Below are 210,119 nucleotides of genomic sequence, written 5' to 3'. Positions count from 1 at the left end.
GTGGATCGAACTGCACGGGCGGTCGGAAGCAGGAACCCGCCGAGACGACTGCGCAAGGAGCCATCCATGCGTAGCGTGGTAGGAATCTCCGGCCTAAAGGCCGGGGAGGATGTCAATGCTTGTTTCCCGTACTGCTCAGCCACAGCCTCTGGCCGTTCCTGGAACGCACTACGCGCCCACCAGTAGCAAGCGCACCGTCTTGGCATGTAGCTGGCGCTGCTTTCTGACCGCTATCTTGGAGGTCTGAAACTTGAGCAGCAAGACAATAAACCAAGACAATAAACAATGTCAAATAATGTCAAAGAAAATGTCAAAGAATAAATGTCAAAGTTGTCCACCCAGAACCTGGCCGCCTTGGCGCTCATCCCGCAAGTCTTGAATGGGCCAACGCAAACAATGACTGCCACTTTCTGGTTTGGTACGGGACTGCCTTCGCCCAATCTGGTAGAGAAGGCAAGATGTGGTGAGTAGCTACTTGCATCCAGGTGGACGCTCGCCTTCTAAAGACTTCAGAAAATCTAGGGTGCGGTTATAAACAAACCGAGCTGTTCCCAACCACTGCTGCAGCGTCTGTCGCTGTTGTGCTGTCGGATACATCTCGTCCCCCAATCTTTTTGCCGGCGCCGGAGATGGAAACTTGCCGGTTGTCTCACCGCCATTTGGAATGGCCAACTGCAAGCCCAAAATCTGGGGGCGCGCAGGGAGGCCGAGACCTCCCTGCTTGTATACTTCTCTTGCGGCTGAGCTGAGCTCGAGGCCAAGCATGATCCCACCGCAAACTGCTATTCCCCAAGGGGCTGAGATCCTCTGCATCGGCACAGAATTGCTTTTGGGAGAGATCACCAATACCAATGCCCAGTACTTGGCAGCCGAGTTGGCGCAACTGGGGATCCCCCACTATTACCAAACGGTGGTGGGGGATAACGAGGCCCGCATTCACCACGCGCTGGAGGTGGCCTGTGGTCGTTCCAGCTTGATTCTGATCACCGGGGGTTTGGGGCCGACGCCGGACGATCTCACCCATGAGGCGCTGGCTTCCTTTTTTGGGGCGGAGATGGTGGAGCACCCCCAAGTGTGGGAAGAGATCCTGCAAAAGTACGGGCAGCGGGGCCTTGTGCCCTCGCCGAGCAATCGCAAGCAGGCTTTTCTGCCCCGGGGAGCGAGGGTGTTGCCCAACCCGCTGGGCAGCGCCTGTGGCCTCATCTGGCAGCCCCGGCCCGACCTGCACATTCTCACCTTCCCTGGGGTGCCGCGGGAGATGCAACACATGTGGCGGGAGACCGCCGTGCCTTATCTGCGCTCCATCGGCTGGGGAAAAGAGGTGTTCTACAGCCGGGTACTGCGCTATTGGGGCATTCCCGAATCGACGCTGGCCGAACGGCTGGGATCCCTGTTGGCGGGGGAAAACCCTACGGTGGCTCCCTACGCCAGCCAGGGGGAGGTACGCCTGCGGGTTACCGGACGTGCTCCCAGTCGTGAAGAGGCCCAAGCCTTGATCGCCCCGGTGGTGGAGCAGATTTTACAGATTTCTGGAGAAGACTACTTCGGCAGCGATGACGCCACCTTGGCCGGTGTGGTGGGGGAGCTGTTGCTGCAACGGGGTCAAACTCTGGCGGTGGCAGAATCCTGCACCGGCGGGCTGCTGGGGCAGTTGGTGACCGGGATCCCGGGCAGCTCCCGCTATTTTGTGGGGGGGATCGTGGCCTACGACAACCGCATCAAGGAGCAGCTTTTACAGGTGAATCCGGAAACCCTGCGACAGCACGGGGCCGTGAGCGAGGCGGTGGCCGCCCAAATGGCGCTGGGGGCCAAGCAAGTCCTGGGCTCCAACTGGGCCTTGAGCATCACCGGCATTGCCGGGCCAGAGGGAGGCACCGCCACCAAGCCAGTCGGTCTTGTGTATCTGGGTTTGGCGGATCCGCAAGGGAAGGTGGAAGTACACGAGTACCGGTTTGGCAGCCTGCGCGGCAGAGAGGGGGTGCGTTGGTGGAGCGCCCAGACGGCTCTGGATCGCTTGCGGCGGCGCTTGCTCTGCTACCCCCTTTAGGGGGGATCCAGTCTCTCGGGGTTGGATCCCTGAGTAAGCTGGGGGAGCAGATGGATCCAACCGATCTCCAGAAGCAGACCCTACCAGGCAAGGAGCAAGCCGATGATCCCCGATGCCGTCCAGGCGGGCAAGGAAGCCCTGCGGCAGGGCCGCCTTCAAGAGGCCATCCAACTTTTTGAAGGCTACCTGGCCCAATCCCGTCAGCAGGACAAAGCATTAGGGATCCCGGCAGACTCATCTGACGGCGAAGCCCTGGAAGCCCAAATGAACCTGGTGCGGGCCTACCACCAGTTGGGCCAGACGGAGAAGGCACGGTCCCTCTGCCTAGAGCTGCTGCAACACCCCAACCCCCAGGCGCAAGGCTGGGCCAAGAAGATCTTGCTTCGCCTGCTCACTGCAACAGAGTCCCTGGCTGCTCCGTCCGCCAAACCTGTCGAACCGCGTTCTGCTCCCCCAGAGGAGCCGTCTCCTGGAGCGGGATCCCTGTCCACCCGTCAACGGGCCGCCCAACTGGGTATGAAGATCCCCCTGCCGGAGCGGGCCGGCCCCCTGCATTGGGCCAAGTGGGGATCCCTAGGGGTGGGCATTGTCTTCCTTTGGTGGCTGAGCTTTGTGTTGGTAGGCAGCCATCTGGATTTTGGCCGGCTGAGTTTTCCGCGGCAGCTTTGGTTTTTGCAGGGGTTGCTGCCCTGGCTGCGCAATGGCCTGCGGTGGTTGGTGGCCGGCAGCCTGGCGGTCAACTTTGGAGTAGGCCTTCTCTTTTTTGCCCCCTGGCTGATGGATCAGCTCCACCAACGGCTGCACAAGTTGCGTTGGGCCAGGCTTGGCGAAATCGAACGCCACAGCCCCGAAACGGCGCGCCTGCTGCAGCGCATCTGTGCCCAAAACCAGCTAAAACAGCCCCGACTGGGGGTGATCCCGGATGCTGGGCCGCTGGCCTTTGTTTACGGCACTTTTTCTGATGGCTGCCGCATTGTGGTCACCCAAGCCCTGTTGCAGCAGCTTTCTGAGGATGAGATTGCCGCCGTCTACGCCCAGGCCCTGGGGCGAATTGTTAATGGAGATATCCTGGTCATGACCCTGCTGGGATCCCCGATTCAACTGGTTTACCTGGCCTTGGAGCAGGTGAGCAAGCTGGGGGAGGGGCGCGGCCAAAGTCGGCGGCGGGATCTGATCGGGCATGTGGCCCCTCTGCTCTACCTCATCTACACGGTGCTTTCCTATCCCCTGTTTTTCCTCTCGCGCCTGGGCACCTACCATGCCGACCATTTTGCCGTACAGGCAACCGGCAACCCGAACGGGCTGATCGCTGCTCTGCTCAAATCGGCTGCCGGCTTACAAGAGGCCCACAAAAACGACCGCCGACCTTCCTCGCTGTTGCACTGCACCCGCCTGTTCAGCTTTTTGGACTTCAAAACCATCGCCGCTGCCAGTGCTGCCGCCCGCCTCCAGGATCCCTCCCAAGCTGGCCAAGTCTTTCTTTGGGATCAAATCAACCCTTGGGCCCGCTGGATGCAGGTCAATTCCAGCCATCCGCTGCCGGGGCACCGCTTCAAGGTCTTGGCGGGATATGGAGAGCGGCTGCGCCTCCTGCCGGAGCTGAGCCTGGGATCCGGGTCCAAATTGGATGTGGCCCGCCTGCAAAGCCGGTTTTGGCTGGATCTGGCCATCTACGCAGCCGAAGTGGTCGGGATCCTCATTGGCTGGCTGGTGGGGCTGATCCTCTACCTGCTGCTGCAAAACCGTCTCGATCCCAAGGTGATCGCGGCAGCAGCGGTGGTGGGCTACGGGGTGGGCTTGTGGGCCAAAGCGGGGTTGATGTACGGGGGATCCCTGCCGGCAAGGCCGACGGATGTGCTCAGCTTGCTGGCGGATCCCGACGCGGATCCCCGCCGCGGACAATGGGTGGAGCTGGAGGGGGAGTTGGTGGGACTGGGCCCCTCCGGCTATCAACTGGGGGCAGAGCTGAAGCTGCAAGAGGCCACAGGGCTGATCCCGGTGCGCTTTACTTCCCCTTTGGGGCCGGTGGGCAATGTCTTTTCCGGCCTGAAGCGGATCCGCGCCCTGGTGGGCCGGCGCGTCAAAGTGGTGGGCTGGTTCCGCCGCGGCAATACTGCTTGGGTGGATCTGGCCTACGTCCAGGTGGGATCCAATAAGCTGCACAGCCGACCGCGCCTTTGGCTGGTTGTGTTCGGCTTGGGAGTCATCCTGCTGGGGATTTGGGGGGCGTTCTATTTCCCCAACTTGGCCTCTTACCTGCGGCGGTGGTGAGCCAGGCTGATACATTTACGCTGAACACTGCTGAACATCACTGTTCAACTATGCAGCGATAGCATTCTGTTTGTTTCCAAACAGAATGGCGGTATCCCGCAAAGCTTTGAGTAGAATACCCAAAGCGCAGTTTCCGTGTCGTCTTACTACCAATTTTCTGCTTTGCTTTGGCTACCATGTTGGCAGACTCGAAAGTAAACAGAAAGATCAACTGGTAGTAATCCGTACTGAGCATATTATACATTATTTTCAGTATAGTTGAGCTTATTATTGACTAGAGTCATGCTCTCTTCCAGTTGGCTGAGAAAACTAGCGGCGAGAGGGCGTTAACTGTGCCTTGCGCAGGCGCACCGACTGGGGCGTGATCTCCACCAGCTCATCCTCGCCGATGTATTCCAAAGCCCGCTCCAGGGTCATCTCCACCGGCGCTTGCAAGTGCACCAGCTCCTCCCCGCCCGCAGCCCGGTGGTTGGTCAGTTGCTTGGTCTTGCAGACGTTCAACTCCAAGTCCTGGGGACGGTTGTGCTCGCCCACGATCATGCCCTTGTAAACGCGGGTACCTGGCGTAATAAAGAATACACCTCGATCTTCCGCATTCTTGAGGGCATAGGTAGTGGCCACCCCTTCTTCAAAAGCAATCAGCACCCCGTTGCGGCGCATTTCCATCTCAGAGGTCAGGGGACGGTATTCCAAAAAGCTGTGGCTCATGATCCCCTCGCCGCGGGTGATGCGGATAAACTCCCCCCGAAAGCCGATCAGCCCTCGCGCCGGAATGACAAACTCCAGCTGAGCCCGACCATCGGATCCCACCATCATGTTCTGCATTTCTCCCCGCCGTTGCCCCAGCCGCTCGATGCAGGCCCCCACCGTCGCTTCCGGCACATCCAGCACCAAACACTCATAGGGCTCATAGGGCTGGCCGTTGACCTCGCGGAAAATTACCTTCGGTTGCCCCACCTGAAACTCATAGCCTTCCCGCCGCATGGTTTCTAGCAGGATGCCCAGGTGCAGCTCGCCCCGCCCCGACACCAAAAAGCGATCCGGCGAATCGGTTTCTTCCACCCGCAGCGCCACGTTGGTTTCCAGCTCCCGCATCAGGCGCTCCCGCAGTTGCCGCGAAGTTACAAAAGTACCCTCTTGCCCGGCGAAGGGGGAGTCGTTGACGCAGATCATCACCTGCAATGTGGGCTCGTCCACTTTGATGAGCGGCAGAGCCTGGGGATTCTCGGGAGAGGTGAGGGTATGGCCGATGTTGGCCTCGGCAAACCCCGCCACGGCGACAATGTGGCCGGCGGTGGCTTCCGTCAGCTCGATGCGCTGCAGGCCCTGAAAGCCGAACAGCTTGGTTACTTTGCCCTTGGCGATGGATCCATCCTCTTTCACCACTGCCAATGGATCCCCCAGGCGGATGGTGCCGTTGTGGATCTTGCCGATCACAATCCGGCCCAGGTATTCCGAATACTCCAGCGTGGTGACCTGCAGCTGCAGGGGCTTGCCGGGATCCCCAATGGGAGGTGGGACATGCTTGAGAATGGCCTCGAAAAGAGGCTTCATATCCAGGGATCCGCTGTACTTCCCTTCCAGAAAGTCTTTGAGATGGGCTTCTTCCAGGGCAAAGCCGCGCAACCCAGAGGCAAATAGATAGGGGAAGTCGCACTGGTCTTCGTCTGCCCCCAGCTCCAAGAACAAATCCAGCACCTTGTCGACGGCTTTGTAGGGCTCGGCGCGAGGCCGATCAATCTTGTTGACCACCACAATTGGGCGCAGGCCCTTCTCCAAGGCTTTGCGCAGCACAAAGCGGGTTTGCGGCATCGGGCCTTCGTTGGCATCCACGATCAACAAGCAGCCCTCCACCATCCCCAGCACCCGCTCCACCTCGCCCCCGAAATCGGCGTGGCCAGGGGTGTCGACGATGTTGATCAAGGTTTCGCCGTAGCGGACGGCTGTGTTTTTGGCCAAGATGGTAATGCCCCGCTCCCGCTCCAGCGTGTTGGAGTCCATCACACAGGTGGGAATGTCTTCCCCCTCCCGAAAGATGCCCGCCTGGCGTAACAGGGCATCCACAAGGGTAGTTTTGCCGTGGTCGACGTGGGCGATGATGGCAACGTTGCGGATGGGGAGTGACATATTAACCATTGACCAGCAGGATGTCGCCCTACAAGCAGGAGTGCCTTAGGGATTTCTTTACAACTCTAACGCAAAGGAGCGTTACGTTGCTAAACACTCCTGGCTTTGGGCTTAGCCCCAGCACTCCCAAAGGGTTATCCCGACTGCCTCAATATCCAGAGGGATCCCCTACATATCGGCGCCGCGCAGATAGAGCAGCAGGATGACCGCCGGGCCTGCCAAGACAATCAAGGCCAGCAGGGCCAACTGCACAAAAACTTCGTATTGTCCGAACATAATCCCAGATCCTGTTGCTTACGCTTTGTATCCTAAGGGGTGCCCTCCACCCCAGATGGGAGAGCTGTTACAATTCTTCAAGTCATGCGCTCTTCGCCAAGGGATCCCTAGCGCTCCTGCTGGGCTTGAAACACCACCGGATCCAGGTTGAACAGTTCCTGCAAGATCCGCATGGCTGCCCGCCGCGCCTCAATATCCCGTTTGGCCCGCAGTTGCACCATCGGGTCGTGCAGGATCTTGTTGACGATGCCGCGGGTCAAGGCGTCGATCACCTCCAGGTGCTTCTCGGCAAAGTCCTTGCCCAGGCGGGAGAGAGCTTTTTCCATCTCCTGCTCGCGGATGGACTCCACCTTGTGGCGCAGGCTGGAAATGGTGGGCACCGTCTCCAGAGAACGCCACCACTCCATGAATTGATCCACCTCTTCTTCCACCAGGGCTTCGGCAGCCAGAGCCAGCTTTTGCCGTTGGGCGCGGTTTTCTTCCACGATGCGGGAGAGGTGATCCACATTGAACACCTGTACCCCCTTCAGCTTTTCCACGTCGGGATCGATGTTGCGGGGCACAGAGATATCCACCAACAACAGCGGCTGATCTGGCTGCAGCACCCCTGCCAGTTGCTGGTAGGTGAGGATCGGCTGGGTGGCACCGGTGCTGGTGAAGACCAAGTTGGACTCGGCCACGCTGCTCAGCAGCGACTCCCAGGGCAACACCTGGATCGGCTGCTCGAATTGCTTGGCCAGGGCTTCGGCCCGCTCCAGGGAGCGGTTGACCACCGTGATATCGACTGCCCCTTTGGCCAACAGGTGCTGCACCAACAGACGGGCCATTCTCCCCGCCCCCACCACGGTAACTTTGCCCTGAGAGAGGGATCCCTGCTCTTGCAGAGCCAACTCCACCGCTGCCGAGCTGATGGACATGGCGCCGGTGCCGATCTCCGTTTCGGTACGGACGCGCTTGCCGGCGGTAATGGCTGCCTTAAAAAGGCGATTGAGGATGCGATCCATGCCGTTGCAGGCTTGGCCCAGCTGCTGGGCTTTTTTTACCTGCGAGAGGATCTGCCCTTCTCCCAGCACCAAGCTATCTAGTCCGGCAGCCACCCGCATCAGGTGGGTTACCGCATCCTGGTAAAGAAGGGTAAACAGGTGCGGACGCAGTTGGGGCAAGGGGATCCCTTTCAGCTCAGCCAAGAACTGCATCGTCTGCCGGACACCACTCTCCATTTCTGAGGTGACGATGTAGACCTCCAGCCGGTTACAGGTGCTGAGGATCGCAGCCTCCTCAATGTGGGGGTGGGCGCGAAGCTGCTGGATCGTCTCTCCCACCTCCGCCTCCGCGATGCTGAGGCGCTCCCGAATCTCCACAGGAGCTGTGCGATGGCTAAGACCGACAACCGCGATAAACATGCCTCTCCGTCGTCTGTACAGCAACAGCAAAAGTTATTAAAAACAAAAACTCTGAACAAAAGCAAATATTGTTTCAGAAAGAAGGCAAAAGCTGTAACCGATATGGGGGATCCCTTGACTCGGTTCCAGCAAGCTTAGGTAACTTTTCTCAGCCTACCTAAACCCTAAGACCAGTATCGAACCGGTTTTGCCGGATTTTGCTGAAGAGTTATTACGTTTTCACGGGTTGGGGCTTGATAGATTTCGTAACTTTCCCAAAAAGGCAAGGGCGACCTTCACCAGGGGAAAGCCGCCCCGATCTGCGAGGATGTTAGATAGGGATCCCTTAGCGCAGCTGCAGTCCGCGGGGCTGCTGGCCATCTTTCATGTGGATGGTATCCACAAAGCGCACCGTGCGGGATTGGCTGGAGATCACCAAGGTCTCGGTGCGGGCCCCGCCCCCGAAGAAGCGCACCCCGCGCATCAAGTCGCCATCGGTGATCCCGGTGGCAGCAAAGAGCACTTCCTTGCCACTGGCCAGCTCTTCACACTCCCACACCTTGTCGGGATCCTCGATGCCTTTTTCTTTGAGTTCCCGTCGCGTTTCCTCCACGGGTGGCAAGTAGGTGCCTGCCTGAACCACCTCGGGATCGTAGATCAGCCGACCTTGGAAGTGGGCGCCCAAGCACCGCAGAGCGGCTGCCGAGATCACCCCCTCAGGAGCAGCTCCGATCCCCATCAGGGCATGAATGCCGGTGCCATTGAAGCCTGCCGAGAGAGCCGCCGAGATGTCGCCATCGGTAATCAGCTTCACCCGCGCCCCCGCCTCTCGAATTTGGCGAATCAGATCGAGGTGGCGCTTGCGATCCATGACCACCACCGTCAGATCCGACACCTCCCGATCCAGGCTTTCGGCGATGATCTTGAGATTTTTCTCTGGCGGATAGTCGATGTGCACCTTGCCCTTGGCCTGGGGCGGAGCCGCCAGCTTTTGCATGTAGATGTCCGGGGCATGGAGAAGGCCACCTTTCTCAGAGATGGCCAGCACCGCCATAGAGCCGTTTTGGCCTTTGGCCACCAGGTTGGTGCCCTCGCAGGGATCCACAGCAATATCGATCTCCACCAGCTCTTCCACACGGCAGAACTGCTCAGCATCCGGGCGGGTACAGATGCCCACTTCTTCGCCGATGTAGAGCATGGGGGCCTCATCGCGGGTTCCTTCCCCGATGACGATGCGACCGCGCATAGGGATCTGGTTGAGTTTCTCCCGCATGGCCTCTACAGCCACCTGGTCGGCGGTCTTGTTGTCCCCTTTGCCCATCCAGCGGGCGGCGGCAATGGCAGCCTGCTCCACGACTTCGATGATCTCTAGCCCCAACTTGTTGTCCACGATGTGCCCCCTTGCTGATCTCGGAATGGTGAAGGCCAACTTAAGGATATCTTCAGACTCTTCCCCTCAGTTTACCAGGGCAGGCTTCTCCTCGGGATCCCATTCTCTCAACCCCAATAAGCTGAGAGAACAAATCTCCCAAAGCCAGTCAGGAAGAGCGATCCCCGTCCTGGCGGCTTACTATTGCCGCTTGGGGATCAGGGATGGTAGCCTATTTTAAGGGCAATAAGTTTTTCTTAACACCATTAAAAAAACGCAATGAAAAGATACGCTTTTGTCAACCGTTCCGGACAGGTTCAGGTGATCCGAACGATCCCCGGCCACTGGGAGCGCACCCTCTTCCCCGGCCAGCAGGCGATCTTTGAGGCGGAGCCGGACGACTATCTGGAAGTTTACAGTTGCTGCTGCTCCACCGCCATCCTGGAAGAGCGCCGCCTCTGTCGCTATCTGGTGGATTCTTCCTCGCCTGAGGTTGACCTCTACCTATGGTCATCTTCACACCGGGGAACTCTGGCGGATGCGTTGAACGGTTGACAGGCTCTAGCGGCTGGCTGCCCCATAGGGGCAAGAGGACTAGGTTTGCCCAGGATAACTAGATTGGGGATCGCTTCTCCTGAGGCCGATCCCCGAGTTTTTCAGAGGGCGGACGCGGCTCTGGAGAAGGGGCATCGGGGGGATGGGTCAGGCAACTGCCCCGCGCAGCATTGCGAAAGGTATCGATGCGCTCCACACAATTTTGATGGCCGCAATAGGGGCAATACAGGCGATCCCCAGGTTGGGGCTCCACATCGGCCTGGCTCCACCACCGCCGACAGCGGTCACAACAGAAGTGATAGAGGAACTCCAGCGCCACCCTCATGACAACAGGATCCCTTGCAGAGCCGAACCGATCAGCATGGAAAAATGGGGATTATCCGGATCCCAGCAGTTGGGATCCGTCGCTATCTATCGAGTTAAGGCAGAGTCATTATGAGTATGGTATGTTAGGTTTGGTTTACATTTGCACTTTACCGCAAGGAGCGTTGATTTATGTCTCAGGAAGGATGCCTGCGAGTGGGGCAGCCCGCTCCCGATTTTTCCGCCACCGCCGTCTATGACATGGAATTCAAGACGGTGAAGCTCTCCGACTACAGGGGTAAGAAGTATGTGGTGTTGTTTTTCTACCCCTTGGACTTCACCTTTGTCTGCCCAACGGAGATCACGGCCTTCAGCGACCGCTATGACGACTTTGCCAAGCTGGATACCGAGATCCTGGGTGTTTCAGTGGATAGCGAATACTCTCACCTGGCCTGGATTCAAACCGACCGCAAGGCTGGAGGGGTGGGTGAGCTGAGGTATCCTCTGGTCTCTGACCTGAAAAAGGAGATCAGCGCTGCCTACAATGTCCTGGATCCGGAAGCGGGTGTGGCGCTGCGCGGCCTGTTCATCATCGACAAAGAAGGGATCATCCAGCACGCCACCATTAACAACCTGGCCTTTGGCCGTAGTGTGGATGAAACCTTGCGCACCCTGCAAGCTATCCAATACGTGCAATCTCACCCCGATGAAGTTTGCCCGGCCAACTGGCAGCCCGGCCAGAAAACCATGCACCCCGACCCAGTGAAATCCAAGGAGTTCTTCGCGGCGATTGCCAAGTAGGTTAGCCCCTGGGATCCCTGGCTACATATAGGAGATCCCCAGCGCTTCCGGGCGTAGCTTCAGCTCAAGGTGGGCTGGAGCTTTTTTGTCGAAAACAGGCAAGCAAAAGATCCCCCGACCTTGCTAGGGGATCCTGAAACCCAGTAGGGAGCGAAGCTGTGGGGAGTTCAATCCCAGGGTTTCCCGCCGGTGAACTTGTAGGTAATCGGCTCTTTGTTTTTGCCGATGTTGCGATCCACTTTGCCGATGGGCTCGCGGCCTTCGTTGACCTTCTCAGGAAAAACGCCATCTTTGGGATGCACCAACACAGGCTCTCCACCCGCCGGAATGCGGAAGATCTGGTAGTCGTTGATCTTGTAGTCGGATCTCAACTGGGCACCCAGCGCCAAACACTGCTCTTTGCGGGCAAAGGTGAGAAAGTTTTTGCCTTCCACCATCTCGGCAGCGCCGCCGGTAGGCATTTCAAACACCTGCCCCGGCTTGCCCGTCCAGGTGATGACGTATTTTTCTTCGGTTTCGGCTGCGCTCAACAGCCCTCCGGTGGATCCCCCAAATAGAGGCAGCTTTGCTCCCTGACGAGGATCGCCTTCCATCACAGCCATAGTCTACCTTTCTCAACTCGTTGTGGTTTGCGGTGGTTTGCCTTGTCCAAACCGCGGTTTGCGGCGCGAAGCACTTTGAATCTACCACTGACTCGATTTTTGGCCCCAGTTCCGCCTGGGAACTGTAATCTTTCGTAGCAGACTGGCTGGCCCTCAGACGGATCCCTGGGCGCCCTGTAGGCCACCATAGAACAAGCCGGAGACCCACAGCTTTCTGGAAAAGGAACAACGCCCATGGCCCAGTGGTCCCTCCATCCCAGCTCGCAATCCAACGCTAGGGTCATTCTCATTCCCACCGCCTTTGGCCACGATACTCAGGCTCCGATGGCCATTCTCAATGCCGGTTCGGAGCTGTGTGCCTTCGAGCCGAGGTTGGGGATCGATGTGGATAAGCTGGCGGTGGCGCAGTTGCCGGGGCTGGTGGATGAGCCTCCCTACGGCATGTGTGAGGCGGCGGTGACTCAAGCTTGGAGACGACAACAATGGCCGGTGCTGTTGCCTTCGGTCTTGGCCGCCAGTTGGGGGGCCATTCGTGCCCTCTGGAAGCACTACCCAACTCTGAGTGTGGTGCATTGCAGCGCTCATGCCAACCTGATGCCGCCCCCAGAGACGACCCAGCCGGATCAAGATACAAGCTATGGCAGTGCTGCCTGGGTGGAGTTGCTCTACCAGCACATGCTGCCGGTGATCCATGTGGGGTTGCGCAGCGGCAGTGCGCGGGCCTACGCATGGCTGAAAGCCCACCACAGCCCAATATTCTGGGCCCAAGATGGCTGGGATCCCCAGCAGGTGGTGGCCTCTTTGCCGGATCAACCGGTGTTTTTGGTGGTGGACTGCAGTGTGCTGGATCCTTCCTTGGCGCCCGCCGTGCATCACCCAGAGCCAGGGGGGGTGAGTTGGTTGCAACTGTTGCAGACCTGTGAGGCCATCTTTGCTGCTCGTCCTGTGGTTGGCCTTTCGCTGGGAGGGGTGGCGGTGGGATCCGCAACGCGGCAAACCGCTCGCGTGGTGGCCCGCCTGCTCAATTGGTTGCTGGCCTGCTATGCCCTCCACTCCCTGAAGGTGACCGCTCAACCGCAACCTGTCCAGACGGTTTAAGCTGCTCAAAGATGAATGCCTGAATATCTGGGAATGGTTGCATGAACCTCTATCGCCGAGTGATCTTCCCGCAACTGTTGGATCTGGCCCTCTCGGGGGAACGGATAGAGCGCTATCGGCGGCAGCTTCTGGCCCATGTGCAGGGATCCGTTCTGGAGATTGGTTTTGGCACCGGCCTCAACCTACCCTGCTACCCAGAGCACATTCGCAAGATCACAGGGGTAGACCCCAATCCCGGCATGGGATCCCTGGCTCGTCGGCGCATTGCCTCTTCTCCCATCGCCGTTGATTGGCAGGTGGCGGATGCCCAGGAACTGCCTTTTCCAAGCCAGAGTTTTGATAGCGTGGTCAGCACCTGGACATTGTGCAGCATTCCCAATGTGGCCAAGGCTTTGAGAGAGATCCGGCGGGTGTTGCGAGCAGGGGGAAAGCTGTTTTTTCTCGAACACGGCCTCAGTGAGGATCCCCAGGTGCAAAGATGGCAAAATTGTCTTAACCCTATACAAAAGGTAATCGCAGATGGCTGCAACCTAAACCGAGATATGGCTCGGTTGATCCAGGGAGCGGGGTTTCGGTTTGAGCAACTGGAGCGGTTTTATATGCCTGACCAGCCGAGATTCATTGGCTACACCTATCAAGGCATAGCGCTTCCCGCCGCGGAAGGAAACTTCCAGTTCTAGAAGACTTGAGCAGCCACCAATTTTCCAACAGCTCTCTACCTGTTCGCCTTTCTAATCACACAGTTGCAGACGGGATTGCGGCTGCCGCATGGCCGGGTCGATCTCGTAGGTCAGCTCAAAGTTGATCACCCGCCAGCGCTGAGGGGATCCACCCCTATCCTCTGGGATTTGGGAGCTGAAGCTGACGGGCAAGCCATAGAGGCGAGGTGGGCCAGGACGACGGTGGGATCCCTGCTCCAGATAAGGGGTGAGCAGCTGGCGGTAGCGCTCGGCCACGATCACCTGAGTGGCTCGCATTCCTTGCATGCGCAGCCGATCCAACTCTTCATGAATCTCAAAACGGATCCCATCGGCGTGGGTGTGCTGACGAAACCAGCGACCTTCCCAAAAGCGCCAGCGCCGTCCGGATTGCAGGTGTACCAGCTCCTCTTGTTCAGCATCCGCCTCAAATGCACCATGGCGAGGGCAGAGGTAGGTATCGGTCAGGGTGAGGGCCGCAATCGTTTGCCGACAGTGGGGGCACTGAATGCTGGGGCCGAAGATCGGGTAGGAAAAGGCAACAGTCATAGGAAACCCCACAAAACGCGGCTGGATATCTGGGCAAATCCGCAGTTGTCCACATTATAGATGTTGCCTTTTGGAGATCCCCATGACAAAACCGGAGGAGATCTTCTAAATTAGGAGGTAGGGGGGATGCGCTCGAAGTCTGTACTGATTCTGGGCGAGCCTCAAGGAGCTCCGCGATAGCAACGGGGAGTGGGTGGTACCCACTTCTTTGCTTTTTGAGGGGGCTTACTGTCCCCTTTGCCAGCTCCGGCTCAAAGGGGTTTGGATCTGGCGGCAACACCCGGTTGGTGACAAGTTGGTTATGGTTCACCCTCTTATTCCACAGTTGGAGAGCTTGGCCCGTCCCTTGGCCGCTCAACTGGGATACCAGTTGGTGCAGATGGTTTTCCACACCAACCAGCATCCGCCAGTTCTGCGGGTGGATATCCGCCCACTGGATCCCGACCGAGAAACCAGCCATGCCGATTGCGAAGCCATGAGCCAAGCCTTAGAAGTCGAGCTGGATCGGGTGGATCTGATCCCAGGCCAGTACGTGTTGGAGGTGTCCAGCCCTGGCATCAGCAACCTTCTCACCAGCGATCGCGACTTTGTGGTTTTCAAGGGATTCGCGGTGGAGGTGACCTTGGATCCACCCTACAAGGGCAAAGCCGTTTGGTCAGGACACCTGCTGGGTCGGGATGAGGAGAGGGTTGCCTTATCCCTCAAGGGGCGGCGAGTTCAGTTGCCCCGCGCTTCGGTGCAGCGGGTTGCCCTCTCATCGGAAACTGACTAGGAGACCGGAGATAGAGAGAGCGTTTGACCGCAGGTGGTGCGGCCCTCCCTTCGCATCAGAGATGCGGGTTCAGTTCCCGCTGTGGAGCAATAGCAACAGCAAGTTTCACGAAGTTTGTGCAGGAGGACAGTGGTTATGGCGATGGTGCCTCTGCCGGGTTTGGCGGAAATGGTGGAGATGATCTCGCGGGAGCGCAACTTGCCCCGCCATGTGGTCACCGATGCCCTGCGAGAGGCGCTGCTCAAGGGCTACGAACGCTACCGCAAAACCATCCAGCGAGATGTGGTCTTTGCAGAAGACCACTTCCGCAATTTCGATGTGGAGTTGGATGTGGAGGCAGGAGGCTTTCGCGTTTTGGCCACCAAAGCCATCGTTGAGCAGGTACAGGATCCGGATCACGAGATCTCTCTGTACGACGTGCAGCAGGATTACCCAGAAGCCGAAGTAGGCTGGGAAGTCACAGATGATGTCACCCCACAACAGGCGGAATTTGGCCGCATGGCGGCCATCCAAACCAAGCAGGTGCTGGCGCAAAAGTTACGGGATCAGCAGCGCCGTCTGATTCAGGAAGAGTTCCGCGATCTGGAAAAAACCGTACTGCAGGCACGGGTGCTGCGCACCGAGCGGCAGACGGTGATCATGTCGGTATCCAGCGGTTTCGGACAACCTGAGGTGGAAGCAGAACTGCCCAAGAAGGAACAGCTGGCCAGCGATCGCTACACTCCCAACGCGGTGATGAAGGTCTATCTCAAGAAAGTCTATGAGGGATCCCGGCGGGGGCCACAGCTTTTGGTTTCCCGGGCCGATGCTGGCTTGGTGGTGAACCTGTTTGCCAACGAGGTGCCAGAAATTGAAGAGGATATCGTGCGGATTGTGGCAGTGGCGCGGGAGGCCAACCCCCCTTCCCGAAATGTGGGGCCACGTACCAAGATTGCGGTCGATACGGTGGAGCGGGACGTGGATCCAGTGGGGGCCTGTATTGGCGCGAGGGGATCCCGGATTCAGGCGGTGGTAGCGGAGCTGCGCAACGAGAAAATCGATGTCATCCGCTGGTCGCCGGATCCTGCCACCTACATTGCCAACGCCCTCAGCCCGGCCAAGGTGGTGGAGGTGCGGCTAGTGGATCCGGAAATCCAGCAAGCTCATGTGTTGGTCAACAGCGACCAGCTCAGTTTGGCCATTGGCAAAGAGGGGCAAAATGTGCGCCTGGCAGCCCGCCTCACCGGTTGGAAAATCGACATCAAGGAAGTGGAGAGCTACCGCGCAGCGCTGGAGGAGGCCCAAGCCCAAGGGTTGCCCTATCCCTTCATCACTCCAGCGGCACTGGAGCGCTTCCAGCGGCGGGCAGAGCGGGCTGCTTTGGGCCTAGAGGATGAGGAATACGAAGAAAAGCGCCGCCTGGAGGAAGAGGAGCTGGCGGGGGACGAGAGGCTGGAAGAAGACTGGGCTGACGAAGAGGAGGACTTCGACTACGACGCCGAGTTCGACATTGCCCAGCCGAAGGGGTAATGATATACGCTCTACCCTCACTTTGCCCGTACACTTTGCTCGTAGAGGGCGGCTTCTGCCGGAAGTCTGGGCTTTGGAATGAGTTTTGCTGCAGGGGATCGCGGTTGCACCGAGACCGCAATGGCGCATGTGGGGTTTTCCTGCCTGCTTGGGCAGAACTGCCCTGTTCCGGCAATCTGCATTGGTGAAAGATGCTAGCTTTTGTTAGCATGCAGGAGCCAAAAAAGTTCGGCAGGCAAATCAAAACTCTTCCGAGCCAGAACCCAAACCTCAATCCAACACAGCGGGATCCCTTGGCTACCCCAGAGTTTGCCCTGGAGCAGTTGCTCTTCGCCCCGGCCACGCCTGACCCCGACGCGGTGCGGGTAATCTATGCCTTTCCCAACACCTACGCAGTGGGGATCACCAGCCTGGGCTATCAAGTCATCTGGAGTCTGCTGGCCAGCCGCCGAGATGTGGCCGTCTCCCGCCTCTTTACGGATCTGGCTGAGCCCCTGCCCCGGGAGCCGGAGCTGTTCGGCTTTTCCTTGTCCTGGGAGCTGGACTATGTTCATATCCTGGCTCTGCTGGAACGACACGGGATCCCTCCCAGATCTGAGGAGCGGGAAGAAGCCCACCCCTTGGTCTTTGGCGGCGGCCCGGTACTGACGGCCAACCCTGAGCCCTTTGCCGAGTTTTTTGACCTGATCTTGCTGGGGGATGGGGAAGGTCTTCTGGAGAAGATGATTGAGATCTATCGGCAGGTGCGCCAGGGATCCCGGGCTGAGAAATTGCAGGCGCTAGCGCAGGTGCCAGGGATCTATGTGCCCGGCTTGTATGAACCCCAATACCGGGAGCCCGACGGCCCGGTGGAGAAGGTGCTCCCCAAAGTGGCCGGGATCCCTAGCTCCATTCGCAAACACACCTTCCGCGGCAACACCCTCTCGGTTTCCACAGTAGTCACCCCCAAAGCGGCCTGGGAGAGCATCTACATGGTGGAGGTGGTGCGCAGTTGCCCGGAGATGTGTCGGTTTTGCCTGGCCAGCTATCTCACCCTGCCTTTCCGGGTGGCGGATGTGGAGGGGCATTTGATCCCGGCGGTGGAGCGGGGGCTGCAGGTTACCCAGCGGATTGGGTTGCTGGGGGCTTCGGTAACCCAACACCCGCAATTCGAGCAGTTGCTGGAGCACTTGGCCCAGGATCGCTTCGAGCAGGTGCGTCTCAGTTTGGCCTCGGTGCGCACGGCTACCGTAACTCCACGTCTGGCGCAGGTACTCTCCCGCCGGGGCAGCCAGTCCATTACGGTGGCCATCGAAAGTGGCTCAGAACAACTGCGCCAGATCATCAACAAGAAGTTAAGCAACCCGGAAATCTTGGCAGCAGCAGCCCACGCCCAGGCTGGAGGTCTGAAGGGCATTAAGTTCTACGGCATGGTAGGGATCCCGGCGGAAACCCAGGCAGATCTGGAGGCCACAGTAGCCCTTTTCCAAGAGCTCAAAAAAGCGGCTCCCGGCCTGCGCCTGACGCTGGGTTGCAGCACCTTTGTGCCCAAAGCCCACACCCCTTTTCAGTGGTACGGAGTGGATCCCCAAGCCGAGAAAAAACTGCAGTTTTTCCAGAAACATCTGCGTCCCCTGGGGGTGGAGTTGCGCCCGGAAAGCTATAGCTGGTCCGTGATCCAGGCCCTCATCTCGCGAGGGGATCGGCGGGTGGGAAAGGTCTTGCAGTTGGCGCGGGACTTTGGGGAATCCTTGGGGAGCTACCGGCGGGCTTTCAAAGCGCTTAAAGGGCAACTGCCGCCCCTAGACTACTACGTGCACAGCCACTGGGATCCAGCGGATCCCTTGCCTTGGCAACACATCGAAGGGCCCCTCACCCTGGAGCGACTGTTGCAACATCGCCAGGAAGCTCTTTCTGTTCGTATCTCTTGAAAATACCTATTTGGGTTGTTTGCAAGCTGCGATGCTGCTGGCAATAATCGCCTCGGTTTCGGCCAAGCCTTTCCAGCCCAAGATCTGGGTTTCTTTCTTTTCCAAGCGCTTGTAGGTGGCGAAAAACTCCGCAATCTCATCCAGGCGGTGCTGGGCGATGTCTTCCAGCTTGGTCACTGCAGCATAGCGGGGATCCTTGGCAGGCACACACAGCAGCTTCTCATCGGGATCCCCGCCATCGATCATCTGCAACATGCCCAAGGGGCGCACCGTGACCACACACCCTGGGAAAGTAGGCTGATCCATGATCACCAAGCCATCCAAGGGATCCCCATCCCCGGCCAGCGTATTGGGCACAAAGCCGTAGTCGTAAGGGTACTGCACCGAGGAGTAGAGCACCCGATCCAGCGCCATCGCTGCCATGTCTTTGTCGAACTCATACTTGTTTTTGCTGCCGCCGGGAATCTCAATCAAGAGGTTGAGCAGGCCGGGCTTGGGTTGGGCAGGGATCCGCGACAGGTCGATCACAGCAAGCACCCTCGGATTGGGAATAGACAGCCAGAGGGTATTCTGACATACTCCTTGCCCCAAAGGACAGAGACTCTTGACACTTGCCGGGAACAGGCGGGACGAAACCCTTAGCCGCCTTCACATTGCTTCACATTATTTTCTCCACGTCTGGCTCAGCGTCGCATCTTCCTCGACGAGATGGGAGACTGGGTTTTCTCTCCCCCTTTCCCTCAGCAGGCCCAGAGCCGCCTGGAAGGATAGGGTTCCGGATCCGGCTTCCTTGATTGGCTCAGACATACTCCCCGGGCAAGATTCGAACTTGCGACCAATCGGTTAACAGCCGACCGCTCTACCGCTGAGCTACCGAGGATCAAGCGTTTCTCATCATAGGGGAAAAAAGGACTGCTAGGCAACTGCCGGCGGGGGGTTCTTGTTGGGCCTTGGGATCCCTGTTCAGTGGAGCGGGCTTGATTTTGCTCAATTGCTCGCCTTTCTCAGGTCTATCTGACGGATCCAGGGGACAAACCCTGAAAACGCCCTCGTCAACCGAACGGAAGCCATTACAATGGTTACGGACATTTGCCAGCGCCCCTCATGGACTTCGGAGTCGGATTTCTCTCCAACAACGTCATGCTGCCGATCCTGGATTTTTTCTATGGGATCGTGCCCAGCTACGGACTGGCCATCATCTTCCTGACGTTGGTGATCCGCTTTGCCCTCTACCCGCTCAATGTGGGATCCATCCGCAACATGCGGCGCATGAAGGTGATCAGCCCGGTGATGCAGCGGCGGATGCGAGAACTCCAGGAGAAATACCGAGACGACCCGCAGAAGCTTCGGGAAGCCCAGGCCAAGCTTTACAGCGAGCTGGGGGCCAATCCCTTGGGGGGCTGCCTGCCACTGCTCATTCAAATGCCGGTGCTGTTTGCCCTGTTTGCCACCCTGCGGGGCTCCCCCTTTGCAGCGGTGACCTACGATGTCAACTTGCAGATCCTGCCGGCGGAAATGGCGGCTGAGGTGGTGCCCGCCCCCTACGTCAGCCCCAGCAAGAACATTTTTGTCACCGACTCTCTTCACAAGCCGGTGGTGCTGGTGGAACCCAAAGGCACCAAGGTTGCCGTTGGGGAGGAGGTGCAATTTCTGCTTCAAGGGCCGGGGGGCAAGCCTTTTGAGCAGTTGGTGGCCGAAGCGGGTGGGGATCCCAATCTGTTACAGCCCACCTGGAAGATCACCAAAGGAGAAGATCGTGCCCAGATAAAGCCGGATGGCACCTTGCTGGCTCTGCAGCCGGGGGATGTGACCGTGCAGGTGTCTATTCCCGGTTTGGCCTCTGAGACTGGCTTTCTGTTCATCGACAAGTTGGGCCGTGTGGGAGCCTTCGACGAGGATGGCACCATCCACTGGGATATCATCGCCATGATCGTCATCTTTGGGGTGTCCATTTACCTGAACCAGTACCTAACCAATGCCGGACAGGATACCGGCAAAGAGGATCCCAGCCAAAGTTCCATGGCTCGCATCACCCCTGTGCTGTTCTCGGCGATGTTCCTGTTCTTCCCTCTGCCGGCAGGGGTTTTGCTCTACATCCTCGTCTCTAATATCTTCCAAACGGTGCAGACTTTCCTGCTCTCGCGGGAGCCGTTGCCGGAGAACTTACAGCAGTTGGTGGAAGAGGAGCGCCGTCGGGCTGCCCAGGCGATCACGGTGGAGGCCAAGGAAGTGGAAAAATCGACCAAGCCCAGAGCAGCCAAGGAGGGACGGGAATCCTTGCCCTTTGAGCCCTAGGGGATCCTCGCTGTTGGGGTGGACTTGTGGTGGAGTGTTGATACCTCTTCAAAGTTGGAAGCTGCCCAGGATGAGCCGTCCTAAGTCTTCTACGGGATCTGCTGCTAAGAAATCTGAGGGAACCGTTGCCCCTTCGCCAAACAAGTCCACCTTTGCGGCCAATCAAGAGCGAGCCAGGCAGTGGTTACAGCAGGTGCTGGCGGCTATGGGGATCCCAGCGGCGGTGCGGGTGGTGGGGGAGGTGCTGGAAATTGAGGCAGACTCTTTGACCCCAGCTCAGAAGCGGCTGCTGTTGGCGAAAGCCCCCCCCTTGCCCTCTCCATCTTCCAGAGATTCCCCTCAAGAGGAGGATCGCTCCCCCGTGGTGCTGGATGCGTTGCAGTACCTGGCCAACACCCTTCTCAACCTGAACCAGCCGGAAGACCAGCAGCAGCCCTACATTTTGGATTTGGACGGCTATCGGCAGCGGCGTTTGCAGGAGCTGAAGGTTTTGGTTGCCGCTGCTGTGGAAAAGGTGAGGGCCACTGGCCGGGAATACGAGTTTCCCGATCTCTCGGCTGCCGAGCGTCGGCAAATTCATACTCTCTTGAATGACCCTGCCTATGCCGATCTGGAAACTTTCAGCCGTGGCAAAGAGCCTGACCGGCGCTTGGTTATCCGTCGGGCAGCTTCCCCATCTTGAGAGTGGGCAGAGGGCTGGGAACAAGTTGGCCCTCTTGCTACGGTGACGACAGGGATCCCTGCTACCCAAAACGCGTGAAGGGGGGTGCCATGCTGAGGCCAATTCGTCTATCGGATCTGCGGCAGATGCCCGGTCAAACCCAAGAATTGCAGTTTAGGCAGTTTTTTTCGGGCTTTGAGAGTTTGACCCCTGTGGAGGGATCCCTGGAAGTCAGCCATCGGGGCCATTTTCTCGAAGTGAGTGCTGAAGCTCGTACCATTGTCACCCTCACCTGCCACCGCTGCCTACAGCAGTTCAACCACCGGCTGCACCTGGAAGTTGAGGAGATCATTTTGATTCGGGATCCCGAACCTCTCCCCTTGGAGCTGGAATTGCAAGACGAAGAAGATCTGCTGGAGAGCCTGCCCCCCAATGGTGAGCTGGATGTCGAAGACTGGATGTACCAGCACCTGCATTTGGAGATGCCCCGCCAGTTGCCCTGCCGTCCCGACTGTCCGGGTATTGCGGTGGAAGCTACAGCACCAACGGCGGATCCCCGCTGGGCAGCCCTAGCTTCTCTCCTGGAAGACTCTCCCTAGCTTTTTTGATGTTGCGCCCACAAGTTCTCTGGCGTTTTGCTCGACCCCACACCGTCTACGGCACCAGCGCCAGCGTGGTGGGCCTCTACCTGTTGGCGGGGTTTGTGGCTGCCGGATCCCTGCAACCGGTTCTCTCGGCGCTGCCCCAGTTGGTCTGGGCTTGGGCGGCCTGTCTGGCGGCCAATGTCTACATCGTCGGCTTGAATCAACTGACGGATATTGAAATCGACCGCATCAACAAACCCCATTTGCCCTTGGCTGCTGGATCCCTGGGTTGGCGACAGGGGGTGGGGATCGTCGTGGGTTGTGGAGCGGCGTCCGTCCTACTGGCCATGGCCGGGATCCCCTACCTGCTGCTGACGGTGCTTTTGAGCAATGGGATCGGCACGGCCTATTCGCTGCCCCCCTTGCGGTTGAAGCGTTTTCCGCTGGCGGCCTCGGCTTGCATCTACAGCGTGCGCGGCTTGATCGTCAATTTGGGCCTTTACAGCCATTTTCAGCAGGTGATGCAGGGAAGGGTCGAGCTTTCAGCCCCGATTGTTTGGCTGACGGGGTTTATGTCGATTTTTGGGCTGGTGATCGCCCTTTTCAAAGATATTCCCGACATGGAGGGGGATCGCCAGTTTGCCATTGCCACCTTCTCGCTGCGCTTTGGGCCAGGGCGGATCTCAAGGTTTTGTATCGGCATTTTGGCCTTTTGCTATCTGGGATTTATCGGGGTGGGGATCTCTTTTCTCCTTGCGGGCAACGGCCTCTGGCTGTTGGTGAGCCATGTGTTGGGGCTGGGGATCCTCTTGGGCTATGGTGTCCATCTGGATCTCAGCCATCGGGAGGCGATTGTTGGCTATTATCAACTGATCTGGAAGTTGTTTTACTTGGAGTATTTGCTTTACCCTTGGGCCTTTTTCTCTTTTTTCTAGAGCATTTTCCTGGAGGTAACGATCTCCCCAAACTCAGACAGGAAAAAATCTAGAGATACCGCGTCATTTGCACTCGAAAGCGGCCTTTTTTTGTTTCGGCTACCTCTTCAATTTGCAGCCGACCACGACCGCGAATGGCAATCCAATCCTGAGGGCCAACGGTGTAGCTGGCTTGGGTAATGGGCTTCCAATTGACCCGCACTTCCCCCCGTTGGATTTCTTCCACCATTTTGCTGCGGGAGATGCCAAACCCAGCTGAGGCTACCGCATCCAAGCGCAAAGAGGCTTCTATGCTGGTGATGGATTTGACGCGGGGGGGTTGAATGTTCAACTGGCTCAGGGGGATCCGGCTCACTTTGACAGGCACTGTGCGCACCTGCGTCAGGTTTAGGGCGAGGTAGTCCACCATTTCGGGCACAACGATGGCCTGGGCGCCTGAGTCTCCCAACACAAGGATATCTCCCACTTTCTCGCGGGCGATGCCGGCTCCCAAAAGGGCTCCCAGAAAATCGCGGTGGGTGGCCGGGTCGAACAGAAAGTTGCCCTGAATCTGAATGGCGGCCAATGGGATCCCTTCTTGGTCGGGCTTGGGATCCCGGACATCCAGACCCACCTCAGAGCGGGCCAGGGCTATGCGTTGGCGTTCTGCTTGGGGGTACCCTCCCCAGGCCCCCACTTGTAGTTCGGTCAAGTTGCACAGCCGAGCTTGCACCTCTGCTATTTCCGGTGGAGAGAGGAAGTCGCTCCAGACCACTTGCCAGGTTTTGAGAGCTTGCTCTCCCAAATCCAAGACCCGTGCCAAGGTTTCTCGATGCTCTGCCCCTTGCAACAAATCGGCTCTGGGTAGCATTTGGGGTGCTTCGACCTTTGTAGTTCAGTCCCGTTTTTCCCATGCTAAGCTAGATAGCCGGAATCACGGCGGGCGTAGCCAAGCGGTTAAGGCAGAGGATTGTGGATCCTCCATTCGTGGGTTCGAGTCCCATCGTCCGCCCTTGAGGGAAATCGCGAAAATCCAGTCAGGGCAAGGGCTGCAGAGGCCAGTCCATCTATCTAGACCCTGCCCAATGAAAACAAGCAACACCCCATCTGGACGCAAAAATCGCGAAGGGAGTCGTCAAGGCAATCTGCAGCCCCTGGCTCTCCCCCTCAAAACAAGCTCGGTTAGGGTCGTTTCAGGTTAGGGTGAGCTTCTGGCCCCCTGCATTATTGCTCCGCAACGCCGACGCGAGCAACGTTTTGGGTGTGGGCACAGTATCCTAGTTTGAATCGAAATGACCATGACGCTCTGCTTGCGGATGGACTCACCAGGACTTTGTCCCGCTATCGCGAACACAGCTCAAGATTAGGGTTCCCACTTCGTCAATGACACCTGTCCAACCGGCTTCGATCACCGCCGTTGCCTCCGGCATCTCGACAATTGCCGGCCCGCGCAGTTGAAACCCCACATCCATGCGCTGCCGATCGTAGACCGGCACCGAGCACATCCTGCCCCCAAACCATGCCTCTCGCCGACCCTTGAGGGGATCCCCTGGCAAGGGGGGGGGTGCGGTCAAAGGCACGGTGGGTAGGGCCTGCACCGCCTGTAGACGCAACTGAATTGCCTCCACCGGCTGGGCTGAATCTTGCCATCCATAGCGTTGTCGGTGGGCCTGGTGAAACTGCTGTTCCAGATGAGGAATCGGATCCGACAACCGCACCGGGATCTCCAACTCAAAAGACTGGCCGCGATAGCGCAAGTCCAAGCTGAAGTGCAACGCCGGCTCCTGCAGATCGGCTTGGGCCTGGCGGATCAGGGGTTCTGCCCATTGGGCCAGCAGGGATCCCCCTGAAGCGGACGTGAGCTGCCGCAGAGGTTGGAGGATGGCCCGCCGATAGTCTCGCCGCAGATCTGCCAAAGCCATTCCCAGCGCCGAGAGCACCCCACAGGCAGCCGGGATCAAGATCGTGCGGATGCCCAGCTCTTCTGCCAAAGCACAGGCATGCATGGGCCCGGCTCCGCCGAAGGCCAACAGGGCAAAATCGGCGGGATCCAAACCCCGCTCCACGCTGATCACCCGCAAGGCCCGCGACATGGCGACATTCGCCAAGGTGCGAATGCCAACGGCAGTTTCCTGCAAGCTCAAGCCCAAGGGATCCGCCAGCGTGGCAATAGCCTGTTCCGCTAGCCCCCGCCGTAGCTGCACCGAGTCGCCCAGCCGACCGCCATCCGGCAGGTACCCCAGCCAGAGGTTGGCATCGGTAACCGTCGGAGCCCTTCCCCCCCGACCGTAGCAGGCCGGCCCGGGGTTGGATCCGGCACTCTCTGGCCCCACCTGAAGCCCACCGCCGGGCAGCAAATGGGCCAGGGATCCGCCGCCAGCACTGACGGTGTGGATGTCAATTTGGGGCTGTTGCACGGGCAAGCCGCACACCACCGCTGCGGGAGTAACCTGGGGGATCCCATCTTGGATCAAGGCCACATCTGTGCTGGTTCCCCCCATATCGAAGCTGAGCAAGTGGGGGTAGCCACTCAGCCGACCCAGATAGGCCGCCCCGTAAACTCCGCCTGCCGGCCCTGAGAGCAAAGCCACCGAAGCATGGGCCGCCGCCTGAGGGATGGAGGTCACCCCGCCGGAAGACTGCATGATCAACGGTTGGGGGATCCCTCGCTCCCGACATCCTTGGGCCAAGCGGTGCAGGTAGCCCGCCAGTGCCGGGCTAAGGTAGGCATCGATGGCGGTGGTGCTGAAGCGCTCGTATTCTCGGAACTCCGGCGCCACCTCGCAAGACAGGGAAAGATGTAGCTCCGGGAAAGCCTGTCGCAAGGCCATTCCCAGCCGCTGTTCGTGCTCCGGGTAGAGAAAAGAAAACAAAAACCCCACCCCAATAGCGCGGATCCCATCCCGCTGCACCCGTTCCCCCACCTCCTGCACCACCCGCCGGATTTCGGCATCGGTGAGCGGCTCCAACACTCCGCCCGCGCTGCAGCGCTCCTTCACCTCCAGGCAATGGTGGCGGGGCACCACCGGCTCCGGCTTGGGCTGTGTCAGGTCATACAGAGAGGGGCGGTTTTGACGGGCAATGGCCAGCACATCCCGAAAGCCCGCCGTGGTCAAAAACAGGGTGGGGGATCCCTTGCGCTCCAGCAGCGCGTTGGTGGCCACCGTCATGCCATGGCAGAACAGGTCAACCCGGAGCTCTCCTTGGAGCGCCCCCAGCTTGTCCAGCGCCGCAAAGACCCCCTCCTCAGGGCTGGGGGTAGACAGCACCTTCGCCGTCTGAATCTGGCCGTCGCGCAGGAGCACCAGATCGGTAAAGGTGCCCCCCACATCGATCCCCAGGCGGGCCAAGCCTCGGCTTGCTTCCGTCTGATCCAGATTGGCCGGATCGAGGTTGCTACCCAACGCTGATGCGACCATGGCTTCCATCGTGCATTTCTTTTGCCTTCTTCTGGGGCCAGCCCTTGGTCGGACTATGGCTATGACGCCTGGCTTTTGTAACGGCAGAGACAGGCTGACCGGCGCCCCTTCGTGTAGCGAGTGTAGCTCAGCAACTTCTGTCTTTTTTGGAGTTTGGAATAGTCACCACCTCTAGCTCGGAAGTCCATCGTTGCCTTTCACCAGCCCTGCCCGAACGGCATCCAAGAACTGGCGGGCAGTGCGACCGGAAAAGCCGTTTTGCTGTTGGGCCCAGATTAAGGCCTGGCGGCGCAGGGCATCCAGAGATTGGGTGAAACCCAGCCGCTGGGCCAAGTGTTCTACGGTTGCCAGGTAATCTCCCTGGGTGAAGGGGGTGAAGGTGAGGGTGAGGCCGAAGCGATCCCGCAGCGACAGCTTTTCCTGGACCGTATCCCAGGCGTGGACTTCTTGATCTTGGGGATTGGGACGGTCGCCAAAAAACTCGCGGATGAGATGGCGGCGGTTGCTGGTGGCATAAAGGCGCACGTTGGGGGGCGGCGCAACGAGATCCCCCTCCAGGAGCACCTTGAGCTGCTTGAACTCGGTTTCCTCTGCCTCAAAGGAGAGATCGTCCACAAACAAGATGAAAGGCAACACCTGCGCCCGCAGCTCTGCCAAAATTTCCGGCAACTGAATCAAGTCTGTTCGCCTCAGCTCCAATAGGCGCAGCCCCTGCAGGCCGTAGCGGCGCAACAAGGCCTTCACCAGGGAAGACTTGCCGGTGCCCCGCGCCCCGTAGAGCAACACATGCAAAGCCGGATCCCCCCGCAGCAGGGCTTCGGTGTTGGCCGCCAACTGCTGTTTCTGCCGTTCGTAGCCGTAAATCTCCTCCCAGTCAGGCAGATCGGGAGCAGGGATCCCTTCTAGCCCTGCTGGCCCCCAGCGAAAGGCCCAGTAGCGACCACAGAGCCCCACCCCCCTTTGGCGGTAGTGGGCAATTAAGGTCTCCAAGCTCTGGCCCCAATCGGCAAAAGAGCGGGGATCCCAGCCAGCGCTATCGGTTTCCCCATCGGGCCAGGGGATCCCCAACCCCAACGCCTGCATCTGCTCGGCAATGGTCTCCTGACTGTCCGCTAGGGTTTGCAGACAGCGCAGGTCGTGGCGGGCAGCCTGCATAAGAGGCTCTGGGATCCCTTGGGGCTGCAGCGCTGCACGGGCAAAGGGGTTATCGGCCCAGCGGATCTCCCGGATCAGCCATTGCCGCCAGCTCAGGCCCTGCCGGGCCAACTGCTCAAACCAGCGCCCGTAGGCCCTCCAGCACGGCAGGGGATCCCCACTCATCAACTGCTGGATTAGCTCCTGCCAGGCTAGGGCTAGGGGGTGGGTGCAGATGTCCCGGAATACCAGCAGCTTGGCCGCTGCTTCTGCTGCTTCTTGGAGGGGGGTCATCGCTTGAAGCCGCTCTAACTTGGCGTTGCTTATCCGCTCCCTAGGGGAGGAGACTGGGGGTAGTTGCGTTAACAACACGGAGCGCTTGAGTTACCTGGCATTGTCCCGCCGGCCCAGTTCATAGAGGCCTCCGCCGACGCAGGCGATCAGGCCGCAGGAGACGGCCCAGCTTTTGCCCAAGGAGATCTCCGTCAGGGCTACCACCAAGCCTGCTGCCAGCAAAAAGGGAAGGGTGCTTAGCAAGGAAGCCAAAGCTCCACTGGGATCCCATAGCAATTGCTTTTCCCAGCTCTCCTGCAGCTTTTGATGCAGCGGCGAAAACCCCCACATTAGCCCTAAGCCCCACAGAGCCGTGGCGGCCCATAAAGAGGGGCGAAGCATCTCCCAGCCCACAAGTCCAACCCCAACGGGATCCACCGGTCAACTCCCAACCCTGCCTTTCTAGGCTAGCGGGATTGGGCCCAATCGGTGGCGGTAATGGTGGTGCCAGGAAATTGAATGGGGTTGCCCAAGCTCTGGATTTGGGCCTGGAGAGCTGGCAACAGCCGCAAATCCAAAAGCGGCTCCTCCACGATCTCCGCCGGGATCAGATCCCGTTCTAGGGCAAAGTGGGCCGTGTGACCGGCGGCGGTGCCAATGGCCCATTCCACCGGATGCACCCGGTAGGAGGCACTGGCAATGCGGCTGGTGGCGATATTTTTGTTGCCGGCTAGCAGATTGTCAATGCGCTGGGGGATCAGAGCCCGCAGGGGAATCTGGTAGGGGTAGCTGGGCGCTTGCGAGTCTTTATTGTTGCTGGGAGGCAGGGAAAAACCCGGCAGCAGGCAATCGTGAAAGTCGATGGGGTACTGGCCCACCCCCACCGAGTCGTAGAAGATGAAGGGCCGCCCGCGGTTTAGCTCCGATTCCCGTGTGGTGATGTCCGACTCGTAGATGGTAAATCCTTCTGGGTAGGAGAGGCTGGGCCGACCAATGATGCGCCGCGACTCGCGGATATAAGGGTACTTGGAGAGGCCGCTGGCAGTTCCCATGGGGGTATTGGGCCCCCGTAGGTAGGCATAGCGCAAGTAGAAGTCTTTTTGAAAGTTGGGATCCTCCTGTTGCAGGAGAAAATCCGTCCTTCCCGCCACCAGCCAGTAGAAAAAGCCCTTAGCATGCTGCTCAGCTCGCCGCAGGGCTTCCACCCGCAGGCCCCCCATCCAGCCGCCCGGCTGCAGTTGGCCTGAGGCCTGCAACTGCTCGTGGGTAAGGATGAGGTTCATCTCCGGCCCTGTGATGCGCCAGTCGTTGCCCCAAGTCCAGTTTTGCATTGACTGATCCCCCACCTGGATGGCCTCTTCCCCAAAGCCGAACATCTGCCCCCGGATGCGGCGGTAGGTGAAGATCAGCGCAAAGTTGAAGCGAGGGTGTTCGTAACTGTAGTAGGGGCCGTGCAGGGGATCGTTGTAGAACTCCGGCTTGACCGGCACCTGCGGCACGGGGAAGCGCTCCATGACAAAGGTGTAGGTGAAGCCCTGGGTACAGTAGGGATCCACGTAGGGCTTGGAGCTGGGTTCCCAGCGGCTTTGGCCATCGGTTCCCAGGCGGTAGGGCACCCGCGCCAAGGGCAGCAGCTCGCCGGTTTCAGTAGCGTCGATCACCACCCAGGGCAGGGTTTTGCCTTGGCGTTCTGGCGGCGGCTCAAAGCGCAGGATCTCCTTGTCCCAGTCCTCGGTGGGTTCTAGACGATAAAAATCGAGAAAGTAGCTGGAGAGATCCCCTCGATTCTCTGGCTGGACGCCGGCGTGTTTGGGGATGTTGCGGATGGCCTGCACGCTGCGGATCTGAGAGTCTTTGATCTCCAAATCCTTCACTACCGTCTCGGTGAATAGCCGCAACTGCCCCGACTGCAGATAGGGATCCAACATCTCCCGAATCACCTGGTGGCCCACCTGAGGGGAAAAGCAGAGCACGCTCACCCAGCATTTGCCCGGATTGGGATCCCCGCCGTATTTTTCCCGTACCCGCCGGCGAAACTCGCTGTAGCCTTTGGGGAAGATGTCATTTTCTCGTTGCAGGGGTCGCTCGTCCAAAGCGGAGACTCCCTGGGCGCTCACCTGCCCCCCGATCCAATCGGTGATCTCCGTCATGCACACCTGCCGGCCCAGTTGCAGCGCGTCATAGGCCGCCGCCACCCCCCCCAGCCCACCCCCGGCGATGAAAATCTCACAGGGGATCCGGGTTTCCGGCAGGGGCGCCGTCGAGGGTTGGGCCAGGCCCGCTCCCGCCCCGAGGATCCCTACTCCCAACGCCACACCGCTCCACCCCAGAAGGTTGACCTGAAGTTTCATCGAATGACCTCTCCACACCCACGCTCTGGCTTGGCCTTTTGGACTTTCCGGCAACCTCTATCATGGGAGAAAGCCTTGCGGATGCTCATGCCGGATTCCACCTTTGTCATCACCACCCCCATCTACTACGTCAACGCTGCCCCCCATATTGGCAGCGCCTACACCACCCTAGTGGCGGATGCCATCGCCCGTTACCACCGCCTGCGGGGCAAGGATGTGCTGATGGTGACGGGAACTGACGAGCACGGCCAGAAGATCCAGCGCACCGCCGAAGAGCGCGGCATTCCCCCTCAGCAGCACTGTGACGAGATTGCGGCTCAGTTTGCCCAGCTTTGGCAGTTGCTAGACATCCGCTACGACCGCTTTATCCGCACCACCAACCCTCGCCACAAAGCCATTGTGCGGGAGTTTTTTCAGCGGGTTTGGGATCAGGGGGATATTTTCGTTGGGCGGCAGCAGGGGTGGTACTGCGTTGCCTGCGAAGAGTTTAAAGACGAGGCGGAGCTGCTAGAAGGTGGGTTTTGCCCTCTGCACCCCACCAAGAAAGTGGAGTGGAAAGATGAAGAAAACTACTTTTTTCGCCTCTCCCGCTACCAGGAAAAGCTGGAAGCCCTCTATGCCGAGCAGCCGGAGTTTATCCAACCAGAAAGCCGCCGCAATGAGGTGATTAACTTTGTCAAGCAGGGCCTGCGGGATTTTTCCATTTCTCGCCCTAGTGTCTCCTGGGGGATCCCTTTTCCGGCGGATCCCGGCCAAACCCTCTACGTCTGGTTTGACGCCCTGATCAACTACATCAGTGCCGCTCTGGATCCTGACGACGAGCCCACCTTGGCAAATGCCCTACGCCGCTACTGGCCTGCGGATGTCCACCTGGTGGGCAAGGATATTGTCCGCTTCCACGCCATTTACTGGCCGGCCATGCTCATGTCCGCAGGTCTGCCCCTGCCCAAGCAGGTGTTTGGCCACGGCTTTCTCACCAAGGATGGCCTCAAGATGAGCAAAAGCCTGGGGAACACAGTGGATCCCTTTGAGCTGGTGCGCCAGTACGGCGCCGATGCCGTGCGCTACTACTTTCTGACGGAAATCGAGCTGGGCAAGGATGGCGATTTCAGCGAGGGCCGCTTCGTTGACGTGCTCAACGCCGATCTGGCCAACGACCTGGGCAACTTGCTCAACCGCACCCTCACCATGCTCAAGAAATATCAATCCGACTACCGCGTTCCCGCCGTCGGGATCCCTGCAGATCACCCCCTCAAAACCCTGGCCGAGACCCTTGCCCCTCTGGTGGCCGCGGCCTACGAGCGGCTGGATCCCAGCTCTGCTGCCCGCAAAGCCCTCAGCTTAGCCCAGGCCAGCAACAAATACCTTGATGAGCAGGCTCCTTGGACGCTGCACAAGCAAGGGCAAAACGAACGGGTGGCCCAGATTCTCTACGCCGTTTTGGAAAGTGTGCGCTGGGTGGCAGTCCTGCTCTCCCCCCTCATTCCCGCTCTCAGCCTCAAGATCCTGCAGCAGCTGGGGTTCTCCCTCGCCGACACCCTGCAACTGCGCTGGGATCCCGATGCGACTTGGGGCCAGCTTCCCCCCGGGCAAGAGCCCCAGCCTCCTACGCCTGTCTTTCAGAAGATCCTGAGGAACGCCTAGGGATTGGCGATGTCCGGTCGGGAAGATTGGGCAGCGGCTTGGGATCCCTCTGGTGTGGCTCCGCCGGCAAAAGGGCGGTCACCTCCCAGGGGAAGTGTTGATGAAGCAGCGGAGAAAGAACGGTTGGATGGGTCGGATGGGCGCAGCCGCGGGTTGTGAATCGCGCCAGTGGTGGGGGGCACTTCGCCGGACAGCGTCTGCCAGGCTGCCCGTACCCCTGCCCAAAAGCTGCGGATATTGACTTGGGCGCCCTGCGCTTGGGTGCGTGCTCCTTCGATGGAGCGGTTGACCTGCTTCACCACTTGCCCAGCCCCTTTCACCCCTTCGTCGAGGCTGTCGGCAATCTCGCTCACTTCCAGGCTGGTCAGGCGCAGGGCCTCCAGCGTGGGCGGCAATTCCCGCAGCAGCGTGTCGAAAAAGCGCTCCACGCTCTGGGCAGCTCGACCCAGTTGAATGACGGCAGGTAGTAGGGTCAGGATCACTGCCAAAATGCCCACTGCTACCAGGCCTACCGAGAGGCCGAGCCAAAAGACCGGGTCGTTCATCCCGCCGCCTCCTCCCCATCCCGAGCTTCTAGGTCAGCTTCTTCCCCGCCAAAGGGACGCGAGTTCTGGGCTTGGAGCAGCTCCCTTCGCTTCTGCAACATGGCTTCTTTGCCCACCGCCACTGCCTGCTGCAGCCGCAGCAGAGCCTCATCCAAACTGCGTTGAGCAGCGTCGAACAACTTTTCCGATTGATATTGCAGACTGCTGGTCACATCTTCTGCCACCTCTGGCAGGGCCTCTGCCGATTTCTTCAGCAGTCGCCGCGTCTCCCGTCCGCTGCGGGGAGCCAAGAGCAGGCCAATGGCGGTGCCCACAGCAGTTCCCAGCAACAGCCCACCAATAAACGCGCCAGTCCGGTTTTCAGCCATGCTTTGCCAGAGTTGAGTTGGATACGGGTGGCCCCGAAACTAGACTACCTCAAGATCTCTCTAGATCTCTGGGCTCTCTGCTTTCGCCGACCGCCCCTAGAGAATCCGCAGGGGATCCACATCCAGGCTGACGCGGATCCCTTGGGGGGGATGGCCAATTGCGGCCTGGATCTGCGCAGCCAGCTTCGGGCGATCCCAATCTTGGTCGGGCAGTTGCTTCAGCAGGATCTGCCAGCGGTAGCGTCCGGCAACCCGCTCCACCTGGGCCGGCCCCGGCCCCAACACCTCTGCCGGGATCCCCTGTAGGCGTTCGGCCACCCGATGGCAGTAGCGCTCCAGGGCTTCCAGGCGGGTGCTGCTCAAGCGGATCAAAATCAAAGCTCGGTGGGGAGGATAGCCCCCCTCTCGCCGTTGTTGCAGTTCTGCCTGCAAGAAGCCCTCGTAATCTTGGGCCAGTACCGCCCTCAAAATCGGGTGCTCCGGCAGATAGGTCTGGATAATCGCCTGTCCTGGCAGGGATCCCCGGCCCGAGCGCCCTGCCACCTGGGTGAGCAGTTGAAAGCTGCGCTCGCCGGCGCGATAGTCGGCTTGGTGCAACAGCCCATCGGCGGCCATCACGCCCACCAAGGTTACCTGGGGTATGTCCAGCCCTTTGGTGAGCATTTGCGTGCCCACCAGCACCTGGGCCTTGCCGCTGCGAAACTGCTCCAGCAAATCGCGATGGGATCCCTTGCGGCGGGTGGCGTCGCTGTCGTAGCGCAAAATCGAGAGCTGGGGCCAATGCTGGTGCAGCACTTCCACCACTTTTTGGGTGCCGGTGCCGAAGTGCTTCAGGTAGGGGGATCCACAGGCGGGGCAGCGCTGCGGATGGGGTTGGCGGGCGCCGCAGTAGTGGCAGCGCAGTTCCTGCCCGCCGAGATGGGCCAGATGAAAGGTGAGAGAAACATCACAATGCTCGCAGGTGAGGACAAACCCGCAGCTCCGGCACAAGACGAAGGTGCTGTGGCCGCGGCGGGGGACAAAGAGAATGGCCTGTTCCCCTCTGTCCAGCGTCTGCTGCAGGGCCTGGTGTAGACGGCGGCTGAGGATGCTGCGGTTGCCGGCTTGGAGCTCCTGGCGCATGTCCACCAGCTCCAGTTGGGGCAGGGTGGCCGGGATCCCAGCTTGGGGGATGCGCTGCGGCAGGGCCAGCCGGATCCACCGCTGCGGATCCTGCAGATGGGCGGCATAGGTTTCCACCGCTGGGGTTGCACTGCCCAGGACCAGGGGACAACCGGCCAGCTCGGCCCGCCACTCGGCCACCTGACGGGCGTGGTAGCAGGGCTGGGGCTGATCCTGCTTGAAGCTGTCGTCGTGCTCTTCGTCCAAGACGATCAGGCCCAGCTTGGACAAGGGGGCAAACACCGCCGAGCGGGTGCCGATCACCACTTGGGGGGTGGAGGACAGCATCTGCCGCCAGGTGTCGTAGCGCTCGCCTTCCGAGAGGCCGCTGTGGTAGGCCCACACCTGGGATCCCAGCCGCGCCCGAAACCGATCCATCAGTTGCGGGGTAAGGCCGATCTCGGGCACCAGCACCAGCGCCGACCGTCCTTGCTGCAGCACCTGGGCGATCACCTGCAGGTACACTTCCGTTTTCCCAGAACCGGTGACCCCGTGCAGTAAAAACCGCTGGAACCGGCCCAAAGCTTGCCGGATCGCCTCTACCGCCTGGGCCTGGGCGGCCGTCAAGGGCCTGGGCGGATCCCGCCACCCCGGCAGGCTGGCATCTCCCAGCCGCAGCAGTGGGCGCTCGTAGAGGTGGACACGGCCTTTGCGGGCCAACCCCTGCAGAACCGCTCGGCTCACTCCTGCCAGGCGCTCCCACTCGGCGAGCAGCAGCTCTCCCCCCTTCTGCTTGAGGATCTGCAGCGCCTTCTGCTGAGGGAGGCTCAGCCCCTCTGGGGAGTCGTCGGCCAGACTGGCGGCCAGACTGGCGGCCAGCTGGGTTTTCACCCTGCCCCCCTGTTGCTCCTGCCAAAAGCTCTCCACCCAACCCCGTCGCTGCAGTTCCCGCAGGGCGAGGGCGGCAGTGGGCACCTGCTGTTGCACATAGCGCCAAGACAGCTCTCCCCCTTTGGCCTGAAGCAGCTGCAGCAGGGTTTGGGCAGCCGGCGAACATTCCTCCCCTTCGGCAGGGAGCCTGAGCAAGCGGACACGCCGCTGAGAACGGCTGAGCAAGCCGGGGGGCAATACCGTGCGCACCACCTGGGCCAGAGGGGTGAGGTAATAGTCGGCCACCCGCTGCAGCAGGGGCCAGAATTCTTTGGGCAGGATCCCTTTGGCCACCACCGCCTCGATCTCCCGCACCGACTGCGGATCCACCCCTGCCGGCAGCTCGGAGCGCCAACCCAAGGCCACCGCCCCCGCCATTTGCCGACCAAAGGGCACGCTGAGAAGGTCGCCCGCTTCTGGCGCGGATCCCTCTGGCACACGATAGGTAAAGCAACCCCCCAAATGGGGATGATCCACCCACACTTCCAGCCAGCGGGGAGGAACAGGCTGCAACACGGGATCCCTCACGGACGGGGCAGAAACCTCGGCAGATCGACCGCCCGCTTGCTTGCCCGAGACGGTAGAGGTTGGGCCAGGGGCTGAATTGTAGGCTTGGCAGCAGGGGTTGGAGACAGAGCCTGGCCAAGGGACTCTGTTCGCGTGAGGGCGCTGGAGGTATCGGCCCGAGGTGGGACATCCAAGCCTTTGTGTTCCAAAGCCGCCTTCAAGCTCAGCACATGCATCTGCTGCTGCTCGTATTTTTCTCGGAGAGAGCGGTTTTCTTCCCACAGGGCAGCACGCTCCCCTTGCAGGGCTTTGATCTGCTCTGCTTGCTTCTCCAGTTGCGTGGACAAGGTTGCAATTTCTTCTTGCAGATGGAGAATGGTTGCCTGCGCAGAGCGCAACTGTGGCTGCCAGTCGGGTTGGGCGGCCAACTGCTCCAAGGCAGCCTGCAACTGCCGCTCCATGGCGGAGAGATGCTGCTGGGCTTGGGCGTACTGTTCCTGCAGATGGCGGTGCTCTTGCTGCCAACGGGTAACTTCCGCCTGGGCTTGAGAGAGGGCCACTTGCAGCGCTTCGGCCTGGGCCTGCCACTGCTGTTGAAGCTGTTGCTGCGCCAGGGATCCCTGGCGCAGATGCTCCTGCTGAGCTTGCAAAGCCGCCAATTGAGCTTGGGCTTCGGCCAGGGCTGCTTCTAGCTCTTGCCGTTGTTCCCGCCAGCGCTGCTCGGCCTCGGCTTCCGTCTCGGCATAGCCCGCCAAACGGGCCTCGAGGTGTTCCCGTTGCTCCTGCCAGGCTGCCTGTTGGTCGCTGTACAAAGCCCGCAGGCTGCTCAGCTCCGCCTGAGTTTCGGCAATTTGAGTGCGGGCCAGAGAAAGCTCTGCCTTAAAGCGTTGCAGCATTTCCACCCGCTTTTCCGCCACATCCTGGGCTTCCAGCAGAGAGGCCTGCAGCTCCTGCTGGCGCTGTTCCCATTGACGGCGCTCCTGAGCGTGGGCCAAGCGTAGCTGCTCAATCTGCTCCTGCAGGGCCTCGATATCCTGCCGCTGCCGTTCATTTAAGCGTTGCCGAGCAGCAAGCTGAGCTTCCTGATCCGAGATCTGGACTTTCTGAGCCGCCAAAGTCTGCTGCAACTGTTGCAAGAGATGCTCCCGCTCCTGCAGCGCCTTCTCTTGTTCGGCCACCTTCTGGTGCAAAGCCTGCAGTTGTTCCTGAAGAACTCGCCGCTCTTGGAGCTCGGCTTCGGCTTTGAGCAGACGGCTCTCCAAGGGCTGTTGCTGCCTCAGGGCCAAATGGCGCTCCGTGCTGGGATCCGGTTCGGATGCTGAACAGCCCGCATGAGTCTCTGAAAGGATGGGATCCGAGTCACCTGAAGAGGGAGCACGCATAGATTGAAGGAGAGATGAAGAAGCGGGAGCAAATGATAAAGTTCCCTGCAGTATAGAGAGATTTTTGGGCGGGTTCAAGCCAGAAGGGTGATCTTGTAAAATCTCCTGCTGCTCCGCACGGCGCGGAGTGCTATCGGCCTGTTTTGGCCGCGCTCTTGCTTCTGAGGTTCCCAAATCCCCAGACTGGGCAGAAGGGCTTGGCTTACTTTTTTTCGGCCGCGAGGCCCGATCCCGACCGGAAAAGGTCTCCCCTTGCTTGGGCGTGCTCTGAGAGTCTGCCACCTTGCCCCCTTTCATCGCCCACAACACCCACCCCCGCCATCACGGACAGATGGCCCCACCATTCTAAACTGAGTCTAAATCTAAATCGACTCGGTCTCAATCCAAGCGTCTCTGCTGAGTGTAGAGGAGTCCCGCCCGTGCTCGGAGCTCCTGGCAGACGCAGGTCGGCCTCATCGTTGCAGGGGCAAATGCGAGGACTCGCTTCCACTGGCCCGAACAGGGCAGCCAGCGAGCCTGCGGAAAACCGTCTTATCTTTGTCCTTCATTTTGCGATACTGCTAGGGGTGATGTTGAGAATGACCGCACGATGGCGATGCAAAATGGAGCCAGGGATCCGCTTCAACTTCCTCAACGGCAGACAAACTCGGCGGGATCCCAGTTGTGCCTTGCCTGTTCTGCTCCCTGTGGCCTACTGTTGAGCCTGCTCTGGGTTGTCCCTGCTCTTGCTCAGCCGGAATCTCCCAGCTCTGCTGCCTTTGCTCTGCCCAACAGCCGCGAAATCCTCACCCCCCCACCCCCCCCCACCCTATCGATTCCCTCCAACCCTGCTGACTCCACCCCTGCGGCTGACCTGACTCTAAAGGGGGCTTTGACGGCTGAAGAATTGGTGGTGCCCCAATCCCCCTTGCAGGTGCGCATCGAGCGAAGGGAGGGCTTGTCTTTGGAAGAAGCTCTGGAGATCGCCGTTGCCCAGAACCCGGCTGTGCAGCAGGCCAGACTGACTGTCGAGCGGGCCGAGGCCGGGGTAGCTCTAGCTCAAGCTGCCTTTGCTCCCACCCTCTCCAGCCGTGCCAACTACCAGTACAGTGAGGCTCCCTCTCCTGGTGGTGGGCCAAGGCGCGAATCCCACACCCTCTCGGCCAGTGTGGTGCGGGTGGAGTATACCGCCTTTGACAGTGGCCTTAGGGAGCAAAACCTGAAGCTGGCCCAAGAAGCGCTGCGCATCGCCCAACTGCAGCTGGAGCAAACGCTGCAGACGGTCAAACAAGCTGTGGCCAATGCCTACTACGATCTGCAAAGCGCGGACGCCAGGGTTGCCATCAGCCAAGCTGCCGTCGAAAGTTCCGAAGCCACCCTGCGGGATGCTCAAGCCCGAGAACGGGCCGGGCTGGGTACCCGCTTTGAGATTCTCCAGGCAGAGACGGAATTGGCCAACAATCGACAAACCTTGCTGGCGGCTCAAAACACCCAACAACTGAATCGCCGCCGCCTGGCCGAACTGCTGAATTTCCCCAGCCCCACCGACGTGTTGGCCAGCGACCGCATTGAGCCGATGGGGGAGTGGGATCTCAGCCTGGAAGAGACCATCATTGCTGCCTTTGCCCAACGACAGGAATTGGAGCGCCGGCGCCGAGAATTGGAGCAGGCCCAAAGCCGCCTGCGCCTGGCACAAGCCCGCAATGGCCCCCGAATTGGCTTATTCGCCAGCCTCGATGCCGTTAACGATTTCAACGCCAGCCGCAACAGTTTTGATGTTGGCTATTCGGTGGGAGCCAATTTCAGCTTGACTTGGTTCGATGGAGGAGAAGCGGCTGCCCAAGCCCGCCAAGCCCAGATCGATGGACAGGTGGCCGTGAGCAACTTCGTCGGCACCCGCAATGAAATCCAGCGGGGGGTGGAAGAAGCCTTCCTGACCCTCAGCTCCAGCCGCGAACAGATCGACTCGGCCAAAGTGGCAATTGCCTCAGCAGAAGAGAGCCTGCGCTTGGCCCGGCTGCGCCTGCAAGCGGGGGTGGGCACCCAAACGGAGGTGATCAATGCTGAAGCTGCCCTCACCACTGCCCGTGGCAACCTTTCCAATGCTGTAATCGCCTACAATCGCGCCCTGGTACAACTGAAACGGGCCATTGGCAGCCTTTGACTTGAGCCTTTCTCCCTCACTCCCAGCCCTTCTTCCAAAAGGAGAGGGGTGCTATGGATACCGCGACGAAACAGTTCTATTCCAACTTGAGCTGTTGTGACATACTCCCGCACTCATGCTGACGCAAAGCGCTCCGCGCCGCTAACGCGAAAAGGACGTTTCCTGCGCTTGAGGACTACGTCCCGCTGACGCGAAAAGAACGGGATGCCCCACCGCCCTGTGCTTGATGTGGATGGCCGCATGGTGGTCGCGCTCTAGTTCTAGCCCACAATGGGAACAAGAATGCCACCTGTCTTGAACCGCTTTCGGTACTCTTTGACCGCACCGAGAGCAGTTTTGACTGCTGCCGTTGGGATTCACTGCAATCGCCCTCAGCCCAGCTCTTTCAGCCTTGACTGCCAGAATTCGCAGAAATTGTCCCCAACCAGCATCATAGGTAGATTTTGCTAGTCGGGTTCTAGCAACACCTTTGATATTCAGGGCTTCGTACCCAATATGCTTGCCCTTGCTTACCAGCCAGTTCGCTGTTTTGTCATGAAAATCTTTGCGCTGAGATAGTGGTTAGTGGATAGTCACTATTCACTATCTACTGGTCACTATCCACTAGTCACTAGCCATAGGCGGTTTGACCCTTTCTTCTCGCGAGACAAGGCTCGCTGCAACCTCTTGAGCCTGAGCTCTGCCTTGCGATAGTACTGGGGAACTGGAACAGACTCCCCCGCATCGGTCACCAAAAAGGAGTCCAGTCCCACGTCGATCCCTGTAGTGTTTTCCAGCGTTGCAGACTCAGGAGTAAACTCAGGGACGGACGAATCTTGCAGGCTCAAGGTCACATACCACCCGTCTGCCTTGTGGGTGATGGTAGCAGTCTTGATGACAAAACCGTCAGGCAAAGGACGGTGCTGAATTATCCGAACAGCACCGATTTTGGGCAGATGGATAAACTGCCCGCAAATGCAGTCCTGTTGCATCGGGGGGAAACTGAAGGAGCGATACCGCCCAGCTCCCTTAAATCTGGGTTTCCCTGCCCGCTTGCCGTTACCGTCCCCCTTCAGCCACCGGTCGAATGCTTTGTGCACTCGCTCTATGCAGTTTTGCAGGACTTGCGAATGGACTGCTCTGTACTCCGGAAACAGGGCTTTCGTGCTCACCAAGTCCCGTTTCTGGGAGTAGAAATCGGGCTTGTCTTTCAGCTCAGGCAAGTGACAGATTAAGGGACAAGCATTGCTATCACAGCGATTGTGTTCCCACCACGCAAAGCGCTCTGCCAAGCGGTAGTTGTACTGCTTGCGTAACAAGTCTAGCCATTGGTCCATCAGAGCAACTTGGCTAGAAGTAGGGCGTAAGCGATACTGGTAAGCAGTTCTCATGATGAGGGTATAAAATCCTGCTACGCCGGTCATAGCACCAGTAAGGACGAAGCATCGTGTCCTCGCCTTTTATCCCGACCCTCACCCTGGATAGTGGTGAGTGGATAGTGACCAGCCACTAGTCACTAACAGAAGGCGGGGCTTCCCGCCGGTCTAGCTAACAAAGCCAATCCCCAAAGATCGAAAATGGCCCCCTGGCTGCGCCTCAGCCCCTCCATCTCTCCTGCAGCTTGAGCTCCATCTGCAGATCCCGCGCCGGGACAGGGTCAGCTTCCAGTCTTGCTGCCCATCTCGGCAGCTTGGATCAAGGCCCTGGCTCGCTGTTGATCCAACTTGGCTTGCAAGCGCTCTTGCTTGTCGCTGCTGGTATTCAAAACTTTGCTTGCTTCGTCCAAGAGGGCCTGAGCCGCTGCCTTATCCACTTTTTCACCCCGCTCTGCTCGGTTGACCAGGACGGTTACCTCGTTATTTTCGACTTCTGCAAATCCGCCCATGACCGCAATGGCCAACCACTTTCCATCGGCTTTGACCCGCATAACGCCATTGCCGATGGCGGTCAAGAGGGGGGCGTGCCCAGTGAGAATGCCCAATTGGCCCGAAGTGGCAGGGAGGATCACTTCCTCGCTGGGGGCATCCCAAACCGTGCGGTCGGGGGTAATCACACGAACCATCAGCGTCACGACAGATCTCCTGAGGGCTTGAACACTTTCGCGTCGGCGGTGCGGAGCACCCTGCTTCCGATCCTACCGGATCCGGATCCCTGCAGCTTTGCCGGGTTCTCCTTTTGTCTCTTCTCTCGAGGCAGCCACACTTAACCTGTGCATAACTTTGCCTTTACCTCAGGCTGGAAGGCAAGCGCTAAGGTGTTGTCGGGAACACTTATCTCTCGCCCCCACCTCAGCATTGACGGCCAGCCCATTGCTGTTGGTTTGCAGAAGGGAGCCCAACGACCGGTGCGCCCAGTTTCCCTAGCGGAGCCAGCCTATGCCTGAAGCGATGCCTAGCCATTTTGCTGCCGGCCTGTCCACACGGGAGCGCCAGCTGCTAGAAGACCTCTACCGAAGCCGCAGTTTATCCCCCTACACTCCCGGCCAGGTTATCCCTCTGTTTCCTGATGAATGGGTGATCGTCTGTCGGGGCGTGGTACAGTTGACCACCCTCTATCCCAATGGCGGTGAGGCGTTGTTGGGGTTTGCCGGCCCCTCCATGCCCCTGGGATCCCCTCTGACGATGCTGGATCCCTACCAAGCTAAGGCTTTGACGGCAGTTGATGTGCTGCGGCTGCCGGCAGCAGAGGTGGAAGCCTCAGAGATCCTGAGTCAAGGGCTGCTCAAGCAGGTGGTGCGTCGGCTGCGCCAAACCGAAGCATTGCTTGCCTTGGCCGGACGGCGGCGGGTAGAGGATCGGCTGCGCCAGTTGCTCTCCCTTTTGGCTGTGGAGCTGGGATCCCCGGTTGCAACAGGGGTGCGCCTGCAAGTGCGCCTTACCCACCAGGACTTGGCCAATGCCATCGGCACTACCCGGGTCACCATTACCCGTCTCCTAAACCGCTTTCGTCAGCAGGGCTGGGTTGCGGTGGACAAAAACCGGCACCTTGTCATCAAACTCGCCCACGCTCCGTAAAACCTTTAGAAACTGAGCAGGATCTGCTCCTAGGGCATGGCTGAAAGCTGGCAGTTTTTGGCTCGTAGTTAACTGCTGGGAGATGGAGCTGACGGGAGTCGAACCCGTGTCCGAGATGGGTACTGAGGGATCACTCATTCACAGGTTTAGCCTCTTTGACCCTCGAGGCGGGGATCGCCGTTTGGATCCCGGCGATGGGAGTTCTCCGCCTAATCTTAGTCTCTCCCTCGACGGAGCCAGAGTAGAGAGCTGCACCCGTTGGGGTTGTGATCCGCCCACTTAACGGGGTCGTGAGCAGATCCTCGAGCTCAGAGTAAGTTTTCGGTTACTGAGCCTTAGGCAGCCAAAGCAGCTGCTTTACGAGCAAAGGGTACGACGTTGTTCGCACGTACTTTTTTGAGCCTGGTGGTAACGGGATAAGCTCAATCCCGACCTGCCTCATGAACCCATGTTCGCCACCCCGTCGAAACCGTTACAGCCCCAGGGTTGACTTGAGTCCAGCATAGCAAGATTTTTGGGGATACGGCCAGAACCTTTGCGAATGTGACAGAAGCTTTGCTAATATGACGAAGCTGCAAACTTGGGTCGGTAGCTCAGCGGTAGAGCACTCGGCTTTTAACCGATTGGCCCAGGGTTCGAATCCCTGCCGACCCATGTCAGTCTTCCCCTTCCAAAATGCGGGGCACCTTGAAGAACATGTCTGCCCGGTCAGGGGCGTTGGCCAGGATCCCTTCGATATCCGGGTAGGGCTCGACTTCATCGGGGCGGGTGGGCAGTTCCATGTCCAGGACGTGAAAGGTGGGCTCTACCCCCTCCGTGTCCAGCTCCTTCAGTTGCTCCACGTAGGCCAAGATGTCTGTTAGCTGCTCTGTGAACTGGATCTCCTCCTCTTCGGTTAGCTCCAGACGAGCCAAGTGAGCAACATGTTGGACTTCTTCCCGTTTCAGCATCCTCTCCTCCGGCTCCCAGATTATCGACTTGACTTAGCCCAGGGTAGCCGAGATCAACCGTTCGCGTTAACGGAACGGAGTCCTTCTGCAGGAAAGCTCAGTACACCTCCAGGTTGGCGCGCCCGGTGGTTTTCAGCCAGTTTTGGGCCTCGATGTAGTTGTTGGGGGCAATGCGAATGGCCCGAACCCAGTACTGGGCAGCCTCGTCGAACAGGGACTCTGCTGTTTCCTCATCCCCGGCTTGCAGGCTCAGCTCGCCCTTGTGGTGCAGCAGCACGGCAATGTTGTTCAGAGCAGAGCAAAGTCTTGGGTTCAACTCCAGAGCTTGGTGATAGTACTCCAGAGCCTTGTCCAGTTCGCCGTTGCTCTGGTAGATCAGGCCCATGTTGTAGAGGATGTAGCTGCGGTCTTCTTCCCCTTGCTCCAGGGCAAGGGCTTCTCTGTAGTTTTCTAGGGCCTCGGCATATTCTCCTTCGCTCTGAGCGGCCATGCCATCCCGGTAGTAGGCAAAGGCTTTCTTTTGCTCAGAACTCACCCCTGGCAGCAGCTTCAGGATCAGATCGGCCATGACGGTAAAGGTTTTGTCAATGAAGTTGTCGTTCTTCATGCTGCGCGGCATGGCTGACCTCTTTTAGAACTTAGAACTCAGGATTTCTTTCTTGCGTTGTATCACGCCCAAGGCGGGATCCGAAACACAACTCCATGAGGGCTCTGTCTCAGGCTACGGCAGGGGAACTGCAACGCTGCTGCAACGAGGCTGCGAACGGCTTGGCCAAGGAACTTCCGAGCCTGTTAAGACCGTGTCGAGGAGCGCTTGCTCAGGCGCACAGGATGCCACTGCACGGTTTCGCCGGGGGAAACTTCGATCTCACAGGCGGTGTCGATCAGCCGCTGTGCCTGCGCTTGAGGGGTGGGATAGCGGGCCAGATCTGCATCCACCAGGTGGGGATGCTCCTGCAACAGCCGCACGAGAAACTCCTGCAATTCCTCAGGGCTGAGAAATTGCTCCGGCAAGCCCGGTATCAGCAGCACATAGTGGTTGGCAGCACGCAACAGTTCGGGTTCAGAGTCTGACATGGTGTGGGGTTGGGCGTCTTTTTTCCATCATGAACCAACGGGTTGCGCCTCTCTTGATATCCTGAAAAAGACTTTCCTTGCTCTTGTCCTCCGTCTTGTTGGCGTTTGAGATCTGCTTTCCCTATGGCCAAGCCGCGCACCCTTTCTGGCATTCAGCCCTCTGGCGAACTGCATTTGGGCAACTACTTGGGGGCAATTAAAAACTGGGTGGCCGAGCAGGAGCACTACGAGAACTTTTTTTGCATCGTCGATCAACACGCCATCACCGTCCCTCAGGATCCTAAGCTGCTGAGGGAGCGAACCCGTTCGCTGTTTGCCCTTTATTTGGCCTGCGGTCTCAGCCTGGAGCATTGCGTGCTATTCGTCCAGTCCCACGTGCCTGCCCATACGGAGCTGGCCTGGCTGTTCAACACCATCACCCCCATGAACTGGGCGGAGCGCATGATCCAATACAAGGAGAAGAAAGAAAAACAGGGAGAGGAGACCAGCGTTGGCTTGTTCAGCTACCCGATTTTGCAGGCGGCGGATATTTTGCTCTACCAACCCAAGTATGTGCCAGTGGGGGAGGATCAGCGGCAGCATATTGAGCTGTGTCGGGACATCGCTCGCCGCTTCAATGACCGTTTTGGAGAGGTGTTTCTGATCCCAGAGGCCCTGATTCGTCCGGAGGGGGCGCGGGTAATGAGCTTGACCGATGGTACGCGCAAGATGTCCAAGTCGGATCCCTCGGATTTCAGCCGTATCCATCTGCTGGATGACCCAGATACCATCCGCAAGAAGATCCAAAAATGCAAGACCGACCCCATTCGGGGCATTACTTTTGACGATCCGGCTCGTCCCGAAGCCCACAATTTGTTGACGATTTACATGCTCACCTCCGGCAAAAGCAAGGAGGTGGTGGCGGCTGAGTGTGCCGAGATGGGGTGGGGGCAGTTCAAGCCCCTCCTCGCCGACAGCATCATCGCTGCCCTGGAGCCCATTCAGCAGCGCTACCGGGAACTGTGGAGCAACCCCGACCACCTGCTCGTTCTGATTCGGGAGAATGCCGCTAAGGCCCGGGCCATCGCCGAGCAAACGCTACAAAGGGTGAGAGAGGCCATGGGGTTCTTGCCCCCCTAAGGGATCCCTGCCCAAGCTTTGATCAGTCGGGGTTGCCATCGCGGATCTCGACGGTGCTCAAGGCGCTCACCAGCCAGTCTAAACCCAGCTCTGAGAGGATCCCTTTCCAGCCCAGGTGGAGGCGCTCCTGCCATTCTTGCCGGTGGTTAATCAAGTACACACAGACCAGAGTGATGCCCACTCCCAGCCATTGCAGCCGCGTCAGCGATTCCCCCAGAAAGGTGCTGCCAAACAGCAGGGCAAAGATGGGGGTGAGGAAGGTCAGGGAACTGAACTCGGTGAGGTTTTCCTGGGAGGCGAAATAGAAGAAGAGGGCATAGGCCAAGGCGCTCCCCATCACCGAAGCGTAGAGGAGGCCCAGCCAGTGGGTTCCGCTCAGGTGTTGCCATTGCTGAGTCTCCGTCAGTCCCGACAGCAGGATCAAGGGCAGGCTGCCCAACACCATGTGCCAGCCCGTCGCCAGCACCGGATCCGCTACCTCCGCCACCTTGGGCATCATCACGGTGCCGATGGCCATCGACAGGGAGGCCATCAACATCCAAACGACGCCGGCCCCCAACTGCAGGGATCCCTCGCCGGATAGGCCGATGAGGCCAATGCCGAAAACTCCCAGCCCCAGGCTCAGCCAGCCTAGGGATCCCATCCGCTCGCGGTAAAACCAGGTGGCCATCAGAGCCACCGCCAGCGGCTGCGAGTCAATGAGCACGGATCCCAGGCCCGCCCCTGTCTCTTTCAGCCCTTGGGCCAAAAATCCCTGAAAACAAGTGCCGTCCACCAGCGCAAACGCCAACACCCATAGCCAGCCGCGCAGCCCTCTGGGATGCCAGGCGTGAGACGCAGAACCCCGCCCCTGCCAGAGCCGAAAGGCCAGAACCAGGATCCCTGCCGGCAACAACCGCAGAATGGCAATGAAGAGGGGGGTGGTCTCGGAGAGGGCATCTCGCATCACCACCATCGCCGAGCCCCACAGGAAAAAGGGGGCAATCATCAGGAGGCGTTGCCAGATAGGCTGAAAGAACAGGTCAGACTGAGCCATAGGTGCTTCAAACTTGGAGACGGAAGTTAACCCCATGTTAAGCGCTGGGGCAGCTCAGTTACAAATCTTAACTGTTGATGCATATTATGCCTGGCATGGGATCCCTGGAGGGCTTTCTCAACCTGGACAAGCCGGCGGGGCTCACCTCCCACGACTGTGTGGCAGTGGTGCGGCGGGTCTTGCGCACCCGCAAGGTGGGGCATGGGGGCACCTTGGATCCGGCGGCAACGGGGGTTTTGCCGATTGCGGTGGGGCGAGCGACACGCTTTTTGTCGTTTTTGTCGGGGGATAAGGTGTATCAAGCAACCTTCCGATTGGGACAGCGCAGCGACACCGACGATGCCGAAGGGCAGATCCGGGTGGGATCCCCTTGTCCTGGGTTGAGTCGCGAGCAGGTAGAGCAGTGCTTGCGGGAGTTTACCGGCGAGATCTGGCAGGTGCCGCCCCTCTACAGCGCCCTTAAGCGCCAGGGGAAAAAGCTCTACCAGTTGGCCCGTGCCGGCGTGGAGGCTGCGGAACTCCAGTTGGAGCCGCGACGGGTGGTCATTCGGCAACTGCGGGTCCTGGGCTGGCGAGCCGGAGACTTTCCGGAAGTGGATCTGGAAGTTGCCTGTGGCCCCGGCACCTACATTCGTGCCCTTGCCCGCGATGTGGGGGAAAGATTGGGCTGTGGAGGGCTGATGAGCCGGCTGCGACGGCTGCAAAGTGGCCCCTTTCGCATCGCAGAAAGCCTGCCCCTGGAGAAATGGCAGGGATCCGGGGATCCCGCTGCTGCCCTGCTGCCCATCGAGTGGGGATTTGCCGATTGGGGTGCGGTACAGCTCTCTTCCGCCGAAGCGAAGCAGTGGCTGCAGGGTCAGGCCATTCCCCTCGACCGGCCTGTTGTCGATGCCCCTACTTTGCGGGTGCTGGACGAGGCGGGCAAGTTTTTGGGCTTGGGGTACGGTCAGGCAGGTCAGCTCAAGCCGCTGCGGGTGTTGTCGCCGGATCCCTAGAGTGTTGCAGAAAGGTTACATTTTCGTAACAACATTGGCCATTGTCTCAGAGGGAAGTGGGAAAGAAACCCCTGCATGCTAAACTTCTGAGGGCGAAGGGGAGCCTGAAGCGTCGCCGTTGCCGGGCTCTGGCTCGATTTTCCAAGGTTGACCTTTGGATGTTGTCCGGCAAAATCTCTTCTCATTTTTTCATCTCAAGCTACTTTACAAAATAAAGTCACAAGAATGGAGCTGGGGATATGCGGGATGCCGTAACCACACTGATCAAAACCTACGACCTGACGGGCCGCTACTTGGATCGGGAGGCAATGGATGCGCTCAAGGCTTTTTATGACTCGGGGCTGCGGCGCATCAAGGCCGTGAACGTGATCAATCTCAACTCAGTGGATATCGTCAAAACGGCTGCTGCGGCCATGTTCGCCCAGGTGCCAGATCTCATTCGTCCGGGAGGCAACGCCTACACCACCCGCCGCTATGCCACCTGTTTGCGGGATATGGACTACTTCTTGCGCTACGCTTCCTACGCGCTGGTGGCTGCCGACAACAGCATTTTGGATGAGCGAGTCTTGGCCGGCTTACGGGAGACCTACAACTCCCTCGGTGTGCCCATCGCCCCGACGGTGATTGGCATTCAAAACATGAAAACCCGCACCCTGGAGCTGCTTGGCTCCGGCGAAGACTACAGCTTTGTGGCCGAGCCCTTCGATTACCTGAGCGCTAAGCTGAGCGAAACCGATATCTAAACCGATATCTAAGCGCCTGCTCTTATTCGTCGGCATAGGGGTTTGGCGGCACCGGTATCGGCTCCACCTGCTCGGCAGCGATTACCAACTGAGATTGGCCATCCCGCTGCTCCACGGCCATGCGCCCCTCCAGACGCAGCCAACTGTCGGCAGTTAACTGCTCTGCCTCTGGCCAGCGCACCGGCAAGCCCACAGGGTAAGCATCGGCAGCACAGCAGCTAACCAAAAACCGGGCAATAACAAAGTGGTCGGGTCGCTCGTCGGGAATGACGAACCCCTGCACCCGCACCGGCTGGTTCTCATAGGTGTAGGGATCCGGGTAAACATCCAAGGTGCGCACCCAGTCCAGCAGAGTACGCTGACGGGGGTCGAGCTTGGGGCGAAAAGCCTGCGGCTGGCTACGAGATACCCCCAGATAGGGAGATACCCCTCGGTTGAGGGCAGTTTGGCTGGAGAGCGGGCGTGGCTCGACCCAAAACCCCAGCAGGGCCGTCAGGATCAACAGTCCTGCGCCCAGCCGCGGCCCCAATAGTGAGGCATGGACTTCAGAAGAGGCAACTTTGGCTCCTCGCCAACGGCCAATCCCCAAGCCCAACAGACACAGCCCGGCCAACAGCGCCACATTCACGTAGCCGGGATTGATCAACATCAGCAGGGTGCCCCGCCAGCGATAAACGATCAGCAGGATCCCTAGCAACATCAGCCCAGCCGCCTCCCAGTAGGCCGTATTGCCCCACCGCAGCAGTTTGGACTCCCTGCTGCTGAGGCGACCACCGAGCCAAGACATAACCTTAGCTTTGGCGTGCGCTTCCTCTGGATTTTGCTTTATCTCGAACACGACCAGAACTGCTTTTGGGCATGGGTTGCAGCTTTTTCACACCACTCCGAGCCTAAGTTTAGCAATCCTCGCGGAAGTGCCCACTGCCGGCGTTGGGGAATGCCTGTGCTGCCAATTTCCCAGTCACAGGTATCGGGTTGCCCGAATAAGGCAAGGACTCCGTCCCCCTAACGCGAACAGCAAAACATTTCGTTTGGCTCACGTTCTTTGATTGCCGTCTTTACAGCTTCAGGGATCCCATCATCAATTCAACAAATCCAGCCACAGATAACCTCACATTGATATCCCATTGATAACGGACTTTAGCGTGATGGACAGGGTTGTAGGCGGGTGTATAAAGCCTAGGGAGTTGCTGCAATTTTGGCGGTCTGCTCTACAGTGGGATAGAGACAACTGAGATAGCACACGCGAATGTTGGCAAGGATACCTAGCTGGCTGCGGGGCGTGAGCTACGCCATCTATGGTTTTCTCTACCTGCCAATTCTGCTTATTGCGGTCTATTCCTTTAACCGCGCCCGCTTTGGGCTGGTATGGACGGGCTTTACCTTCGATTGGTACTTGGCTCTCTTTCGGAATGCCTCGATCTGGCAGGCGACGCAAAATACCCTCGTCCTGGCGTTGGTCAGCACGCTGGTCAGCACGCTGCTGGGATCCCTGCTGGGCTATGGGCTGTATCGCTATCGCTTCCCCGGTAAAAAGATCCTGCAGGGGCTGATGCTGTTGCCGGTGATCGTCCCCGATATTGTGATGGCCATCGCGCTGCTGCTGTTCTACCAGTTTGTGCGCTTTTACACGGGCCTCTTTGAGCTGGGCCTGGGGACGATGATCTTGGCCCACATTACGTTTCAGATTGCTTTTGTGGCTATTGTGGTGCGCAGCCGTCTCCAACTTTTGGATCCCGCCCTGGAAGAAGCAGCCTATGACCTCTATGCAAACACCTGGCAAAAGCTACGCTATGTCACCTTGCCCTTGGCCATGCCAGGGATCCAAGCTGCCGCTTTGCTGGCTTTTACCCTTTCGATAGATGATTTTGTCATCTCCTTTTTTACCAGTGGGCCGGAGAGCCTGACCTTGCCAATTTTGATCTACAGCACGGCGCGACGAGGAGTTACCCCGGAAATCAATGCCCTCTCCACCTTGATCATTCTGGTTACCTTGATCTTGGTCGTTGGCTTCCCCCTGCGGAGTGCTCCGCACCGCTGACGCGAACAGCCGCTCCCGCCTGGGATCCCGCTAGCCGTTCTCGACAGTTCCCCCTCTCCCCCTGAGAGAGGTTGGAGATGAGGGCCTAAGCCTAAGTGTTGAAGTAGCGGGCTGCCGGATGGTAAGCAACGATGGCGGTGGTGGACTGTTCCGGATCCAATTGATCGCTTTCGTCCATGGTGAGGCCAATGCGCTCGGCCTGGAGCAGCTCCAGCAGAATCCGTTGGTCGGCGATGTTTGGGCAGGCGGGATAGCCGAAGCTGTAGCGGGATCCCCGATAGCCCTGGTGCAGGATCTTGCGGATGTCGGGGCTATCTTCGTGGCCGAACCCCAGCTCCCGCCGGATGCGGGCATGGCACCATTCCGCCAGGGCTTCCGCCAGGGTCACAGCCAGGCCGTGGAAATACAGGTAGTCGGTGTACTGGCCTTCGGCAAACAGGCGCTGGGCATAGGCGGTGGCTTCTGCCCCTACCGTGACCGCCTGCATGGGGAAAACATCCACCAATCCTGTGGAGCGAGCGGCGAAGAAGTCGGCGATACAGTAGCGGTGGCCGGTTTTTTGGCGGGGGAAGGTGAAGCGGGCCAATTCCCGCACCCCTGGAGAGAGTTGCGGGCGCTCCACCGTGGGCAGTTGGAAATAGGTGGTGGAGCCTGGCTCCAGGGAAAACAGCTCGGGGAAGCTGGCCGGGTCGAAGAGGATCAAAGTGTTCCCCTCTGCCTGGGCCGGGAAATAGCCGTAGACAATCTGGGGGTGCAGCAGATCTTCTGCCAGGATCCGCTCTTTCCAGCGCTCGATCACCGGATCCACCTGGGTGGCGATAAACTCGGCAAACTCCTCTGCCGACTGGTCGCGGGGCTTGCGAATCTGCCATTGTCCGGCCACCAGGGCTTGCTTGTCGATGTAGAAGAAGACTTCCGGCCAAGGGATCTGATCTGAGGTGAGAACCTGGGATCCCCAGAAGGGCGGGATAGGCCGTTCGGTCTCGAGGGCAACGGCTTCAGAGCGGCGGGTGTCTTGGGACTCGGAGAGGGTGAGGGCGGGAGCAGCTCCCACGGTGGTCTCCGCAGGGGGCAGGCTGGGATCCGTTTCCTCTGGAACCCAAGAAGCCTCTTTCTGGCCATTGGCAGAGGGGGATCCCTGCTCCAAGTCATCCAGAAAACCCAGCCGGTCGTCCCAGCGGCCAGCAGCCTTGGCCTGCATCAGCCGATCCATAAAGTTCAGATCAGTAAAGGCGTCGCGGCCATAGATCACCTGGCCTTTGTAGGTCTTGCGGCAGTCTTCTTCCACAAAGCGGCGGGTGAGGGCAGCCCCTCCCAAAATGACGGGAACCGTGATGCCCCGCTCGTTAAACACCTCCAAATTCTCCTTCATAAAGGCGGTGGATTTTACCAACAGGCCGCTCATGGCAATGCAGTCGGCCTTGCTCTTTTCATAGGCTTCGATGATGTTTTCCACCGGCTGCTTGATGCCCAAGTTAATTACCCTGTAGCCGTTGTTGGTGAGGATGATGTCCACCAAGTTTTTGCCAATATCGTGGACATCCCCCTTGACGGTGGCAATCAAAAGAGTGCCTTTGCACACTTCCCCTCCCACCTTTTCCATGAAGGGCTCCAGGTATTTCACCGCCGCTTTCATGGTTTCTGCCGACTGCAGCACAAAGGGCAGTTGCATCTTGCCGGCACCGAACAGCTCCCCCACCTCTTTCATGCCATCCAGCAAAAAGGTGTTGATGATCTCCAGGGGAGGATATTTCTGCAGTGCCTCCGCCAGGGTCTCCTCCAGGCCAATCCGCTCCCCGTCAATGATGTGCCGCCGCAGGCGCTCCTCCAGAGGCAGCGTGGCCAGGGATCTGGCTGCCCGCAGCTCTTGGCTGGAAACTCCCGCAAACAGCTCCGTCAGCCGCGCCAGGGGATCGTAGGTGCAAATGCCCGAGGACTCCGTCCCGCTAACGCGAACGGCGTTAAACTGCCGCCGATCCCAGATCAAATCCCGACACACCTGCTGCTGCTCTTCGGGGATCTTGTTCAGGGGCAGGATCTTGGCGGCACTGACGATAGCGGCATCCAGGCCGGCCTCGCGGCACTCGTGCAAAAACACCGAGTTCAACACCACGCGGGCTGCCGGCGAGAGCCCAAAGGAGATGTTGGAAATGCCCAAGAGAATGTGGGTCTCCGGGAAAGCCTGGCGGATACGGCGGATGGCCTCCAGGGTGGCTGCTCCGTTGCTACGGTCTTCCTCGATGCCGGTGGAAATGGGCAAAGCCAGGGGGTCAAAGAAAATCTCGTAGGGCGGGATCCCGTACTCAACCGCCTGGCGATAGGCCCGCTCGGCAATCTGGAACTTCTTGTCGGCGGTGCGGGCCATGCCCTCTTCGTCGATGGTGCCGATGACCACCCCGGCGCCGTAGGTTTTAGCTAGCTCCAGCACCTTGAAGAAGCGCTCTTCCCCGTCTTCGTAGTTGGTGGAGTTGAGCAGACATTTGCCCCCCGCCACCTTGAGGCCCGCTTCCATCTTTTGCCAATCGGTGGAGTCCAGCATCAGGGGGATTTGGATTTGGGTGACCAGCCGGGACACCAGCTCCCGCATATCCCGCACCCCATCCCGGCCCACATAGTCCACGTTGACATCCAACACATGGGATCCCTCCCGCACCTGCTCGCGGGCCAGGGCCACCAGGCCATCCCAGTCTTCGGCATTAAGCAGCTCCCGCATCTTTTTGGAGCCGCTGGCGTTGAGGCGCTCGCCGATGATTAAAAACGAGTTGTCCTGCAGGTAGGGCTGAGGGGCATAAATCGAGGCAGCAGCCTGGATCCGTTCGATGCTACGACGTTTGGGCCGCAACCCCTGCACGGCTTCCACCAAGGCGGCAATGTGCTCGGGACGGGTGCCGCAACACCCTCCCACCACCGCTACCCCCAGATCCCGCACAAAATGCTCCAGGTGGAAGCGCAACTGCTCCGGCGTGAGCTTGTAGTGGGCTTTGCCGCCGATGTTTTCCGGCAGGCCGGCGTTGGGAATGCAGGAGATGGGAAAGGGGGAATGCCGAGAGAGGTAGCGGATGTGCTCCACCATTTTGTCGGGGCCAGTGGCACAGTTGAGGCCCAGCACATCGATGGGATAGGGCTCCAGGATGGCCAGGGCCGCCCCGATCTCCGTGCCCACCAGCATTGTCCCCTGCACCTCAAAGGTCAGGGACACCACCACCGGCAGGCGGATCCCGCGTCGGGCAAACTCCTGCTGCACGGCCACCAGGGCCGCCTTGGTCTGCAAAATGTCCTGGCAGGTCTCGATGATCAGCAGATCCGCCCCACCGTCAACTAGCCCCTGCACCTGCTCCTCGTAGGCAGCCCGCATCTCATCAAAGCTGATGTGCCCCAGGGTGGGCAGCTTGGTGGTGGGGCCGATGGAGCCGGCCACAAAACGGGGCTTTTCCGGCGTCGAAAACTCGGCTGCTACCCGCTTGGCCAAACGGGCTGCTGCCACGTTCAGCTCGTAGGCTTTTTCCGGGATCCCGTACTCGGCCAAAACGATGGAGGTGGCCCCAAAGGTATTGGTCTCAACAACGTCGGCCCCCACTTCCAGAAAGCCGCGGTGTACCCGCTCCACCGCCTCCGGCTTGGTCAGCACCAGCATCTCGTTGCAACCCTCCAGCTCCGGCCCACCAAAATCCGCTGCCGTCAGGTTCTGGGCCTGGAGGGAGGATCCCATCGCCCCATCAAAGACAATCACACGTTCCTGGAGATGCTGCAGGAAGGGATGGGTCATAGAAGTCAAAGTCAGGCAGGGTGTCATCGACCTAGAGTTTGATTTAAGTTAGCATCGAGCCATTTGCTCGGACTAGGCCGAAGGATGGATCCCTGGCCAGGGCTTCCATTCTGGCCATTGTTGAGGTGAATTTAACATTTTCTTTGCCTGCCCCGTTGCTGTTTCCCCCAGGTCGGGCTAATTTAGGGAAGACGTTTTGGTGTGAACGGCTACAGTTGCTCGCAAGTGTTCCTCCCAGGGTCACTTGCCGCCTGCTGTAGAGCGATCTTCTCCTCGCAGGTTGGAGTGGTTGAGGTGCTGAATGTTCCGTCCCCTTGGTAAAGTGCCTCGCACTCCGTCGCAGGATCGACGAAGAGAAAGATCCACCTTTCGCCACCTCGAGAGGCCCCGTCCATCAAGACGAGTCTTGCGCCAGTTCAGTTGAGCTCCATGAGCGATATCTGCTTCCAGATTGACCCGAGCAATCGGTTATTCAGAAGCGGGCAGGCTGGCCTAGGGCAAGTCAGGCTTTGGCTTGCGGATATCGGCTCCCTCACTCTGGCGTTGTGGGATGCAGCAGAGCTGCAACTTGCTCCTCTCCCTTTGGCGTCTAAGCTCCCTTAGTCACCTTTAGTTGTCTGTGATTAGGATCACGAGGAACTCAGCATGGCTCAAGCAAAGGAATTGGTGAAATCGGGTAAAACAGCTCTTCTCGAACCGGATCTGGAAAATCCACCTTCCAGCGCCCTGGAGTTGGACACCGAGACAGATACCCTCGAGAGCGAACTGGATACCGGTGACACTGATGCTTTTGATGAGGATGACGACGACGAAGAGGCAGCAGAGGAGGATGGAGAGACTGCCGCTACCGGTGCCAAAGGTCGCTCAAAGCGCAAGGCGGCCAGTAAGAAAAAGCCCTACACCGATGACTCTATCCGGGTCTACTTACAGGAAATTGGGCGTATTCGGCTGCTGCGGGCCGATGAAGAAATCGAGCTAGCCCGAAAAATTGCCGATCTGCTGGAGCTAGAGCGCGCTCGCGAGGCCGTTTTTCAGCGTATGGGCCTCTGGTCAGACCCAGAAGAGGTGCCGGACACCCTCTGGGCAGAAGAGGTCAAGATGTCCTTGCCGGAGTTTCGGCGGCGGTTGCATCGGGGGCGGCGGGCCAAAGAAAAGATGGTGCAGTCTAATCTGCGTTTGGTGGTGTCCATCGCCAAAAAGTACATGAACCGGGGCCTGTCTTTTCAGGATTTGATTCAGGAGGGATCCCTGGGCCTGATTCGGGCAGCCGAGAAATTCGACCACGAGAAGGGCTACAAGTTCTCCACCTATGCGACGTGGTGGATTCGACAGGCCATCACCCGCGCCATTGCCGACCAATCCCGCACCATTCGCCTGCCTGTCCACCTCTACGAGACGATCTCCCGCATCAAAAAGGTAACCAAGTTGCTTTCCCAGGAATTGGGCCGCAAGCCCACCGAAGAGGAGATCGCCACCCGCATGGAGATCACCATCGAGAAGTTGCGCTTTATCGCCAAGTCGGCCCAGCTTCCCATCTCTTTGGAAACCCCCATCGGCAAGGAAGAGGATTCTCGGCTGGGAGACTTTATCGAGTCGGATGGGGAGACGCCGGAGGATCGGGTGGCCAAAGTCTTGCTCAGAGAAGATCTGGAAAGCGTTTTGGAAACCCTCACCGCCCGCGAACGGGATGTGTTGAAGTTGCGCTACGGCTTGGATGATGGCCGCATGAAAACTCTGGAGGAAATCGGCCAGATCTTTAATGTCACCCGTGAGCGAATCCGGCAGATCGAGGCTAAGGCTCTGCGCAAGTTGCGCCACCCCAACCGCAACAGCGTGTTGAAGGAATACATCCGGTGACTCTGGGGCCCATTCCTTCTAGCTCTCAGGGAGAGCCGGGGCAAGGGATCCAAGAGAGTTCCCGGCCCCCTAAGGCAGACTGAGTTGGAACTGCCAACCCGCGCGATGGAGGATCTTCAGCATGAACTCGAACCAGACTCCGCGGATCCCAGTCTTTCTGAAAAAGCAGCCCTCTTTCTGGTGTTGGCCGCGGTGTGCGCCATCGGAGCTTTGGTGGCCAAGCTCACCATTGTCAAGCTCACCATTGTGGTGGGGCGCACCGTTCGCAAGGATTCCTATTTTCTCTCCCAGAGGGCTGGATTGGCGGATCCCTTTACACAGACTCAAGGACTGAGCGATTGCGGCGCTTCTGGGCAGCCTTGACTTTCTACACGGCCCTGCCTCTGGGGTGGGTCGGAGACTTGCCGTTTGAGGGCATTGCCGCCTGGCTGCCAGGGGTAGGTGTGTTGCTGGGCGGGATCCTCTCCCTGGCTGGGATCCTGTTGCAGATTTTCCCCAATCCGGTGCGGGCCGCTTTGCTCTTGGCCCTGTGGGTTCTCTTGACCGGTGGGCTGCACCTGGACGGGGTGGCCGATACTGCCGATGGCTTGGCGATCAATGTCCACAAGAATCCTTACAAAGGGGATCCGGAACGGTCAACTGAGGATGGACAAAAATCTGACTTGCAGGGATCCCGTCGCCGTCTGCAGGTGATGAGCGATAGCCACACCGGGGCCTATGGGGTACTGGCCTTGGTGCTGCTGCTGCTGCTGAAATTTGCTGCCCTGAGCAGCGTTCGAGCTTGGCCCCTCTTGCTGCTGGTGCCCGCCTGGGGGCGTTGGGGCCAGTTGCTCGCCATTGCCCTGTACCCCTATCTGCGCGAGCAGGGATCCGCCCGCTTCCTCAAAGACTCCACTTCCCTGCCGGGATCCCTGTGGCCGGGCACTCTGCTTGTGCTGGCCATCACCGGGGGGTTGGGCTGGGCTGGGATCTTGGCTTGGCCCCCTTTGCTGCTCTGGACGCTGGGATCCGCCCTGGGGGCTTGGGCCGTGGGCTACTGGATCTACCGCCAGTTGGGAGGACACACGGGCGATACCTACGGAGCTACGGTGGAATGGTCAGAAGCGATAGCATTGCTGTGGGGATCCCTTATTGGGCCATCATGAATCTCCTGACCGTCCTGAAGACTTCCTTCCAGATTACCCTGGCTCCCCTATCCATCGACCGTGTCCACCAAGAGGCCTCCCATCCGGGCAATGGGGCCGTGGTGGTGATGAGCGGTACCGTTCGAGACAACACCAATGGCCGCCCTGTCGATTACCTGGAATACCAAGCCTATGAGCCCATGGCCCTGAAGGTCTTCGCCGACATTGCCCGACAGATTCAGCAGCGCTGGCCAGACGCCAACAGCGTGGTCATCCACCACCGCATCGGCAAGTTGCGCATTGGCGAGATCAGCGTCTTGGTGGCGGTAGGCACCCCCCATAGGGCCGAAGGGTTTGCCGCCTGCCAATTTGCCATCGACACCCTCAAGCACAACGCCCCCATCTGGAAAAAAGAATACTGGCGAGATGGTAGCAGCGCCTGGGTGAGCATCGGTGCTTGCGAGCTCTCTTCAGAAAGGAGGTAGATCTCTTTAGACCATACCCACTTGCTCGGCCAAGCCCAACTGCTGACGAGCCGTTTGGCAATCTTGCTGAATTTGTTGAACCAAGTCTGCCACCGTGGGAAATCTCCGCTCTGTGCGGATAAAGCCCCGTAGCGCCACCCGCACCTCTTGCCCGTAGAGATCTCCTGTCCAATCCAGCAGATGCACCTCGACGGTGTGCTGTAAACCGGCAAAGGTGGGCCGATGGCCGATGTTCATCACCCCAGGCAGAGCTGCCGCAGCAGCAGGCACATCCACCCAAACGCTGTACACCCCATCGCGGGGCAAAAACTTCTCCGGAGGCAAGCGGAGGTTGGCGGTGGGAAAGCCCAGTTGTCGGCCCCGCTGATCCCCTTGCACCACTTCTCCCGTTAGCCGGTAAGGACGACCCAAGAGCGCTTCGGCGGTGGACACCTCCCCAGTCGCCAAGGCAGCTCGAATGCGAGAGCTGCTCACCCGTTCCCCGTTCAGTTTCGCCTCCGGGATCACCTCCACCGGAATGCAGCGCTCGGATCCCCAAGCCTGGAGCGTTTGGGCGTTGCCGGAGCGACGGTGACCAAAGCAAAAATCCCAACCGACGCTGAGATGGCGAACGCGCAGGCCCTGTTCAAGTACCGTTTGGATAAACTCTTGGGGGGGCTGGCAGGCAAATGCAGGGGTGAAGGGGAGCAGTACCACCTGCTCAAAGCCCATTTGCGCCAACAGATCCAGCTTTTCGGCAGGGGGAGTGAGCAACAGCTGAGGCCGCCTCGTCAAGACTTCTTGAGGATGGGGATGAAAGGTGAGGACAGTACGTACCCCCTGAAGAGAATCTCGAATCGGCTGCAGCACCTTCTGATGGCCCAGATGCAAGCCATCGAAGTTCCCGATGGCCACAGCGGTGGGTCGCAAGGTTTGAGCCAGATCAGAAGTGATGTGCACTGTTCGGGATCCTAAAAACAGCCAACCAACTGCCTACCCCAGAGGCCACAGCAGGGCCACCAACCCACTCAAGCCCACTACGCCCCACAAGCTCCGTCGCAGGCGCTGCAACACAGGATCAATCTGATACCTGACAATCAGCCGATGCTGAGCCAGCTCCTCTTCTGACTTGGCATACATCGCCCCATCGTACCAGCCACTTTCTTCATAGGGAATCTGGGCTTGTACCAAGCGCCGCCGCACATAAGCCCATCCCAAGTAGAGATGGAGCAACACCAGGCCGAGCAAGACATTGGCCCCCAGCACCGACCCAGAGACAAAGTGGCCCCAATCTCCGGCAAAGCTGCTCCAAACCAGCGGGGAAACCGCCAGCACAACAGCTCCCCAAACCCCAAAGATTCGTTTTAAGTAAGGGATCCACCCCAAAGCAGGCCAGGAAAAAGGAAAGGCTTCCCTCAGCTCTGCATATTGCCGGAGCGGCTGTTGCTCAGCGGGAATGGGATGGGAGGGATCCAGCATACGCCTTAACGTATCTACACAAAATGATATCGGTCGGGTTGGCCCCCCGCCAAGCCCATCCTCAGACCTCCATCTCCCAGCAGAGGCGGCTCAGAAATCGAGCCCGGATACCCCCCATCAACCGAAGGCAAGCGGGGTATCGTATTAAAGTGTGGTCGCGTCTAGAATTCATCTCATCATGAGCGTCACAGGCGAATCTGCCGCCACCGCCGCGCCCTACGTGATCTTAAAAGAGCCGGATGGCAGCCAAAGAAAACACGTTCTCTCGGGAGCGACCGCTTGGACCCTAGGCCGTGATGAAGACAACGCCATCGTCTTGAGCGATCCCAGCGTTTCGCGCCAACATGCCCTGCTGCAATACCTCGACAACAACAGCATCTATCTCATTGATCTGGGCAGCCGCAACGGCTCGTTTGTCAACAATCGCCGCGTCAGCATTCCCACCCTGCTGCAGGATGGGGATCACCTCACCCTTGGACAATCCCAGCTGGAGTTCCACAGCGGATCCCTGGCCAGCTCAGAACCCAGCCCCGCGGCCAAGCCTTCGGACACCCTGGTTTTACAAACCCGCTGGCTGATCTCGGTGGCGGTGGTGGATGTGCGAGGTTACGGACAACTGACTCAACAACTGGACGAGCGCCTGCTTTCCCAGGTGATGGGCGATTGGTTCCGGCGGGGTGGGGATATCATTCAGCAGTACGGGGGCACTGTCGATAAATACATTGGCGATGCGATTATGGCCGTTTGGTTCCATGTGCCCCAAGCCAACACTGCTTCTCTGGGCACGGAAGTGCCGGGAATTCACCTCGATGTGAAGTCGGTTTTGCAGGCCATAGCGAAGCTGTTTCAAATGACCGAGCAGCTGAACGGTGAGTTTCCGCTGCCTTCTCCCATTCGTCTGGGGGCAGGGGTCAACACAGGCTCGGCAATCGTGCGCCAGGTGGGCAACAACACCCGCCAAGAATATACGGCTCTGGGAGATACGGTGAATTTGGCCTTTCGCATCGAGAGCGCTACCCGCACCCTCAACGCCGACCTGGCGATCAGCCAGGACACCTATACCTGCTTGGCCAAACAGCTGGGGCAGGCAGCCGCCTGCTTCTCCCATCAGGCTGTGGAGCTGAAGGGGTATGCCCACCGCCATCAGGTGTACTACTGCGATGTGCGGTCTTTGCAAGCCGTTCTCAGCCCCTAGACTTGGATCCGACTACCCGGAGATGTCTTGCCGCTGTCTGCTGTCTGACAGAGCAAGGTGGGGGATCCCGCTGTTCTTTTAGAACCTCCTGCTGCTCCTTGAGCCGATAAGATGGCAAGGCCCATTTCGACTGCACAAGAGCCTGGCCCATGACTCTGGTCAATCGCCCCGAGGTGGTGGCAGAGCTAACCGAACTCTACCATCAGTACGAAGCTGCCCTGACGAGCAATGATGTGCCCACCCTGAACCGCCTGTTTTGGGATGGCCCCCAGGTGGTGCGCTTTGGGGTGGGGGAAAATCTCTACGGGGGAGAGGAGATCAAGGCTTTTCGCCAACAGCGCCCTCCCACGAATTTGGCCCGCGAGATGCTGCGTTTGCAGGTAGTCACCTTTGGGGCGGATTGCGGCTCGGTCACCTTAGAGTTTCGCCGTCCGGTGAACGGGATCCCTCGCTTGGGCCGCCAAAGCCAGATGTGGTACAGGTTCCCCGATATCGGCTGGAAGATCGTCTCTGCCCACGTGTCCTTTTTGCCGGAAGATCAGGGGGAAATGCTGCGCAAAAGCTGGGGATCCACCTCGCCCACATAGGTATTCAAGCCAATGGCTGTGGCGATCAAAGCCCCGTCCACCTCCACCCGCCGATACTGGGAGATGGCCTCTGCCAGGGGCACATCCACCACCCGCCGATTTTGCCAGGCCACCATGCGGTCGTATTTGCCTTGGGCGATCAAGTCCACAGCAGCCACCCCAAAGGCTGCTCCCAGCAGGCGATCCAGAGGAGAGGGCGTACCTCCCCGCTGCAGGTGGCCCAAAACCATAACCCGGGTTTCGATGCCGGTGCGCAGGGCGATCTCGTTGCCGATGTAATGGCCGATGCCGCCGTAGAGAGACTGCCCCAGGCTGTTGGTGTAGGTCACCGGCTCCCCCGACTCGGTGCGAACTGCCTCCGCCACCACCACGATGCTGAAGTTATTGCCCCGCTCTTTGCGGTCGCGGATTCTTTTGCAGACATTCTCCAGCTTGTAGGGAATTTCCGGGATCAAAATCACATGCGCCCCCCCGGCAATGCCAGCGCTGATGGCAATGTGGCCAGCATCCCGCCCCATCACCTCCATGACCATGACTCGGCTGTGGCTGATGGCCGTGTAGGTGAGCTGATCTAGGGCTTCCACAGCCACGCTCAGAGCTGTGTTGAACCCCACCGAATACTCGGTGGCACCGACATCGTTGTCGATGGTCTTGGGGATCCCGACAAAGTTCCAATCCCCCTGCAGGGCCAGTTGCCGGAGAATGGCCAAGCTGCCATCCCCACCCACCCCAATGAGGGCATCCAACCCAAGCCGGTGGTAGCCGGTGATCACCTCTGCCGAGCGATCCACCAAGCTGCCATCGGGCATAGGGTAGGCGAAGGGGTTGCCTTTGTTCACGGTACCCAAGATGGTGCCGCCGTAGCGCAAAATGCCGGAAACCCGCTTCACATCCAGCAGCTCCGCCTCCACCGGTCGAGCCATGAGCCCTGCCGTCGCATCTTTGATGCCATAAACTTCCATGTCGTAGTCGCGGGCCCGCCGCACCACCGCTCGAATCACGGCGTTGAGGCCGCCACAATCGCCGCCGCTGGTGAGGATCCCGATTCGCTTACGTTTGGGCATAGAGCTCTAGTTAAAGAAAGGTGAACATCCTGAACAGAGATAAGGGTCTATATCGCTTGCAGAGAATCCCTACTCAATCGCAAACTACGGATGTGATCCAGTCGATCATTATCCCAATTATCTTGGTTCAATCAGCTCTGGAGAAACACCTTCTGGTTGGGGGAGTGCTGAAAAAGAAGAAATTGAGGGATCCATACAACCCAGCAAGATCAGGTCAGCTTGCGCTCCCGGTGGGGCTTGGGGTTGGCGATCAAGCCCAGCCGTTAAGCATCCTTCACAAAAAGAATTAAGAAACATTGCCGCACAAGCTGCCGATTAGGAAAGACTTCTATATCTCTGAGGATAGATCTTTCCAAAAAAACTTGGGGGCAACAATCCACTCAAAAACTGAAATTATTTGTTAAGCAGGGATGATCAAAACCCGGTCAACCCGATGATAGGGATGAGGATAGAGATAAGGCATCCAGTCTGATTTGGGAGCAGTACCATGACTCAAACCATTGCCCAGTGTGCTCTACAAGGGGCCTCAGAGTTGCTCAGCCGCTACCGGCAGGGAGAGCGCCATTTTCCCCAGTCCTGCTTGGAGTATGCCTTTTTGAGGGGGGTCGATCTGCGAGGGGCCAATCTCGAGGGATCCGATTTGCATGGGGCTAACCTGCGCTACGCCAACCTGCGGGGCAGCAATCTGGCGAAGGCTGATCTGCGCTGTGCCGACCTGCGCTATGCCGACCTTGAGGGAGCCTGCTTGGAAGGGGCCAATTTGAGGGGATCCCTCTACAATCACAGCACCTGCTTCCCGGTGGGGTTTGATCCGGTGACGGCAGGGATGCAGCCCTTTGAATTTTGATTGGGGAAGGAGAGGGGATCCCTGAGCCCTCAGGCCAAGGGAAAGCGCTCCCGCAAATCTCGAATCACCGGAGCGGGCACCAGATGATCGATGGGGCCGCCCAGCTTGGCGACCTCCTTCACCAGGCTGCTGCTGACAAAACTGTGCTCGCTGGCGGTGGCAAGGAACAAGGTTTCCAGTTCGGGAGCCAGCAGCTTGTTGGTGTGGGCCATTTGCAGCTCCACATCGAAGTCCGACAAAACTCGCAAGCCGCGCACGATCACCTTTGCCCCCCGTTGACGGGCGTAGGCCACCGTCAGACCTGAAAACGTATCAACTTCAACATTTTTGAGATGGGCTGTGGACAGGCTAATCTGGGCCTGCCGCTGCTCGGGGCTGAACAGAGGGGTTTTGTTGGGGTTTTTCAAGACGGCGACGATTACCTTGGAAAAAAGACGGCTGGCCCGCTCGATAACATCGAGATGTCCAAGGGTAATGGGGTCAAAGCTGCCGGGGTAGAGGGCGATCATGGCCAACCTCGTGCTATTCCTCACCCTACCTGGTCTCGGGCCCAAGCCAAATAGGTTGTGCTCACTTGAGTGGCTGCCAGAGCCAGGATCTCGGGCTCAGCGTAGGGGTGCAGCTCTCGCAGCCGTTGTTCCAGGCGGGGGTAGGCAGTTGCGGGCAATTTGAGCAGGATGAGGAACTCGGCATCGGCCTGCAGGGATCCCTGCCAACGATAGTAGGACGTGATCCCGGGCAAGACCTGGGCACAGGCCACATAACGTTCGGCCACCAAGGTATGAGCCAAGCGATGGGCCTCGGTTTCGGATCCCACCGTGGTCATGACAACCGCGAGGGTATCGGGTGTGGTCTTATCGTCCATGCGGGGCAGTGGTTAACCAAGCGGTTCCTCCCTATCCTATCGCCCGCCAAGTTAGACGCTCCTAGCTCAACGGGGGCCTAGATTTGCCGAAATAGGGCCGCTTCTGGTGCCAGCGCCAGGCAGTTTGAATGATCTCGGCCAGGTCGGTGTAGAGAGGTTTCCAGTTGAGATCGCGAAGGATGGCGCCGGCATCGCCCACCAAGCGCGGGGGATCCCCAGGTCGACGTGCTCCCATTTGCATGGGGATCTGTCTTCCGGTCACGGCTGCTGCGGTGGCAATGACCTCTTTGACGGAAAAGCCTTGGCCATTGCCCAGGTTGTAGGCTGGTTGTATGGGCCGGCCAGAGGCCAGCGCTTCTATTGCCAACACGTGGGCTTGCGCCAGGTCGGTGACATGGATGTAGTCGCGGATACAGGTGCCATCGGGGGTATCGTAGTCCTCTCCAAAGACCGTGATGTGGGGACGTTGGCCTCGGGCGACCTCCAACACCAAGGGGATCAAGTGGGTTTCCGGGTCATGGGCCTCCCCAATTTCACCATCGGGATCGGCTCCGGCGGCATTGAAGTAGCGCAGGCTAATGGATCGGATCCCGTGGGCAACCTGGAAATCTTGCAAGATCTGCTCCACCATCAGCTTGCTCTGGCCGTAGGGGTTGATGGGACGTTGCGGATGACTTTCGGGAATGGGAATCCGCTCTGGCACCCCATAAGTGGCACAGGTGCTGGAGAACACTATGTAAGGGATCCCGTGATCCCGCATGGCCTCCAACAAACTCAGGGATCCGGCCACATTGTTGCGGTAGTATTTGCCGGGCTCCTTGACCGACTCGCCCACATAGGCATAGGCAGCAAAGTGAATCACCCCTTCTGGGCGATAGTGCTGGATGACTTGATCAAGCCGCTGGCGGTCGGCGAGATCCCCAATCTCCAACGGCCCCCAGCGAACTGCCCAGGGGTGCCCGTAAACCAAGTTGTCGTAAGTGATGGGCAGATGGCCAGAGGCCGCCAGAGCTTTGCAGGTGTGGCTGCCGATGTAGCCCGCCCCGCCGGTAACCAGGAGACGCATAGGCCAGCTTAGATAGGGATCGCACACAGGATAAAGGCTGCCGACGGGATCCCTTCAAGCTCCAAAAGCTTCTTTGGCGGCGTACATGACCTCCACACCGATCTCGGTCAAGCCTCGTTCGCGGGCAAATTTTTCGGTGTTGCGTTTAACCTTGCCGCGCACAAAGCCGGGCACCTTGTTCAGCTCCGCCTGGGCTTCCCGCGTCCAGATGAGGTCGGAATCGGCGCTCAGGCTCTTGTGAATCACCTCCTTGGTGTCGTGGCCACCGAAGATCTCCAACAGGTGATCTTCCATGCCCAGGGTAAAGGAGTTGTAGATCAAGTCCACAATTTGGTTGGCGCCCTCGTAGCCCAAAAAGGGCCGGTAGCCGATAGGGAAATCCTGCACGTGGATGGGGGCCGAGATGACCCCACAAGGGATCCGCAGCCGTTTGCCCACATGCCGCTCCATCTGGGTGCCGAAAATCGCAGCAGGTTCCGCCTGGGCAATGGCGTCCGCCACGCGGGTGTGATCCTCCGTCATCAAGACCTGATCGCAATATTCCCCCACCTCTGCCTGGAACCACTCTCCATCGTAGGTGCAATAGCTGCCCGCCCACACCACGTGGATCCCCATCTCGCGGGCCAGGATTTTGGTGATGGCCGCCGCGTGGGTGGAATCCCCGAAGACCACCGCTTTTTTGCCGGTTAGGTTTTGGCAGTCGATGGAGCGGGAAAACCAGGCCGCTTGGGAAATGTGCAGCGTTTGCTCCTGGATGTAGGCTTCATAATCGACAGGGATCCCTTGCTCGTTTAGGATCTGCTGGATCTGGCGGATGAAGCGAGCCGTTTCCACCACCCCCATCGGGGTGATCTCGATGGAAGGCGTGCCAAACTCCTCCTGCAAGTAGCGAGCTGTCATCGGCCCCAGCTCCCGGTAGGGCACCACATTAAACCAAGCCCGCCCCAGGTGTTTGAGATCGTGGACACTGGCCCCTTGCGGGATCACCAGGTTGAGCTGGATCCCCAGATCCCGCAGCAGCACCTTCAGCTCCCGCAGATCATGGGCATTGTGAAACCCTAGGGTGGAAATGCCAAGGATGTTACAGGAAGGCCGCTCCGTCTTTTGGGGCAGGCCGTCTAACTCCCCGCTTTTGCGAGCTTTGGTGATATAGAACTCCACAATCTGCTGCAGGGTGCGATCCGCTGCCTGCAATTCGTTAACCCGGTAGTGGTTGACATCTGCCAGCACCACATCGCAGCGACTGGCCAACTGGGCCTGCCGGACAAAGTGATGCAGATCTTCCTGCAAAATGCTAGAGGTGCAGGTGGGGGTGACGACGATCAGATCCGGCTGCTCCTCGCCGTCTTTGCGGACGATGTTGCGAATCACCTTTTCGTCGGATCCCCGCGCCAACACCTGCCGGTCAACGACGCTGGTGGTTACCGGAGTAAAATCCCGCTCTCGCTCCAACATGGAACGCATCACGTTGAAATAGTCGTCTCCCAGAGGAGCGTGCATGATGCTGTGAACGTTTTTGAAGGAGCTGGCCACCCGCAGCGTGCCGATATGGGCAGGGCCAGCGTACATCCAATAGGCCAATTTCATGGGCAGCCTCTCATCAAATAAAAAAAGACAAGGACAAGATCGGTGATCCCAATCCACCGCCGGATGCGCACCCGCTGGGAATCTCTCCTGGCATTGTAGAACGCTCAGCAGCCGGCATCCCTTGGCTGTTATCCTCCGTAACTCCCAACCGAGACGCTCCCAAGCCAAACTCGATCAAAAGAAAAACAACCCTGCCAAGGCAAGTGTGATTACGGGGATCCCCCTACTCCGCCCAAAGGGCTTGTTCCATCCTAGAAATAGGAGCGATGGATACCCATCTGGCCCCAAAGTTCAAGCTGAGGAACCTCAGGGATCCTGACAGGGAATCGGCTGGTGGACAAGAGCAGAGGAGTTTTTGTATTTTTCGTTACATGTTAACTTTTGGAGACAAAACATGTAGCTCTACAACGTTGAGCAGAGATTCTTGTTTACAGAAGCAAGCTTTCTGTTGAGGAAGGCAGACTAACAGAGGGAAGAGAGATGGCTGATGTTTCCCTCAATACAAACTCGACACAGAGAATTGTCGATGGCTAGTAATTTTGCGCGCCGTAACCGACCAAAGGCTGCTGCTTCTTCAAAGGTTGAGGTGAAAGCTTATGGGTTCCACAACGATTTCTTGGCAACGTGCTCGCAAAGCTCCTCAGGAGCTGCCTGGTTCCATGACTTCTGTGCTTTTCAAGTCCACGGGTCGCCTGCGCGACTGGTTGCAGGCTCCGTTGCGTCCCATTCAATCGGCTATGGATAACTTTAGCATCCGCGATCCACGCTTGGCCCATTTCCTTTGCCGGTGGATCCCGGCCCGCTGCCCCTTTGAGCGAGATGTGGTGCTGTTTGGCCATAAGGTGATGCACATTCCGCCCATGTGTAAGCTCAACCCCCTCTACGACCAGGTGGCAGGGCTGCGCTTCCGGGCCTTGTCGTTTTTGGCGGAGCGAGGAGAAGACATTAGCCGTTACCTGTAAGGCAGCTTTTTCCACTAAATCTTTTTTCAAGGGATCCCTGGCCATCCAAAGCCTGCTGCCAAACTCCGGAGCGGATCCCATTAGAAGCGGGTCTCAAACTCGATGGAAATGACATTGTTGCCCTCGAGGTCGGTGCTGGCGCGGGTGAGGGTTTGCTCGTTGAGGCGGTAGCGGGCGCTGTAGCGGGTGGGCTGAAAGGGATCCGTTAGGTTGCGCTGCACCGAGATGGAAGTGGCTGGCCCCAGATCGCGGGCCACCTCCAGCGCTAGCCCTATCGAGGAGCGGTTGGCAGCGCGGGTATCGACCTGGGGGACGGGGCTAATGCGCACCTCGTCTAGGCCCAGGGTGTCCCGCAGCGTGTCCAGCACATCGTTGAGCAAGGCAGTTCCGGCCAGGCCGGCCACTCCCGCTTCGGGGTTGAGGCGGGCCAGAGCTGTGCCTCCCAGGAGGGCGACGATCTCTTCGGGGGAGCGGCTGGGGCTGCTGGAAAGGGCCAGAACCCCGTTGCGGGGATCCGCCTCAGCCAGCTGGCTGGCCCGCCCGTTGACCGTGGCGAAAATCTCGATGCTCTGCTGGGATCCCGGCAGGTTGCGGTTGGTGTCGAAGGGGGAGAGCTCTTGGGGAAAGCGATAGACCTCGATGGCCTGGGTCATCAAGCGCAGGTTCAGGAAGGGATCGAAGGGGTTGTCTAGGTCAAAAGTGGCGGTATTGGAGCGGGAGCGATCCAGGCGAAAGTTGGCAAGGGGCAGGTTGATGCGGCCTCGCTCTAGGGCAATGGTGCCCGCTGGGCGCAGATCCTGGGGAGTGCCAAACAGGCGCAAGGTGCCGGCAGCATTGAATTCAAACAGATTGGGACGCTGCACGCGGATCCCTGGCCCCAAGACCAGCTCCAGTCCGTTGAGCCGCGGCTGCCAGAAGGGATCCGGCGAAGTCGAGCCGGCGGCAGCTGTTGCGGCCTCAGGTTCTGCCCGGCGGGGGCTGACATCCACGATCCCTTGAGAAACCTCCAGCCGCCCCTCGAGCAAAGGTTGCAGAAGCAGCCCTCTGACAGCCACCTCGCCGTCTAGATGGCCAGTGTAGAGGCTGGGCAGGTTGAGCTGGATCCCTTGGAGTTGCAGAGTTAAGGGTGGCGAGGTTTCGTCCATCTGCAGGGCACCGCGAGAGTTGACGGGCAAGAAGCCTTCAGCCAAAAGGGATCCACCCCCCAACTGTCCCCGCAGCTCCTGGACTTGCAGCTGATTGAGGTTAAAGGCGATCTGGCCTGTGAGGTCGGTAATGGGCTCCGGCAGGGCTGCCAGCTTGAGGATCCCCGAGTTGACGCTCAAGTTCCCCTGCAGGCTGGGCTCTCGCAAGGTGCCGCGGATGGCCAGCTCCAGTTGGCTTTGGCCGCCTTCCCAGCGCACCTGGTCGGTGAAGAGGTTGATCAGGCGCAGACCGCCATGCTTGGCTTGCAGGGTGAGGTCGATCTGGTCGGATTCGGCCCGCACCTCGGCAAAGGGCAGGGTGTAGGGCACCAGGCCAAAGAGGCGAATGGGTTCGTCACCATTGGCCAGCAGGGCGCCGTCCAGGCGCAGCTGCCCCCGCTGGTAGTCAAATTGTCCTCCCACCTCCCGCAGCGGCACCTGGTTGATCTGGGCGTTGACCACTGTCAGGGATCCGCGGGCATGGGGATCCCGCAGGTTGCCGGCCAGCTCCACGTCCAGGTTGAGATCCCCCTGCAGCTCCAGCTCCTCTGGCAGGAAGCGGTCCAGCAAAGCCAGAGGCAATCCTTGGATTTGCAAGGATCCCGACTGTTCCTCTAGGCCCAGCTTGCCCACAAAAAGGGCTTGACGTTCGCCACTGCGCAACCGCAGCGGCTCCAACACCACTGCATCTCCAGCCAGGCTGCCCCTGGCAGTAAGGCTTTCGATGCCAAACTCCTCTGCCTGCCAATTCTGGCCCTCAAGGTAAAAGCTGACGCTAGGCCGGTTGAGGCTGCCGACCAGGCTAACGCTGGCTTGGAATTCCCCTCGCAGACTTGTGGGCGGCGGGAAAGTGCTCCGCACCGCTGACGCGAACAGCGGATCCATGCGGCTGGCCAAGGTCTCCAGGTGGACAGCCAGGATCTGGGCATAGTACTCCAGCTGCTCCAGGAGAGGATGGTTGGGCAAACCAACCGGGTCGGTCTTTAACACCGAGGCAGGGCCCAAGGGGGGCAATTGGAAACCCCGGGTGGTGAGGTCGCGCCACTGCCGCCACTTGAAGGCGGAGATGATATCTTCTAGCCGACCTTGATGGGTGCTGATCTCTAGGTCAATTTGGGGAGCGAGAGCCGCCAAGGTGGGATCCAAACCGGCTTGCAGAAGAGTTGCAGGCAGCTCTAAGGTGCCCCTAGCCGTATAGGTGCTCTCGAACAAATCCAGTTGGGCTTGAGCAATGGTCAGCCGGGGAGAGCCGGAGTCGCCCGCAGTCTGGTAGTCAAAATCCACCGAGAAGCCCTGCACTTTCATCCCTCCCCACTGCAGATCCGCTACCGCAGCCCGTCCTTGGGCAGCACCACTCGCCAGGTCAACTGCCACCTCCCCATCGAGGTTCCCCTGTAGGCTGGCCCACGGCCCGGCAGCTAAGCCCCCCAGCAAAGCCAGCGGCAGCCGATTCACCGTCACCTGGAGCTGTTCCTGCTGTCGTTGACCTACTGCCTCCGCCTCCCCTCGCCGGACTTGAAATTGCAAAGGCTGCAACTGGGGATCCAACTGCAACGCCAGCCTGTCCTGCTGTCCCTGGAGATCCACCTCTACCCCTCGAGCAGACCCCTGGAAGGATCCGGCCAAGTCTTCAAATTCAACTCCTGCTATGCTGAGGCCCTGGAGCCGAGCCTCTCCCTCCACCTCTAGGTTGTCCAGGGATCCCCGAATCTGCCCCGAACCTTGCAGCACCCCCTCCACCAAGGGTGGCAGGCCGGGCACTTCTGCCAAGGAAACCCCATCCACAGCCAAGGCCAAATCCAGGGATCCCACCTGCAGGGTTTGAGGATCCACCGGGATCCGCCCCCGTATGCCGGCCAGCCGAGTTGCGTCGGCCAAGATCTCACCTTCTTGGATCACTAGGCCCGCCCCATCCCAGGCCACCTGGCCCCTTGCCTCTCCCAGAGGCTGCGACAGGATCACCGAGCCCTGCGCCCGCAGCGCCCCCAAAAAGCCCAGCTCCGACACCTCAGCCGTGTTCACCTGCGCCGTGAGGGCTCCTGAGAGGGATCCCGTCCATTGGGGGTTAAAGAAAGCCAGCGGCACATTCTGGGGGCTCACCTGGGCTTGCACTTGCCCTCCTGCCCACCGCCCCGCCACCTGCGCCTGCCCTCCTTCTACAGCCAAGACTGCCTGAGGCACCTCCACCACCCAACCGTCAGCCTCTGGCAAGAGCTGGAGCTGCCCTCTTCCGGCGATCTCTCCCCCTTGGGTTGCCCAGGTGGCCTCCGCCCGCGGTTGGGATCCCGTCAGCGCCACCTGCACTTGAGCGGAAACCGGCCCCACCCAAGGAAGAGCGCCCCGGCGGGGCAGGTTGAGGCCGTAAAGGGCCAGCACCTGCTCCACGTCGGCTCCGCTGACTTGAAGATCGAACTGGCCTGCCAAGCCGGCAGCCCATTGCAGCTGGCCGGAGCCTTGGATGCGACCCCCTGCAGTCTTGAGGTCAATTGCTTCCAAGGCCAAGGTTTGATCCGCAAAGTGGAAGCCAAAGGCATACTCCGACACCGGCAGGCGATCCACCCGCCCCGGCGAAAGCCCCTGCAACTGTCCCCGAATCTGTGGCCGATCCAAGGGGCCGGTGACCGTTACGGATCCCCCTACCACCCCCTCCACCGCCACCGGCAGGCCAGTCACGTCAAACGTCTCTTGGATCTGTTGAAGACTGGCCGGCACCAGTTCCGCCTGCAAACCAAACCCCTGTCCTTGCTCCCAGACCACCGGGCCTTTTAGCTCGGCAAAGGAAAGCTGACCAAAGCGACCGCTCACCCCCTCCAGCTCCAACCCCTGCAAGGTAAAGCGAACGGAGCCCTTCACCTCTTCAAAAGGATGGGGCAACCTCTCCAGATCCAGCCGAGCCTGTTGAACCTGGGCCTGCCCCGTCAACTCCAGCGGTTGATCCCGCCGCCAGAGCACCTGGAGATCCAAGCCAGTTTCCCCCTGCACCTCCGCAAAAGGGGCCGCCGGCACCACACTGGGCAAGAGATCCAAAGGCAGACGAGCCGCAGAAAGCGTCACCGAACCGGAAGCCTGGGCAAAATCCGCCACCCCCCTGAGCTGCAGGGGGTACCCCCCCTCCCCCTCCCGAGGGAGCAACCGTGCCGTCGCCTGGAAACTGGCCCGCCCCCCGAAAAGATCCTCCTCTCCTGGCGGGGCATTGTGAGTCAGCCACACCTGCACCTGGCCCTGCAGCCGATCAAACTGGCGTCGCTCCCCCACCAAAGGGATGGCCGTCAGGGATCCCTGGCGCAAACGGATGTTCAGCCCATGCAAGGGCAGGGATCCCTCCCCTTCGGGCAGTTGAAACTGCACATCCGCCCAGCCGCGATCCAGCGTTTCCATCAGCAGCAGTTGCGGCTGGTTTAGGGTAACATTCAGCACCCACTGACCCGTCTGCAGCCAAGTCCAGAAATCAGGGCTGAGGTCGATGGAGCCGATACTGGCCAGATGTTCAACGCGGCTTTCTCCCAAGCTCACCTGCCAGGGGGCCAGAAACCTCACCTCCCCCAATTCCACGCGCCGGCGCATCGCTTGCGAGAGGGTTGCTTCCACCTGCGGCAGCACGTGATCTTGAAGGTAGATCCCTGTTCCCCAGGCGGCACCAAAGGCGGCAGCCGTCAAGCCCAAACCCACCCCAGCTAGAGTGATGGGGGAAAGGTTGAATCGTTGCTGCTGCATCTTTGGATCTTGGTGATCCTCTCCCAACCGCCTACCCCTTAAAAACCTGACAGGCTCCCAAAAGCCATTCGTGCACTGCGGGCCGACCTTGCCGGCACAGTTGCCCCCATCCTACCCAAGGACTCCTGGCTTGCCACGAGGGAACAGAAAGAAGAGATCCCTGCTCCCAGGCGTAATTCCCCCGAAGACCCCGCGGAAAAATACCGTCTCCCGCGGAGAACGGGGATGCTAAGCTATCTCCACACCCGAGATTGAACCCACCCTGGGGCCTCTCTCAGGTGTTCCCTTCTGTCGAGATGGTTGAAAGGAGAAGAGCCATTCCGGAACCCCTATCTCTGACGGTCAGCTTGCGCGGCAGCCGCGAGGCGCTGGAAAACTGCCAGGTCTTTCACCTGACTGGCCTTCTGGATGCCTTTTCCGAGCCGGTCTTTGTTAAGGTGGTCACCAAATACCTGGAAGAGGGATCCCCTAACCTGATCCTGGATTTGACAGGGATCGACTTCATCGACAGCTCTGGCGTCGGCGCCCTGGTGCAATTGGCCAAGCTGGTGCAGGGCCGTGCGGGTGTCTTTCAGGTGGTGAGCAATCCCCGCATCACCCAAACGGTGAAGCTGGTGCGCCTGGAGAAGTTCCTGTCTTTGCGCAACTCCTTGCAGGAAGCCTTGGATCGCCTGAAGGAAGGAAGTACGGGCAGTACAGAGACCGCCTGATACGTAATAAGTATGGGTCTGGGAACCTTTTGGGGGATCAGTGCTGGAGCAGGGGATCCCGACTGGATCACGGTCAAAGCAGCCCGCATCCTCAGCACGGTCAACTGGGTGGCCTGTCCCCAAAATGCTGCCGGCCAGCCGGGCTTGGCCTACCAAATTGTGCGCCCTTGGCTGCGACCGGAACAAACCCTCTTGCCGCTTCGCCTGCCCTTTGTCACCCAGCCGGAAGTCCTGCAAGCTGCCTGGCGAGTGGCTGCCCAGCAACTAGCCCCACTCCTAGAAAGGGGAGAAGATGTCGCCTTCATCTGTGAGGGAGACGTGGGCCTCTACAGCACCTTCGCCTACGTGGCCCAAGCCCTGCGGCAGCGGATCCCCGCCTTGCCCATCCAGGCCATACCGGGGGTGTGCTCTCCCTTAGCCGCTGCTGCTGCCCTGGGATCCCCCTTGGTGCTCGGCTCCGAGAAATTGGCGATTTTACCGGCTCTGTTTGCCCTCTCGGAACTGGAGCAGGCTTGTGCCTGGGCTGAGGTAGTCGTCCTCATGAAAGTGGCCTCTGTCTACCCTCAGGTTTGGCAGTGGCTGGCCGAAAGAGGTTGGCTGCAACAGGCCAGCTTAGTGGTCTGGGCCGGCTGGCCCCAGCAAACCCTCTTCCCCACCCTGGAAGGACTGGCCGACTACCGGCCCCCCTACTTTTCCCTGCTGATCCTGCGTTCTCGGCCCCGAAATCAAGATTCTCTTAACCTGGAAAACGAGCTACAGCTGGAATGAGTTTTCTAGGATAGGGAATGAGTTCCTTCCGGCGATTAAGCCCGAAGCAGGGGTTGGTCGTTGTTTTTTTGCGTTTATTTCTGTTTAGCTCAAGGCTCGCGCCGAGCCAGCTTGTTTCCCCAAAAAATCAGGTGTCCTGTGACGGAAAGAGGCTGAGGAATCCGAATCCAGAATGCTGGGATCCCTCATTGACCTGAACCAAAAAGAGATGAAAAGACCAAGTTAAAGGAATGATCCAGCCTGTTAAGAATGGTTGCCGCCCTTGGTGGAGAGATCGGCTATAGGTTAGATTATGGATGTGGTGATTCAGGCGAGGAGGATAATATCTCATCCCCATCCCAAACGCGAGGCACCGCTTCTCGATTGAATCAAATCCAAAATTCAAGTCCAAAATTCTCTGTCGGTCAACGCTTTGATCCAAGCTTCCGATCCGTTGCTTCGGCAGACTCTCCTGAGAAGTGGTTGTCTCGCCCAGCAGAGCACCTGGTACCTACGACAGGTTTTCCTCAAAGCAGAAAAGGGGAGTTAGGCAGATAGCAGTTGGGCTTGCTGCACAAGCCACTGGGAAAGTGAGAGAGCGCTCTAGGTGTTCCTCAAATAATCCTCAAATAAAAGTGGTTTTGCCAGATCAACAAGCTCAGCCGGCTATTTTGAGTCTCCATTCATGAGCGAGTCAGGGTGGGAAAATCGGTGATCAGGTTCAGGTGCTCTCAACCTGCAAGCTCTGCGAGTCGGAACCAGCGCTCAGTGGGACAAGGACTGCGGGCTTTAGCAATTCGAGGTTCTCTCAGTTCATAGTTTCACTCTCACTTTCAGGAGGTTGCTATGTTTACCTTTCTCTCAAAGATTGCTAGAGCAATTATCCGCATATTTGCTCCTGCCAAGTCCGATCTGGTGGAAGTGGGTTACCAGCCCATCACGGATGATATCTATCGCATCAACGGCTCAGCCTGCCATTTTAGCGATCTGGAGATCTCATCGTAAACCTCAGAGTCGGATTCTGGTGTCGGAGCGGCCACTGGCGCTGGCCTAGAAATTGGAAAAAAAAGCTACAAGTTAAGACAACTGAATAAGTCTTAGTTAAGTCTTGGATGCGGTTAGTCCGCGTCGGCAGGGGTGGTTTTCCTCCCTGTGGCCAAGTTCTACCGGTTCAGTGGTGGCTCCCCGTGGGGGTCACCACTTATTGTTTTGTTGTTTGCAAGTTGTTTGGGAAAATAAGGAGAATGCTTGCGGTTGCCCTATCTCAACCTGTGTTGCCTTCCCCCGTAGTTTACCCAGCTACATCGAATGATCTGGATCCCTTGGCCGAAGTTCTAGCCCAGGTTTTTCATCCCCCCTCAGGTCTGCAACGCTGGATCTACCCAATTCGCAAGCTGGGCATTCGCGAAGAGTTGCGCCTCAGGCTGGCCGCAAGGGATCCCCACTACTGCTGTCTGGCAGCTGCGGTGGGATCCGAAGTGGTGGGCACTGCCGAGATCTCTTTGCGGGTCACAGCCCACGGGAAGTATCCCTACCTCTCCAACTTGGCGGTGCTGCCCGGCTGGCGGCGGCGAGGAATTGCTCGTCTGCTTTTGCTCAGTGCTGAAGGGGTGGCGAAAGGGTGGGGCTACCGCTGTTTGCATCTGCACGTATTGGAAGACAATCTCCCCGCGCGGCAACTGTACGCTCAACTGCGCTATACCCCCATCGAACGCACCTCTCAACTCTGGCGATGGTTGGGGATCCCTCCGCAGCTTTTGCTCTGCAAGTGGTTACCTTGAATTGGCAAAGGAATTGGCAAAGCGGCAACATTGAGCTGGCAGAGTGGAGATGCTTCCCACCCCGCTGGCTTGCTTCTGCGCAGTGAGGCGAGTTCCTGGACTCATATAAAGTTATGTAAACTAGAGATGGGTTCTAGAGAGGTCTCGGAGGGGCAGTGAGGGAATTGGGCAGGGTTTTCATGGGATTGGTTGTGGGCCTGCTTGTGGGCTTTGGGATGACTCAGCCTGCCTGGGCCCAGTGGGGAACTACTCCTCTCCCGCCAATAGGTTCTCCGGCACCGGAGTTCGCATTGCCAGATCAAGCCGGGCAAATACGGCGGCTGGCGGATTTTCGGGGGGAGTGGGTGGTGTTGTATTTTTACCCCCGCGACTTCACTTCCGGCTGTACGATTGAGGCCCGCCGCTTTCAGCAAGATTTGCCCAAGTTCCGGGCCATGGGGGCACAGGTTGTGGGCGTGAGCGCTGACTCGGTGGACTCTCACAGGCGCTTTTGCTCGGCAGAAGGGCTACAGTTTCCTTTGCTGTCGGATCCCGACGGCACGGTCAGTCGAGCTTACGGCTCCTGGATGGGCGATGTTGCCCTGCGCAATACGTTCTTGATCGACCCGGAGGGGATTTTGCGAGAAATCGACCCAATCGTGAACCCCAGCCGCCACAGTGCTGAGGTTCTGGCCCAGTTGCAACGGCTTGTCGGTAGCTAGCCCTCTAGCTTTCCGGGCCAAAAGTCTGCTCGAACTCGTAGAGCAACTCGTCGATCTCCTCCAGCGCTTGGTTGACATCCACGCGCAAGCTGCCCAAGTCTGGCTTTTCCAACAGCTTGGCTACCGCTGGCCGGCGTTCGCGGATTAGCTTGATGCGCTCTTTCAAGGCGGCAATTTCGGCGGCGTCCATAGCTTCAGAGACCTAATTGACTCTCCTAGCTTATCGCTTCCGCTGGGGGAGTGTCGCCTGCTGGGATCCCTTTCTGAACCACCGAGAGCCAATCACAATAGAGCTGCGCAACCTGGCACTCAACCCCGCTTCAGAGCATGACTCTAGTCAATAATAAGCTCAACTATACTGAAAATAATGTATAATATGTTCAGTACGGATTACTACCAGTTGATCTTTCTGTTTACTTTCGAGTCTGCCAACATGGTAGCCAAAGCAAAGCAGAAAATTGGTAGTAAGACGACACGGAAACTGCGCTTTGGGTATTCTACTCAAAGCTTTGCGGGATACCGCCATTCTGTTTGGAAACAAACAGAATGCTATCGCTGCATAGTTGAACAGTGATGTTCAGCAGTGTTCAGCGTAAATGTATCAGGTGCTGACATGCTCCCCTACACCCAGATTGTCGCCCACCGTGGGGAGCACACCCACGCCGAGGAAAACACGCTGGCCGCTTTTGCTGCCGCTATTGAAGTGGGGGCCGAGCAAATTGAGCTGGATGTGCGCTGTAGCCGAGATGGGATCCCACTGGTTGTTCACGATGCCGATTTGGATGGACAGCCTTTGGCCGCATTAACTTGGGCCGAGATTCGGGCCTGCAAGCCCACCATTCCCACCCTTGAAGAGGCTCTGTTGTACCTTAAGGGCAAGATTGCTCTCGACATTGAGCTGAAAGAAGGCGGCTATGAAGAGCAGGTTCTGGCCCTCATTGGCGATATTCTGGCTCCGGAAGAATGGGTGATCACCTCCTTTTTGCCTCAGGTGGTGCAGCGGGTTAAAACGCTTTTGTCCCCGCAACCCAAGGTTGGCCTGTTGATCGAGGCAAAGGCTGAGGAGCAAGCCAAGGGATCTTTACTTACCCGTTGCCGGGAGTTGGGAGCGGATTTTCTGGCCCCCCACTACAGTTGGGTGAACTTGCAGTTCTTGGCTGAAGCTGAACAGGCCGGGATCCCTCTGTACGTTTGGACGGTGAACGATCCTGAAGTGATGAAGTTGTGCTTGCAGCCATTTGCCGGCTCAGTAGGACAAAATCCCGTTGTTCAAGGGTTGATTACCGACCGTCCCCAATTGGCTTTGCAAATTCGCGCCCACCTTTTGGCAGGAGTAGAGGGGGCAAAACCCTAGACCATGGGCACAAACTGCACCGGAAAAGCCCCTTTTTGAACCCATCCTTGGGCTGTTTTGCAGAGGATCAGCAAGGACTGGGATCCCTGGGCACCGGAGTCCGAAGGGCTTTCTCCCACCGGCACCACCAAGGTGCCCCCCACCGCCAGTTGATCCAGCAGCACCATGGGCACAGTTGGGGGCGCTGCCGTCACCAGAATGGCATCGTAGGGAGCATGCTCTGGCCAACCTTGGTAGCCATCCCCCTGACGCACTTCCACGTTGCGATAGCCCAGGGCAGCGAGGGTTTGTTGAGCTTGAGCAGCCAATGGGGACAGACGCTCCAGGCTATACACTTGCCGGGCCAGCTCTGCCAAAACAGCCGCCTGATAGCCGGAGCCGGTGCCGATTTCCAACACCACCGATTCAGGCGTGAGGCGAGCAGCTTCTGTCATAAAAGCAACAATATAGGGCTGAGAAATGGTCTGGCCATAGCCGATGGGCAGAGGGCAATCCCTGTAGGCCCGATCCCGCAGATCAGAGGGGACAAAAAGGTGACGCGGCACTTTTCCCATGGCTTCCAGTACCCGTGGATCTCGGATCCCTCGTTTGATGAGCTGTTTCTTGACCATCTGCTCCCGTTGGGAAGCAAAAGGATCGGAAGCGTCTGGGGGCTGAGGTTCAACTTCTGGGATCCCAGCTGGAGAGCGAGAAGAATGTCTCCACCGGAAGGATGAGAATGGGTTGATCACCGGCGTACAACCTCCAGGAACGATGAGCCGCTCAGATTTTTCTCCGCTACAACTGCTGGGCTGTGAGGTCATTGCTCAATAGCACTGAAGCTGTTCACTTTATGGGGTTGAGGATTCCAGCCTCTCTTCTCCCCCCTTGCAAGAAAGGCCGGAGATGATTGCTGCATATTACGAGTTAACCCAATTTCTAGCATTGAATGGGGAGGCAGGAGTGAGGGGGAAAATGCCCGTAGAGTCCTATTCCAATCCTGACTTACTTTCGGTAAGACTTCACCACTTGATGAAGAGATTGTTGCCAAACTGGAAGATGAGAAAATCAAACAGAATCCCCAAGAGCCTCTGTCCTGACCCTGTTTGACCTTCTTGAACCTCATTTGAACCTCAGGTGAGGCTCGCAGCCGGGATCCCCATGGGAGATATGGGATCCGGTTTGATCAAAATTGTAAAGTTTTGTGCGCAATCTGCCGGGGCGAGCAATCACCACCCTGGTTCTGCCAGCGCAAGATTTTATAGTGTTGATCCCTACCTTTTCCCCGCAAGGGGAAGATGGTGAATGGGGTGACAGGCTGGGAACTGTCCTAGCGACACCTGGGGAGAGAGGCTGGGTTTAATAGACTGTAAACGTAATTTACGGTACAGATCTATGACAACTGCTGCCGCTTCTGCTACTCCCACTGCCCCTGAGACGACGCTGCTGAACGTTTGGCAAGTGCTGGCGGAAGAGTTTGCCGGTCAGGTTGCCCTACGGGATCCCCACGCGAAGCCAGTTTTCGAGATGTCATATGGAGAGCTGTTTCGCCGCATTCAAACCCTGGCGGCTGGCCTGCAGGCTTTGGGCATTTGCCCGGGGGATCGGGTGGCCATTTTTGCCGATAACTCCCCCCGCTGGCTGATGGCCGATCTGGCCACGATGTTCACGGGAGCTGTGAATGTGCCCCGCAGCGCTGTGGCGGATCCCAGTGAGCTGGGCTACATCTTGCGCCACTCCGGTAGCACGGCCCTGATTGCTCAGGATCTGAAGACCCTGAGGCGGATCCGGCCGGATGTGCAGGAGCTGGGCCTGGAACGGCTGCTGTTGCTTTCCGATGAGCAGGAAGCAGGGGTGCTGAACTTTTCCCAATGGCTGCAAAAGGGTCGGGAACACACCTACCAACCCCCAAAGCTGGAGCGATCCCAACTGGCCACCATCATCTACACCTCCGGCACCTCCGGTCGGCCCAAGGGGGTGATGCTCAGCCACGGCAACCTGATGCACCAGGTGGAGAACTTGGGCGTGGTCGTACAGCCACAACCGGGGAATAAGGTGTTGACCATTCTGCCCACTTGGCACTCTTATGAGCGGGCTTGCGAGTATTTTCTCCTCAGCCGTGCCTGCATGCTGGTCTATACCAGCCCTCGCTTTATCAAACAAGATTTCCAACAGGAGCACCCCCATTTTCTGGTGGCAGTGCCGCGGATTTGGGAAACCGTTTATGAAGGGATCCAACGGCAATTCAAGGAGAAAAGCCCCCTGATGCAGCGGCTGATCCGCGCTCTGATGGCCGTGAGTGAGAGCCATGTGCTCTCTGGACGGATAGCTCGCAACCAGTCGATTTTGCATTACGGAGTCAGCCCCTGGGTGCGCCTGCAGGCTCGCCTGCAACATTGGCTGCTCTGGCCCCTGCACCGATTGGCCGATGTGCTGATCTACCGCAAGGTACGACGGGCGTTGGGCCCCAATTTTCAACATGCCATCAGCGGCGGTGGATCCCTGCCTGCCTACTTGGATCTGTTCTACGAGGTGGTGGGCATTTCCATCTTGAATGGCTACGGCCTCACCGAAACTTCGCCGGTGTTGTGCGCGCGGCGTCCAGACAACAATGTGCGCGGTACGGCTGGCCCCCCTCTGCCGGGGACGGAGTTTCGCATTGTGGATCCTGAAACTCGACAGCCGCTGCCGCCACAAGAAAAAGGGTTGATCCTGGCCCGTGGCCCGCAGGTGATGATGGGCTACTACAACAACCCGGAAGCCACTGCCAAGGTGCTCAGCTCCGACGGCTGGTTTGAAACCGGGGATCTGGGCTGGCTCACCCCCAATGGGCAACTGGTGATCACCGGCAGAGCCAAGGATGTCATTGTCCTACTCAATGGGGAGAACATCGAGCCCCAGCCGCTGGAAGATGCTTGTCTGCAGTCTCCTTACATCAGTCAGATCGTGATCGTCGGGCAAGACCAAAAGAAATTGGCTGCCCTCATCTACCCCAACCTCGATGCCCTTAAGGCCTGGGCTGCCGAGCAAGGGATCCCGGCTGAGGATGCCGAGCTGCTGGCCCAGCCCCAGACCCGCACCTTGATTTTGCAGGAGGTGCGCCGCCGCATCCAAGAACGCCCTGGCTACCGGCCCGACGAGCAGGTCAGCGACTTTCGCTTCTTGCCGGAGCCGCTGAGCGTGGAAAACGGCCTTATGACCCAGACCCTGAAGATCAAGCGCAACCCGGTGGCTGAGCGCTATGCCCACCTCATCCAGGAGATGTATCCGGCTTGAGGTGCAGGCCCACCTAAGTTTGGGATCCCCGTTGTTGCTCCAAGTAGCGCCGGAATTGCTCCGGTGGAATGGCCCCTCGGTAGGCTCCACAGTAGTAGAGGGTAAGCACTGCCTTGTAGGCCCAATCGCTTGGCACCACATCCGGGAAAGGGCTGGGCAAAGTATCTGCTTGGTTGTTGGCGCAGGCTTGCAAAATTTGCTCTGTGGCTAGCTGTTCTGCCAGGTCTGGAGGGAGTTCCCGCAGGTTGGCCTGGGCCAGAGCGGCGGTGGGCAGGCTCAAACTGGAGAGGGCCGCTGTCCAAAAGACAGGAGTGAAGAGGTGTTGCAAGTTCATGGCTTTCAAAGGAAGGGTTGGCAAGTCCTCTCTCTAGGGTAGTACGAGCTAAGAGAGCGTCTGGATGTAGACAAACTTCCTCGGATCTGGGACTAAGATGCAGAGGAATCAAGGGAGCAGAAGAGGGCGGGATCGCCAGCCGCTAATTGTCTCCCCGCATGGCCATGTAAGGCTGAGAGCACGATAGGTCAGAGCCGATGAGTTTATCCCAGGGGCCGAGTTTTGATGGAATGGATCCCCCGGATCCGAAGCTGATCGATGCCTGTGTGCATTGCGGGTTTTGCCTGACCACCTGCCCCAGCTACCGTGTAATCGGCAAAGAGACGGACTCGCCGCGGGGGCGCATCTATCAGATGGAGGCTCTCAACCAAGGTCAAATCTCCCTCTCGGCGGCTACGGTTTCCCACTTCGACAGTTGTTTGGGCTGTTTGGCCTGTGTTACGGCCTGTCCATCGGGGGTGCAATATGACCGCTTAATTGCCGCCACCCGCCCGCAAATCGAACGCAACTACCCACGTAGCCTTTGGGATCGGCTTTACCGCCAGTTCATCTTCTCGGTGTTTCCTTACCCGGAGCGGCTGCAACCGCTGCTGTGGCCTCTCTGGCTGTACCAAAAAATGGGGATCGGCGCTTGGATCCGAAAGGGTCTGGAAAAGGTCTCCCCGCGTTTGGCGGCCATGGAATCCCTGATGCCCCCCCTGGAGGTGGAGCAACTGCTGCCCAAGCGTTACCCTGAGCGGATCCCGGCGGTGGGAGAACGCCGTTTTCGGGTGGGACTCATTTTGGGCTGCGTGCAGCGCCTGTTTGCCCCGCAGGTGAATGAGGCCAGCATTCGCGTCTTGACCCACAACGGCTGTGAGGTGGTGATCCCGCCTGTCCAGGGCTGTTGTGCGGCCTTGCCCCACCATCAAGGGCAACTGCAGCAGGCGGAAACCCTGGCCCGCCAGATGATCGATGCCTTTGCCAATTGTGAGTTAGATGCCATTCTGATCACCGCTTCCGGCTGCGGACATACCCTGAAAGACTATGGCCACCTATTGGCCAGGGATCCCGACTACAAGGAGAAAGCAGCCCGATTTGCCACTCAAGTCAGGGATATTCAGGAGTTTCTCGCCCAGGTGGGGTTAACTGCTCCTCTACATCCGCTGCAGCCGGAACCCCTGGTGCTGGTCTACCAGGATGCCTGTCACATGCTGCATGGGCAGCAGCTCAGCCAGGAACCTCGACACCTGTTGCGGCAAATCCCGGGGCTGGAGCTGCGGGATCCCGTCGATGCGGCCCTCTGCTGTGGTAGCTCCGGCGTCTACAACCTGTTGCAACCCCAGGTGGCGGATGAGCTGGGATCCCAGAAGGTAAAGAACTTGCTTAACACCGGTGCTCAGGGGATTGTCTCTGCCAATATCGGCTGCCGCCTACAAATCCAGAAACATCTGCGCCTACAGGGCAAAGCCGGGATCCCCATCTATCACCCGATGGAATTGTTGGATCGCGCCCTTACCGCTGCGCGACGCTTTCGCGAACAAGCTACAGGGACTTCTTCGGGTCAGGCAGAGGTAGCCGAGGCAACCGGTTGAGTGGATCCTGGATTTCCGGTCGCGCTGGCGTAACCTGGCGCAACATAGCCTCCCACCCCACTTCTCTCCCCCATCGCCAATGGGCTATTCCATCAACAGGCCCAAGTCCAGGTGAGGCTGCCACAGATCGGCCAGGCGCTCCAGCAATTGCTCCCGCTGCTGAGCATAGTGGCCCTCCAGATCCGGCAAGGGATCCCAGCCTTTTTGTCGGCGCAGCCAGTTCAGCCATTGTCGCCGCCACAGGTGGTTGTCAAACAGGCCATGCAGATAGCTGCCCCAAATCCGACCCGTGGGATCCCGCCAGCCCAGGTTCTCTTGCTCGAACAGCGGCAGGCAGCCAGAGGGATCCGCCTGGGTGGATCCCTGATGAATTTCGTACCCCTGAATGGGGGCCAGGGCAGGCCATCGGCTTTGGGTCTGTACCTGCTGGGTGACCTTGGTGGGTTGTAAAACGGTGGTCAAAGGGAGAAAGCCCAACCCCGAGTAGGTGCCGGCGATCCCCTCCCAGCCTTCGGGATCGGCGATGGTTTCTCCCAACATTTGCAGTCCGCCGCAAATGCCGACGATATGGCCGGAGTATTGGCGCAGTTGCTCGGCCAAGCCGGTCTTTTGCAACGCGAACAGATCGTTGAGGGTGGTTTTGCTGCCGGGCAGGATGACCACATCCGGGGATCCCAAACTTTGGCCGGGGTGAACCCAGCGCAGATGGACGGTGGGCTCCGCCAACAAGGGGTCAAAATCCGAGAAATTGGCCACCTGGGGCAAACGCACCACAGCAATCTCCAGGCGCCCTTCCCTCAGGGCTTGGCCACCGGCCCGGTCGCGGCGATCTTCCCAAAGCAGGGGGTTGGCTGCAATTCCCATCGAATCCTCTTGGGGCAGAACCCAGTCCACCCAAGGCAAGACCCCGACAACTGGGATCCCGGTGTAGTTTTCCAGCCAATCCAGGCCGGGCTGCAACAGTTCCCGCGAGCCGCGAAACTTGTTGATGACAATGCCCCGGATCAGGGCCCGTTCTTCGGGTTCCAGCAGTTGGAGTGTGCCCACCACATGGGCCAGCGCCCCACCTCGGTCGATGTCCGCCACCAGCCAAGTGGGGGATCCCAAATGCAAGGCAACCCGCATATTTGCCAAGTCCCGATGTTTGAGGTTCACCTCTGCTGGGCTACCTGCCCCCTCGCAAAGGATCCAGTCGTACTGCTGTTGTAGGCGAGCAAGGGCTTCTTTGACCGCTTGCCAGGCCGGCGCAAACCAGCGCTCGTAATACTCTCCGGCGCGGTAGGTGCCCACCGCCACTCCGTTCAAGACGATCTGGGAAGTCAGGTTGCCCTGGGGCTTCAGAAGGATTGGGTTCATCTCCACCGCAGGGGGAATCCCGGCAGCCCAAGCTTGCAGAGCCTGCGCGTAGGCGATCTCTTTGCCGTCTGGGGTGACATAGGCGTTGAGGGACATGTTCTGAGCTTTGAAGGGGGCAACCCTTTTTCCCGCTTTCTTGAGAATGCGACAAAGGGCTGTTACCAGCAGGGTTTTGCCCACATGGGAAGAAGTTCCCACCACCATCAAGGATCGACCTGAACAGCTCACCCCGGATCCCTCGCCCTTGGTTTCTGGTTGTTGCCATTCTCTCCGCGGCCAGTCCTGCCAAGCCAGGGCCTCCGTTGGCAAAAGCGACTCTGCAATCCCCTAGTTAACCGCCCTGCTGATGCCCAGAGCCGCACCCTCCGGTCTGCACGGGATCCCAGGGGCTTGCGCCTTTGTGCTCTCGGTTGGATTTTAAGCTGGGGCAGATGGATTCGAACCACCGAATGGCGGGACCAAAACCCGCTGCCTTACCGCTTGGCGATGCCCCAATTCACATTGCTTAACCGGCTTAATTAATTTAGCGATGCAGCTTCGGGTCTGTCAACAGTTGCAGTGAGCTCCTATGCGTGGGGAAGCTGAAGCTCTTCGCCAAGGTCAGGGCCAATGTCAAGAGGAGTCACGGGGAGAGTGCGGGCTACCTCAAAGAAATAGGCGCGGATCTCCGGCCCGAAATAGATGACATCTCCACTCCTCAAGTAGTGAGTGGCCACCCGCGTGCCGTTAACAAACACCCCATTGGTACTGGACTGGCCCTTGCGGTTGCCGTCGATCAGGCAATAGGTAAACCCTGTCCGGTTGGACTTGGTGGGCACCCGCACCAGGTAAGCATGGCGACGCGAGACAAACCGATTGACGATCTGGATGGCGTTGGAGGGATCCCGTCCAACCGTGTAGATACTCTCCCGCAGGATATAGCTGCAGGGCCGGACAGGATGGCAGATGGACAGGGTGAACTCCGGATGGGACACCGGCCGTTCAGGGACTTGATCGAACAAATCCGCCGGCAGATCAAAGCCCTGGCTGGTAAGAGGACTTTTCCCGCCAACCTCTGTGATGGAGGTGAAAAAATCGTCGTAGCTATGTGGCAAAGGTCTTCCCCCCTCAACGCTCAACGCCATTTACAGCAGCTTGGCTTTCCAAATTCAAAGTCTTATCTATAGTTCCCCAAAACCCTACTGCTTTCAAAGGAACTCTGGTCTTGGCGGGCTGCCGGAAAACCCACAAGCCCCAGTGTACTGTACTATACACCATAGGCAGCCTTGGAGATACCCCCTTTCCCCGGAAACTGGGCTTGGGCTCAGGTTGGGCCCATTTTGGTTTTCAGGAATCCCTTGGGAGCCACAGCCTCAGGCGGGCTATTCTGAGTAGCAGGTTTTTAACCTTGAGGTGAGGGTGTGACGGAGGCCCTGCTGCGTCGGTTGGATGTGGCCACAGAAGCTGCCCTGGAGGCAGGGGCTTTGCTGCGCAGTTATGTGGGAGGCACCCTCGCCATCGAGGAGAAACGTCCGGGCGACTTGGTGACGGCGGCGGATCGCGCTTCTGAGGATCTCATCTTAAAAATCTTGAGGCGGCACTTCCCCGAAGACGTAATCTTGACGGAAGAATCTGGCCAGCAGGGATCTCCGGAGGGCGCCTACGCTTGGATGATCGATCCCCTGGATGGCACCACCAACTTTGCCCACGGTTACCCTTTCGCTGCCGTCTCCATTGGTTTGCTGCAGGGGCGGGAGCCAGTTTTGGGGGTTGTTTGTGATGTTTTTCGCGGGGATCTGTTTCGCGCCGTCCAAGGGATGGGGGCTACCCGCAACCGCCAACCCATTCGAGTCTCCACAACGGCTGAATTGTCTCGGAGCTTGCTGGTGACCGGCTTTGCCTATGATCGTCGCGAAACCCCCGACAACAACTACGCCGAGTTTTGCCACTTTACCCATCTCACCCAAGGAGTACGGCGCGGCGGATCTGCAGCTCTGGATTTGGCCTATGTGGCCACCGGCCAGTTGGATGGCTACTGGGAGCGGGGCCTCTCCCCTTGGGACATTGCCGCAGGGATCGTTCTGGTGCGGGAGGCAGGCGGCAAGGTGACCGCTTATGATGGCAGCCCGGTGGATGTTTACAGTGGCCGACTGTTGGCCAGCAATGGCTGGTTACACGCTGCTCTGCAAGAAGAACTGGCCCAGGTGCGGCCTTTGCCGGTCTCCTTTCCCATGCGGCGGGATCCCCACCCAACCTAGAAAAACCGGGAAAGCTTGCCGGTTGAACGAGTTGAATTCGAGACAGAAGTAGTTGAAGAATAATTGAAGAATAATCAAGAAGACTACAAAACATCCGTGTCGGGCAGGGTAGGTAGAAGATTGGTTAGCAAGCTCCACAGAAAACAGCGACATGGCTGCCGGGCGGCACAGTTCGGCCTGGCCCTCATCTTGGGAGCAATGGCCCTTGGGGTCGCCACTGCTGGCCCCGGCTACCCTCAGCCGGAACAAGGGAAGGTTGCCCCCACCGAGCGGGCACAGCCCCTCGATTCCCGTTGGGCCGAGATCCAGGCCCGGGGGCGCATTCGGGTTGGCTTGGATCCCAGTCTGGGGCCGGCCTATCTCTATACCGACTTGGAGCGACAAACCTACGCCGGCTTCGAGTGGGATATCCTGGAGGCGCTTGCCCAAACCCTTCAGGTGCAGGTGGATCCCATCTACGTGGCCTGGAGCGAGCAGTTGGCGGCCTTGCAAGCGGATGAGGTGGACTTGATCTGGGGAGCGCGGGAAGCTTTGGGCTTGGATCCGGAGCAGTTTCTGGCCACCCGGCCCTACTATCTCAGCCCGCAGCGCTTGGTGGTACGGGATCCCTTCCCCACCTCTGGGCCAGAGGAACCGGCCATTGAAGCACTGTCGCAATTATTTGGCCGCAAAGTGGGCATTGTAGTTAACAGTACGGGGGCAGCCCTGCTGGAGGCGTACAACGAGAGGAGAGGCAACGCCATTCGTCTCTTTGCCACCAGTAACCCTGAGCGCTTGTTTGCTCAGCTACAGGCTGGCCAGTTGGATGCTGTGCTGGTCGATCAGCCCGTTGCCGCCCTGAACCTGCGCCAAGCCGGATCCCGACTGCGCCTGGTGGGGCCGCCCTTGTTCCCCATGCCTCTGGTGGGAGTGGTATCCTCTCAGCATCCTTCCCTCAAGGAAGCTGTGGATGCGGCGATCGTGATCCTGACCGAAAACGGAACCTTGCAGCAAATCTTGGAGAAGTGGCAACTATGGGATCCAACTCTGATGTCCCCCGCCTCAACCGAGGGCTAGCCCGCTACGAGACCGACCATTTCGCCATCTTGGGCGTCCCTCTCACCACCGACTCCAAGGGGATCCGGCGCGGCTACCTGCAGGCGGCCAAGGCCCTCCACCCGGATCGGTTTGTGGGGGATCCCGAAGGTGCAGAGCGCGCCAACATCCTCTTTGCCAAGCTGGTCAACCCGGCCAACGAAGTGCTGACCAAAGAGCGGGAGCGAGGGGAATATGAAACGGTGCTCAAAATGCGGATTAAACGCCTTTTGGAGACACCGCCCCCCGACCTTTGGCCCTCTGGGGAAGCTGTCAAAGGCTTGGCCGAGCGCCCCGATTGGCAAGAAGAGTATGTCAGGCGGGTGGAGAAGCTGGCCAAAGAACAATACAGCTCCATGGAAACCCTGCTCGAGAAAACCGAGCAATTGAGCGAGCTGAACCTGGCCTATTTGTTGCTCAAGGCCGGCTACCAGGGGAGCCTAGCCCCTGCCTCTAGAACCACTACCGCGACCGGGATCCCAACCCCTTCCCCCAGCCGCACCACCTTGGGAGGGATCCCGGTGCCACCCCCCACCAGCTCTCCTGTTGCTCCGCCCAGCCGTCCCCCTGTTCAGCCCGTTCCCACCCCACCTCCGGCTCCCAAGCTCAGCCCTGCGGAAACCCGCTTTATCCAAGCCTTGGACATGATCGAGCGCAAGCAATACCGGGATGCGGTGCAGTATCTGAACTTTGCCATCAGCGCTGAGCCCAACGTGGCCCGCTACTACCTGCACCGGGGCATTGCTCACCTGAAGCAGGGGAATGCTGGCATGGCCAAAGCAGACTTTATGCAAGCCAGTCGCCTAGAACCTGCCAACGCCGAGTTGATGGCAGAAGTGCGCCGTTGGATGCAGCAAGTCACCACTCAACAGCCCGTTCCCGTCCCCAAGGACTCCGTCCCGCCAACGCGAGTGGCCAGCCGTCAAACGTCACAGGCTCAGAAAGTGGTGCCGCCTCCCCGCAAAGAAGACAACGGCGGGTTCTTGAGCCGCCTCTTCGGCAGGAAAAAGTAGGCAGAGCCCCCCTTAACGCGCACCCCCTAGCACCAGCAGCGTGACCAGGGATCCCGTATTCCAGAGGCTGTGCAGTAGGATGGGAGCCAGCAGGTTGCGGCTGTGGCTGTACACCACCCCCAGCACCACCCCCAGCATGGTCAAAGGCAGCAGATCAGAGAGGTTGAGGTGGGCAAGGGCAAAGGTGAAGGCGCTAAGCCCAATGGCGGCCCCCATAGGCAGGTAGCGGCTTAGAGTAGGCAGCCAAAAGCCCCGGAACAGCACCTCCTCAAAAACAGGGGCACAGACAGACACCACGGCCAAAAACACCAACCGCGCCCCCCAGCCATGGCTATCCAGCAGCAGGGGCAAAATGGGATTCCCACCCCCCGCCTGCGGTAGCAGCAATTGCGAGAGTGCCGCTGCCAGCACCACCAAAGGCAAGGCCACCCAGTAGCCACACAAGCCCCACAGCAGCCAAGGACCCCACAACCGCACCTGCAGCACCCTCTGCCAGCCGGGGTAGGCGTGCAAGAGACGGTACAATAACCCTGCCCCCAGCAAAGCGCCGGAATTGTAGGTGAGAAACAGGGCTACCGCCTGCTGCCAAGGGCTGAGCTGCCGTGCCCCCAGGCCGAGGATGATGATGTAAAGTCGAGGCACCAAAGCGTTGAGGGCGATAAACCCCAAAAACCAGCCGGTCAACACCGCTTGCGCCCCGATCCCCGGCCAAGGCACTTCCCAAGCAGGGCCCAGGAGCGGACGTTTGCGCCAAAGGCTCCAGCCCAGCCAGCCCAACAAGAGCATCAACCCCAGCAGTGCCCCCAGCACGGGGATCCCGCCCACCACCGCCAGTCGAAATAGAGCCGCCAAGGCCAATTTTTCCTGCTGTTGGTTGAGGGCATTTAGGCTATCGCTGCGCTGCTGCAGTCGGTAAAGCTGTTGCAGAGCCACCGCCTCAAACCAACCATCCAGATGATTGCGAATCTGCACCTCCGCCTCTGGCAAGATGCGCCGCGGTGTTCCCCACAGCCCTTGCAAAACCCGCGCTGCCCCCTTTTGGCTCGATTCCAGCTCCACGGGACGTTCCAGGTCGATGATCTGCTGCCATTGCTGCTGAGCGGCCTCCAGATCTTCTTGGTAGGCATAGAGCAAGCCAAGGCGCAGCCACAGTGCATCCAGCTCCGTCTGCAAATCTTGCATGGAGGCCAAAAGGGCGGGATCCACCTCTGGAGATTGGGCCAGTTCTGGGCTGGCCGCCTCAGATTCGCCAGCAGGAGTTAAACGGGCCAGCCGTTTCAAACGTTTCAGGCGTTCGGTGTAGTTATCGGCGGTCTGCTGATAGCGATTTTGGGCCACCTTGAACACATCCTGACCCAAAAGTGCCCGTGCCAGATCCTGATAGCGGGGATCATCGAGGGTGCGGGAAGCCTGCAGGGCGAGATCGGTTTGCAACAAATCCAACTGCGTTTGGGGCGGCGGCTGAAACCAACTGCTGGAAAGAGAAAGCCCGACAATCACAATGGCCAATAGGCTCAGCAGGTTGAGGATCCCACGGCGAACAGAAAACCAAGCAGAGGAGGGGTCGGCAGAGGCCGTGGTTTCAGAGTGAGACATTGCGGCGACGGATCCAACTCAAGCGGGTTATATCCTATCTTCTGTATTGTCTTGGCGGAATGGAGTTGTTATTACTGCATTACGGATTTGTCCTGTTGTCACCGTCGCTCCAGCCAATAGCGATAGATGGGCAGGCCCAGTTGTAGGCAGTGCCACTCCCGCTCCGTGGGGATGCCGAGGGGATTGGAGTCCAAAGGCCCCTGGTGGGGATCCCAAAACTGCGGATGCTCTAGAAATCGAGCTGCCATTTCTTCGGCCACCTCTTGGATATCCGATTGCAGGAAGACGGGGCTGCCCGGTCGCAGCAGCAGAGCCAGATCTGCCACCAGTTGGGGCTGGACGATCCGCCGTTTGTGATGGCGCTTTTTGAACCAGGGATCCGGAAATAGGATGGTCACCCGGCTGAGATCCCCCGGCGCAAACAGATGCCGCAAAGAGACATTGATGTTGGCAAACAGAAAATGGACGTTATCGAGCCCCAGCTCATCCCGCCAGGCATTGGCCCGCTCCACCAGCGCCTGCCGAATCTCTACCCCTAGGAAGTTCCAGTCGGGCTGCTCCTGAGCGAGGCGCAGCAGAAATCGTCCGCTCCCTGTGCCGATATCCAGATGAAAGGGCTGCCCCAGCCGTCGGTATACCCGCTCCCAGTGGGGTGGGGGGGTGGGCTGCTGATACTGCGCCTGCAGGGGATTGACGTGCTGCCGTACCCGGTGACCGAGGCCCCTCTGTAAGGGGATCCCGGCCCAAGGCGGAGAAGGGGGGCGCTTCTCCAGTTGGCCCTCAGGCGATTGCTGCCCCTGTTGCACCTCTGCTTCCATAGACCACCTCCTGCCGCCAGCTGCGGCCCTCGCCCACTGACCAAGGGATCCCCCAGCTTGGAGGGGAGCGACAAAAGTCCAGGAGATCTAGGCTACCACCGGATGCTGTCGATGACTTGCCGCAAGATCTGGGCCGAGCGGTGCAGCTGCTTGCGCTCGCTCTCGGTGAGGGACATGGCCAGCGTGCGTTCCACCCCCTGCCGCCCGACCACTCTGGGCAAGCTGAGACAGACCTCTGGCAGATCGTACTCCCCTTGGGTGAGGCTGCTCACCGTCAAAACGCGGTGTTGATCCCGCAGCAGGGCTTGGACAATTTGCGTCACCCCTAACCCGATGGCGTAGCTGGTGGCCCCTTTGCGACGGATGATCTCGTAGGCAGCGTTGCGCACCTGCTCGAAGATATCCCCCAAATAGGCGGGATCCCAGTCCGGCGAGAGTTCCCCAATCGGGGTGCCGGCGATGTTCACCTTGCTCCAAACGGCCACCTCGCTATCTCCATGTTCGCCGATGATGTAGGCGTGCAGGCTACGCGGATCCACCCCCAGGCGCTCCGCCAAAAGATAGCGAAAGCGGGCTGTGTCCAAAACCGTCCCCGACCCAATTACCTGCCCTGCCGGCAACCCCGACAACTTCAGGGAAACGTAAGTCATGATGTCAACGGGATTGCTCACCACCAAAAGGAGTGTGTCAGGGCAATGCGCCATCAAGGCCGGGATCAAGCCTTTGAAGATCTCGACGTTGCGCTGCACCAAATCCAAACGGGTTTCTCCAGGCCGCTGCTTAGCCCCTGCCGTCAAAATCACCACGTCTGATCCGGCACAATCCGCCAGCTCCCCTGCCCGTATCCGTGTCGGCTCCACAAAGGGGATCCCGTGCACCAAATCCATCACTTCCCCTTCCAACTTGTCGCGGGCGATGTCGTGGATCACCAGCTCATCCAGGGTATTTTGGATCACCATCGCGTAGGCACAGGCCATGCCCACCTGCCCAGCTCCGATGATGGATCCCTTCAAAAGGCGGCGAGAAGTCAGCCCCTCGACCTGCTGCTGGGAGCGCTGCTTGGGTTGGTGCTTAGAAACAGTCATGGCTGCAGCCGCTACTCTTCGTTCTCCAGCTTAAGCCTGCCTAGAGGAAGAAAAAAACAGGCTACCGCTCTCCAGAAGAACTGGAAAGGCGAGAAGAGGCAGGATCGGTTGCCGCAGCGGACTGGATCCATCTGAAACAATAAAAACAATAAATAGCCCTCTAACCTTCAACAGTCCTCAACCCGGCTGCTGGGTTAGCCGCTGCCAAAGCTGCGGAGGAATGCGCTCGTGAGGACACTTTAGGGACTGAATCTGAGCTAAATCTTCCGGCATGTAGTGCAAGGCTACCCGCGCTGCCGGATCCAAAAGGCTGCGCCGTCGTCGGTTACATTGCTCCGCTTCTCCCAGAAACACGTCCAGCCAGCCATCTCGCTCTTGGTAGCGAATCCTCAAAGCAGAGAGAGAAGGCAGAGCAGAGGAAACTTCTTTGCGGTAGAGCCGAAAGCCCTGCTCCAGACTCCAGCCCAACCACCACTGAGGCGCCAATTGCCCCAACTGCCTACACCACACCCCCGCCTGAACCTGTTGCCATGCCATGCTTGCCACTCCGCAGCTTGTTCTCCTGAGAAGACTTAACTGCAAATCTTTAGCAATTGCTACTTGGGTAAGCACTCTACCAGACTCCTCAAGCTTAATGCAAGTCTTTATCAAAGAGGATCCCTACTTTGCCGGCACGCTATTGAAAGTTAATCTCAATAGAGCTATGCTGTTACTCGGTTGAGTGGTGGAGTTGTATCCATCAGTCTTCCTCTCTTGCCTTGGATGCATCGGGGATCCCACGCCCGCGGAATTAGCCATCCTGGGTCTGGCAGGGATCCCTTTTCCAGGGCTAGCTGAGGTTCTTTCTAATGAGAGCAGTTCTAACTAATAGGAGCCTGGTTCCTTCCCAAGCGTGTCGATGTACGGGTAGAACAAGTTCGGGAGCCAGAAGCGGTTTAACCTTGAAAACGGCGACGCATAGCCCTTCACGTCGGCAGGACAGGCTTTTTAATAATTCTTTTAATTAACCTCAAGAGTTGCTTCAAAGAATATCCCCTCCGGAGCACCCAAAAGCCCGTGCCAGCCCGGGGATCTTTTGTATCGAGAGACACACAAACTCCCCCAACAATTCCATAGGATGACCGTAGAATGGCAGAGACAGCGTGAATTCATAGCTGTTTTTTTCGGCTTGCCCTCCCCGTTGCCCGAGCGTCTACTGGGTGTTCCTAGCCTATGGTTGAAAGGGGGACTGCTGGGCCAGACCAGGCTGGCAGCGTTTATGATGCGCTGACGCGGGCCGATCTGTGGAATCCCCAGGTCATGTACCGTGGGCGCCCGGTACAGGCTCGGGGACGGGCTGTGCTGCGCACCATGTTCGAGAGCGTCAGCGATGGGTTGTTTGTCCTTGAGTGTCTGCCCCCGGAGCCAGAAAGAGGCTCACCTCAACCGCGCTGTCGGTTTTTGGTGGGTAACCCGGCTTTTTGCAGGATGTTTTTTCTCTCCTCTCGACCTATCGAGGGAGAAGAGCTCCAGAGTTGTCTACCGCCTTCTCTGGCTGCGCAGATTCAACTGCACACCGAACACTGCCTCAGCCATGGCCGGCAAGTGAGCTTTGAGCTGAGCCTAACGGCCTCTGCCGCTCCCGACCCAGAGTCGACCCATGTTCTAATCGTTACCCTTTCTCCAGTAGTTGAGGAGAACAAGCCAATCAGCCGTTCGCGTAAGCGGGACGGAGTCCTTATTGTCGGCTCCTGTCAGGACATCACAGCACGCAAGCAAGTGGAGTGGCAGCTACAGCGCAGCCAAAAGCAACTGTTGGAGCACAACCGGGCTCTGATGGAGCTCACCCGGCACAAAGCCCTCAGCCAAGGAGACTTACAAGCTGCTCTGCAACAGATTTGTACTACAGCCGCCCATACCCTGGGGGTGGCACGGGTGGGGGTCTGGCTCTACACGTCGGAGCGCTGCAGTATTCGCTGCATCAATCAGTTTGAAATTACCCCGGACAACCCCAAGGGATCCCATACTCAAGGGGCGGAGATCTGGGCCAAAGACTATCCCCGTTATTTTCAAGCCCTGGAGCAAGAGCGCACCATTGCCGCCGACCGAGTGGTGGCGGATCCCCGCACCGCCGAGTTCGGCAATTCCTACCTGACAGCAATGGGAGTGGTCTCGATGCTGGATGCCCCCATTCGACTGGAAGGACGGATGGTGGGTGTTCTCTGCCACGAGCACATTGGCTCCCCTCGCCACTGGACCTTAGAAGAGCAAAACTTCGCCGGATCCCTGGCGGATTTGGTGTCTCTGGCCCTCGAGATCTCGGAGCGTCGGCAAGTGGAAGAGGAGCTGCGCCAGGCTGAGGAGCGCTATCGCAATTTTTTCGAGAATGCGGTAGAGGGCATTTTTTTCACCGATGCGGCAGGTCGGTATCTCTCCGCCAACCCGATGCTGGCCCAGATCTGCGGCTACAGCTCCCCCGAAGAATTGATGCGCGAAGCGAAAGAGGCGGGCAAGCGGCAGCTCTATGTGGATCCCAGCCAGTGGGAGGAATTTGTGCGGCTATTGCAGGAGCAGGGATCCGTACGCGGCTTTGAGTACCGGCTGCGGCGGCGGGATGGCTCGATCATCTGGGTCCGAGAAAAGGCCCGTTTGGTTAAAGATAAAGCCGGAAATCTCCTCGGCTATGAAGGCATCTGCGAAGACATCACCGCCCAAAAGCAGAGCTTAGCCTACATGGAGTTTCGCGCTCATCATGATGCCCTGACAGGTTTGGTGAACCGCGAAGGCTTTCGAGAGCGGCTGCAGCAGGCCCTGCAGCAATACTACAGTGAATCACTGGCCCTCTTCTTTGTGGATTTGGATCACTTCAAAGACATTAACGATACCTTCGGCCACAGTGTCGGCGATGCCCTGTTGCAGGGGGTAGCCGAACGGCTAACCAAGTGCGTTCGCCCTGGAGATATCGTCGCCCGCTGGGGAGGGGATGAGTTCACCCTGCTGCTGCCCCGAATTGGCAGCCCCACAGTGGCAGCGCGTCTGGCTCAGCGGATTGTCGATGCCTTTCAAACTCCCTTCTCCTGCGAGGGCCATTCCCTTTCCGTGACCTGCAGCATCGGCGTCGCCCTCTACCCCCAAGACGGCGTAGAAGTGTCCACCCTTTTGCACCATGCCGACTTGGCCCTCTACCAGGTCAAGGAAAATGGCCGCAGCGGCTTTCGACTCTATCGGCCAGTTTCAGGGATCCCGGCAGCAGTTCGCAACGCTATCCTGTAAGCTGGTTGGGTCAGAGGCCCTTCTGGTTTGTGATTTGTGCATCCAGGTCGCAGCTATCGCCGTCTCATTCCTTTTATCCGGCCCCACCTGTGGATGTTGTTGCTGGGGCTGACCTGCACCCTTGGCTTTGTGCTAACCATGCCCGCCCTCGCCTACTTGATCGAGTGGGTGGCCCGCTCCATTGGTGCCGGGGATCTGGGGCAATTGCGGATGCTGGCCTTGATTGGGGTGGTGTTTTTCTTGGTGCGCGGCGCTTTTCAGTATGGCCAAGACACCCTGATGGCGAGGGCCTCCTTGCAAATGGTTTTGGAATTGCGCCAACAGATTTATGCCCACCTGCAGGCACTGGATGTGGACTATTTTTCCGGCAGCCGCACCGGCGATCTGGTCTATCGCCTTACGGGGGATCTGGATCGGGTGGGAGAGGTGGTGCAACGATTTTTCCATCGCTTCATCCCCAGCGTGCTCACCATCTTGGCGGTGGTGGCCTACCTGTTCTATCTCAACGGCATTCTCACCTTGACCACCTTGCTGATAGCCCCCCTGATGGGAGCCTTGATCAGTTGGTTTGGGGATCGCCTTTTGTTTCGCTCCCGCCTCAACCAAGAGAAGATGTCGGATTTGGCCGCCCTCTTGACTGAAGTGTTTGCCGGCATCAGCCTCACTCGCGCCTTTGCGGCTGAGGACTACGAAATTCGCCGCTTCAGTGCCATTGCCGAAAGCAACCGCCTGGCCCGGTTTCAGACCGAACAGATGAGAGCCATCCAAGACCCGGTGGTGGGTTTTCTGTACGCCATGAGCGTGTTGGGGGTGTTTTGGGTGGGCGGCTGGCAAATTAGCCAGGGCAACCTGACCGGCAGCCAGTTTCTCGGCTTTATCGCCGGTGTTGCGATGTTGATCGACCCTATTGTTCATATCACCAACAACTACAGCGAGCTGAAACAGGGTGAGGCTTCGGTGGAGCGGATTTTCGAGCTGCTAAACACCCGCTCCCAAATCCGGGAGCTGCCCGGGGCCCGCCCCATGCCTCCCATTCAGGGTTGGGTGGAGTTCGACCAAGTTTCCTTTGCCTACAAACCGGATCAGCCGGTGCTCAAACAGATCAGCTTTCAGGTGTCTCCCGGCGAGATTGTGGCCCTGGTGGGATCCTCCGGCGCCGGCAAATCCACCCTGGTGAGCCTGATTCCCCGCTTTTACGATCCCCAGCAGGGCTGCATCCGCATCGACGGCATCGACATCCGCACCGTCACCCTCAAGAGCCTGCGCCGGCAGATCGGCATTGTGCCGCAGGAGATCACCCTGTTTTCGGGAACCATTGCCAGCAACATCGCCTACGGACAAGAGCATTTTGACCTGGAAGCGGTACGCCAGGCGGCCCAGGTGGCCAACATCGACACCTTTATCGAGAGCTTGCCCGATGGCTACGCCACCCGCGTGGGAGAACGGGGGGTCACCCTCTCCGGTGGACAACGGCAACGGCTGGCCATTGCCCGCGCCGTGCTCCTCAACCCCAAGATCTTGATCCTGGACGAGGCTACCTCGGCTTTGGACAACGAGTCAGAAGCGTTGGTGCAGGAAGCGCTGCAACGGCTGATGCAACGCTGCACCGTTTTTGTGATTGCCCACCGCCTCTCGACAGTGCGCACCGCCCACCGCATTTTCGTCTTGGAGCAGGGGCAATTGCTGGAGCAGGGAAATCACCGAGAATTGCTGGGCAAAGGGGGTCGCTACGCCCAGTTTCACCTGCGCCAGTTTCATTGAACCCTTGGCCTCTGGATCTCCTAGATCCCCCACGCCTGCCGGAAGGGCCGGTAAAACTCCGGATCCGCAGGCGCTCCCCCCGGGATCCCGCAGATGGCCGCCGCAAATTGCACGGCTCGTTGCACCAGAATCGCCTCCGGCCATCCCCGCAACAGCCCCAGGATGGCCACGGCGCTAAATGCATCTCCCGCCCCCACTGTATCCACCAGCTGAGGCGCGGGCACTGGGTCGGCCCGATGGATCTGAGTAGGGGTGATCAGCAGCGCGCCTGCCGCTCCCAAGGTCAGAAATAGACCTTTCAGGTTCAGATGAGCCTGGAGGATCTGTCCTTGCTCCAGCAGGTCTCCAGGAGGGATCCCTTCCAGTTGGGCCACTTGCTCCAGCTCTGCCTGGTTCAGCTTCAGCCAAGTGCAGGTGCGCAGCATCTCCCGGATGGCGTCTGGATGCCACCAGGGATCCCGCAGGTTGAGATCCAGAAACACGGGACAGCCCAAGGCGGGGATCCCCTCTTGAAAGTGGCGATGGGCTGCCTCCCGGCGGGCTGCCAAGCTGCCCCGGTAGAGCAGGCTGGGCTGGAGAGCTTGCAGAGCCCCGATATCCAACTGGATGTAGTCGTAGGCTTGGTCGGGCAAGATGGCGAAGGTGGGGATCCCTTGCTCATCCAGGGTTACTTGAACCTTGCCGGTGGGGTGAACAGAATCCTGCTGCAGACCCTCCAGGCGCAGCCCCTGCCGTCGCAAGGCCCCCAGCAGCTCTCTGGCGGCCTCGTCTTGGCCAACACGACTGAGCAAGAGGGGATCGGATCCCAGCCCCTTGAGGTTCCAAGCCACATTCAAAGCTGCTCCGCCCAGCACAATCTCTGTGGGGAAGCAGTCGAAAAGCACCTCCCCCAAGATGAGCGGCAAACCCAGGGGCACATGAGAGGGATCCATCTTGAGCACTCAGCTAGAAATCGCAGGAGCCCCGTGCTGTACCGGTAGGATCAGTGTCGAGAGGAAAGTCCGCCTCCATGGTTATAATTGTACTGCGGACACCAGAAACGGTTGTTTAAGGCACTGGTAACGGTCGATTGGGGGTGCTGTAAACCACCCCAGGGGCTCGTGGTTGGCTTGCCAACTGCAGGGCTACTAAAAGCCCGCTCTGTACTGCTTTAGCGGTCGGAGTCGGGTAGTTTACGAAGCAGCCGTTGACGTCCGCGGTGCGGAGCCCAATCCCTGGAGCTCCAGGATCTGCTGATAGGTGTTGCTGCGGAACCAACGCTCGATTTCTCTGGCCCGCAGCACCGGCAGCGGATGGGTGCGCCCCACCGTTTGCATCTGCTTCAGCTCCATCTGCCACAGATCCCCGTCCAGCTCGTCGTAAGTACGGGCCTGCTCCAAAAAGGCGTCCACGTTCAGCTTGGAGGCCAATTGCGGGGATCCCCCACACAATTTCATCAACACCGAGATCACCGTCTTGGCATCTTGGGCTACCAACAGCGCCGCCCGGTCACAGGTAAACTCGGCACACCGCAGCCAGTGCATCAGTTGATCCTGCAACGCCTGATAAAACAACCCCCCGAAGGGGAGCAAGCTGGTGGAGAGCATGAGAATGTTGGCCATCGTCAAGTAGACCCCGTGATTGCACTTCAAGTGGCCCAACTCATGAGCGATCACGGCCTGAATTTCCGGCGGCTCCAACAGATCCAGCAGAGAGCTGTGCAAGACAATGAAGGGCTTTTTCCCCTGCATGGCAAAGGTGTAAGCATTGGGCGTGGGGTTCTGCCGCACGTAGAGCTGGGGCACCTCCAGATCCAAGATGCGACAGGCCTGCACCAAAAGCTGATGAATTTCCGGCAACTGATGCTCGTTAATTTGGATACTAGAAGCAATGTTGTCCAGATAAAATATCTGTCCTGCCGTTGAGCCAAGCCAATTTTGAATCAGCAGGCCCAGCCCCGGCACTTGCTGCAGAGAGCGGGTGGCTTGCAGATCCACGGGATGACGAAATTGGTCGGCCCGCAGGCCCAACAGAATGCGAGGTTCTCGTTGAATGGACGACATAGACAATAGACAACAGAGGGAGAAAGGACTTCGGTTACAACTCGTAGGGCACAAACTGGCGGTGGCGATTCAACAAAAATAGCCGCTCCGGCGGCGAATCCGGCAGGGTCGGCTTGTCAGTAAAATCAAACGGGTTTTCTCCAGAGGGGATCTCCCAATAGACCCCATGATCTTGAATGCGAGTGCCATCGGTAACAAAGCGCCCAGTATCGGCGGCAGCACGCTCAGCGCGGCGATAGAGTCGCCCTTGCCAGGTCAAGTGCGGGGGCAGCCCCAATCCCAAAAACAGTTGCTGCCGACTGGATTCCTGGTTGAACACCGTTTGCAGGCGATCCGCCCAGATCCTTGCCAGATCTGCCGGTTGGGGAGCAGCATGAGCCTCTGCATCGGCTGGAGTTACCTCCAACAGCAGTTGCTGGTTCAAAAGAATCCGAGCGGCTTGAGCTGGGGGATCCCCGCTGCCGGTCGTCGAGGGATTGGGACTGGGGATATCCAGACTGACCTGCACCTGAGGGCTGCTGGCCTGTAGCAAAATCTCTTCCAACCGTTGCTTCAGCAGACGGAGGCGAGCGGGGGCATCGGGGGTGCGCAGGGTCAAAACCAGCTCACTCCCCACCCGAAACTCGCTTTCTGCCCAGGTTGCCTCACTCCGCCAACTCCCCATCAGCCCACCCACGAGCAGGATCCCTGCCCACCTCGCCATCCTTGCCGGCCCCCTTACCGGGGGTGAAGCGCTCCTCTGTGGCCTTGACAAGTTCACTAACCTCGCCTCTCCCCTGCAGGACTCCTTGATCTTAGCCGCTACCCTAGATACATCTGTTCTCTTGACCCTATGCCGTTGACAAGCTCGGCTTCTTTGTCATTGTTCTAAGGTCATCATGCGGATCCCGACTTCCACCTATCGCATTCAGTTTCATGCTGGGTTTGACTTCGACGCAGCACGACAGATTGTTCCCTACCTGAAGTTGCTGGGCATCAGTGACTTGTATGCCTCTCCCATCTTCCAAGCCCGCAAAGGCAGCACCCACGGCTACGACGTGGTGGATCCCAGGCAAATTAACCAGGAACTGGGGGGAAGCGAAAAGTTTGAGCTCTTGTGGGAAGCCCTCAATCAGCAGGGAATAGGCTGGATCCAGGACATTGTGCCCAATCACATGGCCTACGATGGCCAAAACCAGATGCTCATGGACGTTCTGGAGAGTGGCCCCAACTCAGATTTTGTTGACTACTTTGATGTGAATTGGAATCACTCTTACCTGGGGATCAAGGGCAGAATCTTAGCCCCTTTCTTGGGAGATTTCTACGACAAATGTTTGGAGTCGGGTCAAATCCAGCTTCGTTATGATGCCGATGGCCTAAGTATTAACTACTACAACTTGAGGTTCCCCCTCAATATTGACACCTATGCGGATGTTTTTACCTACAACCTGAGCAAGCTGCGGCGAAAATTGGGACGCAGCCATCCCGACTACGTCAAGTTGCTCGGGATCCTCTTCAGCCTGAAATTCATTCCCAGCAAGGAAGATCTCCTAGAGCGCACCGATCAAATTAGCTTTGCCAAGCATTCTTTGTGGGAACTCTACACGTCTAGCCAACCTATCCAGAGCTTTTTTGACGAGAACATTGCCATTTTTAACGGCAAGCCAGGGGATCCGTCAAGCTTTGACCTGCTGGATAGTCTTCTGGCGCGGCAACATTTCCGCCTTTCCTTCTGGAAGGTGGGTGCTGAGGAGATCAATTATCGTCGTTTCTTTACCATTAACGAGCTGATCTCGCTGCGGGTAGAAGATCGCGAAGTGTTTCGCAAAACCCATCAGCTTATCTTTAAGCTTGCAGAACAGGGGCGTTTTAGTGGTTTGCGCATCGATCATATCGATGGGTTGTTCAATCCCGAAGAGTATCTCCATCGCCTGCGGGAACGCTGCCCAAATCTTTACATCGTGGTAGAGAAAATACTAGAGGCCAATGAAAGTCTGCCCCAAAGCTGGCCGGTTCAAGGCACAACGGGCTATGATTTTTTAGCTAAGCTCAACGGCATCTTTTGTCAAGAAGAAAATGCAGAGGCTTTTGACTCTCTCTATCAAAATTTCACAAATCTACGGCATTCCCCAGAGCAGGTTATCGAAGATAAAAAACGCTTGATCATCGAGCGCAACCTGTCAGGAGATATGGATAACCTTGCTTTTTTGCTCAAACAGATCACCAGCCACCATCGCTATGCCAATGACTTTACCCTCTACAGTTTACGTCGAGCTTTGGTAGAAGTTTTGGTGTGCTTTCCGGTCTACCGCGTCTATATCCACGAAGGGATCCTCAGTCCAGAAGGTCAACAGGTGGTTCGTCAAGCTGTGGAGAAGGCCAAGGAGAACCTGCCCGTTTTGGTGAATGAGCTGAATTTTATTCAGCGCTTTCTCTGCCTGGAGTCTCTGGACAATTTATCAGACCAGGAGAAAAATGAGCAGATCTATTTTGCCATGCGCTTGCAGCAGTTGGCTGGCCCTCTCATGGCCAAAGGGGTAGAAGATACTGCTTTTTATGTGTACAACCGCCTTTTATCTCTCAATGAAGTCGGCGGGGATCCCTGTCGCTTTGGCCTTTCGGTGCAAGAGTTTCACCGCTTTAATCAAGAGCGGGCAGCTCGGTGGCCTCTGTCCATGAATGCTTCTGCCACCCACGACACCAAGCGTGGCGAAGATGTGCGGGCCCGGCTGAATGTGCTTTCTGAAATCCCCGCCGAGTGGGAAAAGCACATCAACCTTTGGCATGAACTGAACCTCGGCTACAAAGTCCGCAGCAAACAAGCCAAGCGCTCAGAACTGCCGGATCGCAATGACGAGTATTTGCTCTACCAAACTTTGCTCGGCTCCTATCCCTTCCAACCGGAAGAGGTGCCCCAGTTCGTACAGCGGGTCAAAGATTATGCCATCAAAGCAGTGCGGGAAGCTAAGGTCCACACCGCTTGGCTTCGCCCCGATACCGAGTACGAAGAAGCCACTACCGCCTTTATCGAACGGATCCTTCAAGGTCCTAACCCCTTTTTGGAGTCCTTTTTGCCTTTCCAACGGAAAGTTGCCCACTTTGGCATTTTTAATTCCCTCTCGCAGACGCTGATCAAACTGACCAGCCCTGGGATCCCGGATATTTACCAAGGCACGGAGCTGTGGGATTTGAGCATGGTGGATCCCGACAATCGTCGGCCTGTGGATTTTTCCCGTCGCCTCGCCTATTTGGAAGAAATTCAGCGGCGGGTTAAACAGGATCCTCTCCAACTCATTGCGGATTTGCTACTACACCGCAGCGACGGACGCATTAAGCTGTTTCTGATTCATCATGTGCTCAAGGCCCGCCAGGAACAGCCCCAATTGTTTCTCGAGGGCAGCTACATTCCTCTGCAAATCAGCGGATCCCATGCTGACCATGTTGTGGCTTTTGCCCGTCAGCACAGTAAGCAGGTATTGCTCACGGCGGTGCCGCGTTTCCTGACAAAGTTGATCGACGAAACCCAAGATCCTCTGGGAGAATCCGTTTGGGCAGATACCGAAATTCATCTGCCGCGTTGGAAGCGGCTGGACTGGGTGAACGGGCTAACCCAGGAAAGGATCCCTGCCGGCGAAACCTTGCCGGTGGGCGTTGTCTTGAAATCCTTCCCGGTAGCCCTGCTGTGGGGACAATCCCGCTAGCGGCCTAGGCGGGAGCTAGGGCCTGAAAGTTGACGATGCGGGCAAACTCTTGGGGGTCTAGGCTGGCCCCTCCCACCAACACGCCGTCGATCTCAGGCTGGGCCATCAGCTCATCGATGTTGCCGGCCTTCACCGAGCCGCCATACAAAATGGGCAGTTGGGCATTGCCCAGGTGTTGCCGGATCAAGCCGATGACCCGGTTGGCCTCTTGAGCTGCACAAGTCTGGCCGGTGCCGATGGCCCAAATGGGCTCATAGGCAATCACCAAGTTCTCCAGATCGATCCCTTGCAAGGCGCGATCCAACTGCCCCACAATCCAAGACTCGGTCAAGCCTTGCTCCCGCTGCTGCTGGCTTTCTCCCACACAGAGGATGGGGGTAAGGCCGTGCCGCTGGGCGGCTGCCAGACGCCGATTGACGGTTTCGTCCGTCTCGCCGAAGTACTGCCGCCGTTCGCTGTGGCCGACGATGACATAGCGCACCCCCAATTCCGCCAGCATGGGGCCGGAAATTTCCCCGGTAAAAGCTCCCTGATCCTCCCAATGTAGGTTTTGTGCTCCCACGGCTATGTCGGATCCGCGGCTTTGCTCTGCCACCACCGCCAGGTCTGTAAAGGGCACACATAGGATGATCTGCCGCTGGGATGCTGACCCTGACGGCGATGACCGTAAAGCCAGGCCCAACTCTCGCAGAAACTCGCGAGCCTCAGCCTGAGTCTTGTGCATTTTCCAGTTGCCGGCAATGAGGATGGGGCGCAAGATGGATCCTCCCTTAGAGACAACAGAAGGAAGGGATCCCGCAAGCAGAAAGCCCAATAAAACAGCAGGGATCCCAGCTTTGTTTTTTCGTATGACACAGTTTACCAGCAAGCGATCCCAGAAATACGGCGACGGGATCCCTTCTCCGAGCGCCGGTTAACCCCTCAACCCACGTGGGGACAGGGGGATCCCCCACAGGCCAAAACTCAACAGGGAAAGCAGCCTCTCAGAGCTCAACGATCTGGGTGTTTTCAAAAGTAGCCAGGATTTCATCCAGATCCTTGTTTTGCACCGAGTAGGTAGCAGTGGCATCGTTGCCAAACTGAATCTCGTCCCCGTCCTCAAGATCCCGAAATTCCACCCGTTGCCCACGCACGTAAAGGCCGTTGGTGCTGGGGGTGCCCTGAATGTCTCCGTCGATGATTTGGTAAGTGAACCCATCGGGAGAAGAGGGGGATTCTGTTTTGACCAAAATGGCGTGGTAGCGAGAGGCGTACTGGGAGTCGATGCGAATGCTGTTGCGTGGATCCCGGCCTAAGGAGTAGAGCTCAGCCGTCAACCAGTAGGCTTTTGGCCCATGACGATCCTTGACGATCAGCACGTGATTGAGGGCTGGTCGGCGAGGGGGCGTGGTCATGAAAGGCACCCGCTTGCACAACACTGAGGGCAGGATAGCCAAAACATAACATAGGATCCCCCTGGTGGATCCCTGTGTCCACCGGATAAGTCTCTTCAGGTCGGCATCCCAGGCTGGTGCGGGATCCCCCTGAGCAACAAGAAAGGGTCTGAGTAGATTTTTGTAACAATTCCTCTCATAATAGGATCGACGATGCGGATGGCTCCCTGACCATGAATGGCTCGCAACCGGATCCCGGTGTTCAACCCCGTTCTCCCAAGACACCGAGGCTCATTGAGTTGCCGGAAGATGAAACCGATGCGCAGCTCAGCGATCCCCTGCGGATGCAGCGCTACGAATGTCGTTCTTGTGGCTATGTTTACGAACCGGCCAAGGGGGATCAGCTCAATCGGATCCCGGCGGGCGTACCGTTTGAGGAATTGCCAGCCGATTGGAAATGTCCGGTGTGCCGAGCCGGTAAGCGCTCGTTCCAAGCAGTGGGCGCCAAGGGCAAGCCTTCCGGTTTTCAAGAGAACTTGCGCTACGGCCTGGGGGTGAACGTGATGACCCCTGCTCAAAAGAACCTGCTGATCTTCTTGGGACTGGCGCTGGGATTTTTATTTTTGATGAGTTTTTATTTCGTCGAGTGAGGGTCAAGATGTTCAAACCCCTGAGGCTGGTGCTGCTGGTTGCTGTCTCGGTGCTGCTGATGGCGGCGCGGATGCCCAACATGCGGGTGGTGCCCTGGGAGCAGGTGGAAGTGCCCACCCAGAACATTCTGCTGGACATTGCCTTCACCGGCACCACCCCTTCCCATGGCTGGTTGGTGGGAGACAAGGCGACGCTGCTGGAATCCCGCGATGGGGGTCTGCACTGGCAGGTGCGGGAGCTGCCGGGTCTGGAGCCGGAAGCCTACCTGGCCTCCATTAGCTTTGCTGGGGCAGAAGGCTGGGTGGCCGGGCAGCCGAAGATCCTCCTCCACACCCTGAACGAGGGATCCGACTGGACTTCCATCCGCCTCAACAACCAACTGCCAGGGGAGCCGCTCTTGATCCAGGCTCTGGGCCCTGGCGCCGCCGAAATGGTGACCAATGTGGGGGCCATCTACCGCACCGAAGATGGCGGTCAGACCTGGCATGCCCAAGTGGATGAGCCGATTGGGGCCATCAAAAACATTGCCCGCGGCCCTGAAGGCGAATATCTGGCGGTGTCGTCGCGGGGCAGCTTCTACTTTCTGTACACCCCAGAAAGCCGCGCCTGGAAGCCCTATCCGCGAGAAAGCTCCCGCCGCATTCAAAACATGGGCTTTGGCCCCCACGGCAGCGCTTGGAAATTGAACCAAGGGGCGGAGATTGCCTTCACCGATGACTTCACCTCCGGCCAGTGGTCGTCACCGCTGCGTCCAGGGCGGGCCCTCAGCTTTGGCTACCTCAATGCCGCCTACCAGAACGACCACGACCTGTGGGTGGTGGGGGGTGGCGCTACCCTGATCCACAGCCCTGATGGTGGCAAAACCTGGGAACAGGCCAAGAAACTCAGCAACATCCCCGCCAACTTCTACAGCATTGAGTTTTTCGGCCCCGAGCAAGGGTTTATTCTGGGGCAACGGGGCACCCTCTTGCGCTATGTCAGCTCCAACAACTCCTGAAGATAGATCTAGATCAGATCTTAGGGATCCCTAATCGGCACACGGGTGGACACACGCGCCAAGGATCCAGCTTCACGCCCGCGGCTGCTGGTTGCTGCCAGTGGCACTGGTGGCCACATTTTTCCGGCTTTGGCTATTGCCGAGCAGTTGCCCGACTGGCAGATCGAATGGCTGGGGGTGCCGGATCGGATGGAAGGGAAGCTGGTGCGGGAGCGCTATCCCTTGCACCGGGTTGTCATGTCCGGCTGGCAGGGATCCCCTCTCCGCAAGCTGCAAGCCTTGGCCCAACTGGCCCGCGCCACCCTGCAAGTGCGCCAACTCCTCAAGTTGGGACGGTTTGACGTTGTTCTGACCACCGGCGGGTACATTGCCGCTCCGGCCATTTTGGCCGCCCGTTCGCTGGGGGTGCCGGTGTTGCTGCACGAGTCCAATCGGATCCCGGGCAAAGTGACCCGTTGGCTGGGGAGATTTTGTCAGGTGGTGGCGCTGGGCATGGCGGAGACGGCAGAGCATTTGCCAGGGGTGGCCGCCCAAGTGGTGGGCACGCCAGTGCGGGCCGAGTTCTACACGCCCCAGCCTTTCCCTGCCGACCTCCCCATTCCCGACGGGGATCCCCTCATTGTGGTCATGGGGGGCAGCCAAGGGGCGCGGGGCCTCAACCGCATGGTGGCCGCCTGTGCCGAAGCTTGGCTGGAAACAGGGGCCTGGATCGTGCATTTGACCGGCGACAGCGAGCTTCAACCCACCCATCCCCGCTACCGGCCCTTTCCTTTCCGTCGAGATGTAGCTGCCCTGCTGCAGCGGGCCAACTTTGCCATTAGCCGGGCCGGGGCCATGAGCCTGGCGGAGTTGCTGGTCACCGCCACCCCGGCCATTTTGATCCCCTATCCCTTTGCTGCAGAAGATCATCAGTATCAGAATGCTCTGGCCTTCGTGGGGCGCGGTGGGGGGGTGGTCATGCGAGAATCCGAAGAGAATCTGGACTTGCTGCGGCAAACGGTGTTGACCTGGTTGGCTCAGCCGCAGGTGGTTGCCCAAATGGCCGCCCACTTGCAAGCCACAGCTCCCCCCAATGCCAGCAAGGCCATCGCCCGTCTGTTGCAGGAAATCCGCCAAAGTTCTGCCCGTTAAGCTGTGGTCCAGCAGAGAGTGGATGGTCTTTCCCACTGCCCGCCTGCGCCCGCTCAAGCAGCGGAGCCCCCTGCCCTGCTGGCGGAACTCCCGCCCGCCGACAGGATGGAATCGCTGTTGATGCGGCTAGAACAGTGCTTTGGGATCCCTCAGCAGGCTCCCAATGGCCTTTCCCCTCACCCCGATCTCCTGGACGAGTTGGTGGGCACGATCCTTTCCCAGAACACCACTGACACCAACAGCAGCCGTGCCTTCCGCGCCCTCAAAGCCGCCTTTCCCTCTTGGGAAGCGGTCTTGGCTGCCGACCCGGCAGATCTGGCCCAGGTGATCCGCTCCGGCGGCTTAGCCCACCTCAAGGCAGTCCGAATTCAGGAGATCCTGGCTGCCATTCAAGAACGACAGGGATCCCTGAGTCTGGACTTTCTAAGAGAGCTAGACGATGCTGGCGCCCTCGATTTTTTGCTCTCCCTGAAAGGGGTAGGGCTGAAGACCGCCACCTGTGTGTTGTTGTTCGGGCTGGGTCGGGATCTCTGCCCGGTGGATACCCATGTGCATCGAGTGGCCAACCGTCTGGGCTTGGTGCGGGCCAAACATCCCGACGACACTTTTGCTCAGCTTTCCCCTCAGATCCCCAGGGGCAAAGCCTATTCCCTGCATGTCAACTTCATCCGGTTGGGCAAGCGCATCTGCAAGGCCCGCATGCCCGAATGTGGCCGCTGCCCGCTGCGTCCCACCTGCCCTTCTGGGCGGCAGCGCTGATCCCCATCAACAGGACGGAGCTCTACTCTGCAGGCGCAACAGAAGCATCTGGGATCCCCTCTTGTCCGTTCCTGCCGGCGTCTCTCTCTGCTGGGGGAACTTCCAACTCCAGGGCTTGCCGCACCGATTGAATCTCTTGGGAGAGTAGCACCCGCTCTCGATCCAACAGGCCGACGATCTGCTCCGGGTCTTCCCGCGAGACCACTGGCAATTGGCGCAAATCGTATTCGTACATCGGCTCAGCTGCCACCGCTACCGCCTCATCGGGGAAGGTGGTGAGAACCGGAGATTGGCTGACCTCCTGTACGGTTAGCTCCGCCAACTCCGCCGCCTCCTTATGGGCCAAGGCCCGCTCCAGATCTTCCAGGGTGAGAATGCCCCGCAGCCGCTCCTGTCCGTCCACCACCAACGCGCTATGGCACTTTTGCTGCAGCAAACTCTCCAGAGCTTCTCGCAGCGGTGTGTCTTGCCGAAGCAAAAGAGATGGGGGCACCATCACCTCTTGCACCGTCAGCTCTCTAGGCTCCTGCCCAAGGACTCCGTCAAGCGTTGCGTGGCGATAGCGACGGGCGGAAGGGTAGATGGCCGGCGAATGCAACTGCTCCGTCAGCCAGATGCTCAAACCCACTGCCGCCATCACCGGCAGCGCAATGTGATAGTCCCGCGTCATCTCAAACAGCAGCAAGATGGCCGTTAGCGGAGCCCGCACGCTGGCCGCCAACACCGCCGCCATGCCCACCATGGCGTAGGCAGCAGGGGGAGACAAGGCAATCAAGGGCAAAGCTTGAGATAGCACCTGACCGTAGCCTGCCCCCAGCACTGCCCCCATGAACAAAGCCGGGGCAAAGGTTCCCCCCACAAAGCCGCTGCCCAGGCTCAAAGCGCTCAGCAACAGCTTGCCCAATAGGAGCAAGCCCAGATGGCCAAGAGAAAAGGGAACGGCCTGCAGAATCGACTCAATGGTTTCATAGCCCACTCCCAGCGCCAACGGGATCCCCAAACCTGCGCAGCCCAGGATCCCGCCCCCCAAAATGGGCTTGCTCCAAGCTGGCCAGGCCGCCAGGGGGCCACTGTTGAACAGGTGCTTGCCCCACTCCAGGGTGTAGCTGAAGGCCATAGAAACCAGGCTGGCCAAAAAGCCCAAGCCGAGATACAGAGGTACCTCCAGCAAGCTGTGGATCTCGTAGTCCGGCAAGACAAAAGCCGGCTGGGTGATGGTGGGCAAAAGAAAAGCGGGTTGTGCCCCCAACCCCACCTGGGCGATCAAGGCGGAGACCACCGCCGCCAACACCACCACACTGACAGCAGAAGTGGTGAAGGTGCGGGCCAAAGCCAGCTCCAGCGCCAAAAACACCCCGGCAATGGGCGCGTTAAACCCTGCCGCCAGGCCAGCCGCTGCTCCGGCAGCCATCAACAGTTGCACCCGCTCCCGCGAGAGGCGTAGGTTTTGCCCCAGCAGGGATCCCAGCAAAGCGCCACTTTCCACACTGGGGGCCTCAGGGCCAAGGGAAGCTCCCGCGCCCAACGAGATGGCAGCCGCCAAGAGCTTGAGCGGGATCCACCAGGGCTGAAGTGCCAAAGGACGAGCAGGACTCACCAAGCCGGAGAGGCTCAAGTTGGGAAAGGGCACAACTGCCCCCAAAGCGCCGATCAGCAGGCCCCCCAGCACCGGCGCCAGAGCCAGTGTCCAGGATCCCAGCAGCCACAGGCCATAGTGTTCTGCAGCCCTGCCGAGGCCATCGACGAGGGTGTCCTGCAGCAGATAGCGCCACCAGCCAATCAAGTAGCGAAATCCAACCACCAACAGCCCCGTGGCCAACCCCACTGCCGCCGCCAGCAGCAGCAGAAGGTTCTCGGAGGAGAGGCGCAGGCGGAGAGCGGGGGCGCTGTTCATGATCGGCTCAGGGGCTTTGGGAAGGCAGGGTCAAGATCTCTACACCGGTTTCGGTAACGGCGACCGTATGTTCAAATTGCGCCGAGAGCTTGCCATCCAAAGTGACCGCCGTCCACCCGTCGGAGAGCACCTTCACCTCCCAGGTGCCCTCGTTGATCATCGGCTCGATGGTGAACACCATGCCGGGGCGGAGTTTCTCCCCTTTTCCCCGTTCGCCGTAGTGGGGGATCTGGGGGGCCGTGTGGAATTGCCGTCCCACCCCATGCCCGACAAAATCGCGCACCACGCTGTAGCCCTGGGCCTCGGCATATTCTTGGATGGCAGCGCCAATGTCGCCGACTCTCCCCCCCGGCTTGACGGCAGCAATGCCCCGCCGCAGACATTCTTCGGTCACCTCCACCAAGCGCCGCGCCCGCTCAGAAGGCTGTCCGACAAAGAAGGTTTTGGACGTATCGCCGTGGTAGCCATCCAAAACCGGGGTGACATCGATGTTGATGATGTCGCCTTCTCGCAGGATCTGCTTGGGGCTGGGAATGCCGTGGCAAACCACGTGGTTGACGCTGGTGCAGATGGACTTGGGAAAGCCATGGTAGCCCAAAGGGGCGCTTCTGGCCCCATGCGCCCGCGTCCATCGCTCGGCCTCGTCGTTGAGCTCTTGAGTGGTGACCCCTGGCCGCACCATCGGCTCCAAGTGCTTGAGCAGATCTGCCGCCAGGCGACAAGCCCGCCGCATTTTCTCCAGTTCCCGCGAAGAGAGCAACACAATGGGCTGAGGGGCTTGCGTGAGCTGGTTCATACCCGTCTGCAAAGCGGATCCCAACTGCTCCCCCCATCGCTGGGAGCGACGGCTGAGGTCTGTCAACAACGCTCGCATGTCTTCCATCATGAGACCTTATCTGTGAAAAGCTCTGTGAAAACGGATGGATCTCTGCACCTGCAGACTGTCCAGGATTGGGTTCTCAGGTTGGGATTCTGAATCGCCTTGCGCCCATTCACAGACCCCTGCCGGCCATTTTCTGCCGCCGACGAATCCGCTGCACCAACCACAGCCCCAGAAAATAGCTGACGAGGGATCCCCAAAAACCGACAAACGCACAGCCGACAAACAGCGTGCCCGACATCTCCAAGCCCCACTGCATCCAGTTTTGCCAGGTGGCCGCCACCAGCTCTGTGGTGGGAAGGACAGTTCGGGATCCCAGTAGCCATTCTCCCACCTGGTAGTTGAATGCATAGATGGGCACATAGGTGAAGGGGTTACTCACCCAGGTCCCTGCCGCCGCCGCCAGCTTGTTGCCCCGAAACGGAACAGCCAACACCAGAGCGGCCAACGTTTGAAAGCCGAAGATGGGGAAACAGCCGGCAAAAACCCCTACCGCCAAGCCACGGGCAATTTCTTTTGGCGACGATTGCAGCCGCAACAGGCGCAGATAAAGATAGCGCAGCCAACGCTTCCAGGAAGGATCCCGGCGGGCTAGGGTCGGCCCTGGTTGAGATCCAGAGTAGGATCTGGAATAAAGCTTAAGGGATCCCGGCGAAGGCCAGGAGAAAGAGGGCAGCCTCAACCAAAAGAGGGGGCTCATGGTGGCAAGGGGGCAACTGAGAGAAGGTGTTAAGTCCTGTAAATCCAGTGTATCTTTCCTGCCCTTGGCGACAAAGGGCCATTGGCAAATCCGGGCCAGCAGCAACGGGGTGACGCCGGGGGATCGGTTTACGGAGTGGTCACCTGAGCTTGTCCACCAAGGCCAGCACGAAGTTAAGACCCAAGTAGGAAACCAGCACCACCAAGAATAGGAACAGGGCAATGTTCAGCCCGGATCGCAGGGATCCCGATTTCATTTTGGGATCAGGCTTTTCGGGGGGAGTTGTCATCTGGAGTTCTGGGGAAGACTGTGAATCTAGGATCCCATCTTGGCTGTGCAGGTGTACCCATCGGCTTACTTTCCGAAGATTGAAGGCCTGATACATTTACGCTGAACACTGCTGAACATCACTGTTCAACTATGCAGCGATAGCATTCTGTTTGTTTCCAAACAGAATGGCGGTATCCCGCAAAGCTTTGAGTAGAATACCCAAAGCGCAGTTTCCGTGTCGTCTTACTACCAATTTTCTGCTTTGCTTTGGCTACCATGTTGGCAGACTCGAAAGTAAACAGAAAGATCAACTGGTAGTAATCCGTACTGAACATATTATACATTATTTTCAGTATAGTTGAGCTTATTATTATTATTGACTAGAGTCATGCTCTTCTCTGAACACGGAGCAAGCCCAGTTCCTGGCCCCCGGCCAATGGGAGCGACTTGGATCGAGAATACCTGGCTGAGGAGATCGCATCTCAGAGAAGACAACGGCACCGGGAACCATCTGAATCGCTCACCTGTTGAAGATGATGAGTTTTTCCCAGATGGACAATGGGAGTGGATCCGCTGTCTGCAAACTGAGTTATCCTGCCGCCAAAATTGCCTCCAACAAGGGATCTGCCCCAAAGCGCACCACATCCGTACAGGGCCGTCCGGTCTCGGCTTCCACCCGGCGGATCTGCTCTAGGGCTGCTTCTTCCTCCCAGCCGAAGGTATTGAGGGCAATCCCCACCACGGGCGCGGGGGCAAAAGCCCCGGCAGCTGCCGCCACCTGTTCATACAGCTCAATCACCTTGGGTAAGGGCGGGATGGGCACGTAGTCCATCCCCTTGATGTGGGTCTGGCCGGCGCGGTGTACCAGGATAAGGTGGGTGGGCTGGGATCCACGCAACAGAGGCAAGGTGGCCGTAGAGGCGGGGTTGAGCAGGGATCCCTGACCTTCCAGATGCAGAATGTCGTGGTCAGAGCCATAGCGCATGATCAGTTGCTCCACCGCCCCACTGGCATAGTCCACCCGCACCGCATCCAAAGGGATCCCCTCGCCGCCGATCAGAATCCCGGTTTGCCCGGTGGCCAAAAAGCGGGAGCGCAGGCCCCGCCTCAGGCTGGCCCGGTGCAGCTCTAGGCTGGTGGACATTTTGCCCACGCTCATGTCGGTGCCCACCGTCAACACCCGTTTACAGGGCAAGGTGCGGGCCAGGGCTTTCCCCACCGATAAGTTGGGGGGCTCGCGGCGAATATCCCAGATCCAGGCCCCCGGCTGCAACCACTGCCGAAACTGGGGATCCTCGGCCAAAGGCGTGTGCAGCCCATTCACCAGAGATAGGCCAGCTCGCAGGGCCAGGCCCAACTCCTCCCGCCAGGCTGGCGGCAACTGCCCCCCTGAAGGGGCGATCCCAATCACCAGAACTTCAGGCCGGTGGGCCAGCGCCTCCTCCACCGAGGCCACGATGGGAATGTCTTTGGCAATTCCGGTCAGATGGGCCAGGGATCCCCCCGCCTGCTCCCGGTCGATCACCGCCACCACCGGGAAAGAGCCGTAGCGCAGCAGCCCCAGCCCCGTTTTCCCATGCTCCCCCAGCAACCCCCCGTGGAGCAGGATGGCCACGCGACTTTCGCTGGACAGGGATTCCGGCCTTCCCATTATTCCTCCCGCAGCTCTACCCCCAAACCCGGTCGGTCGGTGGGGAGCAGGCAGCCGTCCTGCAGGATGGCCCCGGCAAAGGGATCGTCGATGAGGTTGAGGTGGCTATCCAAGTCCAGGTAATCCACCAGGGGAGCCAAGTGGGCCGCCGCCGTATTCCCCAGGGCTGTGTTGCTGTAGCAGCCCAACATCACCTGCAGGCCGTGGGCTTTGGCGGTGTGGATCATGCGCCAGGCTTCGCTGAGGCCTCCGCACTTCATCAGCTTAATGTTGATCCCGTGGACGCGATCCACCAGAGGGGGGATATCGCGGCTGTCCATACAGCTCTCATCCACAAAAATGGGCAGCTTCGACTCGTGCCAGAGGGTGATCAGCTTCGCTTCCTGCCCCCTCTCCAAAGGCTGCTCCAGGTAGCTCACCCCTTGCCCCGCCAGCCAGTTGCTCATGCTCAGGGTTTGCTCCACCGTCCAAGCGCCGTTGGCATCCACTGTAATCAGGGATCCCAGCGGGATCACCTCTTGTACAGCAATCAGCATGTTCTGATCCGCCATCAGTCCTGAGCCGCTGCCCAGCTTGATCTTAAAGGCCCGCGCTTGGGTCTGTTCCATCCAGGCCAAGGCGCGCTGGCGGGCCGCCTGCGGGGTGGAGATGCCGATCGTCATCGTCGTGGGCGGAATGCGGGAGCGATCCAGCCCCCACAACTGCCACAGGGGCCTCCCCAGCCGTTTGCCCATCCAATCGTGCAGGGCCATATCCACCGCTGCCCGCGCTGCCGAAGGGATCCCGGCCCGCAGCAGTTCTGCCTCGATTGGCTGTCGCTCCCAGGGGGAATGGCGGCGCAGGATCCCTTTGGCCACGTCCAAGCCCATCAGGATGTCGTCCAGAGACTGGTGGTAGTCGTCGCTCACCGAAAAAGGGCAAGCCTCCCCCCACCCTTCAACTCCCTCCTCCTCAATTCGCACCCAAGCCAAGGTTGTATCGCTGTGGGTACCTCGGCTGATGGTCAAGGCGTAGCGCTTGTGAACGGTGAAAGGTTCGACGTAGAGCCGCATGGGCATCTCCAGAAGAGGAAGCTTGGAGGGGCAATTGGGCCTGGGCCGCCCCTTTGAGCTTAGCTTGGTTCCCAGCCCAGCCTGCCCCCGTCCCCAAGCCCAGAAAACAAGTTATCCCTTGCCCCGTCCGCCGTCTATGGTGGGATCCAGATCCACCGTTCTCCATACCCTTGCCACCATGAATACCGCCGAACTGCTGGTTCGCTGCCTGGAAAATGAGGGGGTGCAGTACATCTTCGGCGTTCCTGGCGAAGAAAACCTGGAAGTCCTGCAAGCCCTGCGCCGCTCCTCAATTCGCTTTATCACCACCCGCCACGAACAGGGGGCCGCCTTCATGGCCGATGTCTATGGCCGGCTGACGGGCAGAGCGGGGGTGTGTCTCTCCACCTTGGGGCCGGGCGCCACCAACCTGATGACCGGAGTTGCCGATGCCAACCTGGACGGAGCACCCCTAGTGGCCATCACCGGCCAAGTCGGCACCGACCGCATGCACATCGAATCCCATCAATACCTGGATTTGGTGGCCATGTTTGCCCCCGTCACCAAGTGGAATGCCCAGATCGTGCGCCCCAGCATCACCCCGGAGATCGTGCGCAAGGCTTTCAAATTGGCCCAAACCGAGAAGCCCGGGGCCGTCCACATCGACTTGCCGGAAAACATCGCCGCCATGGAAGCCAGCGGCACTCCCTTGAGGAGAGATCGCCTGGACAAAACCTACGCCTCCTATCAAAGCCTGAACGAAGCGGCGTCCCTGATCTCCCGCGCCCGCAACCCCTTGATTTTGGCCGGCAATGGGGCCATTCGCGCCCAAGCCAGCAACGCCCTCACCGAATTTGCCACCCGCCTGAATATTCCCGTCGCCAATACCTTCATGGGCAAAGGGGTGATCCCCTACACCCATCCCCTGTCCCTGTGGGCCGTTGGCCTGCAACAGCGGGATCTGATCAGTTGTGGCTTCGACCGCACCGATCTGCTGATCGCCGTCGGCTACGACCTCATCGAGTACTCTCCCAAGAAATGGAACCCCGACGGCACCATCCCCATCGTTCACATCGCTGCCCTGCCCGCAGAAATCGACAGCAGCTACATTCCGCAAGTGGAGGTGGTGGGAGACATTTCCGACTCCCTGATGGAGATCCTGCGCCGCTGCGATCGCACGGGCAAGCCGGATCCCTATGGCATCAGCCTGCGGCAGAACATCGTCCGCGAGTACACCTGCTATGCCCAGGATCAGAGCTACCCGATCAAGCCCCAAAAGCTGATCTACGACCTGCGCCAAGTCCTGGAACCCGAAGACATCGTCATCTCCGATGTCGGCGCCCACAAAATGTGGATGGCCCGCCTCTACCACTGTGACAAACCCAACACCTGTCTCATCTCCAACGGCTTTGCCGCCATGGGCATCGCCATTCCGGGGGCCTTGGCCGCCAAATTGGTGCATCCCGACCGGCGCATCGTGGCCGTAACCGGAGATGGAGGGTTCATGATGAACTGCCAAGAGCTGGAAACTGCCCTCAGGGTGGGCACCCCCTTTGTCACCCTCATCTTCAACGATGGCGGCTATGGGCTGATCGAGTGGAAGCAACACAATCAATACAACGAGGCTGCTTTCGTCAAGTTCGGCAATCCAGACTTCGTCAAGCTGGCGGAGAGCATGGGCCTCAAGGGCTACCGCGTCGAAAAGGCTGCCGACCTGATCCCCATCCTGAAGCAGGCCCTCGAGCAGCCGGTGCCCACCCTCATCGACTGCCCTGTCGATTACGGCGAAAATCTTTACTTGACCCAGCGGTCGCAAGCGCTGGTCTGCGAGACTTAGGGGGTGAGGTGGATAGGAATGCGAGATTTGAGCCGAGTTGGGGCATAGTAAGCCCAGGATTGTCGGCCTCTGGGCAGTCCAGACTTATGTATCTTTACCGTTGACCCTTAGCAGCCAAGTGCAGTGAAATAGAGGCATTGTGGGTGACCCGCCAGCATGAGCGATCTTCCTTCCCCTCCCTTTACCTCGCGCCGCGCCGGCGCTGCCAGCAAAGCTCTGGCCATCGCCAACGTCAGCATTACCCCCTTTGGCCGCAAGTTAAAGGAGCTGGGCTTTGCCGACGATAAGCAGATCCAGGACATCCAAAACGCCCTCAAAGCGGATCGAGAGGGCAACAGCAAGGCCCTGGCTCTGGTGGTCAAGGATATCGTGGGCAAAGAGATCACCCCTGACCTGGAGCGGGCTTACAAACGGCAGCAGCTCTTTGAACTGAAAATCATCTACGGGATCCCCTCCCTGGATGTCGACCTGGAGCCGGTGGAGATCTCCGAGATGATTGGGCTGATCGACTCGATCTTGCCCCTCGACATCTGCAACCGCTACAAGTTCTTGCCCATTCGCCGTCGAGACAATCAGGTGACGGTGGCGATGGTCAAGCCAGACAACCTGCAGGCACTGGACGACATTCAACGGCGCTTCCGCATCCAGGGGCTGAAGCTGCAGCGGCGGGTCTTCACCCATCGGGATTTCGAGACCCTGATCAACCGCTACATGGATGCGCAGGCGGAGCTGCTGGCCATCAAGGGGATCAACGACGCGGCTGCTGCCCAACAGGAAGAAGAGGTGGTGGTCAATACCGCCGAAATCGATCTGGACAGCATCGAGGATGTGACTGCCGATGAGGCCGGCGAGGGATCCCTGGAGCAGCAGGTCAAATCGGCAGATGATGCCCCGATTATTAAACTGTCCAACCAGATCCTGGTCAAGGCCCTGCAGGATGGGGCGTCCGACATCCACATCGAGCCACAAGAAGAATACCTGCGCATCCGCTTCCGCAAAGATGGGGTGTTGCGGCAGGCTTTTGAAAACTTTCCCAAGAAGATCGTCCCTGCCCTCACCGCTCGCTTCAAAATCATGTCCAATTTGAACATTGCCGAGCGGCGCATGCCCCAGGATGGGCGGATTCGGCGGGTCTTCAAGGGGCGCAAGGTGGACTTTCGGGTCAGCACCCTGCCCTCCCGCTATGGGGAGAAGATCGTGCTGCGGGTTCTGGACAACTCCGCCACCCAACTGGGGCTGGACAAGCTGATCACCGACCCAGAGACCTTGGAAAGCTTCAAGGAGATTGTCAGGCGACCCTTTGGCCTAATCTTGGTGACCGGGCCAACGGGATCCGGGAAAACCACCACCCTCTACTCGGCTCTGGCGGAGGTGAACGATCCGGGCATCAACATCAGCACTGCCGAGGATCCCATTGAATACTCGCTGCCGGGGATCACTCAGGTGCAGGTGATCCGAGAAAAGGGCATGGACTTTGCCATGATCCTGCGCGCCTTCTTGCGGCAAGACCCGGATGTCATCCTGGTGGGGGAAACCCGCGACCACGAGACGGCCAAAACCGCCATCGAAGCCTCCCTCACGGGCCACTTGGTGTTGACCACGCTGCACACCAACGATGCCCCTGGCGCCATTGCCCGTCTGACGGAGATGGGGATCGAGCCATTTATGATCTCCAGCTCGTTGCTGGGGGTGTTGGCCCAGCGCTTGATGCGCCGGGTGTGTACCGAATGTCGGATCCCCTACCACCCCACGCCGGAGGAGCTGGCCCGCTATGGCCTTACCCTCAGTGGCGACGGCGAGCAGCTCACCTTCTACAAAGCCAACAAGCTCTCCCCCAAAGAAGTGGAGCAGCGCAAGGCCACCGGCAAGCCCATCTGCGAGAAGTGTGGGGGCGTGGGCTACAAAGGTCGGGTAGGGGTGTACGAGTTCATGCGCATGAACGACCGCCTTGCGGACTTGATCAACAAAGAGGCCCCCACGGAGGTGATCAAAGAAGCGGCGGTGGAAAGTGGCATGAAAACCCTGCTGGCCTACAGTTTGATGCTGGTGAAGCAGGGCCTCACCACGCTGGAGGAGGTGGATCGGGTGACCCTCACCGACAAGGGTCTGGAAAGCGAGCTGAAGGCCCGTGCCAAGGCTCTCAGCACCTGCCGCAACTGTGGCGCGGCCTTGCATGTGGACTGGATGGACTGCCCCTATTGCCTGACCCCGAAGTTTTAGGAAGTCGGCTTGGCACTTGACGATGTTGGGGTGCCGACTATAACAGTCCTATACAGTTGCCTTTCTCACATGGCTTTGGCCGGCGGCTCTTTTGATAGACAGTTCTACTCGCCTTTGGAGAACCCAACCCTATGCCCCAACTGATGATCGAAGACCTCATGGAAGCAATCGTCCAAAAGGGCGGTTCCGACATTCATATCTCGGCGGGTTTGCCCCCCTACTTCCGCATCAATGGTCACCTTGAGCCGACAGAGCATGAGCCTCTCTCGGCAGAGGAGGTGCAGCGGTTGATCTTCAGCATGCTGAACAACAACCAGCGCAAGCAGCTGGAGCAAAACTGGGAATTGGACTGCTCCTATGGGGTGCGGGGGATCGGGCGCTTCCGCGTGAACGTCTACCGCGATCGCGGCACCTATGCTTGCGCCATGCGGGCCCTGGCTTCTGAGATCCCCAACATCGACAAGCTGGGCCTGCCGGATGTGTGTAAGGAAGCAGCTCGCCTGCCGCGGGGCTTGGTGCTGGTAACCGGCCCAACGGGATCTGGCAAATCGACTACGCTGGCTTCCATGATCGACATGATCAACCGCGAACGGGCCGAGCACATCCTCACCATCGAGGATCCCATTGAGTATATCTACACCCCCATTCGCAGCATCATCCACCAGCGGCAACTGGGGGAAGACACCAAGAGTTTTGCCAATGCCCTGCGGGCAGCGATGCGGGAGGATCCGGATGTGATCCTGATCGGGGAGATGCGGGATCTGGAGACCATCCAGTTGGCCATTACCGCCGCCGAGACGGGCCACCTCTGCTTTGCCACGGTACACACCAGTTCTGCCGCCCAGACGGTGGATCGCTTGGTGGATGTGTTTCCGCCCGAGCAGCAGCAGCAGATTCGCGTGCAGCTCTCCAACTCCCTCAAGGCCGTCTTCTCCCAAACTCTGGCCCGCCGCCTCAATCCCAAGCCAGGAGAGCCTGGACGGGTGCTGGTGCAGGAAATCATGGTGGTGACGCCGGCCATTGCCAACCTGATTCGGGAGGGCAAAACTGCCCAGATCTACTCGGCTATCCAGACGGGGGGCAAGCAGGGCATGAAAACGCTGGAGCAAGATCTGGCTAACCTTTACCTACAGGGCAAGATCGACTTCGATACGGCCATGTCTAAGACCTCTCGCCCCGAGGAGTTGCAACGGCTTTTGGGCAACGTTACCGGGCCCTCGCCAGCCGCGGCTGCCCAGCAACAGCGGCCACCAGCAGTTGCCGCCCGTCGCTAAACCTCGTTGCCACCAGGCAGTGCTGGGATCCCCGGGTGAGGGTTCATTGCCGATCTCTAGCCACTGCCTCAATTTGTGGCTAAGCTCTAGCTGAGAGATCGTTGATCGGCCCAAAGTTTGGGCTGGATCCCTTTTTGCACCTGCGAAACATTTAAAGCCATTTCGTTATTTAGAGCGATCTAGCCGGGGGTACAGCCATGCCGCGCTACAAGGTTCGGGGGTTAAAGGCCGGTCAGCCGGTACGCCTGACGGTGGTGGCCAACAGCTTGACCGAAGTTCGTGCACGGCTGCGCCGAGACGGGATTTTTGCCAAACAGGAAGACATTCAGGAGGAGAAACCCTTCTTTTCCTTGGATACGTCTTTCGATTTCTCAATGCTGGGATCCATCGACATTCGCGACAAGGCGGTGTTTTCCCGGCAGTTCGCTGCCCTGATCAACGCCGGCGTGTCGATGGTGCGCTCTCTCACCATCATGGAGGAGCAAACCGGCAACCCCAAGCTCAAAAAATACCTGAGGGCCATTCGCTCAGACGTGGAAGCCGGGAAAAACCTCTCCGACTCCATCCGCCCTTATCCCGACGCCTTCGACGGCCTCTACTGCAGCATGGTGCAGGCGGGGGAGGTGGGCGGCGTGCTGGACGAAGTGCTCAACCGTCTGGCCAAGCTGCTGGAGGACATGGATCGCCTGCAGAAGCAGATCAAGTCAGCCATGACCTACCCGGTGGTGGTGACGATCTTGGCTGTCTTGATTTTCTTGGGCATGGTGCTGTTCATCTTGCCCACGTTTGAGAGCATCTACAACGACTTGGGTGGGGAGCTGCCCGGCTTTACCCAGTTTTTCATCAACATCAGCAAGTTCCTGCGCACGCCCCAGTACAGCTTGGGGCTGGTGGGCTTTCTAGGGGCCGTCTATTTTGCTTTCCGGCGCTTTTACCGCACCCCTGCCGGCAAGGAGACCATCGACGCGCTGGCCCTCAAGCTCCCTCTCTTCGGGGATCTGATCCAGAAGTCGGCGGTGGCTCGCTTCTGCCGCACCTTTGGCGCTCTCACCCGCTCCGGGGTGCCGGTGCTGACTTCCTTGGAAATTGTGCGCGACACCTCCGGCAACCAGGTGGTGGCCAACGCCATTGACGCCGCCCGCCAATCCATCTCAGAGGGAGGGCAGATTGCCCCTGCTCTGGGCAAGGCCAAGGTCTTCCCAGTCATGGCCATTCAGATGATCAGCGTGGGGGAAGAGACAGGGGAGCTGGACGCGATGCTGATGAAGACGGCGGATTTCTACGAGCTGGAGGTGGAGGAGGCGGTACGCGCCCTCACCAGCCTGCTGGAGCCGTTGATGATCGTGATCCTGGGCGGTATGGTGGGCTGCATTATCGTGGCCATGTACCTGCCCATGTTCAACGTCTTCGAGCTGGTGAAGTAGTGGATTGGGCTGACCCTTGAACCCCCAGGGCGGCCAGGGCACAGGGTAGGAGCAACAAAGGAAAGGGATCCCATGCTGAGGCGATGGTTAGCGGCCCTGGTGCTGTTGTTGGGGGTGGGGCTGGCAGTTTTGCTTTCCGAACAGCCGACGGGATCCCTGGCGGGACGGGTGGAGCTGCCGGCAGGGGTAGCTCTGGAGAGCGTCCGGGTGATCGCCGCCGGCCCGGCCACTCGCAGCTCCAGCTTGACCGCAGATGGCGAATATCGCTTGGATCGATTGCCTGTTGGGGAATACCAGGTGACGGTGCAGGGATCCGGCCTGGAAAAGGTGGGCAGCCAGAGATCCGTTCTGGTGCGGGAGGGGGCAACGGTTCGGATCCCCACCTTGCGCCCTCAGCTTGTCCCCCCCGGTCTCTATCTCTACAGCACCAGCCAGGTGTTTACGACCGCAGAACCGGCGCGGCTGCAGTGGCGGGCCACCAGCCTGGGCTCGGTGCAGCTCAGCCTCTATCGCTTTTCCCTGACAGAGCTGCAGGGATCCCATCTCTTGCGGGATTTGGCGGATGCTGACTATGGCTCCCTGGATCCGGCTCTGTATCCCACCCTGCGGCGGAAGCTTGTGCGCAGTTGGCAGCAGCCGGTGCCACGACGAGCGGGAGAGGGGTGGACAGCCCAAACCTTGGAGCTGGGGATCCTGCCGCCGGGGGCCTACTGGGTGGAGGCGGAGGGCCGGGAGCCGCTGAATGCGGCTGCACCCTTGCCCCGTTTCGACCATTGGTTTTTGGTGAGCGATCTCGGCCTCATCCAGAAGAAGGATGCCAGCCAGTTGGTGGTGCAGGCGGTGCACCTGCGGGAGCTGCGTCCCCTGGCCGGGATCCAGATCCAAGTTTTCGGGGAGTGGGGGGATCCCCTGACGGCCACCACCGATGCAGAGGGGCTGGCCCGCTTTGGCCTGCCGGCGAGAGAGGGTTCTTCCCTGGTGGTCTATGGCCGCAGTGCCGACAACACCCTGCAGGCTTTGTCCCGCAGCTACGCCTATGGCTGGAACCAGCCCCACCGGATCTACGCCTACACCGATCGTCCCCTCTACCGTCCTGGCCAAACCGTCTATTTCCGCGCCCTGGTGCGAGAGCAAACCCGCCTCACGCCGCCCCCGGTAGGACAAGCAGTGCAACTGACCCTTACGGCCCCCAACGGGGATGTGTTGAGCGAACAAACCCTGGCCACCAATGCTTTTGGCAGTGTCTATGGGGAGTTTCAACTGCCGGAAGAGGCGCCCCTGGGCAGCTACGGCCTGGAGTGGCAGGTGTCAGGGCCGCAGGGATCCAGCGGCGAATACACCTCTTTTCAGGTGGAAGCCTACCGCAAGCCGGAGTTTGAGGTGGCGGTGGTGCCCGACCGACCTTGGCTGGTGCGGGGGGGATCCCTGAAGGTGCAGGTGGAGGCCGAGTATCTTTTCGGCGCGCCGGTGGCCGCTGCCCAGCTCCGCTACCGAGTTTACAGCAGCCCCGACTGGAGCCTGCGCTATGGGCTGTTGCCCCGTTCTGCCGAGGAAGACTATTTCGCCGACGACCTGGGAGAGGAGCAGGGCTACTACGGCGGCTACGGCCAGTTGGTGGCGGAAGGGGAAGGGGTGACGGATGCCCAAGGGCGGGCGGAGTTTCGCCTGGATCGCCTGCTGCAGGATCTCAACTGGGAAGAAGACAGCTACTGGGGCCCCCAAGAGGTGCAGCAGTTGCGCATCGAGGTGGAGGTGACCGACATCAGCCGTCGCACCGTGACCGGAACGGCGCGGGCCTGGGTAACAGCTGGCGAATTTGCCCTCTTTGCCGAGGCCGACCGCCACCTGCCCGCTCCGGGGGATACCCTCACCTACCGGCTGCAAGCCCGCGATTACGATGGCCGCCCCGTCAGCGCCACCGGAGAGCTGAGCCTGGAGCGCTGGCGCTGGGATCCCAAGAGCAGCACCTACCAACGGCAAGATACCCTGCTGCGGCAACCTTTTCAGATTGTCAACGGGGAAGGCAGCCTCGACCTCCACCTGCCCGCCGACCTGGAGCCGGGAGACTACCGGGTGCGGTTGACGGCATGGGATCCCCGCCGTCAAAGTGCTCCGCACCGCTGGCGCGAACGGGTGCAGGAGGTGGACTATCTCTGGGTGGTGGAGCCGGGCAGCCCCCTGCAAAGTTGGGGATCCCTGCCCAGCCTGGAAGTGGTGGCGGATCGGCAGATCTACCAGGTGGGGGAAGAGGCCCAGATCCTGATAGTCTCGCCGCTGCCGGATGTGGCGGTGCTGGTGGGCATTGAGGGATCCCGGCTGCACCAGGTGCAGGTGCTGCGTCTCCAGGGGCATACGGCCACGCTGCGGCTGCCCATCCGCGGCGACTATCGTCCCAATCTCTACGTCACTGCCACTGCCATCGGCCCAGAGCGGCGGCTGTACCGAAGCGAGGCCCTGCTGCGGGTCTCCCCCTTGGATCGCTTTTTACAGGTGGAGCTGCAGACCGATAAGCCCACCTATCGACCGGGCGAGACCGCCCAAATCCAAATCCGCACCCGCGACGCCCAGGGACAGCCGGTGAGCGCCGAGGTGGGCCTAGGGATTGTGGACAATGCCCTCTACCTATTGCGACCCGACTTCACCCCGGATATTCGCCGCTTCTTCTATGGGCGCCAGTACAACCAAGTTACCACCACTACCTCTTTCCCTCAGCAATATCCCGGCGGTGCTGACAAGCTGGCCGGTCAAGTGCGGGAGGACTTTCGCGATACCGCCGCCTGGTTCCCGGATCTGGTCACCAATGCCGATGGCCTGGCTCAGGTACAGGTGCGTTGGCCCGACAACCTGACCACCTGGCGCTTGACCGCCCGCGCTGCCACTGCCGACACCCAGGTGGGATCCGCTCTTGCCACAGTCTCGGTTAGCAAAGACCTGTTGGTGCGCTTGGCCGCTCCCCGCTTTTTCCGGGTGGGGGATCAGCTCACCTTGGCGGCCATTGTGCAAAACCGCACGGGTCAAGCCCAAGCGGTGGAGGTGCGGCTGGAAGTTCCTGTTCCTGCCGGTGGGATCTTGAAATTGCAAGGCCCGGAACGACAACGCCTCACCGTGCCGGCCCAAGGAGCGGGGCGGGTGGAATGGCCTCTCCAGGTTCTGGGGGCCGGAGATACCTCTCTGCGGGTTTGGGCGGAAGGGAATGGGCTGAAAGATGCGTTGCAACTGCGGATCCCCAGCCAGCCTTTCGGCGCTGTGCAACGGTTCTCCCAGGTGGGTCGGGTGCAGGAGGGCAGCCTTGACTTATCGCTGGATTGGCCCGCCACCTGGGTGCCGGGATCCCGGCAGCTTCACCTGGAACTGGCCGCTAGCCCGGCAGCAACCCTGCTGGAGCCGCTGGATTACCTGGTGGAGTTCCCCTACGGCTGCACCGAGCAAACCCTGAGTCGCTTCTTGCCCGCCCTAGCCGTCACCCAAGTCAGCAAGCAGTTGGGCTTGAACCTGCGCTCGCAAACCCTGGAGCGGCTGCCCCAGGTGCTTCGATCGGGCTTGCAGCGACTGGAGGGATCCCAGAACTTCGATGGGGGCTGGGGCTGGTGGGCCCATGACCGGAGCAACCCCTATCTGACCGGATACATCCTGCAGGGGTATCACCTTGCCCAAGCTGCTGGCTATGCCCTCAAAGAGTGGCGGGTGCGGCAGGCCTTGGACTATCTGGCCGCTCAGGACTATCTGGCCGCTCAACTGGCCCAGCCACAAGCCCTCTCCCCGGATCTACAGGCTTTTGTCGCCTACAGCCTGGCCCTCTGGGATCCCGCCTTGGTGACTGCCGACCTGCCGCCGCCGGCCCAGCTTTCCACCTTTGGCCTGGCCTACCATGGCCTGGCTGCCCTGCAACTGGGCCAGGGGGATCTTGCCCAGGCAGCCCTGGATGAGGTTCTGGAGCGGCGGCAACAGGATCCCCAAGGGCGCTGGTTTATCCCGGCTGCTCCAACTCGTGCGACCCAAGAGCGCTCCACCTACGACGACATGGAGGTGGCCGGCCCCCTACTGCAATTGGCCGTTCGGCTGCAGGATGACCGGGCTGCCCAGATTGCCGATGCCCTTCTCCAACAGCGGCAAAACAACCGCTGGCGCACCACCAAAGCCACCGCCGATGCTCTCCTCGGCCTGTCCGCCTACTACCAAGCCCAGCAGCAGCAGCTTCCCGGCCCCGGCGAGGTGCGGGTGTTGGATGGGACAACTGGATCCCTTCTTGATCGCTGGCAGGCCGGCCCTGCGGATCCCCGCTATGGGCTGGATTGGGCTGACGCAGAAGTGGGGAACCTGAGCAGCCTGCGCCTGGAAAAGTCCGGCCCCGGCCCCCTTTACTACAGCTTGAGGGGAGAAGCCTTCGTCCCCAACCCTCTGCCCTCTCAAGCCCAAGGCTTTGCGGTGAGCCGCAGCTACTTCCGCCTACAGCCCCAGCTCCAACCCAACGGGAAGATCCGCTACCGAGAGCAGCCGCTGCGCCCTGGCGACACAGTAAGGGCCGGAGAAATCCTCCTGGCCCGGTTGACGGTGGAAGCCGAGCGGGACAGCCACTACGTGGTGGTCGAGGATCCCCTGCCCAGCGGCGCCGAGATCACCTCCCAGGATCCGCGAGAGTTCACCGGCTTGGCCCCAGACTACTGGTGGGACTGGTTTTGGACCCGCCAAGAGAATCGGGATGACCGCGTGGCCTTTTTCAGCACCGAGCTCAAGCAGGGTCGCCATGAGTTTGTCTATCTCTTCCGTCCAGAGATCCCCGGCCAATTCCAGGTGGCTCCTGCCTTGGCCGAAGAAATGTACGACCCCAGCCGCTATGGCCGCAGCGCCGCTTACTCCCTCGAAGTTCTCCCTTGAATGCCTCGAACCTGCCCACTTGGCCAGAAACGAAGTGACCAGTTGCGTCAGTGTGGCCCAAGGGCTGACGCAATGAGCAGCTGCGCATGGCTGGGCCGCCCCCAAAGCACCTGCTCCTGTTTGTAAACGACCATGCCGGGCGGGGATCCCTTGGGTTTGAACACCAGTTTCGGGCGAGTGTAGACTACCGGCACCTGTTCGCTGAGGCGACCGCGGCTGAAATGGGCCGCCAAATCAGCAGCCGCCTGCAGATCTTCGCTTTCTGCTACAGCCCCGGGGGGCAAGCGCAGCAGCACATGACTGCCGGGGATCTCTTGGGCATGAAACCACCAATCGTGTTCCTGAGCCACGCGAAAGGTGAGCTGATCATTTTGCAGGTTGTTGCGCCCCACCCAAATGGAGAAGCCACTGGGGCTGGTAAAGCGGTGGGGGTTGAAGGTTGCCGGTGAGGCATGTTTTGAGCTCGCCCGCAGAGACTCTGTCCCGCTGTTGCGAGTGGGACTCTCCAAGTAGCGCTGTTCAATCAGCTCGGTCTCAATTTCCTTGAGGGTGGTCAAGTCTTGGGGATCCCGATAGGTTTCCAGCTGCTGTAGAGACGCTTCCACCTGCTCGAGGTAGAGGATCTCTTGGCCGAGCGCCTCTTGTAGGGGCCGGATAGCATCCTGGGCCCGTTTTTGTTTGCGGTGCTTGCGGTAGTAGGCTTGGGCATTGAGAATGGCATTTTTTTCGGGGTCGAGAGGGATCTTGACCGTCTGGCCGCTGGCAAAATCCGGCAGCTCGATGTGATGCAACCCTGGCCGCCAGAGGTGGAGGTGGGCCATCAACAAGTCGGCAGCCTGCTTGGAGGCTTCCGCTTGGGTGGAGTCGGCCAGCATTGCCTCAAATTGCTCTCGCCGCTGATAGAGCTTTTTCAGCAGGGTGGATACCCTTTGCAGCAGACGGTGGCGCTCTCGCTCAAACTGTTCGCGGTTAAGCTGAGCCTGGTAGTAGCCTTCCAGAAGTTGGTGCAGATTGAGTCGAGAAGGTTGTTGCAGGGACTCCGTCCCGCTAACGGGAACGGCACCGCTTGCCCAGCCGAGAACGGTGTATCCCTGGGGAGTGGGAGCTGGGTCAAACTGGCCTGTTTCCAGACGGGTTAACCAGTCTTGCCACCTGGCAAACAGTGCCTGCCAATCGCGGGCAGAGAGGTGATCGGTGGAGGTTTGGGGCGGGATCCCAGCCTGATGGCACATCGCTTCCACCAAATGCCGACTGAGGCCGCGATAACAGCGCAACAGCCGTTGGCCGATGGGGCCAGGGATCAGGGCGACGCGCTCTTGCCACCAGGAAAAGGGCTCGGATCGCTGCGGGATCGGGTCGGTTAGGGCCGGAGGAGCCTCGTAGGGCAGGCCCGGCTGCACTGGACGGATTCGCGATTGGCGCTCGCTCACCCCATGACCACTGGCCAAGATCATGCCCGCCTCGTCCACCAAAATGGCATTGCTGTGCTTGCCCATCACCTCCAGGTAGAGATGGCGATAAGGGGGATCCCCGGGCCGAGGGGCAAAGCGCAAGTCAATCACCCGTTCCCAATCCTCCAGCAGAGCCAGCTCCGTCAGAGCCAAACCCTTCAGGTGCCGTTGGAGGAACTGGCTAAATTGAAAGCCATCCGGCTCTTTGGGAGGAGGCTGACAGAGGTGGAGACGGGCCGCCTGAGGATGCCAGCACAACAGCAAGCAGGGGCGGGCAGTGAGGGTGCGCAAGCCAATGACCACCGTCCACAGATCGGTCTGTTGGATCCATTCCACGCGGGCAGGCAAAACTGGATCCCGACCTGTCTTAGCCTGGGTTAGATCGGCGAGCACAGCACGCAGGGTGGTTAAATCAACCGGCTGCATCCCTGTTGCTCCTTCGCTACGCAATGCTCAGGCGGCTGGTCTGAGGCTGGCTTATTCTGACCCTTGGCCCGCAGATCCGACGCCCCCGACAGATGTTGAGACGGGTCTGGAGTGGCTGGTGAAAAACTCTGGGCAAGTTTTACCGGGTAGTTTCACCACCTCTATCCCTATGGTGCTCCGCACCGCCGAGGCGACTGGCTGGGCAGGAGTATCCAACTCGGCAGAACAGAAGGGGTTGACCGCCTAATCTTCGTCTTCATCTTCTTCGTCATCTCCGTCTTCCCATTCCTCATCGAGATCCAGCAGCAGGGCATAGAGCTGATCAAAAAGCTCTGGCGGCTCATCGGGGGTGAGCAGGTAGGGATCCCCTTCGTCAGGCAGAGCGGCGTAGAGCAAAACGGGATCGAGGGGGGTAAAGATGCCGTATTTCTTCTCTTGGTAGAAAAAGGTAGCTAGCAGTTGAAACTCCTGGGCATCTTCCTCGCTCTCGCCCAGCTCGAACACATCTTCCTCTTCGACTGGGGGCAATTCCCCCTGAACCGTGAGGATGTCGAAGCCATTTTGCTGCAAGGTGAGGTTCAACTCCCCCAAGACAGCCTGGATGGTGGGCAGGGTAGCCTGTAGCTCTTCGGGATCCGGCTCGTCCAGGATCCCTTCCATGTTGGCATCGCCGTTCACCGCTTGGCTGGGTTCTTCTTCCCCTTCCCAAACCAGCACTTTGATCACAGCATCAACGGGAGTCACCAGAGCATAGGTCTGCTCGTCGATGACCACCTGCCGCAGGATCTCGCACTTGAGAGGCTGGTTTTGCTCGTCGCGGAGCACCAAGGTTTCATGGGATTCAGTCATTGAAAACAGCCCAGGGTAGGAAAGACGGGGGTGTACAGAAGCTCATTCTCCCATGTTCTGCCCCCCTGCAATGCTGAGGGATCCCTTCCAGGCCCACCGGCAGAACTCTATGCTTCGGCTTCTCCTTCTGCTTGGGTTAAGGCTTCCAGAGCCAATAAAATCTCCTCTTCTCGGCGGGCGTAGGTTTCTTCGTCAATTTCTCCCAAATCTAGCTGAATTTGCAGGGCCGTAAGTTCTTTTTGCAGGTTTTCTTTGCTATCCAGCTGTGCTTCGGCGCGTTCTTGGATCTGCTCCGCTAGCCAAAGCAAGCTTTGGGCCGGCCAAGTCAACAATTGCCAAACCATCCCAGGGCCCCTAAAGCAGATGATGAGTCTTCGTAATCCTATCAATTTGGATTCTCAGGTGGCCATTGCCCCGGCCTAGCCGTGAAACTTTTTGTTCCCTTCCTCCCCAAGCTGGAAAGACTGGGACACGCACGAAGCGCCAGGGGAAACACTGGCTATTGGTGCTCAGGCAAGTCCTAGCCGCGAAGACTAATCCTCTCGCTGGTGCTTCTCGATCCACTCCATGAGCTCCCCCTCGGAATGGGTACACAGGCGCTCTCCCGTGATTGGGTCTTGGACAGACCACCAGACCATGCCGCTGCCATCTACCCACTGCCGCACCCGCAGTTCATCGCAGGCCGCCAAGACTGCCTTCAGGCTCTGCCAAAGGTGGCGCAGTCCTCTGAAGAGCGCTGAAGAGAAGGGATCCCTGCCGCCGTACTCGGCTGCCAGCTGCCGCTCTTCTTGTTTCAGCAGCTCCATCAAGCGGGTGTTGTTGGCCGCCCTAGCTGCTTCCAAACGACGGGCCAGGGAGGCTGCTATGTTTTGGCGATGGCGGGCCAGGAGACTTGTCCCCCTCATTTCAGCGATTGCACTCATAAGGCTGCTCTACATACCAGTACCTCTACACGATCAATCCTACCAAAAAATCTGTAGTCAAGGATACGAAAAGTGCAAAACCATCGGTCCTGCACGCTAACGTGCGGGATCCGATCCCAGTGCCCTGCCTGGGAGCTGCCGGAAGTTAATCCAACAAGGGGCCACCTGAGCAGCTCAGATCAATCGGCGGCTTCCCCGGACGGATTTAACGGGGGCTAATCCACAGGCAGCAAATTCAAGCGGAGCGGCAACCGGAGTTTTTCTGCGTCTTGCAGGAAAAAATGCTTGCAAGCCTACTTCCACGGAGCTGCCACAACTCGGAACGAGCCGACCAAAACAGCTTAGGCAGGAGGTGGAGAGGAAAAGGATGGGGGACTATCAACTTCAATGTAGCCTAACCCTCTCTTCTGGACGATGGTCCGTAGCTCCTGAATCAACTTTTGATCTTGGGAAGCGGTACGTGCTCCTGACTCGGCAGCCCATTCTTTCAAGCTTTGAATTTGGTCACGAGCAATGGCGGCTAGAGGAACCGTTTGGCGGGTGGTGCCCCAGGAGTAACGATACAGCCTGTTAAGGAACTAAGGGGCACAGTAGCAACACTTAGCAAACCAACTTCGGAAGCAGGACGGGTTGATAAGTAATAAAGAGGTCTCCACTATCTGCTCTATGCTACACTTCCCAGCTTCTAGCGAATGGGTTGGCATATCCCTCTCTCCTTCCTCTTGAATACTTGTATCCTATTTTTAATAGGCTGTAGCAACAATGTGAGTCTAAAGAAAGGTGTACTCGTCGTAAAGGGATCCCTTGAACAAAGCGCCGTTCAGGTTAGCTCCCCGCAGGTTGGTGCCCCGCAAGTCGGTTTGGCTCAAGTTGGCTTCCTGCAAGTCTGCTTCTCGCAAATCAGCTCCTCTTAAATCCGCTCCGGTCAAGTCCGCTTGCTGCAGGTAGGCTCGGCGCAAATACGCATCTGCAAGGTTAGCTCGGGCCAAGCTCCAGCCGGAACGCGGCTGGTTGAGAACCCGCCAAACTTGTTTCCACTTGGGATCCAATTGGGTCTGGGCGTCTAGGCGTGTCCCCTGCAGGACGGCCTGGCTGAGATCTGCCCCTTGTAGGTTGGCTGAGGTTAAGTCGGCCCCGCCGAGGTGGGCTTCGCGGAGATTGGCGCCGCGCAGATCGGCATGGACAAAGTTAGCCTCTCGCAAATTGGAGCCCTGCAAGTCCGCTTGCAGTAGGCGAGCTTGGCGCAGGTTAGCCTTTTGCAAGGAAGCCCTGCAGAGGATGACTTGGCTGAGGTCTGCATCGGCAAGGTTGGCTTCATCCAATTGGGCCGAGTGGAGATAGCCCCCGCAAAGATTTGCCTCCGACAGATCCCTGCCCACCAGATCTCGTCCTTCCTGCTCCCAGTTGAGGATTTGCCACACCTGGCGCCACTTTTCTGCAATTTGGGTCTCAGGGGTAAGGTGGGCGCTCCGCAGCAGGGATCCCCGCAAGTCCGCTCCCACGAGATTGGCCTGATGCAAATCGGCGTCAGCCAAAACGGCGCTGCTTAGGTTAGCCCCCATCAGGTTGGCTTGGCGCAAGTTGGCTTGCCGGAGATTGGCCTGGCTGAGGTTGGCATGGCTCAAGTCCGCCCCTTGCAGATGGGCTCCCTCAAGGCGGCTATGGCTGAGGTCAGCGTAACAAAGAATGGCTTCAGTTAGGCGGGCATTGTTCAAATCAGCAGCTTTTAGCTGGGCCCGCCATAGGTTAGCCTGACGTAGGTTTGCTCGACACAGATTGGCTTGTTCCAGGAAGGCTTGGCGCAGGTTGGCATTCACCAAGACAGTTCCCACCAAAATGGCCCGGCACAGAACTGCTTCAGCCAGACAAAGGCCAGAGAGGTCGGCCCCGCTGAGGAGGATCCCTTGCAGATCTGCTTGGTAAAGCCCCAGGGCGCTGAGATTCAGCTGCTTGAAATCCCGTTCCCCCTGAGCGTATTGGTGCAGCAGTTGCTGGACGGGGCTGAGCATGATTCCTTATCTACCAAATCCACCAGGAGATCCTGGCCGCGAACACAGACAGGGTAAGCCGATAGGTAGAGGGTGTTACGGCAGCCAAACCACTCGTAGCGGTGATCCCGGATCTGTTCGTAGCCCAGATCCCCCAGAAACTTCAAGCCAGGAAAGTTGCGGTACAGAGCCAGCCACACCTCCCCGCTCGGCAAAAGGGCGGCAATTTGTTCAATGGCGGCGGATCCCTGCCAGCGGCGCTCTGGGTGCTCCAGATCGATGAGAATCATCCCCAGCTCCACCTGCTCCGGTGGGATCCCCCATTGGGCCAGGGTAGAGGTATCTTGCATAGGAGCATAGCAAAACTGCCGTCCGCGATCCAGTTGCTCCAAGAGCTGAACGCCGGTGGCACAGAGGTTGCAGAGGCCGTCGTAGATAACCATGTAGGGCATGGTGGGATCCCTCAGGCGGGCTGACCCAAAATCTGGGCTTGGTACTGGGCTTCGGTAAGCAGTTGCCGAGGCTGCCGCTGCAGGAACACCCGACCCATCAGGTGATCGTATTCGTGCTGAAAGATCCGCGCCGGAAAATCCTGCCAGACCACCCTTTGCTGAACGCCTTCTGGAGTGTAATACTCCACCTCCACTTCGCGAGCGCGGGCCACCAGACCACGGCAATTGGGCACACTCAAGCAGCCTTCCCAACCCAGCACCTGGTCAGAACTGCAAGCCAGCAGACGGGGGTTAACCATCACCAGAGGCTGCATTTGCGGCGCTTCCGGGTAGCGGGGATTGGGACGAGAGGCCACGATCAGCACTTGGAGCAGGGATCCCACCTGAGGAGCAGCCAAGCCCACCCCCTGCGCCTCTTTCAGGGTAGCCAGCATGCCTTCTATAAGATCCTGCAAGGCCGGCGTTTTGAACTCCGTCACCGGCTCGGCCACTTGCGTCAGGATGGGATCCCCCAGTTGGCGTAGGCGAAAAGTCATGGCTTGCCCCAAGCAATTCTTCTTCTCAGTCTAGCGGGGATCCCTGAGCAGCCTAGCGGCTCTTGCCAGTAGCCACCAGTTCCAGGGCCAGCTTGGAGCGCTTCAGCCCTTCTGGGATGGGGATGGGGTAGTGGCCGGTAAAGCAAGCGGAGCAGAACGAGTTGGGATCCCGGCCCGTGGCAGCCAGCATGCCTTCCCAGCTCAGGTAGGCCAAAGAATCCACTCCAATCTTCTCGGCGATTTCCTCTACGGAATGCTGGGCAGCAATCAACTGATCCTGGCTATCGGTATCGATGCCGTAGAAGCAGGGATGGGTAACCGGAGGGCTGGAGATGCGCATGTGGACTTGGGTGGCCCCCGCCTGGCGCAGGGCCTTGACGATCTTTTGGCTGGTGGTGCCCCGCACAATCGAGTCGTCCACGATCACAATCCGCTGCCCCCGCAGCACGTCTTCCAGGGGGTTGAGCTTCATGCGAATGCCCCGCTCCCGCATGGATTGGGTGGGCTGGATAAAGGTGCGGCCCACGTAGCGATTTTTGATCAGCCCTTCCGTGTAAGGGATCCCCGACTGGCGAGCATAGCCAATGGCCGCCGGCGTGCCGGAATCGGGAACGGAGATCACCCAGTCGGCCTCTGCCGGAGCCTCCTTGGCCAGTTGTTCTCCCAGCCGCACCCGGTAGGAGTAGAGGCTTTCCCCGTGCATCCAACTGTCTGGGCGGGCGAAGTAGATCATCTCGAAGATGCACAACTTGGGGGTGGCCTCCGCCCAACGCACCGATTGCAGCCCCTGACGGCTGATCCACACCAACTCTCCCGGCTCCACCTGCCGCAGAGGATCGGCCCCGATGATATCCAAAGCACAGGTTTCTGAAGCCAACACGTAATGCAGCGGCTCGGCCTCGGGGTGGCTGAGGGTGCCGTCGCTGCAGATGATCTCCAGCATCTCTGACTGCAGCAGCTCATCCAGAGCGGGGTTGCTGCTCAAAAGCCCCAACACCAGCGGACGCACCCCATAGGGATCCCGTGCCCCGATCAGGCCCTCTGGCGTGCCGATCACCAGACTAAAAGCCCCCTGACAGCGGCGCAAAGCTTGGCAAGTGGCCGCGATCCAATCTTGACCTTGGTTCACCGCCTGGGCAATGGCGTGGGCAATACACTCGGAGTCGGTGCTGCTGGTTAGGTGCCGGTCGGCGGCCTCCAGTTCCTTCCGCAGCTCTTCCGCATTGACCAAATTGCCGTTGTGGGCCAGAGCCAGCGGCCCCAGGCGAGTCTCCACGATCACCGGCTGAGCATTGGCCACGCGGCTGGATCCAGTGGTGGAGTAGCGGGTGTGACCAACCGCCAGATCCCCGGTCAGTTGGGCCAAGTTCACTTCATCGAAGACCTGGGAGACCAAGCCCATCGCCTTGTGAACCCGGCAAAAGGATCCCTCAAAAGTGGCGATCCCTGCCGATTCTTGGCCGCGATGCTGCAAGGCAAATAGGCCAAAGTAGGCCAGCTTGGCCACCTCCTCTCCTGGAGCCAGGATGCCAAAGACCCCGCAAGCCTCTTGCAGCTCTTCCCGGGCATACCCCGCCCCGCTGATGTTTTCTGAGGGGTACAGGGCATCAACGCCAACGGCAGTCTGCCCCTCTGCTTCTCCACAGCCAGAAGATGGTTCTGCTCCCGCCCTTGCTGCCATGGATCCTCGTCTTGCTGTCACGCTTACCAGTCTAACTCGGCCCAGGTCATTCCCCTCTATCTGGCTTCACCCCCAAAGGGGAAGTCCACAGGTGGGGTTTGCAAAAAGCTAAGACTCTATCTATAGTGTTAGCAGCGTGTAAGCGCTGCTGTGGCTGAGAAGCAGCCTGGCCGAGTTTTTGAGTTGGACACCACCAAGGCTCGGCTCTCCCAGAACCGGCAGGATCCCAAAGCTTTGTGTTGTGAGGAGTCAAACCCCATGAGACAGCAGCCCCATAGGTTCCGTCAGAGCTGGACGTTAGCAGCCCCTGTGATCAAAACCAGTGTGGCCGCTCTTCTGTCGTTGTCACTGGTGGCCTGCCAAGAAGATGCCGGCGAACAGCCTGCGGTTACCATCACGCCGATAGCGGTGGTGGCTCCAACGCCCACTCCTTTCCTCATCCCCAGTCCTGTCCCTACGCCGCCGCCCACCCCTCTGGCTACCCCGACCCCCACTCCCCTCTTGAATCCTTTCCCCACTCCCAGCCCCTCTCCCACTGCTTCCTTTGCAGCAGAGCCGCCTTCGATTGCCGTGGTGGCCCTGACGGACGCGCGACAGACGGTACCCTTCAACGTGCTGGTGGCCGTGACGACTCCTGCAGGTTTGGGGGCCGGCATCAGCTTCCGGGTGGAAATCCGACAAAGCCCCCTCACCCTCACCTTTGATTTCACTGCCGCTGCCGTCGGCTGTCAGCCCAACAGCAGAGCCTGCATTGGCACCATCCCCATCACCATTCCCACTTCTGCTCCCACTGGGGATTATGAGGTGACGGCAATGGTGGCGGATACCCAGGGCCGAATTGCTTCGGCCAAAGCTCCTTTACGGGTGTTGCCTGCGCCCAGTCCCTCCCCCTCGCCAACGCCGACCGGCACCCCCAATCCCTTTCCCTCGGTATCCCCTTCGCCCAGACCCAGTCCCTCTCCCAGTCCTTCGCCGACGCCCAGCCCCAGAAGCTTCTAACTCCCTCAGGCAGTCTCTCTTGTCGATTCAGGACTAAGGTAGCTCTTGAAGAACTCGCTTCAGGGTGGCGATCAGGTGTTCAATATGGGCTTCCTCGATGATCAAAGGCGGGGAAAGGGCAATGGTATCACCTGTGGTGCGAATCAATACCCCCCGCTCGTAGCAGCGCAAAAACGCTTCAAAAGCCCGCGCTGTCGGTCGGCCAGGGATCCCTTCCAATTCAATTGCCCCCACCAAGCCGAGGTTGCGCACATCGATGACATGAGGCAAGCCCCGTAGGGAATGGAGAGCCTCCTCCCAGAGGGGAGCGAGGTTGGCAGCCCGCTCGAACAAGCCTTCTTCTCGATACAGGTTCAGGGTAGCCAAGCCGGCGGCACTGGCAACTGGGTGGCCGGAGTAGGTGTAGCCGTGGAAAAACTCGATGGGGCTCCAGGAGAGTGTCCTGCTGTTGTCCCCTGGACGGTGCAGGTCATCAGCGGAACCAGCAGCCTCCATGAAGGCGCTGTAGATCTCTTGCTTGACGATCACTGCGCCCATCGGGATGGTGCCATTGGTGAGGCCCTTGGCACAGCAAATCAGATCCGGCACCACCCCAAAGTAATTGGCCGCAAAAGGGGATCCCAGACGCCCAAAGCCGGTGATCACCTCATCGAAGATGAGCAGAATGCCGTATTTGTCGCAAATGGCCCGCAGCTTTTCCAAATAGCCCACCGGCGGCAGCAACACCCCCGTTGAACCGGCAACCGGCTCTACGATCACCGCTGCAATCGTGCTGGCATCGTGGAGAGCGACGATCCGCTCCAAGTCTTCTGCCAAGTGGGATCCCCAGCGAGGCAGGCCGCGGCTAAAGGCGTTTTGCTCCAGGTTGTGGGTGTGGGGCAGGTGATCCACTCCGGGAATGAGGCTGCCAAAAAACTTGCGGTTGTTGGAGATGCCCCCGACCGAGATGCCCCCAAAGCCAACGCCGTGGTAGCCCCGTTCCCGGCCAATCAGCCGCTGCCGGGATCCCTGTCCGCGTAAGCGATGGTAGGCGATGGCCATTTTCAGGGCCGTATCCACCGCCTCAGAGCCAGAGTTGGTGAAAAAAACGTGATCCAGTCCGGCAGGAGTGAGCTGGATGAGCTGCTCTGCCAGTTGAAAGGCTTTGGGATGGCCCATTTGAAAAGCTGGGGCGTAGTCCAGTTGGGCCACCTGCTGTTGGATTGCTTCCACAATCGGGGGACGACAGTGGCCAGCATTCACACACCACAGCCCGGCAGTCCCATCTAGGATTTGGCGGCCATCGTGGCTGGTGTAGTACATGTCTCGGGCGGCCACCAACAGGCGCGGGTTGGCTTTAAATTGCCGATTGGCCGTAAAGGGCATCCAAAAAGGCTCCAGATTCAGCTCCGCTTGCAGGGCGACGGCTGCTTTCTCCAGGGTTTCTTGCATGGCTGGCCCTCCGGCAGTAGACGAGATTTCAAGCTGGCGAAGATGGAATCCCTAGATATTGGATAATTTTGAAAGGGGCTCCATCCTGCTAACGGGAACGATAGAGCAATCCTAATCGGCCTGGGAGGCCTCTGGAAAGTTAGTATTTTCGCTCCTGAGGGAGAAAGCGGGTGATCACCACGGGGCGATAGCTGATCTGAGGGGATCCCTCGCGAAAGGCAGCCAAGGTGTGTTGTAAAAACCGTTGATCATCCCGTTGGGGGTAATCTTCCCGCGCGTGGGAGCCACGGCTTTCCCGCCGTTCCAGGGCGCTGGCGAGGATCAAAGCCCCCACCGTCATGAGGTTGTCCAGCTCCAGCGCTTCGATCAGCTCGGTGTTCCACACCTTGCCCCGATCGTCCAAGCGCAAATCCCGCTCGTAACGCTGGCGGATCTGCTGCCATTTTTGGATCCCCTCTTGGAGAACCGATTCGGTGCGGTAGACCCCACAATGCTCGGTCATGCAATCTTGAAATTGCCTCCGCACCTGATCAATGCGGCTCTTCCCTGATCGTTCTAGCAGCCTTGTGATCCGCCCGGCGGCCTGTTTGAGCAGGGATCCCTCGTCCACTTTCGGCAAGGCTCGACCTCTGACGGCTTCTACCAGGGCTGCCCCTGTGCGCCGCCCGAAAACAATGCACTCCAGGAGAGAGTTGCTGCCCAGCCGGTTGGCCCCATGCACCGAAACACAGGCCGTTTCACCGGCAGCGAACAGCCCTTCCACACGGGTTTGGACATCCCGCAACACCTGCCCATCCACCGTCACCGGGATCCCACCCATGCAGTAGTGCACCGTCGGTCGCACCGGAATGGGATCGACAACCGCATCGATGCCCAAGTGGCGATGGGCCTCCTCCCAACAGAAGGGCAGCCGAGTGTGGATCTTTTCTGCCCCCAGATGCCGCAGGTCTAAGTAGACAAAATCTTTGCCGTCAATACCGCGCCCGGCCCGCACCTCCGTAACAATCGCCCGCGAGGTGATGTCCCGTGGGGCCAATTCCATCTGGCTGGGGGCATAGGCGGCCATGAAGCGCTCCCCCTTCCCATTGATCAGATAGGCCCCCTCTCCGCGCACTGCCTCTGAGATCAACACCCCCACCGGATACAGGCCCGTGGGATGAAACTGCACAAACTCCATATCCTGCAGAGGCAGGCCGGCCCGCGCCACCATTGCCATGCCATCGCCGGTGGAAGCAAAGTCGTTGGAAGTGGAGTTGTAGATGCGCCCATAGCCGCCTGTAGCCAACATAACCGCCTTGGCCCGCAGCACTTCCAGCCGTCCGCTGGCCTGCTCCAACATCACCACGCCCTGGGCTTGGTTGTCCTCCAGGATCAGATCCAGCACATACCATTCGCTGTAGAGTTTGACCCCAAAGCGCTTGAGGTTGCTCACCAACTCGTGTAAAATGGCTTGCCCAGTTTTGTCGGCGGCATAGCAGGTGCGCGGGTGGCTGTGTCCCCCAAAGGCCCGCTGGGCAATGCGGCCATCCGGCAGGCGGGAGAACAAGACCCCCAGGTGTTCCAGGTCAATGATCACCTCAGGGGCTTCCCGGGCTAGAATCTCCACCGCATCTTGATCCGCTAGGTAGTCGGATCCCTTGACGGTATCGAAGGCATGAGCCTCCCAGGAATCTTGCGGATCAACATTTTGTAAGGCGGCGGCAATGCCCCCTTGGGCTGCTACCGAGTGGCTGCGAATGGGATGGGTTTTGGACACCAAGGCCAGGTCGAGGCTGGGATCCCGTCGCATAACCTCCAAAGCCGCTCGGCAACCGGCCAGCCCTCCCCCGATGATGACAATGTCGTGTTCCAGCATGGATGCAGGCAAGCTCTCGCAAAGGATTCCGCCACAGCCAGGATGGCGTTTTCCCATTATGGCCGGCCCCAGCAGCCTCTCCAGCAGCAGCTGACGCTGCGAAACTTCGGGTCTTTGCTCTCTCGAAAGGCCAGCCCTGCCTCTTGAATGGCGTTCCGCTTGAGGTGGCAGGGATCCTCTTTCACCCACTGCGGCAGGTCAGAGTGCAGGATGATGTCCCCCAGCTTTCTGGCTGTTTTTGGAGCCCCCTGCTATCGCGAACGGCACAGCCGGTCTTTGTGGGCAACCACAAACGTATGCAAGCAGACACCAAAGTAATGGCCGGATTAGAGTCAGGCTCCTCTAGCGGGCCAGGTACCGTTCCAAGCGTCCCTGGAAAAATGACAAGATCAACGTCAGCAGCCAGTACCACAGCGCTGCCACCACCAAAGCCTCGAAGAAGTGCTGGCGCGGCAAACCTGCCTGTCGAGCCCGGCCCATCAACTCCTGCAAAGCAATGGCACTGGCCAGGGCAGTGTCTTTCTGCATGGCGATGAATTGGTTGCCAATGTCGGGTAGGACAATTCGGAAAGCTTGCGGCAAAATGATGCACCACAGGGTTTGCCAGGGCTTAAGCCCCAGGGCATAGGCGGCTTCCCGCTGCCCAATGGGAATGGCTTGGATCCCGGCCCGGAAGATCTCGCTCATGTAGGCGCCATAGTTCAGGCTCAAGGCCAGCACTGCCGAAGTGAACGAGCCGAACACCAGACCCAGTTGCGGCAAAGCCTGGTAGATGAACAAAAACTGCAGAAATAGAGGTGTGCCTCGCATCAACGAGACATACAGAGCGGAGAGGCTGCTCAGAGGGGCAATCTGGGAGAGGCCCGCCAGCGCCGACAAAAAGGCCAAGGTGGTGGCACAGAGGATGGAGACCAAGGACAGTTGAAAAGTAGTGCCCACCCCTTGCGAGATAAACCACCACCACTCTCGCACAAAGTTGCCGTTGAGACGCAAGGTACGGATGGGGATCCCGGCCAACTCCAACTGTACCCCGCTGAAGGTGAACACCAACAACAGCAGCCACAAAACCAACCACAACCCCTGGGCCACCGGGAACGGGATCCCTTTTCGAATCCGGGGCGGTGGGTAAATCGGCTGCTCCAGTGGGATAGAGTCTTTGCTCACTCAGCTTTTTTCGTCAGATCAATGCCGTAATACCGCTTCGAGAGAGCCGTCAGCGTGCCGTCCGCATGCATGGATTCTAAGATTTCGTTAATTTTGGCTTGCAAGCTCTCGGAAGGGGCAGGGCTGGAGCGATCCAAGGCCACAGCCAAGGCTTCATAGTAGACTGGATTCCCCAGAGTTTTCAGGGGCAGCCCTTCCCGAATGGCATTTTCAGCCGTCGGCAAAGCCGTCAAGACTGCATCCAAGCGGGTGCCATCCCCCAGTGCCAAGTCCTGCAGAGCCAGGCTATCGGTGTCGTAGATGCGAATGTCCACCCGCGGGGCTGGAACTTGGATGGTCTCTCCTTCCAGGGTGAGGTTGCCCTCCAGGTAGGCTTGATAGGTGGTGGCGGTGCCCACCCCGACTCGCTTTCCTTCCAAGGCGGCGATATCTGTCAAGGTCGAGGCTTGGTGGACCACGAAGCTGGCGGGGGTGTAGTAGTAGGGAATGGTAAACAGCAGAGCTTTCTGGCGCTCGGCAGTCACGGTCATCGACCCGACATTGACATCCCAGCGGCCATTCCAAGATCCGGCGGTGATGACATCAAAGTTGATATCCAAAAACTCAGCCTCTACCCCCAAGCGCCTGGCAATCTCGCGCGCCACATCCACATCAAATCCTTCCCAAGTGCCGTCAGGGTTGCGGTAGCTCTGAGGACGGTAATTGGAGTCGGTGGAAACCCGGAGTACCCCGCGCTCTTGAATTTGAGCCAACAGGTCTCTGCTTTGGGCCAGCAGGGATCCCTGGTGTGTGCCTAGAGCCCAGCATCCGGCCAGGGTCAAGCAAAGGGCTTGTAGGGATCGGCGTCGAGAAACAGACATCGGCAAAACCTCAGATGAAGGTGAAGGGCAAACCCATTGGAATCCATCCAAGCTATCCAAGGCTGTCACAATTCCCGTTGCAAGGTAGTATCACCTGACACTGCCGCTTTGGGTGGCTATTCCCGACTGGGGCGAGCGGGTCGCAATTCTCCAAACATGCTCTAAAAAAGGCAAATCAACTGTCTCAGGATTGAGCTTATGAATCCCAATTGAGATTGAAATATCTCCTCCAGAAAGGCATCCCCTGAGACTTGCGATCAAGACTCGTGCTGTGTTGCCGGGGGGGCAATCCGTATCCCTCTGTGGGCAACGGAGAATCGACGTTCTGGGTAGCAGAAAACATTTGGCTCGACCCAATGGATCCCCCCTAGCAATTGGGCGGAGAGGATGTCAATATCTTTGGAAGAGAACGGGGTTGAGGGTGGTTATGCAAGCGGTGATCTTGGCGGGTGGGAAAGGAACTCGCTTACGGCCTTTTACCTTTTTGCAGCCTAAGCCTTTGTTGCCCCTCCTGGATGTGCCCTTTTTGGAATGGCTGATCGGGCGCTGCCGCCGAGCCGGCTTGACGGATATTTTGCTCAGCGTGGGTTATCTGGGCCAACAAATTGAGGCTGCTCTGGGAGATGGCGCTGCTTTGGGGGTGAAGCTCCGCTACATTCCCGAAGAGACGCCTTTGGATACGGCAGGAGCTTTGGTGCTGGCTCAGCCCTATTTCACCGGGGATCCCTTGGTGGTCTTCAATGCCGACATCCTCACGGATCTGGATTTGCAGGCGTTGATGCAATGTCATGTGCAGAGCAAGGCCATGGCCACCCTCACCCTCGCCCGCGTGGAAGATATCACCGCCTATGGCCTGGTGGAAGTTGGGGAAGGGGGCCAGATCCAATCTTTTCGGGAAAAACCCACCCCTGCAGAAGCCCTCACCCTCACCACCGACACGATCAACGCCGGCACCTATGTCTTGGATCCGGCCATTTTTAAAGACTACCCCAGTGGGGATCCCCTCAGCTTCGAGCGGCGTGTCTTCCCCGATTTGCTCAGGCAAGGGCACCGGCTGCAAGCTTATCTCCACACAGGCTACTGGCGGGATCTGGGCACGCCGGCCAGCTACTACCACGGCCAACTGGACATTCTTCTGGGCCGAATGACGGATTTTCCCCTGGAAGATGTGCAGCAACAGGCGCCGGGGATATGGGTGCACAAAACGGCTGAGATCCATCCCAGCGCTCAACTGCACGCCCCCTGCTACATCGGCGCCCACACCCGTTTGGGATCCCAAGCTCAGATTCCGGCAGGCACCATCCTCGGCAGCCACAGTTGGGTGAATGGATCCCTGCAGCCGGGAGCCTACGGGCCGAGAGTCCTGGTAGTGTAGGTTAAGTGCAAGTTAAGTCCACAACCATCCACGACAAAGCCATCAGCAAATGGAGCTACCACAAACTGGGGAACGCTGGGATCCCTACCTTGCCTCTGTGGCTGCTCGCTTTAATCGGGAGCTGGAAATTCAACTGGGTCAGCCAGCTTGGCAACTTCCCCCAGACCTGGAGCAACTGCCTTTTTGGCAAGCCCAGCAGCGGGATCACCTGCAAGAGCGCCTCGGGATCCCCTTTTGGCAACTGCGTGCCCCCAAAAAACGGGAAGCCTGTTTGGATTTGGGCTGTGGGGTAAGCTTCCTGACCTATCCCTGGAACGATTGGCAAGCCTACTTTTACGGCCATGAGCTGAGCGGTGAGATTGTGCGCTTTATTCGCTCGCGGGCACCCCAGCTTAACTCCAAGCTGTTCAAGTCAATGCAACAGGGATCCGCCCACCATTTGGAAAACTACGAGTCGGAGCAATTTGATCTGGCCATTGCCACCGGATTTTTGTACTACTACCCGATTGAGTACTTCGACGCGGTTTGGGCAGAGTTGATGCGAGTGTTGCGACCGGCTGCACCTGTGATTATTGAAGTGGTCAATCCCGACTCGGTGTGGGCGGAACAATGGGGCCTCATCGAGCTATTCAAAGGCACCGAACCGATTTTCACCCCCCTAACGGAGTGGGAGCGGCGCATCGCAGCCTTGGGGGGCAAAATTCAGAAACAGGCCAGTGGCGAACTGTTCACCACCTATTGGATTCAGCGCAGACCGTGATCTGCTCACAACCGGGAAAGTATCGGAGCATTCGGAGTAGTGGGGTAACCTTTAAGGCTGGGTACTAAGATTAATAAAGATTAAGATTAAGATTAAGAATAAGATAAAGATTAAGATTAAGAAGTGTGATCCCGGACAAGGGATCCACCGCCATCCATGCAAGCCTCCTCTCCCACCTTCCTCTTGGTTGATGGCTACAACATCATCGGAGCTTGGCCCACCCTGAGCCAGTTAGCGCGTCGCTCCCTGATGGAATTGGCCCGTCTGCGCTTGGTGGAATCTTTGGCCAACTATGTGGCCTTCCGGGGCTACCAGGCGACCGTGGTGTACGATGCCTACGCCCAACCCACTCCAGCCCGGCAAGAGCGCTCCCCTTCGGGTATCGAGATCCTGTATACCTCCTATGGCGAGACCGCCGACAGTTGTATTGAACGGCTGTGTGCCCAGTTGCAGAGGGATGGGTGTCGGGTACGGGTGGCTACCTCCGATCGTGTCCAGCAGTTGGTGATCGGTGGCTACAACGCCGAATGGGTCTCGGCAGAACAACTGTGGGATGAAGTGCAGCAGGCCCAGCAGCAGATCCGGCGCGTCCAACCAAAACGGCTATCGAGCAAGCGGGGCATTGATGCCTACTTGGATGCAGATACCCTCTCGCGCCTAAACCGCTGGCGGCTGTCCGGCCAAGATCCCATGCGCTAAATGCCATCGTAGGGAACGGTGGGAGCTCCATACCAAAGATGCTCTTCATCTGGCGAGGCAGTGGGCAACTGCTCCTGTGAAGGATCCGCCGGAGCCAGCTCCTGCTCATCTACCAACACCAGCACCCGCACAACTCGATTTTTGGGCAATTGTTCCTGCGCCTTCATGGGCAAGATCAGTTGACCTTGGCTGTCGGTACGGGCCCAGAACTCATGTGCTTTCATGCTGTTTCCCTGAGATGGCTAGGAATATACCAGCTTGCCCCAAGCTCTGCCTTCGGCGCAGTCAAAAAAAGACTCCGTCCTGCCGACGGGAACAGATGAGATCCCATCATTGAGACCGGGATCCCTGGGCCAAGCCGTGTTCTCGAAACCAAGCCTGCAACCGTTCCCAAGCGTCACCAGCCGCTTCTGGGCGATAGGTGGGGCGATAATCGGCAAAAAAGGCGTGGGGAGCATCCGGGTAGATGATCAACTGCGATGGATCTCCGCAAGCTTCCAGAGCTGACTTCATTTGCTCCACCGTTTCCAAGGGAATGCTGGTATCTGCACCACCATACAAACCCAACACAGGTGCCTTCAGGCTGGCTGCCACATCCAGCGGATGCCTTGGGGTTAAGGGTGTGGACTCTCCCACCAAACGACCGTACCAGGCAACACCCGCCTTCAAGCCGGGTCGGTGAGCCGCGTACAACCAAGTGATTCGACCACCCCAGCAAAAGCCAGTAATGCCCACCCGCTCTGGATCCGCACCTGAGTTGCCAATTGCCCAATCCACCGCCGCATCCAAATCCGACATCACCTGAGCATCGGGCACCTGGGAGACGATGGCGCGAATCTCCTCAAGGCTCTGCAGCTGAGAAACATCCCCCTGCCGGAAAAACAGCTCGGGAGCCACTGCCACATAGCCCAACTTCCCCAAGCGGCGACAAATGTCTTGAATGTGCTCGTGTACACCAAAGATCTCTTGCACCACCAAAACCAGTGGAAAAGGGCCAGAGCCGGTCGGCTTGGCACGATAGCCAGGGATCTCGCCATCTGGGGTGGGAATGGTGACGGGGCCGGCTTCCAATCCTTCGCTATCGGTGATGATGGTTTGGGCAAAGATCGGCTGTACTGCCGAGGCAAACCCAGCAGCGACGTTGGCCAGCTTCAACTGACGGCGCTTCCAGCTGCTGGAGGATCCCCCCTTGGGTTGCTCCGCATACATAGGCCCAATCCTCAAAAACACAAACCCCTCTTCTCAGGATAAACAATATTTTGTCTGTAAAGATTCTTTCTACTGACAGTCTCGATGCAAATCTTGCCTATCCTGTCTGAGATCTGCATCGTAGAGCTGTTAAGATCGGCTCGGCACAGCGATGCTGATCAACGGAAATGCAACTCAAGAGACAGTTAAAAATCAGTTAAAAAACCGGAAATCTTTGGGTTAAGCATTTCAAGAAGCATCGATGCCATCTCGCACTTTGGAGCTTATTTGGCAGTTGCCGAAATTGTTGGATGATGGCAGCATTGGGCAGAGCCAAAAAGACAAACTGAGCGTTTGGCAATAGCGGCAAAACGGCAATTGTACTGGTGCAGATGGCCTTGACAAGTGAGATAAGTTTGCTTCAACAAATCTCAAAAGCCGCTGGCAGGTAGTCAACCAAAGCATAGCTTACCCCTTCCCCAGAGGCCCGACGTTCTATCAGCGCAACATCAAAACGGCAGGACAACTCGGAGAGGTGGGGATGCTGGCTCAAGAAGGCCTGGGCAGCCCGGATCAAGCGTCGCTGCTTGGGGATCCCAACCGCCAAAAGCCCGCCTCGATCCCAGCTACCGGGGCTACGGGTTTTCACCTCTACGAAAATCAGCACATCAGCTTTGTGGGCAACCAGATCCAGCTCGCCCCAAGGGCAGCGCCACCGCTGGGCCAGGATCTGCCAGCCCTGCTGACAGAGATATTGCCGCACCCAGCCCTCGCCGACGTTGCCTGTATTCTGGAGGGAAGCCCTTCTGGGCAAGGGATCCATAAAAAAATCACCAGCGCCCGGCTCTAATGAGCAGAGCCATTGCCGTGATACTTGTCGGTGTCATAAAAGCCGTTGCGGGTGCCGAAGTAGAAACTTGCCAGAGAGAGGACAAGAGCAACCCCCACCAAGACTAACTTTGCATCCACGTGGTTTTCCCCTGATTTTCTCCTCAACCGTGATCATAATAGCCTGCCGCTCCTTCACAATCCTCTGGTAAGCGATGCGCGGCACTGATATCGGCCAAGGCACAGCAAGTCTTGGGGGATCCCATCGGAAATGAACTACTCCCACTGGGAGCTCAGCATGCTACCATTCAGACGGAAAGGGAGTAGTCAGGCGGCTTACCGCCCTCTGCATCGACATACTGGCTAAAAACAGCCCGGTGCAAGAGACAAAGCAAGCCCGGCAGGCTGCTTTGGTGACGAGACTTTCGCTGAGTTCACGCAGAGGTGAGCTTGGTGAGTCCGTCTGACTTTCCCAGCCTTCACCTCTAGGTGTGAACCGATTCCACACACAAGAGAGGTTGGAGGCTAGACGATGTGGGCTGGTTTTGCGTCAAGTTTGCTGTTGGTTACGGTAGCAGAGTTTGGGGATAAAACCTTTTTTACCCCCCTGATTCTGGCTATGCGGCACCCGCGCCGCTGGGTTTTCTTGGGGACGTGGCTGGCTTTGGCCGTGATGACCTTGCTGGCGGTGGTGGCCGGGAAGGTGCTTTTCAAGCTGCTGCCACCCCTGGGCGTGAGAGTGTTATCGGCTGGGGTTTTTGCGGCTTTTGGGCTGAGAATGCTCTGGCAAGCTTACAAGATGACTCCCCAGCAGGAAAAAGAAGAAGAGGAAGAAGCCCTCAGGCTGGTGGAGCAGGCAGAAGAAAAAGGGGCGGGCCGCGGCGGTGCTTGGGCTATTGTGTGGGAAGCCTTTAGCTTGACAGCCTTGGCCGAGTTCGGGGATAAAACCCAGATTGCCACCGTCTCCTTGGCGGCCACCCACCCGGGATTGAGCGTCTGGGCAGGGGCTACCCTCGGCCATGGGCTGATGGTGGGGCTGGCGGTGGTGGGAGGTCGTTTTTTAGCAGCTCACATCTCTGAACGCGCCGTGCATTGGGTGGGGGGCGGCTTATTTCTGGTGTTTGCGTTGCTGACCGGTTGGGAGTTGGCAGGATGAGGGATCAGCCAAATTCCTGTTCGATGATCCGCCATCGGGCAGTGATCACGCCTGGCTCTAGGCTGAGGCGGCTGACGACAAGTTCTAGGGCCTGGTCATCGCGGGTTTGGGTGACCAGCTCTGCTTCGACTTTGACCAGATCAGGCTTGTCCTCCAGGTCTTCGCTGTAGAGGGCACGCAGTTTGAGATGGGTGGGAGCTATGCCTTGCAAGAGCAAGGCGCGGATGTGGGCCTCTGCTTGGCTTTTGCAGATGAACGAACACTCATAGACCAGTTCCAGTTCTGTGCCCTTTAGGGGCTGCTGGTTGATGCGGTAGCCCAGCGGACGCAGCACAACGTTGGAGATCAACACAGCTGCGGCCCCAATGGCAGCTTGGGGAATGTACCCCGATCCGGCAAAGGCTCCCACCGCGGCTGCACACCAGATGGTGGCGGCAGTGTTCAGGCCACGGACGCTGGCTCCTTCCTTGAGGATCACGCCCCCGGCCAAAAAGCCAATCCCCGATACCACTTGGGCCGCAATACGGGTCGGGCTGCTTTCATCAGGGGTGAGAACCGAGAGCATGACAAACAAAGCTGCACCCGTGGCCACCAAGGTGTTGGTGCGTAAGCCGGCCATACGCTGCCGCCACTGTCGCTCCAGGCCAATGAGGGATCCCAGGACAAAGGCAACGGCCAAACGCAAGGTGAAGTCAATCCAGGTCATGCTCCGGTTCTCGTGAAAGGATAAAGTTTAGCCATCCTCATCTGGGATCCCAAGGGCAGTGGCTTCCTGTTGCAAGGTTTGCCAGAGGGCTTCCAGTTGAGCAAAGGCGGATTCTGGGGACAGCTTACCACCTGTTTCTAAAGCACAGGTTATGCCCACCCGATAGGCATACTGCTGCAGCCGTGACCGAAATTGAGCAGCAGCCAAGGGAGATAGAACTTTCAAGGTCATGGCACACCTCCTAAATGTTTGCTGTAACCCTTCGTTGGTCAAAGGACACCTCGTAAAAGTGCTCTGCGCCGCCGTCGCGATGGCCTTGTGGCGAGACTCTGAAAGGCTGATTTCTCAAGAAGGGCTGGATTATTCGTTCCTGGAACGCGCTTTGCCGGTGAGGTGCCCCCTGGATCCAGCGCCGGCGCAGCCCTAGAGCTCCACTTCAACCCCGACTAGCCAAGCCACCAGGGTGAAATACACCCAGAGGCCGGTGAAGTCTTTAATGGTGGTGATAAAAGGATCCGCTCCCGGAGCGTGGTCAAAGCCCAGCTTTAACATCACCCAGGGCAAAATGGCGCCCAAGATAGCCCCCAAAGTGAGGACAATGGCCAGAGCCAAGCCCACCGCTAGACCCAATTGTGGGATCCCATTGGGTGCCCCCTGCCAGAAGTAGGCAATCACCCCAGCCGTGGCCCCCAGGATCACACCGATAATGCCACCAATGCTGGCTTCCCGCAGCAAATAGGGGAGAAACTGCCGCACGTTGATGTGGCCCCAAGCCAAGCCACGGGCAAAGATGGTCGTAGATTGGGTACCGACATTACCGCCCATATCCATGACCAAGGGGATGAAAATAGCCGCTGCCGTCACCGCCTCCAACACCTCCTCAAAGGTTTGGATCACTCCCCCCACCAACATGCCGCCAATCAAGGTGATGATTAAAAACGTGATGCGCAGGCGGACGGCATACCAACGGGAGCCTTTAACCAGGCGCTCGCTCCAAACCTTGTCTCGGCTGAGCAAGTTGCCCACCCCTGCTTGGGCCAGAGCGGCGTCGGTGGCTTCTTCTTCCACCAAGTTGATGACATCTTCAAAGGTGATATCTCCCACCAAGCGCCCTTCCGTATCCACCACCGGAATGGCCGGCAAGCCGGAATCTTTGAGCAAACGAGCTGCCTGGAGATCCCGGTCGGTAACCCGCGCCACAGTATCAACCCCTTCAATCAGCTCCCGAATCGGTAGGTCGGGATCCGCCTTCACCAGCCGCACAGTGCGGATGAGACCCTTGTAGAACCGCTGATCGTCCACCACAAAGATCACATCCAGCTCATCGTCTCCCAGTTGGGAGTCCCGCACGCTGGCCAGAGCAGCCCCGACGGTGAGAGTATCCCGTACCGACAAGTAGCGCAGGTTCATCAGCCGACCGGCACTGCGCTCTGGATAACCCAGCAAGATATTCACTGCTTCCCGAGCTTCTGGGCTGAGGTTGGCAATGAGGCGCTTGGTTACTTTGGCCGGCAACTCCTCAAACAGACGTACCCGCTCATCAGGTGGCAGAGCTTCTATGAGCTGGATCACTTCTGGGCTTTCCATGCTGCGAATGAGATCGGCCTGCTCTTCGGGCCGCAGATACTCAAACACTGCAATGGCTTTGTCTTTTTCCAGCAAGCGGAAAGCCAAAACCCGCTGCCGAGGTGAAATCTCCATCAACTGCTGCACCAGCTCGGCAATGGGAGCGCGGTTGGCCTCTCGCTTGGCGGCTTCCAAGGAAGCAGGGGTTAGGAGATCGCGAAGAATGTTTTGCCGCATGATAAACCTCCGAACGTTGGGGTCAGCCGGGATGAAGAGAACCAGGAGGTCAACAGCCAACCGGTGCTCCGAGGCTCACAGGGAAGCCCTGAAACCCTTGGATGGCCGCGCAGCAAGCCGTAGGTCTAGCGCCAGGCCTCCAAGCCCAGCTTGGATCGCAAGCGCCCAAGCCGATAAAAGCGACTCCAAGGGATCCCCAGGCCTGCGGAAACCCCAAAACCCGCAACGGGAAAGTCAAGGGGAATCCCCTCGGAATTACTCCTGATCTCCCCTTTTCTGAACAGGGCTGCACAAACCCATTGCTCAGGTAAGGCTCTGCTCAGCTCATCTGTTCGTCGCCGACTGAGAGAGCCACCCAAGTCAAAAGCTAGCCGGGAAAACTCTCCCACCCCTTCGCGTTGGCGAAACGGGATCCTCTCAAGCGACGACAGAAGCTGTCAGCGGGGAAAAGGAAGACACCAGTAAGAGCCCAATCTTCAAGAACGTGCTCCTCGAAGACCATCCACTGGTGGCTGGCGCTACGACTACCGGAAGCGTCCATGCTGTTGAACGTTTTCCTCCAAAAAGGTTAACCAAAACAACCCGGACAGCCAGAAGAGGATCTCTTCAGCTCCCTTTAGGCTAGTTGCAGGAGTGGGATCCCGTCAACCCTTTTTCTCCAGCTCATCCGGTGAAAAATTGGTGGGGCAGCTGGAGGGGTAAGATCGGGGTGAGCAGCAATAGCCCCCTTGTGGTTCCTCTCGTCTCGACATTGCCCTCAGCCTGACTCAGCAGAGTCTACATCTCGGTGGCTTGCGACCTTGAGCAACCCACGCCCTTCGCCACCTCTGTTTTGTTAGTGGTTTTTGTTAGTGGTTTGTTGGTGGCCTTGCTTCAATGAGCTGCGCTTCCCATCTCCTACAGGTGCCGATGTCCTTGAGCTTATGGCCTCTCTTCCCCTCGTTGCCGTGATCTTGGGCACACGGCCCGAAGCCATTAAGCTGGCCCCGGTGATTCAAGCCCTGCGTGCCAGTCCCCATCTGCGCACCGAGCTGATCTTGACCGGACAACATCGGGAAATGGTGGATCAGGTGATGCGGCTATTCGGTCTGCAAGCGGATCGGGATCTGGCGATCATGCGCCCCCGCCAAAGCTTGACAGACATTACCGAAGCCACCTTGCGGGGCCTGGAACTCTACTTTCAAGAGCAACATCCTCAACTGGTTTTGGTGCAGGGAGATACCACCACCGCCTTCGCTGCCGCCTTGGCAGCTTTTTACCACCGGATCCCGGTTGGGCATGTGGAAGCCGGACTGCGCACCGATGATCTCTACAATCCTTTCCCCGAAGAGGCCAATCGCCGCCTGATCTCTCAGTTGGCCAGCCTGCACTTTGCCCCTACCCCCCAAGCCGTTGACAACCTGAAGCGAAGCCACGTGGTGGGATCCATCCATTGCACCGGCAACACCGTCATCGACGCCCTACTGCAAGTGGCCTCCCAAGGGATCCCCTGCCCCATTCCCGGGCTGGACTGGCAGCGCTACCGTGTCCTGTTGGTTACCGTGCACCGGCGGGAAAATTGGGGGGATCCCCTAACCGCCATCGGCAAGGCTCTGCTGCAGATCTTGGCCGAGTTTCCCGATACCGCCCTTCTTTTGCCCCTCCATCCCAACCCCTTGGTGCGGGATCCCCTGCAAGCCCTGTTGGGATCCCATGAGCGGGCTTTTCTCACTGAGCCTCTGGACTATCCCCTCTGGGTGAGCGCCATGCAGCGCTGTACCCTCATCCTCAGCGACTCCGGCGGCATTCAAGAAGAGGCCCCTGCCCTGGGCAAACCGGTGCTGGTGCTGCGGCAGACCACCGAACGTCCTGAAGCGATTGCTGCCGGCACCGCCCGCCTGGTAGGCACACACCCCGAAAAGATCCTGAAGGCAGCCCGAGAATTGCTCACAGACCCACAAGCCTATGCCCGCATGGCCCAAGCCCAAAACCCCTTTGGCGATGGCACTGCCGCCCGGCAAATTCGCCACATCATCGAGCGGTGGTTTAACCCGCAAAGCCCTCGAGAAGAACAAAGTTAAGAATCAAAGTTAAGAATTTAAATAAGAATCAAAGATGTATAGACCGTTACCGGGAAAACCGTTTCTTTACCTATTGCTCTCAATAAGACAATTAATCTCAATGAGACAATTAATTAAATAGAAAGCCTGACTCCAATCCAATTGACCCCAGTCCAATCAAGAGCGAGGATGCAAACCATGAGCACGACTGCAACTGCCACCACCGTTGTCCGGGTGCCGATTGTGGATGCCACCCCAGAAAATGTGCAACCCTTCGGCCAACTTATAGGGGACGATGTGGCCAATCCTGGGCTGGGGATCCCCTTTTATCAGGGGCGTGTCCTGGAAGGACAGAACATCGACTTTCAATACACCGGCAGAGCCGTTATCCGTACGGCTAAGATCCTGCCCGGATATCCACCTGTGCTCTGGCTGGAGCGCCACATGCGTATGACCCAGTTGTTTGTCGGCCTGGGGCAAGAGCCGTTCATCATGGTGATGGCTCCTCCCAACCATCCCAAAGCAGCTCCCGATCTCGACAAAGTACAAGCCCTGCGATTCCCTGCCGGGCATGGGCTGCTGCTGCACCTCGGCACGTGGCACGATTTCCCCATTGCCTGCGAGCGCCCCGTTGTGGTGCTAACCGCCAACTCCGAAGAAGTGGTGGAAGCCCTGGCCAGCATGGAAGATGCCCACGAAATGAATCAGGGAGATGTATTCAAAATTTCCCTCCCCCAACGGCTAAAAGCGGAGATCCACCTAGAGCTGGTCTGAATGCAAGTCCGGATCCCTGAATCTCTACAGGATGCTAAAGCCTCAGTTCTACAAAGTGGCGCTCTATCAGCCTTTGGCTGGATAGGGGACTCTTCGCCTTAACTGGGCCTTAACTAGGGCCAGACTCTTGTACCGAAACCTCCCTTTGGACCCTTCTTCCCCTGCAAGGGTCTAAGTATTCGAGAACACCTATTCTTACACACAAAAGCTTCGAGACAAGTTCAGAGAGAAATGCCTCTAGGCAAGAAAGGCTACCTGAGATTCTGCCGACAGGCGTCTTTAGGAGGGCCGTATTCAGCGGGAAGATTCACAAACGTCGGCAGCGTTGGCATCTGGAGGGAGTTGCTCTATATTAAATCAGCTAGCATATTCGATATTTGCCAGAATTTAAGTTATTGTGAGAGCTGACATGCCATCCAACTGGTCAGACATCCATCCTCCCAATCCTGGGCAGGGGTTGGGTTCAGCCCAGTCTGCGCCTTCCCATTGGAATGAGGGCTACAGGGGAGAAGGCTCTCATGCCGAGTATGAGAGGAACGGATCTCAGACCAGAGCGGCGGATTGTCCAGAGGACTTCATGCCGAGCAAGACCGCAAACGCAAAGATTAAGGTAGTAGGCGTGGGGGGTGGGGGTGGCAACGCGGTCAGTCGGATGGCGGCCAGCAACCTTGTGGGCGTCGAGTTTTGGAGCGTCAACACCGATGCGCAGGCCCTTGCCCAGTCCTCGGCAGTGAACCGCTTGCAAATTGGGCAGAAGCTGACTCGAGGCTTGGGTGCAGGTGGTAACCCGGCCATTGGCCAGAAAGCTGCAGAGGAATCCAGCGAAGAAATATCGGCAGCCATCAAAGGGGCAGATCTGGTCTTCATTGCCGCCGGCATGGGGGGAGGCACGGGCACGGGTGGAGCACCCGTCATCGCCCAAATTGCCAAAGCCAGTGGTGCCCTGACGGTGGGAGTGGTGACACGGCCTTTTTCCTTTGAGGGCAAACGCCGCAGCAAGCAGGCCGAGGAAGGGATCCAAGCGCTGCGGGAGGCAGTTGATACCCTGATTGTAATTCCCAATGACAAGTTGCTTTCGGTGATCTCCGAGCAAACCCCTGTCCAAGAGGCTTTTCGCGTTGCTGATGATGTGCTGCGGCAGGGGGTGCAGGGCATCTCGGATATCATTCTCATTCCCGGCATGATCAATGTGGATTTTGCCGATGTGCGCAGCGTGATGGCCGATGCCGGCTCTGCCTTGATGGGAATTGGCATGGGATCCGGCAAGTCCCGCGCCCGCGAAGCCGCCATTACCGCTGTATCTTCGCCGCTTTTGGAAACCTCCATCGAAGGGGCTAAAGGTGTCCTCTTCAACATTACCGGTGGGCCGGATTTGTCCTTGCATGAGGTCACGGTGGCTGCCGAGATCATCGCCGAGGCAGTGGATCCCGAGGCCAACATCATCTTCGGCACCGTCCAAGACGAGCGCATGCAGGGGGAAGTGCGCATCACGGTCATCGCCACCGGTTTCCAAGAGAAAGCCCGTCCAGCCGCCATCCCTGCTGCAACCAAAGTTTCTGCCTCCAACAAGTCGGGGGTTCCCAAGCCCACTCCCACGGGCTCTGGGCTGCCGCCTCGACAGCCTCCGGAGCCTGAGCCGCCGATGTCTGGAGGCTTAGATATTCCCGAGTTCTTGCGCCGCCGACGGCCCCCTTCGTAGGGTAGGGTGAAGGTATGCTGGTATCTTGGTGCCGGTTGTTGAGGGTGGGGAGTGCTTCGGGGTTAGGCCATGAACATTGTTGTCTTGGCGGGGGGGCGTTCGGCAGAACGTCAAGTCTCTTGGGTAACGGGTAAAGCCTGCAAACGGGCTTTGGAGGACCTGGGCCATCGGGTCAAGGTAATCGACCCAGATGAGGATCTGCCTCTGCGCCTTTGGCAGGAACGGCAAGCCGGCTGCGACTTCGTTTGGATTGCCTTGCATGGCCCTGGTGGCGAGGATGGGGTGGTACAGGGAATGCTGGACTGGCTGGGCCTGCCCTACCAGGGATCCGGGCCGCTGGCCAGTGCTCTGGCCATGGATAAGCTGGTCTCCAAGCAGATCTTTCGCGCCGCGGGGATCCCTACCCCCGATTGGCAGGTTTGGGACGACCAAAGCCCCCTCACTTGGGCTGACTGTGCGGCAGAGTTGGGATCCCCACTGGTGATTAAGCCCAGCAACAACGGCTCGACGGTGGGCATCAGCATTGTCCGGGATGAGAGGTCATTTGCTCAGGGGCTGGAGTTGGCCCGCTCAGTCTCGTCGCGGATTTTTCTGGAGCGCTATGTTCCCGGAAAGGAGATCACCCTCTCGATCTTGTCCGGCCAAGTTCTTCCGGCCATTGAGATCATCCCCGCCCAAGGCGACTTCTACGACTACGAAGCCAAGTACGCACCCGGTGGCTCGCGGCATTTGATCCCCTGTTCCCTCAGCCCGGCAGGGTTGGCCCGCTGTGAGGCGGCAGGTCTGAAGGCCTACCAGGCGTTGGGGTGCGAAGGCTTGGCGCGGGTGGATCTGCGGGTGGATCCCGAGGAAAATCCTTGGGTGTTGGAGGTGAATACACTGCCCGGCATGACCCCCACTTCCCTCTGTCCCGATGCAGCGGCAGCTCTGGGGTGGACGTTCACCGAATTGGTGGAGCGAATGCTGCAGGATGCCCTGCGAAAGGCAAACTTGACCGGATCCCGGCGTTCTCAAAGTCCATCGGCGACCCTCGGCAACGCTCCCTGAGGCTTTTCCCAAGACAAGAACAAGAACCTTTACCCAGCTCTTTCAGAGAAGGGCAACCAGCAAAAGAATCACCCCAATTCCAACAATCAGTACAGCTCCCCCCAGCCACACCCAGGAGATGCGGGACCTGCTGCCTATGTCGGTTTTCCCGACAGGATTCTCCGGCGCGGGTTCAGGCTTTGAGTTGACCGAATCCGGGGCAACAACTGTCAGATCCTGCAGTAGGCGATCGCCTTTTTTTTCCAACAGAACTGTGGTTTCTTCTGAGGCCAGCAGCGGGTTCAACAAGGGGGCCGTTTGCTCCCACTCGTATTCAGAATGTCCCGACTCACGCCCGTACACCGTGACCTGCTCTAAGCCGGGCAAGCCCAACGCCCTGAGCTCCACCCGCACCCGTTCCATGAGATGGGGGTAGTCCACTCGGGCCGAGGAGGATCGATTCAGTAGAACATGCAGATGACCTTGGCGGCGTTTGACCGCGATTTTGACCGGGGCAGCCAACCGAGCCTGCAACGCTTGGGCAATCTCAGCTTCGGTCATGGCACAGCATCCAAGGCATGCGAGTTAATTCTAATACAATCCTAGGGCAACGATGCAGAGGGTTACGGGGCCTCGGGGTAGAATGGGATGCGCGTTGGCGAAGAAAAGCAGAGCGTTCATCTTTTTCTCTCGCCGGATCCCTAGCTGGAAGTTCTATGCAAGAGAAAACCATTGTCCGCGATTACTTCAACTCCGTTGGCTTCGAGCGCTGGCGGCGCATTTATGGTGAAGAAGAAGTCAATTTCGTCCAAAAAGACATCCGCCTTGGCCATGCTCGCACAGTAGAGACGGTGTTGCAGTGGTTGGGGGATCCCTCGGGTTTACGCATTTGTGATGCCGGATGCGGGGTGGGCAGCCTCAGTTTGCCCTTGGCCACCAGAGGGGCGCAGGTGTTCGCCAGCGACATCTCGGAACAAATGGTGAACGAAGCACGCCGCCGCCAGCAAATGGAGTTGGGATCCACAGACAACCCACACTTTTGGGTCTCGGATCTGGAGGAATTGACGGGGGAATACGATGTCGTCATCTGCCTCGATGTGATGATCCACTACCCTGAAGCCGAGGCCCTGCGCATGCTAAAGCACCTGACCCGCCTGGCTCGGTCCCGCCTGATCTTCAGTTTTGCCCCCAAAACCCCCTGGCTGACGCTGCTGAAGAAAGTGGGAGAGTTCTTCCCCGGCCCCAGCAAAACCACCCGCGCCTATCAACACCGAGAGGCGACCTTGGTGAGCCAATTAACCGAATGGGGCTGGAAAGTGCAGCAGCGACAAACCATTCGCAGCCGCTTCTACTTTGCTTGGCTCCTCGATCTGGTTCGGTGACACTCGATCTGGTTCGTTAAACGGGAATGAAACATTTTCGTCTAGCTCCCCTCTCCCTCTGGCAGCGAGGCTGGGAGTAGGGGCAGCAGCGTGGAATGCTTGGGGAGTGTCTCAATCTAGTTTAAAAATGACTATAACGATCAGCTGAGGTTATCCAGTTGCTCCAGCAAATCGGGATCTGCCAGCTTTTGTAGGGCAAGCCGCGCGTCATCCCGAACCCCCCAATCGGGATCGTGGCGGGCGCTGGTCAGCAACTGCCTTGTTAGCATTGCGTAAACGGCGGGATCCTCGAGAGCCAGTTTCACCTGTTGCCCCAGGATCCCCAAGCTCCAGGCACAGTTGCCGCGTACCGCCGCGATTGGATCTTGAGCCAAACCCCGGCAGAGAGCTGCGGCCACCTCATGCAATGCCGGGCCGGGCAACACTTGCGCCTGAGCCAATTGTCCGAGGGCACTGGCAGCCCACAATCGCACTGCCGCGATATCCCCGGCCAACACTTCCAGCAACACCGGGTAGGCGCGCGGATCCTTGGCATTGCCCAACGCCCACACCAAACCTTTGCGCACATAGCCGTTCCAATCCCAGCGCAAGCCCTCGATCAGCACCTCCACCTCAGCGGGATCCGGATTCCGACCTAGGGCATAGGCTGCTCCCACCCGCACCAACGGGCAGGGATCCCGGACTAGGGCCAGCAGGGGTTTAACGGCGCGGGGTTCTTCGATCTCACAGAAGGCGCGGGCCGCCTGCATCCGCAAATAGGGATCCGGATCCTGCAACTGCTGCAGCATCAGCTCCACATCCACCTCCGGCGGCGAGTGAGGTGGCAGCTCGTCTAGGGGCTCAAGGGGGGAAAAAGCGTCTTCTTGCATGAAAGGGTGCCCAGGTGTTGGCGGAGGGGACGAGGGCAAAACTTGCCCTTCCTCAAGGCAAAAGCCAGAGCCACAACAACCAAACCAGCAGCAGAGTTGCTGCCCATCATAAACTGCCGGGATCCTCCATCTGATCTGCTCTTTCCGGTTGGGATCCCGGCACCCTAAGCAAGTCCGCTCCTTCCAACACCCGCGCCGAGCGGATCACATCTCCCACCTGGATGCGCTCCACCCACTCCATCCCCTCGGTGACGTAGCCGAACACGGCATAGCGCCCGTCCAAAATCGGCAGAGCAGAGAGGGTGATGTAAAACTGGGAAGAGGCTGAGTCAAGTGGGCTAGAACGGGCCATGGCCACCGCCCCCAAACGATGGGGCAAGAGCAACTTACTCAGAGCAGCAGGATCCTGGATCAAGGTGTTGTAGCGGGGGTAGGGTTCCCCACGCAGCTGAATTTCCAGGGGGATGGTGCGCAGGCGGTTGCTCCCCGGCTCTGTTGCACCCCCTATACCGTCACCACGGGGATCCCCACCCTGCACCACAAAAGGCTGCGGATCCTTTTCCACCCGATGGAAGGTGAGGCCATTGTAAAAGCCCCGCTGAACCAAATCCACGAACTGGCCGCCGGTCAGGGGTGCCGCTTCCCCGTGGATCTCCAGGATCACCTTGCCTACCCCCTCAGCAGTTTGCACCTCCAGCTCCACCACTGCCTTCCCTTGCAGTTGCGGGCGGCTAGCATAGGCCGCCGGGATCCCAGAGGGGGATTCTGAGAGGGGGGGTGTACTGCGACAAGCGGACAGCCCGAGACAGAGGTATCCCAGAACTAAGCCCACTCCCACTCTGCAGCGGCTCATTCGCCCCAGCTTGGCGAATTTCATCTGCCCCTTCTCCTTCAATCCAATCTCCCACCCTCCAGGCGCTGCTCAACCCAGCAGGGATCCCTATCCAGGTGATTCAGATCCGCTGCGACAGTCCCAACTGCAAGGTGACGCTTTGAGCGCCATTGCTCACCCTCACACCGTAGGGGCTGATGGAGGTAACCCGCCACTCTGCTTTCACCGCATGGCCAACAGCCACCTGACGTACTACGTTGTCGATCAAAATCAGGGCCTTGGGAGCACCTGGATCGTGGATCAATCCCACCAGCTTCATCTGCGGCACAGGCTGGGGTGGGATCCGCGCTGGCACCGGAGGCGCAGGTGCCCTGGGGGGAGAGGGAAGACCAGCCCCTCTTGAAGCAAGAGGAGCGGCAACAGTCGGCGGTTTTGCCGGCTCGACCAAGACAGCCTTTGCAGAATCCTCAGGTGGAGCTTTGGGGTTTTCATCCACATCAGCAGCAGTGGGAAGCAAGGGCTCCTGGTGAGCATCGGAATGGGAAGAATTGGGTGCCTCAGCCAAGGGATCCCGAGTGGCCTGCGAAAAAACCACCGCCCGCGGGCGCAGGGTCATCCAAAAAGCCAGCCCTGCCACCAAGGTAGCGGCCAAAGCCATACCCAGCAGTAATCCTCCGGCAGCAGAGAAGCGCCGGGAAGGCAGTGGGGGCCGTGTGCCGAGGTAAGGATATTCGCCGGCTTCTGACAGCCCCTCTTCCAAGCTGTTCTCCAAATCCTCGAACAGCTCATCCAACAGAGAATCTGCCTGCTTGACTTGGCCAGACCATGCCCAAGGGGAACGACGGCCTCTGCCCGCTGAAGCATCTAACCCGGACATACAACCTCCCTAGCCTGAGCGGCGGGGATCCCGAGGAGTTGAGACACTCAGCCAACAGTTGCCGTCTATCGCCCAAAGGCTCTCAAAGGAGCCGCATTTCCGGGTACTCGGTCAACAGCGCCTCTGCCGACAGGGTGTCTCCCTCCAACTGCGGCGTCCACAGCACTTCGATGGCCACAATCCGATCTGCCGGAATCGAAGCCAGCTGCAACAGGCACTGCCGCAGATCCGCCATGGAGTTAACTACAGGTAGTGTACCCAAGTTACCACGATACGCAACCAGTAGAGTTACCAGCAGGTACTCGCCAACATCTGGGATCCCAGTAGCAGATCGCTGCAGCGCCGCTTGGGAGACTTGTTGGATCTGGTTGTTGCGGTTGCTAAGGCTTTCGACGCTGAACTTGCTCCGTTCTTGTAAAGAGGCTTGATAGAACAGGGATTCGGCGCGGGAGAGGGGCAGCTTCTCCGCTTGGGCATGGCCATAGGCCCAGTAGTCGCTGTAGCGCATCAAGCCAAGGGTGACCTCTTGCAACAGTTGGCTCAGCCCTTCTGGCGACTGAGTATCCGCCTCCAGAGCCAGGGCGTTCATGTCTTTCTGCAGTTGCCGGGCGCTGGCCAGCAGTCCCACTTTTACCTGCGCAACAGTTACCTGGGGATCGCGAACCCCAATGCTATCGTCCCCTTCTTCGGATCTGATCCCCGAGCGCAGCGTCTGCACCAAAAAGCTACCTGCCCCAACCAAGAGCAGCAGCGTCAGCAGGCCGCCACCCCCCCCTCCCCAGAAAAAGGGCACCAGCAGCGGAAAACCAAAGCCGCCTCCATAGCTGGGGTAGACAGGAGCTGAGTAGTGCGGGCCAATCGAGCGGGGGGCAGAGAACGTCGGAGACCGGAAAGATCCGCCGCCAATGCGACCGCCACTGCGTGCCCAAACAGCGCCTAGGGGAGCCAGGGCCAAGGTCAAGGCCAGGGCAATGGCCAGCAGAGGCCGGCAGACGCGACCGATTCGTTTCAGCATGATCACAATGTTTTCGTCCATCACGGGGCTAGTCTTTCTTAATTCTACGCTTTCTCGTTGGCGGGAATAGGGGCGGAAACCGATCCCCCACCCGGCCATCTCACTTGTTCAATTCTTCTGTGTTGATTCTTTGTGTACTGAGCCGGCCAATGACCGTCAACCAATCGAGGCAGAGCCATGCTACGGTCTGGAAGGTTGCCAGGAGGAGGGCAAACAACAGCAATGCAAACTCAGGCTAACGTCCAAGCCGAGGAAAGAGAGCGGGCATCTTCTCCACCCCGTGCCCAGATTCGGCTGTTGGTGGTGGATATCGATGGCACGATTGCCGGGCCTTCCAACCAGGTTTCAGAGCCGGTTCGGGAAGCCATTCAGAAGGCCAAAGCAGCAGGGGTGCGAGTAGCCATCGCTACGGGTCGCATGCATCGTTCTGCCGAGCGGTTCCACTACGCGATTGGGGCCGATATGCCCCTATGCAGCTACCAGGGGGCTTTAATTCGGGATCCCGATAGCCAAAAGACCCTAAAGCACTGGAGCCTGGACTGGCCGCTGGCCGAGGAGTTGTTGCAAGCGTTGCAGGATCAGCCGGTGGGGGTTCACCTCTACATCGATGACCAGCTCTACTTACGGGAGCTGAGCCCTCTCAGTCAGGCCTATGCTGAGCGCTCTCAGGTGCCGTTCCAGATGTTCTCTTCCGCCCAATACGGACGAAGCCCCACCAAGATCCTGGCTGTTTCCGAGGATCTCGAGTTCCTGCAGGAATTGCAGGGATCCCTGCGGCGGCGGTATTCCCCTGACCAGCTCTACCTCACCCGTTCAGAGCCGATTTTTCTCGAGGCTACCCATCCGGCGGTGAACAAGGGCAATGCCGTTCGTTTTTTGGCCGAGGAAATGCTGGGGTTGTCGGCGGAGCAGGTGATGGCCATTGGCGATGGCGACAACGACATTGAGATGATTCAATACGCCGGGATCGGGGTGGCGATGGGAAATGCCTCGCCTGCTCTCTTGCCCCATGCCGACTGGATCGCCCCTTCTGTAACAGAAGACGGGGTGGCGGCGGCCATCGAGACCTTTATCCTGGGCTAGGCAGGGATCCCATGCTGGGTCTGGCTTCTTCTCCCTTTCCTGAGGTCACCCTGCGTCCGGCGCAGCAACAGGCGTTGGCCTACCAATCGGGGCCGCTGGGGATCGCCGCCGTTCCGGGGAGCGGCAAGACCTTTATTCTGGAGCTGTTGATCGCCGATTTAATTCTCAATCGGGGGATCCCACCGGAGCGCATCGGGGTGTTCACCTACATGCGTTCGGCGCGGGGCAACTTGATCAGCCGCATCAATCAACGTTTGCAACGGGCGGGGTATCCGGATCGCTTTACCCAGGCCTTTACCCTGCATTCTTTGTCGTTGCGGGTGTTGCGGGAGGCCCCCAGCCGTTGGGAGGAGCTGTCTATTTTGGAGGGATACGAACAGGAGCGGTTGCTCAGCCGCCTGTGCCGCGCTTGGCTCGTCCGCCATACTCAGCTCTGGGAGCCGCTGATCCCCGGCGACAACAACCCGCAAAAGATCGCCCAAAACCGAGCCCAGTTCCGGCGCAGTTTCCAGCAGATGGTGCAGGTGGTCATCAGCAGGGCCAAGAATCTGCGCCTGGGGCCAGAAGTGATCCTCAGCGAGGGCTATCTGGGCTGGGCTGCTCCCATCTACGCCGGTTATCAAGCGGAATTGCGTCGCCTGGGCAAGTTAGACTACGACGACCTGGGCTGGCAAGCAGTGGATTTGATCGAGGGCAGTCCAGAGCTGCGGGAGCAGGTGCAGAACTGGTACGACTACCTGTTCGAGGATGAGGCCCAAGACAGTTCCCCCCTGCAGGAAGAGCTGCTGCGGCTGCTCAGCCAACGCACCGGCAACCTGGTGCGGGTGGGGGATCCCAACCAGAGCATCATGGGCACCTTTACCAGCGCCGAGCCGCGGCTGTTTCGCGCCTTTTGCCAGGCCAGTCCTCAGGTGGTGCTCTTGGATGAATCCAGCCGCAGCGCCCCCCAGATCATCGCTTTGGCCAACCGCCTGGTGGAGTGGGTGAATCAGCAGCACCCCATCCCGGCTTTGCGCACCGCTCTGGCCCCCCAGCCCATTCAACTGGCCACCTCCGGTGGCCAAAACCCCCCGGCCAGCGAGGGTGGTGTGGACTTTCTGCGGGTTGTCGGATCCCCGGAAGAGGAGCTGCAACAGGTGGCGCGGCAGGCCATTGCAGCCGCCCAAGCTTTTCCCGGCCAAACGGTGGCCATTCTGGTCACCACCAACGAGCTGGGGGGCAAAGCCCTCAGCTATCTCCAGGAAATGGGAGCGGAGCGGGTGATCGATCTGTTGCGGGGCAGTCCCAGTCAGCGGCGGGTGTTGTTGCAGCTCAAGGGAATCATCGACTGGTTTGCCCAGCCCACTGCCCCCACTCGCTTGGCTGCTGCTGTGGATTGCTTGGCGGATTGGGCGGGGATCCCACGTGCTGAACTGGGACCGATGTTGAGCTGGATCCGCGCCTCTCTGCCGGAGCGGCTGCTATTTCCCAACTTTGGTGAGGCTCCCGCTCTGCCCGATGGCCCGCCTTGGCAGAACTTGGGCAGGCTGCTGCGCACCCTTGCCGGTTGGCTCCGGGCCGGGCGCTCCCCTTGGCCGGAGGTGCTGAATGTGATCGTTCAAAGCCTCTACCGCAAGCCGGAAGAGCTGTTTGTGGGTCGCTATGTAATCGATCAGCTGGAGCAGGTGCTGGGATCCCTGCCCGAAACCGATTGGCAGGAGATCGCCCAAGAATTTCAAGTGATTCTGGATCACCGCCTCAACAACTTGCCTTCGGAGATCTTCGCCTTCGACCCCGAGCCGGGCAGCATCACTGTCACGACTCTGCATCGCGCCAAGGGGCTGGAATGGGATCAGGTCTTCATCCCCCAAGTGTCGGCCTACGAGTTTCCCACCCAGTACGGGGAGCGAACCCTGGGGCTGAAGTTTTTGGATGAAGTGGATATGCAGGCAGAGGCCCTGGCTCAGTTGCGACAGCTCAGCCCCAAAGGCGGCTGGGAGCTGCAGGCCGACTCGGCCACCAAGCAAGCCTTTTTGGATTTGGCAGCAGAGCGATTGCGGCTGCTGTATGTGGGCATCACCCGCAGCAAACGACGGCTCACCCTCTCGGTATCCAGCCAATCTCGCTTTGGCACAGAGCAGAGTTCATCTTTGGTGTTTCGGGTGTTAAGTCGCAGTTTTAGGGCCGGTTGACCGGGTGAGTCTCTCGTTCTTCATGGATTGGCAACCTGCTAGCATGGCTAAGCCCGATAGCGCTTGCGCGCCGCCTTGCGGCAATGGGGCAGTCTTTCAGAAGCTATGGATATTCTGCAATGCAACCTCGGCGTATTGCCCGCGAACTGGCCCTGCTGGGGGTCAATCAACTGCCAGCCACGGCGGCCAAACTGAGCGAAAAACAACTGGAGGACTTGCTGCTGGCAGCCATCCGCGCCCTGAGTGAAGAGACCCATGAAACCCTCTCCACAGCGGCGGCGGAAATCCAGCGCAGCGACCGTTTGTTGCACGAGAGCGATCCTCTATTGTTGGCCGATTCGGATCCCAAGGAAGAGGGTGGATCCCGCTCCGTCACCCTCCGCCTTCAGCAGGCCCAACGACACCTGCAGCGCCTGGAAATCACTCTGAAGGAGGCGGACGTTCCTGACCCCAATGCCTTACGGGGGGAATTGCTGGAGCTAATCCAGCAGGTGCAAGTGGCCCTCGGCAACGCCGGCCAAGCCTTAGAACACCTGGAACAGCGGCTGCACAGCGTCCGCCACATCTTGGATGAGGTTGTCCAGTTGTCCCAAAGAGCAGTCAACCGGGTGGGCGTTGCCCTGTCCATGCCGGAACTGTTGTACATTGCCCAATCCCAAGAAGTGCGCGCCTACGCTTTGCAACTGTTAACTGCCCTGCGAACCCACAAGGAGGCGATTGATGCTCGTTTGCAAAAGGCTTTGGTGGGTTGGCAATTGCAGCGGGTTGGTCGGATCGAACGAGATATCCTGCGCCTGGCGGTGGTGGAGATGGAAATACTGGCCAGCAGCCCCGTGAAGGTTGCCATCAACGAAGCTGTAGAATTGGCCAAAAAATACGGGGATCCTGAGGCCGCCGCTTTCGTCAACGGAGTGCTGCGACGGGTAGTGGACAGCCAGATGGAGACCCACCGGGGTCGGGATCCCTCCCTCCCTGGTTCTGGTTCCGGGGGCTGAGCAGATCACTGGGGATCTTCCTTGCCAGGATAAAAGTCGGGATCCATCACCTGCTCAAATGTGTAGGGACACTGGGCAGGCAGATCTGCTTCAGACAATGGCGTTTCTCTCACCACCAACAGGATCCCGTCCTGGTGAGCCTCTTGCAGGGCTGCCGAAAGATCGGGCTTGAGGCTGGGACTGTCTCTGAGCAATCGCTGGATCTGGCGGCGTTGTTCGGTAATCGTTGCCCGCCAACTTTTGCCTCGCAGGTGGGGTTGCAATTGCCACCTCAGCAAATGCCCTACCAGGATCCCCAGCCGGTGCAGCAATTCCCGGCGTTCTTGCCTGCCCAAAGCCTCGATTTCCTCCACCAAGTTGGCGATATCCAGTTGATCCCACTGCCCCGATTTCAGCAGTGCGGCTTGCTTTTGCGTCCAGGCATAGAAGTCGTACTCGTAAAGTTGCATGCTTCATTGCCTAACTGGGCACTGGCCAAGGAGATCTTACTGACCCCGAACTACCCCTTTTTACCTTGAGCTCATTGATTTCCCGGACTAGGCCAAGTCCGGGAATGCTTGCGGAAAGCGGGTTTTGCCGGTTGGTTGGGGAAAGCGGGCGATGAGACTCGAACTCACGACATCCAGCTTGGGAAGCTAGCGTTCTACCACTGAACTACGCCCGCGTAAATCAATCTCAAGTTTAGCAAGCTGAAACCCTTGCTGAATCTAACCTATCACGTTCCCGACCCCTTGAGTAGGTGGGGAGTCGGGGGGCATATTTTGCCCGCAATTTGACCAGCAGGGAATGACGTCGAGAGACAAAGCTATCGTGCATGCTGGGGCAGGGCGAGAGTGGGTTAATCATCTTTCACATGGGATCCCTGGTACAACTGAGGCAGTATTCTGTCTGCGGCCTATGTCCAGCATCCTCCTGCTCTCCGGTAGTCCCAGCACTCCTTCTCGCTCAGAAGCCGTTTTACATCACGCTGCCGGGATCCTGTCCGATCTGGGATTGACCACTCAGTTTGTTTCGGTGCGGGATTTGCCCCCAGAGGATCTGGCACTGGCCAAGTTCGATAGCCCTCAACTCAAGGCAATTCAGCAAAAGGTGGCCCAAGCTACCGGGATCGTCATCTCTGCTCCCGTTTACAAAGCCTCCTATCCAGGTGTGTTGAAGGCACTGCTGGATTTGCTGGATCAAGACGCCTTTACCGGTAAAGTGATTCTCCCCATTGCCACCGGGGGAACCCTGGCCCATCTGCTGTCCATCGACTTTGCGATGAAACCTGTGCTGGCGGTGATGGGGGCAACCCACATCCTGAGAGGGGTTTATATCCTGAGTTCTCAAATTCAGTTGGACGCTGCCGGAACACTACAGCTAGAGGCCGACATCGAGGAACGTCTGCGAGCAGGGCTGCAGGCACTTGCGCAGGCGGTGAAATAGAAGAAATCAGAATTTTGCGGAGACTGGCCGAATACGGGATTGGTGCCCTGGGCCCGGAACCGGTTGCGGCAATCTATTCCGAAAAGTGCATAGGTGATTGCCCAGTCAGGCCCGAGAAGCCGCGGAAGAGCCGACGGCAAGGGATCCCTTTTGCGGGTATGGCCGGATTAAATTTCTATAAATCCCCCAAAAAACCTGCAAAACCGTAAGTTACGATACAGACATAGGATAAATCGTTCACCTCTGCAGTTGGCTCACCAGTGGCCTGGAGCTGTGCAGAGACGGAAGTAGGGGTCTTCCCGAAGGAACGCGCCTCAACTGAATCGCGCCACTCTTTCCGTGGCGTAGGGCCCAGCGACAACAAACTCAACCCTTCGTTGATGGAGGCGATATATGAAACTCTCTTTCCGTGGCAACACCTTTGACTACGTTCCTGCGCATACTCAGCTCAGCGATGAGGAGTTGCAGGCTCAGTATCGCGGTCAAACCTTCTGGGCGCATCACACCAGCAAGAAAGCGATGCCTCACCCTCATCAGCCCCTGACTTACCGGGGCGTAAGCTACTGAGGTGAATACTGTTTGCCCTTGTAGGTGAGGTGGGGATCCACTGGAGATCTCCATAGAGATTCGGAAAAGACCGAGCGGCCCCGTTTGGGGTCGTTTTTTGAGGCAAAGCAACACCCCCAGAAGGAGCAGCACCCGTTCCACCTGAGAAGCAAGTAGATGGGTCTGGGCCTGCCGAGTTGAGTTTGAACGAGTTGAGTTTGAAATGGGAGCGATGCCGAGGCAGGGTGCGCTAAGATGCGGTTCCAAGCGATAATGGCCTTAGCAACTTGCCCTACAGGGATCCGCTGCGATGGAAGCGTTTTTCGAGTTTCTCTGGTCGGCTTCGGCCATCTTGCTGGTGATCTTGGTGCTGCTGCACAGCCCTAAGGGGGATGGGTTGGCGGGCATTGGCGGGCAGGCCCAGCTGTTCTCCAGCTCCAAGAGTGCTGAGCAAAACCTCAACCGCATCACCTGGACGGTAGCGACCCTTTTCCTCTCCATCAGCGTGGTGTTGGGGGCGGGCTGGCTCTCGGCAGCCACAGGGCCATAGGGATCCCTTTCCGTGTTGGCGATTTACCTGCATGGATTCGGCTCTGGGCCGCAGTCGGCCAAGGCAACTTTCTTTCGGCAGCGGCTGCAGCAGGTGGGGATCCCTGTTCAGGTGCCTGATCTGAACCAGGACAATTTTGCCCAGCTCACCTTGACCCGCCAGATCCAGCAGGTTTCCAGCCAGCTTGCCGAGATGAACTACCCGCCTGTCACTCTCATCGGCTCTAGCTTGGGGGGCCTGGTGGCTGCTTGGGTTGCCGAACGACAACCCTGTGTGCAGCGCTTGGTGCTCTTGGCGCCGGCTTTTGGCTTTTTAGGCCATTGGCTGCCGCGGCTGGGGGCAGAGGCGGTGGAGACTTGGCAGCGAACCGGACAACTCATGGTGTTTCACTACGGAGAAGGCCGCCCTCTCCCTTTGGAGTACGGCTTTGTCGCCGATGCCCAGCGCTACCCGGATGGGGGGTTACGACGGCCTGTGCCCACCCTAATTGTGCACGGGATCCAAGACGACACCATCCCCATTCAAGCCAGTCGAGACTATGTGGCCCGTCGCCCCTGGGCCCAACTGGTGGCGGTGGAGAGTGACCACGCCCTGACGGATGTGTTGGATCCCATTTGGCAGATCACCAGCCGCTTCTGCGGGTGGGGGATGGAGACGGGGCAGTAGGGTTGTTAAGGGGATCCCTGTCCCGTGCTTGCCCATTCGCGAAAGCGTCGCGTAGCGATAATGTCTATGCAATCCAAAGTGCTGTGCCTACAACAGGGGAAGGCTGACGTGACTGCCGGCTTGCTCTTCGATATGGACGGGGTGATTGTGGATTCAGAACCAATCCATGCCCGCGCCGGGGCCATTGCCCTGCAACGCTGCCACCTATCCCTGGATTTGGCCCCCATCTCCCTGCAGTTCAAGGGGCGCACCGACCGCGATATGTTCGAGTACCTCGTCCAACACCAGACGGACACCCCGCCTGCGGAACAGCCCCTGCTGGTGCAGCGCTTGATCGAGGAAAAGGCCAAGGCTTTTGGCGAGCTGCTGGCAGAGGTACCCCTGGTGCCGGGGGTGCTGGAGTTTTTGGCGGCCAGCCGCCAGCGCTTTTCTGCCCTGGCCGTCACCACTTCGGCCATCCGCCGGGATCAAGCGCAGATTTTCCAGCGCTTCGACCTGCACCGCTGGTTTGACGCGGTGATTACCGCCGAAGACATTCAGCGGGCCAAGCCCGACCCAGAGCCTTACCTGAAAACGGCTGCCGCTGTGGGGTTGGATCCGGCGTTGTGTTGGGTGATTGAAGATTCTACCCATGGGATCCGCGCCGCTAAGGGGGCTGGCTGTTTTGCGGTGGGCCTCACCACGGCTTTCACCGCCGAGGAACTGCGCCACGCCGGGGCAGATGTGGTGGTGGACAGCTTTGCGGAGTTGGCCACACTCCTGTTCGCGAGAGCGTCGCGTAGCGATAACCTGCCTGTGTAGGGAGCCCAGCCCATTCGCGAGAGCGTCGCGTAGCGATATGCCAGCACCCACTTTTTTGCGGCAGGCCCTGGATCGCTATCCGTTTGCTTCGCGGCGACGGGTGGTGATGGGCAGACAGGGATCCGTGGCCACCAGCCAACCTTTGGCGGCAATGGCGGGCATGGAGATGTTCTGGGCGGGCGGCAATGCTGTGGATGCAGCCGTGGCAATGGCGGTGGCTTTGACGGTGGTGGAGCCAACCTCCAATGGCATTGGCGGCGATGCCTTTGCTCTGGTGTGGGAGGGGGGGGAGGAGGGTCAGCTGTACGGGTTGAATGCTTCCGGTCGCAGCCCAGCCGCCCTGACGCCGGAGCGGTACCGGGACCATGGGCGGATCCCCCCCTACGATTGGTTAGCGGTGACGGTGCCGGGGGCAGTTTCCGCTTGGCAGACCTTGCACCGGCGCTGGGGAAAGCTGCCGTTCGAGCGTCTGTTTGTGCCTGCCCTTCGTCTGGCGCAAGAGGGATTTCCGGTCTCTCCCCGGGTGGCCCAACTGTGGCAGGCGGCGGAGTCCATCTATTTGCCCCTGCCAGATCCCCGCCACGAGGCCTTCAAGGCCGTTTTCTTTCCCCAAGGGCGTGCCCCACGGGCTGGGGAGCGCTGGAGCAGCCCCCTGCATGCCCAAACCCTGAAGGCCATTGCCCACAGCGGGGGTGAGAGTTTTTACCGGGGGGAGCTGGCGGAGAAGTTGCTGGCTTTCTCGGAAGCCAGCGGCGGCTTTCTTTCCCCCGCTGACTTGGCCCAGCACCAGGCCGATTGGGTGGAACCCATCCATACAGATTACCGCGGCTACACCGTCTGGGAGATCCCCCCCAACGGGCAGGGCATTGCCGCTTTGATGGCGCTCAACCTTTTGGAGGGTTTTGAGCTGGGTCGGATCTCCTACGATGCCGGCGAGCGCTATCACCTGCAGATTGAGGCAATGAAGCTGGCCTTTGCCGATGTGAGCCGACAGGTGGCGGATCCGGAGTATGTGCGGGTCAGTCCTGCCCAGATGCTGGATAAGGCTTATGCGCAGCGGCGGCGGCAGTTGATCGGGAGGGAGGCGATCCCCCTGGCCCAGCCAGGGCTGCCGGAGGGGGGAACGGTTTACCTGGCTGCAGCTGATGGTGAGTTGATGGTGTCTTTGATTCAGTCGAATTTCGATGGCTTCGGCAGTGGTCTGCTGGTTCCGGGCACGGGCATTGCTCTCCACAACCGCGGCACGGGTTTCACCCTGGAGCCCGGCCATCCCAACCAGGTGGGCCCCCGCAAGCGCCCCTACCACACGATCATCCCCGCTTTTCTATCCAGAGAAGGGATCCCCCTCGGCCCTTTTGGTGTCATGGGGGGGGCAATGCAGCCCCAAGGCCATGTGCAGGTGGTGGTGAATTTGGTGGATTACGGCCTGAACCCCCAGGCGGCTCTGGATGCGCCCCGCTGGCGAGTGCTGTTGGATCAAGGGATCCCGCAGGTGGCGCTGGAGAGCACGGTGCCGCCCCAGGTGGTGCGCGAACTCTCCGCCCGCGGCCATGCAGTGCAGGTGGTGGACGCAGAAGAGGATTGCGGCCTTTTTGGCCGGGGACAGATCCTCTTGCGGGATGGGGATCACTTCATTGCGGCTTCCGAACCCCGTGCCGATGGCCTAGCCCTGGCGTGGTAGAGTGCCTAGCTCATCACCATGCCACCATCGATGGCAAAAACCTGTCCCGTGATGTAGGCCGCCGCCGGATCTGCCGCCAAAAAACGCACCAGCCCCGCCACTTCTGCCGGGGATCCCAGTCGCCCCAGGGGGATCTGCGCCAAAATCGGGCCAGGATCCAGTTTTTCGGTCATTTGGGTGGTGATGAACCCCGGTGCCACGGCGTTGACGGTGATGTTGCGGCTGGCCAGCTCGCGAGCTGCTGTCTTGGTGAGGCCCACCACCCCTGCTTTGGCGGCGCTGTAGTTGGCCTGGCCGGCATTGCCCACCAAGCCCACCACCGAGGTGATGTTGATGATGCGCCCCTGGCGCTGCTTCACCATGATCTTGGCGGCTGCCTTCAGGCAGAGAAAGACCCCCGTCAGGTTGAGATCCAGCACCGCCTGCCAATCTTCTGGCTTCATGCGCAGCAGCAGGGTGTCGCGGGCCATGCCGGCATTGTTCACCAGCACATCCACCCGACCCCACCGCTCCATCACCTGGGCAAACAGGCCCTCCACTGCCTCTGGGCAAGACACATCGGCGGCCACAGGGATCCCTTCTCCCCCCAGGGCCGCGATCTCCTCCACCAGGGACTCGGCTTCGGCAGCGGAGCGGGCGTAGTTGATCGCCACTTTTGCTCCAATGGCCCCCAGGTGCAGGGCAATCGCCCGGCCAATGCCCCGGCTGGCTCCGGTGACCACCGCCACCTGGTTATGGAGCGAGGGCAAGGGGAGAAGTTCAGACATAGGCAGCAGCTTCCCGCTTATTTCTACCGCCGCAACAGTATAGGATGCTTTGGCCTTGTCTGGGGCGGGGAGACTCCCCCCTATGGCCGTTCCAACAGCGATGAGACCGCCTGTCGCCTCGATCCCAAACTCCCCTCTCCTCTTGGGAGAGGGGCTGGGGGTGAGGGCTAGCTCCTCTTGGGAGAGGGGCCGCGGCTGGTCGCATCAGCAGCGCGGAGCGTTTGAGCAACTGGCTGGGGAGACCCCCTCGCGTCAGCGGGCCGCAGGCCCCAACGGTAGGTGCTGTCGCTGCTCGCGCAAGCGGAACGGTGTTCCCTAAGCGCTGACGCCAGGAGGATCCTTGCCCTCTGGGGAGAAACCAGTAAGCTGGGCCAGATTAAGATCGATGGCTAGGCCTAGCCGAGGAACCGTCCATGCAAGTGGAGTTTCGCGAGTGCGATCCGGGAAATCTCTGGATCTGGTTTGAGTTTGCGGAGCCGCCGGTTCCAGCGGAGCTGGAGTACCTCAAGGAGGTGCTGGAATCCTGGTATGTGCTGGGCAAGCTGGGGGGATTCAACGCCGAGCGCCTGGTGGCCCAAGAGGCGGAGGTGGATCTGAGCTATTTGGAGTACCCCAGCGACTCAGCTCCCTTGACCTCCCTGATGCACAACATGGGATCCTTGGAAGAAAAGGGCAACTGGGCCCGCTGCTGGTTTGACCTGGGCACGGCCGATGCCTTGGCGCTGGATGTGCTGATCAACGCCCTGCGCACCCTCAGCCTCGAGTACATTAACCTCAGCCGCGTCATCATCGGCGGGCAGAACGAGGACTGGCCAACACCGGATCCCGAGGAGACCGATGTCTATGATGATCTCAACGGCTACCTGCGGGATCATTGGGGGGAAGAGGGAGAGCTGGAATAGCTCCTACTCCAGGTAGCCCAGCTCTTGCATCCGCCGCACCAAGTCTGTGTTGCTTTCCATGTCAACTCGGCGAGGAGCGGTGCTGGGCCGGCGCGATTCTGCCCACTCCAACCACTGCCTCAGCCCTTGCCGCAGGCGGTCTAGCCAAGCCTGGGGGGAAAGGGATCCCGGCTCAGAAGGGATCCCGGCCGCCAGCAAGTCCTGCAGTTCCGCCGGATCCTGCTCCAGGTTGTAGAGGCTGGGGCGATCTCCGGTTTGGATCAGCTTGGTCACCCCTTCGTAGAGAGCGCGGCGGGTGTCGTAACAGGCGCGCGCCTGCAGCAGGTTGTCGTTGCGGTTTTCCATGGCGCGCAGGAGAATCTGGGGCGGGAAGGCTTCGCTGAGCACCACTCCCTGCTCCGGATCCTCGCCGGCCAGGGTGCGGCTCAGGCTGAGGCGGGCGATCTCGCGGCGAAGCTGGAGGCTGACGCGGGGGGCGCCGTTGGCTAGAGAAAGGCTGGGGCGGAAGCCGGCTGCTTCCAAGAGAGTATGGAAGAGGCGGCGGGTGGAAACGGGGGTGGCCACGCGCTTTCCTGCTGGAAAGTAGCCGGGGTAGTGCAGGATCAGGGGGACGCGGATCAGCTCTTCGTAAACCACAAAGGCGTGGCCGACAAAGTCGTGTTCCCCTAAGCCTTCGCCGTGATCGGCGACGATGGCCACCAGCGTGTTCTGCTCCAGGCCGGTGTGGCGCAGGGTGTCGAAGACGGATCCCAGTAGGTGATCTTGGTAGGCCACCTCAGCATCGTAGATATCCCGCAGCACCTGCGCTTGCAGTGGAGAAAGGGGCTGCGGCAGGGGCGCCATCCAGCGGTAGGGCTGGGCGTTGTATTGGCGCAAAAAGTCGCGGGCCTCGCGGTTGCTTTTGAAATAGGGGGCGTATTTCTGCACAAAGGGCTCCGGCGGCCAGTAGGGCAGATGGGGCTCCATCAGGTTGACAAAGCAAAAGAAGGGCCGTGCTCCGGGATCCGACCGGCGGCGGGCCATCTGCTGCAGGTAGCGGTTGAGGTCGGCAATCGAGGCGGCGGTGTTGCCTTTGAAGTTGAGCAGGCGGGTCCAGAGGGAGGCAAACCAGGGGTGCAGCGCCAGCTGGAAGAGGGCGTCGGAGCGGGCAAAGGCGTTTTGCACCGGATAGGAGAGCCGCCGCCAAAATTGGGTGTAGGCGGCCAGCCAGCGGTTCAAGGGGGCGGGCAAGGGGGTGCCTTCGGGGGGGCGGGTGGGCAGAGCGCCACCGTAGTTGTAAAAGGTTTCAAAGCCGCGCCGCAAGCCGTTTTTCAGGATCCCTACCAGGGGGTTGTTGCAAAAGCCCACGGTGGTATAGCCACTCAGCTGCAACAGCTCTGCCAGGGTGGGCAGGGCGGGGCTTAGCTCCAGATCTGCTTGGACGGTCTGGTGGGTGCTGGGATATTCCCCCGTAAACAGGGAAGCGTGGGAGGGGATGGTCCATTGGGCAGGGGCGATGGCCCGCTCGAAGAGGGTGGATTCGGCAGCCAGCCGATCCAGGTTGGGGCTGGTGGGCAGTTGGCGGGCACGCTCCGCTTCTGACCAATAGCAGGAGAGACGATCCGCCCGCTGGGTATCCAGCACGATCAGCAGGATGTTGGGGCGTTCTACGGCAGCAGCGCCGGCCCTTGCGGGGGAATGTCCTGTTTGCGCCACTCGGACGGAGTCCTCAAAGCTCACCACAACTCACCCGATACTTTTCCTTAAAGGTATCCCTATCCTGCCATGCTCTCGGCCAGCTTTCTGCTTCCCCCCAGCCCCCCTTAGGGCAAAGTGAGCTGGGTTTGGCTGTTGCCCTGGATCCGAGCGGTGTTGGCCTGCCAATCCAGGATCCCTTGGTTGCCTCTGACAGTCAAAGCCTGGCCGGGCTGGCGGTAGCGCACGTTGCCCTGGGCCTGCAACTGGGTGGAGCCGATGCGCCAGCGGATCTCCTGGGCCTGCAGCTCTTGACCGGTTTGCTCGGCTTTGGCTTGCCCGTTGCCCAATATGCGCAACTCGGTTAGAGGCAGGGGAGCCCGCAACTGCTCGCCCCTGAGGCGCAAAGCTTGTAAGGGAGCGTAAACCTCTACAGACCCTACTGCCTGCACTTCCCCGACGCCAAATTGCCACAGAAAACGGCTGGCAGCCAGCTCCAGATCCGGATCCCGGTACTCTGCCCGCACCGGCTGAGTGGGATCCCAGTTCTCCAGCTGCATCTGGGCTTGGCCAAAGTCGACGAGCAGCCGCTCCCCCTGCAGGGATCCCTGGCCCTCCAACAGCTCCACTTTCACCTGGCCCTCGGCTTGGAGGCGGCGCTGTTCCGGCAGCCATTCCACCCGTTGGGCCTGCAGACGCAGGTTGTCTCGCTCCGATTCCACCTCGACTTGACCCCTCAATTCCAGACGTCGTTCGCCGGGGTAGGCAGAGCCTTGCTCGGCGCGGGTGCGGATGGCGCGGTTGTCTTCGTCGAAGAATTCCCCCTGAACGGCCTGCAAATGGGCGGATCCCAACTGCACAGGAGCGGCACCATTTTCTGGGGGGGACTCATATTCGGCCAGGCGAGCCTGTAAGCGCCAGAGAATGGCACCATCCGGTCTGGCCTGGGTGAGGGTGATGTCTTCGTAGATTAACTGGGGAGTGGGAATGGGATCCGCAGGTGTGGGATCCCTGTCTGGGGATGGCTCCAGCGCTCCGCAGGCAAGGCTCAACAGGGCCAAAGCTGCCAGGGAGCTGAGGATGGACAAAGACCTGGACTGCATGGATCTTCTTCCTTGTGGGCGCTCTCCCCTACCCTAGCTTTCTTAGGACTCCGTCCCGCTGGCGCGATCAGCCGTATCCTTCCACTGCGCTGAGCCGGATCCCGCTCTCGGCAAACCCGTGGCATTATCAGGGCAAAGTGTTTTTGGGGGCAAGTGTGACCCAACTGTTGCAACTTTTCATCTACGGCCTTGTCTTGGGCAGCATCTACGCCCTGGGAGCAATTGGGGTGTCGCTGACCTTTGGCATTTTGCGCTTTGCCAACTTTGCCCACGGGGATCTGATGACCCTGGGGGCCTACTTCGGCCTGACATTTGTTGGGTTGGGTTGGCCAATTGGGGTCAGCCTGCTCCCGGCAGCTTTGGCCACGGTACTTTGTGCAGTTGGGATCGACCAACTCATTTATCGCCGCCTGCGCCGGGAGGCACCAGTGATCTTGCTCATTTCTTCTTTTGGCACCGCCCTGATTCTGCGCAGCCTGGTGCAGATCATCTGGGGGCCCAACAATCAGGTGTACCGCAGCGGGATCCAGTTGCCGTGGCGGCTTGGGGAGCTGCGCATTAAGCCCGATTGGGCGGTAATCCTGGCGGGAACAGCCCTGTTGGTGGTGGCACTGCATCTCTTCTTACAACGCACGCGGGTGGGCAAAGCGATGCGGGCCATGGCCGACAATTTTGAGCTGGCCAAGATTACCGGCATTGATACAGAGCGGATCGTCCTCTGGACTTGGGCCATTGGCGCAGCCTTGGCCTGTGCAGCAGGTGTGTTCCTGGGTATGGATACCCGGCTGCACCCCACCATGGGCTGGCGGCTATTGTTGCCCATTTTTGCAGCGGCCATTCTCGGCGGCATCGGTCGCCCTTACGGGGCCATTGCCGGAGGGCTGGTGATTGGCCTGGCGGAAGAATTCTCGACCTTGGTGATCAACCCGGCCTATAAAACCGGGGTGGCCTTCGCCATATTGGTATTGCTGCTGATCTTCCGACCCACAGGATTACTGGGATCCCCAGGTGGGGGAGAGGTCTGATGTTGAGCTACGGCATTTTCTTTTTGATTTTGGTGGGGATCTACGGCGTGCTGGTGCTGGGCCTCAATATCCAGTGGGGCTACGCCGGCATGTTCAACATCGGGGTGGGGGCTTTTTTTGCCGTGGGAGCCTATGCCAGCGCCATTGTAACCACACCCCCAAGCGCCGAGCATTTGGGCGGCTTCAATCTGCCCTTTTGGGTGGGTTTTGCCATAGCTGTGGCTGTCGCCGGGGCGATTGCCTTTTTGATCGGGTTGATTACCCTGAAGCTGCGTTCCGACTACTTGGCCATCGCCACCATCGGCATTGCTGAGATCATCAGCCAAATCCTGAGAAATGAGGGCTGGCTGACCAATGGCGTACGGGGAATTACCCGCATTCCACGACCCTTTCGCGGCTGGATCCCAGGTCAGGATACTCTTCTCTACTTGGGCTTGGTGCTGTTGATCTTGGCGGCGGTCTACTGGGCCACGGAGCGGGCCTATCGCTCCCCCTGGGGGCGGGTGCTGCGGGCCATTCGCGAGGATGAACCGGCAACCCTGGCTGCCGGCAAAGATGTGCTCCAGTTTCGCCTGCAGGCGTTTGTGCTGGGATCCATGCTGATGGGGTTGGCGGGGGCCCTCTACGCCCATTTTGTCAATTTCATCAGCCCAGAAGCCTTTCAACCGGAGTTTGCCACCTTTATCGTTTGGGTAATGCTGATCGCGGGGGGCAGTGGCAACAATCGCGGCGCCTTGCTGGGAGCGCTGGTAATTTGGGGGGTGTGGTCGGGCAGCGAGTGGCTCACCAACCGTTTGCCGCCCCAGTGGGCCACCCGGGCTGGCCCTTTGCGCATTTTGTTGATCGGGATCCTGCTCCAGGTCATTCTTCTGACGCGCTCTCAAGGATTGTTGCCTGAACGTCCGCCCAAGCCCGTCTTGGGCACTTCTCCTTCGCCTAAGCAGAACCCCGCAGGATAGGATTGGGTCGGCTCCAGCTGTTGTTGACGTGTTTGAGATAACCCAGCCCTCTGTCGTCATGACTCCGCGTCCCAAGGAAACTGACCCTTCCTGGCCACCCTGCAACCCCGACACGACGGGCTGCCCCCCTGATGCCGGACAACCAGGGATCCGGACTACACCCATCCAAGAGGGCTATGCTCTGCCGGAGCAGTATTTCAACCGGGAGCTGAGCTGGATTGAATTCAATGCCCGGGTTTTGCACGAGGCCCTGGATGAGCGCACACCTCTGCTGGAGCGGCTGAAGTTTCTGGCCATCTTTGAGAGCAACCTGGACGAATTTTTCATGGTGCGGGTGGCGGTGATCCGTCGTCAGTTGGAAACGGGCGTGTTGGTGCTAACCCCGGATGGCCTTACACCGCAGCAGCAGTTGCAGCAGATCTCGAGCCACCTGCGCCCCCTGATTCGAAAATTGCACACTTGCTTCCGGCAGGAACTGGTGCCCAAGCTGGCGGAACAGGGCATTCACATCCGCGATTTTTCCGAGCTGGCCGAGTCGGAACGGCAGGAGCTGCGGGACTACTTTGAGAGGCGTTTGTTTCCGGTGCTCACCCCCTTGGCGGTGGATCCAGGCCATCCTTTTCCCTACATCTCCAACCTCAGCCTCAGCTTGGCGGTGGTAGTGCGGGATCCAGAGACTGGCAAGGAGCATTTTGCTCGCGTGAAGGTGCCCAACACCTTGCCCCGCTTTGTGCCGCTGCGGGATGGGGTGAGCTTTGTGCCGCTGGATCAGGTGATTGCCCACCATCTGGAAGCGCTGTTTGTCGGCATGCAGGTGCTGGAGTACTACCCCTTCCGCATCACCCGGGATGCCGATCTGGAAATCCAAGAGGACGAGGCCGACGATCTGCTGGCTGCCATTCAAGAAGAGCTGCGCAAACGACGCTTTGGCTCGGTGGTGCGCATGGAAATTGCCAGCCAAACTCCGGCAGCCATCCGACAACGGCTCAGCGAAGAGATGCGCCTCAACAGTGACTCGGTGTACGAAGTGGATGGCCTCTTGAGTATGGGGGGGGTGATGGCGTTTCTCAGCCTGGATCGGCCCGATTTGAAGGATCCCCCTTGGGGGCCGGTCACCCCGCCCCGCCTGCGCACTGCCTCGGTCAGCGATGAGCCGGTGGATATCTTTGCCGTCATCCGGGAAGGGGATCTGTTGGTGCATCACCCCTACGATTCTTTTGCCGCCAGCGTGGAACGGTTTTTGGAGGAGGCCGCCAACGATCCGCAGGTGCTCACCATTAAGCAAACCCTCTACCGCACCTCCGGCGACTCGACGGTGGTGAAATCCCTCATTCAGGCCGCCGAAAACGGCAAGCAGGTGGCCGCTCTGGTGGAGCTCAAAGCCCGTTTCGACGAAGAAAACAACATCCTCTGGGCCAAAAAGCTGGAGAAAGCCGGGGTCCACGTGGCCTACGGCCTGCCGGGGCTGAAAATCCACTGCAAACTGGCTTTGGTGGTGCGGGAAGAGGAGGGATCCCTGCGCCGCTACGTCCACATCGGTACCGGCAACTACAACCCCAAAACCGCCCGTATCTATACCGACCTAGGGCTGTTCACTTGCGATGAGACCCTCTGCAACGATGTTACGGAATTGTTCAACCTACTGACGGGCTACTCACGGCAACGGCAATTCCGCAAGCTCTTGGTGGCCCCCAGAACCCTACGCCAAGGCATGGAAGCCCTGATCCGCCGCGAGATGCGCCATGCCCAAGCGGGGGGCCAGGGGCGTATCATCGTCAAGATCAACTCTCTCACCGACCCGGAAATGATCCGGCTGCTCTACGAGGCCAGCCAAGCCGGGGTGGAGATCGATCTCATCGTGCGGGGCATGTGCTGCCTCAAGCCGGGGATCCCCGGCCTAAGCGAACGCATCCGCGTGATCAGCATCATCGGGCGCTTCCTGGAGCACTCCCGCATCTTCTACTTCTACAATGGCGGCCAGGAAGAGTACTTCATCGGCAGTGCCGACTACATGACCCGCAACCTGGATCGGCGCGTTGAGGTGGTTACCCCTGTGGAGGATCCCGCGTTGCAGCGGGAGCTCAAGGCGATCTTGGACATCTGCCTGACGGACAACCGGCAGGCCTGGGAATTGCGCCCTGATGGCACCTACGTGCAGCGGCAACCCAAGCCAGGAGAGCCTGTGCGCTCCACCCACCAACGCCTGATGGAGCGGGCCGCCAGCCGCATTTAGCAGGATGACTCTCACTGCTAACCTCTCTCTCAGAGGGAGAGAGGAGCAGCCTCGCCGCTATCGGGAATGGCCACCAAAGCTCAGGATCCGGTGGTCTTGGCGGCCTCGGCCTCTTCCTCGCCCAGCGCAATTACCCGTTCCGTGGCCTGCAACGAAGACTGTAAGCTCTCCAACTTTTCCCGGCTGGCGCGGTTCAGCCACGACTCGATTGCATTCACCAAGAGCTGATCCACAGAGAACCAGCCCCCCCCATTCACCGCAAAGGCCAGGAAGATCGCTGCGTAGATGGCGGATAGCTCCAAGTAGGGAACGCTGAAGCCGGCCACCTTAATGTGATGGAACATGGCCACCGCCATCGTGGCGAACAAGCCCAGTGCTGCCCCGCGGGTCAACAAACCCAACGCCACCATCGGAGCTGCGATCAGCTCGGTATAGGCAGCCACATAAGCGAAGAAGATCGGGAAGGGCAACCCGATCACTTCTACATAAGCCGTCGCAAATCCTTCGATATCTGCCAGTTTGTCAAGGCCGTTGTGAATCATGAATAGCCCTGCCACCACCCGCAAAACGGTCCACGCCACTTGAGACCAGCGCGGAGTTACGCTGTCGTGACGCAAAGCTGAGGCGAGTAGCACGGGAAACTGCTGAGTGAGTGCCATAGGATAAAACCTGCGATGCAAAGATGAGCAAAGATTCTAACTTATTGTAACGATTCTAAATTTCTGTAACAAGGGTGGGACTCAGATCCCCAGTGGTCAAGGGATCCCATCCAGAAACAAGGTCTCCGGCCCGCTTTCGCGAAAAGCCTCCGGCCCGCTTTCGCGACCGGTCGGGTGGGTTTCCGGCGAGCTTTCACCGCAGGCGATTGCGCCACACTATCTCTGCTCTTGGCCTGGGACTTTTCCGGCCTTGCTGAGACCTGTCAACCTCTGTAAATGGATCCCTACATAATGGGTTCATTTGCTGCCTGTGTCGATATGGTTGCCGAATCTGTCCTCGCCTCTGATGTCAGCTCCGCCAAAGCCCAAGCCAGGAGAGAGGAGGGATCCCCACCTGCCATTCGTTTGCGGAGGGTCAGCCGCAACTTTTCCGGGATCCAAGCGGTGGACGGGGTGGATTTGGAGGTGCAGCAGGGGGAGTTTTTTACGTTGTTGGGGCCGTCGGGTTCGGGCAAAACCACCTGTTTGCGGATGATCGCGGGCTTTGAGCGTCCGGATGAGGGGCAGATCGAATTGAACGGCCAGAATGTTTTGGGTCTGCCGCCCTACCGACGGCCTGTGAACACGGTGTTTCAGGACTATGCTCTCTTCCCCCACATGACGGTGGCGGAGAACGTTGGCTACAGCTTGATGATCCGCGGCATACCGCCGAAGGAGCGCCAAAAGCGAGTGCAAGAGGCGCTGGAGCTGGTACAACTGCCCGATCTGGGATCCCGTAAACCCAGCCAACTTTCAGGGGGGCAACGGCAACGGGTGGCCTTGGCGCGGGCTTTGGTTGGCCGACCGCAGGTGCTCTTGCTGGATGAACCTTTGGGGGCGCTGGATTTGAAGTTGCGCCAACAGATGCAGTTTGAACTCAAGGCCCTACAACACCGCCTTGGTCTCACCTTTTTGTACGTCACCCACGACCAAGAAGAGGCCCTGACCATGAGCGATCGTATTGCCGTGTTCAATCGCGGGCGCATCGAACAGGTGGGATCCCCGGCAGAGCTCTACGAGCGACCTGCCACCCGGTTTGTAGCCGGTTTTATCGGCCAAACCAACTTGATCGAGGGATCCCTGGCGGAACGATGCGTGGGAGAAGCGGCCCTGTTTGCTTTGCGCCCGGAGCACATTCGGATTGACTTATCTGAAGAAGGGATCCCCGATGGCCACTGCCGCTTGCGGGGACGGATTTGCGACACTGCTTATCTAGGGGCTTTCATTCGCTATCAGGTATGGGTGTCGGGCTGTGAGGTGAAACTTTTGGCTGTGCAACCCAACCCCGGCCTGAATTTGCAGCAGTTGCCGGAAGGGACGGAGGTGACTTTAAGTTGGGATCCCAGCCGGATGCACCGCATCCCCGAATAGGGCTCTCAATCCCGATCTCCTCTGGAGCTTGTCTATCCGGCGTCGGCGCTATCTTGCAGGCAGTTGACACTCCCGCCGACTGAAGTCGAGGGATTCTTACGTAGCCCAGAAACGGGCTCGCAACGGCGTTGTCAAAGGGAGAAAAACGGGCCATGATGCGCATTTCCATCCAGCCGGGGAGCGGGATCCCTGGCTCCGTGCAGCTTTTTAATTTGCTCTGCTTTGCCATCGCCTGCGGGCAGTTTCCTCCCGGCTGCCGCCTGCCCAGCACCCGTCAATTGGCTATGCAAACAGGCCTGCACCGCAATACCATCCACAAGGTTTACCACCAACTCGAGGCTATGGGCCTGGTGGAAACCCGCGCTGGATCTGGCATTTACGTGAGCCGCTCCGCCCGCCAGGTGGTTAACTACTCTCGCGGCCTGGGGGAAAACCTGGATCGATCCCGACAGGTCCTGGAGCAGGTGCGCCAGGGCATCGACCAGCTGCTGCAGCAGGGGTTTTCTTTGGAGCAGGTGCGGGATCTGCTGCTAGCGGAGATCGATTGGCGATTGCGCTGCAGTGCCCAAGTGCTGGTGTGTGTGCCCAACCGGGATTTGGGTACAGGACAACTGATGGCCCAGCAAATCCAGCAGACTTTGGGCATCCGGGTCCAGTTGGTGCCCCTGGAGGAGCTGGCCACCGTTCTGGATCAGATCCAGTCCGGCACCGTGGTGACGCTCCGCTATTTTCTCAGCGCCGTCGAGGCCATTGCCCAACCCCGGGGGGCCCGTGTTCTGACAGTGGAGGTGTCCGACTACGCCCGCGAAATTGCCCTGATCCGCCAATTGCCTTCCTACGCCTGTCTGGGGCTGGTGAGCATCAGCACTGCCCTGCTGGAGGTTGCCGAGGTGATTGTCTACAGTCTGCGGGGAGACCTGCTGGTGCTGACGGCAGTGATCTCGGATACGGAACGGGTGGGATCCCTAATCCGCCGCGCCCATACGCTGATTTGCGATGAGGCCAGCTACCCCACCCTGCGGGTCTTAGTGCGCCAAGCCCGAGCCGATCTAATCCGCACACCCAACCTAGTCTGCGCCACCCCCCACATCGGAGAAGCAGCCATGGCCGAGCTGCGACGGGAACTGGGTGGGATCCCTGGAGCCGGAGGAGATGGGGACGCAAGCAGTAGCAGTTTGCAAGGCAAAGAAACCCATTAAGCCTTGTTGCAGGTGAGCCATTTTGCGGATGACAGGCTGCCCAAGATCGTGCTTAAGTGAAAATACGGTAAAAGCTCTCTCATTTTGATTCATCGCTGATCAGTCTTTACACGCATGGTGATCCTCGACTACGCCTCCGCCAATCACGACTATGTGGCGGTTACACGGGAAGGTTTCTGGGAGGCCATCCGCTTCCAAGACCATTTTTACGTCTTCAACCGGGGCTTTTCTCAGCTGCAAGAGGCCATCGCCAGTTGCCGCTACGACATGGATCACGGATCCCTGATCAGCCTCGTGGTGGTGCGCCCTCGGAGCTATGAGGTGTGGTCGCAGGTGGGATCCGACATTCCCGTCTTGCCGAAGCAACTCTTGAGCCCGACAGCCAGGGACTCCCTCCTACCGGCGCGTTCGGTTCCATCTTTGCCCAAACGTCCTTTCTGGTCTTTTTGGGGTTGGGGATCCAAGGCTTATGTAGTGGACGGCGAGCCGGCTGCACCCCAGCCTTTGTTTTACCGCAGCCCTCGGCCCTACAACGCGCTACAGGCTTGAGCCGGAATCGGTTGCGCCAGCGTCGTGCAGCAACAGTTTCAGGGAACAGGACGGCTCCACATGCAAATTGAGATCCGGCTCTTCCACCAGCAGGGGCACGCGCTCGGCCACTTCCAGGCCAAATCCTTTCAAGCCGCTGATGTGGCGAGAGGTGTTGCTGATCAGGCGCATTTTGCGCACCCCTACATCCCGTAGGATCTGGGCGCCGATGCCGTAATCGCGCAAGTCCATCGCCACCGGTGGCGCGGTTTCAGAAAGTCCCAGATCTTGCCGGGCGTAGGACTTGATTTGCTCGATGAGACTCAGCTCCTGCTCTTGCCGGCGCAGGTACACCAGCACCCCCTTGCCTTGGTGGTCGATCATTTTCAGGGCGGCGGTCAATTGGCGGCGACAATCGCAGCGCAGGGATCCCAGCGCATCCCCCAGGGGACACTCTACATGCACGCGCACCAAGACGGGCTCAGCGGCAAATTGGGCCGGATCCCCTTTCACCAGGGCCAGGTGCTCGACTTGGTTGAGGCTATCGCGGTAGCCGTAAACCCGAAACTGGCCAAACTCCGTTGGCAGGGTGGCGGCAGCCTCTCGGTGAACCAGTTGTTCGGTGCGCAAGCGGTACTCGATGAGGTGGGCGATGGTGATGATCTTCAAATCGTGCTGACGGGCATATTCGATCAACTGGGGCAGGCGGGCCATGGAGCCATCCGGGTTTTGGATCTCGCAAATCACCCCTGCCGGATACAGCCCGGCCAACATCGCCAGATCCACCGCCGCTTCCGTATGGCCAGCCCGTTTGAGCACCCCGCCCTCCCGTGCCCGCAGCGGAAAGACATGCCCAGGCCGGCGCAGATCTTCCGGTCGCGTGTGCGGGTGAATGGCCGCCTGAATGGTGCGAGAGCGATCGGCAGCGGAAATGCCGGTGGAAACTCCAGCCTCTGGCCCAGCATCAATGCTGACGGTGAAGGCAGTTTGGTTGCTGTCGGTGTTCTGCCCCACCATCAGCGGGATCTTCAGCTCATCGAGGCGGGATCCCTGCATGGCCAGGCAGATAAGGCCCCGCCCGTAGGTGGCCATGAAGTTGATAGCTTGGGGCGTGGCAAACTGGGCAGCACAGACCAGATCCCCTTCGTTTTCTCGGTTTTCGTCATCGACCACGATGACCATGCGACCACACTTGAGGTCTTCGAGGGCTTCGGGGATGGAGTGGAAGATCGTTTCTGTCTCGGCCTGCGGGATGGCACTCATGGAAAAAGGGAGAATCTGGCGCAACCGGCCCTGCGCACCGGATCTACCGGATCTATGGTGACATACTCCCGCACTCATGCTACGCGAAGCAATCCGTGCCGCTAAAGCGAGAGGGTGCGGGCTTCAAGGACTCCGTCCCGCTGACGCGAACAGTGACTCCAGTTAAGGACATTTCCTGAGCTTAAGGACTCCGTCCCGCTGGCGCGAAAAGGACGGGATGCCCCACCGCTCTGTACTTGATGTTTATAGCGGCAGTGCATAAAACCCTGCCACCTTGATTACAGCACCAATGAGGACAAAACACCATGCTCCCGCCTCTCCTCCCGACCCTCACCCCGGCTAGTCACTAGCTACTAACCACTATCCACTAATAGAGGGCGGGGCTTCCCGGCGGTCTAGCTAAAGCAAACTGGGCAACAGCTAGGGATCCTGAGACAGGGTCAGTACTTGGGAATCGAGGGATCGTAAGCCTCTGCCCAGGCGAGGATCCCCCCGCGCAGGTTTTTTCCTTGGATCCCAGCAGCTTGTAGGATCTTCAGGGCTTTGGCCGAGCGTGCCCCACTCTTGCAGTGGACGATCAGCTCTGAGCCGTTAAGGAGGCGACGCACCTGCTCCACCCCGTCGCCGTTTTCAATTTGGGGCAGGGGGATCAGGTGAGCACCAGGGATCCGGCCTATCTCCCACTCATTTGGGTTGCGCACATCGACCAACACAAAGTCTTGGTGAGCATCCATCCGCGCTTTCAGCTCGGCCACAGTGATCTCGGGGATCTCTGTCTGGCCAGCCTGTTCGGCAGCTTGGGCTTGTGGGATCCCGCAGAACTGCTCATAGTCGATAAGCTGGGTGATGGGAGGAGTGGCGGGGTTTTTGCGCAGCTTCAGCTCCCGGAAGCTCATGTTCAGGGCATCGTAAAGCAGCAGCCGCCCACTTAGGGTTGTGCCCACGCCCAGCAGGATCTTCACGGTTTCGGTAGCTTGAATAACACCGATGATGCCGGGGAGGATCCCCAACACTCCCCCTTCGGCGCAGGAGGGCACCAGTCCTGGTGGGGGCGGCTCGGGGTAGAGATCCCGGTAGTTGGGCCCATCTTCGTAGTTGAAGACCGTCGCTTGTCCCTCGAAGCGAAAGATCGAGCCGTAGACATTGGGCTTGCCCGTCAACACACAGGCATCGTTCACCAGGTAACGGGTGGGGAAGTTATCGGTGCCATCCACAATCACGTCATAGTTGGCAAACAGCTCCAGTGCGTTGTGGGCCTTCAGGGCGGTGTTGTAAACATCCACTTGACAGTGGGGGTTGATCTCCAGGATGCGGTTCTTGGCCGATTCCACCTTCGGCTTGCCCACCCAGGAGGTGCCGTGGATCACCTGCCGCTGCAGGTTGGACACATCCACCACATCAAAATCGACAATGCCGATCCGCCCCACGCCGGCTGCCGCCAAGTACAGCAACAGGGGCGAGCCAAGGCCGCCTGTGCCGATGCACAGCACTTTGCCCGCTTTCAGCCGCTTCTGTCCTTCTAGGCCCACCTCGGGCAGGATCAAATGCCGAGAAAACCGCTCCATCTCTTCGCGGGAGAGGCTAACTTGGCTGGTATCCAGGTTCAACATGCTCACAACCCTCCGGCAATAGCAGGAACGATGCTGATGACGGCTTGTTCTCCCACGGGGGTGCTGTCGCCTTGGGGCAACGTGCGCACATCCTCGTCGTTGAGGTAGACATTGACAAAATTGCGCAGCTTCCCATCCTCGGTGTAGAGGTGGCGCTTCAGCTCGCCGTAGCGGGCGATGAGGTTGCCCATCACTTCGCCAACATTGCTGCCCTCGATCTCGACAGCTTCCAGGTTGTCGGTGTAGGGGCGCAGGGGAGAGGGGATCAGAACTTTGGTTGCCATGGGAGTTCGGGGAGAGATCTTGGGTATCTACTGGAGACTTTTGAGGATCCAGAGGATCTGGGCTGACCTATCCGTTTGTCGATCTTGTTGGGGCTGTCTACTGACTTTGAGGATTCAGCTATGTTACAGACAAGGTTCAGCACTAGACTACCGCTTTTTCCGGTGGTACCCATCCCAGCTTTCAAGGATCCCAACTGAACTTAGCCGTGAACTTCAGCCTCAAACAGCGGCAAAGCCCAAACGACTCTAGCTTGCCAAAGCCGGGAGCGGGGGGATGCGAATGTCTTCCAGCATCTGCATCGGCTCCCGTTGGGGCTGCTCCTGCTCATCCAAAACCCAGCTCACCACCTCTTCTGCCTTGCCCTCGCGCACACTGACGATCACACAGGAAAAGCCCCAAGGAAAAGCATGCTGCCGATCAAACTCGGAGGGAATGGCCGCATGGTTGGGGTGGGAATGATAGGTGCCCAGGATCCCCAGCCCTTTGCGCACCGCGTGGTCGTTGGCCCGCTTGAAATCCGCCGGATCGATCAAAAAGCGGCGGCGGCTGGATTCTCCGTCTGCCAGAGGGTTTTCCGCTTGATCCCAGGTGTTGGTCACCGACCAAAGCTCGTGGATGATCTTGTCGGATCCCCGGATTTCCCCAATTAAAATGCCGCAGCTCTCGTGGGGAAAGGCTTGTTCGCCGTGCTGGCGGATGCTGTGAAGGTGGTCTGCCGAGAGGTAGAGGGCCATGAATCTCGCCTTTGCCGATGGAGTTACCGTTCTTTTATTTTGGCACAAGTTGGCCGGGGATCCCTCAACTTAGCTACAGCGGATGCCATTGGGGCGCAACGGGCAGGCCGTTCCGCAGAGGCCGCCGCTGCTGAAAATGTTCGGCCACCAGTGTGGCGCGGTCAGACCCGTCCATCGAGTGAACCCAGAGGTGGCTCTGGCTTTGGAGGGGTGACGGGGGCATAGTGGGGGCAACCCTGGCACGGCCCTTGGGGATGGACGGCACAGCGCAACCAGGCCGAGTGGGCACTGAAAACACAAGAGGGATCCCCCAGGGGTGGGCCAAATTCGCCGGCCCGTTGACGGCGCAGCAGCACCACTTGCCGTCGCCAATCTTGCAAAAATCGGCTGTAGGCGCGTTCCCGCCAGCGACGCTTGGCCGCATGTTCTAGGACACGGACGGTAAGGTTATCCAACATGGAACGATACCCAAGGAAGAGGCCAACAGGCTGGGAGTTGCGTTGGATGGCTGAGAACCTCAGGATGGCACACACTGGCGAGAAGAACCCAAGAATTGCAAACTCTCCTTGAGTTCAGTTTAAGTTTGTGGAGTTTCTTCCGATGGCTCTGGCTGCTGGTGGCGGGCCTGGGCCCGTTGCAGGGCTGCTCGCACCACAGCAAAGCCCGTTCCCCCGGCGCTGAGCCGCGTGGCCACCACCTGGCGGGGCTCAATGGCCGTCAAAATGTCCGCCTCAAAGGCCGGGTGGAAGGTTTTCCAGCGCTCCAAGGGCAGATCCCGCAGCAGGATCCCCTCTGCCAAACAAATGCGCACAATCTGCCCCACCAAATCATGGGCTGTGCGAAAGGGGATCCCTTTGCGCACCAAGTAGTCGGCCACATCGGTGGCGTTGGAGAAATCTTCCTGCACAGCAGCGGCCATGCGCTCAGGTTGAAATTGGATCCCTTCCCGCAGCAGAAGGGTCATCGCCTCTAGGCAGGCTTTCAGGGTATCGACCGTGTCGAATAGTCCCTCTTTGTCTTCTTGGAGATCTTTGTTGTAGGCCAGCGGCAGCCCCTTCAAGGTGACCAACAAAGCCTGGAGATGGCCAAACACCCGCCCCGCCTTGCCGCGCACCAACTCCGGCACATCGGGATTTTTCTTCTGGGGCATGAGGCTGGAGCCGGTGGCACAGGCATCGGTGAGGGTGACAAAGCCGAACTCCTGGGAAGCCCAGAGGATCATCTCTTCCGAGAGGCGGCTGAGATGCACCAAAATCAAGCTGGCGGCAGCGTGGAACTCCACCAGGTAGTCTCGGTCGCTGACGGCATCCAAGCTGTTGGCGCTGATCCGCTCAAATCCCAGCAGATGGGCGGTGAGCTGCCGATCAATGGGCAGGGAAGTGCCGGCCAAAGCTCCGGATCCGAGAGGACAGACATTCGCCTCTTCCCGCACCCGCCCCAGCCGTTGCCAGTCTCGCCAGAGCATTTCTTCATAGGCCAAGAGGTGGTGGGCTAAGCTAATCGGCTGAGCCCGTTGCAGATGGGTGTAGCCGGGCAGGATCGTCTCCAGATGCCGCTCGGCCAAGTCCAACAAAACTCCGCGCAGCTCCCAGAGAGCTTGACGAAGGTGATCGATCTGATCTCGCAGATAGAGACGCAGATCGGTGGCCACTTGGTCATTGCGGGAGCGCCCGGTATGCAGTTTTTTTCCCACTTCCCCCACCAAAGCCACCAAACGACGCTCGACGGCATAGTGGACATCCTCTGCCTCTGGATCGGGCCGGAAGGTGCCGGCAGCCGCCTCCTGTTGGATCTGCTCCAATCCCTGCCGGATCTGGTCGGCCTCTTGCTGGGTCAGGATGCCACAAGCGGCCAACATTTGCACATGAGCCAGGGATCCGGCCACATCGTAGGGCAGCAGGCGGATGTCGAAGCCGATGCTGGCGTTGAAGCGGGCGATGGCAGGATGCAGGGATCCCTCGAAGCGTTGGCTCCAGGGGCGAGGGGTGGAAGTTACCGTCGGCTCAGGCATTGGCTGGGAACCGGAAGAATGGGGAGAAGGATTGACCACCGTAGGAAGACCCCACTGCAGTTGTGGAGAAAAAACACAGAAACCGACCGCCGACGGCCAAAACCCCGCCGGCCCAGGCCCAATGGATCCAGCTAGAGCAATGGCGACAAGGCTCTAGTGGGAGCTGGTGATGCTCTTGAGCATGTAGCCCGCCACGATCCCTATCAAAAGCGCCCAAATTTGGCCCGATTCCACAAAGCCATTCCAACCCTTGCGGATATCGCCCAGCACATCCTGTCGGAACACCTGCCCGACAATCATTTCCGTCTGGAAAGCCGTGGGGGCCGGCAAGTAAACCGAAGCGGTCTCAGACCCAGAAGGAGAGAAGTTCATGGTTGTACCTCAGGTGTAGATAACACAGTGCAGCCAACCTGGTAGCTCCACCAGCTAGAGCGTACCGCTCTGAAAGACCTACGAAACGCCAACAAACACTTCCACTCGCACCGGCGGCGCGGAGTGCTCAGCGTCTGCCGCGCTTCTGCTTTCTTCCTGCCTTAACGAACTATGGCTGGCAGCAGAGATCACCCCCACTGCCCCGCCAGAGGGATCTCCACAGGCGTGACTTCCCCGCAAGCTGCAGGTAGCCGCTCCTTGCTCTCTGAGAGAGCCACACAGACTAAAGCTGGAGCAGGCTTTAGCCCATGCAGAACGCATGCCAGAACTAACCAACTAGCCTAGTAGTCCGGCAAAACCACGTCAACCAACCCACCGTTGCTGCCCAGCCCAGTAGCGTTGAGTAGCTTGCTTGAGCTATTGTGAGCGTTGCGGCCTGCTGTCATTAACCCTGAGTTTGAACTTTTTTAGCTAGGCTGGCTCGGAGTCGGGCAACACCTTCAACACCACCAGCGTTGTGTCGTCCACGGGCTCAGGCCGCAGGGAAATCTCGTCCTGCAACAGGAGCTCTGGATCCTCGGGCAGCCATAGGGGAAGAGGGTGGGATCCCCGACGGCCTCGGAAGGCATCCATCTGCTCAAACAAGCTCTCCAAAATGTCTTCGGGGGAGTCGTAGCGACGGGCAGCGTACTGGATGGCGTCCATCAGCCCAGAGGTTTCCAAGCGCTCGCCGCGGGTGTTGGCTGTCTCCGTGTAGCCATCGGTGTAGTACACCACCACATCCCCGGGTTGCAGTTGCACGCAGCTTTCCGAGTAGTGGCTGTTTTCTTCCAAGCCGATCAGCGCCCCCTCTGTGTCCAGGGGTTGAATTTCTCGGGTGCGGGCCTGCCACCACAGAGTGGGGTTGTGGGCCGCGTTGCTGAAGCAGAGGCGATGGGAGCGGGGATCGTACTCCGAATAAAACAGGCTGATGAAGCGATTGGAGTTTTCCAGGTCACTGTACATGGCCCGGTTCAGATGTTGCAGAACACGGGCCGGCGAATGGCGGTTGAGGGCCTCCGCCCGCACCATGGCGCGGGTCATGGTCATCAACAGGCCGGCGGGCACCCCTTTGCCCATCACATCCCCAATGACGATGGCCAAGCGAAAGCCTGCCGTTTCTTCAGATGAGTCGGATGTTTCCAGGCGTTCGCCGGGAATCTTGATGAAGTCATAGTAGTCGCCCCCCACTTTGCTGGCCACCCGGCAACGGGCTGCCAAGCGAATCCCCTTGACTTGAGGGCACTCCCGAGGTAGCAGTTGGGTCTGGATGTAGGAGCCAATCTCCATTTCTTTTTCCAGGGCCATCTTGCGGCGCAAGGCTGCCGTCAAGCGGTCATTTTCGATGGCCACCCCTGCCTGATCGGCGACCAAGCGCAACAGTTGTTGGCGACGTTCATCCCAGTGGTAGCCAGGCTGACGGCTGAAGACGTACAAGCGACCCTGGACAGAGTTGCGAATCAGCAGCGGCGTGCCGAAAAGGCGTACATCCGGCCCCAAGCTCTGGCGGAACCGTTCGTCCAAGAGGTGTTCAAGGGCAGGGATCTTAACAGACAGGGATCCCTCCGTTTTGAGAATGGGCTCTTGAGCCGAGAGGGTCTGGGTAATTTGCTCCATCTCAGCCCGAATCTGCTCGCGGTGATTGAGATCAGAGCAATGCAGTTGATCCAACTGGATGGTGCCGTTGGGATTGAACAAAACCAGGGCTCCGCCTTCGGCATCGGTCAGTTGGCTGGCCACAAAAGCCGTCAGCTCCAGGATCTGGTTCAAGTTGTTAAAAGAGCGCAGAGCAAAAGCCAGCCACGCCAGCAGATACTGCATCCGATGGTGTTCTCTCTCCAGTTCTGCCACGCGATCCGGCATTGCAGGGGCAGGCACAATGGCCGGCTTGACCTCCGGCAGCTCTCTATCATCGGACGCAACGGCACCTGAAGAGGTGGGATCCTCATCCTGGCCGGTCTGAGCTGAGCGCAAGTCCCCCGAATTGTCCGTGGGCGACAGCGACGGAGCATTGGGGGGGAGGGGATTTTTGCCCGAATCCTGGGCCAGCAAGGACTCTGACCACAAAGAATCTGACAGCCCGGCAGGGGGCTGCCCTAAAACGGCCTTTTGGGGGCTGTGATCATCCATCGGGAAGACTGGCGTTAATCCCTTGGAAACGTAACGAAACAGCTTAGCAAAAATATCACAAGCTTCATCACACTCATCCCTCACACCCAGCGATGCTGACGGGATCCCTGGCACAGCTCTCGGTAGAGCTGTTCCACCTGGCTGAGGTTGTGGCTGAGGGTATAGCGCTCCAGCACCCGCTGGCGGGCCTTCATCCCCAGCAGTTGGGTAAACTCCCGTTGATCCCGCAGCAAAGGCAGCAGCGTTTGCAGCTCTGCTGTCACCCGTGTCGGATCCAGCGGGATCCCGGCTCCATCGGCCAAAACCTCGCCATCGGCACCCACATCGGTGGCCACTGCTGCCAGCCCACAGGCCATCGCCTCCAACAGGGACAAAGAGAGCCCCTCGATTAAAGAGGGCAAAATAAACACATCGGCCCCTCGCAAGATCTCGATGCGTTGCTGCTCGTCGGCAATATAGCCCAGCCAGTGGATCCCATGTTGAAGGGTGTAGAAGGGCTTGAGGGTGTTGAGCAGCGGCCCATCCCCCACGATCAGCAGACCACACTTCTCCCCCATTTGGGCGTGTTTCCAAGCCTTGAGTAGGGCTTCCAGGTTTTTTTCCGGCGAGACCCGCCCTTGATAGACGAAGATCCGCTCCAGTCCCAACCGCTGTTTGAGGGTGGAGGGCCCAGGCGCATACTTGTCCACATCCACACCATTGGGAATGACCACCACCTGCTGGGGGCTCACCCCCAGTTTGACCAAGATCTCCCGTTGCGTTTCCGAGAAGACAATGGTGCGGTGATAGTTGGCCAAACACGGGGCGTAGAGCTGGTAGGCCAAGTATTGGGTGCGAGAGGCGATGTTGCGCCGCCGTCGGTCGAAGGCCGGGTGGAAGGTGGCCACCAGCGGCTGGTTGAGCTCAGCGCAGATCTCCGGCAACACAAAGTCGATGGGAGAAATGGTCAAGGAGGCATGCACCAGATCCGGCTGCAATTCCTTGAGGGCCTGGGTGAGCAACCGCTTGGCGTTGGGGGCCGGGATCGTGTAAATCTGCGACTTGTACAGACAGGGGAGGGAAACGTCTCGACGATCCAGCTCCGCCCTCCAGCCTTCACCTCCAGGATCCAGAGCGGGCGATTGGCCGTCGTTGGTGAAGTGAAAAAAGCTAACCTGATGTCCCCGATCCAAAAGGCCGTTGGTCACCTCGCGGCTATAGGTGACGTTGCCACAGAAAGGTGTTTTTTTGCCTATCCAGGCGATGTGCATGGGCGGATCCCCGCGGAGCTGAAACGCTGAGCTGCAAAGGGAGTCTCGATTCTTAAACCTCTACAAGAGTAGCAGAGTTGGCTCCTGCCTTGACCCGTTCCCCCAGAAGAGGATATCCAACCTCGCGCTGCGGCAGGATTTACGAGACCTCTCTGCCCAATAGGCTCCAGGTGTACAGCCCCGCCAGCCCCGCCAGAACAGACAGGGCCACAAACATCCAGGGAAGGCCAAGGCGGGCTTCTGCCAATCCCGTGAACACCAGCGGCAAACTGAGGGCAATGTTGGCGGCGTTGTTCTGGAGCCCAAAGATCTTGCCTCGCAGATGGTCAGGCGTTTCCTCTTGGATCAAGGTTTGCATCGGCACCGCCACCAGAGCCCCGCCACAGCCCAACAGGGCAATCCAGCCCAAGCTGGGCAGCAGCCAGTGGGTCGTCCAGGAGAGGGCTGCCAGAGCCCCACAGAGCAGCAGGGATCCCAGGCCAACCCAGGCGCGGCGGCTCACCCGTCGGCCCGTATGGCCCACCCAAAAGGCGCCGATCCCCATGCCCAGGCCAGCAGCGGCCAACAACACCCCGAACTGATCCGGCTTCAGCTCTGCCATCACTTCGGCCATGCGCACCGCCAAAACTGCCAGCGCTGCAAACAGCGAGTAGAGCACCACCACCTGCACCAAAGCAGCTCGGATCAGGGGCACCTGGCCGACATAGTGCAGGCCCAGCCGGAGATCTTCCCAGAGGTGAGGGACTTCCCAACGCCGGGGCTCCAGCTTCTCATGGGGTTGTAGCAGCAACAGCAGGGATCCCGCCAAGAGGTAGGCTCCCCCCACCAACAGCTCCGGCCCCACTTCCCAGCCCGGCAACCAATGGCGTACCCAACGATCTGCCAGGGTTAACAGCGGCTCCCCCACGGCAAACCCGACGATCAGCGAAGCCATCATCGTGGTGGTGTACAGGGAGTTGGCCGCCAGCAGCTCTCGCTTCGGCAGGATCAGGGGCAAAGTCGCCTGCTCGGCAGGAGCAAAAAACTGGGTCAGAACCGAGACGGCAAAGCTCACCAGCAACAGCCCCGCAAACCCCAAGGGGATCCCCGGCCAAAGGTCGCGCCCAGCGGTAAGCCAAAGCAGCGGCGGCAACAGCAGCACCAGGATCCCGCGCCCCAGGTTGGAGAGCACCAACACCCCTTTTTTCAGCCAGCGATCCACAAATACCCCTGCCAGGCTGCCCAATAGCATCGCCGGCAGCGTAAAAGCCAGCATGATGGCCGAGACCCAACCGCTGATGGAAGCCCCTTCCGGCTGAAATTCGCGGGCAACCAACCCAATCAGCAGCACCAACAACACCTTGTCCGCCAACTGGGAACACGCCTGCCCCATCCACAGCAGCAGGAAATTGCGCCGGCGCAGCACGGTTACAAAGTTGCTCAGGCCCGGCTCAGACAGACCTTGATCTTCTTTCTCTGCTTTTTGCCCCTTTTCGGGATCCTCAGGGGGTGGCTCTGGCAAGGGATCCCCAGGAGAACACTCCGGCGAGCTGAGGGCGGGGCTTGCTGTCGGCTCAGGCAAGAGAGCTTCTGACTTCAGCCCCCAAGTTGGCGTTGACGCAGGTGGGGGATTCTGGAGAGGGGAACTGGGGTGGCAGATCCCTGCCCCTCCCTCCGGCCAGCCCCATCGTTGCTCCAAAGTCATCATGCTCCCCAGGTGACCTGCCCATTTCCCCGACGTCGGCCCCACAACAGAATGGGATCCCGTCAGCAAACAAAAGTGGAAATGGGGTGCCCCGATCTTATCTTGGCCCGCCTTCCAATCCACCAACCCAAATCTTGGGAATCGGCAGGCCTAGCTTCCTGCGGCAGACAAGGAGCGCAAGGGATCCGGGATCGACTCGCTGGGAGCCACAAAGCTGCCCTTCTCTACAAAGGTTAAGCGCAGGCTCAGCCAACGAATAAAATCCGCGTTGGTGGATACCACTGCCCCCAGGGGCTCCTTCAACTTGTCCCGCAGGGGCTTTAACTCTGGAGCTTCCATGAAGGCCGGCTGGGGCACCCAGAAGAAATCGACAGGGCAATGGCGCTCCTCGCAGTATCGACGACGCTCCTCCAGCACCTCTTCCAGAGGCTCAGAACGTAAGAAAGACAGGCTGGCAACGACAAAATGATAGGTAGTCGGTTCGGCAGCAGACATAAGATTGCTGTGGAACTGTGTTGAGAATAAAGGCTAGAGCCGGGAGTCCACCGCTCCTTGCAGATCCTCTCCCTCAGAGAGAGGCAGATTTGAGCAGATGCGGAGCCGGATCGCGGGAGCTACACAGCGGCTGACAGTCTTCCAACTGCCGGAGAACGGGTAGCCGCGCCATCACTTCCTCAGGGGGCATGGAGTGTTCTGAAGCCTGCTTGAGGGTAGGTAGAGCCTGAGCTGCCCATTCCCGAGCCCAGGGAGCGGATTCAGGAGTTTCCTTCTCCTCCAACAGCTCTTGGCAAAGGGCAGTTGAGCGCTCCAAGTCACCACTGCCCTGATATGCCATGATCAGAGCTACACGAGCCAAAACGCATTCTTCCGGATCTGCCCTAGAGCCATTGCGCTCGCTCAGGCGGCGGGACAAACTCTCTTGTCTTTCTTGGATGGAACAGCAGTAGCAGAAGGACTCGAGAAGGTTGATCGCCTCCAGGTAGCGCTCCTGCTTGAGAGCAGTGATACCGGCGCGGAGGGATCCATGGGGGTGGGACATGAGCCTAAGTACAAGAAAAGAGCTCGGACGGACTTGCACCTGAAGGTTATCCAGTCAGTGGCCCGTCTTCTCATCCAAGGTTTCGTGTCTAAAACTACTATACACCCTCTGGACAAGTGACCGCCGATTTACTCTTCCTCTTATGCTTGTGGAAGGGGCGCTCAACCTTTACGGGCTAGGGTGTAGGTGCTGACATAGTGAGTTTCTCGGCGCAACACCGCACAGCCTGCCTGTTGCAGGCGCACCCCCAGATCGTCGTGGATGTAGTCGCGGTAGTAGGGTTCGTGGAAGGTTTGCATAAAGGCTTCCATCGTCTCCTTCAGCTCTGGCGAATCCAGCAGTTGCACCGAGTCGCAGATGACCACCACGCCCCCTGGCTTCACCACCCGACTCATCTCGTTGATGACATTTTGTCTGGCCGGGCCAGGCAGCTCATGAAAGAGAAAAACGCTGATGACGGCGTCAAAGGTGGCATCGGCATAGGGCATGGCCTCGGCGTTGGCGCGGATAAGCTGGGGCAGCTCCCCCGGCAGCTCCTGCAACAGTCGGTTGGCCTTGCGCAGATAGGCGGGGGAAAGATCCAGACCGTACAAAGCCGCTTTGGGCAGGGATCCCCGCAGTAGGCGCAGCATCCGCCCCGTGCCACAAGCTACATCGAGGATGTGGGGGCTGACCAAGGTGGGATCCAAGGCATCTTTGAGCAGGCGAATCACCCGACGGCGCATCGCGTCCGCTGTGCCCCCAAACAGCAGCTCCACCTGCAGGTCATAAAGCTCAGCCGAGCTGTCGCTCAGGTAGCCGTTGGTTTGGTAATGGAAATTTTGCAGGTAGTATTTCGGATAGCCCTCGGTGGAGATGTCTTGAGAAAACTCTTGGTAACGCTTGCTGTGAACCCGCCGAGTAATTTGCGGCAAATCCAACCACACCTGTGGGTAATAGCGGGCAAAGTCCAGCCAGGGGTTGTCGAACAGGAGCGCGTGAGGGTAGTACCCTGCCTCAGCATCTTGCCAGTCCGCTTGCAGGAGTTGTTCGTAACGGGCCCGCAACACCTGTAGCGTGTCAGCGCTCACCCGCACCTTGGCCCGCGGCGGCGGGGTCCTCCCGGAGGAGAAGCTTTGCAGATCCCTGAGCACCGAGAGCATCAGATCTGAAGCTTGGGTGGAGAGCGCTTTGTGGGCAAAGCCGAAGATGTTTTTGCCCCACTGAAAAGCACGGTAGGCAGCTTCTCCGACTGGAGATGGGATCGGCAGCGACAGCTCAGGACTTAGTTGTAGGCTCATAACCCTGCAAGGTGCGAATGAAGAATGAAGGCTTAACGTTTGTTTACACTTAATTATAGCAAGGCGGCCACGCCGGGCCGGCAGCCGCTGGGCGCGGGGAAAACCTGGCGGAATTGGATCCCTGAGCACACCCCATCTGGCCAAGCAGGGGAGTACTCTAGTGGTGTCCTCAAAAGGATGTCCCCGATTGCCCTATGAGCTGGAGGAAGGGGCTGATCAGGTCGATTTGATAATGGGAAGAGGGAGCGCCTCAGCATGACAACCAAGACGGTGTTGGTCATTGACGATAGCATCATGATTCGCAAGATGGTGGCCAGCATCTTGGCCGATCAGTTCCAAGTGGTGGAGGCCAAAGACGGGTTGACAGGGCTGGAAGCGGCCAAAAAACATCACCCCGACCTGATCCTGCTGGATTTTGTCATGCCCAAGATGGATGGCTACGACACCTTGCAGGCCATCCGCCGCGAAGACAGTCTGAAAAATACCCCCGTTATCATGATGTCGGGGATGAAGGAACAAGTGACAGCCCGCATCCCTGAGCCTTTTGTCGACTTCGATTTTATCGAAAAGCCGTTTGAAGCGGAGACTCTTCTGGCTCAAATCCAAAAGGCCCTGCAGGTGACTCCTGCGGCGGCAGCGGAGCCGGGATCCGAAACCAACACCCAACTGATTCTGAACCGGCTCACCGCCATCGAGACGCTGCTGATTCAAGGTACGGAAAACCTGATCCAGCGGGAAGTAGTGACGCGGCTTGCCAACCTCAACCAGCGCCTAGATCGTCAGGAGTCTCACAGCGCTAACCTAGAAGAGCAAATCCGTAAGCTCACCAGCGAAGTGGAACGGCACAGCCAGGGCTTAGCCCTAATCGTCAAAGAGCTGCGGCATATCCGTAAACTATTGGGGGGTCTTGATGGCTGAGCAAAGCTTTGAGCGCGCCTACCGACACCTGGATGCGGTGACGGCCCTGTTCGTGGCGGTGCTGCTCATCTCCAACATTGCCTCGACCAAGATCGTTCTTCTGGGGCCCTTTACCTTCGATGGCGGCACCATTCTTTTCCCCCTCAGCTACATTTTCGGCGACATCCTCACCGAAGTCTATGGCTATGCCCGCTCGCGACGGGTGATCTGGCTGGGATTTATCTCGGCGGCCCTCATGTCGGTAACGTTCATGATCGTGGGATCCCTGCCGGCCGCCCCCGACTGGCCCTATCAAGAAGCCTACGACCAGATTCTGGGCCTGACGCCCCGCCTTGTGCTGGCCAGCTTAATCGCCTATTGGGGAGGCAGCTTTGCCAACGCCTACGTACTGGCCCGGATGAAGGTGTGGACGCGGGGACGGTGGCTGTGGACGCGCACCATTGGCTCTACCCTGGTGGGCCAAGCGGTGGATACTGGACTGTTTGTCACCTTGGCCTTCTGGGGGGTGTTCCCTGGCCTGGGCAGCTTAATACTCTCCAACTATGTGTTCAAGTGTGCCGTTGAGGCGGCGTTCACGCCCCTGACCTATGCCATTACCGGCTGGCTAAAGCAGCAAGAACAAGAAGACTACTTCGATGTGGCAACCGACTTTAACCCCTTCCGCCTCCAGCCTGTGTCTAGATGAATCCATCAGCCGCCTCAACGGATCTGGCCTTGGGAGGGATCCCATTTTGGTATAGTCAGAGCGTTATCCTTTCTATCCTGCTGCCGTCCGGTGTTACCGGGAGCTTTTATCCAAGACAAGACTTTTGTGAGGGATCCGCAAGATGATGCTCGTTTTCCAAATTGCTTTGTTGGTGTTGGTGCTTTACAGCTTGCTGTTGGTGGTGGCGGTGCCGGTGCTCTACAGCTCAGCCAGCGACTGGAGCCGGGCCAAGAATGTGATTTTGGTGGGATCCCTGCTCTGGGTGCTGATGGTGATTGGGGTGGGGGTGCTGAGTTTCCTCAAGTGAAGCCGTAGAAGGGCGAGGGCCAATCCACCGAAGGTCACCTTGTGGTCGCAATCAGCGTTGCGTGGGAGCTGCACCGTGGGTGTGGCGGCCCAAAGTTTTTGTCTGGGATCCTGGACGAACTACGCACTTCCGCACCTCGATAAGCCTTAAGCTCTCTCGGTAGAGGGGATCCCATCCCCTACAATGGACGGCGAGGCGTCGGCCTTGCTTGCCATCGGTCAGGCTGTCTACAGGCCGCGCTAGTGAGCTTTGAAGGTGCTGAGGTGTTTCAACCAGCGGAGGTTTGGGTGTTGAGAGCAGTGATGAGAGCAGGGAAATGTTCGCAGGAACTTGGCCTTGCCCGGCGAGGCATGAGGCTGGCCTTGGCGGTTCTGGTGATGGGGAGCCTGGGATCCCTGGTGATGCCCCATTCTGCAGAGGCGCAGTCGGGTTTGGTGATCACCGGCAGTGAAGGGGTACCTGTCCTCAGCTATCGGCTCGATTTTGGCGGGGTTCGCAGTCGTTTGGATCGCTACCGCCTGACGATCCCCCCCCAGAATGTGGCGGTGGCAGAAGTGCAGATCAACGGGGACAGGAATTTCGATGGCCGCATCGATCCGGAAAGTGTCCGCCTGGAGGTAGAAGGCCGGCCTGTAGAGCTGGATCAAGTGTACTGGAACGAGGAGTTTCGCTCTCTAGAGGTGGTGGCCCGTCAACCCATTGCTGCCGGTCAGGAGATCCGTCTGGTGCTCTCCAACGTGCGCAACCCTTCATCTGCCGGTATCTACCGTGTGGAGGCGCGGGTACGGGGTACGGAACCCAACCCCCTCTTCCGGAATGTGGGCAACTGGCTGATTACCATTGAAGACCCAGAGCGGATTGGCTTCTGATCTATTGACCCGATGATCTGACCTACTGTTGATCTTTGCGGCGATCCTATAGGCACAGCCCTTTTGCGGGTCTGGGACAGCGACACCCAAGTTCCCGGCCAGTTGGGGTGGGATCCCTCTGCAAGTGTTTGTTCGCCGTGGTATGGGCTGCTGGAAAAAGCCGGAGTTCTGAGTTTTTCTAAGAATGGGGATTGTGCAAATCCGGCAAGTTTGGGTGGGGGAGTGTTTACCTTGTTGCTTGCTGACACTTGGTATCCCGATTGGTGGCAGGCTCTAATTTTGGGCATGGTGCAAGGGATCACCGAATTTCTGCCCATTAGCAGCACGGCCCATCTGCGGGTGTTTCCGGCTTTGGTGGGGTGGCCGGATGCGGGAGCTTCGTTTACGGCGGTGATCCAGTTGGGCAGTTTGGGGGCGGTGCTGATCTACTTTGCCTCTGACCTGCGCCAGTTGCTCCTGGGCTCCTGGAAAGCCTGGCGAGAACGAGATTTCCAGCAGGAGCCTTGGCGGCTGCTGGTAGGGATCCTGGTGGGAACAGTGCCAATTGTGGTTGCCGGCTGGGCCATCAAGGCCATTTGGGGATCCCCGCCCCGCCAGTTGTGGGTGATCGCCACCGCAGCCATTGGCTTGGCTTTGTTGTTGGGCTGGGCAGAGCAAACGGGCAAACGCCAACGAGACCTTCACAGCTTGGGCATTGGGGATGGGATCTGGGTGGGGCTGGCCCAAGCTTTGTCCCTGATCCCTGGGGTGTCGCGCTCCGGCTCGACGCTGACGGCGGGGCTGTTGCTCAATTTGCAACGCCCGGCTGCCGCCCGTTACTCCTTCTTGCTGGGGATCCCGGCGCTCTTTTTGGCGGGGGTAGAAGAGTTGATCTCTGAGTTCAGGGCAGAGGCGCTGCTGTCGCAGGGGTTGGGCACTCTTTCTGCTTTTGTCTTTTCCTATCTCTCTATCGATTGGCTGATTCAGTTTTTGCAGCGCAGCAGCACCTGGCTGTTCATCGTCTATCGGATTGGCTTTGGCCTGTTCATTTTCTTGGGGTTGGCCCTGGGGTTCCTGAAACCCTAGGCTGGGTTTTGCAGCTCCTTCCTTCACCCTTGCTCCCGCAGGCTCTGCAGCGCCTTGGGCAGGTGCTCCGCCAGGTGGGCCGGATCCACCCCTGTTAGACCGCGTTCCCGCGCCAGCTGGATAGCCGCTTGGGCATGCCACCACACCCCGGCACAGGCGCAACTGAGCAGCTCAGCAATCTCCAAGGGCCGACCCACTTGGGCCGTTCGGCGGGCCACCAGGCCACCAATCAGGCCAGTCAAGACATCGCCGCTGCCACCGCGGGCCAAAGCCGGTGTGCTCTCCGGGTTCACCCAGCATTCCCCAGTGGGAGAGGCGATCACCGTCCGCGCCCCTTTCAAAACCACCACTGCTCCACTCTGGGCTGCCGCCCTTTGGGCTGCCTCGATGCGATCCCCAAGCGGGATCCCCGGAAAAAGCCGCCGAAATTCCCCCAGGTGGGGGGTGAGGATGGCCTGGATCCCGTTTTCTGGCAGGCGCTCTACCCCCATCTCCGCCAGAGCATTGAGGCCATCGGCATCGATAACCCAGGGGATCCCGGCCCAATCCCGCAGCAGGAGTTCCAGCAGCGGTAAGCGGGTTTCTCCCAAGCCCGGCCCCACGGCCACCGCCTGAAAGGGTTTCTCGGCCACCTGGGGCAAAGCGGGGATCCCCTCCCAGGCATAGACCAAGACTTCCGGCAGGGCGCTGTGGATCACTCCTTTCAACTCCGCCGGCACCGCCATCGTCACCATACCCACCCCACTGGCGCGGGATCCCAGCCCCGCCAACAGGGCCGCCCCGGCATAGGCCGCCGAGCCTGCCACCCCTAGCAGGGATCCCTGGCGGTATTTGTGGGTATCCAAAGGGGGATCCGCGGGAAAGTGCTGCCAAGGCCGCAGCAACAACCGGGGAACCTCCACCTCTGGGTAGGCCCAAGCGGGGATCCCAAAATCAACGCGATGTAACCGTCCTACCCAAGGCAGAGCTGCTTCCTGCCACAGCCCCCGTTTCCAAAGGCCAAGGGTATAGGTATGGCTGGCGCGAATGCAGCAGCCCCAGACTTCCCCGGTTTGGTCGTTGAGGCCAGACGGCAAATCCAGGCTAAGGATGGGGATCCCACTGCCATTGGCCCACCCCACCGCCCCCGCCCAAGGCTCCCCCAAGGGTCGGTTCAAACCGATCCCAAACAGGGCATCGATGAGCAAATCGCAATCGGCCAGCTCCTCAAGCTGCCCCACAAACTCCGCCCCCAGCGCCTTGAGATAGCGGGCGTGGTCTGCCGTTAGGGGCTTGAGTTCTGGCTTGCCCAACCACACCTTCACCGACTTTTGGGCCAGCCATAGCTCCCGCCCAACCACCAACCCATCGCCACCGTTGTGCCCTGTCCCACAGAGGATCCCAATGCGCTGGGCTTGCGGAAAATCCTTCTGCAACTGAGCAACAACGGCCAGCCCCACCTTCTCCATCAGAGCGGCAACGGGCATGCCGGCAGAGAAGATCTGCTCCTCAATGCGCTGCATCTGTGCGGAACTGACCAGGCTGATGGCCGGATCGAACTGGCAACGAGAACCCATATCGCTACGCAACGCTGTTGCAACCGGCGGCATTGCTGAGGGGAGATGGCTCATGGCTAAGTTGCGCTAATCGAGCTTAGCTCTATCACATTCCCATCCGGATCCCGGACGAACACTGCCGCTCGCCCGGAAGCGCTCGGTTGCACCTCATACCCTTCCTGCCGCAGGCGAGCCTTCACCGCTTCCAAGTCATCTACCCCCAGCGCCACATGGGGATTACGCCCCCACTTTGAGGATCCCGTTCCGCTTCGCTGCCGTGGATCCATCGGCTCCTCGGCCACGATTAAATGAATTTGGGAGGAACCCACTTGATACCAAGCGCCGGGAAAGTTAAACGCAAAGCGTTCCGCCTTGGGGATCCCAAGCACCGTTCCGTAAAAATGTTCGGCTCTGGCCAGATCGCTCACCCAAAGGGCGGTGTGCAGGTGATGATAGGTTGGCTTTTGGGGGGCAGTCATTGTCTTGTTGGGAAATCTTGACCGTGGGGCTTTGCAAGGCCGACGCGAACATCAATATTTTCTCCGAACGGCAAGCCAAACCCGTAAGCTAAGGTGGAGCTAGCGCACCCGCGACAACCGTATCTTTGTTTTCGCACAGGGGTTGACCTATGGGATCCCGCACCAAGTTTTTTGGCACGGTCTTGGCCATGCTGGCCGTGAACAGCATCTACATGCAGTTGCAGCAGCTTTCCCTGAGGCTGGAGGAAAGGGATCCCGCCCCCTCTGAGCAGTCTTCTCCAGAGCCTCAAAGCAGCCAGGACTCCGTCCTGCTTCCGCGAGCGGAACGGCTGGATCCCTGGCACCGTGTTGCCCAAGTCTTGCAGGGTCTGTGGCCCGGCGATGCGAGCTTGAAAGGACTCCGTTCCGCCAACGCGAACGGGATCCTGTCGCCAGAGTCCACGTCCCCCCTGGAGCCTTGAGTGCCAAGCTGAGAGGGGATATGACGCTTTGCAAAGGGGATCAAACCCCGTACCATAGAGGAGCAGGTTTCTCCGTTTCTCTGTTTTCAATCCCCAGGACTCACCATGGTGCAGCCGTCAGCGACCTCTGGGCAAAAGCCGATTGTCATCGCCCCTTCCATCCTTTCAGCCGATTTCAGCCGGTTGGGGGAGGAAGTACGGGCAGTGGATGAGGCGGGGGCCGACTGGATCCATGTGGATGTGATGGATGGCCGCTTTGTGCCCAACATCACCATCGGCCCGTTGGTGGTGGAAGCCCTGCGCCCGGTGACGGCCAAGCCCCTGGACGTCCACCTGATGATTGTAGAGCCGGAGAACTATGTGGCGGATTTTGCCAAGGCAGGGGCCGACATTATTTCCGTGCACGCAGAGTCCAGCTCCACCATTCACCTGCACCGCACCCTCAGCCAAATCAAGGATCTGGGCAAGCAAGCGGGCGTGGTGCTCAATCCGGCCAGCCCTTTGGAGCTGATCCAATACGTGCTGGATCTGGTGGATCTGGTGTTGATCATGAGTGTCAACCCCGGATTTGGCGGGCAAAGCTTCATTCCGGCAGTGGTGCCCAAAATTCGCCAGTTGCGGGCCATGTGCGATGAGCGGGGCCTGGATCCCTGGATCGAGGTGGATGGTGGCTTGAAGGGAAGCAACGCTTGGCAGGTGATCGAGGCAGGAGCCAATGCCATTGTGGCCGGTTCGGCAGTGTTCAAGGCCAAAGACTATGCAGAAGCCATTCGCAGCATTCGCAACAGCCGCCGTCCCGAGCTGGTGACAGTTTAAGGTGACAGTTCATTTTGAAGGAAACTGCTCCCTTGCTGAAATCCGGCTTGACCCCAGCGCTGCGCTGAGCCAACTCCTCACGTGCCTTTAGCGCAAAGCAGCAGCCCCTTTCTGGGCAGCGTAAGGCCCCGTCCCGCTGTTGACGGCAGTTGTGCCCAGGCAATGGGGAGGCCCATCGACGGAGGGGGGGATGATCGGCTGGGGCAAAGTGGGGCTGAAAAAAGTCTGACAAAAAGGCACGCGGTTGCGCCGAATATCGGCAAGGTAGGGAGGAGGAATGGTGCCCAAATAGGCGCCCAGCACCTGCTGCTCGGGATCCTCTGGCAGTATTTGGTAATGCAACATCAGGCGATTATCGGGAAACCAGGCGCGGATAAGCCTTTGCAGGGTCTTCAAGTTGAAGCCCGGCTCTTCAGGGTTGCGAATCAGGTGCATTCCCGCCAGGCGCCCGCCGACAAAATAGGCTTGCACATAAAACCCACGGGCATAGATGGGGGGCTCCAAGGAGTTCTGAGATGAAGGGGAATCGGGCAGGTAAAGGGCTTCACCCCCAGGACGCAGTTGCCAGCGGCTCCAACGGGGATCCTCCCGCTCGCTAGAAAGGGTCTCCCAGTTGTTGACCCGGGCGTAGCTCAAGAAGCGCTCCTCGACCATGCCCAGATAGAGCATTTCCATTTGCAAGGGCAGCCGAGCCCGGGTTTGCAGCAGGGGCAGAGTGCGCACTTCTCCCTGCTTGAGCACCAAGGTCTCCCCCCGCGCCGAGCAAGGGACACCTATGAGCATAGCCATCAGCAACCCTGTTCCAATTGCCCGTCCAATCTGGCTGAGGCCGCGCCTTGCGAACAGCTCTAGCCGGAGAGGTAAAAACTGCGCCACTGGCTGCGGCTGTGGCCCATTGCCCCTCAAAACCGTCGAAGCAGGAATGTAGGATGAGATCAGCACAGCAAAAAAGCAGGGTAGTAAGTAACCGATCCTAACCCAAAGAGACAAGGTTCTTCGAGAATCTTAATCTGGTCTCTGAGGAAAGTTGCTTGCCAGTCTGCCCTGCCGATGGTTTGGGTAGCGAATGCGCATTACCCTCGAGAATGGCATTCCCGCTGCAGCAGCTTCCGACCGGCCAGGATGGCCGGGAGTGATCGTCATTGCCGGCCCCACGGCCACCGGGAAATCTCGACAGGCGCTGCTTTTGGCCCAACGGCTGGGATCCCCGTTGTTGAATGCGGACTCTCGCCAGGTCTACCGCGAGTTCGACATCGGCACGGCCAAGCCCACCCCTGCTGAGCAGGCCCTTTGGCCCCACGAGTTGATCGACATTGTTGATCCCTGCCACACCTACACGGTGGCCGAGTTTCAGCAGGCGGCCCAAGCCCGCATCGCCGAGGCCCATCGGCAGGGACAGACTCCCATCTTGGTGGGGGGCACCGGTCTCTACATCCAGTCGGTAACCTCCGGCCTGGGGATCCCTGCTGTACCCCCGCAGCCCCAACTGAGAAGACAACTGGAAACTTGGCCCCCTGAGATCCGCTACGCCTGGCTGCAGCAGTTGGATCCCGTTGCCGCCCAGCACATTCATCCCCATGACGCAGTGCGCACGCTGCGTGCTTTGGAGATCGTTTACACCACCGGGAAGCCGGCTTCCAGCCTACGGCAGGCCCATCCCCCCCATTACCCCATCTTGATCCTGGGGCTGCGCTGCCCAATGCCCCGTTTGGAACAACGCATTGCCCGGCGCACGGCAGAGATGATGGAGCGGGGGTGGATCGAGGAGGTGAAAACCCTGCGGGAGCGCTACGGGCCAGACTTACCCCTCTTGCAGACCTTGGGCTATGCGGAGATCGGCGCTTACCTGGAGGGGCGGATCCCGGAAGCCGAACTGCAGCCCCTGATTGTGCGGCGCACCCGCCAATTTGCCAAGCGGCAGATGACCTGGTTCCGGGCCGTGCCAGGGATCCAGTGGCTGGACTGCGAAGCTGAGGATTTGCCGGAGCAGATCTGGAAGCAGGTCAAGGCTTGGATGGCAGCTCCGACCACTGTTGAAACCAGTCCCGCCGCCGCTGAGCATCGGCTTTTCGATCCGTAAGGATCTCCAACACCCGCACCCCTTGGGCAGGCAAGGGATCCAAAGCTTGGGCCAGCTCCTGCCAGCTTTCCACCCGCCGGTGGGGAATGCCGTGGGCTTGGCAGAGGAGGGCAAGATCCACCGACTGGGGAGTAGCAAAGTAGGGCTCAAAGGGCGGATCTGGCCCTTGACGGCCCACCTCAGCGATGGGCAGCAGCTCAAAAATCCCACCCCCCTGGTTGTTGATGAGGAGAATGGTCAGGGATCCCTGCAGGTGAGGGCCAAGCCGCAGGCCGCCGCAGTCGTGCAAAAAGGCCAGATCCCCGGTTAGCAACACCGTCGGGCGCTGCCGGTGGGCCACCCCGAAGGCGGTAGAGAGAAGGCCATCGATGCCGTTGGTGCCGCGGTTGAAGTAGGGCCGGATGCGGCGGTCGTTGGGGGGCCAAAACCACTCCACATCCCGCACCGGCGTGCTGTTGGCAATGAATAGCGGCGTCTCTGGCGGCAGGTGGCGGGCCAGCCACCAGGCTATCCTACCCTCAAACCACTCCGGCAGGTCAGCCATAGCCTGGTCTAAGGCGGTCCGGATTTGCGCTTCGGCTGTCAGCCAGCCCTGCAGAAAAGTTGTTTGCTTGGCCGGTGCTTCTGGGATCCCGGCGACCCACTCCTCTACGGCGAAAGGCAAGTGGGTGGTGGGGTTGTGCAGGGGATCCCCATTCTCAGGGCGGGGATCCAACCGCCAAACGCGGGGAGCAACCTTGGCCAGGGTTTGCCGCAGCGCTTTGCTGGTGGGCAGGGATCCCAGTTGGATGACTTGCTCTGGCCAAAGCTGGGGCCGATCCCGCTGCAGGATGAGATCGTAGGTGGTGATGAGATAGGGGTTGAGGGAAGCGTAGTTCCGCAGGGGAGAAAGCCCCTCCGCCAGCACCGGCCAGCCCAAAGCCGTCGCCAAACGGGCCACTGCCTCCACATAGCGCTGGGGATCCAGCGGTTGAGCCGGCCCCGCCAAGATCACCCCCCGCTCACAGCTGCGCCACTCCTGCCAAAAAGAAGCTGTCTCCGTCTGCAGAGGGCTCCGCACCGCCTGCAAGGAAGAGCCGGTGCATGGAGGAGCAACCCCACGAAAAAAGGTCTTCTCGAACTCCGGATCTTCCTGTAGATGGAGCAGCGGCGCAGTGCTGCCATCGGCAATGGGAGCCAAGGGATCCCGGAAAGGCACATTTAAATGCACCGGGCCGGGAAAAGGGTAAAGGGTGCGCTCCCAGGCGTGCACTAGGGTTTGGCGCAGGTAGGCCAGGGCTTCTGGAGCCGCGCTGGGCACGGCCAATTCCGCCTGCCAGTTGGGGTAATGGCCGTAGAGCTTCACTTGGTCAATTGCTTGGCCGGCGCGACAGTGGCGCAGCTCTGGAGGCCGATCCGCCGTCAGGATCAACAGGGGAAAGCCACTTTCGGCTGCCTCAAGGAGAGCCGGGAAAAAGTGGGCGGCAGCACTGCCGGAAGTACACACCAGGGGAATGGGCCGCCGGGTTTGCTGGGCCAATCCCAGCGCAAAAAAGGCTGCCGACCGCTCATCCAGCACCGGGATCGCCTCGATGTCGGGGTGCTGGGCCAGGGCGTAGGTCAGGGGGGCTGAGCGGGATCCCGGAGACACCACCGCTAAACGGCAACCCAGCCGACTCAAGGTTTCGGCCAATAGGGATCCCCAGAGGGTGTTGAGGTTGCGCCAGTCCAGCCGCCTCGGCAGGACAAAGTTTTCACCGGTCACAGCGGAGACAAGGTGTTGAGATCGAATCGGGATCCCGGCGGCAAAAAGTGAATGCGGGCATTGTGCAGCCGAAAATACTCATCCGCCGCCGCCTCCTGAACGGTCGAGTACAGTTGCGTCCCGTCCACAATCGTCACCGTCCCCAAGCCGATCACCTCCATCACATCGTCGGCCTGGATCACCACCGCCGTATTCTCGTCAATGCCGATGCCCAGACATTGGGGGTAGTGGGCCACCGCCGTGACCAGCCGCACCAGGCGATTGCGCTGATGGAAATGTTGATCGATGATGACGCGAGGCAAAAGGCCCAAGCCCGTCTTCACCGTTACAATTGCCGGCGTGGGCGGTTCTCCGCTGTAGCCGCGGGAGATCATCTGCTGCCCCAACGCAGAAGCTCCGGCGCTGGTTCCGGCAATTACCGTCTGCCCCCGCTGCCACTGCTGTCGAATGGCCTCCATCAGCTCGCTGTGGGCCAGCACCTCCGCCAGCCGCTCCTGATCCCCACCCGTAAAGTAGATGCCGGTGGAGAAGCGGATTTTCTCAACGTTATCGGGATCCCTCGCCTCCATCGGGCTGCGGATATCTAGAACTTGGAGGCTGGCCGCCCCCATCTGCTGAAAAATGTTGGCGTAGATCTCCCCCAGCACCGCCGGGATCCCAGAAGCCGCGGGCACGATGGTGATGTGGGCAGACTTTCCCCCCGCTCGGCGGAAGAATTCCCAAAGGATGTGGCGCTCATTTTCCTTGTCCTCTGCTCCCCCGACGGCGATGATGTCGGAACGGGCGGTGATGGGATCCTTCACAGTAGGGCGACTTAGGGGTTGGGCGTCGTTTGTCGGCGTGGAAGGAACTCCATTCCACTCCAGCTCACGGTGGGCGGCAGAAACATCAGGCAAATGGGGCATGGAGCGCGAGGAAGATTAAAATGGGCACATTTCACTTTCACTATGCTACGGCTTGGGATTCGGTTTGGCGCAGCTCAATTCTAGATTTCACGGAAGAGTCAGGGGTTGGTTAGGGGTCTCGAAAGGGGGAATAATGTTCGTGAGAACACCCTTCGGTTCACCCAGCAGGAGCATCCATGGCCAGAAAACCCGACGGATATCTTGTCCACATCATGCTTGAAGGTGGACAAACCATGCAGGTACGGGTCAAAGAAGCCAGAGAATACACGGAGTTGATCAACAACCTCATGGTGGGCGGCGAAGAGTTCATCACCTTGCCCAAGCAAATGGACAATGAGTACATGATCGTGCGTCCTCAACGGGTGTCCGCTGTATCGGTGGAGGCAATCTACGCTTCCAGCGTTGGCATCGACCTATGAAATTGGGGATCCCTTGCCCAAAGAACGGAATAGCTGGGGATCCCAATACAAAACCCCCGCCACCAGAGCAGGGGCTGCCAGAGGGCTAGACCCTGAAGGGCCTAGAATCCATGGCGTTGGTAGGTCACCCTTGTGGAGGCAAGATCACCTTGTCGATGACGTGGATGACACCGTTGGAAGCTTCAATGTCGGCTGTTACCACATTGGCATCGTTGACCTTGACACCATCAGCCAAAGAGATTTCCACAGGGGATCCCTCGACCGTAACCACTTCCCCAGCTTCCAAAGAGGTGGAGAGAACTTTGCCGGGCACTGCATGGTAAGTGAGAAATCGAAAAAAGTCCCCGAAAAAGATGTTTCTACTGCCCCAAGATGCTTTCTTACAAAGGCTGCTGGGGTATCTTCCACTAAGGTTAGATTTGCAACAATCATCGCAGGGTGGTGGTGAGCAATCCAAAACAGGCTGAAAAAGGATCCCTTGAGGCTGAGGGATCAGTTACGTTTGTCTGCATCTATAGTCATTCTGATTCAAACTAAAACGCTGCACCCACACCTGAAGCGTTGAATGCGCGGGGCTGGAAGACTTTTCTTGGTAGCTCAGGCGTCTCACTCTAACCTGAAACGACTGTACTGTTTTGTTTGCTCGAGCTGTCTATCCAGCGGCAGCACAAAAAATAACACCCTCACGGTGCCGAGCAAAGGGATAAATGAGTTAACGAGCTCGTAATAATCCTGGCAGTTGTGCTTACTCTTCTTCCGGCTCGAAGTCTTCGTCGTAGTCGTCCCCGATCAAATCGTCGATATCGTCGATGTCTTCTTCCAAAATCATCTCAGGGACCTCAATGGGCTGCTCGATCAACCGGCCCTCTTTGCGCAACCAGTCAAGAATGGAGAGGCTGCTAGGAGAGGGCACCACCGTTGGCGGCTGATCGCGGGGCTCTTCGCGCAGAGAGGGATTGTGGTAGTACATGCCGTACGGAAAAAGGGCAGTTATCGACGAGGAATGAACTCGGCTTGGATTGATCTCCTCTCAACCGAGGGACGCGGGCTTTCCATCGATATATCCCTCAGTTTAGCCTATGCCTGCCACTCCTGCAAAAAGCGGCGCAGCACCCGATCCAGCTCAACAGCTCGCGCTGCCTTGAACAGCAGCCGATCCCCGGCTTGCACGTGATGGAGCAAGATTTCCAGCAGTTCGGATACCTCCTCGCAGCGTTCTGTCTGGGCTGCCGGTTTTTGGTCGAGCAGCGGTTGCATTTCTCCTTCGGGATCCAAGAGCAAGATCCGATCCAGCCCCAGAGGGGCAGCCGCCCGACCCACCTCTGCATAGAGCTGAGGCGCATGCTCTCCCAACTCCCGCATCGGGCCGAGAATGGCCCAGCGCCGTTTTCCCGGGGTTTGGGCCAGCAGGTGTAGAGCCGCGATCATCGCTTCCGGCGAGGCGTTGTAGGTTTCGTCCCAGATTTCCACATCTCCTGCCAGCTTGAGATGGCGGTTGCGCCCCTCCAGAGGGGTAGGCAAGGCGATGGGTTCTCGGAGCCGCTCCCAATCCAGCCCCAAGCTGCGCAAAGCAGCCAGCACCCCCATCCAGTTGAGGGCATGATGCCTTCCCGGCAGAGGCACCGGCAGCGTTAGGCCCTCCACGGTTACCGTTTGGGCTTGGGGATCCCATTCTCCCCGTAAGTCCCCCCGATCCAGACCATAGGTAAGGGTTTGTCCCGACCACAGGCTGGCGGCGGTAGACAACAGCAAGGGATCTTCTCCATTCAGCAGAGCCACCCCCTGCCCTAGCTCCTGCAGCAGCTCGCACTTGGCAGCAGCAATGGCCGCGCGGGATCCCAGTCTGCCGATGTGGGCGGTGCCAATATGGGTGATCAGAGCGTGGGTGGGTTGAGCCATCTGAGCCAGCCGGCGAATTTCTCCGGGGCCGCGCATGGCCATTTCCAGAACCACAAACTGATGCTCCGGTCGCATCTGGAGCAGGGTTTGAGCAACCCCGATGTCGTTGTTGTGGTTGGCCTCACTTTTGAGAACTGTGCCGTAGCGGGATAGGGCAGCCGCCAGCATTTCCTTGGTGGTGGTTTTGCCTGCTGAGCCCGTGATGGCTACTACGGAGGGGGGAAACTGCTCCCGCCAGCCTCTGGCAATGCGCTGGTAGGCAGCTAGGGTATCTGAGACTTGAAAATGGGGCCCAGCCACCGGACGCTGGCTGATGACGGCAACGGCCCCCCTTGCCAAAGCTTGTGGAATAAAGTTGTGTCCATCAAACCGTTCCCCCCGCAGCGCCACAAAGACTGACCCCGGCTGGAGTTGGCGGCTGTCGGTGCAAATGGCTTGGACGGGAAGACCCAACAAATGGGGATCCCCCTGCAGAGGAGTTTGCAGCAGGTCAGCCACAGTTCGTAAGGTCAGCATCGGGCAGAAACTCCAATTCGCCTACAGCCTCTTCGTCTATGGTCATTTCAGACCCGATTGAGACATTTCCCAAGCGCTCCCCCTCACCCCCAGCCCCTCTCCCAGGGGGAGAGGGGAGTTGGGGATAGCTGTACAGCTTTTTTCAGCGTTGTTTACCACAGCCAGTGTCAATCAATCTCTTGCGTGGGAAGGCTCCCGCTTGGCTACGGAACTCCCATGAAGTCGGAAAAAGCTGTAAACCCAGTTCCTGGGCAACGCCAATACACGACTGGGTATAGGAAGTTGTCAGCTGGGTTGCAGCGTTTCGATCCCAGTCGGGAGGGCGATGATTGCCTCTTTGGCCATGCCGATGAACAGGCCATGTTCCACAACCCCCACCGTCCCTTTGAGTTGATCGGCGATCTTGGCAGGATCCGCTATGGGGCCGAATTGGCAGTCGAGGATGTAGTGCTGCTCATCCGTCAGGTAGGGATCCCCGTTGGCATTCCGCCGTAAGGTGGCTGTGCACCCCAGAGCCTCTACCCGCGCCAAGGTGGTTTTCCAGCCAAAGCGCACCACCTCTACCGGCACCGGGAAGCGAATGCCCAACTGCGGGACTTTTTTAGAGGCATCGGCAACGATGATCAGCTCGGCAGCGCTGGCCTCCACCAATTTTTCCCGCAACAGGGCCCCTCCTGCCCCTTTGATCAGGTCCAGGGATCCCACTTCAATCTCGTCGGCCCCATCGATGGCCAGATCCAGGCGCGGCTGCTCTTCTAGGGTAGCCAGCGGGATCCCCAGGGAGCGGGCCTGTTCAGCCGTGCGCTCGGAGGTGGGCACACCGAGGATCTGCAGACCCTCGCTTTGCATCCGCTCTGCTAGGGCGCTGACAGCAAAGGCGGCTGTGGATCCCGTGCCCAGCCCCACCACCATTCCCGACTGCACCTTTTGAACTGCAGCCCGGGCTGCCGCCTGTTTCAGCTCATCTAAAGACTCGGTCCCGCTGCCGCCAAGGGTAGTCATTCCCAGCTCCTCTCCCGTGGATGAAGATCCTACCAAAGTGCTTTGCACCGCTACCGCCCGCTCCAGCTAAAACCCTCCGGCGCTGCCACCACCCGACCGAAGAGATCAT

General features: G+C 59.2%; 190 protein-coding genes, 5 tRNA genes, 1 other RNA gene, 5 pseudogenes and 1 riboswitch (1 of these 202 only partly in view). Of the genes and pseudogenes, 89 read left to right on the top strand and 112 right to left on the bottom strand.

Annotation, left to right across the window (positions count from 1 at the left end; all coding sequences use genetic code 11):
• Window positions 1–471 precede the first annotated feature (471 nt).
• Window positions 472–597 (bottom strand): helix-turn-helix domain-containing protein, encoded by a 126-nt coding sequence (locus ACVWY8_RS06265; protein ID WP_369791772.1) that lies wholly within the window; start codon window positions 595–597, stop codon window positions 472–474.
• Window positions 598–763: 166 nt separating this feature from the next.
• Between ACVWY8_RS06265 and ACVWY8_RS06260 the strand changes: the two genes are divergently transcribed.
• Window positions 764–2,047, top strand: a complete 1,284-nt coding sequence (locus ACVWY8_RS06260; protein ID WP_414331859.1) for a competence/damage-inducible protein A — start codon at window positions 764–766, stop codon at window positions 2,045–2,047.
• Between the two features lie 102 nt (window positions 2,048–2,149).
• Window positions 2,150–4,318 (top strand): M48 family metalloprotease, encoded by a 2,169-nt coding sequence (locus tag ACVWY8_RS06255; protein WP_457393550.1) that lies wholly within the window; start codon window positions 2,150–2,152, stop codon window positions 4,316–4,318.
• Between the two features lie 309 nt (window positions 4,319–4,627).
• Here ACVWY8_RS06255 and typA read toward each other — a convergent pair whose 3' ends face one another.
• The 4 genes from typA to glpX all read right to left on the bottom strand — a co-directional run bounded on the left by typA (window position 4,628) and on the right by glpX (window position 9,493).
• Window positions 4,628–6,445: a translational GTPase TypA gene (gene typA, locus ACVWY8_RS06250; protein WP_414387766.1), complete on the bottom strand. Its 1,818-nt coding sequence runs from the start codon at window positions 6,443–6,445 to the stop codon at window positions 4,628–4,630.
• Window positions 6,446–6,613: 168 nt separating this feature from the next.
• Window positions 6,614–6,721, bottom strand: coding sequence for a photosystem II reaction center protein Ycf12/Psb30 (gene psb30, locus ACVWY8_RS06245; RefSeq protein ID WP_011433833.1), 108 nt, complete (start codon window positions 6,719–6,721; stop codon window positions 6,614–6,616).
• Between the two features lie 107 nt (window positions 6,722–6,828).
• On the bottom strand, window positions 6,829–8,124 hold the full coding sequence (locus ACVWY8_RS06240; protein ID WP_414342169.1) for a glutamyl-tRNA reductase: 1,296 nt from the start codon (window positions 8,122–8,124) through the stop codon (window positions 6,829–6,831).
• 325 nt (window positions 8,125–8,449) lie between these two features.
• Complete coding sequence (glpX, locus tag ACVWY8_RS06235; protein WP_414342167.1) at window positions 8,450–9,493, bottom strand: class II fructose-bisphosphatase; 1,044 nt, start codon at window positions 9,491–9,493, stop codon at window positions 8,450–8,452.
• Between the two features lie 258 nt (window positions 9,494–9,751).
• Between glpX and ACVWY8_RS06230 the strand changes: the two genes are divergently transcribed.
• On the top strand, window positions 9,752–10,027 hold the full coding sequence (locus ACVWY8_RS06230; RefSeq protein ID WP_414418702.1) for a DUF1830 domain-containing protein: 276 nt from the start codon (window positions 9,752–9,754) through the stop codon (window positions 10,025–10,027).
• Between the two features lie 58 nt (window positions 10,028–10,085).
• Here the strand turns inward: ACVWY8_RS06230 and ACVWY8_RS06225 are convergent, their stop codons facing one another.
• Window positions 10,086–10,352, bottom strand: a complete 267-nt coding sequence (locus ACVWY8_RS06225) for a hypothetical protein (protein ID WP_457393548.1) — start codon at window positions 10,350–10,352, stop codon at window positions 10,086–10,088.
• A 170-nt stretch (window positions 10,353–10,522) separates the two neighbouring features.
• Between ACVWY8_RS06225 and ACVWY8_RS06220 the strand changes: the two genes are divergently transcribed.
• The gene (locus ACVWY8_RS06220; protein ID WP_011433828.1) at window positions 10,523–11,131 is read left to right on the top strand and encodes a peroxiredoxin; all 609 of its coding nucleotides are present in this window, start codon (window positions 10,523–10,525) and stop codon (window positions 11,129–11,131) included.
• 167 nt (window positions 11,132–11,298) lie between these two features.
• On the opposite strand, the gene ACVWY8_RS06215 is transcribed toward ACVWY8_RS06220, so the two are convergent.
• The gene (locus tag ACVWY8_RS06215) at window positions 11,299–11,724 is read right to left on the bottom strand and encodes a photosystem I reaction center subunit II PsaD (RefSeq protein WP_457385725.1); all 426 of its coding nucleotides are present in this window, start codon (window positions 11,722–11,724) and stop codon (window positions 11,299–11,301) included.
• Between the two features lie 243 nt (window positions 11,725–11,967).
• Between ACVWY8_RS06215 and ACVWY8_RS06210 the strand changes: the two genes are divergently transcribed.
• Both ACVWY8_RS06210 and ACVWY8_RS06205 read left to right on the top strand, forming a co-directional pair.
• Complete coding sequence (locus ACVWY8_RS06210) at window positions 11,968–12,831, top strand: arginase family protein (RefSeq protein WP_457393546.1); 864 nt, start codon at window positions 11,968–11,970, stop codon at window positions 12,829–12,831.
• A gap of 41 nt (window positions 12,832–12,872) precedes the next feature.
• Window positions 12,873–13,511 carry a class I SAM-dependent methyltransferase gene (locus ACVWY8_RS06205; protein ID WP_457393544.1) on the top strand — a complete coding sequence of 213 codons (639 nt, stop codon included), beginning with the start codon at window positions 12,873–12,875 and terminating at the stop codon, window positions 13,509–13,511.
• A gap of 51 nt (window positions 13,512–13,562) precedes the next feature.
• Here the strand turns inward: ACVWY8_RS06205 and ACVWY8_RS06200 are convergent, their stop codons facing one another.
• A complete protein-coding gene (locus tag ACVWY8_RS06200; protein ID WP_011433824.1) occupies window positions 13,563–14,078 on the bottom strand; it encodes a TIGR02652 family protein in 516 nt (171 codons plus the stop codon).
• Window positions 14,079–14,379: 301 nt separating this feature from the next.
• Between ACVWY8_RS06200 and rimP the strand changes: the two genes are divergently transcribed.
• The 3 genes from rimP to ACVWY8_RS06185 all read left to right on the top strand — a co-directional run bounded on the left by rimP (window position 14,380) and on the right by ACVWY8_RS06185 (window position 18,269).
• Entirely contained in the window at window positions 14,380–14,850 is a 471-nt protein-coding gene (rimP, locus tag ACVWY8_RS06195) for a ribosome maturation factor RimP (protein WP_011433822.1), read from the top strand.
• Window positions 14,851–14,985: 135 nt separating this feature from the next.
• Complete coding sequence (gene nusA, locus ACVWY8_RS06190; protein ID WP_414523088.1) at window positions 14,986–16,359, top strand: transcription termination factor NusA; 1,374 nt, start codon at window positions 14,986–14,988, stop codon at window positions 16,357–16,359.
• A 293-nt stretch (window positions 16,360–16,652) separates the two neighbouring features.
• Entirely contained in the window at window positions 16,653–18,269 is a 1,617-nt protein-coding gene (locus tag ACVWY8_RS06185; RefSeq protein ID WP_457393566.1) for a B12-binding domain-containing radical SAM protein, read from the top strand.
• Window positions 18,270–18,275: 6 nt separating this feature from the next.
• Here the strand turns inward: ACVWY8_RS06185 and ACVWY8_RS06180 are convergent, their stop codons facing one another.
• Together ACVWY8_RS06180 and ACVWY8_RS06175 are read right to left on the bottom strand one after the other, a co-directional pair.
• Window positions 18,276–18,794, bottom strand: a complete 519-nt coding sequence (locus tag ACVWY8_RS06180; protein WP_457393564.1) for an inorganic diphosphatase — start codon at window positions 18,792–18,794, stop codon at window positions 18,276–18,278.
• A gap of 283 nt (window positions 18,795–19,077) precedes the next feature.
• A tRNA-Asn gene (locus ACVWY8_RS06175) sits at window positions 19,078–19,149 on the bottom strand.
• A 224-nt stretch (window positions 19,150–19,373) separates the two neighbouring features.
• On the opposite strand from ACVWY8_RS06175, the gene yidC reads away from it, so the two are divergent.
• The 4 genes from yidC (at window position 19,374) to ACVWY8_RS06155 (ending at window position 22,744) form a co-directional block, all read left to right on the top strand.
• Window positions 19,374–20,564 (top strand): membrane protein insertase YidC, encoded by a 1,191-nt coding sequence (yidC, locus tag ACVWY8_RS06170; protein ID WP_011433818.1) that lies wholly within the window; start codon window positions 19,374–19,376, stop codon window positions 20,562–20,564.
• A 70-nt stretch (window positions 20,565–20,634) separates the two neighbouring features.
• A complete protein-coding gene (locus ACVWY8_RS06165; RefSeq protein WP_414413913.1) occupies window positions 20,635–21,246 on the top strand; it encodes a Jag family protein in 612 nt (203 codons plus the stop codon).
• Window positions 21,247–21,335: 89 nt separating this feature from the next.
• A complete protein-coding gene (locus tag ACVWY8_RS06160) occupies window positions 21,336–21,824 on the top strand; it encodes a YceD family protein (protein WP_414381600.1) in 489 nt (162 codons plus the stop codon).
• Window positions 21,825–21,832: 8 nt separating this feature from the next.
• A complete protein-coding gene (locus tag ACVWY8_RS06155; RefSeq protein ID WP_457393542.1) occupies window positions 21,833–22,744 on the top strand; it encodes a homogentisate phytyltransferase in 912 nt (303 codons plus the stop codon).
• A gap of 49 nt (window positions 22,745–22,793) precedes the next feature.
• On the opposite strand, the gene ACVWY8_RS06150 is transcribed toward ACVWY8_RS06155, so the two are convergent.
• Complete coding sequence (locus ACVWY8_RS06150; RefSeq protein ID WP_457393540.1) at window positions 22,794–23,594, bottom strand: photosystem II S4 domain protein; 801 nt, start codon at window positions 23,592–23,594, stop codon at window positions 22,794–22,796.
• A gap of 68 nt (window positions 23,595–23,662) precedes the next feature.
• Here ACVWY8_RS06150 and ACVWY8_RS06145 point away from each other — a divergent pair.
• Window positions 23,663–23,735: transfer RNA gene (locus tag ACVWY8_RS06145), tRNA-His, on the top strand.
• Between the two features lie 310 nt (window positions 23,736–24,045).
• Here the strand turns inward: ACVWY8_RS06145 and ACVWY8_RS06140 are convergent.
• The 4 genes from ACVWY8_RS06140 to ACVWY8_RS06125 all read right to left on the bottom strand — a co-directional run bounded on the left by ACVWY8_RS06140 (window position 24,046) and on the right by ACVWY8_RS06125 (window position 29,900).
• Complete coding sequence (locus tag ACVWY8_RS06140) at window positions 24,046–26,142, bottom strand: hydantoinase/oxoprolinase family protein (RefSeq protein WP_457393538.1); 2,097 nt, start codon at window positions 26,140–26,142, stop codon at window positions 24,046–24,048.
• A gap of 171 nt (window positions 26,143–26,313) precedes the next feature.
• Window positions 26,314–27,570 carry an ATP-binding protein gene (locus ACVWY8_RS06135; RefSeq protein ID WP_457393536.1) on the bottom strand — a complete coding sequence of 419 codons (1,257 nt, stop codon included), beginning with the start codon at window positions 27,568–27,570 and terminating at the stop codon, window positions 26,314–26,316.
• Window positions 27,571–27,660: 90 nt separating this feature from the next.
• Complete coding sequence (locus ACVWY8_RS06130; protein ID WP_011433810.1) at window positions 27,661–27,951, bottom strand: hypothetical protein; 291 nt, start codon at window positions 27,949–27,951, stop codon at window positions 27,661–27,663.
• 65 nt (window positions 27,952–28,016) lie between these two features.
• Window positions 28,017–29,900: an FAD-dependent oxidoreductase gene (locus ACVWY8_RS06125; protein ID WP_457393535.1), complete on the bottom strand. Its 1,884-nt coding sequence runs from the start codon at window positions 29,898–29,900 to the stop codon at window positions 28,017–28,019.
• Window positions 29,901–29,987: 87 nt separating this feature from the next.
• On the opposite strand from ACVWY8_RS06125, the gene metG reads away from it, so the two are divergent.
• Window positions 29,988–31,544: a methionine--tRNA ligase gene (gene metG / locus ACVWY8_RS06120; protein WP_457393562.1), complete on the top strand. Its 1,557-nt coding sequence runs from the start codon at window positions 29,988–29,990 to the stop codon at window positions 31,542–31,544.
• On the opposite strand, the gene ACVWY8_RS06115 is transcribed toward metG, so the two are convergent.
• The 4 genes from ACVWY8_RS06115 to ACVWY8_RS06100 all read right to left on the bottom strand — a co-directional run bounded on the left by ACVWY8_RS06115 (window position 31,541) and on the right by ACVWY8_RS06100 (window position 36,377).
• The gene (locus ACVWY8_RS06115; RefSeq protein ID WP_011433807.1) at window positions 31,541–32,089 is read right to left on the bottom strand and encodes a hypothetical protein; all 549 of its coding nucleotides are present in this window, start codon (window positions 32,087–32,089) and stop codon (window positions 31,541–31,543) included. The two genes, metG and ACVWY8_RS06115, sit on opposite strands and share 4 nt — an antisense overlap.
• A complete protein-coding gene (locus ACVWY8_RS06110) occupies window positions 32,086–32,457 on the bottom strand; it encodes a YtxH domain-containing protein (RefSeq protein ID WP_011433806.1) in 372 nt (123 codons plus the stop codon). Before ACVWY8_RS06110 ends, ACVWY8_RS06115 begins: the two co-directional genes overlap by 4 nt.
• Window positions 32,458–32,553: 96 nt before the next feature.
• Window positions 32,554–35,004 carry a primosomal protein N' gene (gene priA, locus ACVWY8_RS06105; protein WP_457396904.1) on the bottom strand — a complete coding sequence of 817 codons (2,451 nt, stop codon included), beginning with the start codon at window positions 35,002–35,004 and terminating at the stop codon, window positions 32,554–32,556.
• 8 nt (window positions 35,005–35,012) lie between these two features.
• A complete protein-coding gene (locus ACVWY8_RS06100; RefSeq protein ID WP_457393531.1) occupies window positions 35,013–36,377 on the bottom strand; it encodes a hypothetical protein in 1,365 nt (454 codons plus the stop codon).
• 589 nt (window positions 36,378–36,966) lie between these two features.
• On the opposite strand from ACVWY8_RS06100, the gene ACVWY8_RS06095 reads away from it, so the two are divergent.
• A complete protein-coding gene (locus ACVWY8_RS06095) occupies window positions 36,967–38,520 on the top strand; it encodes a TolC family protein (RefSeq protein ID WP_457396902.1) in 1,554 nt (517 codons plus the stop codon).
• Between the two features lie 141 nt (window positions 38,521–38,661).
• Here the strand turns inward: ACVWY8_RS06095 and ACVWY8_RS06090 are convergent.
• Together ACVWY8_RS06090 and atpC are read right to left on the bottom strand one after the other, a co-directional pair.
• Window positions 38,662–39,890 (bottom strand): annotated as a pseudogene (locus ACVWY8_RS06090) (RNA-guided endonuclease InsQ/TnpB family protein).
• Window positions 39,891–40,156: 266 nt separating this feature from the next.
• Window positions 40,157–40,570 carry an ATP synthase F1 subunit epsilon gene (atpC, locus tag ACVWY8_RS06085; protein ID WP_011433800.1) on the bottom strand — a complete coding sequence of 138 codons (414 nt, stop codon included), beginning with the start codon at window positions 40,568–40,570 and terminating at the stop codon, window positions 40,157–40,159.
• Window positions 40,571–40,874: 304 nt separating this feature from the next.
• On the opposite strand from atpC, the gene ACVWY8_RS06080 reads away from it, so the two are divergent.
• A complete protein-coding gene (locus ACVWY8_RS06080; RefSeq protein WP_414342684.1) occupies window positions 40,875–41,513 on the top strand; it encodes a Crp/Fnr family transcriptional regulator in 639 nt (212 codons plus the stop codon).
• Window positions 41,514–41,593: 80 nt separating this feature from the next.
• Here ACVWY8_RS06080 and ssrA read toward each other — a convergent pair.
• Window positions 41,594–41,995, bottom strand: a transfer-messenger RNA (tmRNA) gene (gene ssrA, locus ACVWY8_RS06075).
• A 100-nt stretch (window positions 41,996–42,095) separates the two neighbouring features.
• On the opposite strand from ssrA, the gene ACVWY8_RS06070 reads away from it, so the two are divergent.
• Window positions 42,096–42,167 (top strand) — tRNA-Lys (locus tag ACVWY8_RS06070).
• A 2-nt stretch (window positions 42,168–42,169) separates the two neighbouring features.
• Here ACVWY8_RS06070 and gatC read toward each other — a convergent pair.
• The 3 genes from gatC to ACVWY8_RS06055 form a co-directional block, all read right to left on the bottom strand.
• On the bottom strand, window positions 42,170–42,463 hold the full coding sequence (gatC, locus tag ACVWY8_RS06065) for an Asp-tRNA(Asn)/Glu-tRNA(Gln) amidotransferase subunit GatC (protein WP_011433797.1): 294 nt from the start codon (window positions 42,461–42,463) through the stop codon (window positions 42,170–42,172).
• Between the two features lie 97 nt (window positions 42,464–42,560).
• Window positions 42,561–43,082 carry a photosystem I assembly protein Ycf3 gene (locus tag ACVWY8_RS06060; protein ID WP_457393527.1) on the bottom strand — a complete coding sequence of 174 codons (522 nt, stop codon included), beginning with the start codon at window positions 43,080–43,082 and terminating at the stop codon, window positions 42,561–42,563.
• Window positions 43,083–43,255: 173 nt separating this feature from the next.
• On the bottom strand, window positions 43,256–43,540 hold the full coding sequence (locus ACVWY8_RS06055; RefSeq protein ID WP_414375195.1) for a chlororespiratory reduction protein 7: 285 nt from the start codon (window positions 43,538–43,540) through the stop codon (window positions 43,256–43,258).
• A gap of 123 nt (window positions 43,541–43,663) precedes the next feature.
• Between ACVWY8_RS06055 and trpS the strand changes: the two genes are divergently transcribed.
• Window positions 43,664–44,659 carry a tryptophan--tRNA ligase gene (gene trpS, locus ACVWY8_RS06050; RefSeq protein WP_414331708.1) on the top strand — a complete coding sequence of 332 codons (996 nt, stop codon included), beginning with the start codon at window positions 43,664–43,666 and terminating at the stop codon, window positions 44,657–44,659.
• A 22-nt stretch (window positions 44,660–44,681) separates the two neighbouring features.
• Here the strand turns inward: trpS and ACVWY8_RS06045 are convergent, their stop codons facing one another.
• Window positions 44,682–45,695, bottom strand: a complete 1,014-nt coding sequence (locus tag ACVWY8_RS06045) for a DMT family transporter (protein ID WP_457393526.1) — start codon at window positions 45,693–45,695, stop codon at window positions 44,682–44,684.
• A gap of 95 nt (window positions 45,696–45,790) precedes the next feature.
• Between ACVWY8_RS06045 and truB the strand changes: the two genes are divergently transcribed.
• Both truB and apcB read left to right on the top strand, forming a co-directional pair.
• Window positions 45,791–46,690, top strand: a complete 900-nt coding sequence (gene truB / locus ACVWY8_RS06040; RefSeq protein ID WP_457393560.1) for a tRNA pseudouridine(55) synthase TruB — start codon at window positions 45,791–45,793, stop codon at window positions 46,688–46,690.
• Window positions 46,691–46,929: 239 nt separating this feature from the next.
• Window positions 46,930–47,433 (top strand): allophycocyanin subunit beta, encoded by a 504-nt coding sequence (gene apcB / locus ACVWY8_RS06035; protein WP_011433791.1) that lies wholly within the window; start codon window positions 46,930–46,932, stop codon window positions 47,431–47,433.
• Between the two features lie 22 nt (window positions 47,434–47,455).
• On the opposite strand, the gene ACVWY8_RS06030 is transcribed toward apcB, so the two are convergent.
• Window positions 47,456–48,220 (bottom strand): TIGR03943 family putative permease subunit, encoded by a 765-nt coding sequence (locus ACVWY8_RS06030; RefSeq protein ID WP_457393524.1) that lies wholly within the window; start codon window positions 48,218–48,220, stop codon window positions 47,456–47,458.
• A gap of 462 nt (window positions 48,221–48,682) precedes the next feature.
• On the opposite strand from ACVWY8_RS06030, the gene ACVWY8_RS06025 reads away from it, so the two are divergent.
• Window positions 48,683–49,474, top strand: coding sequence for an ABC transporter permease (locus ACVWY8_RS06025; protein ID WP_457393522.1), 792 nt, complete (start codon window positions 48,683–48,685; stop codon window positions 49,472–49,474).
• 91 nt (window positions 49,475–49,565) lie between these two features.
• Here ACVWY8_RS06025 and metH read toward each other — a convergent pair whose 3' ends face one another.
• Window positions 49,566–53,240, bottom strand: coding sequence for a methionine synthase (gene metH, locus ACVWY8_RS06020; RefSeq protein WP_457393520.1), 3,675 nt, complete (start codon window positions 53,238–53,240; stop codon window positions 49,566–49,568).
• A 645-nt stretch (window positions 53,241–53,885) separates the two neighbouring features.
• On the opposite strand from metH, the gene rpoD reads away from it, so the two are divergent.
• From rpoD to ACVWY8_RS06000, 4 genes are all read left to right on the top strand, one after another.
• Window positions 53,886–55,097 carry an RNA polymerase sigma factor RpoD gene (rpoD, locus tag ACVWY8_RS06015; protein WP_414390936.1) on the top strand — a complete coding sequence of 404 codons (1,212 nt, stop codon included), beginning with the start codon at window positions 53,886–53,888 and terminating at the stop codon, window positions 55,095–55,097.
• Between the two features lie 84 nt (window positions 55,098–55,181).
• The gene (locus ACVWY8_RS06010) at window positions 55,182–55,460 is read left to right on the top strand and encodes a hypothetical protein (protein WP_457393518.1); all 279 of its coding nucleotides are present in this window, start codon (window positions 55,182–55,184) and stop codon (window positions 55,458–55,460) included.
• Window positions 55,457–56,242, top strand: coding sequence for an adenosylcobinamide-GDP ribazoletransferase (locus ACVWY8_RS06005; RefSeq protein WP_238376764.1), 786 nt, complete (start codon window positions 55,457–55,459; stop codon window positions 56,240–56,242). Before ACVWY8_RS06010 ends, ACVWY8_RS06005 begins: the two co-directional genes overlap by 4 nt.
• Window positions 56,239–56,706, top strand: coding sequence for a molybdenum cofactor biosynthesis protein MoaE (locus ACVWY8_RS06000; protein ID WP_414408561.1), 468 nt, complete (start codon window positions 56,239–56,241; stop codon window positions 56,704–56,706). Before ACVWY8_RS06005 ends, ACVWY8_RS06000 begins: the two co-directional genes overlap by 4 nt.
• A gap of 6 nt (window positions 56,707–56,712) precedes the next feature.
• On the opposite strand, the gene ACVWY8_RS05995 is transcribed toward ACVWY8_RS06000, so the two are convergent.
• Together ACVWY8_RS05995 and ACVWY8_RS05990 are read right to left on the bottom strand one after the other, a co-directional pair.
• Window positions 56,713–57,645 (bottom strand): bifunctional riboflavin kinase/FAD synthetase, encoded by a 933-nt coding sequence (locus tag ACVWY8_RS05995; protein WP_457393516.1) that lies wholly within the window; start codon window positions 57,643–57,645, stop codon window positions 56,713–56,715.
• Between the two features lie 33 nt (window positions 57,646–57,678).
• Entirely contained in the window at window positions 57,679–58,164 is a 486-nt protein-coding gene (locus tag ACVWY8_RS05990) for a CGLD27 family protein (protein WP_011433781.1), read from the bottom strand.
• A gap of 178 nt (window positions 58,165–58,342) precedes the next feature.
• On the opposite strand from ACVWY8_RS05990, the gene ACVWY8_RS05985 reads away from it, so the two are divergent.
• Together ACVWY8_RS05985 and hpxZ are read left to right on the top strand one after the other, a co-directional pair.
• On the top strand, window positions 58,343–59,359 hold the full coding sequence (locus ACVWY8_RS05985) for an FHA domain-containing protein (protein ID WP_457393514.1): 1,017 nt from the start codon (window positions 58,343–58,345) through the stop codon (window positions 59,357–59,359).
• A gap of 149 nt (window positions 59,360–59,508) precedes the next feature.
• Window positions 59,509–59,946: an oxalurate catabolism protein HpxZ gene (hpxZ, locus tag ACVWY8_RS05980; RefSeq protein WP_457393512.1), complete on the top strand. Its 438-nt coding sequence runs from the start codon at window positions 59,509–59,511 to the stop codon at window positions 59,944–59,946.
• On the opposite strand, the gene ACVWY8_RS05975 is transcribed toward hpxZ, so the two are convergent.
• Window positions 59,898–61,010, bottom strand: a complete 1,113-nt coding sequence (locus ACVWY8_RS05975) for an ATP-dependent 6-phosphofructokinase (protein WP_414344504.1) — start codon at window positions 61,008–61,010, stop codon at window positions 59,898–59,900. The genes hpxZ and ACVWY8_RS05975 overlap by 49 nt on opposite strands.
• A gap of 487 nt (window positions 61,011–61,497) precedes the next feature.
• Here ACVWY8_RS05975 and ACVWY8_RS05970 point away from each other — a divergent pair, with 487 nt between their 5' ends.
• Window positions 61,498–61,857: a pentapeptide repeat-containing protein gene (locus tag ACVWY8_RS05970; RefSeq protein WP_414350044.1), complete on the top strand. Its 360-nt coding sequence runs from the start codon at window positions 61,498–61,500 to the stop codon at window positions 61,855–61,857.
• Between the two features lie 29 nt (window positions 61,858–61,886).
• On the opposite strand, the gene coaD is transcribed toward ACVWY8_RS05970, so the two are convergent.
• From coaD to bchB, 4 genes are all read right to left on the bottom strand, one after another.
• The gene (coaD, locus tag ACVWY8_RS05965; protein ID WP_011433776.1) at window positions 61,887–62,366 is read right to left on the bottom strand and encodes a pantetheine-phosphate adenylyltransferase; all 480 of its coding nucleotides are present in this window, start codon (window positions 62,364–62,366) and stop codon (window positions 61,887–61,889) included.
• Window positions 62,367–62,386: 20 nt separating this feature from the next.
• Window positions 62,387–62,722, bottom strand: coding sequence for a divalent-cation tolerance protein CutA (gene cutA / locus ACVWY8_RS05960; protein ID WP_457393510.1), 336 nt, complete (start codon window positions 62,720–62,722; stop codon window positions 62,387–62,389).
• 61 nt (window positions 62,723–62,783) lie between these two features.
• On the bottom strand, window positions 62,784–63,788 hold the full coding sequence (gene galE / locus ACVWY8_RS05955; protein WP_457393508.1) for a UDP-glucose 4-epimerase GalE: 1,005 nt from the start codon (window positions 63,786–63,788) through the stop codon (window positions 62,784–62,786).
• Window positions 63,789–63,842: 54 nt separating this feature from the next.
• Window positions 63,843–65,375, bottom strand: a complete 1,533-nt coding sequence (gene bchB / locus ACVWY8_RS05950) for a ferredoxin:protochlorophyllide reductase (ATP-dependent) subunit B (RefSeq protein WP_414350041.1) — start codon at window positions 65,373–65,375, stop codon at window positions 63,843–63,845.
• A gap of 716 nt (window positions 65,376–66,091) precedes the next feature.
• On the opposite strand from bchB, the pseudogene ACVWY8_RS05945 reads away from it, so the two are divergent.
• Window positions 66,092–66,337: pseudogene (locus ACVWY8_RS05945) on the top strand (Mo-dependent nitrogenase C-terminal domain-containing protein); the annotation flags it as partial.
• An 80-nt stretch (window positions 66,338–66,417) separates the two neighbouring features.
• Here ACVWY8_RS05945 and ACVWY8_RS05940 read toward each other — a convergent pair.
• Window positions 66,418–71,235 carry a translocation/assembly module TamB domain-containing protein gene (locus ACVWY8_RS05940; RefSeq protein ID WP_457393506.1) on the bottom strand — a complete coding sequence of 1,606 codons (4,818 nt, stop codon included), beginning with the start codon at window positions 71,233–71,235 and terminating at the stop codon, window positions 66,418–66,420.
• 296 nt (window positions 71,236–71,531) lie between these two features.
• Between ACVWY8_RS05940 and ACVWY8_RS05935 the strand changes: the two genes are divergently transcribed.
• The 5 genes from ACVWY8_RS05935 (at window position 71,532) to ACVWY8_RS05915 (ending at window position 75,174) form a co-directional block, all read left to right on the top strand.
• Window positions 71,532–71,945, top strand: a complete 414-nt coding sequence (locus ACVWY8_RS05935) for an STAS domain-containing protein (protein WP_457393505.1) — start codon at window positions 71,532–71,534, stop codon at window positions 71,943–71,945.
• Between the two features lie 12 nt (window positions 71,946–71,957).
• Window positions 71,958–72,713: a precorrin-2 C(20)-methyltransferase gene (locus ACVWY8_RS05930; RefSeq protein WP_414350039.1), complete on the top strand. Its 756-nt coding sequence runs from the start codon at window positions 71,958–71,960 to the stop codon at window positions 72,711–72,713.
• A gap of 825 nt (window positions 72,714–73,538) precedes the next feature.
• Window positions 73,539–73,697, top strand: coding sequence for a hypothetical protein (locus ACVWY8_RS05925; RefSeq protein WP_414329361.1), 159 nt, complete (start codon window positions 73,539–73,541; stop codon window positions 73,695–73,697).
• 317 nt (window positions 73,698–74,014) lie between these two features.
• Window positions 74,015–74,473 (top strand): GNAT family N-acetyltransferase, encoded by a 459-nt coding sequence (locus ACVWY8_RS05920; RefSeq protein ID WP_414344496.1) that lies wholly within the window; start codon window positions 74,015–74,017, stop codon window positions 74,471–74,473.
• A gap of 179 nt (window positions 74,474–74,652) precedes the next feature.
• Complete coding sequence (locus tag ACVWY8_RS05915) at window positions 74,653–75,174, top strand: peroxiredoxin (protein WP_457393503.1); 522 nt, start codon at window positions 74,653–74,655, stop codon at window positions 75,172–75,174.
• Window positions 75,175–75,178: 4 nt separating this feature from the next.
• On the opposite strand, the gene ACVWY8_RS05910 is transcribed toward ACVWY8_RS05915, so the two are convergent.
• Window positions 75,179–75,364: a hypothetical protein gene (locus ACVWY8_RS05910; RefSeq protein WP_414344512.1), complete on the bottom strand. Its 186-nt coding sequence runs from the start codon at window positions 75,362–75,364 to the stop codon at window positions 75,179–75,181.
• 189 nt (window positions 75,365–75,553) lie between these two features.
• Between ACVWY8_RS05910 and ACVWY8_RS05905 the strand changes: the two are divergent.
• Window positions 75,554–75,737, top strand: a pseudogene (locus ACVWY8_RS05905) (hypothetical protein); the annotation flags it as partial.
• A 50-nt stretch (window positions 75,738–75,787) separates the two neighbouring features.
• The gene (locus ACVWY8_RS05900; protein ID WP_457393501.1) at window positions 75,788–76,528 is read left to right on the top strand and encodes a glycerophosphodiester phosphodiesterase; all 741 of its coding nucleotides are present in this window, start codon (window positions 75,788–75,790) and stop codon (window positions 76,526–76,528) included.
• On the opposite strand, the gene ACVWY8_RS05895 is transcribed toward ACVWY8_RS05900, so the two are convergent.
• Complete coding sequence (locus tag ACVWY8_RS05895) at window positions 76,525–77,259, bottom strand: protein-L-isoaspartate(D-aspartate) O-methyltransferase (protein ID WP_011433763.1); 735 nt, start codon at window positions 77,257–77,259, stop codon at window positions 76,525–76,527. The genes ACVWY8_RS05900 and ACVWY8_RS05895 overlap by 4 nt on opposite strands.
• 643 nt (window positions 77,260–77,902) lie before the next feature.
• Between ACVWY8_RS05895 and ACVWY8_RS05890 the strand changes: the two genes are divergently transcribed.
• Complete coding sequence (locus ACVWY8_RS05890; protein ID WP_457393499.1) at window positions 77,903–79,783, top strand: AMP-dependent synthetase/ligase; 1,881 nt, start codon at window positions 77,903–77,905, stop codon at window positions 79,781–79,783.
• A gap of 13 nt (window positions 79,784–79,796) precedes the next feature.
• On the opposite strand, the gene ACVWY8_RS05885 is transcribed toward ACVWY8_RS05890, so the two are convergent.
• Window positions 79,797–80,141 (bottom strand): hypothetical protein, encoded by a 345-nt coding sequence (locus tag ACVWY8_RS05885; RefSeq protein WP_457396896.1) that lies wholly within the window; start codon window positions 80,139–80,141, stop codon window positions 79,797–79,799.
• A gap of 173 nt (window positions 80,142–80,314) precedes the next feature.
• Between ACVWY8_RS05885 and ACVWY8_RS05880 the strand changes: the two genes are divergently transcribed.
• Window positions 80,315–81,691 (top strand): (Fe-S)-binding protein, encoded by a 1,377-nt coding sequence (locus ACVWY8_RS05880; protein WP_457393496.1) that lies wholly within the window; start codon window positions 80,315–80,317, stop codon window positions 81,689–81,691.
• An 84-nt stretch (window positions 81,692–81,775) separates the two neighbouring features.
• On the opposite strand, the gene ACVWY8_RS05875 is transcribed toward ACVWY8_RS05880, so the two are convergent.
• From ACVWY8_RS05875 to ACVWY8_RS05865, 3 genes are all read right to left on the bottom strand, one after another.
• Window positions 81,776–83,275: a cobyric acid synthase gene (locus tag ACVWY8_RS05875; protein WP_457393494.1), complete on the bottom strand. Its 1,500-nt coding sequence runs from the start codon at window positions 83,273–83,275 to the stop codon at window positions 81,776–81,778.
• Window positions 83,276–83,469: 194 nt separating this feature from the next.
• A tRNA-Gln gene (locus ACVWY8_RS05870) sits at window positions 83,470–83,541 on the bottom strand.
• A 72-nt stretch (window positions 83,542–83,613) separates the two neighbouring features.
• Window positions 83,614–84,171, bottom strand: coding sequence for an FHA domain-containing protein (locus ACVWY8_RS05865; RefSeq protein WP_457393492.1), 558 nt, complete (start codon window positions 84,169–84,171; stop codon window positions 83,614–83,616).
• A gap of 276 nt (window positions 84,172–84,447) precedes the next feature.
• Between ACVWY8_RS05865 and ACVWY8_RS05860 the strand changes: the two genes are divergently transcribed.
• The 3 genes from ACVWY8_RS05860 to ACVWY8_RS05850 all read left to right on the top strand — a co-directional run bounded on the left by ACVWY8_RS05860 (window position 84,448) and on the right by ACVWY8_RS05850 (window position 87,371).
• A complete protein-coding gene (locus ACVWY8_RS05860; RefSeq protein ID WP_414356752.1) occupies window positions 84,448–85,284 on the top strand; it encodes an inositol monophosphatase family protein in 837 nt (278 codons plus the stop codon).
• A gap of 198 nt (window positions 85,285–85,482) precedes the next feature.
• Window positions 85,483–86,340: an ABC transporter substrate-binding protein gene (locus ACVWY8_RS05855; protein WP_457393490.1), complete on the top strand. Its 858-nt coding sequence runs from the start codon at window positions 85,483–85,485 to the stop codon at window positions 86,338–86,340.
• The gene (locus tag ACVWY8_RS05850) at window positions 86,298–87,371 is read left to right on the top strand and encodes a DnaJ domain-containing protein (protein ID WP_457393488.1); all 1,074 of its coding nucleotides are present in this window, start codon (window positions 86,298–86,300) and stop codon (window positions 87,369–87,371) included. The genes ACVWY8_RS05855 and ACVWY8_RS05850 overlap by 43 nt, the downstream gene beginning before the upstream one ends.
• A gap of 12 nt (window positions 87,372–87,383) precedes the next feature.
• Here the strand turns inward: ACVWY8_RS05850 and ACVWY8_RS05845 are convergent, their stop codons facing one another.
• The 4 genes from ACVWY8_RS05845 to ACVWY8_RS05830 all read right to left on the bottom strand — a co-directional run bounded on the left by ACVWY8_RS05845 (window position 87,384) and on the right by ACVWY8_RS05830 (window position 91,407).
• Entirely contained in the window at window positions 87,384–88,967 is a 1,584-nt protein-coding gene (locus ACVWY8_RS05845) for a CPBP family intramembrane glutamic endopeptidase (protein WP_457393486.1), read from the bottom strand.
• 98 nt (window positions 88,968–89,065) lie between these two features.
• Window positions 89,066–89,785, bottom strand: coding sequence for a tRNA (guanosine(46)-N7)-methyltransferase TrmB (gene trmB, locus ACVWY8_RS05840; RefSeq protein WP_414343030.1), 720 nt, complete (start codon window positions 89,783–89,785; stop codon window positions 89,066–89,068).
• Between the two features lie 92 nt (window positions 89,786–89,877).
• A complete protein-coding gene (locus ACVWY8_RS05835) occupies window positions 89,878–90,798 on the bottom strand; it encodes an L-lactate dehydrogenase (RefSeq protein WP_414352177.1) in 921 nt (306 codons plus the stop codon).
• 249 nt (window positions 90,799–91,047) lie between these two features.
• A complete protein-coding gene (locus ACVWY8_RS05830) occupies window positions 91,048–91,407 on the bottom strand; it encodes a hypothetical protein (RefSeq protein WP_011433745.1) in 360 nt (119 codons plus the stop codon).
• A gap of 675 nt (window positions 91,408–92,082) precedes the next feature.
• Between ACVWY8_RS05830 and ACVWY8_RS05825 the strand changes: the two genes are divergently transcribed.
• Both ACVWY8_RS05825 and ACVWY8_RS05820 read left to right on the top strand, forming a co-directional pair.
• Window positions 92,083–94,122, top strand: a complete 2,040-nt coding sequence (locus ACVWY8_RS05825) for a diguanylate cyclase domain-containing protein (RefSeq protein ID WP_457393484.1) — start codon at window positions 92,083–92,085, stop codon at window positions 94,120–94,122.
• Window positions 94,123–94,158: 36 nt separating this feature from the next.
• Complete coding sequence (locus ACVWY8_RS05820) at window positions 94,159–95,883, top strand: ABC transporter ATP-binding protein (protein ID WP_414374844.1); 1,725 nt, start codon at window positions 94,159–94,161, stop codon at window positions 95,881–95,883.
• Window positions 95,884–95,903: 20 nt separating this feature from the next.
• On the opposite strand, the gene ACVWY8_RS05815 is transcribed toward ACVWY8_RS05820, so the two are convergent.
• The 3 genes from ACVWY8_RS05815 to ACVWY8_RS05805 all read right to left on the bottom strand — a co-directional run bounded on the left by ACVWY8_RS05815 (window position 95,904) and on the right by ACVWY8_RS05805 (window position 98,628).
• Window positions 95,904–96,815: a carbohydrate kinase family protein gene (locus tag ACVWY8_RS05815; RefSeq protein ID WP_457393482.1), complete on the bottom strand. Its 912-nt coding sequence runs from the start codon at window positions 96,813–96,815 to the stop codon at window positions 95,904–95,906.
• Between the two features lie 240 nt (window positions 96,816–97,055).
• Window positions 97,056–97,925: a M48 family metallopeptidase gene (locus ACVWY8_RS05810; RefSeq protein WP_011433741.1), complete on the bottom strand. Its 870-nt coding sequence runs from the start codon at window positions 97,923–97,925 to the stop codon at window positions 97,056–97,058.
• A gap of 34 nt (window positions 97,926–97,959) precedes the next feature.
• On the bottom strand, window positions 97,960–98,628 hold the full coding sequence (locus ACVWY8_RS05805; protein WP_457393480.1) for a hypothetical protein: 669 nt from the start codon (window positions 98,626–98,628) through the stop codon (window positions 97,960–97,962).
• A 175-nt stretch (window positions 98,629–98,803) separates the two neighbouring features.
• On the opposite strand from ACVWY8_RS05805, the gene treY reads away from it, so the two are divergent.
• Window positions 98,804–101,605: a malto-oligosyltrehalose synthase gene (gene treY / locus ACVWY8_RS05800; RefSeq protein ID WP_457393478.1), complete on the top strand. Its 2,802-nt coding sequence runs from the start codon at window positions 98,804–98,806 to the stop codon at window positions 101,603–101,605.
• 4 nt (window positions 101,606–101,609) lie between these two features.
• On the opposite strand, the gene tpiA is transcribed toward treY, so the two are convergent.
• Together tpiA and ACVWY8_RS05790 are read right to left on the bottom strand one after the other, a co-directional pair.
• On the bottom strand, window positions 101,610–102,362 hold the full coding sequence (gene tpiA / locus ACVWY8_RS05795; protein ID WP_011433738.1) for a triose-phosphate isomerase: 753 nt from the start codon (window positions 102,360–102,362) through the stop codon (window positions 101,610–101,612).
• A gap of 226 nt (window positions 102,363–102,588) precedes the next feature.
• Window positions 102,589–102,999, bottom strand: coding sequence for an FHA domain-containing protein (locus ACVWY8_RS05790; protein WP_414352045.1), 411 nt, complete (start codon window positions 102,997–102,999; stop codon window positions 102,589–102,591).
• A 323-nt stretch (window positions 103,000–103,322) separates the two neighbouring features.
• On the opposite strand from ACVWY8_RS05790, the gene ACVWY8_RS05785 reads away from it, so the two are divergent.
• The 4 genes from ACVWY8_RS05785 to ACVWY8_RS05770 are packed head-to-tail and all read left to right on the top strand — an operon-like array spanning window position 103,323 to window position 106,516.
• Window positions 103,323–103,628 (top strand): rubredoxin, encoded by a 306-nt coding sequence (locus ACVWY8_RS05785; protein ID WP_049749648.1) that lies wholly within the window; start codon window positions 103,323–103,325, stop codon window positions 103,626–103,628.
• An 8-nt stretch (window positions 103,629–103,636) separates the two neighbouring features.
• Window positions 103,637–104,626 carry a photosynthesis system II assembly factor Ycf48 gene (locus tag ACVWY8_RS05780; RefSeq protein WP_457393476.1) on the top strand — a complete coding sequence of 330 codons (990 nt, stop codon included), beginning with the start codon at window positions 103,637–103,639 and terminating at the stop codon, window positions 104,624–104,626.
• Between the two features lie 45 nt (window positions 104,627–104,671).
• Window positions 104,672–105,757 (top strand): undecaprenyldiphospho-muramoylpentapeptide beta-N-acetylglucosaminyltransferase, encoded by a 1,086-nt coding sequence (gene murG / locus ACVWY8_RS05775; RefSeq protein ID WP_457393474.1) that lies wholly within the window; start codon window positions 104,672–104,674, stop codon window positions 105,755–105,757.
• Window positions 105,758–105,775: 18 nt separating this feature from the next.
• Complete coding sequence (locus tag ACVWY8_RS05770; protein WP_457396893.1) at window positions 105,776–106,516, top strand: endonuclease III domain-containing protein; 741 nt, start codon at window positions 105,776–105,778, stop codon at window positions 106,514–106,516.
• A 22-nt stretch (window positions 106,517–106,538) separates the two neighbouring features.
• Here ACVWY8_RS05770 and ACVWY8_RS05765 read toward each other — a convergent pair whose 3' ends face one another.
• The 6 genes from ACVWY8_RS05765 to ACVWY8_RS05740 form a co-directional block, all read right to left on the bottom strand.
• Window positions 106,539–108,410 (bottom strand): chloride channel protein, encoded by a 1,872-nt coding sequence (locus ACVWY8_RS05765; protein WP_457393470.1) that lies wholly within the window; start codon window positions 108,408–108,410, stop codon window positions 106,539–106,541.
• A 7-nt stretch (window positions 108,411–108,417) separates the two neighbouring features.
• Complete coding sequence (gene map / locus ACVWY8_RS05760) at window positions 108,418–109,206, bottom strand: type I methionyl aminopeptidase (RefSeq protein WP_011433730.1); 789 nt, start codon at window positions 109,204–109,206, stop codon at window positions 108,418–108,420.
• Between the two features lie 196 nt (window positions 109,207–109,402).
• On the bottom strand, window positions 109,403–109,990 hold the full coding sequence (locus ACVWY8_RS05755; protein WP_011433729.1) for a DUF2062 domain-containing protein: 588 nt from the start codon (window positions 109,988–109,990) through the stop codon (window positions 109,403–109,405).
• A gap of 139 nt (window positions 109,991–110,129) precedes the next feature.
• Window positions 110,130–110,279: a hypothetical protein gene (locus ACVWY8_RS05750; protein ID WP_457388187.1), complete on the bottom strand. Its 150-nt coding sequence runs from the start codon at window positions 110,277–110,279 to the stop codon at window positions 110,130–110,132.
• 570 nt (window positions 110,280–110,849) lie between these two features.
• A complete protein-coding gene (locus ACVWY8_RS05745) occupies window positions 110,850–111,911 on the bottom strand; it encodes a DUF1611 domain-containing protein (protein ID WP_457393468.1) in 1,062 nt (353 codons plus the stop codon).
• Window positions 111,911–112,963 carry a dipeptide epimerase gene (locus ACVWY8_RS05740; protein WP_414342327.1) on the bottom strand — a complete coding sequence of 351 codons (1,053 nt, stop codon included), beginning with the start codon at window positions 112,961–112,963 and terminating at the stop codon, window positions 111,911–111,913. The genes ACVWY8_RS05745 and ACVWY8_RS05740 overlap by 1 nt, the downstream gene beginning before the upstream one ends.
• A 178-nt stretch (window positions 112,964–113,141) precedes the next feature.
• Between ACVWY8_RS05740 and ACVWY8_RS05735 the strand changes: the two genes are divergently transcribed.
• The 5 genes from ACVWY8_RS05735 (at window position 113,142) to ACVWY8_RS05715 (ending at window position 124,572) form a co-directional block, all read left to right on the top strand.
• Window positions 113,142–114,779: an acetolactate synthase large subunit gene (locus ACVWY8_RS05735; RefSeq protein WP_457393558.1), complete on the top strand. Its 1,638-nt coding sequence runs from the start codon at window positions 113,142–113,144 to the stop codon at window positions 114,777–114,779.
• 156 nt (window positions 114,780–114,935) lie between these two features.
• Window positions 114,936–116,999 (top strand): GspE/PulE family protein, encoded by a 2,064-nt coding sequence (locus ACVWY8_RS05730; RefSeq protein WP_457393466.1) that lies wholly within the window; start codon window positions 114,936–114,938, stop codon window positions 116,997–116,999.
• A 131-nt stretch (window positions 117,000–117,130) separates the two neighbouring features.
• A complete protein-coding gene (locus ACVWY8_RS05725; RefSeq protein ID WP_414383847.1) occupies window positions 117,131–118,273 on the top strand; it encodes a type IV pilus twitching motility protein PilT in 1,143 nt (380 codons plus the stop codon).
• Window positions 118,274–118,470: 197 nt separating this feature from the next.
• Entirely contained in the window at window positions 118,471–119,697 is a 1,227-nt protein-coding gene (locus ACVWY8_RS05720; protein WP_457393464.1) for a type II secretion system F family protein, read from the top strand.
• 72 nt (window positions 119,698–119,769) lie between these two features.
• On the top strand, window positions 119,770–124,572 hold the full coding sequence (locus ACVWY8_RS05715) for an alpha-2-macroglobulin family protein (protein ID WP_457393462.1): 4,803 nt from the start codon (window positions 119,770–119,772) through the stop codon (window positions 124,570–124,572).
• 47 nt (window positions 124,573–124,619) lie between these two features.
• On the opposite strand, the gene ACVWY8_RS05710 is transcribed toward ACVWY8_RS05715, so the two are convergent.
• The 9 genes and pseudogenes from ACVWY8_RS05710 to purF all read right to left on the bottom strand — a co-directional run bounded on the left by ACVWY8_RS05710 (window position 124,620) and on the right by purF (window position 132,878).
• On the bottom strand, window positions 124,620–126,449 hold the full coding sequence (locus ACVWY8_RS05710; protein WP_414408773.1) for an Rqc2 family fibronectin-binding protein: 1,830 nt from the start codon (window positions 126,447–126,449) through the stop codon (window positions 124,620–124,622).
• Window positions 126,450–126,692: 243 nt separating this feature from the next.
• Window positions 126,693–127,298, bottom strand: coding sequence for a DUF3727 domain-containing protein (locus ACVWY8_RS05705; RefSeq protein ID WP_011433718.1), 606 nt, complete (start codon window positions 127,296–127,298; stop codon window positions 126,693–126,695).
• 107 nt (window positions 127,299–127,405) lie between these two features.
• Window positions 127,406–127,642, bottom strand: a complete 237-nt coding sequence (locus ACVWY8_RS05700) for a gas vesicle protein GvpG (protein WP_011433717.1) — start codon at window positions 127,640–127,642, stop codon at window positions 127,406–127,408.
• Window positions 127,643–127,831: 189 nt separating this feature from the next.
• Window positions 127,832–128,221, bottom strand: coding sequence for a hypothetical protein (locus ACVWY8_RS05695; RefSeq protein ID WP_414342319.1), 390 nt, complete (start codon window positions 128,219–128,221; stop codon window positions 127,832–127,834).
• 578 nt (window positions 128,222–128,799) lie between these two features.
• Window positions 128,800–128,901: pseudogene (locus ACVWY8_RS05690) on the bottom strand (IS630 family transposase); the annotation flags it as partial.
• A 90-nt stretch (window positions 128,902–128,991) separates the two neighbouring features.
• Window positions 128,992–130,230: a pentapeptide repeat-containing protein gene (locus ACVWY8_RS05685; RefSeq protein ID WP_011433715.1), complete on the bottom strand. Its 1,239-nt coding sequence runs from the start codon at window positions 130,228–130,230 to the stop codon at window positions 128,992–128,994.
• Entirely contained in the window at window positions 130,164–130,661 is a 498-nt protein-coding gene (locus ACVWY8_RS05680; protein WP_414416528.1) for a thiol-disulfide oxidoreductase DCC family protein, read from the bottom strand. Before ACVWY8_RS05680 ends, ACVWY8_RS05685 begins: the two co-directional genes overlap by 67 nt.
• Before the next feature lie 11 nt (window positions 130,662–130,672).
• The gene (gene def / locus ACVWY8_RS05675) at window positions 130,673–131,197 is read right to left on the bottom strand and encodes a peptide deformylase (protein ID WP_414330398.1); all 525 of its coding nucleotides are present in this window, start codon (window positions 131,195–131,197) and stop codon (window positions 130,673–130,675) included.
• 52 nt (window positions 131,198–131,249) lie between these two features.
• The gene (gene purF / locus ACVWY8_RS05670) at window positions 131,250–132,878 is read right to left on the bottom strand and encodes an amidophosphoribosyltransferase (protein WP_457393460.1); all 1,629 of its coding nucleotides are present in this window, start codon (window positions 132,876–132,878) and stop codon (window positions 131,250–131,252) included.
• 309 nt (window positions 132,879–133,187) lie between these two features.
• On the opposite strand from purF, the gene ACVWY8_RS05665 reads away from it, so the two are divergent.
• Complete coding sequence (locus ACVWY8_RS05665) at window positions 133,188–133,877, top strand: hypothetical protein (RefSeq protein WP_457393458.1); 690 nt, start codon at window positions 133,188–133,190, stop codon at window positions 133,875–133,877.
• 33 nt (window positions 133,878–133,910) lie between these two features.
• Here the strand turns inward: ACVWY8_RS05665 and ACVWY8_RS05660 are convergent, their stop codons facing one another.
• The 5 genes and pseudogenes from ACVWY8_RS05660 to ACVWY8_RS05640 form a co-directional block, all read right to left on the bottom strand.
• The gene (locus tag ACVWY8_RS05660; RefSeq protein WP_011429583.1) at window positions 133,911–135,308 is read right to left on the bottom strand and encodes an aspartate aminotransferase family protein; all 1,398 of its coding nucleotides are present in this window, start codon (window positions 135,306–135,308) and stop codon (window positions 133,911–133,913) included.
• A gap of 139 nt (window positions 135,309–135,447) precedes the next feature.
• Window positions 135,448–137,163 carry a succinate dehydrogenase/fumarate reductase flavoprotein subunit gene (locus tag ACVWY8_RS05655; protein WP_457393456.1) on the bottom strand — a complete coding sequence of 572 codons (1,716 nt, stop codon included), beginning with the start codon at window positions 137,161–137,163 and terminating at the stop codon, window positions 135,448–135,450.
• 92 nt (window positions 137,164–137,255) lie between these two features.
• Window positions 137,256–137,411: pseudogene (locus ACVWY8_RS05650) on the bottom strand (RNA-guided endonuclease InsQ/TnpB family protein); the annotation flags it as partial.
• 94 nt (window positions 137,412–137,505) lie between these two features.
• Window positions 137,506–138,327: an amino acid ABC transporter permease gene (locus tag ACVWY8_RS05645; protein ID WP_228375426.1), complete on the bottom strand. Its 822-nt coding sequence runs from the start codon at window positions 138,325–138,327 to the stop codon at window positions 137,506–137,508.
• Entirely contained in the window at window positions 138,324–139,187 is an 864-nt protein-coding gene (locus ACVWY8_RS05640; protein ID WP_457393454.1) for an ABC transporter substrate-binding protein, read from the bottom strand. Before ACVWY8_RS05640 ends, ACVWY8_RS05645 begins: the two co-directional genes overlap by 4 nt.
• 427 nt (window positions 139,188–139,614) lie before the next feature.
• On the opposite strand from ACVWY8_RS05640, the gene ACVWY8_RS05635 reads away from it, so the two are divergent.
• The 3 genes from ACVWY8_RS05635 (at window position 139,615) to ACVWY8_RS05625 (ending at window position 142,021) form a co-directional block, all read left to right on the top strand.
• On the top strand, window positions 139,615–140,562 hold the full coding sequence (locus ACVWY8_RS05635; RefSeq protein WP_457393453.1) for a sugar phosphate nucleotidyltransferase: 948 nt from the start codon (window positions 139,615–139,617) through the stop codon (window positions 140,560–140,562).
• Between the two features lie 49 nt (window positions 140,563–140,611).
• Entirely contained in the window at window positions 140,612–141,322 is a 711-nt protein-coding gene (locus ACVWY8_RS05630; RefSeq protein WP_041436656.1) for a class I SAM-dependent methyltransferase, read from the top strand.
• Between the two features lie 156 nt (window positions 141,323–141,478).
• A complete protein-coding gene (locus ACVWY8_RS05625) occupies window positions 141,479–142,021 on the top strand; it encodes an NYN domain-containing protein (RefSeq protein ID WP_011429576.1) in 543 nt (180 codons plus the stop codon).
• Here ACVWY8_RS05625 and ACVWY8_RS05620 read toward each other — a convergent pair.
• The 4 genes from ACVWY8_RS05620 to ACVWY8_RS05605 form a co-directional block, all read right to left on the bottom strand.
• Window positions 142,018–142,245 (bottom strand): hypothetical protein, encoded by a 228-nt coding sequence (locus ACVWY8_RS05620; protein ID WP_414343272.1) that lies wholly within the window; start codon window positions 142,243–142,245, stop codon window positions 142,018–142,020. The two genes, ACVWY8_RS05625 and ACVWY8_RS05620, sit on opposite strands and share 4 nt — an antisense overlap.
• A gap of 106 nt (window positions 142,246–142,351) precedes the next feature.
• Entirely contained in the window at window positions 142,352–143,230 is an 879-nt protein-coding gene (locus ACVWY8_RS05615; protein WP_414330528.1) for a dienelactone hydrolase family protein, read from the bottom strand.
• Between the two features lie 400 nt (window positions 143,231–143,630).
• Window positions 143,631–144,032 (bottom strand): YraN family protein, encoded by a 402-nt coding sequence (locus ACVWY8_RS05610; RefSeq protein ID WP_414343270.1) that lies wholly within the window; start codon window positions 144,030–144,032, stop codon window positions 143,631–143,633.
• A 23-nt stretch (window positions 144,033–144,055) separates the two neighbouring features.
• The gene (locus ACVWY8_RS05605) at window positions 144,056–144,178 is read right to left on the bottom strand and encodes a hypothetical protein (RefSeq protein WP_011429573.1); all 123 of its coding nucleotides are present in this window, start codon (window positions 144,176–144,178) and stop codon (window positions 144,056–144,058) included.
• Window positions 144,179–144,569: 391 nt separating this feature from the next.
• On the opposite strand from ACVWY8_RS05605, the gene ACVWY8_RS05600 reads away from it, so the two are divergent.
• Window positions 144,570–145,193, top strand: a complete 624-nt coding sequence (locus tag ACVWY8_RS05600; protein WP_414355842.1) for a TMEM165/GDT1 family protein — start codon at window positions 144,570–144,572, stop codon at window positions 145,191–145,193.
• Between the two features lie 4 nt (window positions 145,194–145,197).
• On the opposite strand, the gene ACVWY8_RS05595 is transcribed toward ACVWY8_RS05600, so the two are convergent.
• From ACVWY8_RS05595 to mgtE, 3 genes are all read right to left on the bottom strand, one after another.
• Entirely contained in the window at window positions 145,198–145,899 is a 702-nt protein-coding gene (locus tag ACVWY8_RS05595; protein WP_414388027.1) for an MgtC/SapB family protein, read from the bottom strand.
• Between the two features lie 27 nt (window positions 145,900–145,926).
• The gene (locus ACVWY8_RS05590; protein WP_457393451.1) at window positions 145,927–146,130 is read right to left on the bottom strand and encodes a DUF7219 family protein; all 204 of its coding nucleotides are present in this window, start codon (window positions 146,128–146,130) and stop codon (window positions 145,927–145,929) included.
• A gap of 192 nt (window positions 146,131–146,322) precedes the next feature.
• Window positions 146,323–147,702, bottom strand: coding sequence for a magnesium transporter (gene mgtE / locus ACVWY8_RS05585; protein WP_457393449.1), 1,380 nt, complete (start codon window positions 147,700–147,702; stop codon window positions 146,323–146,325).
• A 923-nt stretch (window positions 147,703–148,625) separates the two neighbouring features.
• On the opposite strand from mgtE, the gene wecB reads away from it, so the two are divergent.
• From wecB to ACVWY8_RS05565, 4 genes are all read left to right on the top strand, one after another.
• Window positions 148,626–149,762: a non-hydrolyzing UDP-N-acetylglucosamine 2-epimerase gene (gene wecB / locus ACVWY8_RS05580; protein WP_414343264.1), complete on the top strand. Its 1,137-nt coding sequence runs from the start codon at window positions 148,626–148,628 to the stop codon at window positions 149,760–149,762.
• A 177-nt stretch (window positions 149,763–149,939) separates the two neighbouring features.
• Window positions 149,940–150,515: an ureidoglycolate lyase gene (locus tag ACVWY8_RS05575; protein ID WP_041437468.1), complete on the top strand. Its 576-nt coding sequence runs from the start codon at window positions 149,940–149,942 to the stop codon at window positions 150,513–150,515.
• 577 nt (window positions 150,516–151,092) lie between these two features.
• Window positions 151,093–152,214, top strand: a complete 1,122-nt coding sequence (gene ftsZ, locus ACVWY8_RS05570) for a cell division protein FtsZ (protein WP_414350014.1) — start codon at window positions 151,093–151,095, stop codon at window positions 152,212–152,214.
• 69 nt (window positions 152,215–152,283) lie between these two features.
• Window positions 152,284–153,261, top strand: a complete 978-nt coding sequence (locus tag ACVWY8_RS05565; protein ID WP_457393447.1) for a D-alanine--D-alanine ligase family protein — start codon at window positions 152,284–152,286, stop codon at window positions 153,259–153,261.
• Window positions 153,262–153,303: 42 nt separating this feature from the next.
• Here ACVWY8_RS05565 and ACVWY8_RS05560 read toward each other — a convergent pair whose 3' ends face one another.
• Window positions 153,304–153,801 (bottom strand): hypothetical protein, encoded by a 498-nt coding sequence (locus tag ACVWY8_RS05560; protein WP_457393445.1) that lies wholly within the window; start codon window positions 153,799–153,801, stop codon window positions 153,304–153,306.
• Between the two features lie 155 nt (window positions 153,802–153,956).
• On the opposite strand from ACVWY8_RS05560, the gene bchM reads away from it, so the two are divergent.
• A complete protein-coding gene (gene bchM / locus ACVWY8_RS05555; RefSeq protein WP_414343655.1) occupies window positions 153,957–154,622 on the top strand; it encodes a magnesium protoporphyrin IX methyltransferase in 666 nt (221 codons plus the stop codon).
• A 140-nt stretch (window positions 154,623–154,762) separates the two neighbouring features.
• On the opposite strand, the gene ACVWY8_RS05550 is transcribed toward bchM, so the two are convergent.
• From ACVWY8_RS05550 to ACVWY8_RS05535, 4 genes are all read right to left on the bottom strand, one after another.
• The gene (locus tag ACVWY8_RS05550) at window positions 154,763–155,491 is read right to left on the bottom strand and encodes a HEAT repeat domain-containing protein (RefSeq protein ID WP_457393443.1); all 729 of its coding nucleotides are present in this window, start codon (window positions 155,489–155,491) and stop codon (window positions 154,763–154,765) included.
• A 106-nt stretch (window positions 155,492–155,597) separates the two neighbouring features.
• Window positions 155,598–156,368 (bottom strand): peptidylprolyl isomerase, encoded by a 771-nt coding sequence (locus ACVWY8_RS05545; protein ID WP_457393441.1) that lies wholly within the window; start codon window positions 156,366–156,368, stop codon window positions 155,598–155,600.
• A gap of 76 nt (window positions 156,369–156,444) precedes the next feature.
• Entirely contained in the window at window positions 156,445–157,200 is a 756-nt protein-coding gene (locus ACVWY8_RS05540; protein WP_457393439.1) for a hypothetical protein, read from the bottom strand.
• 82 nt (window positions 157,201–157,282) lie between these two features.
• A complete protein-coding gene (locus ACVWY8_RS05535) occupies window positions 157,283–158,236 on the bottom strand; it encodes a DUF1517 domain-containing protein (RefSeq protein ID WP_457393437.1) in 954 nt (317 codons plus the stop codon).
• 201 nt (window positions 158,237–158,437) lie between these two features.
• Here ACVWY8_RS05535 and ACVWY8_RS05530 point away from each other — a divergent pair, with 201 nt between their 5' ends.
• The 3 genes from ACVWY8_RS05530 (at window position 158,438) to nusB (ending at window position 162,464) form a co-directional block, all read left to right on the top strand.
• Window positions 158,438–159,298 (top strand): Cof-type HAD-IIB family hydrolase, encoded by an 861-nt coding sequence (locus ACVWY8_RS05530; RefSeq protein ID WP_457393435.1) that lies wholly within the window; start codon window positions 158,438–158,440, stop codon window positions 159,296–159,298.
• 11 nt (window positions 159,299–159,309) lie between these two features.
• A complete protein-coding gene (locus tag ACVWY8_RS05525) occupies window positions 159,310–161,469 on the top strand; it encodes an ATP-dependent helicase (RefSeq protein WP_457393433.1) in 2,160 nt (719 codons plus the stop codon).
• A gap of 119 nt (window positions 161,470–161,588) precedes the next feature.
• Entirely contained in the window at window positions 161,589–162,464 is an 876-nt protein-coding gene (gene nusB, locus ACVWY8_RS05520; protein WP_414331399.1) for a transcription antitermination factor NusB, read from the top strand.
• A 5-nt stretch (window positions 162,465–162,469) separates the two neighbouring features.
• Here the strand turns inward: nusB and ACVWY8_RS05515 are convergent, their stop codons facing one another.
• Together ACVWY8_RS05515 and ACVWY8_RS05510 are read right to left on the bottom strand one after the other, a co-directional pair.
• Window positions 162,470–162,913, bottom strand: coding sequence for a DUF29 domain-containing protein (locus tag ACVWY8_RS05515; protein WP_414350021.1), 444 nt, complete (start codon window positions 162,911–162,913; stop codon window positions 162,470–162,472).
• 143 nt (window positions 162,914–163,056) lie between these two features.
• Window positions 163,057–163,128: transfer RNA gene (locus ACVWY8_RS05510), tRNA-Gly, on the bottom strand.
• Window positions 163,129–163,361: 233 nt separating this feature from the next.
• Between ACVWY8_RS05510 and ssuE the strand changes: the two genes are divergently transcribed.
• The 6 genes from ssuE (at window position 163,362) to ACVWY8_RS05480 (ending at window position 168,133) form a co-directional block, all read left to right on the top strand.
• On the top strand, window positions 163,362–163,889 hold the full coding sequence (gene ssuE, locus ACVWY8_RS05505) for an NADPH-dependent FMN reductase (RefSeq protein WP_414331394.1): 528 nt from the start codon (window positions 163,362–163,364) through the stop codon (window positions 163,887–163,889).
• A gap of 232 nt (window positions 163,890–164,121) precedes the next feature.
• Window positions 164,122–164,203: riboswitch (Glutamine riboswitch) on the top strand.
• Window positions 164,204–164,282: 79 nt separating this feature from the next.
• Window positions 164,283–164,456: a DUF4278 domain-containing protein gene (locus ACVWY8_RS05500; RefSeq protein ID WP_414374634.1), complete on the top strand. Its 174-nt coding sequence runs from the start codon at window positions 164,283–164,285 to the stop codon at window positions 164,454–164,456.
• Between the two features lie 289 nt (window positions 164,457–164,745).
• Window positions 164,746–164,985, top strand: coding sequence for a preprotein translocase subunit SecG (secG, locus tag ACVWY8_RS05495; RefSeq protein WP_011433676.1), 240 nt, complete (start codon window positions 164,746–164,748; stop codon window positions 164,983–164,985).
• Between the two features lie 12 nt (window positions 164,986–164,997).
• Entirely contained in the window at window positions 164,998–165,651 is a 654-nt protein-coding gene (locus tag ACVWY8_RS05490; RefSeq protein WP_414343667.1) for a YqiA/YcfP family alpha/beta fold hydrolase, read from the top strand.
• A gap of 66 nt (window positions 165,652–165,717) precedes the next feature.
• Window positions 165,718–166,452, top strand: a complete 735-nt coding sequence (locus ACVWY8_RS05485; protein WP_414331390.1) for an HAD family hydrolase — start codon at window positions 165,718–165,720, stop codon at window positions 166,450–166,452.
• Window positions 166,453–166,489: 37 nt separating this feature from the next.
• A complete protein-coding gene (locus ACVWY8_RS05480; protein ID WP_457393431.1) occupies window positions 166,490–168,133 on the top strand; it encodes a gamma-glutamyltransferase family protein in 1,644 nt (547 codons plus the stop codon).
• A 5-nt stretch (window positions 168,134–168,138) separates the two neighbouring features.
• Here ACVWY8_RS05480 and fabG read toward each other — a convergent pair whose 3' ends face one another.
• On the bottom strand, window positions 168,139–168,900 hold the full coding sequence (gene fabG, locus ACVWY8_RS05475; protein ID WP_457393429.1) for a 3-oxoacyl-[acyl-carrier-protein] reductase: 762 nt from the start codon (window positions 168,898–168,900) through the stop codon (window positions 168,139–168,141).
• 413 nt (window positions 168,901–169,313) lie between these two features.
• On the opposite strand from fabG, the gene ACVWY8_RS05470 reads away from it, so the two are divergent.
• Window positions 169,314–169,802, top strand: a complete 489-nt coding sequence (locus ACVWY8_RS05470; protein ID WP_011431276.1) for a DUF3531 family protein — start codon at window positions 169,314–169,316, stop codon at window positions 169,800–169,802.
• 3 nt (window positions 169,803–169,805) lie between these two features.
• On the opposite strand, the gene ACVWY8_RS05465 is transcribed toward ACVWY8_RS05470, so the two are convergent.
• Entirely contained in the window at window positions 169,806–171,521 is a 1,716-nt protein-coding gene (locus ACVWY8_RS05465) for a sulfatase (protein ID WP_457393427.1), read from the bottom strand.
• Window positions 171,522–171,604: 83 nt separating this feature from the next.
• A complete protein-coding gene (lptC, locus tag ACVWY8_RS05460; RefSeq protein ID WP_457393425.1) occupies window positions 171,605–172,579 on the bottom strand; it encodes an LPS export ABC transporter periplasmic protein LptC in 975 nt (324 codons plus the stop codon).
• A 155-nt stretch (window positions 172,580–172,734) separates the two neighbouring features.
• Here lptC and ACVWY8_RS05455 point away from each other — a divergent pair, with 155 nt between their 5' ends.
• Genes ACVWY8_RS05455 through ACVWY8_RS05445 form a run of 3 tightly spaced genes read left to right on the top strand, consistent with a single transcriptional unit; the run spans window position 172,735 to window position 176,796 of the window.
• On the top strand, window positions 172,735–173,604 hold the full coding sequence (locus ACVWY8_RS05455) for a branched-chain amino acid ABC transporter permease (RefSeq protein ID WP_457393423.1): 870 nt from the start codon (window positions 172,735–172,737) through the stop codon (window positions 173,602–173,604).
• A complete protein-coding gene (locus tag ACVWY8_RS05450; protein WP_414388245.1) occupies window positions 173,604–174,563 on the top strand; it encodes a branched-chain amino acid ABC transporter permease in 960 nt (319 codons plus the stop codon). The genes ACVWY8_RS05455 and ACVWY8_RS05450 overlap by 1 nt, the downstream gene beginning before the upstream one ends.
• Before the next feature lie 58 nt (window positions 174,564–174,621).
• Entirely contained in the window at window positions 174,622–176,796 is a 2,175-nt protein-coding gene (locus tag ACVWY8_RS05445; RefSeq protein ID WP_414343684.1) for an RNA degradosome polyphosphate kinase, read from the top strand.
• Window positions 176,797–176,876: 80 nt separating this feature from the next.
• Here ACVWY8_RS05445 and ACVWY8_RS05440 read toward each other — a convergent pair whose 3' ends face one another.
• Window positions 176,877–177,455 (bottom strand): DoxX family protein, encoded by a 579-nt coding sequence (locus ACVWY8_RS05440; protein WP_414329342.1) that lies wholly within the window; start codon window positions 177,453–177,455, stop codon window positions 176,877–176,879.
• A gap of 291 nt (window positions 177,456–177,746) precedes the next feature.
• Between ACVWY8_RS05440 and ACVWY8_RS05435 the strand changes: the two genes are divergently transcribed.
• The 3 genes from ACVWY8_RS05435 to ACVWY8_RS05425 all read left to right on the top strand — a co-directional run bounded on the left by ACVWY8_RS05435 (window position 177,747) and on the right by ACVWY8_RS05425 (window position 180,613).
• On the top strand, window positions 177,747–178,865 hold the full coding sequence (locus ACVWY8_RS05435) for an ABC transporter ATP-binding protein (RefSeq protein WP_457396888.1): 1,119 nt from the start codon (window positions 177,747–177,749) through the stop codon (window positions 178,863–178,865).
• Between the two features lie 155 nt (window positions 178,866–179,020).
• Window positions 179,021–180,064, top strand: coding sequence for a GntR family transcriptional regulator (locus ACVWY8_RS05430; protein ID WP_457393556.1), 1,044 nt, complete (start codon window positions 179,021–179,023; stop codon window positions 180,062–180,064).
• 114 nt (window positions 180,065–180,178) lie between these two features.
• Window positions 180,179–180,613: a hypothetical protein gene (locus tag ACVWY8_RS05425; protein WP_457393419.1), complete on the top strand. Its 435-nt coding sequence runs from the start codon at window positions 180,179–180,181 to the stop codon at window positions 180,611–180,613.
• On the opposite strand, the gene ribB is transcribed toward ACVWY8_RS05425, so the two are convergent.
• The 13 genes from ribB to ACVWY8_RS05360 form a co-directional block, all read right to left on the bottom strand.
• Complete coding sequence (ribB, locus tag ACVWY8_RS05420) at window positions 180,602–181,855, bottom strand: 3,4-dihydroxy-2-butanone-4-phosphate synthase (protein ID WP_457384803.1); 1,254 nt, start codon at window positions 181,853–181,855, stop codon at window positions 180,602–180,604. The two genes, ACVWY8_RS05425 and ribB, sit on opposite strands and share 12 nt — an antisense overlap.
• 440 nt (window positions 181,856–182,295) lie before the next feature.
• On the bottom strand, window positions 182,296–183,465 hold the full coding sequence (gene moeB / locus ACVWY8_RS05415; RefSeq protein ID WP_457393417.1) for a molybdopterin-synthase adenylyltransferase MoeB: 1,170 nt from the start codon (window positions 183,463–183,465) through the stop codon (window positions 182,296–182,298).
• Between the two features lie 2 nt (window positions 183,466–183,467).
• A complete protein-coding gene (locus tag ACVWY8_RS05410; RefSeq protein ID WP_414329337.1) occupies window positions 183,468–183,749 on the bottom strand; it encodes a MoaD/ThiS family protein in 282 nt (93 codons plus the stop codon).
• Window positions 183,750–183,995: 246 nt separating this feature from the next.
• On the bottom strand, window positions 183,996–184,484 hold the full coding sequence (locus ACVWY8_RS05405) for a M67 family metallopeptidase (RefSeq protein WP_011433657.1): 489 nt from the start codon (window positions 184,482–184,484) through the stop codon (window positions 183,996–183,998).
• Window positions 184,485–184,645: 161 nt separating this feature from the next.
• On the bottom strand, window positions 184,646–184,942 hold the full coding sequence (locus tag ACVWY8_RS05400; RefSeq protein WP_011433656.1) for a DUF6464 family protein: 297 nt from the start codon (window positions 184,940–184,942) through the stop codon (window positions 184,646–184,648).
• A 119-nt stretch (window positions 184,943–185,061) separates the two neighbouring features.
• Window positions 185,062–186,495, bottom strand: coding sequence for an argininosuccinate lyase (gene argH / locus ACVWY8_RS05395; protein ID WP_457393554.1), 1,434 nt, complete (start codon window positions 186,493–186,495; stop codon window positions 185,062–185,064).
• A gap of 153 nt (window positions 186,496–186,648) precedes the next feature.
• The gene (locus tag ACVWY8_RS05390; RefSeq protein ID WP_011433653.1) at window positions 186,649–186,867 is read right to left on the bottom strand and encodes a hypothetical protein; all 219 of its coding nucleotides are present in this window, start codon (window positions 186,865–186,867) and stop codon (window positions 186,649–186,651) included.
• Between the two features lie 471 nt (window positions 186,868–187,338).
• The gene (locus ACVWY8_RS05385; protein WP_238376753.1) at window positions 187,339–189,036 is read right to left on the bottom strand and encodes a PP2C family protein-serine/threonine phosphatase; all 1,698 of its coding nucleotides are present in this window, start codon (window positions 189,034–189,036) and stop codon (window positions 187,339–187,341) included.
• An 80-nt stretch (window positions 189,037–189,116) separates the two neighbouring features.
• On the bottom strand, window positions 189,117–190,286 hold the full coding sequence (locus ACVWY8_RS05380; protein WP_457393415.1) for a glycosyltransferase family 4 protein: 1,170 nt from the start codon (window positions 190,284–190,286) through the stop codon (window positions 189,117–189,119).
• 139 nt (window positions 190,287–190,425) lie between these two features.
• Window positions 190,426–192,093 (bottom strand): MFS transporter, encoded by a 1,668-nt coding sequence (locus ACVWY8_RS05375; protein ID WP_457396886.1) that lies wholly within the window; start codon window positions 192,091–192,093, stop codon window positions 190,426–190,428.
• A gap of 27 nt (window positions 192,094–192,120) precedes the next feature.
• Entirely contained in the window at window positions 192,121–192,465 is a 345-nt protein-coding gene (locus ACVWY8_RS05370; protein WP_414329330.1) for an MgPME-cyclase complex family protein, read from the bottom strand.
• A 73-nt stretch (window positions 192,466–192,538) separates the two neighbouring features.
• On the bottom strand, window positions 192,539–193,009 hold the full coding sequence (locus tag ACVWY8_RS05365) for a hypothetical protein (protein ID WP_011433648.1): 471 nt from the start codon (window positions 193,007–193,009) through the stop codon (window positions 192,539–192,541).
• A 161-nt stretch (window positions 193,010–193,170) separates the two neighbouring features.
• The gene (locus tag ACVWY8_RS05360) at window positions 193,171–194,289 is read right to left on the bottom strand and encodes a class I SAM-dependent methyltransferase (RefSeq protein ID WP_414349803.1); all 1,119 of its coding nucleotides are present in this window, start codon (window positions 194,287–194,289) and stop codon (window positions 193,171–193,173) included.
• Window positions 194,290–194,544: 255 nt separating this feature from the next.
• Between ACVWY8_RS05360 and ACVWY8_RS05355 the strand changes: the two genes are divergently transcribed.
• The 5 genes from ACVWY8_RS05355 (at window position 194,545) to ACVWY8_RS05335 (ending at window position 198,154) form a co-directional block, all read left to right on the top strand.
• Complete coding sequence (locus ACVWY8_RS05355) at window positions 194,545–195,207, top strand: response regulator (protein WP_414398547.1); 663 nt, start codon at window positions 194,545–194,547, stop codon at window positions 195,205–195,207.
• Window positions 195,200–195,892, top strand: a complete 693-nt coding sequence (locus ACVWY8_RS05350) for a queuosine precursor transporter (protein WP_457393411.1) — start codon at window positions 195,200–195,202, stop codon at window positions 195,890–195,892. Before ACVWY8_RS05355 ends, ACVWY8_RS05350 begins: the two co-directional genes overlap by 8 nt.
• Window positions 195,893–196,034: 142 nt before the next feature.
• The gene (gene psbZ / locus ACVWY8_RS05345; protein ID WP_011433643.1) at window positions 196,035–196,220 is read left to right on the top strand and encodes a photosystem II reaction center protein PsbZ; all 186 of its coding nucleotides are present in this window, start codon (window positions 196,035–196,037) and stop codon (window positions 196,218–196,220) included.
• Window positions 196,221–196,570: 350 nt separating this feature from the next.
• Window positions 196,571–197,089 (top strand): DUF2808 domain-containing protein, encoded by a 519-nt coding sequence (locus tag ACVWY8_RS05340; protein WP_238376751.1) that lies wholly within the window; start codon window positions 196,571–196,573, stop codon window positions 197,087–197,089.
• A gap of 231 nt (window positions 197,090–197,320) precedes the next feature.
• Window positions 197,321–198,154 carry an undecaprenyl-diphosphate phosphatase gene (locus ACVWY8_RS05335; RefSeq protein ID WP_457393409.1) on the top strand — a complete coding sequence of 278 codons (834 nt, stop codon included), beginning with the start codon at window positions 197,321–197,323 and terminating at the stop codon, window positions 198,152–198,154.
• Window positions 198,155–198,177: 23 nt separating this feature from the next.
• Here ACVWY8_RS05335 and ACVWY8_RS05330 read toward each other — a convergent pair whose 3' ends face one another.
• Together ACVWY8_RS05330 and ACVWY8_RS05325 are read right to left on the bottom strand one after the other, a co-directional pair.
• Window positions 198,178–199,764, bottom strand: a complete 1,587-nt coding sequence (locus ACVWY8_RS05330) for an NAD(P)H-hydrate dehydratase (RefSeq protein WP_457393407.1) — start codon at window positions 199,762–199,764, stop codon at window positions 198,178–198,180.
• Between the two features lie 2 nt (window positions 199,765–199,766).
• Entirely contained in the window at window positions 199,767–200,168 is a 402-nt protein-coding gene (locus ACVWY8_RS05325; protein ID WP_457393405.1) for a VOC family protein, read from the bottom strand.
• 149 nt (window positions 200,169–200,317) lie between these two features.
• Here ACVWY8_RS05325 and ACVWY8_RS05320 point away from each other — a divergent pair, with 149 nt between their 5' ends.
• Together ACVWY8_RS05320 and rpe are read left to right on the top strand one after the other, a co-directional pair.
• The gene (locus ACVWY8_RS05320) at window positions 200,318–200,629 is read left to right on the top strand and encodes a hypothetical protein (protein ID WP_414331818.1); all 312 of its coding nucleotides are present in this window, start codon (window positions 200,318–200,320) and stop codon (window positions 200,627–200,629) included.
• A gap of 105 nt (window positions 200,630–200,734) precedes the next feature.
• Window positions 200,735–201,445 carry a ribulose-phosphate 3-epimerase gene (rpe, locus tag ACVWY8_RS05315; protein WP_414408814.1) on the top strand — a complete coding sequence of 237 codons (711 nt, stop codon included), beginning with the start codon at window positions 200,735–200,737 and terminating at the stop codon, window positions 201,443–201,445.
• Between the two features lie 87 nt (window positions 201,446–201,532).
• On the opposite strand, the gene ACVWY8_RS05310 is transcribed toward rpe, so the two are convergent.
• Complete coding sequence (locus ACVWY8_RS05310) at window positions 201,533–202,387, bottom strand: hypothetical protein (RefSeq protein WP_457393403.1); 855 nt, start codon at window positions 202,385–202,387, stop codon at window positions 201,533–201,535.
• Between the two features lie 124 nt (window positions 202,388–202,511).
• Here ACVWY8_RS05310 and miaA point away from each other — a divergent pair, with 124 nt between their 5' ends.
• Entirely contained in the window at window positions 202,512–203,525 is a 1,014-nt protein-coding gene (gene miaA, locus ACVWY8_RS05305) for a tRNA (adenosine(37)-N6)-dimethylallyltransferase MiaA (RefSeq protein WP_457393401.1), read from the top strand.
• Here the strand turns inward: miaA and menD are convergent.
• The gene (menD, locus tag ACVWY8_RS05300; protein ID WP_457393399.1) at window positions 203,449–205,269 is read right to left on the bottom strand and encodes a 2-succinyl-5-enolpyruvyl-6-hydroxy-3-cyclohexene-1-carboxylic-acid synthase; all 1,821 of its coding nucleotides are present in this window, start codon (window positions 205,267–205,269) and stop codon (window positions 203,449–203,451) included. The two genes, miaA and menD, sit on opposite strands and share 77 nt — an antisense overlap.
• Entirely contained in the window at window positions 205,266–206,174 is a 909-nt protein-coding gene (locus tag ACVWY8_RS05295; protein ID WP_414342426.1) for a cyanophycinase, read from the bottom strand. Before ACVWY8_RS05295 ends, menD begins: the two co-directional genes overlap by 4 nt.
• A 176-nt stretch (window positions 206,175–206,350) precedes the next feature.
• Here ACVWY8_RS05295 and ACVWY8_RS05290 point away from each other — a divergent pair, with 176 nt between their 5' ends.
• Entirely contained in the window at window positions 206,351–206,593 is a 243-nt protein-coding gene (locus ACVWY8_RS05290; RefSeq protein ID WP_414357385.1) for a hypothetical protein, read from the top strand.
• A gap of 124 nt (window positions 206,594–206,717) precedes the next feature.
• Here the strand turns inward: ACVWY8_RS05290 and ACVWY8_RS05285 are convergent, their stop codons facing one another.
• From ACVWY8_RS05285 to rimO, 5 genes are all read right to left on the bottom strand, one after another.
• The gene (locus tag ACVWY8_RS05285; RefSeq protein ID WP_457393397.1) at window positions 206,718–207,050 is read right to left on the bottom strand and encodes a fasciclin domain-containing protein; all 333 of its coding nucleotides are present in this window, start codon (window positions 207,048–207,050) and stop codon (window positions 206,718–206,720) included.
• Window positions 207,051–207,338: 288 nt separating this feature from the next.
• Entirely contained in the window at window positions 207,339–207,563 is a 225-nt protein-coding gene (locus ACVWY8_RS05280) for a DUF3134 family protein (protein ID WP_011433626.1), read from the bottom strand.
• A gap of 107 nt (window positions 207,564–207,670) precedes the next feature.
• A complete protein-coding gene (locus ACVWY8_RS05275) occupies window positions 207,671–209,008 on the bottom strand; it encodes a UDP-N-acetylmuramoyl-tripeptide--D-alanyl-D-alanine ligase (protein ID WP_457393395.1) in 1,338 nt (445 codons plus the stop codon).
• Between the two features lie 285 nt (window positions 209,009–209,293).
• Complete coding sequence (rpiA, locus tag ACVWY8_RS05270; protein ID WP_457393393.1) at window positions 209,294–210,010, bottom strand: ribose-5-phosphate isomerase RpiA; 717 nt, start codon at window positions 210,008–210,010, stop codon at window positions 209,294–209,296.
• A 50-nt stretch (window positions 210,011–210,060) separates the two neighbouring features.
• Window positions 210,061–210,119, bottom strand: the 3' portion of a protein-coding gene (gene rimO / locus ACVWY8_RS05265) for a 30S ribosomal protein S12 methylthiotransferase RimO (RefSeq protein ID WP_457393391.1). Its footprint extends 1,342 nt past the window's final position; the window shows 59 of its 1,401 coding nt (coding positions 1,343–1,401); its start codon lies off the right edge, out of view — the gene reads right to left on this strand; it ends in the stop codon at window positions 210,061–210,063.

Source organism: Thermostichus sp. OS-CIW-32 (assembly GCF_054060415.1).
Note: the sequence above shows the minus strand (reverse complement) of the source record. Positions and strands in the feature narration are given on the sequence as shown.

What these genes read in the sequence shown, in the direction of transcription:
- ACVWY8_RS05635 (WP_457393453.1), top strand. Translation starts at nt 139,615, where the DNA reads ATGCAAGCGGTGATCTTGGCGGGTGGGAAAGGAACTCGCTTACGGCCT.
- nusA (WP_414523088.1), top strand. Translation starts at nt 14,986, where the DNA reads ATGGCGATGGTGCCTCTGCCGGGTTTGGCGGAAATGGTGGAGATGATC.
- ACVWY8_RS05410 (WP_414329337.1), bottom strand. Translation starts at nt 183,749, where the DNA reads ATGGCAACCAAAGTTCTGATCCCCTCTCCCCTGCGCCCCTACACCGAC.
- bchM (WP_414343655.1), top strand. Translation starts at nt 153,957, where the DNA reads ATGCAAGAGAAAACCATTGTCCGCGATTACTTCAACTCCGTTGGCTTC.
- ACVWY8_RS05725 (WP_414383847.1), top strand. Translation starts at nt 117,131, where the DNA reads ATGCCCCAACTGATGATCGAAGACCTCATGGAAGCAATCGTCCAAAAG.
- ACVWY8_RS05470 (WP_011431276.1), top strand. Translation starts at nt 169,314, where the DNA reads ATGCAAGTGGAGTTTCGCGAGTGCGATCCGGGAAATCTCTGGATCTGG.
- argH (WP_457393554.1), bottom strand. Translation starts at nt 186,495, where the DNA reads ATGCCTGAGCCGACGGTAACTTCCACCCCTCGCCCCTGGAGCCAACGC.
- ACVWY8_RS05535 (WP_457393437.1), bottom strand. Translation starts at nt 158,236, where the DNA reads ATGGACGAAAACATTGTGATCATGCTGAAACGAATCGGTCGCGTCTGC.
- ACVWY8_RS05970 (WP_414350044.1), top strand. Translation starts at nt 61,498, where the DNA reads ATGACTCAAACCATTGCCCAGTGTGCTCTACAAGGGGCCTCAGAGTTG.
- ACVWY8_RS05435 (WP_457396888.1), top strand. Translation starts at nt 177,747, where the DNA reads ATGGGTTCATTTGCTGCCTGTGTCGATATGGTTGCCGAATCTGTCCTC.
- truB (WP_457393560.1), top strand. Translation starts at nt 45,791, where the DNA reads ATGGGATCCCTGGAGGGCTTTCTCAACCTGGACAAGCCGGCGGGGCTC.
- metH (WP_457393520.1), bottom strand. Translation starts at nt 53,240, where the DNA reads ATGACCCATCCCTTCCTGCAGCATCTCCAGGAACGTGTGATTGTCTTT.
- ACVWY8_RS05815 (WP_457393482.1), bottom strand. Translation starts at nt 96,815, where the DNA reads ATGGATCCCTCTCATGTGCCCCTGGGTTTGCCGCTCATCTTGGGGGAG.
- ACVWY8_RS05780 (WP_457393476.1), top strand. Translation starts at nt 103,637, where the DNA reads ATGTTCAAACCCCTGAGGCTGGTGCTGCTGGTTGCTGTCTCGGTGCTG.
- ACVWY8_RS05350 (WP_457393411.1), top strand. Translation starts at nt 195,200, where the DNA reads ATGGCTGAGCAAAGCTTTGAGCGCGCCTACCGACACCTGGATGCGGTG.
- ACVWY8_RS06130 (WP_011433810.1), bottom strand. Translation starts at nt 27,951, where the DNA reads ATGCTTCGCCCCTCTTTATGGGCCGCCACGGCTCTGTGGGGCTTAGGG.
- ACVWY8_RS05850 (WP_457393488.1), top strand. Translation starts at nt 86,298, where the DNA reads ATGGGATCCAACTCTGATGTCCCCCGCCTCAACCGAGGGCTAGCCCGC.
- ACVWY8_RS05625 (WP_011429576.1), top strand. Translation starts at nt 141,479, where the DNA reads ATGCAAGCCTCCTCTCCCACCTTCCTCTTGGTTGATGGCTACAACATC.
- ACVWY8_RS05925 (WP_414329361.1), top strand. Translation starts at nt 73,539, where the DNA reads ATGTTTACCTTTCTCTCAAAGATTGCTAGAGCAATTATCCGCATATTT.
- ACVWY8_RS05400 (WP_011433656.1), bottom strand. Translation starts at nt 184,942, where the DNA reads ATGTTGGATAACCTTACCGTCCGTGTCCTAGAACATGCGGCCAAGCGT.
- ACVWY8_RS05915 (WP_457393503.1), top strand. Translation starts at nt 74,653, where the DNA reads ATGGGATTGGTTGTGGGCCTGCTTGTGGGCTTTGGGATGACTCAGCCT.
- ACVWY8_RS05845 (WP_457393486.1), bottom strand. Translation starts at nt 88,967, where the DNA reads ATGTCTCACTCTGAAACCACGGCCTCTGCCGACCCCTCCTCTGCTTGG.
- ACVWY8_RS05985 (WP_457393514.1), top strand. Translation starts at nt 58,343, where the DNA reads ATGAGCGTCACAGGCGAATCTGCCGCCACCGCCGCGCCCTACGTGATC.
- ACVWY8_RS05680 (WP_414416528.1), bottom strand. Translation starts at nt 130,661, where the DNA reads ATGCCCTACATGGTTATCTACGACGGCCTCTGCAACCTCTGTGCCACC.
- ACVWY8_RS06200 (WP_011433824.1), bottom strand. Translation starts at nt 14,078, where the DNA reads ATGACTGTTGCCTTTTCCTACCCGATCTTCGGCCCCAGCATTCAGTGC.
- gatC (WP_011433797.1), bottom strand. Translation starts at nt 42,463, where the DNA reads ATGCTGAAACGGGAAGAAGTCCAACATGTTGCTCACTTGGCTCGTCTG.
- cutA (WP_457393510.1), bottom strand. Translation starts at nt 62,722, where the DNA reads ATGGACGATAAGACCACACCCGATACCCTCGCGGTTGTCATGACCACG.
- ACVWY8_RS05290 (WP_414357385.1), top strand. Translation starts at nt 206,351, where the DNA reads ATGGCCAGAAAACCCGACGGATATCTTGTCCACATCATGCTTGAAGGT.
- rpoD (WP_414390936.1), top strand. Translation starts at nt 53,886, where the DNA reads ATGGCTCAAGCAAAGGAATTGGTGAAATCGGGTAAAACAGCTCTTCTC.
- ACVWY8_RS05740 (WP_414342327.1), bottom strand. Translation starts at nt 112,963, where the DNA reads ATGCGGCTCTACGTCGAACCTTTCACCGTTCACAAGCGCTACGCCTTG.
- galE (WP_457393508.1), bottom strand. Translation starts at nt 63,788, where the DNA reads ATGCGTCTCCTGGTTACCGGCGGGGCGGGCTACATCGGCAGCCACACC.
- ACVWY8_RS05355 (WP_414398547.1), top strand. Translation starts at nt 194,545, where the DNA reads ATGACAACCAAGACGGTGTTGGTCATTGACGATAGCATCATGATTCGC.
- psb30 (WP_011433833.1), bottom strand. Translation starts at nt 6,721, where the DNA reads ATGTTCGGACAATACGAAGTTTTTGTGCAGTTGGCCCTGCTGGCCTTG.
- ACVWY8_RS05340 (WP_238376751.1), top strand. Translation starts at nt 196,571, where the DNA reads ATGAGGCTGGCCTTGGCGGTTCTGGTGATGGGGAGCCTGGGATCCCTG.
- ACVWY8_RS06220 (WP_011433828.1), top strand. Translation starts at nt 10,523, where the DNA reads ATGTCTCAGGAAGGATGCCTGCGAGTGGGGCAGCCCGCTCCCGATTTT.
- ACVWY8_RS06260 (WP_414331859.1), top strand. Translation starts at nt 764, where the DNA reads ATGATCCCACCGCAAACTGCTATTCCCCAAGGGGCTGAGATCCTCTGC.
- ACVWY8_RS06225 (WP_457393548.1), bottom strand. Translation starts at nt 10,352, where the DNA reads ATGAGGGTGGCGCTGGAGTTCCTCTATCACTTCTGTTGTGACCGCTGT.
- ACVWY8_RS05990 (WP_011433781.1), bottom strand. Translation starts at nt 58,164, where the DNA reads ATGCTGGATCCCTCCCATCCCATTCCCGCTGAGCAACAGCCGCTCCGG.
- ACVWY8_RS05745 (WP_457393468.1), bottom strand. Translation starts at nt 111,911, where the DNA reads ATGGGAAGGCCGGAATCCCTGTCCAGCGAAAGTCGCGTGGCCATCCTG.
- ACVWY8_RS05385 (WP_238376753.1), bottom strand. Translation starts at nt 189,036, where the DNA reads ATGGATGATCACAGCCCCCAAAAGGCCGTTTTAGGGCAGCCCCCTGCC.
- ACVWY8_RS05700 (WP_011433717.1), bottom strand. Translation starts at nt 127,642, where the DNA reads ATGGTTTGGCAATTGTTGACTTGGCCGGCCCAAAGCTTGCTTTGGCTA.
- ACVWY8_RS05790 (WP_414352045.1), bottom strand. Translation starts at nt 102,999, where the DNA reads ATGACCACGCCCCCTCGCCGACCAGCCCTCAATCACGTGCTGATCGTC.
- ACVWY8_RS05440 (WP_414329342.1), bottom strand. Translation starts at nt 177,455, where the DNA reads ATGGCACTCACTCAGCAGTTTCCCGTGCTACTCGCCTCAGCTTTGCGT.
- ACVWY8_RS05390 (WP_011433653.1), bottom strand. Translation starts at nt 186,867, where the DNA reads ATGAACTTCTCTCCTTCTGGGTCTGAGACCGCTTCGGTTTACTTGCCG.
- ACVWY8_RS05880 (WP_457393496.1), top strand. Translation starts at nt 80,315, where the DNA reads ATGAGTTTATCCCAGGGGCCGAGTTTTGATGGAATGGATCCCCCGGAT.
- ACVWY8_RS05750 (WP_457388187.1), bottom strand. Translation starts at nt 110,279, where the DNA reads ATGACAACTCCCCCCGAAAAGCCTGATCCCAAAATGAAATCGGGATCC.
- ACVWY8_RS05930 (WP_414350039.1), top strand. Translation starts at nt 71,958, where the DNA reads ATGGGTCTGGGAACCTTTTGGGGGATCAGTGCTGGAGCAGGGGATCCC.
- ACVWY8_RS05715 (WP_457393462.1), top strand. Translation starts at nt 119,770, where the DNA reads ATGCTGAGGCGATGGTTAGCGGCCCTGGTGCTGTTGTTGGGGGTGGGG.
- ACVWY8_RS05705 (WP_011433718.1), bottom strand. Translation starts at nt 127,298, where the DNA reads ATGACTGAATCCCATGAAACCTTGGTGCTCCGCGACGAGCAAAACCAG.
- ACVWY8_RS05600 (WP_414355842.1), top strand. Translation starts at nt 144,570, where the DNA reads ATGTGGGCTGGTTTTGCGTCAAGTTTGCTGTTGGTTACGGTAGCAGAG.
- ACVWY8_RS05295 (WP_414342426.1), bottom strand. Translation starts at nt 206,174, where the DNA reads ATGCCCCATTTGCCTGATGTTTCTGCCGCCCACCGTGAGCTGGAGTGG.
- ACVWY8_RS06240 (WP_414342169.1), bottom strand. Translation starts at nt 8,124, where the DNA reads ATGTTTATCGCGGTTGTCGGTCTTAGCCATCGCACAGCTCCTGTGGAG.
- ACVWY8_RS05515 (WP_414350021.1), bottom strand. Translation starts at nt 162,913, where the DNA reads ATGCAACTTTACGAGTACGACTTCTATGCCTGGACGCAAAAGCAAGCC.
- ACVWY8_RS06155 (WP_457393542.1), top strand. Translation starts at nt 21,833, where the DNA reads ATGTTGCGCCCACAAGTTCTCTGGCGTTTTGCTCGACCCCACACCGTC.
- ACVWY8_RS05855 (WP_457393490.1), top strand. Translation starts at nt 85,483, where the DNA reads ATGGCCCTTGGGGTCGCCACTGCTGGCCCCGGCTACCCTCAGCCGGAA.
- ACVWY8_RS05360 (WP_414349803.1), bottom strand. Translation starts at nt 194,289, where the DNA reads ATGAGCCTACAACTAAGTCCTGAGCTGTCGCTGCCGATCCCATCTCCA.
- ACVWY8_RS05685 (WP_011433715.1), bottom strand. Translation starts at nt 130,230, where the DNA reads ATGCTCAGCCCCGTCCAGCAACTGCTGCACCAATACGCTCAGGGGGAA.
- coaD (WP_011433776.1), bottom strand. Translation starts at nt 62,366, where the DNA reads ATGATCGCCCTCTACCCCGGCAGCTTTGACCCCATTACCCTTGGACAT.
- ssuE (WP_414331394.1), top strand. Translation starts at nt 163,362, where the DNA reads ATGTCCAGCATCCTCCTGCTCTCCGGTAGTCCCAGCACTCCTTCTCGC.
- ACVWY8_RS05730 (WP_457393466.1), top strand. Translation starts at nt 114,936, where the DNA reads ATGAGCGATCTTCCTTCCCCTCCCTTTACCTCGCGCCGCGCCGGCGCT.
- ACVWY8_RS05720 (WP_457393464.1), top strand. Translation starts at nt 118,471, where the DNA reads ATGCCGCGCTACAAGGTTCGGGGGTTAAAGGCCGGTCAGCCGGTACGC.
- psbZ (WP_011433643.1), top strand. Translation starts at nt 196,035, where the DNA reads ATGATGCTCGTTTTCCAAATTGCTTTGTTGGTGTTGGTGCTTTACAGC.
- ACVWY8_RS05910 (WP_414344512.1), bottom strand. Translation starts at nt 75,364, where the DNA reads ATGGACGCCGCCGAAATTGCCGCCTTGAAAGAGCGCATCAAGCTAATC.
- purF (WP_457393460.1), bottom strand. Translation starts at nt 132,878, where the DNA reads ATGGCAGCAAGGGCGGGAGCAGAACCATCTTCTGGCTGTGGAGAAGCA.
- ACVWY8_RS06215 (WP_457385725.1), bottom strand. Translation starts at nt 11,724, where the DNA reads ATGGAAGGCGATCCTCGTCAGGGAGCAAAGCTGCCTCTATTTGGGGGA.
- ACVWY8_RS05530 (WP_457393435.1), top strand. Translation starts at nt 158,438, where the DNA reads ATGCAAACTCAGGCTAACGTCCAAGCCGAGGAAAGAGAGCGGGCATCT.
- ACVWY8_RS06045 (WP_457393526.1), bottom strand. Translation starts at nt 45,695, where the DNA reads ATGGCTCAGTCTGACCTGTTCTTTCAGCCTATCTGGCAACGCCTCCTG.
- ACVWY8_RS05615 (WP_414330528.1), bottom strand. Translation starts at nt 143,230, where the DNA reads ATGTATGCGGAGCAACCCAAGGGGGGATCCTCCAGCAGCTGGAAGCGC.
- ACVWY8_RS05325 (WP_457393405.1), bottom strand. Translation starts at nt 200,168, where the DNA reads ATGACTGCCCCCCAAAAGCCAACCTATCATCACCTGCACACCGCCCTT.
- ACVWY8_RS06060 (WP_457393527.1), bottom strand. Translation starts at nt 43,082, where the DNA reads ATGCCGCGCAGCATGAAGAACGACAACTTCATTGACAAAACCTTTACC.
- ACVWY8_RS05560 (WP_457393445.1), bottom strand. Translation starts at nt 153,801, where the DNA reads ATGACCGAAGCTGAGATTGCCCAAGCGTTGCAGGCTCGGTTGGCTGCC.
- trpS (WP_414331708.1), top strand. Translation starts at nt 43,664, where the DNA reads ATGGCCAAGCCGCGCACCCTTTCTGGCATTCAGCCCTCTGGCGAACTG.
- ACVWY8_RS06080 (WP_414342684.1), top strand. Translation starts at nt 40,875, where the DNA reads ATGCCTGAAGCGATGCCTAGCCATTTTGCTGCCGGCCTGTCCACACGG.
- ACVWY8_RS06115 (WP_011433807.1), bottom strand. Translation starts at nt 32,089, where the DNA reads ATGAACGACCCGGTCTTTTGGCTCGGCCTCTCGGTAGGCCTGGTAGCA.
- rpiA (WP_457393393.1), bottom strand. Translation starts at nt 210,010, where the DNA reads ATGACTACCCTTGGCGGCAGCGGGACCGAGTCTTTAGATGAGCTGAAA.
- ACVWY8_RS06110 (WP_011433806.1), bottom strand. Translation starts at nt 32,457, where the DNA reads ATGGCTGAAAACCGGACTGGCGCGTTTATTGGTGGGCTGTTGCTGGGA.
- ACVWY8_RS05695 (WP_414342319.1), bottom strand. Translation starts at nt 128,221, where the DNA reads ATGAGTGCAATCGCTGAAATGAGGGGGACAAGTCTCCTGGCCCGCCAT.
- ACVWY8_RS05320 (WP_414331818.1), top strand. Translation starts at nt 200,318, where the DNA reads ATGGGATCCCGCACCAAGTTTTTTGGCACGGTCTTGGCCATGCTGGCC.
- ACVWY8_RS05975 (WP_414344504.1), bottom strand. Translation starts at nt 61,010, where the DNA reads ATGCCCAAACGTAAGCGAATCGGGATCCTCACCAGCGGCGGCGATTGT.
- ACVWY8_RS06125 (WP_457393535.1), bottom strand. Translation starts at nt 29,900, where the DNA reads ATGAAACTTCAGGTCAACCTTCTGGGGTGGAGCGGTGTGGCGTTGGGA.
- ACVWY8_RS05640 (WP_457393454.1), bottom strand. Translation starts at nt 139,187, where the DNA reads ATGTCTGTTTCTCGACGCCGATCCCTACAAGCCCTTTGCTTGACCCTG.
- lptC (WP_457393425.1), bottom strand. Translation starts at nt 172,579, where the DNA reads ATGCAGTCCAGGTCTTTGTCCATCCTCAGCTCCCTGGCAGCTTTGGCC.
- hpxZ (WP_457393512.1), top strand. Translation starts at nt 59,509, where the DNA reads ATGACTCTGGTCAATCGCCCCGAGGTGGTGGCAGAGCTAACCGAACTC.
- map (WP_011433730.1), bottom strand. Translation starts at nt 109,206, where the DNA reads ATGAACCAGCTCACGCAAGCCCCTCAGCCCATTGTGTTGCTCTCTTCG.
- ACVWY8_RS06030 (WP_457393524.1), bottom strand. Translation starts at nt 48,220, where the DNA reads ATGTCTTGGCTCGGTGGTCGCCTCAGCAGCAGGGAGTCCAAACTGCTG.
- yidC (WP_011433818.1), top strand. Translation starts at nt 19,374, where the DNA reads ATGGACTTCGGAGTCGGATTTCTCTCCAACAACGTCATGCTGCCGATC.
- ACVWY8_RS05805 (WP_457393480.1), bottom strand. Translation starts at nt 98,628, where the DNA reads ATGGCGAGGTGGGCAGGGATCCTGCTCGTGGGTGGGCTGATGGGGAGT.
- fabG (WP_457393429.1), bottom strand. Translation starts at nt 168,900, where the DNA reads ATGTCTGAACTTCTCCCCTTGCCCTCGCTCCATAACCAGGTGGCGGTG.
- ACVWY8_RS06095 (WP_457396902.1), top strand. Translation starts at nt 36,967, where the DNA reads ATGGCGATGCAAAATGGAGCCAGGGATCCGCTTCAACTTCCTCAACGG.
- ACVWY8_RS06255 (WP_457393550.1), top strand. Translation starts at nt 2,150, where the DNA reads ATGATCCCCGATGCCGTCCAGGCGGGCAAGGAAGCCCTGCGGCAGGGC.
- ftsZ (WP_414350014.1), top strand. Translation starts at nt 151,093, where the DNA reads ATGCCGAGCAAGACCGCAAACGCAAAGATTAAGGTAGTAGGCGTGGGG.
- typA (WP_414387766.1), bottom strand. Translation starts at nt 6,445, where the DNA reads ATGTCACTCCCCATCCGCAACGTTGCCATCATCGCCCACGTCGACCAC.
- ACVWY8_RS05485 (WP_414331390.1), top strand. Translation starts at nt 165,718, where the DNA reads ATGCAATCCAAAGTGCTGTGCCTACAACAGGGGAAGGCTGACGTGACT.
- ACVWY8_RS05595 (WP_414388027.1), bottom strand. Translation starts at nt 145,899, where the DNA reads ATGACCTGGATTGACTTCACCTTGCGTTTGGCCGTTGCCTTTGTCCTG.
- ACVWY8_RS05735 (WP_457393558.1), top strand. Translation starts at nt 113,142, where the DNA reads ATGAATACCGCCGAACTGCTGGTTCGCTGCCTGGAAAATGAGGGGGTG.
- ACVWY8_RS05365 (WP_011433648.1), bottom strand. Translation starts at nt 193,009, where the DNA reads ATGTCCCACCCCCATGGATCCCTCCGCGCCGGTATCACTGCTCTCAAG.
- ACVWY8_RS05575 (WP_041437468.1), top strand. Translation starts at nt 149,940, where the DNA reads ATGAGCACGACTGCAACTGCCACCACCGTTGTCCGGGTGCCGATTGTG.
- ACVWY8_RS05500 (WP_414374634.1), top strand. Translation starts at nt 164,283, where the DNA reads ATGAAACTCTCTTTCCGTGGCAACACCTTTGACTACGTTCCTGCGCAT.
- ACVWY8_RS05550 (WP_457393443.1), bottom strand. Translation starts at nt 155,491, where the DNA reads ATGCAAGAAGACGCTTTTTCCCCCCTTGAGCCCCTAGACGAGCTGCCA.
- ACVWY8_RS05810 (WP_011433741.1), bottom strand. Translation starts at nt 97,925, where the DNA reads ATGTCGTCCATTCAACGAGAACCTCGCATTCTGTTGGGCCTGCGGGCC.
- ACVWY8_RS05330 (WP_457393407.1), bottom strand. Translation starts at nt 199,764, where the DNA reads ATGAGCCATCTCCCCTCAGCAATGCCGCCGGTTGCAACAGCGTTGCGT.
- metG (WP_457393562.1), top strand. Translation starts at nt 29,988, where the DNA reads ATGCCGGATTCCACCTTTGTCATCACCACCCCCATCTACTACGTCAAC.
- ACVWY8_RS05655 (WP_457393456.1), bottom strand. Translation starts at nt 137,163, where the DNA reads ATGCTGGAACACGACATTGTCATCATCGGGGGAGGGCTGGCCGGTTGC.
- ACVWY8_RS06165 (WP_414413913.1), top strand. Translation starts at nt 20,635, where the DNA reads ATGAGCCGTCCTAAGTCTTCTACGGGATCTGCTGCTAAGAAATCTGAG.
- ACVWY8_RS06150 (WP_457393540.1), bottom strand. Translation starts at nt 23,594, where the DNA reads ATGCTACCCAGAGCCGATTTGTTGCAAGGGGCAGAGCATCGAGAAACC.
- ACVWY8_RS05660 (WP_011429583.1), bottom strand. Translation starts at nt 135,308, where the DNA reads ATGCAAGAAACCCTGGAGAAAGCAGCCGTCGCCCTGCAAGCGGAGCTG.
- ACVWY8_RS06205 (WP_457393544.1), top strand. Translation starts at nt 12,873, where the DNA reads ATGAACCTCTATCGCCGAGTGATCTTCCCGCAACTGTTGGATCTGGCC.
- ACVWY8_RS05610 (WP_414343270.1), bottom strand. Translation starts at nt 144,032, where the DNA reads ATGGATCCCTTGCCCAGAAGGGCTTCCCTCCAGAATACAGGCAACGTC.
- apcB (WP_011433791.1), top strand. Translation starts at nt 46,930, where the DNA reads ATGCGGGATGCCGTAACCACACTGATCAAAACCTACGACCTGACGGGC.
- ACVWY8_RS05755 (WP_011433729.1), bottom strand. Translation starts at nt 109,990, where the DNA reads ATGAGCCCCCTCTTTTGGTTGAGGCTGCCCTCTTTCTCCTGGCCTTCG.
- wecB (WP_414343264.1), top strand. Translation starts at nt 148,626, where the DNA reads ATGGCCTCTCTTCCCCTCGTTGCCGTGATCTTGGGCACACGGCCCGAA.
- ACVWY8_RS05785 (WP_049749648.1), top strand. Translation starts at nt 103,323, where the DNA reads ATGCAGCGCTACGAATGTCGTTCTTGTGGCTATGTTTACGAACCGGCC.
- ACVWY8_RS05830 (WP_011433745.1), bottom strand. Translation starts at nt 91,407, where the DNA reads ATGGCATGGCAACAGGTTCAGGCGGGGGTGTGGTGTAGGCAGTTGGGG.
- def (WP_414330398.1), bottom strand. Translation starts at nt 131,197, where the DNA reads ATGACTTTTCGCCTACGCCAACTGGGGGATCCCATCCTGACGCAAGTG.
- mgtE (WP_457393449.1), bottom strand. Translation starts at nt 147,702, where the DNA reads ATGCGGCAAAACATTCTTCGCGATCTCCTAACCCCTGCTTCCTTGGAA.
- ACVWY8_RS05380 (WP_457393415.1), bottom strand. Translation starts at nt 190,286, where the DNA reads ATGCACATCGCCTGGATAGGCAAAAAAACACCTTTCTGTGGCAACGTC.
- ACVWY8_RS05620 (WP_414343272.1), bottom strand. Translation starts at nt 142,245, where the DNA reads ATGAAAGCACATGAGTTCTGGGCCCGTACCGACAGCCAAGGTCAACTG.
- rpe (WP_414408814.1), top strand. Translation starts at nt 200,735, where the DNA reads ATGGTGCAGCCGTCAGCGACCTCTGGGCAAAAGCCGATTGTCATCGCC.
- ACVWY8_RS06100 (WP_457393531.1), bottom strand. Translation starts at nt 36,377, where the DNA reads ATGCGTGCTCCCTCTTCAGGTGACTCGGATCCCATCCTTTCAGAGACT.
- ACVWY8_RS06000 (WP_414408561.1), top strand. Translation starts at nt 56,239, where the DNA reads ATGAATCTCCTGACCGTCCTGAAGACTTCCTTCCAGATTACCCTGGCT.
- ACVWY8_RS06025 (WP_457393522.1), top strand. Translation starts at nt 48,683, where the DNA reads ATGTTGGCAAGGATACCTAGCTGGCTGCGGGGCGTGAGCTACGCCATC.
- trmB (WP_414343030.1), bottom strand. Translation starts at nt 89,785, where the DNA reads ATGGAAGCAGAGGTGCAACAGGGGCAGCAATCGCCTGAGGGCCAACTG.
- ACVWY8_RS05825 (WP_457393484.1), top strand. Translation starts at nt 92,083, where the DNA reads ATGGTTGAAAGGGGGACTGCTGGGCCAGACCAGGCTGGCAGCGTTTAT.
- miaA (WP_457393401.1), top strand. Translation starts at nt 202,512, where the DNA reads ATGCGCATTACCCTCGAGAATGGCATTCCCGCTGCAGCAGCTTCCGAC.
- ACVWY8_RS05430 (WP_457393556.1), top strand. Translation starts at nt 179,021, where the DNA reads ATGCGCATTTCCATCCAGCCGGGGAGCGGGATCCCTGGCTCCGTGCAG.
- treY (WP_457393478.1), top strand. Translation starts at nt 98,804, where the DNA reads ATGCGGATCCCGACTTCCACCTATCGCATTCAGTTTCATGCTGGGTTT.
- ribB (WP_457384803.1), bottom strand. Translation starts at nt 181,855, where the DNA reads ATGAGTGCCATCCCGCAGGCCGAGACAGAAACGATCTTCCACTCCATC.
- ACVWY8_RS06140 (WP_457393538.1), bottom strand. Translation starts at nt 26,142, where the DNA reads ATGGTCGCATCAGCGTTGGGTAGCAACCTCGATCCGGCCAATCTGGAT.
- ACVWY8_RS05425 (WP_457393419.1), top strand. Translation starts at nt 180,179, where the DNA reads ATGGTGATCCTCGACTACGCCTCCGCCAATCACGACTATGTGGCGGTT.
- ACVWY8_RS06230 (WP_414418702.1), top strand. Translation starts at nt 9,752, where the DNA reads ATGAAAAGATACGCTTTTGTCAACCGTTCCGGACAGGTTCAGGTGATC.
- secG (WP_011433676.1), top strand. Translation starts at nt 164,746, where the DNA reads ATGGAAGCGTTTTTCGAGTTTCTCTGGTCGGCTTCGGCCATCTTGCTG.
- ACVWY8_RS05280 (WP_011433626.1), bottom strand. Translation starts at nt 207,563, where the DNA reads ATGTACTACCACAATCCCTCTCTGCGCGAAGAGCCCCGCGATCAGCCG.
- moeB (WP_457393417.1), bottom strand. Translation starts at nt 183,465, where the DNA reads ATGTTGAACCTGGATACCAGCCAAGTTAGCCTCTCCCGCGAAGAGATG.
- ACVWY8_RS06160 (WP_414381600.1), top strand. Translation starts at nt 21,336, where the DNA reads ATGCTGAGGCCAATTCGTCTATCGGATCTGCGGCAGATGCCCGGTCAA.
- bchB (WP_414350041.1), bottom strand. Translation starts at nt 65,375, where the DNA reads ATGAAATTGGCCTATTGGATGTACGCTGGCCCTGCCCATATCGGCACG.
- ACVWY8_RS05890 (WP_457393499.1), top strand. Translation starts at nt 77,903, where the DNA reads ATGACAACTGCTGCCGCTTCTGCTACTCCCACTGCCCCTGAGACGACG.
- ACVWY8_RS05935 (WP_457393505.1), top strand. Translation starts at nt 71,532, where the DNA reads ATGGTTGAAAGGAGAAGAGCCATTCCGGAACCCCTATCTCTGACGGTC.
- ACVWY8_RS05765 (WP_457393470.1), bottom strand. Translation starts at nt 108,410, where the DNA reads ATGAACAGCGCCCCCGCTCTCCGCCTGCGCCTCTCCTCCGAGAACCTT.
- ACVWY8_RS05590 (WP_457393451.1), bottom strand. Translation starts at nt 146,130, where the DNA reads ATGACCTTGAAAGTTCTATCTCCCTTGGCTGCTGCTCAATTTCGGTCA.
- ACVWY8_RS05565 (WP_457393447.1), top strand. Translation starts at nt 152,284, where the DNA reads ATGAACATTGTTGTCTTGGCGGGGGGGCGTTCGGCAGAACGTCAAGTC.
- ACVWY8_RS05545 (WP_457393441.1), bottom strand. Translation starts at nt 156,368, where the DNA reads ATGAAATTCGCCAAGCTGGGGCGAATGAGCCGCTGCAGAGTGGGAGTG.
- ACVWY8_RS05630 (WP_041436656.1), top strand. Translation starts at nt 140,612, where the DNA reads ATGGAGCTACCACAAACTGGGGAACGCTGGGATCCCTACCTTGCCTCT.
- ACVWY8_RS05450 (WP_414388245.1), top strand. Translation starts at nt 173,604, where the DNA reads ATGTTGAGCTACGGCATTTTCTTTTTGATTTTGGTGGGGATCTACGGC.
- ACVWY8_RS05710 (WP_414408773.1), bottom strand. Translation starts at nt 126,449, where the DNA reads ATGCAGCCGGTTGATTTAACCACCCTGCGTGCTGTGCTCGCCGATCTA.
- ACVWY8_RS05445 (WP_414343684.1), top strand. Translation starts at nt 174,622, where the DNA reads ATGACTCCGCGTCCCAAGGAAACTGACCCTTCCTGGCCACCCTGCAAC.
- ACVWY8_RS05480 (WP_457393431.1), top strand. Translation starts at nt 166,490, where the DNA reads ATGCCAGCACCCACTTTTTTGCGGCAGGCCCTGGATCGCTATCCGTTT.
- ACVWY8_RS05525 (WP_457393433.1), top strand. Translation starts at nt 159,310, where the DNA reads ATGCTGGGTCTGGCTTCTTCTCCCTTTCCTGAGGTCACCCTGCGTCCG.
- ACVWY8_RS05940 (WP_457393506.1), bottom strand. Translation starts at nt 71,235, where the DNA reads ATGCAGCAGCAACGATTCAACCTTTCCCCCATCACTCTAGCTGGGGTG.
- rimP (WP_011433822.1), top strand. Translation starts at nt 14,380, where the DNA reads ATGGTTCACCCTCTTATTCCACAGTTGGAGAGCTTGGCCCGTCCCTTG.
- ACVWY8_RS05900 (WP_457393501.1), top strand. Translation starts at nt 75,788, where the DNA reads ATGCTCCCCTACACCCAGATTGTCGCCCACCGTGGGGAGCACACCCAC.
- ACVWY8_RS05865 (WP_457393492.1), bottom strand. Translation starts at nt 84,171, where the DNA reads ATGGCGTTGAGCGTTGAGGGGGGAAGACCTTTGCCACATAGCTACGAC.
- ACVWY8_RS05540 (WP_457393439.1), bottom strand. Translation starts at nt 157,200, where the DNA reads ATGTCCGGGTTAGATGCTTCAGCGGGCAGAGGCCGTCGTTCCCCTTGG.
- ACVWY8_RS06265 (WP_369791772.1), bottom strand. Translation starts at nt 597, where the DNA reads ATGTATCCGACAGCACAACAGCGACAGACGCTGCAGCAGTGGTTGGGA.
- ACVWY8_RS06135 (WP_457393536.1), bottom strand. Translation starts at nt 27,570, where the DNA reads ATGACCCCCCTCCAAGAAGCAGCAGAAGCAGCGGCCAAGCTGCTGGTA.
- ACVWY8_RS05275 (WP_457393395.1), bottom strand. Translation starts at nt 209,008, where the DNA reads ATGCTGACCTTACGAACTGTGGCTGACCTGCTGCAAACTCCTCTGCAG.
- ACVWY8_RS06210 (WP_457393546.1), top strand. Translation starts at nt 11,968, where the DNA reads ATGGCCCAGTGGTCCCTCCATCCCAGCTCGCAATCCAACGCTAGGGTC.
- ACVWY8_RS05405 (WP_011433657.1), bottom strand. Translation starts at nt 184,484, where the DNA reads ATGGCCCTCTACCTCTCGGCAGACCACCTTCACAGCATCCGCCAGCAC.
- ACVWY8_RS05370 (WP_414329330.1), bottom strand. Translation starts at nt 192,465, where the DNA reads ATGTCTGCTGCCGAACCGACTACCTATCATTTTGTCGTTGCCAGCCTG.
- nusB (WP_414331399.1), top strand. Translation starts at nt 161,589, where the DNA reads ATGCAACCTCGGCGTATTGCCCGCGAACTGGCCCTGCTGGGGGTCAAT.
- ACVWY8_RS06055 (WP_414375195.1), bottom strand. Translation starts at nt 43,540, where the DNA reads ATGTCAGACTCTGAACCCGAACTGTTGCGTGCTGCCAACCACTATGTG.